The organism is Aequoribacter fuscus (genome assembly GCF_009910365.1).
GTDB classification, from domain to species: Bacteria; Pseudomonadota; Gammaproteobacteria; order Pseudomonadales; family Halieaceae; genus Aequoribacter; species Aequoribacter fuscus.
Window position 1 is genome coordinate 1,495,138 of record NZ_CP036423.1, and the last position, 230,686, is coordinate 1,725,823.

211 protein-coding genes and 4 tRNA genes (2 of these 215 running past the window's edge) are annotated in these 230,686 nt (G+C 52.5%); 83 read left to right on the forward strand and 132 right to left on the reverse strand.

Annotation, left to right across the window (positions count from 1 at the left end):
* The 10 genes from EYZ66_RS06730 to EYZ66_RS06775 form a co-directional block, all read left to right on the forward strand.
* Positions 1-668 carry the 3' portion of a beta-N-acetylglucosaminidase domain-containing protein gene (locus tag EYZ66_RS06730; protein WP_009575444.1) on the forward strand. Its footprint begins 391 nt before the window's first position, so the window shows 668 of its 1,059 coding nt (coding positions 392-1,059); its start codon lies off the left edge, out of view; its stop codon occupies positions 666-668.
* A 130-nt stretch (positions 669-798) separates the two neighbouring features.
* Positions 799-883, forward strand: a tRNA-Leu gene (locus tag EYZ66_RS06735).
* 58 nt (positions 884-941) lie between these two features.
* Positions 942-2,270, forward strand: a complete 1,329-nt coding sequence (tig, locus tag EYZ66_RS06740; RefSeq protein WP_009575442.1) for a trigger factor — start codon at positions 942-944, stop codon at positions 2,268-2,270.
* A 26-nt stretch (positions 2,271-2,296) separates the two neighbouring features.
* Positions 2,297-2,899: an ATP-dependent Clp endopeptidase proteolytic subunit ClpP gene (clpP, locus tag EYZ66_RS06745; RefSeq protein WP_009575440.1), complete on the forward strand. Its 603-nt coding sequence runs from the start codon at positions 2,297-2,299 to the stop codon at positions 2,897-2,899.
* Positions 2,900-2,997: 98 nt separating this feature from the next.
* A complete protein-coding gene (clpX, locus tag EYZ66_RS06750; protein WP_009575439.1) occupies positions 2,998-4,290 on the forward strand; it encodes an ATP-dependent Clp protease ATP-binding subunit ClpX in 1,293 nt (430 codons plus the stop codon).
* A 73-nt stretch (positions 4,291-4,363) separates the two neighbouring features.
* Positions 4,364-6,775: an endopeptidase La gene (gene lon, locus EYZ66_RS06755; RefSeq protein WP_009575438.1), complete on the forward strand. Its 2,412-nt coding sequence runs from the start codon at positions 4,364-4,366 to the stop codon at positions 6,773-6,775.
* Positions 6,776-6,972: 197 nt separating this feature from the next.
* Complete coding sequence (locus tag EYZ66_RS06760; RefSeq protein WP_158026999.1) at positions 6,973-7,266, forward strand: HU family DNA-binding protein; 294 nt, start codon at positions 6,973-6,975, stop codon at positions 7,264-7,266.
* 122 nt (positions 7,267-7,388) lie between these two features.
* The gene (locus EYZ66_RS06765) at positions 7,389-9,263 is read left to right on the forward strand and encodes a SurA N-terminal domain-containing protein (RefSeq protein WP_009575436.1); all 1,875 of its coding nucleotides are present in this window, start codon (positions 7,389-7,391) and stop codon (positions 9,261-9,263) included.
* A gap of 17 nt (positions 9,264-9,280) precedes the next feature.
* Positions 9,281-10,468 (forward strand): phosphoglycerate dehydrogenase, encoded by a 1,188-nt coding sequence (locus EYZ66_RS06770; RefSeq protein ID WP_009575435.1) that lies wholly within the window; start codon positions 9,281-9,283, stop codon positions 10,466-10,468.
* A gap of 2 nt (positions 10,469-10,470) precedes the next feature.
* Positions 10,471-10,992 carry a DUF1285 domain-containing protein gene (locus tag EYZ66_RS06775; protein WP_009575434.1) on the forward strand — a complete coding sequence of 174 codons (522 nt, stop codon included), beginning with the start codon at positions 10,471-10,473 and terminating at the stop codon, positions 10,990-10,992.
* 18 nt (positions 10,993-11,010) lie between these two features.
* Here EYZ66_RS06775 and EYZ66_RS06780 read toward each other — a convergent pair whose 3' ends face one another.
* Positions 11,011-12,660 (reverse strand): electron transfer flavoprotein-ubiquinone oxidoreductase, encoded by a 1,650-nt coding sequence (locus tag EYZ66_RS06780; RefSeq protein ID WP_009575433.1) that lies wholly within the window; start codon positions 12,658-12,660, stop codon positions 11,011-11,013.
* A gap of 240 nt (positions 12,661-12,900) precedes the next feature.
* Here EYZ66_RS06780 and EYZ66_RS06785 point away from each other — a divergent pair, with 240 nt between their 5' ends.
* Both EYZ66_RS06785 and EYZ66_RS06790 read left to right on the forward strand, forming a co-directional pair.
* A complete protein-coding gene (locus tag EYZ66_RS06785; RefSeq protein ID WP_009575432.1) occupies positions 12,901-13,653 on the forward strand; it encodes an electron transfer flavoprotein subunit beta/FixA family protein in 753 nt (250 codons plus the stop codon).
* Positions 13,650-14,579: an electron transfer flavoprotein subunit alpha/FixB family protein gene (locus EYZ66_RS06790; protein ID WP_009575431.1), complete on the forward strand. Its 930-nt coding sequence runs from the start codon at positions 13,650-13,652 to the stop codon at positions 14,577-14,579. The genes EYZ66_RS06785 and EYZ66_RS06790 overlap by 4 nt, the downstream gene beginning before the upstream one ends.
* A gap of 45 nt (positions 14,580-14,624) precedes the next feature.
* On the opposite strand, the gene EYZ66_RS06795 is transcribed toward EYZ66_RS06790, so the two are convergent.
* From EYZ66_RS06795 to EYZ66_RS06805, 3 genes are read right to left on the reverse strand one after another with little or no spacing between them, the layout of a single operon-like run.
* Positions 14,625-15,803: a cation:proton antiporter domain-containing protein gene (locus EYZ66_RS06795; protein WP_009575430.1), complete on the reverse strand. Its 1,179-nt coding sequence runs from the start codon at positions 15,801-15,803 to the stop codon at positions 14,625-14,627.
* Positions 15,804-15,862: 59 nt separating this feature from the next.
* Positions 15,863-16,330, reverse strand: coding sequence for a DUF934 domain-containing protein (locus tag EYZ66_RS06800; protein WP_009575429.1), 468 nt, complete (start codon positions 16,328-16,330; stop codon positions 15,863-15,865).
* Entirely contained in the window at positions 16,314-17,972 is a 1,659-nt protein-coding gene (locus EYZ66_RS06805) for a nitrite/sulfite reductase (RefSeq protein WP_009575428.1), read from the reverse strand. Before EYZ66_RS06805 ends, EYZ66_RS06800 begins: the two co-directional genes overlap by 17 nt.
* Positions 17,973-18,132: 160 nt before the next feature.
* Between EYZ66_RS06805 and EYZ66_RS14200 the strand changes: the two genes are divergently transcribed.
* Entirely contained in the window at positions 18,133-18,246 is a 114-nt protein-coding gene (locus EYZ66_RS14200; RefSeq protein ID WP_009575427.1) for a hypothetical protein, read from the forward strand.
* Between the two features lie 14 nt (positions 18,247-18,260).
* On the opposite strand, the gene EYZ66_RS06810 is transcribed toward EYZ66_RS14200, so the two are convergent.
* Both EYZ66_RS06810 and metH read right to left on the reverse strand, forming a co-directional pair.
* Entirely contained in the window at positions 18,261-18,491 is a 231-nt protein-coding gene (locus EYZ66_RS06810) for a DUF2970 domain-containing protein (protein WP_235714717.1), read from the reverse strand.
* A 9-nt stretch (positions 18,492-18,500) separates the two neighbouring features.
* Positions 18,501-22,184 (reverse strand): methionine synthase, encoded by a 3,684-nt coding sequence (gene metH / locus EYZ66_RS06815; protein ID WP_009575425.1) that lies wholly within the window; start codon positions 22,182-22,184, stop codon positions 18,501-18,503.
* Positions 22,185-22,342: 158 nt separating this feature from the next.
* On the opposite strand from metH, the gene nfuA reads away from it, so the two are divergent.
* Positions 22,343-22,918, forward strand: a complete 576-nt coding sequence (nfuA, locus tag EYZ66_RS06820) for a Fe-S biogenesis protein NfuA (RefSeq protein ID WP_009575424.1) — start codon at positions 22,343-22,345, stop codon at positions 22,916-22,918.
* A 50-nt stretch (positions 22,919-22,968) separates the two neighbouring features.
* Here nfuA and EYZ66_RS06825 read toward each other — a convergent pair whose 3' ends face one another.
* Positions 22,969-24,048, reverse strand: coding sequence for a 3-deoxy-7-phosphoheptulonate synthase (locus tag EYZ66_RS06825; protein WP_160195628.1), 1,080 nt, complete (start codon positions 24,046-24,048; stop codon positions 22,969-22,971).
* 109 nt (positions 24,049-24,157) lie between these two features.
* On the opposite strand from EYZ66_RS06825, the gene EYZ66_RS06830 reads away from it, so the two are divergent.
* Both EYZ66_RS06830 and EYZ66_RS06835 read left to right on the forward strand, forming a co-directional pair.
* On the forward strand, positions 24,158-26,749 hold the full coding sequence (locus EYZ66_RS06830; RefSeq protein WP_009575422.1) for a PD-(D/E)XK nuclease family protein: 2,592 nt from the start codon (positions 24,158-24,160) through the stop codon (positions 26,747-26,749).
* Positions 26,742-30,035: a UvrD-helicase domain-containing protein gene (locus EYZ66_RS06835; protein ID WP_160195629.1), complete on the forward strand. Its 3,294-nt coding sequence runs from the start codon at positions 26,742-26,744 to the stop codon at positions 30,033-30,035. The genes EYZ66_RS06830 and EYZ66_RS06835 overlap by 8 nt, the downstream gene beginning before the upstream one ends.
* Here EYZ66_RS06835 and EYZ66_RS06840 read toward each other — a convergent pair.
* Positions 30,010-31,335, reverse strand: a complete 1,326-nt coding sequence (locus EYZ66_RS06840; protein ID WP_139042556.1) for a LysM peptidoglycan-binding domain-containing protein — start codon at positions 31,333-31,335, stop codon at positions 30,010-30,012. The two genes, EYZ66_RS06835 and EYZ66_RS06840, sit on opposite strands and share 26 nt — an antisense overlap.
* On the reverse strand, positions 31,332-32,090 hold the full coding sequence (gene gloB / locus EYZ66_RS06845) for a hydroxyacylglutathione hydrolase (protein ID WP_009575418.1): 759 nt from the start codon (positions 32,088-32,090) through the stop codon (positions 31,332-31,334). Before gloB ends, EYZ66_RS06840 begins: the two co-directional genes overlap by 4 nt.
* Before the next feature lie 53 nt (positions 32,091-32,143).
* On the opposite strand from gloB, the gene EYZ66_RS06850 reads away from it, so the two are divergent.
* The 3 genes from EYZ66_RS06850 to dnaQ are packed head-to-tail and all read left to right on the forward strand — an operon-like array spanning position 32,144 to position 34,081.
* Entirely contained in the window at positions 32,144-32,902 is a 759-nt protein-coding gene (locus EYZ66_RS06850; protein ID WP_009575417.1) for a class I SAM-dependent methyltransferase, read from the forward strand.
* Positions 32,895-33,341 carry a ribonuclease HI gene (gene rnhA, locus EYZ66_RS06855; RefSeq protein ID WP_009575416.1) on the forward strand — a complete coding sequence of 149 codons (447 nt, stop codon included), beginning with the start codon at positions 32,895-32,897 and terminating at the stop codon, positions 33,339-33,341. Before EYZ66_RS06850 ends, rnhA begins: the two co-directional genes overlap by 8 nt.
* Complete coding sequence (gene dnaQ / locus EYZ66_RS06860) at positions 33,338-34,081, forward strand: DNA polymerase III subunit epsilon (protein WP_009575415.1); 744 nt, start codon at positions 33,338-33,340, stop codon at positions 34,079-34,081. Before rnhA ends, dnaQ begins: the two co-directional genes overlap by 4 nt.
* Positions 34,082-34,089: 8 nt before the next feature.
* On the opposite strand, the gene nhaB is transcribed toward dnaQ, so the two are convergent.
* On the reverse strand, positions 34,090-35,595 hold the full coding sequence (gene nhaB / locus EYZ66_RS06865; RefSeq protein WP_009575414.1) for a sodium/proton antiporter NhaB: 1,506 nt from the start codon (positions 35,593-35,595) through the stop codon (positions 34,090-34,092).
* 149 nt (positions 35,596-35,744) lie between these two features.
* Here nhaB and nudC point away from each other — a divergent pair, with 149 nt between their 5' ends.
* From nudC to EYZ66_RS06885, 4 genes are read left to right on the forward strand one after another with little or no spacing between them, the layout of a single operon-like run.
* Positions 35,745-36,551, forward strand: coding sequence for an NAD(+) diphosphatase (nudC, locus tag EYZ66_RS06870; RefSeq protein WP_050793395.1), 807 nt, complete (start codon positions 35,745-35,747; stop codon positions 36,549-36,551).
* 8 nt (positions 36,552-36,559) lie between these two features.
* Positions 36,560-37,615 carry a protease SohB gene (sohB, locus tag EYZ66_RS06875; RefSeq protein ID WP_009575410.1) on the forward strand — a complete coding sequence of 352 codons (1,056 nt, stop codon included), beginning with the start codon at positions 36,560-36,562 and terminating at the stop codon, positions 37,613-37,615.
* Positions 37,615-38,055, forward strand: coding sequence for an acyl-CoA thioesterase (locus EYZ66_RS06880; RefSeq protein ID WP_009575409.1), 441 nt, complete (start codon positions 37,615-37,617; stop codon positions 38,053-38,055). The genes sohB and EYZ66_RS06880 overlap by 1 nt, the downstream gene beginning before the upstream one ends.
* 60 nt (positions 38,056-38,115) lie before the next feature.
* Positions 38,116-38,739, forward strand: coding sequence for a tetratricopeptide repeat protein (locus tag EYZ66_RS06885; protein WP_009575408.1), 624 nt, complete (start codon positions 38,116-38,118; stop codon positions 38,737-38,739).
* Between the two features lie 12 nt (positions 38,740-38,751).
* On the opposite strand, the gene EYZ66_RS06890 is transcribed toward EYZ66_RS06885, so the two are convergent.
* The 4 genes from EYZ66_RS06890 to EYZ66_RS06905 all read right to left on the reverse strand — a co-directional run bounded on the left by EYZ66_RS06890 (position 38,752) and on the right by EYZ66_RS06905 (position 41,504).
* Complete coding sequence (locus EYZ66_RS06890; RefSeq protein WP_009575407.1) at positions 38,752-38,982, reverse strand: hypothetical protein; 231 nt, start codon at positions 38,980-38,982, stop codon at positions 38,752-38,754.
* A 237-nt stretch (positions 38,983-39,219) separates the two neighbouring features.
* Positions 39,220-39,984 (reverse strand): SDR family NAD(P)-dependent oxidoreductase, encoded by a 765-nt coding sequence (locus EYZ66_RS06895; protein WP_009575406.1) that lies wholly within the window; start codon positions 39,982-39,984, stop codon positions 39,220-39,222.
* Between the two features lie 146 nt (positions 39,985-40,130).
* Positions 40,131-40,874 carry an SDR family NAD(P)-dependent oxidoreductase gene (locus tag EYZ66_RS06900; RefSeq protein ID WP_009575405.1) on the reverse strand — a complete coding sequence of 248 codons (744 nt, stop codon included), beginning with the start codon at positions 40,872-40,874 and terminating at the stop codon, positions 40,131-40,133.
* A gap of 12 nt (positions 40,875-40,886) precedes the next feature.
* Positions 40,887-41,504, reverse strand: a complete 618-nt coding sequence (locus tag EYZ66_RS06905; RefSeq protein WP_009575404.1) for a nitroreductase family protein — start codon at positions 41,502-41,504, stop codon at positions 40,887-40,889.
* 138 nt (positions 41,505-41,642) lie between these two features.
* Here EYZ66_RS06905 and EYZ66_RS06910 point away from each other — a divergent pair, with 138 nt between their 5' ends.
* Complete coding sequence (locus tag EYZ66_RS06910) at positions 41,643-43,346, forward strand: SulP family inorganic anion transporter (RefSeq protein WP_009575403.1); 1,704 nt, start codon at positions 41,643-41,645, stop codon at positions 43,344-43,346.
* Between the two features lie 2 nt (positions 43,347-43,348).
* Here EYZ66_RS06910 and EYZ66_RS06915 read toward each other — a convergent pair whose 3' ends face one another.
* Complete coding sequence (locus tag EYZ66_RS06915) at positions 43,349-44,668, reverse strand: sigma-54 interaction domain-containing protein (RefSeq protein WP_040816400.1); 1,320 nt, start codon at positions 44,666-44,668, stop codon at positions 43,349-43,351.
* 195 nt (positions 44,669-44,863) lie between these two features.
* On the opposite strand from EYZ66_RS06915, the gene EYZ66_RS06920 reads away from it, so the two are divergent.
* The 4 genes from EYZ66_RS06920 to EYZ66_RS06935 all read left to right on the forward strand — a co-directional run bounded on the left by EYZ66_RS06920 (position 44,864) and on the right by EYZ66_RS06935 (position 51,354).
* Entirely contained in the window at positions 44,864-45,760 is an 897-nt protein-coding gene (locus tag EYZ66_RS06920; RefSeq protein ID WP_160195630.1) for an MBL fold metallo-hydrolase, read from the forward strand.
* Between the two features lie 23 nt (positions 45,761-45,783).
* A complete protein-coding gene (locus EYZ66_RS06925) occupies positions 45,784-47,460 on the forward strand; it encodes a bifunctional protein tyrosine phosphatase family protein/NAD(P)/FAD-dependent oxidoreductase (RefSeq protein WP_009575400.1) in 1,677 nt (558 codons plus the stop codon).
* A 4-nt stretch (positions 47,461-47,464) separates the two neighbouring features.
* Positions 47,465-49,189 (forward strand): SulP family inorganic anion transporter, encoded by a 1,725-nt coding sequence (locus EYZ66_RS06930; protein ID WP_009575399.1) that lies wholly within the window; start codon positions 47,465-47,467, stop codon positions 49,187-49,189.
* Between the two features lie 191 nt (positions 49,190-49,380).
* Complete coding sequence (locus EYZ66_RS06935; RefSeq protein WP_235714714.1) at positions 49,381-51,354, forward strand: carboxy terminal-processing peptidase; 1,974 nt, start codon at positions 49,381-49,383, stop codon at positions 51,352-51,354.
* On the opposite strand, the gene cysG is transcribed toward EYZ66_RS06935, so the two are convergent.
* The 5 genes from cysG to EYZ66_RS06960 form a co-directional block, all read right to left on the reverse strand.
* Positions 51,347-52,741, reverse strand: a complete 1,395-nt coding sequence (cysG, locus tag EYZ66_RS06940; protein WP_009575397.1) for a siroheme synthase CysG — start codon at positions 52,739-52,741, stop codon at positions 51,347-51,349. The two genes, EYZ66_RS06935 and cysG, sit on opposite strands and share 8 nt — an antisense overlap.
* Positions 52,742-52,745: 4 nt before the next feature.
* Complete coding sequence (gene serS / locus EYZ66_RS06945) at positions 52,746-54,041, reverse strand: serine--tRNA ligase (protein ID WP_009575396.1); 1,296 nt, start codon at positions 54,039-54,041, stop codon at positions 52,746-52,748.
* A 13-nt stretch (positions 54,042-54,054) separates the two neighbouring features.
* Positions 54,055-54,438 (reverse strand): fluoride efflux transporter CrcB, encoded by a 384-nt coding sequence (gene crcB, locus EYZ66_RS06950; protein ID WP_216088958.1) that lies wholly within the window; start codon positions 54,436-54,438, stop codon positions 54,055-54,057.
* Positions 54,439-54,512: 74 nt separating this feature from the next.
* Positions 54,513-55,106 carry an outer membrane lipoprotein periplasmic chaperone LolA gene (gene lolA, locus EYZ66_RS06955; RefSeq protein ID WP_009575394.1) on the reverse strand — a complete coding sequence of 198 codons (594 nt, stop codon included), beginning with the start codon at positions 55,104-55,106 and terminating at the stop codon, positions 54,513-54,515.
* On the reverse strand, positions 55,106-57,409 hold the full coding sequence (locus EYZ66_RS06960) for a DNA translocase FtsK (RefSeq protein WP_009575393.1): 2,304 nt from the start codon (positions 57,407-57,409) through the stop codon (positions 55,106-55,108). The genes lolA and EYZ66_RS06960 overlap by 1 nt, the downstream gene beginning before the upstream one ends.
* A gap of 123 nt (positions 57,410-57,532) precedes the next feature.
* Between EYZ66_RS06960 and trxB the strand changes: the two genes are divergently transcribed.
* The 4 genes from trxB to infA all read left to right on the forward strand — a co-directional run bounded on the left by trxB (position 57,533) and on the right by infA (position 60,170).
* On the forward strand, positions 57,533-58,474 hold the full coding sequence (trxB, locus tag EYZ66_RS06965; RefSeq protein WP_009575392.1) for a thioredoxin-disulfide reductase: 942 nt from the start codon (positions 57,533-57,535) through the stop codon (positions 58,472-58,474).
* A 3-nt stretch (positions 58,475-58,477) separates the two neighbouring features.
* Positions 58,478-59,164 (forward strand): leucyl/phenylalanyl-tRNA--protein transferase, encoded by a 687-nt coding sequence (gene aat, locus EYZ66_RS06970; RefSeq protein ID WP_009575391.1) that lies wholly within the window; start codon positions 58,478-58,480, stop codon positions 59,162-59,164.
* Positions 59,161-59,877 carry an arginyltransferase gene (locus EYZ66_RS06975; RefSeq protein ID WP_009575390.1) on the forward strand — a complete coding sequence of 239 codons (717 nt, stop codon included), beginning with the start codon at positions 59,161-59,163 and terminating at the stop codon, positions 59,875-59,877. The genes aat and EYZ66_RS06975 overlap by 4 nt, the downstream gene beginning before the upstream one ends.
* 74 nt (positions 59,878-59,951) lie before the next feature.
* Complete coding sequence (infA, locus tag EYZ66_RS06980; RefSeq protein WP_040816397.1) at positions 59,952-60,170, forward strand: translation initiation factor IF-1; 219 nt, start codon at positions 59,952-59,954, stop codon at positions 60,168-60,170.
* Between the two features lie 12 nt (positions 60,171-60,182).
* Here the strand turns inward: infA and clpA are convergent, their stop codons facing one another.
* The 3 genes from clpA to icd form a co-directional block, all read right to left on the reverse strand.
* Complete coding sequence (clpA, locus tag EYZ66_RS06985) at positions 60,183-62,477, reverse strand: ATP-dependent Clp protease ATP-binding subunit ClpA (RefSeq protein ID WP_009575388.1); 2,295 nt, start codon at positions 62,475-62,477, stop codon at positions 60,183-60,185.
* Between the two features lie 11 nt (positions 62,478-62,488).
* Positions 62,489-62,830, reverse strand: coding sequence for an ATP-dependent Clp protease adapter ClpS (gene clpS / locus EYZ66_RS06990; protein WP_009575387.1), 342 nt, complete (start codon positions 62,828-62,830; stop codon positions 62,489-62,491).
* A gap of 171 nt (positions 62,831-63,001) precedes the next feature.
* On the reverse strand, positions 63,002-64,255 hold the full coding sequence (gene icd / locus EYZ66_RS06995) for an NADP-dependent isocitrate dehydrogenase (RefSeq protein ID WP_009575386.1): 1,254 nt from the start codon (positions 64,253-64,255) through the stop codon (positions 63,002-63,004).
* A gap of 81 nt (positions 64,256-64,336) precedes the next feature.
* Here icd and EYZ66_RS07000 point away from each other — a divergent pair, with 81 nt between their 5' ends.
* From EYZ66_RS07000 to EYZ66_RS07025, 6 genes are all read left to right on the forward strand, one after another.
* The gene (locus EYZ66_RS07000) at positions 64,337-64,966 is read left to right on the forward strand and encodes a pseudouridine synthase (protein WP_009575385.1); all 630 of its coding nucleotides are present in this window, start codon (positions 64,337-64,339) and stop codon (positions 64,964-64,966) included.
* Positions 64,963-65,415: an NUDIX domain-containing protein gene (locus tag EYZ66_RS07005; protein ID WP_009575384.1), complete on the forward strand. Its 453-nt coding sequence runs from the start codon at positions 64,963-64,965 to the stop codon at positions 65,413-65,415. Before EYZ66_RS07000 ends, EYZ66_RS07005 begins: the two co-directional genes overlap by 4 nt.
* Complete coding sequence (gene mnmA / locus EYZ66_RS07010) at positions 65,405-66,490, forward strand: tRNA 2-thiouridine(34) synthase MnmA (protein WP_009575383.1); 1,086 nt, start codon at positions 65,405-65,407, stop codon at positions 66,488-66,490. The genes EYZ66_RS07005 and mnmA overlap by 11 nt, the downstream gene beginning before the upstream one ends.
* A complete protein-coding gene (hflD, locus tag EYZ66_RS07015) occupies positions 66,487-67,113 on the forward strand; it encodes a high frequency lysogenization protein HflD (protein ID WP_009575382.1) in 627 nt (208 codons plus the stop codon). The genes mnmA and hflD overlap by 4 nt, the downstream gene beginning before the upstream one ends.
* Before the next feature lie 14 nt (positions 67,114-67,127).
* Positions 67,128-68,498, forward strand: coding sequence for an adenylosuccinate lyase (purB, locus tag EYZ66_RS07020; RefSeq protein WP_009575381.1), 1,371 nt, complete (start codon positions 67,128-67,130; stop codon positions 68,496-68,498).
* A gap of 73 nt (positions 68,499-68,571) precedes the next feature.
* Entirely contained in the window at positions 68,572-69,507 is a 936-nt protein-coding gene (locus EYZ66_RS07025; RefSeq protein ID WP_009575380.1) for a GNAT family N-acetyltransferase, read from the forward strand.
* Here the strand turns inward: EYZ66_RS07025 and EYZ66_RS07030 are convergent.
* From EYZ66_RS07030 to EYZ66_RS07055, 6 genes are read right to left on the reverse strand one after another with little or no spacing between them, the layout of a single operon-like run.
* Positions 69,504-69,818 carry a Rieske (2Fe-2S) protein gene (locus EYZ66_RS07030; RefSeq protein WP_009575379.1) on the reverse strand — a complete coding sequence of 105 codons (315 nt, stop codon included), beginning with the start codon at positions 69,816-69,818 and terminating at the stop codon, positions 69,504-69,506. The genes EYZ66_RS07025 and EYZ66_RS07030 overlap by 4 nt on opposite strands.
* Positions 69,819-69,830: 12 nt before the next feature.
* Positions 69,831-70,742, reverse strand: coding sequence for a methylmalonyl Co-A mutase-associated GTPase MeaB (gene meaB / locus EYZ66_RS07035; protein ID WP_425321158.1), 912 nt, complete (start codon positions 70,740-70,742; stop codon positions 69,831-69,833).
* A gap of 44 nt (positions 70,743-70,786) precedes the next feature.
* Positions 70,787-72,946, reverse strand: coding sequence for a methylmalonyl-CoA mutase (gene scpA / locus EYZ66_RS07040; RefSeq protein WP_009575377.1), 2,160 nt, complete (start codon positions 72,944-72,946; stop codon positions 70,787-70,789).
* A gap of 16 nt (positions 72,947-72,962) precedes the next feature.
* Entirely contained in the window at positions 72,963-73,373 is a 411-nt protein-coding gene (gene mce, locus EYZ66_RS07045) for a methylmalonyl-CoA epimerase (protein WP_009575376.1), read from the reverse strand.
* 9 nt (positions 73,374-73,382) lie between these two features.
* Positions 73,383-76,241: an ATP-binding protein gene (locus tag EYZ66_RS07050; RefSeq protein WP_009575375.1), complete on the reverse strand. Its 2,859-nt coding sequence runs from the start codon at positions 76,239-76,241 to the stop codon at positions 73,383-73,385.
* Positions 76,242-76,271: 30 nt separating this feature from the next.
* Positions 76,272-78,005 carry an acyl-CoA carboxylase subunit beta gene (locus EYZ66_RS07055; RefSeq protein ID WP_009575374.1) on the reverse strand — a complete coding sequence of 578 codons (1,734 nt, stop codon included), beginning with the start codon at positions 78,003-78,005 and terminating at the stop codon, positions 76,272-76,274.
* A gap of 244 nt (positions 78,006-78,249) precedes the next feature.
* Here EYZ66_RS07055 and pabB point away from each other — a divergent pair, with 244 nt between their 5' ends.
* On the forward strand, positions 78,250-79,578 hold the full coding sequence (gene pabB / locus EYZ66_RS07060) for an aminodeoxychorismate synthase component I (protein ID WP_009575372.1): 1,329 nt from the start codon (positions 78,250-78,252) through the stop codon (positions 79,576-79,578).
* A gap of 51 nt (positions 79,579-79,629) precedes the next feature.
* On the opposite strand, the gene thrH is transcribed toward pabB, so the two are convergent.
* From thrH to yajC, 4 genes are all read right to left on the reverse strand, one after another.
* Positions 79,630-80,247, reverse strand: coding sequence for a bifunctional phosphoserine phosphatase/homoserine phosphotransferase ThrH (gene thrH, locus EYZ66_RS07065; protein ID WP_009575371.1), 618 nt, complete (start codon positions 80,245-80,247; stop codon positions 79,630-79,632).
* Positions 80,248-80,262: 15 nt separating this feature from the next.
* Positions 80,263-81,237: an HTH-type transcriptional regulator CysB gene (gene cysB, locus EYZ66_RS07070; protein WP_009575370.1), complete on the reverse strand. Its 975-nt coding sequence runs from the start codon at positions 81,235-81,237 to the stop codon at positions 80,263-80,265.
* 62 nt (positions 81,238-81,299) lie between these two features.
* Positions 81,300-82,193 carry a 5'-nucleotidase gene (locus EYZ66_RS07075; RefSeq protein ID WP_009575369.1) on the reverse strand — a complete coding sequence of 298 codons (894 nt, stop codon included), beginning with the start codon at positions 82,191-82,193 and terminating at the stop codon, positions 81,300-81,302.
* A gap of 2 nt (positions 82,194-82,195) precedes the next feature.
* Entirely contained in the window at positions 82,196-82,540 is a 345-nt protein-coding gene (yajC, locus tag EYZ66_RS07080) for a preprotein translocase subunit YajC (protein ID WP_009575368.1), read from the reverse strand.
* 245 nt (positions 82,541-82,785) lie between these two features.
* Between yajC and EYZ66_RS07085 the strand changes: the two genes are divergently transcribed.
* A complete protein-coding gene (locus tag EYZ66_RS07085) occupies positions 82,786-83,235 on the forward strand; it encodes a MarR family winged helix-turn-helix transcriptional regulator (RefSeq protein ID WP_009575366.1) in 450 nt (149 codons plus the stop codon).
* Here the strand turns inward: EYZ66_RS07085 and bcp are convergent, their stop codons facing one another.
* The 4 genes from bcp to EYZ66_RS07105 all read right to left on the reverse strand — a co-directional run bounded on the left by bcp (position 83,236) and on the right by EYZ66_RS07105 (position 86,141).
* Positions 83,236-83,697, reverse strand: coding sequence for a thioredoxin-dependent thiol peroxidase (gene bcp / locus EYZ66_RS07090; RefSeq protein ID WP_009575365.1), 462 nt, complete (start codon positions 83,695-83,697; stop codon positions 83,236-83,238).
* Positions 83,698-83,722: 25 nt separating this feature from the next.
* Positions 83,723-85,066, reverse strand: a complete 1,344-nt coding sequence (locus tag EYZ66_RS07095; protein ID WP_009575364.1) for a DNA recombination protein RmuC — start codon at positions 85,064-85,066, stop codon at positions 83,723-83,725.
* Positions 85,059-85,607, reverse strand: a complete 549-nt coding sequence (locus tag EYZ66_RS07100; protein WP_040816376.1) for an NUDIX hydrolase — start codon at positions 85,605-85,607, stop codon at positions 85,059-85,061. Before EYZ66_RS07100 ends, EYZ66_RS07095 begins: the two co-directional genes overlap by 8 nt.
* A 72-nt stretch (positions 85,608-85,679) precedes the next feature.
* Complete coding sequence (locus EYZ66_RS07105; protein ID WP_009575361.1) at positions 85,680-86,141, reverse strand: flavin reductase family protein; 462 nt, start codon at positions 86,139-86,141, stop codon at positions 85,680-85,682.
* A gap of 109 nt (positions 86,142-86,250) precedes the next feature.
* Between EYZ66_RS07105 and EYZ66_RS07110 the strand changes: the two genes are divergently transcribed.
* Entirely contained in the window at positions 86,251-87,549 is a 1,299-nt protein-coding gene (locus EYZ66_RS07110) for a spinster family MFS transporter (RefSeq protein ID WP_009575360.1), read from the forward strand.
* Here the strand turns inward: EYZ66_RS07110 and EYZ66_RS07115 are convergent.
* A complete protein-coding gene (locus EYZ66_RS07115; protein ID WP_009575359.1) occupies positions 87,546-88,370 on the reverse strand; it encodes an SDR family oxidoreductase in 825 nt (274 codons plus the stop codon). The genes EYZ66_RS07110 and EYZ66_RS07115 overlap by 4 nt on opposite strands.
* A 68-nt stretch (positions 88,371-88,438) precedes the next feature.
* Here EYZ66_RS07115 and EYZ66_RS07120 point away from each other — a divergent pair, with 68 nt between their 5' ends.
* Positions 88,439-89,344 carry a cation diffusion facilitator family transporter gene (locus EYZ66_RS07120; protein WP_009575358.1) on the forward strand — a complete coding sequence of 302 codons (906 nt, stop codon included), beginning with the start codon at positions 88,439-88,441 and terminating at the stop codon, positions 89,342-89,344.
* Positions 89,344-89,862 carry a gamma carbonic anhydrase family protein gene (locus tag EYZ66_RS07125; protein ID WP_009575357.1) on the forward strand — a complete coding sequence of 173 codons (519 nt, stop codon included), beginning with the start codon at positions 89,344-89,346 and terminating at the stop codon, positions 89,860-89,862. Before EYZ66_RS07120 ends, EYZ66_RS07125 begins: the two co-directional genes overlap by 1 nt.
* Before the next feature lie 19 nt (positions 89,863-89,881).
* On the opposite strand, the gene EYZ66_RS07130 is transcribed toward EYZ66_RS07125, so the two are convergent.
* Positions 89,882-90,586: a Coq4 family protein gene (locus EYZ66_RS07130; RefSeq protein WP_009575356.1), complete on the reverse strand. Its 705-nt coding sequence runs from the start codon at positions 90,584-90,586 to the stop codon at positions 89,882-89,884.
* A 536-nt stretch (positions 90,587-91,122) separates the two neighbouring features.
* On the opposite strand from EYZ66_RS07130, the gene EYZ66_RS07135 reads away from it, so the two are divergent.
* Both EYZ66_RS07135 and EYZ66_RS07140 read left to right on the forward strand, forming a co-directional pair.
* Positions 91,123-91,210, forward strand: a tRNA-Ser gene (locus EYZ66_RS07135).
* 33 nt (positions 91,211-91,243) lie between these two features.
* Positions 91,244-91,960 (forward strand): YebC/PmpR family DNA-binding transcriptional regulator, encoded by a 717-nt coding sequence (locus tag EYZ66_RS07140; RefSeq protein ID WP_009575819.1) that lies wholly within the window; start codon positions 91,244-91,246, stop codon positions 91,958-91,960.
* Positions 91,961-92,028: 68 nt separating this feature from the next.
* On the opposite strand, the gene EYZ66_RS07145 is transcribed toward EYZ66_RS07140, so the two are convergent.
* The gene (locus EYZ66_RS07145) at positions 92,029-93,429 is read right to left on the reverse strand and encodes an alkaline phosphatase (RefSeq protein ID WP_009575820.1); all 1,401 of its coding nucleotides are present in this window, start codon (positions 93,427-93,429) and stop codon (positions 92,029-92,031) included.
* Positions 93,430-93,641: 212 nt separating this feature from the next.
* Here EYZ66_RS07145 and EYZ66_RS07150 point away from each other — a divergent pair, with 212 nt between their 5' ends.
* Together EYZ66_RS07150 and EYZ66_RS07155 are read left to right on the forward strand one after the other, a co-directional pair.
* Positions 93,642-94,466 carry an SDR family NAD(P)-dependent oxidoreductase gene (locus tag EYZ66_RS07150; RefSeq protein WP_009575821.1) on the forward strand — a complete coding sequence of 275 codons (825 nt, stop codon included), beginning with the start codon at positions 93,642-93,644 and terminating at the stop codon, positions 94,464-94,466.
* A gap of 10 nt (positions 94,467-94,476) precedes the next feature.
* Positions 94,477-95,259, forward strand: a complete 783-nt coding sequence (locus EYZ66_RS07155; RefSeq protein WP_009575822.1) for an SDR family NAD(P)-dependent oxidoreductase — start codon at positions 94,477-94,479, stop codon at positions 95,257-95,259.
* Here the strand turns inward: EYZ66_RS07155 and EYZ66_RS07160 are convergent.
* Together EYZ66_RS07160 and EYZ66_RS07165 are read right to left on the reverse strand one after the other, a co-directional pair.
* The gene (locus EYZ66_RS07160; protein ID WP_009575823.1) at positions 95,256-96,146 is read right to left on the reverse strand and encodes a hydroxymethylglutaryl-CoA lyase; all 891 of its coding nucleotides are present in this window, start codon (positions 96,144-96,146) and stop codon (positions 95,256-95,258) included. The two genes, EYZ66_RS07155 and EYZ66_RS07160, sit on opposite strands and share 4 nt — an antisense overlap.
* Before the next feature lie 3 nt (positions 96,147-96,149).
* Positions 96,150-97,346, reverse strand: coding sequence for a CaiB/BaiF CoA transferase family protein (locus tag EYZ66_RS07165; protein WP_009575824.1), 1,197 nt, complete (start codon positions 97,344-97,346; stop codon positions 96,150-96,152).
* 173 nt (positions 97,347-97,519) lie between these two features.
* On the opposite strand from EYZ66_RS07165, the gene EYZ66_RS07170 reads away from it, so the two are divergent.
* Complete coding sequence (locus EYZ66_RS07170; RefSeq protein ID WP_160195631.1) at positions 97,520-99,130, forward strand: phosphoethanolamine transferase; 1,611 nt, start codon at positions 97,520-97,522, stop codon at positions 99,128-99,130.
* On the opposite strand, the gene EYZ66_RS07175 is transcribed toward EYZ66_RS07170, so the two are convergent.
* From EYZ66_RS07175 to EYZ66_RS07190, 4 genes are all read right to left on the reverse strand, one after another.
* Positions 99,131-99,475: a zinc ribbon domain-containing protein YjdM gene (locus EYZ66_RS07175; protein ID WP_009577381.1), complete on the reverse strand. Its 345-nt coding sequence runs from the start codon at positions 99,473-99,475 to the stop codon at positions 99,131-99,133.
* Between the two features lie 69 nt (positions 99,476-99,544).
* Positions 99,545-100,360, reverse strand: a complete 816-nt coding sequence (locus tag EYZ66_RS07180) for an NADPH dependent preQ0 reductase (RefSeq protein WP_009577382.1) — start codon at positions 100,358-100,360, stop codon at positions 99,545-99,547.
* A gap of 20 nt (positions 100,361-100,380) precedes the next feature.
* Entirely contained in the window at positions 100,381-101,154 is a 774-nt protein-coding gene (locus EYZ66_RS07185; RefSeq protein WP_009577383.1) for an ABC transporter permease, read from the reverse strand.
* Positions 101,151-102,071 carry an ABC transporter ATP-binding protein gene (locus tag EYZ66_RS07190; RefSeq protein WP_160195632.1) on the reverse strand — a complete coding sequence of 307 codons (921 nt, stop codon included), beginning with the start codon at positions 102,069-102,071 and terminating at the stop codon, positions 101,151-101,153. The genes EYZ66_RS07185 and EYZ66_RS07190 overlap by 4 nt, the downstream gene beginning before the upstream one ends.
* A gap of 71 nt (positions 102,072-102,142) precedes the next feature.
* Between EYZ66_RS07190 and EYZ66_RS07195 the strand changes: the two genes are divergently transcribed.
* The 3 genes from EYZ66_RS07195 (at position 102,143) to EYZ66_RS07205 (ending at position 102,768) form a co-directional block, all read left to right on the forward strand.
* On the forward strand, positions 102,143-102,520 hold the full coding sequence (locus EYZ66_RS07195) for a PA2817 family protein (protein ID WP_009577385.1): 378 nt from the start codon (positions 102,143-102,145) through the stop codon (positions 102,518-102,520).
* A gap of 71 nt (positions 102,521-102,591) precedes the next feature.
* A tRNA-Glu gene (locus EYZ66_RS07200) sits at positions 102,592-102,667 on the forward strand.
* Between the two features lie 25 nt (positions 102,668-102,692).
* A tRNA-Gly gene (locus EYZ66_RS07205) sits at positions 102,693-102,768 on the forward strand.
* Between the two features lie 15 nt (positions 102,769-102,783).
* On the opposite strand, the gene EYZ66_RS07210 is transcribed toward EYZ66_RS07205, so the two are convergent.
* The 8 genes from EYZ66_RS07210 to EYZ66_RS07245 all read right to left on the reverse strand — a co-directional run bounded on the left by EYZ66_RS07210 (position 102,784) and on the right by EYZ66_RS07245 (position 109,841).
* Complete coding sequence (locus tag EYZ66_RS07210) at positions 102,784-105,195, reverse strand: putative bifunctional diguanylate cyclase/phosphodiesterase (RefSeq protein ID WP_009577357.1); 2,412 nt, start codon at positions 105,193-105,195, stop codon at positions 102,784-102,786.
* Positions 105,195-105,587, reverse strand: coding sequence for a hypothetical protein (locus EYZ66_RS07215; RefSeq protein ID WP_158027028.1), 393 nt, complete (start codon positions 105,585-105,587; stop codon positions 105,195-105,197). Before EYZ66_RS07215 ends, EYZ66_RS07210 begins: the two co-directional genes overlap by 1 nt.
* 66 nt (positions 105,588-105,653) lie before the next feature.
* Positions 105,654-106,703 carry a hypothetical protein gene (locus EYZ66_RS07220; protein ID WP_009577359.1) on the reverse strand — a complete coding sequence of 350 codons (1,050 nt, stop codon included), beginning with the start codon at positions 106,701-106,703 and terminating at the stop codon, positions 105,654-105,656.
* A 58-nt stretch (positions 106,704-106,761) separates the two neighbouring features.
* A complete protein-coding gene (gene msrB / locus EYZ66_RS07225) occupies positions 106,762-107,142 on the reverse strand; it encodes a peptide-methionine (R)-S-oxide reductase MsrB (RefSeq protein WP_009577360.1) in 381 nt (126 codons plus the stop codon).
* On the reverse strand, positions 107,142-108,278 hold the full coding sequence (locus EYZ66_RS07230) for a 4-phosphoerythronate dehydrogenase (RefSeq protein ID WP_009577361.1): 1,137 nt from the start codon (positions 108,276-108,278) through the stop codon (positions 107,142-107,144). The genes msrB and EYZ66_RS07230 overlap by 1 nt, the downstream gene beginning before the upstream one ends.
* Positions 108,272-108,793, reverse strand: coding sequence for an elongation factor P hydroxylase (locus EYZ66_RS07235; RefSeq protein ID WP_009577362.1), 522 nt, complete (start codon positions 108,791-108,793; stop codon positions 108,272-108,274). Before EYZ66_RS07235 ends, EYZ66_RS07230 begins: the two co-directional genes overlap by 7 nt.
* On the reverse strand, positions 108,793-109,011 hold the full coding sequence (locus EYZ66_RS07240) for a sulfurtransferase TusA family protein (RefSeq protein WP_040818125.1): 219 nt from the start codon (positions 109,009-109,011) through the stop codon (positions 108,793-108,795). Before EYZ66_RS07240 ends, EYZ66_RS07235 begins: the two co-directional genes overlap by 1 nt.
* A gap of 5 nt (positions 109,012-109,016) precedes the next feature.
* Complete coding sequence (locus tag EYZ66_RS07245; RefSeq protein WP_235714755.1) at positions 109,017-109,841, reverse strand: class I SAM-dependent methyltransferase; 825 nt, start codon at positions 109,839-109,841, stop codon at positions 109,017-109,019.
* A 78-nt stretch (positions 109,842-109,919) separates the two neighbouring features.
* On the opposite strand from EYZ66_RS07245, the gene EYZ66_RS07250 reads away from it, so the two are divergent.
* On the forward strand, positions 109,920-110,441 hold the full coding sequence (locus EYZ66_RS07250; protein WP_009577365.1) for a glycine cleavage system transcriptional repressor: 522 nt from the start codon (positions 109,920-109,922) through the stop codon (positions 110,439-110,441).
* Between the two features lie 6 nt (positions 110,442-110,447).
* Here the strand turns inward: EYZ66_RS07250 and EYZ66_RS07255 are convergent, their stop codons facing one another.
* The 4 genes from EYZ66_RS07255 to prmB are packed head-to-tail and all read right to left on the reverse strand — an operon-like array spanning position 110,448 to position 113,846.
* Positions 110,448-110,669, reverse strand: a complete 222-nt coding sequence (locus EYZ66_RS07255) for a hypothetical protein (RefSeq protein WP_009577366.1) — start codon at positions 110,667-110,669, stop codon at positions 110,448-110,450.
* Positions 110,666-111,799 carry an MFS transporter gene (locus EYZ66_RS07260; RefSeq protein ID WP_158027029.1) on the reverse strand — a complete coding sequence of 378 codons (1,134 nt, stop codon included), beginning with the start codon at positions 111,797-111,799 and terminating at the stop codon, positions 110,666-110,668. Before EYZ66_RS07260 ends, EYZ66_RS07255 begins: the two co-directional genes overlap by 4 nt.
* A 13-nt stretch (positions 111,800-111,812) precedes the next feature.
* The gene (aroC, locus tag EYZ66_RS07265) at positions 111,813-112,904 is read right to left on the reverse strand and encodes a chorismate synthase (RefSeq protein ID WP_009577368.1); all 1,092 of its coding nucleotides are present in this window, start codon (positions 112,902-112,904) and stop codon (positions 111,813-111,815) included.
* A gap of 39 nt (positions 112,905-112,943) precedes the next feature.
* Positions 112,944-113,846, reverse strand: a complete 903-nt coding sequence (gene prmB, locus EYZ66_RS07270) for a 50S ribosomal protein L3 N(5)-glutamine methyltransferase (protein WP_009577369.1) — start codon at positions 113,844-113,846, stop codon at positions 112,944-112,946.
* Positions 113,847-113,922: 76 nt separating this feature from the next.
* Here prmB and folE point away from each other — a divergent pair, with 76 nt between their 5' ends.
* Complete coding sequence (gene folE, locus EYZ66_RS07275) at positions 113,923-114,471, forward strand: GTP cyclohydrolase I FolE (RefSeq protein WP_009577370.1); 549 nt, start codon at positions 113,923-113,925, stop codon at positions 114,469-114,471.
* A gap of 1 nt (position 114,472) precedes the next feature.
* Here folE and EYZ66_RS07280 read toward each other — a convergent pair whose 3' ends face one another.
* The 11 genes from EYZ66_RS07280 to sdhC form a co-directional block, all read right to left on the reverse strand.
* Positions 114,473-115,003 (reverse strand): DUF4892 domain-containing protein, encoded by a 531-nt coding sequence (locus EYZ66_RS07280; protein WP_083814435.1) that lies wholly within the window; start codon positions 115,001-115,003, stop codon positions 114,473-114,475.
* A 105-nt stretch (positions 115,004-115,108) separates the two neighbouring features.
* Positions 115,109-116,995, reverse strand: coding sequence for a molecular chaperone HtpG (htpG, locus tag EYZ66_RS07285; protein ID WP_009577372.1), 1,887 nt, complete (start codon positions 116,993-116,995; stop codon positions 115,109-115,111).
* Positions 116,996-117,107: 112 nt separating this feature from the next.
* Complete coding sequence (gene sucD / locus EYZ66_RS07290; protein WP_009577373.1) at positions 117,108-117,980, reverse strand: succinate--CoA ligase subunit alpha; 873 nt, start codon at positions 117,978-117,980, stop codon at positions 117,108-117,110.
* Complete coding sequence (gene sucC / locus EYZ66_RS07295; protein WP_160195633.1) at positions 117,980-119,149, reverse strand: ADP-forming succinate--CoA ligase subunit beta; 1,170 nt, start codon at positions 119,147-119,149, stop codon at positions 117,980-117,982. Before sucC ends, sucD begins: the two co-directional genes overlap by 1 nt.
* Before the next feature lie 96 nt (positions 119,150-119,245).
* Entirely contained in the window at positions 119,246-120,682 is a 1,437-nt protein-coding gene (gene lpdA, locus EYZ66_RS07300) for a dihydrolipoyl dehydrogenase (RefSeq protein WP_009576830.1), read from the reverse strand.
* Between the two features lie 37 nt (positions 120,683-120,719).
* Entirely contained in the window at positions 120,720-121,934 is a 1,215-nt protein-coding gene (odhB, locus tag EYZ66_RS07305; protein ID WP_160195634.1) for a 2-oxoglutarate dehydrogenase complex dihydrolipoyllysine-residue succinyltransferase, read from the reverse strand.
* A 29-nt stretch (positions 121,935-121,963) separates the two neighbouring features.
* Positions 121,964-124,810: a 2-oxoglutarate dehydrogenase E1 component gene (locus tag EYZ66_RS07310; protein ID WP_009576832.1), complete on the reverse strand. Its 2,847-nt coding sequence runs from the start codon at positions 124,808-124,810 to the stop codon at positions 121,964-121,966.
* A gap of 141 nt (positions 124,811-124,951) precedes the next feature.
* On the reverse strand, positions 124,952-125,659 hold the full coding sequence (locus EYZ66_RS07315) for a succinate dehydrogenase iron-sulfur subunit (protein ID WP_009576833.1): 708 nt from the start codon (positions 125,657-125,659) through the stop codon (positions 124,952-124,954).
* A gap of 12 nt (positions 125,660-125,671) precedes the next feature.
* The gene (sdhA, locus tag EYZ66_RS07320; RefSeq protein ID WP_009576834.1) at positions 125,672-127,441 is read right to left on the reverse strand and encodes a succinate dehydrogenase flavoprotein subunit; all 1,770 of its coding nucleotides are present in this window, start codon (positions 127,439-127,441) and stop codon (positions 125,672-125,674) included.
* A 6-nt stretch (positions 127,442-127,447) separates the two neighbouring features.
* A complete protein-coding gene (gene sdhD / locus EYZ66_RS07325) occupies positions 127,448-127,807 on the reverse strand; it encodes a succinate dehydrogenase, hydrophobic membrane anchor protein (RefSeq protein WP_009576835.1) in 360 nt (119 codons plus the stop codon).
* On the reverse strand, positions 127,801-128,175 hold the full coding sequence (sdhC, locus tag EYZ66_RS07330; protein ID WP_009576836.1) for a succinate dehydrogenase, cytochrome b556 subunit: 375 nt from the start codon (positions 128,173-128,175) through the stop codon (positions 127,801-127,803). The genes sdhD and sdhC overlap by 7 nt, the downstream gene beginning before the upstream one ends.
* Positions 128,176-128,438: 263 nt before the next feature.
* Here sdhC and gltA point away from each other — a divergent pair, with 263 nt between their 5' ends.
* Together gltA and EYZ66_RS07340 are read left to right on the forward strand one after the other, a co-directional pair.
* Positions 128,439-129,725, forward strand: a complete 1,287-nt coding sequence (gene gltA, locus EYZ66_RS07335) for a citrate synthase (protein WP_009576837.1) — start codon at positions 128,439-128,441, stop codon at positions 129,723-129,725.
* A 36-nt stretch (positions 129,726-129,761) separates the two neighbouring features.
* Complete coding sequence (locus EYZ66_RS07340; RefSeq protein ID WP_009576838.1) at positions 129,762-130,877, forward strand: beta-ketoacyl-ACP synthase III; 1,116 nt, start codon at positions 129,762-129,764, stop codon at positions 130,875-130,877.
* Here EYZ66_RS07340 and hisC read toward each other — a convergent pair.
* From hisC to ttcA, 22 genes are all read right to left on the reverse strand, one after another.
* Positions 130,863-131,915 carry a histidinol-phosphate transaminase gene (hisC, locus tag EYZ66_RS07345; RefSeq protein WP_009576839.1) on the reverse strand — a complete coding sequence of 351 codons (1,053 nt, stop codon included), beginning with the start codon at positions 131,913-131,915 and terminating at the stop codon, positions 130,863-130,865. The genes EYZ66_RS07340 and hisC overlap by 15 nt on opposite strands.
* A gap of 22 nt (positions 131,916-131,937) precedes the next feature.
* Positions 131,938-132,648, reverse strand: coding sequence for a phosphate signaling complex protein PhoU (phoU, locus tag EYZ66_RS07350; protein WP_009576840.1), 711 nt, complete (start codon positions 132,646-132,648; stop codon positions 131,938-131,940).
* 12 nt (positions 132,649-132,660) lie between these two features.
* Positions 132,661-133,422, reverse strand: a complete 762-nt coding sequence (gene pstB, locus EYZ66_RS07355) for a phosphate ABC transporter ATP-binding protein PstB (RefSeq protein WP_009576841.1) — start codon at positions 133,420-133,422, stop codon at positions 132,661-132,663.
* Between the two features lie 13 nt (positions 133,423-133,435).
* On the reverse strand, positions 133,436-134,758 hold the full coding sequence (gene pstA / locus EYZ66_RS07360; protein ID WP_009576842.1) for a phosphate ABC transporter permease PstA: 1,323 nt from the start codon (positions 134,756-134,758) through the stop codon (positions 133,436-133,438).
* Positions 134,755-136,932 (reverse strand): ABC transporter permease subunit, encoded by a 2,178-nt coding sequence (locus tag EYZ66_RS07365; RefSeq protein WP_009576844.1) that lies wholly within the window; start codon positions 136,930-136,932, stop codon positions 134,755-134,757. Before EYZ66_RS07365 ends, pstA begins: the two co-directional genes overlap by 4 nt.
* Positions 136,929-137,870, reverse strand: coding sequence for a PstS family phosphate ABC transporter substrate-binding protein (locus EYZ66_RS07370; protein WP_009576846.1), 942 nt, complete (start codon positions 137,868-137,870; stop codon positions 136,929-136,931). Before EYZ66_RS07370 ends, EYZ66_RS07365 begins: the two co-directional genes overlap by 4 nt.
* 16 nt (positions 137,871-137,886) lie before the next feature.
* A complete protein-coding gene (gene phoR, locus EYZ66_RS07375; protein ID WP_009576848.1) occupies positions 137,887-139,182 on the reverse strand; it encodes a phosphate regulon sensor histidine kinase PhoR in 1,296 nt (431 codons plus the stop codon).
* A gap of 5 nt (positions 139,183-139,187) precedes the next feature.
* Positions 139,188-139,889 carry a phosphate regulon transcriptional regulator PhoB gene (gene phoB, locus EYZ66_RS07380; protein ID WP_009576850.1) on the reverse strand — a complete coding sequence of 234 codons (702 nt, stop codon included), beginning with the start codon at positions 139,887-139,889 and terminating at the stop codon, positions 139,188-139,190.
* A 97-nt stretch (positions 139,890-139,986) separates the two neighbouring features.
* The gene (locus EYZ66_RS07385; RefSeq protein ID WP_009576851.1) at positions 139,987-140,610 is read right to left on the reverse strand and encodes a transglycosylase SLT domain-containing protein; all 624 of its coding nucleotides are present in this window, start codon (positions 140,608-140,610) and stop codon (positions 139,987-139,989) included.
* The gene (gene ligA, locus EYZ66_RS07390) at positions 140,576-142,600 is read right to left on the reverse strand and encodes an NAD-dependent DNA ligase LigA (RefSeq protein ID WP_009576853.1); all 2,025 of its coding nucleotides are present in this window, start codon (positions 142,598-142,600) and stop codon (positions 140,576-140,578) included. Before ligA ends, EYZ66_RS07385 begins: the two co-directional genes overlap by 35 nt.
* Before the next feature lie 5 nt (positions 142,601-142,605).
* Positions 142,606-143,595 carry a cell division protein ZipA gene (zipA, locus tag EYZ66_RS07395; RefSeq protein WP_009576855.1) on the reverse strand — a complete coding sequence of 330 codons (990 nt, stop codon included), beginning with the start codon at positions 143,593-143,595 and terminating at the stop codon, positions 142,606-142,608.
* A 24-nt stretch (positions 143,596-143,619) separates the two neighbouring features.
* Positions 143,620-147,114: a chromosome segregation protein SMC gene (gene smc / locus EYZ66_RS07400; RefSeq protein WP_160195635.1), complete on the reverse strand. Its 3,495-nt coding sequence runs from the start codon at positions 147,112-147,114 to the stop codon at positions 143,620-143,622.
* A gap of 107 nt (positions 147,115-147,221) precedes the next feature.
* The gene (locus EYZ66_RS07405) at positions 147,222-148,391 is read right to left on the reverse strand and encodes a tetratricopeptide repeat protein (RefSeq protein ID WP_009576461.1); all 1,170 of its coding nucleotides are present in this window, start codon (positions 148,389-148,391) and stop codon (positions 147,222-147,224) included.
* The gene (locus EYZ66_RS07410) at positions 148,388-148,837 is read right to left on the reverse strand and encodes a cytochrome c-type biogenesis protein (protein WP_009576462.1); all 450 of its coding nucleotides are present in this window, start codon (positions 148,835-148,837) and stop codon (positions 148,388-148,390) included. Before EYZ66_RS07410 ends, EYZ66_RS07405 begins: the two co-directional genes overlap by 4 nt.
* Entirely contained in the window at positions 148,834-149,358 is a 525-nt protein-coding gene (locus tag EYZ66_RS07415) for a DsbE family thiol:disulfide interchange protein (protein ID WP_009576463.1), read from the reverse strand. The genes EYZ66_RS07410 and EYZ66_RS07415 overlap by 4 nt, the downstream gene beginning before the upstream one ends.
* Positions 149,351-151,324: a heme lyase CcmF/NrfE family subunit gene (locus EYZ66_RS07420; protein ID WP_009576464.1), complete on the reverse strand. Its 1,974-nt coding sequence runs from the start codon at positions 151,322-151,324 to the stop codon at positions 149,351-149,353. The genes EYZ66_RS07415 and EYZ66_RS07420 overlap by 8 nt, the downstream gene beginning before the upstream one ends.
* Positions 151,314-151,754 carry a cytochrome c maturation protein CcmE gene (gene ccmE, locus EYZ66_RS07425; RefSeq protein WP_009576465.1) on the reverse strand — a complete coding sequence of 147 codons (441 nt, stop codon included), beginning with the start codon at positions 151,752-151,754 and terminating at the stop codon, positions 151,314-151,316. The genes EYZ66_RS07420 and ccmE overlap by 11 nt, the downstream gene beginning before the upstream one ends.
* 4 nt (positions 151,755-151,758) lie before the next feature.
* Entirely contained in the window at positions 151,759-151,950 is a 192-nt protein-coding gene (ccmD, locus tag EYZ66_RS07430; protein WP_009576466.1) for a heme exporter protein CcmD, read from the reverse strand.
* On the reverse strand, positions 151,950-152,693 hold the full coding sequence (ccmC, locus tag EYZ66_RS07435; protein ID WP_009576467.1) for a heme ABC transporter permease CcmC: 744 nt from the start codon (positions 152,691-152,693) through the stop codon (positions 151,950-151,952). The genes ccmD and ccmC overlap by 1 nt, the downstream gene beginning before the upstream one ends.
* A gap of 36 nt (positions 152,694-152,729) precedes the next feature.
* Positions 152,730-153,404, reverse strand: coding sequence for a heme exporter protein CcmB (ccmB, locus tag EYZ66_RS07440; RefSeq protein WP_009576468.1), 675 nt, complete (start codon positions 153,402-153,404; stop codon positions 152,730-152,732).
* The gene (gene ccmA / locus EYZ66_RS07445; RefSeq protein WP_009576469.1) at positions 153,394-154,011 is read right to left on the reverse strand and encodes a heme ABC exporter ATP-binding protein CcmA; all 618 of its coding nucleotides are present in this window, start codon (positions 154,009-154,011) and stop codon (positions 153,394-153,396) included. The genes ccmB and ccmA overlap by 11 nt, the downstream gene beginning before the upstream one ends.
* Positions 154,012-154,848 carry a tRNA 2-thiocytidine(32) synthetase TtcA gene (gene ttcA, locus EYZ66_RS07450; protein ID WP_009576470.1) on the reverse strand — a complete coding sequence of 279 codons (837 nt, stop codon included), beginning with the start codon at positions 154,846-154,848 and terminating at the stop codon, positions 154,012-154,014.
* A gap of 152 nt (positions 154,849-155,000) precedes the next feature.
* Between ttcA and EYZ66_RS07455 the strand changes: the two genes are divergently transcribed.
* Positions 155,001-155,981 (forward strand): malate dehydrogenase, encoded by a 981-nt coding sequence (locus tag EYZ66_RS07455; protein WP_009576471.1) that lies wholly within the window; start codon positions 155,001-155,003, stop codon positions 155,979-155,981.
* 5 nt (positions 155,982-155,986) lie between these two features.
* Entirely contained in the window at positions 155,987-156,613 is a 627-nt protein-coding gene (locus EYZ66_RS07460) for a TetR/AcrR family transcriptional regulator (protein WP_009576472.1), read from the forward strand.
* A 58-nt stretch (positions 156,614-156,671) separates the two neighbouring features.
* On the opposite strand, the gene EYZ66_RS07465 is transcribed toward EYZ66_RS07460, so the two are convergent.
* Positions 156,672-159,131, reverse strand: a complete 2,460-nt coding sequence (locus EYZ66_RS07465; RefSeq protein ID WP_009576473.1) for an ABC transporter permease — start codon at positions 159,129-159,131, stop codon at positions 156,672-156,674.
* Complete coding sequence (locus tag EYZ66_RS07470) at positions 159,131-159,802, reverse strand: ABC transporter ATP-binding protein (protein WP_009576474.1); 672 nt, start codon at positions 159,800-159,802, stop codon at positions 159,131-159,133. The genes EYZ66_RS07465 and EYZ66_RS07470 overlap by 1 nt, the downstream gene beginning before the upstream one ends.
* Positions 159,803-159,857: 55 nt before the next feature.
* Here EYZ66_RS07470 and EYZ66_RS07475 point away from each other — a divergent pair, with 55 nt between their 5' ends.
* The 5 genes from EYZ66_RS07475 to EYZ66_RS07495 all read left to right on the forward strand — a co-directional run bounded on the left by EYZ66_RS07475 (position 159,858) and on the right by EYZ66_RS07495 (position 167,735).
* Positions 159,858-160,445: an arylesterase gene (locus EYZ66_RS07475; RefSeq protein WP_235714740.1), complete on the forward strand. Its 588-nt coding sequence runs from the start codon at positions 159,858-159,860 to the stop codon at positions 160,443-160,445.
* Positions 160,442-161,260 (forward strand): ion transporter, encoded by an 819-nt coding sequence (locus EYZ66_RS07480; protein WP_009576476.1) that lies wholly within the window; start codon positions 160,442-160,444, stop codon positions 161,258-161,260. Before EYZ66_RS07475 ends, EYZ66_RS07480 begins: the two co-directional genes overlap by 4 nt.
* A gap of 70 nt (positions 161,261-161,330) precedes the next feature.
* Positions 161,331-163,442 (forward strand): YgiQ family radical SAM protein, encoded by a 2,112-nt coding sequence (locus EYZ66_RS07485; protein WP_050793439.1) that lies wholly within the window; start codon positions 161,331-161,333, stop codon positions 163,440-163,442.
* Between the two features lie 16 nt (positions 163,443-163,458).
* Positions 163,459-164,607 (forward strand): efflux RND transporter periplasmic adaptor subunit, encoded by a 1,149-nt coding sequence (locus tag EYZ66_RS07490; protein WP_009576478.1) that lies wholly within the window; start codon positions 163,459-163,461, stop codon positions 164,605-164,607.
* Entirely contained in the window at positions 164,604-167,735 is a 3,132-nt protein-coding gene (locus EYZ66_RS07495) for an efflux RND transporter permease subunit (protein WP_009576479.1), read from the forward strand. The genes EYZ66_RS07490 and EYZ66_RS07495 overlap by 4 nt, the downstream gene beginning before the upstream one ends.
* On the opposite strand, the gene EYZ66_RS07500 is transcribed toward EYZ66_RS07495, so the two are convergent.
* From EYZ66_RS07500 to EYZ66_RS07525, 6 genes are all read right to left on the reverse strand, one after another.
* Positions 167,732-169,471 (reverse strand): DUF885 domain-containing protein, encoded by a 1,740-nt coding sequence (locus tag EYZ66_RS07500; RefSeq protein ID WP_040816958.1) that lies wholly within the window; start codon positions 169,469-169,471, stop codon positions 167,732-167,734. The two genes, EYZ66_RS07495 and EYZ66_RS07500, sit on opposite strands and share 4 nt — an antisense overlap.
* A 2-nt stretch (positions 169,472-169,473) precedes the next feature.
* Complete coding sequence (locus EYZ66_RS07505) at positions 169,474-170,604, reverse strand: zinc-binding dehydrogenase (protein ID WP_009576481.1); 1,131 nt, start codon at positions 170,602-170,604, stop codon at positions 169,474-169,476.
* Positions 170,605-170,620: 16 nt separating this feature from the next.
* The gene (locus tag EYZ66_RS07510) at positions 170,621-171,997 is read right to left on the reverse strand and encodes an MATE family efflux transporter (RefSeq protein WP_009576482.1); all 1,377 of its coding nucleotides are present in this window, start codon (positions 171,995-171,997) and stop codon (positions 170,621-170,623) included.
* Between the two features lie 62 nt (positions 171,998-172,059).
* Positions 172,060-173,229, reverse strand: a complete 1,170-nt coding sequence (locus EYZ66_RS07515; RefSeq protein WP_009576489.1) for an ABC transporter permease — start codon at positions 173,227-173,229, stop codon at positions 172,060-172,062.
* Positions 173,226-173,972: an ABC transporter ATP-binding protein gene (locus EYZ66_RS07520; protein WP_009576491.1), complete on the reverse strand. Its 747-nt coding sequence runs from the start codon at positions 173,970-173,972 to the stop codon at positions 173,226-173,228. The genes EYZ66_RS07515 and EYZ66_RS07520 overlap by 4 nt, the downstream gene beginning before the upstream one ends.
* 1 nt (position 173,973) lies before the next feature.
* The gene (locus EYZ66_RS07525; protein ID WP_040816959.1) at positions 173,974-175,434 is read right to left on the reverse strand and encodes an alpha/beta fold hydrolase; all 1,461 of its coding nucleotides are present in this window, start codon (positions 175,432-175,434) and stop codon (positions 173,974-173,976) included.
* A 117-nt stretch (positions 175,435-175,551) separates the two neighbouring features.
* Here EYZ66_RS07525 and EYZ66_RS07530 point away from each other — a divergent pair, with 117 nt between their 5' ends.
* The gene (locus tag EYZ66_RS07530; protein ID WP_009576497.1) at positions 175,552-176,325 is read left to right on the forward strand and encodes a TSUP family transporter; all 774 of its coding nucleotides are present in this window, start codon (positions 175,552-175,554) and stop codon (positions 176,323-176,325) included.
* 35 nt (positions 176,326-176,360) lie between these two features.
* Here the strand turns inward: EYZ66_RS07530 and EYZ66_RS07535 are convergent, their stop codons facing one another.
* From EYZ66_RS07535 to EYZ66_RS07545, 3 genes are all read right to left on the reverse strand, one after another.
* Positions 176,361-177,170 (reverse strand): alpha/beta fold hydrolase, encoded by an 810-nt coding sequence (locus EYZ66_RS07535; RefSeq protein ID WP_009576498.1) that lies wholly within the window; start codon positions 177,168-177,170, stop codon positions 176,361-176,363.
* A gap of 98 nt (positions 177,171-177,268) precedes the next feature.
* Complete coding sequence (locus tag EYZ66_RS07540) at positions 177,269-180,547, reverse strand: amidohydrolase family protein (RefSeq protein WP_009576499.1); 3,279 nt, start codon at positions 180,545-180,547, stop codon at positions 177,269-177,271.
* 22 nt (positions 180,548-180,569) lie between these two features.
* Complete coding sequence (locus EYZ66_RS07545; RefSeq protein ID WP_009576500.1) at positions 180,570-182,000, reverse strand: aldehyde dehydrogenase family protein; 1,431 nt, start codon at positions 181,998-182,000, stop codon at positions 180,570-180,572.
* 155 nt (positions 182,001-182,155) lie between these two features.
* Between EYZ66_RS07545 and EYZ66_RS07550 the strand changes: the two genes are divergently transcribed.
* Both EYZ66_RS07550 and EYZ66_RS07555 read left to right on the forward strand, forming a co-directional pair.
* Complete coding sequence (locus EYZ66_RS07550; RefSeq protein ID WP_009576501.1) at positions 182,156-183,292, forward strand: acyl-CoA dehydrogenase family protein; 1,137 nt, start codon at positions 182,156-182,158, stop codon at positions 183,290-183,292.
* 60 nt (positions 183,293-183,352) lie between these two features.
* Positions 183,353-183,802, forward strand: a complete 450-nt coding sequence (locus tag EYZ66_RS07555; RefSeq protein ID WP_009576502.1) for a c-type cytochrome — start codon at positions 183,353-183,355, stop codon at positions 183,800-183,802.
* A 1-nt stretch (position 183,803) separates the two neighbouring features.
* Here EYZ66_RS07555 and EYZ66_RS07560 read toward each other — a convergent pair whose 3' ends face one another.
* The 4 genes from EYZ66_RS07560 to EYZ66_RS07575 are packed head-to-tail and all read right to left on the reverse strand — an operon-like array spanning position 183,804 to position 187,634.
* Entirely contained in the window at positions 183,804-184,454 is a 651-nt protein-coding gene (locus EYZ66_RS07560) for a cytochrome b/b6 domain-containing protein (RefSeq protein ID WP_009576503.1), read from the reverse strand.
* 18 nt (positions 184,455-184,472) lie between these two features.
* Positions 184,473-185,192 carry an NUDIX hydrolase gene (locus EYZ66_RS07565; protein ID WP_009576504.1) on the reverse strand — a complete coding sequence of 240 codons (720 nt, stop codon included), beginning with the start codon at positions 185,190-185,192 and terminating at the stop codon, positions 184,473-184,475.
* Positions 185,185-186,519: an amidohydrolase gene (locus EYZ66_RS07570; RefSeq protein ID WP_040816961.1), complete on the reverse strand. Its 1,335-nt coding sequence runs from the start codon at positions 186,517-186,519 to the stop codon at positions 185,185-185,187. The genes EYZ66_RS07565 and EYZ66_RS07570 overlap by 8 nt, the downstream gene beginning before the upstream one ends.
* Positions 186,520-186,527: 8 nt before the next feature.
* Positions 186,528-187,634: a phosphoribosylaminoimidazolesuccinocarboxamide synthase gene (locus tag EYZ66_RS07575; protein ID WP_009576506.1), complete on the reverse strand. Its 1,107-nt coding sequence runs from the start codon at positions 187,632-187,634 to the stop codon at positions 186,528-186,530.
* 137 nt (positions 187,635-187,771) lie between these two features.
* On the opposite strand from EYZ66_RS07575, the gene EYZ66_RS07580 reads away from it, so the two are divergent.
* Positions 187,772-189,817 carry a TonB-dependent receptor gene (locus EYZ66_RS07580; RefSeq protein WP_009576507.1) on the forward strand — a complete coding sequence of 682 codons (2,046 nt, stop codon included), beginning with the start codon at positions 187,772-187,774 and terminating at the stop codon, positions 189,815-189,817.
* Between the two features lie 42 nt (positions 189,818-189,859).
* Here EYZ66_RS07580 and trpS read toward each other — a convergent pair whose 3' ends face one another.
* Genes trpS through tsaB form a run of 5 tightly spaced genes read right to left on the reverse strand, consistent with a single transcriptional unit; the run spans position 189,860 to position 194,565 of the window.
* Positions 189,860-190,870: a tryptophan--tRNA ligase gene (gene trpS, locus EYZ66_RS07585; protein WP_040816962.1), complete on the reverse strand. Its 1,011-nt coding sequence runs from the start codon at positions 190,868-190,870 to the stop codon at positions 189,860-189,862.
* A gap of 4 nt (positions 190,871-190,874) precedes the next feature.
* Positions 190,875-192,167, reverse strand: a complete 1,293-nt coding sequence (locus EYZ66_RS07590; protein ID WP_160195636.1) for a M18 family aminopeptidase — start codon at positions 192,165-192,167, stop codon at positions 190,875-190,877.
* A 9-nt stretch (positions 192,168-192,176) separates the two neighbouring features.
* Positions 192,177-193,052, reverse strand: a complete 876-nt coding sequence (locus EYZ66_RS07595; RefSeq protein ID WP_040816048.1) for an NAD(P)-dependent oxidoreductase — start codon at positions 193,050-193,052, stop codon at positions 192,177-192,179.
* Entirely contained in the window at positions 193,049-193,861 is an 813-nt protein-coding gene (locus tag EYZ66_RS07600; RefSeq protein ID WP_009574829.1) for an undecaprenyl-diphosphate phosphatase, read from the reverse strand. Before EYZ66_RS07600 ends, EYZ66_RS07595 begins: the two co-directional genes overlap by 4 nt.
* On the reverse strand, positions 193,858-194,565 hold the full coding sequence (gene tsaB / locus EYZ66_RS07605) for a tRNA (adenosine(37)-N6)-threonylcarbamoyltransferase complex dimerization subunit type 1 TsaB (protein WP_040816050.1): 708 nt from the start codon (positions 194,563-194,565) through the stop codon (positions 193,858-193,860). Before tsaB ends, EYZ66_RS07600 begins: the two co-directional genes overlap by 4 nt.
* A gap of 21 nt (positions 194,566-194,586) precedes the next feature.
* Here tsaB and mobA point away from each other — a divergent pair, with 21 nt between their 5' ends.
* A complete protein-coding gene (gene mobA / locus EYZ66_RS07610; protein ID WP_050793364.1) occupies positions 194,587-195,222 on the forward strand; it encodes a molybdenum cofactor guanylyltransferase MobA in 636 nt (211 codons plus the stop codon).
* On the opposite strand, the gene EYZ66_RS07615 is transcribed toward mobA, so the two are convergent.
* The 19 genes from EYZ66_RS07615 to rpoE all read right to left on the reverse strand — a co-directional run bounded on the left by EYZ66_RS07615 (position 195,223) and on the right by rpoE (position 211,428).
* A complete protein-coding gene (locus EYZ66_RS07615) occupies positions 195,223-195,702 on the reverse strand; it encodes a molybdenum cofactor biosynthesis protein MoaE (protein WP_009574833.1) in 480 nt (159 codons plus the stop codon).
* Between the two features lie 2 nt (positions 195,703-195,704).
* Positions 195,705-195,962, reverse strand: coding sequence for a MoaD/ThiS family protein (locus tag EYZ66_RS07620; protein WP_009574834.1), 258 nt, complete (start codon positions 195,960-195,962; stop codon positions 195,705-195,707).
* The gene (moaC, locus tag EYZ66_RS07625) at positions 195,955-196,416 is read right to left on the reverse strand and encodes a cyclic pyranopterin monophosphate synthase MoaC (RefSeq protein WP_009574835.1); all 462 of its coding nucleotides are present in this window, start codon (positions 196,414-196,416) and stop codon (positions 195,955-195,957) included. The genes EYZ66_RS07620 and moaC overlap by 8 nt, the downstream gene beginning before the upstream one ends.
* Positions 196,417-196,429: 13 nt before the next feature.
* Positions 196,430-197,164 carry a HesA/MoeB/ThiF family protein gene (locus EYZ66_RS07630; RefSeq protein ID WP_009574836.1) on the reverse strand — a complete coding sequence of 245 codons (735 nt, stop codon included), beginning with the start codon at positions 197,162-197,164 and terminating at the stop codon, positions 196,430-196,432.
* Positions 197,165-197,178: 14 nt separating this feature from the next.
* Positions 197,179-197,826 carry an adenylate kinase gene (gene adk / locus EYZ66_RS07635; RefSeq protein WP_009574837.1) on the reverse strand — a complete coding sequence of 216 codons (648 nt, stop codon included), beginning with the start codon at positions 197,824-197,826 and terminating at the stop codon, positions 197,179-197,181.
* A 128-nt stretch (positions 197,827-197,954) separates the two neighbouring features.
* Positions 197,955-198,788, reverse strand: a complete 834-nt coding sequence (gene mazG / locus EYZ66_RS07640; RefSeq protein WP_009574838.1) for a nucleoside triphosphate pyrophosphohydrolase — start codon at positions 198,786-198,788, stop codon at positions 197,955-197,957.
* A 1-nt stretch (position 198,789) separates the two neighbouring features.
* Positions 198,790-201,009 (reverse strand): RelA/SpoT family protein, encoded by a 2,220-nt coding sequence (locus tag EYZ66_RS07645; RefSeq protein WP_009574839.1) that lies wholly within the window; start codon positions 201,007-201,009, stop codon positions 198,790-198,792.
* Between the two features lie 5 nt (positions 201,010-201,014).
* A complete protein-coding gene (gene cysM / locus EYZ66_RS07650; protein ID WP_009574840.1) occupies positions 201,015-201,908 on the reverse strand; it encodes a cysteine synthase CysM in 894 nt (297 codons plus the stop codon).
* 25 nt (positions 201,909-201,933) lie between these two features.
* Positions 201,934-202,317, reverse strand: a complete 384-nt coding sequence (acpS, locus tag EYZ66_RS07655; protein WP_009574841.1) for a holo-ACP synthase — start codon at positions 202,315-202,317, stop codon at positions 201,934-201,936.
* Between the two features lie 15 nt (positions 202,318-202,332).
* Positions 202,333-203,046, reverse strand: coding sequence for a DNA repair protein RecO (gene recO / locus EYZ66_RS07660; protein WP_009574842.1), 714 nt, complete (start codon positions 203,044-203,046; stop codon positions 202,333-202,335).
* A 2-nt stretch (positions 203,047-203,048) separates the two neighbouring features.
* Positions 203,049-203,951 carry a GTPase Era gene (gene era / locus EYZ66_RS07665; protein ID WP_009574843.1) on the reverse strand — a complete coding sequence of 301 codons (903 nt, stop codon included), beginning with the start codon at positions 203,949-203,951 and terminating at the stop codon, positions 203,049-203,051.
* A complete protein-coding gene (gene rnc, locus EYZ66_RS07670) occupies positions 203,948-204,613 on the reverse strand; it encodes a ribonuclease III (protein ID WP_009574844.1) in 666 nt (221 codons plus the stop codon). The genes era and rnc overlap by 4 nt, the downstream gene beginning before the upstream one ends.
* A gap of 11 nt (positions 204,614-204,624) precedes the next feature.
* Positions 204,625-205,422 (reverse strand): signal peptidase I, encoded by a 798-nt coding sequence (gene lepB, locus EYZ66_RS07675; RefSeq protein WP_009574845.1) that lies wholly within the window; start codon positions 205,420-205,422, stop codon positions 204,625-204,627.
* 9 nt (positions 205,423-205,431) lie between these two features.
* Positions 205,432-207,231, reverse strand: coding sequence for a translation elongation factor 4 (lepA, locus tag EYZ66_RS07680; RefSeq protein WP_009574846.1), 1,800 nt, complete (start codon positions 207,229-207,231; stop codon positions 205,432-205,434).
* A gap of 113 nt (positions 207,232-207,344) precedes the next feature.
* Positions 207,345-208,739 carry a Do family serine endopeptidase gene (locus EYZ66_RS07685; protein WP_040816056.1) on the reverse strand — a complete coding sequence of 465 codons (1,395 nt, stop codon included), beginning with the start codon at positions 208,737-208,739 and terminating at the stop codon, positions 207,345-207,347.
* Between the two features lie 83 nt (positions 208,740-208,822).
* The gene (locus EYZ66_RS07690) at positions 208,823-209,269 is read right to left on the reverse strand and encodes a SoxR reducing system RseC family protein (protein WP_040816058.1); all 447 of its coding nucleotides are present in this window, start codon (positions 209,267-209,269) and stop codon (positions 208,823-208,825) included.
* Positions 209,259-210,161: a MucB/RseB C-terminal domain-containing protein gene (locus tag EYZ66_RS07695; RefSeq protein ID WP_040816060.1), complete on the reverse strand. Its 903-nt coding sequence runs from the start codon at positions 210,159-210,161 to the stop codon at positions 209,259-209,261. The genes EYZ66_RS07690 and EYZ66_RS07695 overlap by 11 nt, the downstream gene beginning before the upstream one ends.
* A 3-nt stretch (positions 210,162-210,164) precedes the next feature.
* Positions 210,165-210,806, reverse strand: coding sequence for a sigma-E factor negative regulatory protein (locus EYZ66_RS07700; protein ID WP_158026994.1), 642 nt, complete (start codon positions 210,804-210,806; stop codon positions 210,165-210,167).
* Positions 210,807-210,816: 10 nt separating this feature from the next.
* Positions 210,817-211,428: an RNA polymerase sigma factor RpoE gene (rpoE, locus tag EYZ66_RS07705; protein ID WP_009574852.1), complete on the reverse strand. Its 612-nt coding sequence runs from the start codon at positions 211,426-211,428 to the stop codon at positions 210,817-210,819.
* A gap of 189 nt (positions 211,429-211,617) precedes the next feature.
* On the opposite strand from rpoE, the gene nadB reads away from it, so the two are divergent.
* The gene (gene nadB, locus EYZ66_RS07710) at positions 211,618-213,201 is read left to right on the forward strand and encodes an L-aspartate oxidase (protein WP_139042530.1); all 1,584 of its coding nucleotides are present in this window, start codon (positions 211,618-211,620) and stop codon (positions 213,199-213,201) included.
* 151 nt (positions 213,202-213,352) lie between these two features.
* Here nadB and EYZ66_RS07715 read toward each other — a convergent pair whose 3' ends face one another.
* On the reverse strand, positions 213,353-213,685 hold the full coding sequence (locus EYZ66_RS07715) for an FAD assembly factor SdhE (RefSeq protein WP_235714650.1): 333 nt from the start codon (positions 213,683-213,685) through the stop codon (positions 213,353-213,355).
* Between the two features lie 38 nt (positions 213,686-213,723).
* Between EYZ66_RS07715 and ygfZ the strand changes: the two genes are divergently transcribed.
* The 14 genes from ygfZ (at position 213,724) to EYZ66_RS07785 (ending at position 229,647) form a co-directional block, all read left to right on the forward strand.
* Positions 213,724-214,542, forward strand: a complete 819-nt coding sequence (ygfZ, locus tag EYZ66_RS07720) for a CAF17-like 4Fe-4S cluster assembly/insertion protein YgfZ (RefSeq protein ID WP_009574855.1) — start codon at positions 213,724-213,726, stop codon at positions 214,540-214,542.
* Positions 214,543-214,619: 77 nt separating this feature from the next.
* Positions 214,620-218,195: a DUF1631 family protein gene (locus EYZ66_RS07725; RefSeq protein ID WP_009574856.1), complete on the forward strand. Its 3,576-nt coding sequence runs from the start codon at positions 214,620-214,622 to the stop codon at positions 218,193-218,195.
* A gap of 83 nt (positions 218,196-218,278) precedes the next feature.
* Positions 218,279-219,676: an oxygen-independent coproporphyrinogen III oxidase gene (gene hemN, locus EYZ66_RS07730; protein ID WP_009574857.1), complete on the forward strand. Its 1,398-nt coding sequence runs from the start codon at positions 218,279-218,281 to the stop codon at positions 219,674-219,676.
* Positions 219,677-219,773: 97 nt separating this feature from the next.
* A complete protein-coding gene (fnr, locus tag EYZ66_RS07735) occupies positions 219,774-220,538 on the forward strand; it encodes a fumarate/nitrate reduction transcriptional regulator Fnr (protein ID WP_009574858.1) in 765 nt (254 codons plus the stop codon).
* Between the two features lie 106 nt (positions 220,539-220,644).
* Entirely contained in the window at positions 220,645-221,256 is a 612-nt protein-coding gene (locus tag EYZ66_RS07740; RefSeq protein ID WP_009574859.1) for a Yip1 family protein, read from the forward strand.
* 27 nt (positions 221,257-221,283) lie between these two features.
* Positions 221,284-222,720, forward strand: coding sequence for a cytochrome-c oxidase, cbb3-type subunit I (gene ccoN, locus EYZ66_RS07745; protein WP_009574860.1), 1,437 nt, complete (start codon positions 221,284-221,286; stop codon positions 222,718-222,720).
* Between the two features lie 10 nt (positions 222,721-222,730).
* Positions 222,731-223,339: a cytochrome-c oxidase, cbb3-type subunit II gene (ccoO, locus tag EYZ66_RS07750; RefSeq protein WP_009574861.1), complete on the forward strand. Its 609-nt coding sequence runs from the start codon at positions 222,731-222,733 to the stop codon at positions 223,337-223,339.
* The gene (locus EYZ66_RS07755; RefSeq protein WP_009574862.1) at positions 223,339-223,515 is read left to right on the forward strand and encodes a CcoQ/FixQ family Cbb3-type cytochrome c oxidase assembly chaperone; all 177 of its coding nucleotides are present in this window, start codon (positions 223,339-223,341) and stop codon (positions 223,513-223,515) included. The genes ccoO and EYZ66_RS07755 overlap by 1 nt, the downstream gene beginning before the upstream one ends.
* Positions 223,508-224,395, forward strand: coding sequence for a cytochrome-c oxidase, cbb3-type subunit III (gene ccoP / locus EYZ66_RS07760; protein ID WP_009574863.1), 888 nt, complete (start codon positions 223,508-223,510; stop codon positions 224,393-224,395). Before EYZ66_RS07755 ends, ccoP begins: the two co-directional genes overlap by 8 nt.
* A 54-nt stretch (positions 224,396-224,449) precedes the next feature.
* Entirely contained in the window at positions 224,450-225,859 is a 1,410-nt protein-coding gene (gene ccoG, locus EYZ66_RS07765) for a cytochrome c oxidase accessory protein CcoG (RefSeq protein ID WP_009574864.1), read from the forward strand.
* Positions 225,856-226,353: a FixH family protein gene (locus EYZ66_RS07770; RefSeq protein WP_009574865.1), complete on the forward strand. Its 498-nt coding sequence runs from the start codon at positions 225,856-225,858 to the stop codon at positions 226,351-226,353. The genes ccoG and EYZ66_RS07770 overlap by 4 nt, the downstream gene beginning before the upstream one ends.
* A complete protein-coding gene (locus EYZ66_RS07775; protein ID WP_009574866.1) occupies positions 226,322-228,820 on the forward strand; it encodes a heavy metal translocating P-type ATPase in 2,499 nt (832 codons plus the stop codon). Before EYZ66_RS07770 ends, EYZ66_RS07775 begins: the two co-directional genes overlap by 32 nt.
* Before the next feature lie 10 nt (positions 228,821-228,830).
* A complete protein-coding gene (gene ccoS, locus EYZ66_RS07780; RefSeq protein ID WP_009574867.1) occupies positions 228,831-228,998 on the forward strand; it encodes a cbb3-type cytochrome oxidase assembly protein CcoS in 168 nt (55 codons plus the stop codon).
* Positions 228,988-229,647, forward strand: a complete 660-nt coding sequence (locus EYZ66_RS07785; RefSeq protein ID WP_009574868.1) for a sulfite exporter TauE/SafE family protein — start codon at positions 228,988-228,990, stop codon at positions 229,645-229,647. Before ccoS ends, EYZ66_RS07785 begins: the two co-directional genes overlap by 11 nt.
* Positions 229,648-229,703: 56 nt before the next feature.
* On the opposite strand, the gene EYZ66_RS07790 is transcribed toward EYZ66_RS07785, so the two are convergent.
* Positions 229,704-230,396, reverse strand: coding sequence for an OmpW/AlkL family protein (locus tag EYZ66_RS07790; RefSeq protein WP_009574869.1), 693 nt, complete (start codon positions 230,394-230,396; stop codon positions 229,704-229,706).
* A gap of 248 nt (positions 230,397-230,644) precedes the next feature.
* On the opposite strand from EYZ66_RS07790, the gene sthA reads away from it, so the two are divergent.
* Positions 230,645-230,686 carry the start of a Si-specific NAD(P)(+) transhydrogenase gene (gene sthA / locus EYZ66_RS07795; protein WP_009574870.1) on the forward strand. The gene runs 1,353 nt beyond the window's last position, so the window shows 42 of its 1,395 coding nt (coding positions 1-42); its start codon is at positions 230,645-230,647; the stop codon falls past the right edge of the window.

Consider the following 230,686-nt stretch of genomic DNA (forward strand, 5'->3'; position numbering starts at 1 on the left):
CATCCCGTCAGCTCGATTGTTTGGCGGAAGTGGCGCAGGCGTTGCCCCAGACGCATCGTATGGTTTGTCCCACCTACTACTCCCCCGATCCTGTGTTGGAAAAAGTCTTCGGTCCCATGCCCCACGGCTATATCGAAGAATACCAAGCGGGTCTTAGCGATGATACAGGGGTGTTTTGGACAGGCCCGAGTGTTTGCTCTGAGAGGGTAAGCGAAGCGGATGTTCAGATCGCCAAACAGCTGTGGGGCGAGACTCTCGTACTGTGGGATAATTATCCAGTGAATGACGGGCGTCTTAGATCACAGCATTTGTACCTGAAACCATTGTCCGCTCGCTGCTCCAATTCGCGTCTGCAGGGTCATTTGTGTAATCCCATGAATCAGTTGCATTTGTCTTTGCTCGGCTTATCCGGTTTGTCAAAGTTGTACCGCCTAACGCCTGAGAGCTCGGTTGTTGAAGTTCTTCGGCAAGCGCTTGGTGCAGACTTTATCGGCTGGTTGTTGACTAAGGCGGATCAATTTGAGCATACTCGTTTAGATGACCTGTGCCCTAGCGAGGTTGACAGCCTGCGGCAGTCACTGCGGGAATTTGCTGGTCAGGGCGCCCGAGAGTGCTTGGATTGGCTCGCTGGTGGGTATCGCTTCGATCCCGCTTGCCTGACGGAATGAGCCCACGATCGAAAAAATAAAAATTTTCACCTCAACAGTGCGTTGGTGTGTTGAATGGACCCATTCACTGTGGCACAATCGCGGCCCTTGAGTGATTTGCTCGTTACAACACGAGCGTGTCAAACAGTATGCGGAAGTGGCGAAATTGGTAGACGCACTGGATTTAGGTTCCAGCGCCGCGAGGCGTGAGAGTTCGAGTCTCTCCTTCCGCACCATACAAAGTTCTAACATACGGCTATTGCTCTGACAGCCGCCGTTTCTAGAGGAAAAACAATGCAAGTATCACTCGAAACGACCTCAGGTCTTGAGCGTCGTTTGACTGTCGGTGTACCCGCGCAGCGTATCGAAGATGAAGTCAACAAGCGTTTGCAGCAAGCGTCAAAGAATGTCCGTCTCGATGGTTTTCGCCCAGGCAAAGTGCCTTTCAAGGTTATTCGTCAGCGCTTTGGTGAGGGTGTTCGTCGCGAAGTGATCGGCGAAGTGATGGGGCAGACGTATCAAGAGGCGATTATGCAAGAAAAGCTGCGCCCTGCGGGTCAGCCGTCGATTGAGCCAAAGCAGTTAGACGCTGGTAAAGACCTTGAATACGTTGCAACCTTCGAAGTGTTTCCCGAAGTCGAAGCTCGCGATCTGAAAGAAACCACGATTGAGCGACACGTTGCAGAAGTGACAGATGAAGATGTGGATAACATCATCGAAATTTTCCGCAAGCAGCAGGGTAGCATGCAAGAAGTTGAGCGTGCGGCCGCTGAGGGCGACACGGTTATCATCGATTATCTCGGTAAAAAAGATGGCGAGCCCTTCGACGGCGGTGCCGCGAACGACAGTTCTTTAGAGTTGGGCTCGGGTCGTATGATTCCGGGTTTTGAAGACGGTATCGTTGGGCTGAAAGCAGGCGACGAAAAAACGCTAGAGCTGAGTTTTCCTGAGGACTACCACAACGACGATTTGAAAGGTGCAGCGGTCACGTTTGATATCACCGTTAAAGCCGTCAAAGAGCAAGTCTTGGCGCCGATGGATGAATCGCTGTTCGAGCAGTACGGCGTAACGGAAGGTGGCGAAGAAAAATTCCGAGAGGAAATCGCGGGCAACATGAAGCGCGAGTTGAAAAACGCCGTTACAGCGTCTGTGAAGAAGCAGGTTATGGATGCGGTTCTCGCGACTTATGAAGACGTGGCTGTGCCCAAAGCATTGGTTGATCAAGAGATCAAAGCCATGCGTCAACAAATGTTTCAGCAATTCGGTGGCGCGCCAGCGCAAGGCTTGGATTTAGAATCTTTGCTACCCGCCGAGATGTTTGTCGAGCGCGCGGAGCCTCGCGTCAAGTTAGGTTTGGTTTTGGCAACCCTGGTGTCTGAATATAACATCAAGCCTGACGCGGATCGCGTGCGTGAAACGATTGAGGAAATTGCTTCAACCTATGAAGATCCTGAAGAAGTGGTAAATTACTACTATAGTAACCAGGAACAGCTTAACGCGATTGAAAACCGCGTCTTGGAAGACCAAGTGGTCGAGAAGCTTCAAGAACAGCTGAAGGTTGAAGACAAAGCGTGTAGTTACCAAGAGGCCATTAGCGCAGGTCAGGCAGCGAACGCAAACTAATCCTTGAACTAGACGGAGAGTAGTTTATGCAAACGGTAGAGAACCTGGGTTTAATTCCGATGGTAGTGGAGCAAACCTCTCGAGGTGAGCGCTCTTACGACATCTACTCGCGTCTATTGAAAGAACGCGTCATTTTTGTGGTGGGCCAGGTGGAAGATCATATGGCTAACCTGATCGTGGCGCAGCTTCTTTTTTTAGAATCAGAAAATCCCGATAAAGATATTCATCTGTACATCAATAGTCCCGGCGGCTCGGTGACTGCAGGCTTGGCGATATACGACACTATGAAGTTCATCAAACCCGATGTCACAACGACATGTATGGGTCAGGCGGCTTCTATGGGTGCGTTCTTGTTATCGGCCGGTGCGAAAGGTAAGCGTTATTGTTTGCCTAACGCGCGCACAATGATTCATCAGCCCAGCGGTGGCGCACAGGGTCAGGCCACAGACATCGATATTCAAGCCAAAGAGATATTGATTATTCGTGAGCGTCTCAATCGTTTGATGGCGGAACACACGGGTCAGCCTATCGACGTGATCGAGCGTGATACCGAGCGTGATCGCTTTATGAACGCCGAGCAGAGCAAAGAGTACGGCCTAGTTGACGAGGTCGTCAGCTCTCGCACTTGATCGCTATCTGACACCGAATACGTGTCAGATAGACTTGCAAAACCGACGAAAACCCATCATCGTACGTTGAACGACTTGTACTCACGCTAGGATAACGAATGGCGGACAATAAAATGCCCCCAAAAGACGATAACGCAAAGCTTCTGTATTGCTCCTTCTGCGGCAAGAGCCAGCACGAAGTGAGGAAACTCATCGCGGGGCCTTCGGTGTTCATTTGCGATGAATGCGTGGACTTGTGTAATGACATTATCCGCGAAGAGATTCAAGAAGCGGCCAGCGCAGAATCCAGCGATAAGCTGCCGGTGCCCAAAGAGATTAACGCCATCCTTGACGAATACGTGATTGGTCAGCAGCGCGCTAAAAAGGTGCTATCGGTAGCGGTCTATAATCACTACAAGCGGCTGCGCCACGGACAGTCAAGCTCCGATGCAGTGGAATTGGGCAAGAGCAACATCCTGTTGGTAGGGCCTACCGGTAGCGGTAAGACCTTGCTTGCCGAGACCTTAGCGCGACTGTTAGATGTACCCTTTACGATCGCAGACGCGACGACGTTGACTGAAGCGGGGTACGTGGGCGAAGACGTTGAGAATATTATTCAGAAGCTGCTTCAGAAATGTGACTACGACGTCGAAAAGGCGCAAGTCGGTATCGTCTATATTGATGAGATCGATAAAATTAGTCGAAAATCGGACAACCCGTCGATTACTCGGGATGTGTCTGGAGAGGGTGTGCAACAGGCCCTGTTAAAGCTTATCGAGGGTACCGTTGCGTCAGTACCTCCCCAGGGTGGACGCAAACACCCACAGCAGGAGTTCCTGCAGGTAGACACTTCTAACATTTTGTTCATATGTGGTGGCGCGTTTGCCGGTTTGGACAAAGTCATCACCAATCGTTCGGCGAAAGGTGGTATTGGGTTTAATGCCGAAGTGAAGGGTAAAGAACAAAAGAAAGAGTTTGGCGAGATCCTGTTCGACTTGGAGCCCGAAGATTTGGTGCATTACGGCTTAATTCCCGAGTTTGTGGGTCGTCTTCCTGTGATCGCCACCTTGGAAGAGCTGGATGTCGAGGCTTTAGTTCAGATCTTGACCGAACCGAAGAACGCCCTGACCAAACAATACAAACGTTTGTTCGAGATGGAAGGGGTAGAGGTCGACTTCCGTGAAGACGGCCTGCAGGCAATCGCGAAGAAGGCGATGGAGCGAAAAACTGGCGCCCGCGGGCTGCGGTCGATCTTAGAAGCCGTTTTGCTGGATTCGATGTACAGCATTCCCTCACGCGACGATGTCGTGAAGGTAGTGGTCGATGAGTCTGTGATCAACGGCGACTCTGAGCCTTTGCTGGTCTACCAAAACAATGAACCCGCGCCCAAGGTGAGCTCGGCCGAGGATTAATCGTACCTCGCTCTTGCATTTTGGCGTAAGGTCCCCATGAAATGGGGTATAACAACACCCTCGGAGCGATGCGATGTCTGTGTCTGACACTTTAACCCTGCCTTTGTTACCGCTGCGCGATGTCGTGGTTTATCCGCACATGGTGTTGCCATTGTTCGTAGGCCGTGAACGGTCTATTCAAGCGCTCGAGCATGCCATGAACAACGGCAAGCAAGTGCTGTTAGTCGCTCAGCGTGACTCGAACAAAGACGATCCCTCGCAGGAGGACCTATTTTCTGTCGGAACTGTCGCCACAATTCTGCAGTTGCTAAAGCTGCCTGACGGGACGATTAAAGTGCTGGTCGAGGGCGATTTTCGTGCCGCACTATCGGATGTGACTGACACTGAAGGTTACACCACAGCGACGTGTCGAGAGATCGCGAGCGAGGAGCCTGAAGATACAGAGGCGCAAGGATTAAATAAATCGACCTCGGAATTGTTCGAAAAATACGTGAACACCAGCAAAAAAGTGCCATCCGAAGTGTTGTCATCACTGGTCGGTATTGAGGAGCCTGGTCGTTTGATCGATACCATTGCGGCACATCTAGTCGTCCCTATCGAAGAAAAGCAGGCCTTGCTTGAATTGGCCTCTGTGACTCAGCGTGCCGCCCATTTGATGGGCCTTATGGACGCGGAACTCGATCTGTTTCAGGTGGAAAAACGCATTCGTGGTCGCGTAAAAAAGCAGATGGAAAAGTCTCAGCGCGAGTATTATTTGAACGAGCAGATGAAGGCTATTCAAAAAGAGTTGGGGGATTTAGATGATGCGCCCAACGAGATGGAAGAAATTCAGAAGAAAATCAAAGATGCTCGCATGCCGGAAGAGGCTCAAGCCAAGGTTGATGCCGAGCTTTCTAAGCTCAAAATGATGTCTCCCATGTCGGCCGAGGCTTCGGTTGTTCGAGGCTACATCGACTGGATGGTCAGTGTGCCGTGGTCCAAGCGCAGCAAAGTCAAGCACGATCTAAAGCGCGCTCAAGCCGTGCTTGACTCCGATCATTATGGACTCGAGGAAGTCAAAGACCGAATCTTGGAATATTTGGCAGTGCAAAAGCGAGTGCGCAAGGTCAAAGGCCCTGTGCTGTGTTTGGTTGGACCGCCAGGGGTAGGCAAGACTTCCTTGGGTGAATCGGTGGCGCGGGCCACAAATCGGAAGTTCGTGCGCATGGCGTTGGGCGGCGTTCGAGACGAGGCGGAAATTCGTGGACATCGCCGCACGTATATTGGTTCGATGCCCGGAAAGCTGCTGCAAAAAATGGCAAAGGCTGGGGTGAAAAACCCCCTGTTTCTGCTCGATGAAATCGATAAGATGGGAATGGATCATCGAGGCGATCCGGCCTCAGCGATGCTCGAGGTGTTGGACCCAGAGCAAAATCACGCCTTCAATGATCACTATCTGGAAGTCGACTACGATTTGTCAGACGTCATGTTTGTGTGCACTTCCAACAGCATGAACATTCCGGGGCCTTTGCTTGACCGCATGGAAGTCATTCGCATACCTGGATACACCGAGGATGAGAAGCTGAATATTGCACAGCGCTATTTGATTCCGAAACAGTTAAAGGTCAACGGTCTCAAAGACGGTGAAGTCGATATATCAGAGGGTGCCGTGCTGGGCATGATCCGGTACTACACCCGCGAAGCGGGCGTTCGAGCGCTTGAACGTGAAATTGCGAAACTAGCACGCAAGATTGTTAAGTCACATGCTCTAGGCCTCCACAAAGGCGCGCAGCACGTAACGGAGGAAGATCTCGAGACGTTACTAGGCGTTCGCAAGTACAACTACGGCGTGGCAGATGAAGAGAACAAAATTGGTCAGGTTACGGGGCTAGCTTGGACTTCGGTGGGAGGTGAACTACTCACAATTGAAGCAATGGCAGTGCCCGGTAAGGGCAGGCATGTGAAAACGGGGTCCCTGGGTGATGTGATGCAAGAGTCCATCGCCGCCGCCACAACGGTTGTGCGCAGCCGAGCACAAGGTTTAGGCATTCCCGCGACCTATTACGATAAACATGATCTGCATATCCATGTGCCCGAGGGTGCTACCCCGAAGGACGGGCCAAGTGCCGGTATAGCAATGTGCACGGCTTTAGTCTCTGTTGCGACGAGCATCCCTGTTCGCGCCGATGTAGCAATGACCGGCGAAATTACCCTGCGCGGAGAGGTTCTGCCCATCGGTGGCCTCAAAGAGAAGCTGTTAGCGGCTCGGCGGGGAGGTATCAAGACTGTGATCATTCCTGCGGAAAACGAGAGAAACCTGCAGGAAGTGCCTGATAATATTAAAGAAAGTTTGAATATCCACTGCGTGAAGTGGGTTGACGAGGTTCTTGATTTGGCGTTGGAGCGCCGTCCAGAACCTTTGACTGATGAGGCCTTCTTGGACTCGGTTGCGCAGCAGGTGCAAGATGAGAAAGTGTCAAATGGAGACAGAATTAAGCCTCATTAGCAGATCTTTGTTGACCCTGCTTAAGAAGCTGGTATAAAGTCGGGATGTGGTTGACACAAGCAGGAAAGCCGCGTCTTTCCTGAGTTTTAAGAATTTAGCAAGTGTTTTTTTGGCCTTGACATAGTGCCAATTGACTCGTCAAAAAGCACAAGCTAGCGTGATTACGGCGACCTGTTCGGGGCCGTTACTTTGAAGCAATCCATAAGGGGAACAGCGTGAATAAAAGTGAATTAATCGATGCCATCGCAGCATCAGCAGACATCTCTAAAGCATCAGCAGGTCGTGCGCTAGACGCGGTCGTTGAGTCTATTACGGGTGCCTTGCAAAAAGGTGACTCAGTCTCTTTGGTGGGTTTTGGCACCTTCCAAGTTAAGCCTCGTGCAGCTCGTACAGGTCGTAACCCGCAGACTGGTGCAGAAATTCAGATTGCGGCGGCCAACGTTCCAGGTTTTAAAGCAGGTAAAGCTTTAAAAGACGCTGTAAATAGCTAGTAACACCCCCTGCAAGCTTGGTATCCTACGCGCCTTCAGCGACGTGTGCGCCAAGCTTGTAAGTTTTTAGATGAAAGCGCACTTACAAGTGCGCTTTTTTTTGCTAATCGGATCAAAAAGTCATGCTTCAAGATATCAGAAATAGTACGCAAGGCCCTGTTTTTAAAGTAATTGTGGGGTTGATCGTCCTATCCTTTGCGCTGTTTGGCGTAGAGTCCATCCTGCTCGGTGGTAGTGATGACTCTGTTGCCCTTGTCAACGGCGATAAAATACGCGCGGTGGAAGTGCAACAGGCCGCAAACCGTCAGAAACAGCAAATTGCGGCCATGTTGGGAGAAAACTTCGATCCCAGTCTAATCGACGATGCGCAGCTGTCTGCTCGGGCATTGGAGGGGCTTGTCGGTAATAAACTTCAGCAGCAATGGGCTGAGTCTCTCGGTTTGACCGCATCTGATGTGCAACTAGGTGCTCAAGTTGCGGCAATCCCAGCCTTTCAGATAGACGGTAAATTTTCTGCTGAGCTCTACAAGCAATCGCTAGCAGCAGCGGGATTTACGCCGTTAACCTTCCGCGAGGCTCTGCGAGTTGACGAAATAGTCAAGCAGCTCAATGGTGGCTTGTTGGCCTCCGAGTTCGTGACTGGCGCCGAAGCCCGGGCGTTAGCGCGAGTCAATGGCGAGACACGGAGTGTGCGCTATGCCAAAGTTGCCGGGGATCGTTTTCAGAATACCGTCGAAATAACCCAAGATCAGATCCAAGCCTACTATGACTCGAATGCGGCTCAGTTCGTTTCGGAAGAGGCAGTGGTGCTTGATTACATCACATTGCGCGCCGATGATTTTGTAGAGCCAGTTGCTGAGGCAGATCTCAGGGCAGCCTATGAGCAAGAAATTTCGAGCTATGCCTACCAGGATGAAGCACGCGTATCACACATTCTGTTGATACAAGGGGATGACGAAGCCGATGAAGCGTACGCGCAGCGGATACAATCGGCACAAACAGCGCTAACCGACGGCGAAGCGTTTAGCGTCGTGGCAGAGCGTTTGTCCGATGATATTGGCTCAAGCAGTGACGGTGGTGATCTTGGATACACCGCCGGAGACGTATTTCCAGCCGAGATGGAGGAAGCCATCAAAGGGTTAGACATTAATGAAGTGTCGGGCCCTGTACTTACGGATGCGGGTACGCACTTGATTACAGTGACTGATCGCCGCTCCTCTGAACCTCCGAGTTTTATGGAAATGCGTTCGGAACTGGAGGCGAGTCTAAGCCAAGCAGATGCTCAGCGACGTTTGGTGTCACAAGTCGAAGCCTTGAAGGACTTAACTTACACTGCAACAGACTTACGAGAGCCCGCGCAAACTCTTGGTTTAGACGTTGTCCGATCGGGGCCCATAACGCGCCGTGGTGGGCAGGGTGTGCTGGGTGACGATCGCGTCATCGCGGCGGCCTTTTCCGATCTGGTGATCGAGGAGGGCTGGAGCGAAGTGATTGAAGTATCTGAGAATGCGTTTGTCGCTCTGAAGCTTGTCGAGCATCAGCCAGCTGCACCACAATCAATTGAGCAAGTGAGCGATCGAATTGTGAGTGTCCTTACTGCACAGGCAGAAGAGGAAGCATTGCGCGCATTTGGTAATGAGCTGCTGGATCAGTTGGCGGGCGGTCGTACCATCGAGGATATAGCGCAAGAGCACAACCTCGAGTGGCAGGTTGCGCTGCAGTCTCGACGCGGCAGTGCAGACATCCCACGGCAATGGCAAGCCAATATCTTTGCTGAGTCGTCCACTGGTTTGCCCAGACGAAACTTTGCGGTGGGCGACAACGGTGATGCTCTTTTATACGAAGTTTTCGCCGTGCAGGCCGGTGACGAAGAAGCTCTGCCTGAAACCCTGTTTGCGGCGATGAAGAGCCGCCAATTGCGCGGACTGCAAACCGCATTGCAGCGAGGTCTGTCAGAGACGCTTCGCGACAATGCCGATATCGAAATTTATCAGTAAAGTGAGGATCTGGCTTTATGCCTTTTAAATTGTTAACCCTAAACGCTATTTCCGTTAAGGGCTTAGACCGCCTACCGCGTGACAGTTACGAAATCGCTAGTGAATTTAGTGCACCAGACGCGATTTTGTTGCGCAGCCACAAATTGCAGCCGACTGAGATCGCACCATCTGTGCTGGCTATTGGCCGTGCAGGGGCGGGTACCAACAATATCCCCATCGACTACTGCTCGTCTAAAGGCATTCCGGTATTCAACTCTCCAGGCGCTAATGCCAATGCCGTTAAAGAGCTCGTTGCGGCAGGTTTGCTGTTGGGTTCAAGAGGCATTGTCGAGGGAGTTCAGTGGGTCAATACCCTAACGGACCACAATGACAAAGCCGCACTGAACACCTTGCTCGAAGCACAGAAAAAGCAGTTCAAAGGGTCAGAAATACAGGGCCGTACACTGGGTGTTGTTGGACTGGGCGCGATTGGGTCTTTGGTTGCCGATATGGCCTTGCAGCTAGGTATGAACGTTATTGGCTATGATCCAGCGCTGTCGGTTGAAGCTGCGTGGCGTTTGAGCAGTCAGGTGCAGCGGGCTGAGAATTTGTCGAGCTTATTCGCACGCAGCGACTTTATTACCTTGCATTTGCCTGTGTTGGATTCTACTCGAGATTTAGTGAATGCCGAGCTGCTTGGCGCAGTCAAACCGGGTACCAAATTGCTTAATTTTGCACGACAAGAGATTGTGCACGAAGAGTCTTTGATTGCGGCTTTAGAAAGTGGCAATCTAGCGGCGTATATTGCAGATTTCCCGACCCCTGCACTTATTGGTCGAACCGACGTTATTCTGATGCCACACATCGGCGCGTCTACCGATGAGGCTGAAGATAACTGTGCCATCATGGCCGCCGAGCAGCTTAAAGACTTCCTGGAAAACGGCAATATTAAAAACTCAGTCAACTTTCCATCGCTGAGCCTTGAACGTACTGCGGGTTGCCGTATTTCGGTAACCAATAACAATGTGCCTAAAATTCTGGGGAGTGTGCTATCGGTCTTGGCTGATGCTGATATTAATGTCGCCGACATGCTCAACAAAAGTCGCGGCGAGTTGGCATACAACTTGATTGACGTCGAAACCTGTCCTGATGAGTCGACGCTTGCTCGGATTCAGTCAATAGAAGGCGTAGTGAACGTCCGATTGATTGGGCCTCCACGCACTTAGCAATGAGCGACTTCTATCAACGCATTGAAGGGCAGCTGGGCAGCGAGACCCTGCCGCCCCTTGATCGTTGGTCTCCCGACCTGTCGGGTGACATCGATATTCGCATCGACTCTCAAGGCAGGTGGTTCCACGAGGGCAGGCCAATCGAGCGTGCCTCTTTGGTTGCACTGTTTGCGCGTATCCTGAGGCGTGAAGCAGATGGGCATTACTACTTACTCACACCTTACGAAAAGTGGCGCATTCTAGTCGAGGAGCATCCCCTTAGAATTATCGCGGTAGAGCAGGGTGCGGATGAGGGCTCACAGTGTATTGTCGTCGTTGCGAATAACGGTGTCCGCTATGCCGTATCGTCCAAGTACCCAATGTGCTTGTGCCCGAATGATGAAGGGGCTTTTGTGCAGCTAGATCACGGTATAACGGCCAAGCTGGAACGACCTGCATGGTATCAGTTGTGCGAATGGGTTCAGAGTGATGACCAGGGTTTGTATCTTGCCAGTGCGGGGGACGTGTTCCGCCTGAGTTGACAGGCGGAACTGACATGTCTACATGTTGGGGTAGTTCGGTCCGCCAAAGCCCTCAGGCGTTACCCAAGTGATGTTCTGCGCGGGATCCTTGATATCGCACGTTTTGCAATGAACACAGTTTTGAGCGTTGATCTGAAAGCGTTTGCCATCGGAGTCCTCGACAATTTCGTAAACGCCCGCGGGACAGTAGCGCTGCGCTGGCTCGTCGTACATCGGCAGATTTTGCGCGAGTGGAATAGTCGAGTCTTTGAGTCGCAAGTGGCAGGGTTGGTCTTCTTCATGATTCGTGTTCGACAAGAACACCGAACTCAAACGATCGAAGCTCAGGGTATTATCTGGCTTGGGATAGGTGATTTTCTTGCATTGGGCCGCCGGCTTGAGCGCTGCGTGATCAGGCGTCGTGTCGTGGACCGTAAACGGGAGTTTGCCGCCGAAGATGGATTGATCAATCCAAACGAACGCGGCTCCAATCAGACTGCCAAACTTGTGCATAAACCCGCTAAAGTTGCGCGTCGTATACAGCTCTTCATGTAGCCACGAGTTCTTCATGGCAGTCTCGAAATCGACCAAGTCGCTCGCTGGCGACTCGGTTTGTAGTGCTGCTACGATGGTTTCGGCAGCTATCATGCCACTCTTCATGGCGGTGTGGTTGCCTTTGATCTTGACCGAGTTCAAGGTGCCAGCATCGCAGCCAATAATCAGGCCGCCTGGGAAGTGCATTTTGGGTAGGCTATTCAAGCCGCCTTTGGCAATTGCGCGCGCGCCGTAAGCAATTCGGGTGCCGCCCTGCAGGTATTTGGCCGTCTCTGGATGGTGCTTCCAGCGCTGAAACTCTTCGTATGGACTTACGTGCGGGTTGCTATAGCTCAGGTCGGTGATCAAGCCGATGTACACTTGGTTGTTATCGGCATGATACAAAAATGCGCCGCCGCTTGAGCCGCTTTCCGATAAGGGCCAGCCGATACCGTGAATGACTTTACCTTCTTCGTGCTGGTCGGCTGGGATTTCCCAGATTTCTTTAATACCTATGCCGTAGTGTTGCGGATCTTTACCTTCACTGAGGTTAAATTGTTCGATCAGCTGTTTGCCTAAGTGTCCTCTGCAGCCTTCTGCGAACAAGGTATATTTGGCGTGAAGCTCCATACTGGGCACGAAACTGTCTTTTTGTTCTCCTTCGGCGGAAACTCCCATCTCACCAGTGGCGATACCCTTTACACTGCCGTCTTCGTGGTAAAGGATTTCTGCCGCGGTGAAGCCGGGGTAAATTTCGACCCCGAGTCCTTCGGCTTGTTCTGCTAGCCAGCGACAGACATTGCCCATAGAAACGATGTAGTTGCCATCGTTGTGAGTGGGTTTCGGAATCGCGAATCCTGGAAGTTTTATGGCAGACTGCTGGCTGGTGTAAAAGTAGAAGGTGTCTTCTGTTACCTTGCTGTTAACGGGTGCCCCCATAGATTGCCAATCTGGGAATAACTCATCGAGTGCGCGAGGTTCTAAGACGGCGCCCGATAAAATGTGGGCACCAACTTCCGACCCCTTTTCTACGACACACACAGTAATTTCTTGCTCAGACTCCTGGGCTAACTGCATAATGCGGCACGCTGCGCTCAGACCACTGGGGCCAGCACCAACGATGACGACATCAAATTCCATAGATTCGCGTTCCATATCCTGTCCTCTTACGCTTGGGTATCGGAAGTGTTTTTTTGTTGTAAATGCATTAACATACTCGAAGTTCGATTATATCGACTTAGAGGTTGATGTACATCGTCTATTTAGTTGCATTTTACGACACATAGGGTCCCAGGTGGTTGACCTTTGCGGCCCTTAGCGGCATTCTAGCCGCCCGATACGCCGCCATGGCCATGTGCTGTGGCATTTATTGAACGAGCAAATATTGGAGAATCCATGAAGGTTCTTGTCGCGGTTAAACGCGTTGTCGACTACAACGTTAAAGTGCGCGCCAAAGCAGACGGTTCAGATGTAGATTTGAACAATGTCAAGATGGCGATTAATCCATTCTGTGAAATTGCGGTAGAAGAAGCGGTTCGCCTGAAAGAAGCGGGCGTAGCCACCGAAGTCGTCGCAGTTTCTGTCGGTCCCAAAGCTTGCCAAGAGCAGTTGCGTACAGCACTGGCTTTAGGCGCAGACCGTGCTATTCAAGTTGAGGTGGATGGCGTTGTCGAGCCATTGGTCGTCGCTAAACTGTTGAAAGGCGTGGTCGAGAAAGAAGCGCCTCAGTTGGTTATTTTGGGCAAGCAGTCGATTGACGGTGACAATAACCAAACTGGCCAGATGTTGGGCGCTTTGACCAATATGGCACAAGGTACGTTTGCGTCTGAAGTGAAAGTTGATGGTGACAGCGTCACAGTGACTCGCGAGATCGATGGTGGTTTGCAAACCGTTAAGCTGGCTTTGCCTGCGATTGTCACTACCGATTTGCGCTTGAATGAGCCTCGCTACGCTTCTTTGCCTAACATTATGAAGGCGAAGAAAAAGCCACTAGACGTCCTGACTGCCGACGATTTAGGTGTTGCAGTGACGACGCATGTCACTCAGGTCAAGGTCGAGCCACCAGCCGAACGTCAGGCGGGCATTAAAGTAGAAGACGTCGCAACCCTTGTTGATAAGCTGAAAAATGAAGCGAAGGTGATAGCATGAGTACCTTAATTTTAGCAGAACACGATAACGATACTCTCAAGGCAGCGACCTTGTCTGCCGTCACTGCCGCGACCCAACTGGGTGGCGACGTTGCTGTTCTAATCGCAGGTGCAAACTGCGGTGCGGCAGCTGAGCAAGCCGCAGCGGTAGCGGGTGTCAATAAAGTATTGGTCGCGGATAATGCGGCTTACGCAAATCAGCTTGCGGAAAACGTCAGTTTGCTGGTTGCAGAGCTCGCGGCCGGTTATGACAACATCATTGCTGCGGCGACGACCTCGGCAAAGAACATTATGCCGCGAGTGGCCGCCCTGCTAGACGTTGCACAGATTTCTGAAATCATGTCGGTGGAATCGTCAGACACGTTCAAGCGTCCAATTTACGCAGGTAACGTGATTGCGACAGTGCAGTCGTCAGATGCGAAAAAAGTGATCACGGTACGTGGCACATCGTTCGACGCTGCGCCTGCAGAGGGTGGTAGCGCTTCCGTTGAAGCGGTAGCCAGCGTTCATGACGCCGGTATATCGAGCTTCGTGGGTGAAGAAGTCGCGGTGTCTGATCGTCCGGAACTCACTGCCGCATCGGTTGTTATCTCGGGTGGTCGTGGCATGCAGAATGGCGAAAACTTCCAGCTGTTAGATGGTATTGCCGATAAGCTGGGTGCCGCCATTGGTGCGTCTCGTGCAGCGGTTGACGCAGGCTTTGTACCGAACGACATGCAGGTCGGTCAAACGGGTAAAATCGTCGCGCCGGATCTTTACATTGCAGTGGGTATCTCTGGCGCGATTCAGCACCTAGCGGGTATGAAAGACTCGAAAGTCATCGTCGCTATTAACAAGGACGAAGATGCACCTATTTTCCAGGTTGCGGACTATGGTCTTGTGGCGGACTTGTTTACAGCCTTGCCTGAACTCGAAGCTGCCATTTAAGGTCTAGCAAGTTCACTAAAACCCAGCCAGAGGCTGGGTTTTTTTTTAGTCTCGTCGCAACTCGTCAGATATTGCAATCGGGGTAGGGAAGTTCAATATTACGATGTAGGATGACACCAGCAAGGTCAGGATACTGACCGCCTGAATGACAACGGCGCCCTCTACAGAGAGCAGGCCCTGCGCGAGTGCCACGTAGCCAATAAGCAAAGAAAACTCGCTGGCTTGTCCCAACCGAAAGCCCATGTTCCAGGCTAAGGATTTTTTCTCGCTCACGCTCCCTAGTAAAATACGGTAAACGAGAGGCTTAAACAGTAATACACCCGCACTCAATACCAGCACTGCGCCCATGACATCAGGAAGTGCTGCAATTTCTAAGCGGGCACCCACCGAGAAGAAAAACAGGACCAAAAAGAAATCGCGCAAGGGTTTTAAGCTAATGGCGATAAATTGTGAGATAGGACTCGTCGCCACAGTAACCCCCGCGACAAACGCCCCAATCTCAGCACTGAGGCCAATAGCGGACGATAGCTCGGCAACCCCGAGACACCAGCCAATCGCCATCAAAAACAAGTACTCTTGGAAGCGGTCGAAGCGAGCCAGGAGCGGCAATACCAGCCAACGGACACAGGCGTAACAGGCACCAATCAGTAGCGGTAAGCCTAGGGTTGGTCTGAGGATCGCGCTGGCTAGTTGGCCTTCCTCGGCGCTACCGCCTATCGCGTTCAGCGCGATGAGTACCATAATGGCGATGATATCTTGCAGTAGTAAAAGGCCAATCATCATTTCACCAATGTGCCGATGATGTAAAACCGTGGTGGGGAGCAATTTGATGCCGATGATGGTTGATGAAAACATCATGGCTGCGCCAATAACGGCGGCTTCTGTTAGTTCAAAGCCAAACAGACTTGCTAAGAAGGCTGAACTGGCGAAGAACGCGATGGAACTTGCTATGGCGACCGGCGTGCTTTTTTTCAACGTGGCGATTAGGGCCGAGGGTTGCATATCTAAACCCAGCAAAAAGAGCAGGAAAATAATGCCAATATGGGCAATATCTTCGAGTAAGCTTAAATCGTTCACCAGCTCAAAGCCGGAGGGCCCGAGAAGTCCGCCCAAGACGATGTAAGCGATGATGAGCGGTTGTCGTGTGTATAAGGCAATCGTTGCTAGGACCGCCGCCCCGCTAAAAATAAGAAAAAACGAAAACGTTAAGCTCTGGGCGTCCATAACTCGGATGTCAAAAGACTGAGCCGCCAGTTTAGACGGCTTTAAAAGGTTTCTCTAGTCTAGTTCGGTCGTCTTCGAAATAAAGGCAGTGGCTGGCGGGCGTCGCCCTGATAGACCTCTTGGCAGTGAGCCAGCCGAAGTTGCGCCACCTTTGCGTGGTGCTCGCTTTGAAATTCAAACGCATTGAAGCCACACCGCGAGAGGTACTCGATTTGATCGAGAATGAACGCGCCTGTGGCTTGAAGGGTGCCCGTATAGCCTCGTTCTCGTAACTCACGTGCGGTTGAAAATCCGCGCCCGTCTGTAAACACGGGGAATTGTATTTCGATGACCTGTAGTTTGTGGAGTTGAGTGAGTAGGGCGCTAAAGTCCTCGCCCGGAGCTACAGTCACACGAGTGGGCTTGATGTCTGCGGCAATCCAATCAGTCAAGTTGGGTGCTGCTGCATGAGGTTCTGTTGCAGAGGGGTCAAACACACTGAAGTGATACGGGTCAGCGTGGGTTGCGGTGTTAGTGAGATGTTGCATAGACAGCCTCTTTAAATGGATCAATTCCAATTCGGTCGTACGTTTGCAGGAAGGTCTCTTCGTCTAAACGCGCTTCGACATAAACATTCAAAATCTTTGCGATGACATCGGGCATATCCTCCGCGCCAAACGAGGGGCCGAGGATTCTGCCAATCGATGCGTCACGGCCTTGGCGGCCACCAAGGGCCACTTGGTAGAATTCGCGCCCTTTTTTATCAACACCTAAAATGCCGACATGGCCAATATGATGGTGGCCGCAGGCGTTCATACAGCCGCTAATATTCAGTTCAATCGGCCCTAAATCGTAGACGTAGTCGAGGTCATCGAACCGTGCTTGAATGGCTTGTGCAATGGGTATTGATTTGGCGTTTGCCAGAGAGCAAAAGTCACCTCCAGGGCAGCAGATCATATCGTGTAATGTACCGATCACGGGTGCGGCTAGCTCATGTACCTGCAGTGCTTGCCACAGTTCGTAGAGTTGTCTTTGTGGGACATCGGCAAGCACGATGTTTTGTTGGTGCGTTGTTCGCAATTCTCCAAAGCTGTAGCGATCGGCCAGATCGGCAAGTGCGTCTAGCTGCATGTGAGTAACGTCGCCTGGTGCTATACCCGCACTTTTCAGAGCGATGTTGACGATGCGATATCCTGGCTGGCGATGTGCGAGGGTGTTTTTCTCGAACCAACGCGCGAAAAGACGATTCTCGTTCAGTCGTGCCTCCAGCTCTGCTGGTAGCTGGGTGTCAAAGGATTGGTAGTCGGGTGCTGAGAAATACGAACTCACTCGCGCCAGCTCGGACTCAGTGATTTGTAACTCGGATTGCTTTTTTAACGCCCATTGCGCGTCAACCTTGGCGCCGAATGCTTCGACGCCCATCGCTTTAGCAAGGATCTTTATGCGCGCTTTGTATTTGTTGTCACGCCGCCCGAACTGGTTGTAGACGCGAACGACGGCCTCGAGATAGCTGATTAGGTCTTCAGATGGGAGATTGGCCTTTAGTAATGAGCCGATAATGGGGGTCCGACCCAAGCCACCACCGACGTAAATATCGGCGACCACGCCTTGATCACAGCGCTTTAGCTCGATGCCGACGTCATGCGCCAAAATGGCTGCGCGATCGGTGGCATTGGCGGAAATAGCGATCTTAAACTTACGCGGCAAAAAGGCGAACTCGGGATGCAATGTACTCCACTGGCGCAAGATTTCGCAGTAAGGGCGGGGGTCGAGCTGTTCGCCCTCTATCACACCGGCGAATTGATCGGTCGTAATATTTCGAATGCAGTTTCCACTGGTCTGAATGGCGTGCATTTGTACTTTTGCAAGGTCAGCCAATATGTCGGGGACTCGCTCTAACTCAGGCCAGTTAATTTGTATGTTCTGACGCGTACTGATGTGTGCGTAACCGCGATCGTACTTGCGGGTGATCTCTGCGACTGCCCGCAGCTGATCACTGCTGATCATCCCGTAAGGTACGGCAATACGCAGCATGGGGGCGTGCCGTTGAATGTACAGCCCATTTTGTAATCGCAAGGGTTGATATTCCTCAGCACTGAGTGCACCGCTCAAGAAACGCTGAGTTTGATCTCTAAATTGCGCCACCCGCTGGTCAACGATTGCTTGATCGTAGTGATCGTATTGATACATGCTCGATATCCACTTATAAGCTGAGGTGCGGACTCTAGCAAAGAATTGAGCGGGTGAATTAGTTTAGTTTTTTCTATGCTTAGAACCGTTTTGTAGCAGTAGTCAGTGATAGCTGAAAACCCTATAATGTCGCTTCTAATGGTTACTTATGGAGAAGACGATGTCTGATATGGAAAGAGAAGAGGACGGGCGCGCTGACGCAATAGCAGCGACTGCGATCATCGGTTTGGTGGTGTTTGCTTTGTTTATGTGGCTGTCAGGAATGCCTTCTTGATACCGCGCGTTTGGCTAGCGCCCAGCGCTAGCCAAAACCATCTGCACGACACCGTAAACACCGCCGATAAAAATAACCGTAAATATAAGCCCAGCGAAGAAAAAAACTTTAGCGCTTCCTTGGTTGAAATCACGCTCTCTATTTTTGCTACTCTGCACGCCTAAACCTGCCGCAAAAACGCTTCTTACGATGTCCCACAAGCCCATTTTATCCTTCTGTGCTGGTGTATTTTCCTGATCTGTCACGTGCATTCCTTATTTATAAGCCAGGTTGGGGCGTAACCATTGCTCAATTGTGGCGACACTTTCTTTTTTACGCAATGCCAAACTTTCGACTTGCTCTTGAGATATTTTGCCGACATTGAAATAGCGCGTTTCCGGGTTGGCAAAATAATAGCCGCTGACTGCCGCCGTTGGCGTCATCGCATAGCTGTCTGTTAACTCAACACCGCACAGTTCTGTTGCCTTAAGTAAACGAAATAGGGTGTCTTTCTCTGAGTGATCAGGGCAGGCTGGATAGCCAGGCGCTGGCCGGATACCTTGATACTGTTCTTTTATGAGCTGCGCATTGTCTAGGTCTTCATTCGGGGCATAGGCCCACAGTGTCGTGCGAACGTGTTGATGCATATACTCGGCGAGCGCCTCGGCCAATCGATCAGCTAGCGCCTTAACCATAATGCTGTTGTAATCATCGCCGTCGGCCTCGTATGCTTTAGCTCGCTCATCAATGCCGTGCCCGGTCGTCACACAAAACCCGCCCAGATAGTCGTGTAAATCATTGCCTTGAGGTGGGAGAAAATCTGCGAGCGAGTAGGTCGGCTTGCTATCGTCACCCGGGTTTGCCTGCTGCCGAACTTGATGCAATACCTCCTGTACTTGTGTCCGGGTGTCGTCGGTGTAGAGGACGATATCATCTCCCAGACTTGAGGCTGGCCAAAACCCCACGACGGCCTTGCCCGTACTCCATTCTTCTCGAACCATTTGCTCCAGCATGGCTCGCGCGTCTTGGTAAAGCAACGTTGCTTGTTCACCGACGATCTCATCGTCCAGTATGGCCGGGAATTTGCCGGCCAGCTCCCAAGTCAAAAAGAAGGGCGTCCAGTCGATATAGGGCACTAAATCTGCGAGTGGGACTTCTATGGCTTGTGTCCCAAGGTAGCTTGGCTTGGTCGGTGCGTACTCAGCCCAATTCGGTTGGAAACGACGTCTCAGTGCTTCCGAGTACGTCAACGCAGGTTTTAGCGGCTGGCGGTTAGCAACACGCTCTCGTACAGTTTCGTATTCCTGCGCGAGATTCCGCTGGAAAGAAGGCTTTTGTTCGCCGAGTAAGGCGGTTGCCACGGATACGCTACGTGAAGCATCGGGAACGTAGACCGCAACATCGTTTTGATACTGAGGTGCAATCTTAACAGCGGTGTGCGCTTTTGATGTCGTGGCGCCACCGATCATCAAAGGAATATTGAAGCCTTGCCTCTGCATTTCAGAGGCGACGTGAGCCATTTCATCTAAGGAGGGCGTGATGAGCCCACTCAAGCCGATAATGTCGACCTGGTGCTCTCTGGCGGCTTGAAGAATGGTTTCGCAATGCACCATGACACCTAAGTCAATGACTTCGAAGTTGTTGCACTGCAGAACCACACCCACAATATTTTTGCCAATATCGTGCACATCGCCTTTGACGGTAGCCATTAATATTTTGCCGTTGCTGCCGCTACCCTCGGTTTTTTCCGCTTCAATAAAAGGCTGCAAGTAAGCGACAGCTTGCTTCATGACTCGTGCGCTTTTCACGACTTGCGGCAAAAACATTTTGCCCTCGCCAAACAAATCGCCCACCACATTCATACCGTCCATTAAGGGTCCCTCGATCACCTCGATGGGGCGGCTGAAAGCTTGACGTGCCTCTTCGGCATCCTCAATAACGTAAGTATTAATACCTTTGACGAGTGCGTGTTCGATACGTTTGGCAACGGGCCATGTGCGCCATTCTAGATCTTCGACCTTTTTTGTCGCTGCACCATCACCACGATATTCTTCGGCGATATCCAGAAGTCGCTCAGTGGCATCGTCTCGTCGATTCAAGATAACGTCCTCGACGGCTTCTTTGAGGGCGGCCGGCAACTCGTCGTAGACGGCCAGTTGCCCAGCATTGACGATTCCCATATCGAGCCCAGCTTTGATCGCGTGGTACAAGAAGACTGAGTGGATAGCTTCACGAACAGGATTATTGCCCCGGAACGAGAACGAAACGTTACTCACGCCCCCAGACACCATGGCGCCCGGCAGGTTTTGTTTGATCCAGCGCGTTGCCTCGATAAAATCGACAGCGTAGTTGTTGTGCTCGTCGATACCCGTTGCAACTGCAAAGATATTGGGGTCAAAAATGATGTCGTTTGGATTGAAGCCCAGCTCCTCGGTCAAGAGGGTATAGGACCGCTGACAGATTTCCGTCTTGCGCTCAAACGTGTCTGCCTGCCCATCTTCGTCAAATGCCATTACCACAACAGCGGCACCAAAGCGCTGACACAAACGGGCTTTCTCTAGGAACTCAGCAACACCTTCTTTCAGACTGATTGAGTTGACGATGCATTTTCCCTGAACACATTTCAGGCCCGCTTCGATGGCGTCCCAGCGAGATGAGTCAAGCATGAAGGGGACTCGGCTGATTTCGGGCTCGGATGCGGCCAAATTCAAAAAGGTTACCATGGCTTTTTGAGCGTCGAGCATGCCCTCATCCATGTTGATGTCGATAATTTGGGCTCCGTCTTCGACTTGGGTTCGCGCTACAGCCAGAGCATCTTCATATTGCTCGTTGATAATAAGACGCTTAAACGCTGCCGAGCCGGTGACGTTACACCGCTCGCCAACGTTGACAAACAGAGACTCCGCCGTAATGTTGAACGGTTCAAGTCCACTTAAATAGCAACCGGGCTCGAGTTTTGGCAGCTCTCTAGGTTTGGCTGAGCCAACCGCCTCGGCGATTGCTTTGATGTGCTCGGGACGAGTACCACAGCACCCGCCAACCAGATTCAAAAACCCACGCTGAGCAAAATCTTGAAGGTCAGCAAACATGTCTTCGGGCGTTTCATCATATTCGCCGAACGCGTTGGGAAGACCGGCATTGAAATGACCGCTGAAATAGCAATCCGCGGCGTTGGCTAGGGCTTCGACATAAGGACGTACTTCTTTAAACCGTCGACCGCAATTCGTGCCGACAATTAAAGGTTTGGCATGTGCTATAGAATTCCAAAAGGCCTCGGCGGTTTGTCCCGATAAAATGCGTCCGCTCGTGTCGGGGAACGTGACCGAGAGCATGATAGGCCGTTTGATGCCGGTCACGCCAAAGGCGGCCTCTACCGCAAACAATGCGGCTTTGGCATTTAAGGTGTCAAAGATCGTCTCGATCATAATGATATCGACGCCTTCCTCGAGCAGTGCGACAGCAGCGACACGGTAATCTTGCACTAAACTGTCGTAATCGATATTTCGAGCACCGGGGTCGTTAACATCGGGCGAAATAGAAGCGGTGCGGGGTGTCGGCCCAAGAATTCCAGCGACATAGCGCGGCTTGTCGGGTGTGAGGGCGCTATAATGGTCCGCAGCTTCGCGAGCAAGTCGCGCCGCCGCACGATTGAGTTCGTCGGCCAAAGACTCTAGCCCGTAGTCGCTTTGGGCTACCGCGGTGGAATTGAAACTGTTGGTTTCGATGAGATCCGCGCCCGCTTCAAGAAACGCCTTGTGAATGTCGATAATAAGATCGGGACGCGTCAGGCAAAGTAGGTCGTTATTGCCTTTTAGGTCACCGTTGAAGTCAGCGAAGCGTGAGCCTCGATAGTCGGACTCTGCGAGCTTGTAACCTTGAATCATCGTACCCATAGCGCCATCGATGATCAGGATGCGTTCTTGTAAGGCTTGTTCTAGAGTAGGGCGTTGAATAGGCATGTCGAACTCGTCTAATGATACGGCGCGGAGTCTACCAGATTTGGCTGTATGATGGACGGTCGAATCGCAATATTTAGCCCGACGCAACAAGTTTTGTTCCAATTCTATCGGGCTTCTTGTTAAAATACCTGAGTAATTTGCTAAGGATAACCAGCTGTATGTTTACGATCACTGAATCGGCCCAGAATTACCTTGCCGAGTTGCTCTCTAAGCAAGACGGCGTATTAGGCGTTCGCGTTTTCATTAATCAACCCGGCACGCCTAAAGCCGAGACCTGCATTGCCTACTGCCGCGAAGACGACATCAAGGAGGGCGATGAAGAGCAGCGTTTTGGTCCGATTACCGCTTTCGTTGAAAGTCGTAGCGTGCCTTTTTTGGAAGACGCACTGGTCGATTACAACAAAGACCGTATGGGCGGCCAGCTCACCATCAAAGCTCCCAATGCCAAACTGCCCAGGGTAAGCGATGACAGCCCTATTGAGGACCGTATCAACTACATTTTGTACAACGAGGTGAATCCTGCGTTGGCCGCGCACGGCGGCGAGGTGTCGCTTGTCGAAATCACAGAGGACCAAATAGCGATTTTACAATTCGGTGGCGGTTGCCAAGGCTGTGGTATGGTCGACCAGACGTTAAAGGGCGGTGTTGAAAAAAGTCTTTTGGAGCAAGTGCCCGAACTCCGGGGCGTTCGCGACGTGACAGACCACTCGGATCGTTCTCAGGCTTACTATTGATTATTAAGCGAATACTCGAAGACGGGGCGACATGAGTCGCCCCGTTTTTTTTAGTTCGCTGATCGACGGCCAGGGAGGGTGCTTTTGATCATTTCGCGCAGATTGAGCAGAGCTGTCTCGGTCGTTTCCCAATCGATGCAGCCGTCGGTAATCGATACACCGTATTCCAGTTGACTTAAGTCTTCGGGCATACTCTGGTTGCCGGCTTTGATGTGACTCTCGATCATCAGTCCCGTGATCGATTGGTTGCCATCTGCAATCTGGTGGCCAATGTTTTCGAGTACTAAGGGTTGCAGTTCCGGTTTTTTGCTGGAATTCGCATGACTGCAGTCGATCATAATGTTGCGTGGCAATCCAGCCTTCTCTAGGGCTTGCTCTACCAAAGCAACATGCACCGAGTCGTAGTTTGGGCCGTCACTCCCGCCGCGCAGTACTACGTGGGCGTAGGGGTTGCCCGAGGTGGTAATGACAGACACGCGACCGTCGCCCGACAGACCGAGAAAACGGTGAGGTTTTGCGGCAGACTTGATGGCATTGGTGGCGACCTCGATACCGCCGTCGGTACCATTTTTGAAGCCTACAGGGCTGCTGAGACCACTGGCCATTTCTCGGTGGGTCTGGGATTCGGTTGTGCGAGCACCAATGGCCGACCAAGAAATTAAGTCCTGCAGATACTGCGGCGAGATTGGGTCGAGTGCCTCTGTTGCTGTGGGTAGACCAGACTCCAGTATATCTAACAACAACTTACGACCAATTTTTAATCCATCTTCTATAGCAAAAGAGTCGTCCAAATACGGGTCGTTGATTAAACCTTTCCAGCCCACTGTAGTGCGCGGCTTTTCGAAATACACACGCATAACAATGTAAAGTGTATCGGATACCTCATCCGATAGCGCCTTGAGGCGTGTTGCGTAGTCTAAAGCCGCTTTGGTGTCATGGATCGAGCAGGGCCCAACGACGACGAATAGGCGTTGGTCTTTGCCATCGAGTATATCTCTAATGACCTGGCGAGACTCGGCAACTTGTGCATAAGCCGCCTCTGACGCGGGCACGGATTTTTTAAGATCCTGTGGTGTAATCAGAAGACTTTGTGATTCGATATTGATATCTTGAATGGCAATTTTTTTCATGAAACAAACCCGGTGTACACAGAGGTGCACTCTTTGATGTATTAAGGGCGCGAATTCTACCGATTTACAGCACCAAAGGGTAGTCTGGCGTCCGTGTCGAGGCGAATAGATGTTAAAGCCACTGTATGACATTGATGTGTTACTGCCTTTCGTAAGTGCAAATTCCATTATTGTGACACCCAATGAGCGCTTGGCTCGCGCGATCAGCCACGCTTACGACACGTTTCAGGCTGATCAGGGCTTGGAAGCTTGGGCTAAGATTTCGGTCATGTCGCTCAATCGCGTATTTGAGCGCTGGCTCGATGAGGGTCGTCTCGCACCTTGCTTGAAGCCTCAGCAAGCTCAGTATTTGTGGGAGTCAATAATTCGCGGCCGCATGCCCGATGATCACGTGACGGGTTGGTTGAACCCCAAAGCTTTGGCGCTAGAGAGCTATAAGACCTACGAATTGATCTATCACTACCAGCTGCGAGCAGATCAGAGTTTTGCGAGCGCCATGGCTGCAGACCCTGACAGCGCGACCTTTTATGAATGGTTGCAGAGCTTTGAGCACGACATCATTAAGCACGGCTGGGTGACACAAGCCCAACAGTGGCAGGCACTTGCGTCGTGCCACTGTAAACTTGCCGCCGATGTGATCATGGTCGATTTTGATACGCTAACACCGCTGCAGCGGGCGGCTTGTGAGCGTGTTAGCGAACGGGTACGGTTTGTACGATCAGTCTTACCGCCGAGTATCGATGCTGCGAAGACGTCAGTTTGTGCGTTCCAAGATGCTGATGAACAGCTTCGGTGGGTCGCGGCTTGGGCGAAAGCGCATTATGAAAGCAAGCAGGGCGAGCGCTTGGGCATCGTGGTTCCAGATTTGAATACTCATCGCCAGAGACTGGAATATCATCTGCGCCAAGCATTTGGGCTAGAACACAGCGACTACACAAGCCTGCCCGTGAATTTCTCCGCCGGTATGGCTGCCTCCCAAGTTCCCCTTATCGATGCTGCTGCCAGTGTTTTGAAGCTTTCTCTGGGTCGACTGAGGCCTCCCGAACTGCTGGCTCTAGCGCGCTCGCCTTACCTCTCGTTGTGCGTTTCGCACCATGAATTTAGGGCGCTGCGCGAGGCGCTTTACGATCTCGCTCCTGCGAAGCTTGGACACTCTGAATTGCTGCTAATTTTGGAGCAACTGTCAAAAGAAGTCCCGGACTCGGCGCTTTCTAGGTGGTTGCTTACAAGCCGCGTAGATTCAAAAGACGCGACATGCTTGGAGCACGTCAGACACTGGGAGCAGTCTCTCCAGGCTGCGGGCTGGCCGGGCAAGCGGGGTCTCGATAGTGTTGAATACCAAGCGTTTAAGCTTTGGCAGCGCACGCTTCGAGATCTGGTCAGCTGGGATGGGTTGAGGCCAAAATGGGCCGCAAGCGATGCGCTGACGCTATTGGAATCAAGCCTGACAAACAGTGTGTTCCAACCTGAAACACCCGATCAAAATATTCAAGTGCTGGGGACCTTGGAGGCGGCTGGCTTGTGTTTCGACCGGCTTATCGTCACGGATGCTGTGGCTGGGCATTTTCCGGAACGAATCGCCTTGTCCCCGTTTTTACCTAAACACCTGCAGCGTCAATACAAGATGCCCCGCGCTGATGAGGATCAAGAATATCAGTTAGCGAAGAGCTTGCTTGAAGGCATGGCAGCGCGTAGCCAGTCTCTTTATTTTAGCTATGTAGCTCTCGCCGACGAGAGTAAAGTCGCGGTAACGCCACTATTAAGTCAGCTAGAGCAGAGCTTCCCTGTCGTCGCTGAGCTAGACCGCCCAGTCATACCGGGCGTTTGGTCGATGATGCTCGAGTCACGCGGCTTGACTCTGACCACGCCGCAGGGTGATTTGAAGGGCGGAGCCTATCGTTTGGGTATGCACGCGCTGTGCCCGATGCAGGCCTACAGTCGTTATCGTCTCGATATTCCCGAGGAGGCCAGTCTCGAGGACGGTTTGAGTGCAAAAGAGCAGGGGCTGGTATTACACAAGTCGATGGAACTGCTGTGGCGGGGTAAAAACCGTCTTGAGCAAGTGAATCCAGCAGACATCGCTCCCGCAGTGGCAGAGGCCTTAAAAAGTATCAGTAGGGCTCGTCAGGTGTTGCTGCCTGATCTCGCGCTTGAGGCGGAGCAGCTTCGATTGGAAACGGCGATTCGCCTCTGGTTGGAGTTGGAATCGCAAAGAGTACCCTTTAATGTGCTTGAGCATGAACGCAAAGCTGAGTTGAACTTGAAGGGATGGACGTTCTCGTTTCGACTGGATCGACTCGATGCGCTAGCGGATGACTATTCTGTGATCATAGACTACAAAAGCACCGCGCCGAGCACCAGCACCTGGTTCGGCGGTCGCTTAGAGCAAGCCCAATTGCCGCTGTATGCGTTGGCGCTGGGTGAGCACGTCAAAGGTATCGCTTACGGACAAATTTCCTCGACAAAACCAGCAAAGCTTGTGGGTGCAGGCCAACAGGGGTTCGGCAAAGGTGTCAAAGTGATCGAGAATTGGGGCGAGCAGAAAACGCTCTGGGAGCGAGCTTTACTCGATTTGATCGATGAATTAGAGGTGGGCGAGGCTTCTGTCCTTCCCTCGGCGAGAGCCTGTCGATACTGTGACTTCGCCGCAATATGCCGGGTCCAGCTGTCTGACGACGAAGAGGAAGGCACTGATGAGTGATCAGGTTCAACGCGATAGAGCGATAGACCCAACCGCCAGCTGTTGCGTGGTTGCACCGGCGGGTTCTGGTAAAACCAGTTTGTTGGTGCAGAGGATGCTGGCTTTGTTGGCGCGCGTCTCGCATCCTGAGCAGATCGTAGCGATTACCTTCACGCGCAAAGCGGCAGCTGAAATGCGAGCGCGCATGGCTGAGGTGTTTGAACTTGCGCAAGTAAAACAACTGTCGGAAGTCCCAGAATACGAACGTGTTTCCTTGGAGCTTGCCAAACATGCGTTAAGTAACGCGAGCGAGCGTGGCTGGTCATTGCCTGAGCAGCTCGAACGACTGCAGTTTATGACCATCGACTCCTTTTGTGCGTCGCTAGTACGCCAAATGCCGCTGGCGAGTCGGATGGGTGGGGTGATGACACCCGCCGAGCCGGTCGCGGACCTATACCGTGCCGCGGTACTCGATTTGTTGCAAAGTAGTGAGCCCCAGATACGTGAGCATCTGCCGCCTATTCTTGCGGCACTGGGCAATCGCTGGGACTCAGCGATCGATTGGCTGTCTGAGCTGCTAACGAAGCGCGATCAGTGGCAACTCGCGTTATTCCCGGGTCAACGCGAACAGGATGCACTGGACTATATGCGTGAGACATGGGAATTGGAGTGTCAGCGACGTGTTACTCAACTCAACGCCGACCTGGCGCCGTGGCGTGCGCAGCTGCAAGAAATCCTCAATCTGTTGGGTCTTGAAGAAACCTCTGATTTTTTGCCCTTGCACTCGCCAAGTGCTATCGGATCGTGGCGACGTGTTGCTGCGTTTTTGCTCACGCAAGGCGGGGAATGGCGTAAAAGTGTCACGGTGAAAGAGGGGTTCCCACCAAAATCAGAGCAAAAAGAATTGCATAGCGTGGTAAGTGCAGAAATTCGAGCTGCTCTTTCTCCGATCGTGTTTGAGGGCGTCGCGCTGATGCCCGAAGCGCTGGATGATGACCAGAATTGGCAGATCGTCACGAGCATTGTCGCGATACTTCCCCATCTGTTAGCGTCGTTTTGGTGGCAGTGCCAACAGCGGGGTGAGGTGGACTTCACGCAGATTGCAAGCGCAGCGCTGGAAGCCCTGGGCGATGACGAGAACCCGACTGATTTAGCCTTGAAACTTGATTACAGTATTCAGCACCTGTTAGTGGATGAGTTTCAAGATACGTCAACGCATCAGTTTGAACTGATTCGGAGGCTGACTCGGGGCTGGTTTGAACACAATCAGATAACACCTGAGTCGCCAAAAACCTTGTTTGTTGTCGGTGACGCCATGCAGTCGATTTATCGGTTTAGAGGGGCTCAAGTCGATTTATTCGTGCGTGCAATAGAAGAGGGCTTTAATGGCTTGCGTCTGGAGCGCTTGGATCTGTGTCGAAATTTCCGATCGACGGGGGGTATCGTCCAGTGGGTTAATCAGGTGTTTGCGGACCTACCATCGCACAGTTCTCCGATGATAAAGCGTTTGGCAGCGAACAGGGCCGAGCCCGTTCTGGGCGGCGAGACAGATATTCAGCTGCACGCCTTTGCTGCTGACCCTAACGCGGCTCGAGAAACGGAGTTTGTTGTTGAACGGGTTCGTTCTTGGCTTGAGGCTGATGCGTCCACTACGATCGCCGTACTGGGGCGAACCCGCTCACAGTTAGCCCCGATCATGAAATCACTGAAGGACGCAGGCATCGCGTATAACGCAGCGGACGTTGAGAGGATCGCTGATAATGTCGCCGTCGCGGATTTTGTGAATGTGCTGCGAGTCATCGTGGACCCGAGTGATACCTTGGCGAGCATGGCTTGTTTGCGTGCACCGTGGATAGGCGCATCGCTGGAAGTGTTACATCAGGCGCAAACGATACACGCGCGCTTGGACACGGGTGATTGGCATTCAAGTTTTCACGCTCTAGAGCAAGACTCTGAAGATCTTGAATTGCAGGGCTGTTTGGCACGTTTTAATGCTGTGATTCGCTGGGGTTTTGTGTTCCGAGGACGCAGAGCTGTCCGCTTGTGGCTTGAGACTTTGTGGGAGGGCTTAGCGGGTTTCTCCATATACAGCAGTGATCGCGATCATGTTGCGATAGACACCCTGTTCGAGGTGCTCGAACAAAACCCATGGACGATCGATTCCCCGTGGGAAATCACCGAACTTCTGGAATCAAAAACGATTACCAGCCAGCGCTCGTCACGAGTCTCGGTGATGACCATGCACAAATCGAAGGGCTTAGAATTTGATCATGTTGTGCTGCCCAGTATGGGACGCAGTAGCCGATCGTCTTCACGCCAGCTTTTTGAGTGGGCTGAGCTGCCAGTGCCGCAGTCCTACGGGTTTTTGCTGGGTTGCAGTAAGGGCGCCGAAACTGCGGGTTTGAGTGTCGGAAATTGGCTTCACGAGCGGGAAAAAATCGCGTTGAACGACGAACTCAAGCGTCTGTTTTACGTGGCGGCGACCCGCGCCAAACGGACGCTGTACATTACGACGAGCTACAAGCAGCAGGACCCGGAACGTTGCAGACCTGCCAAAGGTTCGCTGCTGGGGCAGGTTACGCAGTTGTCGTCTCACGAATGTAGTTGGCACGTGATACCAGAGGCATCCGAGGAAATCTCCGGCGCAGGGTCTAATCTTAGCCCAATGCGCATCGCTCGATTTGTTCCAGCGACAAACGACGCGTTGCCTGATAGTTGTTTGACTGGTGTTGAGCACGATCTTGTTGTTGCACAGGATTGGCTTGAATCGAGCGCGGTGCAAGGGTCTTTAGTGCATAAAGCATTCGAGTTGGCAATCAGAGCCGGGCAACTGCCCCGTTGCGATGCGTACCTGCGTGGTCGCTTGTTTCACGAGGCAGTGAGTTTGGGGTATCCAGCCGCAAAGGCAGACGAGTGTGTTGAGCAGGCGCTCAGCGTCATTCAGGTCACAGCGGGAAATCCCAGCGCCCATTGGCTATTCGTTGGAGATCAATGGCAGCGGTATCCAGAGTACAGTGTGTCGAGGCGGGCGGCGGATGGGTTCGAAAGCTACTACATCGACTTGCTGTTGCGCTCCACATCGGACGATAGGCTGCGCATTGTTGATTACAAAACCACTATGCCAGATCCGTCAGAGACGCCCCAGGACTTTGAGCGGCGAATGCTGGAAACGTATCAGGCGCAGATGAACATCTACGTTGCTATTATCTCTAAGATGGAGGGCAGAGCGCCCGAGGCATTTTTATTTTTGACCCACACGCAGCGTTTGGTGCAATTCGACGCTACGACTCTGAGGGAAACAACGTAAGGCTCTGACCCGGACGAAGATAGTCTTTTGGATCAATGGCGTTCCAGGCAACTAGGTCGGAGATGGAGATACGGAAGCGGTCCGCAATCTTATACAAAGAATCACCGCGTTTTACGGTGTAACGCATAGAGGCGCGGTAGACCCGCCGGCCGTCAGCGAGCAGGGTGCTCTCGCCTCCGGTGGGAATCATCAGGGTGTCACCAGCGCGGATGAAACTGCCCTTAATGTCGTTCGCGGCACGCAGTAGCGCAACCTCCAAATCAAACCGTTTTGCTATTCGAATCAGACTGTCGCCCGGCTGAATGGTGTAACGATGCCACTGTGTCCGAGGTGTGTCGGGTAGCGATTGTGCCAGCGCCAGCGCCTGATCTGCGATCTCCACTGGCACCAAAATTTCGGGCGAACCGTTGGGGTCGGTAGCCCACCGCAAGATGCCCGGATTAAATCGTCGGATAAGCGACTCATCTACATTGAGCTGCTTGGCAAAACTGCTCACTTCTATTTGGCCGTTGACCGCTATCGCCGTGAACGATTGTGTGTTTGGGACGGGCGGGAGGGTGACCTCGTGCGCCTGCGGGTTTTTGATAATCTGCGCTAACGCCAGCAAGCGAGGTAGATAATGTTTGGTTTCGGTGGGGAGTTTCAACGACCAGTAGTCGGTCGGTAGCCCTTTCTTGGCGTTGGCACGCTGCGCGCGTTTAACGCGAGTTTCCCCCGCGTTGTAGGCCGATAACGCCAGTAACCAATCGCCGTCAAAGCGGGCGTTGAGTGACTCGAGGTAATCTAGCGCCGCCTCGGTCGAGTCGCGGATGTCCAGACGTCCGTCATACCACCAGTTTTGCTGCAAACCTAGGTGTTTGCCTGTTCGCGGCATAATCTGCCAGAGACCCGCAGCGCTTCTATGCGACATGGACTGGGGCAGCAATGTACTTTCTACAATGGGGAGTAGGGCGAGCTCAATAGGAAGATCGCGTTCTTCAACTCGCTCAACGATGTAGTGTAAATACCAACTTGCACGTTCCGACAGGGCATCAAACAAGCCGGTCTGCTTGAGATAATGCGCTCGTTGCGCGATGACTGTTGGGTGGTCGGGGTAGGACCATACGAGGTCTCGCCGAATACGATCCCACAAGTCGACCGCCGGCATCGGTGTAACCTCAACATTGAGGGGTGCCGGTACGGCTCTCACTTCGGGCTGGGGTGGTGCGATGCTACTTGTTTGCTCTGGTGGCAATGTCGTGCAGGCGCACAGTACCCCCAACAGCACGATGGTGGTGAGAGGTCTCAGATTAACGCTCAAAATGCGTCCTTCCACTGGCGAATGACACGAAACACGTCATCGGCATTGTGCACTGGCTCTTTGTTCTGCGCGCTATGAATGATCGCTGGCGCGTCCCATCTCAGGAAAGGGTTGCTGCGACATTCCTCCTCAAGCGTCGTGGGCAGCGTGGGCTCGTTGAGTCCCCGCAGGCGAGAGACTTCGGCCACTCGCGCTTGCAGCGCGGGGTTAGCTGGATCGACCGCGAGCGCGAACCGTAAATTGGCCGCAGTGTACTCATGGGCACAGTAAACGCGTGTGCTCGCGGGCAGTTCTCGCAAGGACGCTAAGGAATTCCGCATTTGCTCGAATGTCCCCTCAAACACGCGTCCGCAGCCGCCGCTGAACAGGGTATCGCCGCAAAACAAAGCCTTGTGTTCAGGCAAATAATACGCGATGTGGTCTAAAGTGTGTCCGGGCACAGCGAGTACATGGATATCGAGCGATTCAAGTATCAATTGGCTGTGGTCACCCACCCGCTGAGTCAGCCCATCAAAGGGAGAGTTTTGGGGACCAATCACCGGTATACTTCTGGCGTTGGTCAGCGCCTCAATACCACCCGTGTGATCAAAGTGATGATGCGTCACTAGGATCCCAGCGAGCTCAAGGCCGTTGTCGCTGAGGTAGGTGTGGACTGCGTCAGCGTCGCCGGGATCGACTACAATAGCGCGACGGCTGTCTAAATGAAGACACCAAATGTAGTTGTCAGTAAAGGCTGGGATTGGGACAATGTTCACGTCGGGTCGCTTTTGAAAGTGGACTTCAATGTAAGCCCCAAGGGTAAACCACTATGAGTGTGTCAACAAGACAAAGCGAGATCATTCAGCAATGGTACCATCGGCCATCGCTGCAGGATGCGCTTGCCTGCGTTAAGCGCGAGTTGGACCAGGCGCTGCCAACCTGTTTTGGATATCATCTCGTTCAGTTGGCCGATATTCGCTTCGTTGCCTGCTATCAAAGTTCAAAAATTAATCACTGCGTTCGATGCCAGCCTGACGGTGAGGTTGTGTCTGAGTCCGAGCATCTGCCGTTCGATGCAGACAGTATTGACGTGCTGATCGCGATGCACAGTTTGGACACGTCCTCGAACCCGCACCAGGTGCTCCGAGAAATACAGCGTGTTTTGGCGCCGCAGGGCCAGTTGTTTTTGCTTGGCTTGAACCCCAGTAGCCTCAGCGCACTGAGTGGACTGCTTGCGAAGCTCACATTGCGGGAGCAAACAAGCCCGCGATCGGCATTGAGCGTGCATCGCTTAGATGATTGGTTCCGGTTGTTGGGAATGGAGCGAACTCGCCTGCGGTATTTCGCGCACTTGCCATACTCTGGCACTCACTCCAAACTGAGTCGAGCGCTCTCTAAGGTGACACGGTGGTTGGAGGCGCATCGAATGCCGGCGGGGCGCTTGTATTTTATTCGTGCGACCAAGCAGGTCTGTGCGATCAACAGACCCCATTTGGCTCGTTTTAGGCCGAGACTGAGGACCATCGGTATAGGTAAGTCCGTGGTAACCTCCAGACAAACTAAGGAAACGCTGCAAAATAATGACTAGAAATGTCGTGATTTACACTGATGGGGCATGCAAAGGCAACCCAGGTATCGGTGGGTGGGGTGCGTGGCTTCGTGCTGGCGAGCATGAAAAAGAAATGTGTGGAGGTGAGCATGACACCACAAACAATCGCATGGAGCTGACCGCCACCATAAAGGCTCTTGAAACCTTGAAAGTACCCTGTACCGTCGACATTTACACGGACTCTGTTTACGTGCGTGATGGTGTGACGAAGTGGATGTCGAACTGGAAGCGCAATAATTGGCGCACTGCGTCGAAACAACTGGTAAAGAACAAAGATCTTTGGCAAGCGCTCGATGCAGCCATTGGTCAGCACGAAATCAACTGGCATTGGGTGAAAGGTCACAGTGGTAATCAGGGCAACGAGCGTGCGGATCAACTCGCCAATCAGGGCATTGAACAGCTGAGGGCAGCGTCATGAGACAAATTGTGTTGGATACCGAAACAACGGGTTTAGAAACCTCGGACGGTCATCGGGTCATCGAAATCGGGTGTGTTGAGCTCATCAATAGGCGCTTATCCGGCCGTCACTTTCATCAATACATTAATCCTCAGCGCGAGGTGGATCCCGGCGCTATGGAAGTGCACGGTATCAGCAATGAATTTTTGCAGGATAAACCCCTGTTTTCTGCGATTGCAGATGAATTTCTGGAATTCATCAAAGGCGCGGAACTTATCATTCACAACGCGCCCTTCGATATTGGGTTTTTGGATTACGAGTTAAGCCTTGAGAGTGAGCGTCGCGCGGCACCGATGCCCACAGTAGAGTCCCTGTGTGGGGTCATTGACACGCTGGTCATGGCGCGCAGAAAACACCCCGGGCAGCGCAATACGCTGGACGCCTTGTGCACTCGCTATGATGTGGATAACTCCAGTCGTGATTTGCACGGCGCCTTATTGGACTCTGAGATTCTCGCCGACGTGTACTTGGCGATGACCGGCGGACAAACTGCCTTGACACTGCAGTCTGAAAATCGTGAGGGTGGTGAGCAGTCAAATTGGGTGACGGGCGAAATTGTGCGGGTTCAGCGAGCGGGTCTCTCTTTGCCTGTGGTGCCTGCGAACGCTGAGGAGTCACAAGCCCATGAGGCGTATCTAGATTTGTTGGATAATAAAAGTGACGGCGCCCTATGGCGCCGTCTCGATGAATCCCTGACTTGACTTGCATGTCATAGAAATTCCCAAACGCAAAACAAGCCAACGGAAGTAAGCACACAAGTATACGGAAATGCCATAATCACCATGCGACCGTAGGATAGGCGAATTAAGGGCGCGAGAGCAGAAGTCAGCAGGAATAAGAACGCGGCCTGACCATTGGGTGTGGCGACGCTGGGCAGGTTGGTGCCGGTGTTAATTGCAACAGCCATGTGGTCAAACTCCAACCGAGTAATTGTACCGGCATCTAGTGCTTGTTTTACCTCGCTGATGTATACCGTTGCAACAAACACGTTGTCACTAATCATTGATAACACGCCGTTAGCCAAAAAGAACATGGACGGCCGAATGTCTGAATTCATGTGCAATACGGCGTCGATAACCGGAGTAAATAGATGTTGCTCGTGAATGACCGCGACAATGGCAAAGAACACGACTAAAAGCGCGGTAAACGGTAAGGCCTCCTCAAACGCGTGGCCAATCTGATGCTCTTCGACGATGCCGTTGAAGGCCGTTAACAGCACAATCACCATAAGTCCAATAAGGCCTACAGCCGCCCAATGCATCGCTAAAGCTACCACAAGTATAACGGCCACCAAGCCTTGCACTGCGAGTTTGGCATTGCTGGTTGGATTGCGTTTGATTTCTTCCCCGCGCTGGAAGTCTTCTAATACCAATCGCACGTTGTGGGGCAGTTCGGCACCGTAACCAAATTTACCTGTCACCTCTAAGAAGTAACAGGTCAGCAAACCTGCGACGAGTACCGGCATGGTAATCGGTGCCATTTTGATGAAGAAGCCTACGAAGTCCCAGCCGGCTACGGTGGCGATAAGCAAGTTTTGTGGTTCGCCGACCAGTGTGCAAACACCACCAAGTGCGGTGCCTACGGCGCCATGCATCAACAGAGATCGAAGAAAAGCACGAAATTGCTCTAGATCTTCATGATGATGCTCGTGAATACTGACGTCGTCGGCGTGGTCGTGATCGATATGCTGCAAATTTTTCCCAGAAGCAAAACGGTGGTACACAGCATAAAAGCCGACGCCAACGCTGATCAGAACGGCGGTTACAGTAAGAGCATCTAAAAAAGCGGAAAGAACTGCGGCTACTAGAGAAAACATCAGGGCTAAAACCTTCTTGGACTTAACGTTCAAGAGAAGCTTAGTAAAAACAAATAACAACAAGTCCTTCATGAAGTAAATGCCCGCCACCATAAACATTAAGAGTAAGATGACCTCAAAGTTTGCCGCGGCCTCATGATAAACCGCTTCGGGCGAAGCCATGCCCATCAGCACAGCTTCGATGGCGAGCAAGCCACCCGGTTGCAGGGGGTAACAGCGTAAGGCCAGTGCTAATGTAAAAATGAACTCCGCTATCAAACACCAGCCCAAAAAAAACGGGCCTGCAATGGCTAAAATAATCGGGTTGATAATAAGAAAGCCAATAATCGTTTGTTTGTACCAGTTCGGCGAGTTGCCAAGGAAGTTGCCCCAAAGGGCGCTGGCTGTGCTGTCGCTCATTATTATTTCCCGTTTAGTCGTGAATAAAGTGCTCAAGTCTATGCCATGCGCAGTCCCCTGAAAAGTGGCCAGAGCAATTTAGCGTCGACTTGCTCTGACACACACAAGGGCATACCATGCCAAGCCTCAAGCGGTATGACGGAAATACTATGAATAATGACGATCAAATATTAATTTTTCATGAAGGGGAGCTGGTGTGTGATATGCACCTGCAACCGGGGTATCTTCATAAAGCTTTGCATGTTGAACCGGAATTGCTCGACCCAAACAGTCGCCAAGAAGTTGGCGAATACGATGGACAGCGCGTAAGTGCTTATCACACCGCCAAAGGTGTCGCACTTGACCCTATGCGGTTTATGCCGACGAATTTGTATAGGGTGTTACCTCAAGCGCCAATGCCAGACCGGGACATCATCTCAAGAGGTGCTCATTTGGCACATTGGCGTCATACCCATCGTTTTTGTGGCGTCTGTGGATCGCGAAACACGGTGCATCCCAGCGAGCCCGGTTTGCAGTGTGAAGGTTGCGGGTTTACATCGTATCCTCGCGTATCGCCCTGCGGGATTGCTCTTGTCGTTGATGGCGATCGACTGCTTTTAGCGCGCAATGCACGCTTCCCTCGGCCTATGTTCTCGACGCTCGCAGGTTTCGTGGAGGCGGGTGAAAGTGCCGAACAAACGATTGCTCGGGAGATTTTCGAGGAAGTCGGCTTGGTCAGCGGAAAGCTACAGTATTTCGACTCGCAGGCTTGGCCATTTCCAGATCAGCTGATGCTGGGCTACTTTGCCCAGTACGTGGGCGGTGAGATTCAGGTAGACGGGGTAGAAATCGCCGAGGCTCAGTGGTTCGATTATCGCGACCTACCCAGAAATATCCCGCCAACCATGAGCATTGCAGGGCGTTTGATTCAGCATTATTGCGAACTTCGGGATCAACAAATTAACTTATTTGAGTAGGTCTGACCATGGAATGGATCGCCGATTACGGTGTGTTTTTGCTGAAAAGTGTCACGGTTTTGGTGGCGCTCATTGTGTTTGTCGGATTTGTCGCGAGCCTCAGTCAGCGACAAAAAGGTGATCAGCGCGAGGGTCGAGTCAAAATTCAAAGCTTGAACGATGACCACGAAGATAATCTCGATGATTTTCTCGCCTCGGTGTTAGAGCCTGAGGACTACAAGCGCCACAAAAAGGACGAGAAAAAGACCAAAAAAGCTCAGGCCAAAGCCTCAAAAAAGGCGGATAAAAAGGCCGACGCGGAAGAAGCAGCCCGGCCTCGGGTATTTGTCATGGATTTTGATGGCGACATCAAGGCCTCGGCAGTAGAGGGGTTACGTAAAGAGATTAGCACGCTGGTGGCCAATAAGGCTGAGGGAGACACCGTCATCTTACGGTTGGAGAGTCCAGGAGGCATGGTTCATAGCTACGGCCTGGCAGCAAGCCAACTCGATCGAATTAAAAATGCGGGCATTAAGTTAATCGTCAGTGTCGATGCGGTTGCGGCCAGTGGTGGGTATATGATGGCCTGCGTTGCGGATGAGATTGCGGCTGCACCTTTCAGCGTCATTGGCTCGATTGGCGTGGTTGCTCAGGTGCCCAACGTGCACCGGTTGCTGAAAAAGAATGACGTAGATGTTGAGATCCTAACGGCGGGTAAATACAAGCGCACATTGACCGTGTTGGGTGAGAACACCGAAGAGGGGCGTCAAAAATTCATTGAGGATTTAGAGTCAACCCACGATCTTTTCAAAGCCTTTGTTCAAGAGCATCGGCCCAATCTCGACATCGAAGCTGTTGCTACCGGTGAGATTTGGTACGGTAAAGAGGCGGTCAATAAAGGGTTGGTCGATCGGATAGCGACAAGTGATGACCTCATTTTGGAGGCGCTGCAGACCAGCCAGGTTTTTCGGGTGAGTTACGAGCAAAAAAGAACCCTGGCTGAGCGCTTAGGGTTTGCGGCGGAGCAGGGTGTTGTCAAAGCCTTTGAGCAGCTCTGGGCACAGCAATCAAAGCGATGGTTTTGATGAATTGGCGCTATCCTAACCCCTATATCCATGCCATCTGTGTGAGCAGCGAACATATCGATGGATTAGGTCATAGTAACAACACCCAATACATCCAGTGGTGCGAAGAGGCGGCCTGGGCACATTCTGCGGCGTTGGGCATGAGCTTAGAAATGTATCAGACTCTGGGGCGTGCTATGGCGGTCGTGCGTAGCGAATTTGATTACCTTAAAGCGACGTATGAGGGAGACGAACTGCTTGTTGGTACATGGTTAACCGATATCTCCAAACGCTTGACTATGGAGCGTCGGTTCGAGGTCCGCAAGCAATTCGATGGCACGCTTGTGTGTCAGGGGGTATGGCAATTTGTGTGCATCCGCCTAGATACAGGTGCTCCGGCCAGAATGCCGCCCGAGTTTGAAGCAGTGTATGCTCCTGCTGTCGTCGGTGTCCCTTCTTAAGGGATTCTTAACATTGGGGCTTCACAATAGTCAATAATCATTGATCAGCGAGGTTGTCAGATGAACGGGCTAGTCAGAGTCATCGTAGTATTCGTATTCAGTTGCGCCAGTGTTTTGGCTTGGTCTGAGGACCTCAAGCAAGTCATTACAGACTGGGAGATCGCTAATTTCACGCTTGAGGGCGATGAACAAAAACGGGCCTTTGATACCTTGCTTGAACGCGCCGAGACCCTGCGGTCTGCACCTACAGCAACAGCAAAGAGCTTTTTGTGGGCTGGCATCATCGAGTCGTCGTATGCGGGGGAAATAGGGGGCTTGAATGCTTTGGGTCATGCCAAGCAGGCCAAACAAGACTTCGAGTCGGCCTTGAAAGCGGGCGATCCTGAAGTGACGCCGGCGGCCTTAGCGAGCTTAGGGACTCTGCATTCCAAAGTGCCTGGCTGGCCCATTGGCTTTGGCAATGACAAAAAGGCTCGCAAGTTCTTCGAAGAGGCCGAACAAGCAGGCGCTGATAACCTAGATTTTTACATGCTTTATGCTGAATACGCCTTAGGTAAAGGCGACAAGGAAAAAGCGTTGTCATTGCTGCAGGCGTCAGAACAGGTGGCGCCTAGATCTGATCGGCTAATTACTGACGCGGCGCGCATCGCTGAACGTGCGACTTACTACGAGCGGTTGAATTAAAATTTAGGATTCTTACTCGGGCTCAGGCGGCGTGTCTTTTTTGGGCTTTTTACACTGAGCTGCGGCGCCAAGTGCTCGAGTCTCCATTCCTTCCATCGATTCGTCATCACCGAGCAGAACACCGGCTACGTCATCATCGATCGATTCGCAGGGATCTTCTTGGCTGGGGTCAGTGAGCCATGCTAAAACTGTAATCGTCAGAATCAGCAGCGCGATACTCAAGTTCCTCAGTAAGGTTTTCATTTTGTGTTTGTAGCCTCAGGTGTCTGATATGTGTTGGATTATTGCATAGGTTACAACCTCGTGTGCGCTTATGCGTTCAAGTCTCAGGCATAAATGAAGTGTGAGGCGCTAGTGCCGCCAGTTGTTTATACGGCGACGCAATCAGGATGGCAGTCATAATAATGATTTTGTCTATATGTGCGTATAATATATATTATGTTAAATAAAGGATGTGCAAGTAGTGTTGCCTTGCAGCGGTCATACATACAGTACCGCCCCTCCGTCGATTCTGAGCGTTTGTCCCGTGATAGACGCAGCCAAGGGGCTGCTCACGAAAGCCACCAAATCGGCGACTTCTTGGCGCGTGACCATCCGTCGCGTTAAGTTTGGAAACAACTCTTCGCACACGCGCGATTCTATTGCGTCCCAGTCACCAACCCAGCCACGTTTACGGGCTATGTTGGCGAAGATGGTTTCGGTATCTTCGGTTCGAATTAACCCTGGCGCTATGGTGTTGACCGTAACCCCGGTACTTCTCAGTGCTTGCGCGTGACTCACGGTAGCGTTACTGAGCGCGCCTTTTGCCGCGTAATATGCAGGACGCTCAGCAGCCGGCTGATGAGAGCCTATCGTGCCCAAGTGCACGATGCGACCCCAGCCCCGAGCTTTCATCGTTGGTGCAAGCGCTTGAGCCAGTCGCAGTGCAGATAAGGTGTTCGTTTGAAACATCTCTAACCACTTAGCTTCGTCGCTGCTGTCCCAGGTGTGATTGTCGGTCGTTCCGTAGTTGTTAATCAGTATGTCCGGCAGCCAACGGTTGTCGTGTAGTTGCCGAATAACGTCCTGCCGCCCTGCTTCGGTCCGCACGTCGCCAACAACGGCGCGTTCGGTACTGGGTAAGGTATCTTGGCTGTGAACGACCGTAAGGCAGCCCTCGCGGGCAAGTGTTTCTGCGATTACCTTGCCGGTTCTGCGGTCAGCGCCGCTGATAAACGCAAGTTTTCCGTCAAGATTTAAATTCATGTGAAGTCTCTGATTGGTTTATAAGATAATGATTTTATTGGATTTATTGTGCCATTGAGAGGCGCATATTGTAGCGTTTCGCTCGACGTAGTTTGAATTTCGTAGCGTGGGCATTGCGCTACGAACTTTACGCTCCGCTTAGTTTGTCAGCTTACCAAAATATCTTTGACGCCACTAAAACCGCCGTCGACCGGAACGTTGGCGGCCGTCATGAACGACGCTGCATCGCTGAGCAAAAATGCGATGACGTTGGCGACTTCGTCGGGAGTGCCCGGCCGATTCAAAGGATGCATCTTGATAAAGGCCTGCTCACCGGGCGGATAGGTGCTGATGATATCTGTCATGGGTGTGCTAATGTAGCCGGGGCTAACCGAGTTCACACGGATGCCATGCGCTGCATAGTCTGCTGCGAGTGAGCGCGTGAGCTGCAGAACACCACCTTTGGTGACGTTGTATGGCATGTTGCCCGCACATCCGACCATGCCATATACGCTGGCTACGGTAACGATTGCGCCCTCGCCTTGCTCAATTAACGCAGGCAACAAAGCCTTGGCTGTTAACCAGGTGCCCGTCAAATTGACAGATAGAGCTCGCTCCCACGCTTCGGTATCTGTCGCTAGCGCGTCGCCTGGGACGGACAGGCCAGCGCAGGTGACTGCGCCATGTAAGGCGCCAAAGTGCGATTTGGCGGTCGCAACCGCTTGTTCTAGTTCGCTTGGCGAGGTCACATCGGCCGTGACGTTAAGCTGCCGGTCGTCTTGTTTGGGTTCGATGGTTCGATCGATCCCCACCACTTTGCCACCTAGCGCAATTATTCGAGCTGCCGTGGCCGCTCCGATACCCGACCCCGCTCCAGTGACTAAAAATGTTTTATCGTGCAGTGAAATCATAGTCGGCCTTATTTACAAGTAGGTAATGAGTTTGGCGAGATCCGGGCGTGCCCTCTCTTTCAGGGGTTCTTTATTGGTTCCAATGTAGATAAAGCCTGCAATCCGTTCATGGTCCAAAAGGCCTAGAGCGCTCGCAATCGTATTATCGTAGGTCAGCCATTCAGTGATCCATTGAGCACCAAATCCAGAGGCTTTGGCAGCCAACAGCAGGTTGTAGCAACACGCCCCGCAGGCCAGTGTTTGCTCCCATTCAGGTGTTTTTCCGTCGTGTTTGGGGCTGTAGGCGACAGCAATAATTGTGGGCGCGCGCAACAAGCGTGTCCGTTCAATATGCTGCAACGGCTCGGGCAATTCCGGGTTTGATTGCAGAGCGACTTGAAGGCAAAGATCGCCCAAGGTATTGCGTCTGTCACCTTCGATAACGATGAAGCGAAACGGGCTCAAGCGACGATGATCGGGTACTCGAGCGGCAATGGTGAGGATGCGGGCTAGCTCCTGCTGTGTCGGGCCGGGAGACTCAAGGTTTGTGGCAAGACTCGATCGTCGTATCGACAGAAATTCTAGTACGGGCTCAAGATTTTCGGGCGGTGGTATTTCATCACCCAAGTTGTATTGCGACCACGGTGTCATATCTCTCTCCTTTTTACGAGCATTCTCTATTACCTCGAGTGGATTACAAGCATTTGGGTGCGAAAGTTATTCAATTTTTCGGTCTGAGTGCCGATAATTAGATGACTCTACACGGTTTATTTTTAGGGGCGTAACTGCTTGAAGCTCGGACTGCCAGCACTTGCATGGATCAGTGGCTATAACGAACGCGTTTTGGCTCGGGACCTTGTTGCGTCCGGGGTATTGATTGCCACCATGGTACCCCAAGCATTAGGTTTTGCCCTAGTTGCAGGTGTCCCCGTTCAAGTTGGTTTGTATTCGGCCATTTTGCCGGCCGTGATTTATGCTCTGCTTGGTACTGGGCGAACACTTTCAGTCGGGCCGGTGGCTATCGTCTCGATTTTAACAGCCACGACGATTAATGAAGCGTCGTCGCTGTTAAAGTTGGATCCCTTACAGGTGATGGCTACTCTGACAGTCATTGTGGGAATTTCACTGACATTACTGGGTTTGTTTCGTTTTGGATTTATTGCCAACTTCCTGAGTCGCCCTGTGGTGTCCGGTTTTATATCGGCATCGGGTGTCGTCATAGCAGTCAGCCAACTGCCCGCCATATTAGGCATAAGCAACGGTGGTGAAACGGTGCCGGATGTACTGTACGCCTTGATTGTTAGTGACGAATTTGTCAGTCGTGAAAGTGTGTCGTTGGGGCTTTTGACGATCGCGTTTTTAGTGCTCGCCCGGCTGTTGATGATCGGCGTGATGGACGCGCTCAGCGTTGCCAAAGCCGTGACCTACTCCGCTGTCAAACTTTTGCCCTTGGTGGCTCTGGTTGGCGCGTCTTATCTTGGGTTTCTGCTGGGTGTCGAAGAGCAAGGGGTGGCCGTGTTGGGCGCCGTTCCTTCGGGAGCGCCGCCACTCTCGGCTCCGACATTAAACCCTAATCTGTGGTTGCACTTAGCCCCTCCCGCCTTCCTTATCGCTGTGATCGCTTACGTAGAGTCTATTTCCACAGCGAGGAAGCTCGCAGCGAATCGCCGTGAGCGCGTATCGCCCGACCAGGAGCTACTGGGTTTAGGCGCGGCCAATCTCGTCTCCGCGTTTTCATCCGGTCTGCCGGTTGCTGGCAGCTTGGCACGATCGCTCGCCAACTATGACGCCGGCGCTCGCACACCCCTGGCTCTCATCTTTGCAGCCTGGGGTGTCGGGTTATTTACCGTGTTATTCACTGGAATCTTGTCTCACGTGCCAGTTGCCGCTGTTGCCGGAATTGTTGTTGTCGCCGTGCTGGGCCCTGTGGATCTTGGTATGATTGCTCGGTCTTGGCAATCCTCGGCAGCGGACTTCGGATCGCTCCTGGGTACGATTATTGTGACTCTGACCTTTGGGGTTTCAAGTGGTCTGTTGGTGGGCGTTGCCTTATCGGTTTTGGTGCACAACTACCGCACATCGCACCCACACGTTGCGATCGTGGGCAAGCTCCCAGGTACGGATCGTTTTGGTGATGCCGACCGGCACGACGTGGTGACAGATCCATTGGTTTGCACCTTGCGAATTGACGAGAGCTTGTATTTTCCCAATGCGTCGTTTCTTGAAGATGTCGTTTATGCCGCCATATCGGCTCGGCCACGATTGCGTCATCTCGTACTGCTGTGCTCATCGGTCAACGCAATCGATATGAGCGCACTAGAGACCCTTGAGATGTTAAATTATCGCTTAGCTGAGCTGAATATCACCTTGAACTTGAGTGAAGTGAAGCCGCATGTAATGGATGAATTGCGCGACAGTACGTTTCGTGCGCGCATGACAGGTAAGATATTTCCGACTCAGCTAGAGGCTTTTGAAACACTGCGTCGAGCATGAGTTCAGCTCAAACTTTCAATTTTACGGTACAGGGTCCGAAGGCTGATGCCTGCGTGTTTCGCGGCAGCCTTCTTATCGCCCTGATGCGCTTCTAGTAGCTCTGCAAAATATCGACGCTCGAGTTCTGCCAGAGAGTAATGCGTTAACTTGCTGTTCGGATCGCTAAGCTTTTCGATCCCACCCATGGCGATGGCTCGCTCTTTGAGAAGACGGTTAATGAGATCCTGAGCCAGGACGTTGCCATCGTTAAGCACTGAGGCCCGCAACAAGAAATTTCTGAGTTCACGTATGTTGCCAGGCCAATCCGCCTCTTCTAAAAGGCTCTGCGCGGCTTGCGTTAGGTGGTATCGATTTCTTGGTCCAAGGCTTTCGAGTATCGAGTCGGCAATGACGGGGATATCCGAACGCCTGTCGGTAAGCCTCGGCATGTGAATCGGGAATACGTTGATTCGATAATATAAGTCTAAGCGAAAAGCCCCCTCTTGCACGCGCCGCCAAAGATCGTGATGAGTGGCGCAGATCAACCGAAAATCGGTGTGCTTTGATTCGCTTGATCCGATCGGGCGGTAGCTACCTGTTTCAATGAGTCGGAGTAACTTCACCTGCAAGTTGAGTGGAATATCCCCTACTTCATCTAAAAAGAGTGTTCCTCCGTCAGCTGCAGAAGCCAGACCTTGGCGTTCAAAATTGGCGCCGGTAAAGGCCCCCTTAGTGTGACCGAAGAGCTCGCTTTCAAAGAGTGTCTCAGTTAAGCCTGAGCATTCGAGCGTGACCATGGGGCGCTTACTGCGACCGCTTTGCTGATGAATGGCTTGAGCGATGACCTCCTTGCCCGTGCCTGACTCGCCGAGTAATACAACGGCGATATCGCTGTCTGCCACTCTGCTTACTTGGCTGAGTACCTGACGGAAAGCTGGGTGACTACCTGCGACTTTTACCGGCTCGTGCGTGGTCACTTTGTTCTCGACCGATCGTAGCACTTCGACGAAGTGAGTCACGTTCCCACTGTCATCACGAATCGGTGTCATTTCAACGTCGACGTACTCGCGTCCTCTGGGTGTGTGATGCACATGCAGCACGCGAGTTTTTTTACCTGATGCCCGAGCTTGACGCATGGGGCAATCCTCTCCTGACTGATCACAGGGTTTGTCATAGCCGTGCGATACCGCATAACACTTCGGGGAATTCGTCAGATCGAGCTGACCGAAGGCGGACTCGTAAGCCGCGTTAGTTGCTTCTATCTCGTAATCTTTGGAAACAACAATAGCCGGAAGCTCGATGACATCGAGTAGATCTTTTGGGTTGGTGAGAGTGGATTTCATGCCAATAGTGTCACTTATTTTGTCATTTTTGACAAGGCGCCCGAGTCGCTTTGCGTCATTTTTGACCCACTCGCGTAGCGCGCGTGTAAGGCACTGTTTTTTAACCAGTTTTAATATTGTGAATTGATCCCCAGAAGTGGCACGGTTTTCGCATTGATTGAACGGAAACTCCATTCATACTCATAGAGGTACGTTATGAACCCATTGCCATTTGAGCTTCAAACGACTCATTATCCTGAAGTCGTACCGTTTTATGACGACGACACGAATACGTTTTCATATGTTGTGTATCAGAGGGGCGATTCGCGATGCGCAGTGATTGATTCCGTGCTGGATCTGGATTATCCGTCGGGCACGGTAACCACGGTTGGCGTGCAGCGTATTATTGATTACATCGAGAAGCATCAGCTTGAGCTTGAATGGATTGTCGAGACCCATGTGCACGCGGATCACCTGTCAGCGGCGCCAGTATTGCAGGAGCGCTTGGGGGGCAAGCTGGTCATCGGTAAGAACATCCAAGTCGTGCAGGAGACGTTCGGAAAAGTGTTCAACGAGGGGACTGAATTTAAACGCGACGGTTCACAATTCGATGTATTGGTCGAAGACGGTGAGGAACTCACTATGGGGGACCTGCAGATTAAGGTATTGCACACGCCCGGACATACGCCTGCGTGCATGACCTACATCATTGGTGATGCCGTGTTTGTCGGCGACACATTATTCATGCCCGATGGCGGTACGGCTCGCGTTGATTTTCCCGGCGGCGACGCAAGAACTCTGTATCGGTCCATAAAGCGTGTGCTCTCGTTGCCAGAGAATTTCCGCTTGTTTATGTGCCACGATTACTGCCCAAATGGTCGGGCTCTTGAGTATCAAACCACGGTGGCGGCCGAGAAAAAAAGCAATATTCATGTGAACGACAAGATCAGTGAGGACGAATTTGTCGCCATGCGTGAGGCGCGCGATGCGACCTTAGGTATGCCGCGTTTGATTTTGCCCTCGCTTCAGGTGAACATGAGAGCGGGTCATATGCCGCCGGCCGATAGTGACGGTAGAGTCTTTTTGAAACTACCTGTTAACGCCTTTGTATAATCATAATTCTAAGGGGACGTACTATGAAAACTGCAACCATTAATGACAAGCTGTCTCTCTCTGACCAATTGCTCATCAGCGACATCGCTGATTTGGCGTCGAGTGGCGTGAAAACCATTATTTGTAACCGTCCAGATGGTGAGGACAGTGATCAGTTGACTTTCACCGAAATCCAAGCCGCTGCCGCTCAGTATGGGATTATCGCTATTCATCAAGCGATCACGCCCGGGCAGATCTCAGGCGAACAAGTCGACGCATTTAGGCAGGCGGTTGACGCAGCGGATGGTAAGGTGCATGCCTATTGCCGCACTGGCACGCGGTCGATCACATTGTGGTCCTTAAGTGAGGCGAGAACAGGCGTGCCAGCGGCGACTCTGATTGAGCGCGCAGAGAGCGTGGGCTATGACTTAAGTGGTATGGCTGAGAAATTTGCAGCGGCGAATCCGGATGCGCCTAGGGCCCCTACTCCTAAGGAGTATGACGTAGTCATTGTTGGTGGAGGTGCTGGCGGTATCTCGGTTGCGTCTTCCTTGCTCAAGCGCACACAGGATTTAAGTATTGCCATCGTGGATCCGGCGGAAGTGCACTACTATCAGCCTGGCTGGACCATGGTCGGTGGCGGTGTGTTTACGCAAGAGCAAACCGTTAAATCGATGAGCTCACTCATACCCTCAGGCGTGGTTTGGATTAAAGAGGCTGTGGCCACATTTGCGCCGGCCAGTAACCAAGTGACCTTGGAAGATGCCAGCGTGCTGCAGTACCGTCAGCTGGTTGTGGCGCCCGGGCTCAAGCTGAACTGGGGTGCCGTGGAGGGTCTGACCGAGACCCTTGGGCACAATGGAGTCACCTCAAATTATCGTTATGATTTAGCACCTTACACCTGGAAGTTAGTTCAGGGTCTTAAATCTGGAAAGGCGATCTTCACTCAACCCCCCATGCCTATTAAGTGCGCCGGTGCGCCTCAAAAGGCGATGTATCTATCGAGCGATCACTGGTTAAAAAGTCAGGTGCTTGGCAATATCGATGTCGAGTTCTGTAATGCCGGTGCGGTGCTCTTTGGCGTCCAAGAATACGTGCCTGCTTTGATGGAATACGTCAAAAAATACGATGCAACGCTGTCCTTTAACCACAACCTTGTCAAAATCGATGGCCCCAGTAAAACGGCTTGGTTTGAGGTGAAAGACGCCGAAGGGAATACTCAGGTGGTTGAAAAAACCTTCGATATGATTCACGTCTGCCCCCCGCAGTGCGCTCCCGACTTTGTGGCGCAATCGGAGCTTGCCGATGCCAACGGCTGGGTAGACGTTGATCAAACAACCCTACAACACAAACGTTTCAATAACGTCTGGTCTTTAGGCGATGTCCAGAATGCACCCAACGCGAAAACAGCTGCGGCAGCGCGTGTTCAAGCGCCGATTGTTGCGAACAACCTGCTGCACGAGCTGGGAAGAGAAAACTGGGTTGCTCATTACAACGGTTATGGTAGCTGCCCCCTTACCGTTGAGCGCGGAAAAATTGTGCTCGCCGAGTTCGGCTATGGCGGTAAGCTGTTGCCTAGTTTCCCCTCTTGGGTCTTGAACGGTCGCAAACCCACACGCCTTGCTTGGTGGTTGAAAGAAATTATCCTGCCGCCAATCTACTGGAAAGCCATGCTAAGGGGGCGTGAGTGGATGGTAACCCCCGTCCACGAAAAAGGCTGATTGCATGCAATGGTTCCCCGCGGCACAGTGGCTCAGAGGCTACAATCGCTCGTTGTTCACCGCTGATTTTATCGCGGCGATCATCGTCACGATTATGCTCATCCCGCAATCGCTGGCCTACGCGATGTTGGCCGGGGTGCCTCCAGAGGTTGGGCTGTATGCTTCAGTACTGCCTCTGGTCGCTTACGCCTTGTTTGGCACAAGTCGCACTTTATCGGTAGGGCCCGTTGCCGTCGTCAGTTTGATGACTGCTAGCGCGGTGAGTGACGCGGTTGCGGTAACCGGAGCCGATTATCATCAGGCGGCGATCTTACTGGCCTTGCTCTCCGCTGCGATGTTGATTGGCATGGGCTTGCTGCGATTTGGTTTTTTGGCCAACTTTTTATCGCATCCGGTCGTCTCGGGCTTCATATCTGCCTCTGGGATCATTATTGCGTTGAGCCAGTTGAAGCACGTATTAGGTATTTCGGCTCACGGTGAAACACTGATTGAGCTCGGTGAGTCCCTGTTGGCTCATGTTGCCCAGACGAATGGCTATACTTTGGGCGTTGGCGTGTTTGCCTTGCTCTTCCTGGCGTGGTGTCGAACTTATCTGGGCGTCTCGCTTGTTCGCATGGGATGTTCAAAAGATTTGGCCTCGACATTAACCAAAACCGCGCCTGTTATCTCGATTGCAGCGACCATTGCCCTAGCCTACGGTTTTGACTTAGCAGACCGAGGCGTGGCTATTGTCGGGGCCGTGCCCAGCGGTTTGCCCAGCCTCGGCTTGCCAGCATTCGATTGGCGTTTAATCGAGCAACTCTGGCCCTCCGCTTTGCTCATCTCTATCATCGGCTACGTGGAGTCGATCTCAGTTGGCCGCACTCTGGGAGCAAAACGTCGTCAACGGGTGCACTCTGATCAAGAGCTTATTGGCTTGGGCTCGGCTAATTTGGCCTCTGCTTTGTCCTCTGGCTTTCCGGTGACCGGGGGATTCTCGCGATCCGTTGTTAATTTTGACGCCGGCGCCCAAACTCCAGCAGCAAGTATTATGACGGCGCTCGGCATTGCGTTGGCGGCGATGTTTTTGACCCCCGTTCTTTTTTACCTGCCGAAAGCGACACTGGCCGCCACAATTATTGTCGCTGTGATGAGCCTGGTCGATCTGGGTTTGCTAAAGCGTGCTTGGAGTTATTCTAAGAGCGATGGGTTGGCCCTAGCGGGAACCATCGTCATTACCCTACTGGCGGGCGTTGAAGCAGGTGTTGTAACCGGCGTTGCGCTCTCCATTTTCCTGCACCTATACCACACGTCAAAGCCTCATGTTGCCATTGTCGGAGAAGTCCCAGGCACCCAGCATTTTCGGAATGTTAACCGCCACAAAGTCATCACCGCGCCAACGATTTGCTCGATCCGGATCGACGAAAGTTTGTATTTCCCCAACGCCGCGTACCTCGAAGATGTGGTCTACGCGCAAGTCGCCAAGAATCCAGAGTTAAAGCATGTCGTGTTGATGTGCTCGGCGGTCAACGTGATCGATCTGAGCGCTCTTGAAGCCCTGGAGATGATTAACGAGAGGCTGACAGAGCTTGGTATTGGTCTGCACTTGTCTGAGGTTAAAGGGCCCGTGATGGACGCTTTGGAGCGCTCCCACCTGCTACACGCCTTGAACGGTCACGTCTATTTGTCGCAACACGAGGCTTTCACTCAATTACAGTCTGGGGCTGGGGCTTCTCGACTGGGGGACTAACGCTGTTTAGGGCTGGCTAGCGCTGAAATAAGCCGCCATAATGGTGCTTCTTTCGTTTGTAGCTACTAACTATGTTTTTGCGCTTAATTTTAATCACCCTTTTACTGTCAACCACCGCACTCGGTCTTGCGCTTGAGTCTAGCGAGGGGCCTTTAAAGTTCACAGATGAGCAGACGAAAACTCTGCAGGAGATGATCAAAAATTTGGAGCGCAGGCATTACGCCGCAAAAGCCTACGACGATAATCTATCGATGATGCATCTCGAGCGCTATATCGATACCTTAGATCCTCGCAAGCTTTATTTTACGATTCAAGATGTTAAAGCATTCTCTCGCCACGGTCCCTTGCTTGATGATCAAGCCAAAGAGCGTACCCTGCAGGCGGCGATCGAGGTGTATTCGATCTACTACGAGCGTCGAGTCGCTCGTTTATCGGGGTTTCTGGATAACATGGCCGCTCAGATTGCCCAGCTCGATTTTAACGCAGATGATTATCTTGAGTTGGACGCTGAGAACCTCACCTGGGCAGATACCGAAGAAGCCTTGCAGGTGCGTTGGCGGCTACAGTTCAAAAATGATGTGCTGAATCTAAAACTTGCAAAAAAAAGCGACGAAGAGATCGTTAAGACGCTTAGTAAGCGTTATGGCTATCAGCTCAAAGAAGCGCAGCGCACGACCGAGCGCGATGTGTTTAGCGTCTATGCGAATGCTCTAGCGAGCCTGTACGGGCCGCATACGTCTTACTATTCGCCCAGACAATCAGAAAACTTTGATATCGAGATGTCCCTATCGCTAGAGGGTATCGGTGCCCTGCTTCAGCTTGACGAGGATTATGTCAAAGTCAGCCGGATTGTGCCTAAAGGTCCGGCAGATAAACACGGGCAGTTGAAGGCCGCGGATCGCATTATTGGCGTTGCCCAGGGCCCAGAGGGTGAAATGGTCGACGTGATCGGCTGGCGGCTTTCTGAGGTCGTTGATTTGATTCGAGGCCCAAAGGGCACAACGGTTCGACTGGAAATTATTCCCGCTAAGTCTTTTGGCTCCGGTGAAACTCAAGTCATCGAAATCGTCCGCAATGAGGTTAAGCTCGAGGAGCAAGCTGCGCAGGCAGATGTCATAGAAATTCAGCGAGATAGCAGAACGTATAGGATTGGAGTCATAGATATTCCAACCTTTTACATGGATTTTGAAGCCGCAAGTCGAGGCGACCCAAACTACCGGAGCACGTCACGTGATGTTCGGCGCCTGCTCGATGAACTCGAAGCCAAACACGTCGATGCCGTGCTGATCGACTTGCGCAATAACGGTGGCGGCTCACTGCGTGAGGCCAATGATCTCACGGGCCTATTTATTGATTATGGTCCGACGGTGCAGATCAAGCATTCGTCTGGCAATATTTGGCGTGATGGCAAACGTGAGCGCGGTAATTATTACTCGGGGCCTATGGGGGTCATTATTAACCGCCTGAGTGCCTCTGCATCAGAGATCTTTGCGGGTGCCATACAAGATTACGGACGCGGCTTGATCATCGGCAATGAATCATTTGGTAAAGGTACAGTGCAGACCTTTGCAGCACTGACCGAGGGACAACTTAAAGTCACCGAGTCTAAGTTCTACCGTATATCAGGTGACTCTACACAGCATCGCGGTGTAACCCCTGATGTTGTGCTCCCCTCGCTTTACGACCCTGAAGATATTGGTGAGAGCACCATGGACTTTCCCTTGCCTTGGGATCAAATTCGAGCGGTACCACGACAAACTTACGGAGACTATGAGGCACTGCTGCCGCGCTTGATTGCGTCGTCACAACAACGGCAATTAGCGGAGCCTCATCTGGTCTTGTTGCGCGAGCAAATTGAGCTTGCGAATCGAGACCGAGAGCAAACGCGGCTTTCTTTAAATTTCGAGGAACGGCAGAAAGCCCGTGAGGAGCGCAACGCGCGTTGGCTTGCGATCGAGAACAAGCGGCGTGCACTGGAGGGAGAAGAGCCACTTCTTACGCTCGAGCAGGATGACGACGAGAGTGCTGGTGAGACGGACGAACAAGAACAGCGTAACGCGATCGACACCGAGCACGATGCCCTGCTGCTGGAATCTGCGCAAGTGATCACTGACGCGCTGGCTTTTAGTCAAGAGCCCCTGCTGGCCCGACCAGCCGTTAAGTAATTACCTCTAGAGTCGGGCGATTATACCAGCTGAGTTTCTGGTGAAGCTTTATGACCTGCCCCACCAGTATCAATGTGGGGCCATCCCAGCTCTGTTGTTCGGCTTTAGCCACAATATCTTCAAGAGAGCCGATCAATATAAGCTGAGTCGGTAGGGTTGCATTTTGGATAAGAGCAATTGGCGTTGTCGGTGCTCTGCCCGCATCGAGCAAGCGCGTGACGACGCTATCGAGCGCCTTTAAGCCCATATAAACGACTAGAGTCTCATCAGCAGAGCCGCAATCCTCCAGAGTCAAAACCGGTGTGTCTTGCTTTAAATACCCCGGAACAAAACGCACTGATTGGGCGTAGTCCCGATGCGTTAAAGGAATACCCGCATAGCTGGCAGCGCCCGCCGCCGAGGTTATACCCGGAACGACCTGAAATGGCACGTCGTGCTCGGCGAGTAACTCGAGCTCTTCTCCACCTCTGCCAAAAATGAAAGGGTCACCACCCTTAAGTCTGACAACTTTGAGGCCTTGTTGGGCAAGCTCGAGCAGAGTGTGATTGATATCAGACTGAGCCACAGCGTGCTGATCTCTTTGCTTGCCGACGTAAATACGTTGTGCGTCTCGCCGCGCTAAATCCAACACTGCCTGCGATACTAGACGATCGTACAGGACCACGTCGGCGCGCTGCAGTAGCCGCAAGGCTTTGAAAGTCAATAGATCAGGATCGCCGGGACCTGCTCCAATTAAGGCCACATCGCCGCGCTGATAATTACTGCTTATTAGAAGATCGCTGGCGAATCGCTCGGCGGTCTCAGTATTGCCGTTAAGAACAGCTTCAGCGGCTTCGCTCTCCACTAGCGTTTCGTAGTAGAGACGTCGTTCGCTCTCGGTAGCTAGAGCGGCTTTAACACGGTCGCGCAGGGAGCCAACAAAGCGCGCGAGTAATCCGTAGTTGTTTGGCAACCAAGCTTCCAGCCGTTTACGTAACAAGCGCGCAAGTACAGGACTCTTGCCACTGCTCGAAATGCCAATAATGATGGGGTTGCGATCGACAATGGCGGGAAAGATAAATGAGCACAGGTCTGGCTCGTCGACCACATTGATGGGAATGTTGCGCTCGTTCGCTTCGGCGGCTAACCAAGTGTGTACGTCGTGATCTGAAGTGGCGGCAATGATGAGCCTCTTACCTTCGAGGTCGCTGGCTTTAACTTTGCGCTGAACATACCGATCGTCTGGTGTTAATAAAGTCTGCAATTCAGAACATATGTCGGGTGCCACAACGCACAGTGTCGCCGAGGCTCTCTTTAATAGGGTTGCCTTGCGGGCGGCGACAGGGCCCGCACCGACCAACAAAACCTCAGCGTCTCTGAGATTGAAGGCAAGAGGCAGATAATCCATTACTTTACCCTTGTATAACCTCGACGCCTCTCATATAGGGCACGAGCGCTCGCGGTATAACAATCGAACCATCTTCTTGCTGATAGTTCTCTAGCAAGGCTACCAAGGTTCTTCCAACGGCTAGCCCAGAGCCGTTCAAGGTGTGAACGAGTTCGGGCTTGCCCGTCTCTGGGTTGCGCCAACGAGCTTGAAGTCTACGCGCCTGATAGTCACCAAAGTTAGAGCACGATGAGATCTCGCGATATGCGCTTTGGCCAGGTAACCAAACCTCAAGATCGTAGGTTTTTTGCGCGGAAAACCCCAGATCACCGCCGCACAATACCACCTTGCGATACGGCAATTCTAAAGCTTGCAAGATCGCTTCAGCGTGCCCGGTCAGCGCTTCAAGCGCCGCTTCCGAGTCATTGGGGCGGACAATCTGGACGAGCTCCACCTTTTCAAACTGATGTTGTCGGATCATGCCTCGTGTGTCTCGGCCAGAGGCCCCGGCTTCACTGCGAAAACACGGCGTATGACAGGCGAATTTTAAGCCATACTCGAGTTGCTCGGCGCTGAGGATCTCGTCCCGAACCAGGTTGGTCACCGGAACCTCGGCCGTGGGCGTTAGATAAAATGCATGCTCTGTTTGGAGCTTGAACAAGTCTTCCTCAAACTTAGGTAGCTGCCCTGTGCCTTGCAATGAGGTCGCATTGACAATGTAAGGCACATAGACCTCTTGATAGCCATGTTGCTCGGTGTGAGTGTCGAGCATAAATTGCGTGAGAGCCCGGTGCAGTCGGGCGAGGCCTGATTGCAATACCGTGAAACGAGAGCCCGCTATCTTAGCCCCTTGCTCTTGACTGAGCTGACGCAAGGCCTCACCCAAATCAACGTGATCCTTGGGCTCGAAATCGAAGATTCTGGGTTCGCCCCAGCGATAGACCTCTTGGTTATCCTCTTCGCTACTGCCAGCAGGAACCTGCGTGCTCGGGATGTTCGGCGTTGCTAGAAGCATCGCTTCCAATTTTCCTTGGATTTCTTTCGCTTCCTGAGTGGCTGCGCCGAGCTGCTCGTCGATAAGCTCGAGGATGGCGGCGACTTCCGCTTTGGCCTCGTCAACGCTTTTGCCTGAAGCAACTAAGCTTCCAATTTTCTTAGAGGCTTGCTTCCGCTGTGCCTGTAAGTCCTGTGCGCTGATATCCGCTTGCTTGCGTGCAGCATCAAGTCGCTCGAAGGCTTCGCGATCGAAAGCAAATCCTTTGACCGCTAGTTTCGCAACCACTTCATCCAAATTGTTACGTATGTACTTCAGATCTAACATAATATTCCAGCAATTAACTAAGAGTTCTCGCCGCGTAAATGCCCGCCATTGCGCCGCCGACGCAGAGAATGACAGAGGCCGCGATATAGCTTGCAGCAAGAGCTGCTCGCCCGTTGTGTATTAACTGTACTGTCTCGAGTGAAAATGACGAGAACGTTGTGAAGCCGCCTAACAAACCGGTCATGAGGAATAGCCTTAGCCAATCCGCATGGACTACGCGGTCGGCGAATATAACGCTTATTAACCCAATAACAAACGAGCCGATGACATTCACCACGAAGGTCCCTGTGGGAAAGGCAGAGACAAAATGGCTGGCGATCCAATGACCCAGCGCGGCTCTGAAGCCCGCCCCTAAACCGCCGCCAGCCATGATCACACAAAGCATCCGCCAGTCCAAACCAACACCCTACGCCGTTAAAGGGGTTATTGTACCTTGTTTGCAGACAAGATCCGACTCGCCGCAATCACAAATTACTGAATTTCTGTGCCGGGTGGGGGGTTAAACGTAAAAACATCTTCGGGGAAGTGTCCCGGTTTAGTGTTGACTATCTCGATAAGGCTGCGATGCCCAAGACTTGTGTGTATTTCTATGCTTCGGGGATAGCCCTCTCGGGTTAAGGCTATGCGGATGGCTTGAATTTGGCTGTCGCTATCGCGCGGGGCAAGGGACAACTGATCGTCGGTTTCTGTCACCGCATAACGCTGTTCGAGAACGCTTTTATTGCCGCTAAATAAAGCAAGCGTTGCTTGATCGCCACTGCTCTCGTTTGAATGAAACGTCGCCACTTCTAACCAAGGATCGTAATGCCATACGCCGATTGCAGTAGCATAAAACGTCTGAGGATCCGGCGTTTGAACTTCCCACAGCGCATAATTGGGGCGTTGCAGGATCAAATCACCCTCGCTCGTTCTGATGAGGGTGCCGTTAACATCGTACTCAAATTGCGTGAACGAAGCACTTAAACCGTCCCAAGACAGCCAGCGGTCAAAGACCGATTCCGAAGCCGCGCTCGTCGACGTGATAAATAAGTACAGCATCGTGGCTGTAATGAGTCGTAAGTGCATCAGACATCTACCGGTGGAGGTGCCAACACATCGCGCTGTCCGTTATGTCCCATCGTTGAAACAACGCCCGCAGCCTCCATTGCTTCGATCAGTCGAGCGGCACGGTTGTAACCGATACGCAACTTGCGTTGTACCGAGGATATTGACGCTCTGCGCGATTCCAAAACGAAATGTACGGCTTCGTCATACAGAGGGTCCGCCTCGGGATCATCACCACCACTGCTTTGCAGCTCTTGAGCGGTCACGGGGGTATTGCCGCCCTCTTCCAGCAAACCTTCGATGTAGTCGGGCTTACCGCGTTTTTTCCAATCGGCAACAACGCGGTGTACTTCGTCATCCGAGCAAAAAGCGCCGTGGACACGGGTCGGAAGTCCCGATCCTGGCGGTAAATAAAGCATGTCGCCATGTCCTAGCAGCTGCTCGGCGCCACCCTGATCCAAAATGGTTCGGCTGTCTATCCGAGAGGACACTTGAAACGCAATACGGGTGGGTACGTTGGCTTTGATTAAGCCGGTAATCACATCGACCGAAGGTCTTTGTGTTGCCAGTATGAGATGAATGCCCGCGGCCCTCGCTTTTTGAGCAATACGAGCGATTAGCTCTTCGACTTTTTTGCCCACAATCATGATCATGTCGGCGAACTCGTCGATGACAACGACGATCGAGGGCAAGTGCTCTAGTGCTGGTGGCACTGGTTCTTGATCAGCAAACATGACGTCTTTGCTGGGTCGCCATGTTGGATCAGTAATAACCTCACCCGCCCGCTTTGCGTCCTCGATTTTGCGGTTATAACCGCTTAAGTTTCTAACCCCAAGCGAGGCCATGACTTTGTAGCGGCGCTCCATCTCAGCGACACACCAGCGCAAGCCATTGGCAGCATCTTTCATGTCGGTAATCACCGGCGTGAGCAAATGTGGGATGCCATCGTACACCGATAGCTCAAGCATTTTTGGGTCGACGAGTAACAAACGAACATCGTCTGGTGTGCATTTATACAGCAAGCTTAACAGCATTGCGTTGACGCCTACCGACTTGCCAGAGCCCGTTGTGCCCGCCACCAAGAGATGTGGCATTTTTGCAAGATCTGCGACGACGGGTAGACCCGAGATGTCGTGACCTAGTGCCAAGGTCAACGGCGATTTCGCTGTGTCAAAGGCTCGGGACGAGAGCACCTCGCGAAAATTCACGATTTCTCGATCTTCGTTGGGTATCTCGATGCCCACCACGGACTTGCCAGGAATGACCTCTACCACCCGAACACTAATAACGGCAAGACTGCGGGCCAAGTCCTTGGCAAGGTTGGAAATGCGCGAGACCTTGACACCCGCTGCCGGCTGGATTTCGAACCGTGTAATTACGGGGCCCGGGTACACTGCGACCACTTCGGCCGTAATACCAAAATCTTTGAGCTTGAGTTCGAGCAGGCGTGACATCCCCTCTAGAGCCTCTTTACTGAAGCCTTTATTGGGGTCATGGGATGCGGGATCTAGCAGTTCGAGTGCCGGCAATTCTCCTGCAGGAACCATGTCTTGAAATAGATTGACCTGCTTTTCTTTCTCGGCTCGCTCGCTTTTCTCGACGGGTTTACTGGGCGCCTTTATTTTGGGCGGAGTGCGCAATTTTTGCGTTTCGACGTGCTGCTGTATTTCGATCTTGCGAGACAGTTGCGCTCGTGCTTTTGCTCGTTTTTCCCGTATTTTTCCTACTTGGTAATAGCACCAATGCCAACTTGCGCTGCAGTAACGTATCGTCCGTTCGCCTAAGGCGTCCATCACTTTCAGCCAGCTGAGCCCGGTGAATATGCTGATCCCAAAGAGAAACAAGGCAACCAATAAAACGCGAGCGCCGAGGCCAGAAAACCAGTCGTTGAATACCTGCCCCACCATCAGGCCGACAATACCGCCCGCGCCCTGCGGTAGATTTGAGGCGCCTGCTTGATTCAAAGACGCCAAGGCACAGCCAGCGCCCACAATGAGAGCCAGGCCTAGGCTTCGCAGGGCCACCAGTTCGCGCCAGCGATCGGCGTCGCCCATGCGCTCAAGAACCATTTGAATCGCCTTGATAGCGAGTAGGATTGGCACGCCGAATGCCCAATAGCCAATGAGAGAAAAGCTAATATCGGCAAGGTAGGCCCCAAAAACACCCGCCGAATTGAGCGTTTGGTCGTTGAGCCCCGATGTGGACCATGCCGGATCGCTGGGGCTGTACGAAAATAAAGCAATTAACAAATAAATACAGCTCGCCGTGACGCCAATCAGTGCGCCTTCTGCAAGTCGATTTCGTACGGTGTTGTTGGATGTCATGGCGCTATAGTATCCCGATACTTCATTGGATTAAAAGGCCAACAACAAACGTGCCCCATGCTTTGCCCCGACGCGCCGTTTACTCTAGACTTACGCGCTTATTAAACACGCTTTGGAATCCCTATGTCAGAACATCGTAAAGTGATCATTCTTGGCTCTGGCCCCGCCGGTTACACGGCGGCCATCTACGCAGCTCGCGCCAATTTGTCTCCCTTGGTTATTACCGGGATGCAGCAAGGTGGACAGCTCACCACAACAACCGAGGTTGAAAACTGGCCAGCAGGTGCAGAGGGCTTGCAGGGCCCGCAACTCATGGCTGACATGCTAGAGCACGCCGAGCGCTTCGACACCGAAATTGTGTTTGATCACATCGAGAGAGTCGATCTGCAGCAGCGGCCTTTTCGACTTGAAGGTTCAAAGGTTTACACCTGTGACGCTCTGATTATTGCAACCGGCGCGAGTGCCCAATATTTGGGTTTACCCAGCGAGGCAGCCTTCATGGGTAAAGGTGTGTCGGCATGTGCCACCTGCGATGGTTTTTTCTACCGCAATCAAAAAGTAGCGGTCGTGGGCGGCGGTAATACTGCAGTCGAGGAGGCTCTTTATTTATCCAATATCGCCTCAGAGGTGACGCTCATACATCGACGCGACACTCTGCGCGCCGAGAAAATCATGCAAGACAAACTGTTCGCCCGCGAAGCTGAGGGTCGAATTAAGATCCTGTGGAACCACCAGCTCGAAGAAGTGTTGGGTGACGAGCAAGGTGTCACCGGTTTGAAGTTAAGGGCAATCGGGTCCGGTGCTGAACACGTGATCGATGTGGCCGGTGTATTCATCGCAATTGGGCACAAACCAAATACCGACATCTTTAAAGGCCAGCTCGACATGGAGGGCGGCTATTTAACCATCCACTCAGGTACCAACGGTAATGCGACGGCCACGAGCATTGAAGGCGTCTTCGCGGCTGGCGATGTCGCCGACCACATCTATCGACAAGCAATCACTTCGGCTGGCTTTGGTTGCATGGCGGCGCTAGACGCAGAACGTTATTTAGACGATCAATAATTGGTGGACGTTTTTGGGTTTCCCCCCACTCAGCAAGCCCTAAACGACCCACCAGGTTTGCTGGCCATGGGGGGCGATTTAAGCCCCGAACGCCTGCTTCACGCCTATTCTTTGGGTATCTTTCCGTGGTACTCGGATGGCGAGCCGATTCTGTGGTGGACGCCAGATCCTCGCTGCGTCTTGCTCCCGAACCAAATTCGGGTGTCTAAATCGTTAAAAAAACGACTACGCAAACCCTACACGGTAACGGTCAATCGGGCCTTTGCCCAAGTGATGTTGCACTGCGCCACCGTCGACGGGCGGATCGATAACACGTGGATTAGCCAAGAGATGCATCAAGCCTACAACGAACTTCATCGGCTTGGTTATGCTCATTCTATCGAGGTGTGGTTAGACGCTGAACTCATCGGAGGGCTGTATGGTTTGCGGCTTGGTCGCGTTTTTTTTGGTGAATCGATGTTCAGTCGCGCGACTGACGGCTCGAAAATTGCGCTCACAGCGCTCGCTGTCTTGTGCTCAAAGGCCGGCGTTAACCTCATAGACTGTCAGGTTGAGAACCCCCATTTGATGAGTATGGGCGCGAGTCTGTTGCCACGACTAGACTTCGAACGCATCCTCGGCGAGAATGTCCACGCAGACATAGATCATCGTTGTTGGCGCTTAGAAGAGCGGACCAAGGAACTCCTGTGAGCTCATCCTTACATCATCTAAAAGTATTCACAACCTATCCGCACGAGTGCAGCTATTTGTTGGGCAAAGAGGCAACGACTCTCTTTGTCGATCCAAAGCAAGAGGTCGATCAAAACCTATACACCTCGCTGTCACGTATGGGATTCCGTCGGTCCGGACAGCACATGTATAAGCCCAACTGTGCGAGCTGTCAGGCCTGTGTTCCGGCCCGCATACCGGTTGCTGACTTTATGCCGAGTCGAAATCAACGGCGGGTGCTTAAACGCAATGCTGATTTGCGAGTGCAAAGCCTGGCGACGCTTGAGGCCCGAGAAGTCTATCCTTTGTACGAAAAGTACATCAGCGCCCGACATCGCGACGGCGATATGTATCCCCCCAGCGTGGAGCAATTTAAGTCATTTTTAGGTCAGGCTTGGGATTTTACTCGTTACTATTGCTTCAGTGCTGGCGATGCGTTGAAAGCGGTGGCCGTCGTGGACCACTTGAATGACGGTTTTTCCGCGATTTACACTTTCTTCGATCCCGCCGATGACGCCCGGAGCTTAGGCAAGTTCGTCATTTTGTGGCAAATAGAACTCGCCAAGCAACTCAACCTTCCCTACGTTTACTTAGGCTACTGGGTACAGAATTGTCGTAAGATGGATTACAAAATCCAGTACAAACCCATCGAACTCCTCAATCAGGGCGAATGGGTGAGGACAGAACCTCGCTAAATTGCGTTTTTTGGTGGCGTTATGCGGCCAGTTAAGGCAAAATGCGCACCGATTTCAGCAAGAGCTTACGGTGCATGGCTAAAGAAGATCAGATTGAAATGGACGGCGAAGTCATTGACACGCTTCCCAATACTACTTTTCGCGTCAAGTTAGAGAATGGTCACGTTGTGACGGCGCACATTAGCGGCAAAATGCGCAAGCATTACATCCGCATTTTGACCGGAGACAAAGTGCGAGTTGAACTCACTCCCTACGACCTGACCAAAGGTCGCATCACCTATCGCGAGCGATAAAATGCCTTGAGCTTAGCTCAAGGCTTCCAATTCTTGCTCCTGCGGCTGCGAGCTCTCAACATCCAGAGTCAATGTGTCGCCAGTGTCGCTCACGCGCACATGGACGGTTCCGCCCGCAGCGGACAAGGAGCCAAAAAGCACGAGCTCGGCAAGCGGCTTCTTAATGTATTCCTGTATGACGCGCGCCATTGGTCTGGCACCCATGTGCATGTCGTAGCCCTTCTCTACCAGCCATAAGCGAGCATCTTCGTCGACCTGTAATTGCACCCGCTTGTCGTCTAGCTGACCCTGAAGCTCCGTCAGGAATTTATCGACAACCGTGAGTATCACGTCTTCACCGAGCGGTTCAAATTCTACAATACTGTCGAGGCGATTGCGGAACTCCGGAGTGAACAATCGATTGATCGCTTCCATACCGTCGGTGCGATGATCTTGCTGAGTAAAGCCAATTGATCGACGGCTGATTCGCTCGGCACCCGCGTTGGTTGTCATGACCAAGATCACGTTGCGGAAGTCCGCTTTTCGGCCGTTATTGTCAGTGAGCGACCCATGATCCATCACCTGTAGCAACAAATTGAATACTTCTGGGTGCGCCTTTTCGATCTCATCGAGCAATACGACCGCGTGCGGATGTTTGGTTACGGCGTCCGTTAGCAGTCCCCCTTGATCAAACCCAACATAGCCTGGAGGTGCGCCAATCAGCCTTGAAACCGTATGGCGCTCCATGTATTCGCTCATATCGAAGCGAATAAGTTCGAGTCCGAGCATTGTTGCGAGTTGGCGGGTGACTTCCGTCTTGCCAACACCGGTCGGCCCAGCTAACAGAAAGCTGCCGATGGGTTTGTGCTCCGACTTTAGCCCAGCTCGAGCAAGCTTGATCGCTGAGCTGAGCTCCGATACCGCTTTGTCTTGGCCAAAAACCACCATCTTCAGATTGCTCTCAAGCTTTTCAAGCGTTGATTTGTCGTCGCGACTGACTGATTTCGGCGGAATTCTCGCGATCTTAGCGACAATCGCTTCGATGTCGCTAACGCCAATTTGTTTTTTGCGCTTCGATTTTGGTAGTAGCTGCTGGTACGCCCCTGCCTCGTCGATGACGTCAATGGCTTTGTCTGGCAAGAAACGATCCGTAATATAACGAGCTGCCAGATCCGTGGCGACTCGCAGTGCTTTGTCGGTGTAGCGGACCTTGTGATGCTCTTCGAATCTGGACTTTAGGCCCTTCAAGATTTTGTACGCGTCGTCTGGTGAGGGCTCGGTCACATCGATCTTTTGAAACCGACGACTGAGGGCCTTATCTTTATCGAAGATACCGCGGTATTCAGCGTAGGTTGTCGATCCGACGCAGCGCAGTTTGCCCGATGTCAACAGCGGCTTCAGTAAGTTGCTTGCGTCCATCACACCACCGGATGCAGCACCGGCGCCAATGATGGTGTGAATTTCATCGATAAATAAAATGGCGCCTTCGTGCTTCGACAGTTCTTTCAGCAAACCCTTGAAGCGTTTTTCGAAGTCGCCGCGGTATTTCGTGCCTGCAAGCAGGGCCCCCATATCCAGGGAATACACGGTGCTTTGCGCCAACATTTCGGGCGCATCCCCATCGTGGATGAGTTTTGCAAGTCCCTCAACGATTGCGGTCTTACCCACGCCAGACTCGCCCACCAGTAGCGGGTTGTTCTTGCGACGTCGGGCGAGCACTTGCGCTAGTCGCTCTACTTCGTCGGCGCGCCCTATCAAAGGGTCTATGTCTCCCTCACCCGCTTTTACGTTGAGATTGGTCGCAAAATTTGTCAGCGGATTACCCTCGCCGCTTTCCTCGCTGGAGTCGCTCGTGTTTGTTTGATTAATTTCCGGCTCGGCGTTGTCCTCGATTTTTGATACGCCATGGGTAATATAATTCACCACATCTAAACGGGATATGTTCTGGGTTTTTAGGTAGTAAACCGCTTGGCTCTCCTGCTCGCTAAAGATAGCCACCAGTATGTTCGCACCGCTGACTTCGTCTTTGCCCGAGCTCTGTACGTGGAACACAGCTCGCTGAATAACGCGTTGAAAGCCCAAGGTTGGGTGTGTATCGAACTGATCGCTCGCGCTATCTTCCATCAGGGGAGTTGTGGAGTCGATAAACTCGACAAGATCAGCGCGTAACGCCTCGCTGTCTGCGCCGCAGTGTTTTAACACCAAGGCCGCATCGGGGTTATCTAACATGGCTAACAACAGGTGTTCTACCGTGAGATACTCGTGCTGTTTGGACTGTGCCGAGCGAAATGCCTCGTTCAAGCTTAGCTCTAATGCCTTATTTAACATCACGTCTTCCTCTAGGACTCATCGTCGCTCATTGGTTCAACTTCGCACAGGAGTGGGTGCTGGTTTTCCCGCGAAAACTCATTGACTTCGTAGGCTTTGGTTTCCGCAACATCACGAGGATAGATACCGCAGACGCCCTTACCCTGAGTGTGCACCGCCAGCATGATTTGAGTGGCTTTTTCTCGATTCATTCGAAAAAAACGCTCTAATACGAGTACGACAAATTCCATGGGCGTGTAGTCGTCATTCATTAATACCACTTTGTAAAGGGGTGGTTTCTTCAGCGCGGGTTTGGCCGGCGCTACTGCGAGTCCGGTTCCGTCGTCGTGTTGGTCTGGATGTTGCTCACTCATTGGAAATGTTACCGCCTAATTTGTCGTCATTATAGAGCATGTCACTTACGCTCGCAGAGATATACAGATTATCTGCGGCTGAATCCAAAAAATACAAGGGTAAAAGTGAGGCATAAAAAAACCCGCGACACGGCTGCTGGCCAATGCGCGGGTTCGTGTCGTCAAAAAATCTTACATTTTGGCAATGATCTGCTTTCCGAACTCTGAGCAGCTCAACAGCGTTGCGCCGTCCATCAGACGCTCGAAGTCGTAGGTTACCGTCTTGGCCTGGATTGCACCGTTCATGCCATCTATAATCAGGTCAGCAGCCTCGTTCCAGCCCATGTGACGCAGCATCATCTCAGCCGACAAGATCAGTGAGCCGGGGTTTACTTTGTCTTGGCCAGCGTACTTAGGCGCGGTGCCGTGCGTGGCTTCGAACAGAGCGACGGTGTCACTCAGGTTTGCACCCGGGGCGATACCGATACCACCCACCTGCGCTGCTAAAGCGTCTGATAAGTAATCGCCGTTCAAGTTTAGGGTCGCTACAACGCTATACTCGGCTGGACGGGTTAGAATCTGTTGCAACATAGCATCGGCAATGACGTCTTTGATCACGATTTCTTTACCGTTATTGGGGTTCTTAATCGAAACCCATGGGCCGCCATCAAGAAGCTCGCCGCCAAATTCATTTTGGGCCAGCGCATAACCCCAGTCACGGAAAGCCCCCTCGGTGAACTTCATGATGTTGCCTTTATGCACCAGCGTAACCGAAGGTAAGTCTTGGTCGATTGCATACTGGATGGCTTTGCGAACCAAACGCTCCGTACCCTCTTTGGATACTGGCTTGATTCCGATACCGACGTTTTGTGGGAAGCGAATCTTGGTCACGCCCATTTCGTTCAAAAGAAAATCGACCACTTTTTCCGCTTCTGGCGTGCCCGCTTGGTATTCCACCCCAGCGTAGATATCTTCTGAGTTCTCGCGGAAAATCACCATGTTGCAAGCACCTGGGTCTTTCACGGGCGAAGGCACACCTTCAAACCAACGGACAGGGCGCAAACAGGTGTATAGGTCCAACTCTTGGCGCAGTGCCACGTTCAATGAACGGAAGCCCCCACCTACGGGTGTTGTCAAAGGACCTTTGATGGCAACGGAGTAAGCTTTGATTGCGTCTAGTGTTTCTTCTGGGAACCAATCGCCGTCGTACAGTTCGGCTGCTTTTTCACCGGTATAAATTTCCATCCAAGAAATTTTCTTCTCGCCGCCATAGGCCTTTTCGACAGCCGCATCGACAACATCGATCATGACTGGGCTGATATCCACTCCAATACCATCGCCTTCGATGTAAGGAATGATTGGATTGTTGGGGACGTTCAGGCTGTGATCTTCATTGACAGTAATGGCTTGGCCCTCAGTAGGCACCTGAATGTGTTTGTATCCCATAGCTAACTCCGTAAAAAAATTTAAAACAATTGTTCGCGAACGCAAACCGCTTAGGCGCGGGAATGATATCATAGACCAACTATGGATGACCTCATTTTGCTTAACAAACCCATGAATATGCTCTCTCAATTTAGCTCAGAGGGAGAAAAACAGGGTATTTCCACACTGCTCAGTGCCCCTGGGTATCGCATAGCCGGTCGACTCGACTCCGATTCGGAAGGTCTGCTGGTGTTGACCTCTTATGGTCGGCTGCAAGCGTATCTGACTGCCCCGAAACACAACACCTGGAAATATTATTACGTCCAGGTGGAAGGCCAGATCGATGAGCAGGCAGTTTGTCGCTTGCAAGCCGGAGTGCAGCTCAAGGATGGTCCGACGTTGCCCGCCCGAGTGAAGGTCATTGAGCCGCCTTCGCTATGGCAGCGAACACCGCCAGTGCGATACAGAGCTCACATACCGACATCATGGCTGGAAATCGGGCTGCAGGAAGGTCGCAATCGTCAAATAAGACGCATGACCGCGCACGTGGGCTACCCTACCCTGCGTTTGGTCCGGTTCCGATCAGGACCGTTTAAATTGGCGGATTTGGGCCCCGGTGAATACGTCCGCATTCCCATCCCTGACGACATGACGTCTTTTGCTCAGTCGTCTCAAAGACCGCGTCCTCGGGCGCGCGATGCACGCAATCCCAATTCGAGGCAAAAAAAGTGAGCGATTTCCGAGTCACTGTTGCGACGGTGGTCGCTCACGAGGGCCGATTTTTAATGGTGGAAGAGCGCGACAAGCGGTCTTTGCAGATGGTCTTCAATCAGCCCGCAGGCCACCTCGAAGTAGGCGAGACGATCATTGAAGGTGCGATCAGAGAGACCCTCGAGGAAACTGGCTTCGTCGTCGCCCCCAATGGCGTGGTCAGTATAGGCCTGTATCGCCCTGAAAATCGGCCCGATACCTATTGCCGGATCACCCTGAGTGCAGTGCTCCGCACGCATGGTTCGAACCCCGAGTTAGACCCCGATATTCATCAGGTGTTGTGGATGAGTCGCGAGCAAATCGAGGCCAACTCTGCTAAACTCCGCAGCCCTATGGTACTCGACAGTATCGAACGTTATCAACGCGGGCAAATCTACCCGCTGACCATGTTGGCACATTATGAATCCTAAGCAGAAAGTCATTGTTGGATTGTCCGGAGGCGTGGATTCTTCGGTTGCTGCTTTGTGCTTAATTGAACAGGGCTTCGACGTTGAAGCCTTGTTTATGAAAAACTGGGACGAGGATGACGATACCGAATACTGCACAGCGATGCAGGATTTTGCCGATGCCTCTGCCGTTGCTGCGGCGCTTGGTATTGTGTTGCATGGCGCGAATTTTGCGCGCGAATACTGGGATCGGGTGTTCGAGTACTTTCTGGCGGAATACCGAGCCGGACGTACACCAAACCCAGACATACTGTGCAACAAAGAAATTAAATTCAAAGCGTTCTTGGACTACGCCCTAAACCTTGGCGCCGACTTCATAGCCACTGGCCACTACGCGAGGACGGGGTTAGACAATGCCGGCTTGACGACCCTTCAAAAAGGCGCCGATCCAAACAAAGACCAAAGTTATTTTCTGCATCAAGTGCCTCACCAAGCGCTTGCGAAAACACTCTTTCCCTTGGGGGATATGCATAAAACCGAGGTGCGGGAGCGCGCAAAAGCAGCCGGTTTGGCGACTTTTGATAAAAAAGACTCCACTGGGATTTGCTTTATTGGTGAACGACGATTTACGGATTTCTTATCAACCTATTTACCGGCGCAGCCTGGCAAAATTGTGGCAGTCTCGGGCGAAGAACTTGGAAGTCACCAGGGTTTGATGTATCACACGATTGGGCAGCGTCAGGGCTTGGGTATCGGCGGTACCAAGGACTTTGGCGACGCTCCCTGGTACGTGGTGGATAAAGACCTCGACAACAACAGACTTATCGTCGCGCAGGGTAATCAGCATCCGAGTTTATTTAAGCAACGTTTGACCGTAGTCGATCCGTTCTGGATTGGGACGCCTCCTCCGAGAGATTTTCGCTGCTCAGCGAAGATTCGCTATCGACAGCCCGACCAGCCATGTTCGGTCTCCTACCAGGGAGGAGATCTTCTTGTGGAATTTGATCAGGCCCAGCGCGCCATTACGCCGGGGCAGTCAGTCGTTTTTTACGATGGCGACCGCTGTCTCGGCGGTGGCGTTATAGCAGGTGCGTCATGAGTCGATTCGAAGATCAAGTCATTGCTTTGGCTGGGGTAGCGCAGAGTGCGCGCTTAGTGGATCGTATCGCCGTGAACGGGCAAAGCCCTGAGCTATTCATGAATGCCTCAATTAAGTCCTTGTTCGAGTTCGAGGCGAGCAACACGGCTGAAATTTTCCAAGGGCTCGGTGGGGTTAGGCTAGGCTTGCAAACTCTCGAGGCGGCCATGGGCAAATCCTCCGCGCCGGAGTTGAGTAACACGCTGCGTTACGTGTTCGGTATTCTTCATCTCGAGCGAAAATTCAATGCAGACGCAACAATGCAAGCAACTGTTCGCTCCAGGTTAGAGCACACTGCCTTCAAGGCTGAGCATTTTAGCGACAATCCAAAATCACTGGTTCATAACTTGGCGGGGATTTACCAAGATACCTTGAGTCAGCTTAGTTTTCGCATCAAGGTAACGGGCAACAGCGAATTCTTGGGTCAAGAACATTACGCCGATCAGATACGTGCCCTCCTGCTCGCGGGTATTCGTGCCGCTTTTCTGTGGCGGCAGTTAGGTGGCACAAGATGGCGTTTACTGTTGCAGCGCAGTAAAGTCGCCGAGACTGCAAAAACTCTCAGTCATTTACAAACTCATTAGGTTTAGGAATTTTTATGCTCAATCTTGACGCTTTAACTGCGGTCACCCCTATCGATGGACGCTATCGTTCAAAAGCAGCCGCTTATGGCGATGTGTTTAGTGAGTATGGTCTGATTAAACGACGTGTTTTGGTCGAAGTGCGCTGGCTCGAGTTTATGTCGAAGCATCCTGGCATACCCGAAGTGCCTGCGTTCTCAGACTCGGATTACCTCTATCTGAATGCCATCGCAGACAATTTCTCGATCACCGACGCCGAACAAATCAAACAGACCGAAGCGACGACGAATCACGATGTAAAAGCCGTTGAGTATTTCATCAAAGATAAGTTGGTTGAGCGCCCCGCTCTTCACGCTGCGACTGAGTTCGTTCATTTCGCGTGCACCAGCGAAGATATCAACAACCTGTCGCATGCTCTGATGTTAAAAGATGGTTTGTCCCAGGTGCTCCTGCCTCAGCAGCGCGCGGTTGTCCAAGCACTGAGAGCTTTATGTGCTGACAATGCCGACGTGCCGATGCTGTCACGAACTCATGGTCAGACGGCATCACCAACAACGCTCGGCAAGGAGTTTGCCAATGTTGTAGCGCGTCTCGAGCGACAGCTTATCCAGATTGAGTCGGTGCCTATGCTGGGCAAGTTTAACGGCGCCGTGGGTAACTACAACGCCCACATCAGTGCTTATCCTGAGCTTGACTGGGAGCAAATTTCGCAGCAGTTTGTCGAGAGCTTAGGGCTTGCGTGGAACCCCTACACGACACAAATAGAGCCCCACGACTACATGGCCGAGCTGTTCGATGCGCTCGCTCGCTACAACACCATCGTGCTGGATTTAGATCGTGATATCTGGGCTTACATATCCAATGGCTATTTTAAGCAAAAAACTATTGCGGGCGAAATAGGCTCTTCCACCATGCCGCACAAAGTCAATCCCATAGATTTTGAAAACTCTGAGGGCAATCTTGGTTTAGCCAATGCTGTATTTGCCCACATGGCTCAAAAGCTTCCTATCAGCCGATGGCAACGAGACCTTACGGATTCAACGGTGCTGCGGAATATGGGCGTGGGCTTTGCCTACACCTCGATTGCGCTGGCATCAACGCTTAAGGGGTTGGGCAAGCTTGAGGTCAATCACGCTGCAATTGCATCAGATTTAGGCCAAGCGTGGGAGGTATTAGCCGAACCCGTGCAGACCGTCATGCGCCGCTATGGTATTGAGAAGCCCTACGAAAAGTTAAAAGAGCTCACTCGGGGGAAAACGATTGACGCCGAGGCGATGGCGCAGTTCATTCAAACCCTGGAAATACCCGACGAGGCCAAAGCCGCCTTGCTAAGCTTGCGACCCGACACTTATATCGGTATCGCTGATCGGCTTGCTCGCAAGATTTAAGATTTGAAGGTCAAATGTGAAGTCTGTCACACTGAAACTTTGCGAAATCGAAGACTGGGTTTATTCTTAGCGAATGATTAAACACGAACGCAAAGAACTCGCCATAAGAATCGAGAAGCTCGATTGGAGCAAAGGCCAATCCGTGCTTGCGATGATTCGTAGGCGCGTATTTATTGACGAGCAAGGCATTCCTGAATCCGATGAAATGGATAGCTTGGACGCCAGCGCGCAGCACTACGTTGCCATCGTCGACAAAAAACCTGTTGGCACGGCGCGGCGACTTGGAGATGGACGCGTTGGCCGTATGGCCGTACTCAGTGCCTATCGTAACTCTGGGGTCGGATCAGCCCTGATGCGCTACATTATTGATGATGCAATGAAGTCAGGGTTGCCCCGTTTGTATTTGCACGCGCAAACAGCAGCCATTGAGTTCTATGCGCGTCACGGTTTTGCTGCCGTCGGGGAAATGTTCGAAGAAGCCGCAATGAGCCATCAGGCCATGGAAAGGCCCCTACATTATCAGGATTACAACGACCGTATCATTGCCGCGAGTTACCCATCACCGAGTGACCAGCTGGTTCTAAATCTTGCTCTACGAGCCAATCGTACGATTCGTATCTTTAGCGACACGCTGGATCACCTGTTGTTTGATAACAAGGAGCTTGCCGATAGGTTGTCTGATTTAGCACGTTCAACCCGCGATTCTCAAGTACAAATCTTGATTACTAACAGCCAGCTCATACAGCAAAAAGGCCACAGGTTGCTTGATCTTTCTCGACGTCTGCCCAGTTCTGTGCATTTTCACATAACTAAAGTGCCAGAGGCCTTGGCGGGTAAGATGTTGGTCCTGGCAGATCATGATGGCGTGTTGTACCTGCCAAACATTAATGATGGCCGAGTGCGATTTGAGCCCTCGGATAGGCCTTTGTGTATGAGGCTTATCGAAGCCTTTGATCGAGTGTGGCAGCGCAGCGAGGAGGACCCTAACCTGCGCGAGCTTGGCATCTAAAGCATCAGCCCGATACGATCAGCATCGTACACGAGATCGTAGGTCTTTAGCGCAGGGCACGGAAAACCCGCAGGCTTTACCAAGGCACCGGAGCGTTTTAGGTCAAACTCAAATCCGTGGGCTGAGCACAGAATAAGACCGTCACTTATCTTTGCGTAATCGAGCGCGTAGTTTTGGTGCGGGCAGGTACGTGAGAACGCATAAGTCTGCCCATCTTCATGAAGAAGAATGATATCCGCTCCGTCAATTTTAAACGCTTGACGATAACCCTCATGGAGGTTGATCAATCGCTCTAGTGGTATGAAGCGCATGCCGCCCCGCCTTTAAAGTAGATCAAGAATCCGCTTCGCCGCAGTGTAAGTGGTGACATCCTGCTCGGCAACCGCTTTCTCGAGCTCTGGCAGCAAAGCTTTGATTTGAGAGTTTGCGCGAAGCTTAGCCTCTAAACCCTCGCGGATCAGCTGATGCATCCACTGCAACCGTTGTGACTGCCGGTCGCGTGTGAGCGCGCCGTTGACTCGGGACTGGTCCCAGTAGTCATATATCATCTCCCAGACTTCACGAATGCGCTCATTGTGAAGCGCAGAGCATGTAAGCACTCTAGGCGTCCAAAATCCACTGTGCCTCAGCAAGTGCATAGCATTCTGGTAATGGCGTTTTGCCTGCTCCGCCAGACCTAAACTCTCGCCATCGGCCTTGTTGATCACCAGCGCATCCGCAAGCTCTAAAATCCCTTTTTTTATGCCTTGCAACTCATCGCCGCCGCCAGGAAGCATCAGCAACATGAAAAAATCGACCATGCCCGCCACTTGGTGCTCAGACTGCCCCACGCCGACAGTTTCGACCAATATCACGTCATAACCCGCTGCTTCGCACAGCAGCATAGTTTCTCGCGTTTTTTGAGCCACGCCACCTAAGGCGGTACCGGCTGGACTTGGGCGAATGAAGGCGTCGTTGCTGCGCGAAAGTAGTTCCATTCGCGTTTTATCGCCAAGGATTGAACCCCCTGCGATGGGTGAGCTTGGATCTACTGCCAATACGGCGACCTTCTTGCCCAACGACAACAGGTATAGACCAAAGGCCTCTATGAACGTGGACTTACCCACGCCTGGCACACCGCTGATCCCAATTCTCACGCTATTTCCAGTGTGTGGAAGTAAATCGGCGAGCAGCTCTTGAGCGTTCTCACGGTCTTGTTCGCGGGTGCTTTCGATCAGCGTAATGGCCTTGGCCAGCGCCCTGCGCTGGCCAGATCTGATCGCCTCAGGCGTTAACTTCATTACTCGGCCAATGATTCTCTTACTGCGTCGAGAACGGCGCGAGCGGAGACTGGAATGGGCGTGCCCGGGCCAAAGATGCATCGAACACCCGCATCGTAAAGGCCTTGATAGTCCTGTTTAGGGATAACGCCGCCAGCAATCACAACAATGTCATCAGCGCCTTGCTTTCTGAGCTCTTCAACTAGAGCGGGTATGAGCGTTTTGTGTCCAGCTGCCAGCGACGAAGCGCCAACGACATGAACATCGTTCTCGATGGCCTGCTTAGCGACTTCTTCTGGAGTAGAAAACATGGGGGACAAATCGACATCAAAACCGACGTCCGCAAAGGCCGTCGCTACGACTTTGGCTCCGCGATCGTGCCCATCTTGCCCCATCTTACACACCAACATGCGGGGTCGACGTCCAAAATCGTTAATGAACTGCTCGATGTCTTGACTGATCATTTTCCAATCATCGTCCTCATCAAAGGCCGCTCCGTACACACCTGAAACCGTCTGCGCGGTAGCATTAAAACGGCCGTATTCGTTCTCAAGAGCCTCGGAAATTTCTCCGACAGTAGCTCGCAGACGGGTGGCTTTTACCGCCAAATCTAGCAAATTACCCTCACCCTGTTGGGCACACGCAGTCAGTGCGGTCAGGGCTTCGTGCACGGCAGCTTCGTCACGACTTGCGCGAATTGCCTGTAGACGTTTGATTTGTGACTCGCGGACCGCTTGATCGTCGATTGACAGCACATCGACTTCTTCTTCGGACTCCGTTTTGTATTTATTTACGCCCACAATGACGTCTTCGCCACGGTCAATTCGCGCTTGTTTCTTTGCCGCTGCCTCTTCGATTTTTAGCTTAGGCATGCCGGTCTCGATGGCTTTAGCCATGCCACCTGCCGCTTCGACTTCTTCGATCAGCTCCCACGCTTTGTCGGCAATGGATTGGGTCAGGTTTTCCATAAAATAGGAGCCACCCCATGGGTCTACAACCTTGGTGATTCCCGTTTCCTCTTGAATGATAAGCTGGGTGTTGCGGGCAATACGCGCCGAAAACTCGGTGGGTAAGGCAATCGCCTCATCCAGCGCATTGGTGTGGAGTGACTGAGTGCCACCGAATACCGCGGCCATCGCTTCGATGGTAGTTCGCACCACGTTGTTGTAGGGATCTTGCTCCGTTAATGACCAGCCCGAGGTTTGGCTGTGCGTTCTTAACATCGAGCTTTTCGGATTCTTTGGGTTGAATTCCGATACGATTTTCGCCCAGAGCAAGCGCGCGGCGCGCAACTTGGCAATCTCCATGTAGAAATTCATGCCGATGCCCCAGAAGAAGGACAGCCTTGGCGCGAAGGCATCGATGTCTAATCCGGCCGCAATCGCGGTGCGAATGTATTCTTTGCCATCAGCGAGCGTATAGGCAAGTTCCAATGCCGCATTCGCTCCAGCTTCCTGAATATGGTAGCCCGAAATGCTGATGGTGTTGAACTTGGGCATGTTTTGTGAGCAGTAAGCAATAATGTCGCCGATGATGCGCATACTGGGCGCCGGCGGGTAAATATAGGTGTTGCGAACCATGAATTCTTTCAGAATATCATTTTGGATGGTGCCCGCGAGTTGCTCGGGGCCCACGCCTTGCTCTTCAGCCGCGACAATGTAGCCGGCGAGCACTGGAAGCACGGCGCCATTCATCGTCATTGACACTGACACTTTATCGAGGGGTATGCCATTGAACAGAATCTTCATGTCCTCTACTGAATCGATAGCGACGCCGGCTTTGCCCACATCTCCTGAGACGCGGGGATGGTCAGAGTCGTAACCGCGGTGCGTGGCCAAGTCAAAAGCAACCGAAACACCCTGCCCGCCCGCAGCCAGCGCCTTGCGGTAGAAAGCGTTTGATTCTTCCGCCGTTGAGAAGCCGGCATACTGGCGTATAGTCCAAGGGCGTCCGGCATACATGGTGGCTTGCGGCCCACGGATATAGGGCGACATACCCGGCATAGTATTGGTGTATTGCAGTCCGTCCAAGTCTTCCATCGTGTACAACGGCTTGACATCGATATCCTCAGGGGTGTGCCAAACCAAGTCATCGATCGATTTGCCGCGCATTTGTGATTCCGCAACCGCTTTCCAGTTGTCAGGCGTTGCGTCATTGGGATCGTAAATTGAATCGCTCATAAGGTGTCTCTGTTATTTAGTGGGCGTCGGCAGGTTGGCTCAGCTCGATCAAAACACCGCCACAGCTTTTCGGGTGAATAAAAATTACGGTCGAGCCATGCGCTCCCGGCGTCGGTTTGTCACCAATGAACTGATAACCTTTAGCACGCAAGCGCTCGACATCCTCTTCTATGTTGTCTGTGCGGAAACACAGGTGGTGGATCCCGCCACCCCGCTTCTCTAGGTACCCCGCGATTGGCCCCTCGCCGTTCAGTGGGTGAACGAGCTCGATGCTGGTGGGTGGCAAGGGGAAAAAAGCCGTGGTTGTTTTGGCCGCTTCGACAATTTCGGTACCTTCATACGTCAAACCAAAATCTTCCATAAAGCGCTTGATCGCAGCGTCCAGGTCTGGAACGGCGATTGCTATGTGGTCTAGCGCAGTAATCATGACAGCTCCTTAGAGTAACGATTGCATCAGCTCGGCGGTTTTGGCTCGCTGGCGTGCCTGCTTCTGCTCGGGCGTTTCTATCTCTATTTTTTCGTCGGGTGTGATTTTGAACAGAGGTTGCCCTTTGCGAATAATCACGCCGTCTTTGTCGACCAAAACCTCGTCAACAGTCCCTGCGAAAGGCGCATAGACCTTGTTGAACATCTTCATGACTTCCACGATGTATAAGGGGTCGCCTGCTTCAAAATGCGAGCCAGGCTCCACGTATAAGGCATGCTCCGGACTCTCTCGACCATAAAACATGCCGCCACTCGCCGCCAAAATTTCATCGGCTTTGGCAGCCGGCGGTGGCGCAAGTACCTTAGCCATTTTTGCCTGATGATCAGCATCGAGCAGGCGCTCTGGAATATGAATCGTCAAATCTTCATTAACAGCCAATGCGCAGAAGTCCGCGAGGAGCCCCAGCTTTGGAAGTATGAGCAATAAATCCATGCCGGCTTGATAGCCGTAGTGTGTCGATCTCACGGCGGCCCACAGTTCCTCACTTAAACCAGACGCCTCGGGCGCACAATCTTCATCCAGCACAGAGCACAGTTCAATCCAGTCCTCACAGGCAAGCCGATCGTCTAAATCTTCATAAAACTGCTTAGCTTCTTGCAGTAACTCATTGTCATGACTCCAAATCATGCTTGCCGCCGCTTGTCCCGGACGGTACCCCATATTCAAGAACTCATAAGTTTCGGCCAGCAGTTCAACCGGGTTTTCGTTCCAGACTAGGGTGTCTCCCACAGGGCCGACACAGTCGCTGTGGATACTCAACCAGCCACTCAAGGCGTGTGGATCGCTCAGTAAAGCGGCCAAAGGGCGTGTCAGCAAGGTTTGTTTGAGCGCTAAGCACTCGGAAAGCGCTGTTTTTGCCGCCCCTTCAGCCCCAGCCGTGACGTGGTCGGCCAGTAAATGCCAAGCCGCATCGAGGTCAATGTTGTCTGCCAACGCCTTTACTTCACCTACAAGGGTCAGATAGGGAACGATAAACCGAGTGGTGGGACGTGCATTGATGTTGTTGCCGATGAACCAATTCACCAAACCGTTGTGGAACGATAAGTTGGTTGCCAAGTCTTTGCCGCGAATGGTGGTGCGACGCAAGGTCTCTGCCATACGCTCGTATGTGTCCAAACGCGTCTCACCTACGGTTAAAAGTAAGGCAATATTTGAATCATAAGCCCCAGCCAGAGTGTATTTGATAAATACATCGGTATCGGGGTTGTGTAACGATATACCTTGGTCGTCGCGAATCTCTCCCTCAATTGCGTCGCTCCAGTATTCGATAACACCGCCAGCCGATGGCTGCAAGGCATTGTTCGTCGCGTTCAGGCGAGCCTCGACGCTGTCGTTATGCCGCAAAATACGTTCGGGCTTGGGGAGTTTTGAACCGTGTGCGGCCAGCAAGACCATCGCCTCGACGAGAGACTCCACGATAAAGTAATCATTGGGGTTTTCTGGATTCGCAAACTTGAGTGCGTAGCACAGCTCCGTCACGCGGTGCTCTACCTGAATTCGAGTATTCATTTCCATAAAGAAGTGTTTATCGCGATCGACGATGCACTCAAAGGTCGACACCGAATCCAGACCCACTGCTTCGCCAAATCGCGCCGCCTCATCTTCCATTGCGACCAGCGTTTTTAAATCTTGCTCTAGCACACGTTGCTCAGTCGCACGCCCCTGCTGTTTCGCTTCTTCAATAGCGGCCTGCAGGGATTCAACAGTGACCGACACTTCCAGTAACTTCTGCTCGTGCATCTGAAGCGAGCAATCGCGCCCGCCCAAAGTCATCGACCATTCACCGTTACCGATGACTTGGATTTCTTGGTGGCGCGTGGTTTCGATATTGAGCTCGACCAACACGTTTTTGTTGTCGCCAACGCCGGTCGCTTTAACTTCGTTCAAGATTTCACGGATTAACTCGGGCGTTTTTTTCGCCGCCTGCTCAATACGTGAGGCTTCGTCGCCTTCATAAGCCGATGGCGCAGCCAGGATGCGCTGCCCCTTTCCGCCACCGCCCGAGATCGCCTTTAATCGCACGCGATTGCTGGGGTACTCTGCATACATGCGCATCACGGCTTCGGTGAGCGTTTCTGATAACTCATCAACAGTGTATAGATCGATACCCTTATCGTAGGATGCTTGAAGCACTAAATCCGCTTTGTCTTCCAACGAGATATCCGTTTGGTCCAACAGTGATTCATCTAACGGTAATGCTTGCTTGGCAACGAGGTCCTTGAGGGCTTGAATGGTTGGATACTTCTTTAACAAGGTCAGCGCAGTGCCGTTGTCAATGCCGGGCGTAACACTCACACCCACACGGAGCGCCGTTCTCTTTGCCTCATCTTTGAGGCCAGCATCGTGGACGGTTTTGGAGCAGGGTCCAATAAAATTAAGCCCTGCCTTCTCCATTGCCGCGACCATGGCTTCGTCCTCTGCCATGAAGCCATAACCTGCAAAGATCGAATTGTAGCCATTGGTGTGAGCGATCGAAATAATTTGCGCTATGCGTTGCTCCCGCTCTTCTTTATTAGTACCGGTGTAGTCGGGTACTCGGTGGATGTGGTTTGGGTCTTTGATTGCCCGTAGCTCAGGTGCCAAGGCATCCTGATACACAATTGAATCTTTTTCGCTGAGCAAGATGCCAAAATCGTTGATGCCCATCTCGACAAACACATCCATCGCTTCTTTGCGAATGGGTCCCCGGCAAATAATCAGAGGCCGCAAATCGCGGCAGTCGAACTGACGAATCCACTCTGAAGTGTGCGCGTGCTGCTGACGATTTTTGTGAATCAACGGGTTATTTAAATAATGTTCGTTTGACACTGTTTGTTCCTCTTGAAATCGTCGACGTGCTTAGTGGAATTCGCGCTGAACGCCGCCCATGGGCTCTGGCGTGTAGTGTCGGAGGCAGAATGCCATTTGCTCACCCAGCACTTGACGCAGATCCGAGGGCATGACGATTTGCGAAATTGACCCAAGGCTCAACGCTTCGTTGGGGTTCATGAGCTCTCGCTCGTAGCGCTGTGCCAACAGCTGCTCTTCTGCCTTAACCCAGTCATTTACTAATCCCGTCGCCGTTTCTAGGGCTTCGTTTTCGCTCATGCCTGCTGCACGCTGGGCTTCGGCTTCCTGAACGACTTTGGTTTTGGCGGACTGGCGAATTTTACGGAGCTCATCTTTGTACACATACTCGACACCCGCAGGCCCCATAACGGCCACGCGTGTGGTAGGCAATGCAACGACGAAGTCTGCTCCCGTCGGGTAGTTGTTGTAAGACGCATAGGCGCCCCCGAAGGCGTTACGTACCAAAACAAGGAAACGAGGTGTTCTTAGGTCGACAATGGCGTCGAGCATCGCGCGACCTGCCTGAACAATCCCTCTGCTTTCTTGCTCTCGCCCCGGTAAAAACCCGGTGGTATCTTCCAAGAAAATAATGGGGATGTTGTACAAGTTGCAAAAGCGGATGAAACGCGCATTTTTGTAGGCCGCGTCAACATCGATCTGCCCCGAGGCTACCGCTGAATTGTTGGCCACAAAGCCCACAACGTTGCCCCCCATACGCCCTAGAGCTGTAATTGTGTTGCGCGCGCGCTCAGGCTGTATTTCTAAAAAGTCACCATGATCACACAGCTGCTGGATCAGGATGCTAATATCGATGGGCGTGTTGAAGCCTGTTGGCGAATTGAAGGCTTGCTTGAGTAATATGTCGATATCCCATGTTTTGCGACTCAGGGGGTCGCTGGAAGCTTGCACGGGCGCTAATTCGCCAGAATGGCTGGGCAAATAGTTGAGCAACTCGCGGACTTTTCTCAGCGCTGCGACCTCATCGGGCACGACGAAGTCGGTGACGCCACTCTGAGAATGCACTTTAGGTCCCCCTAACTCGTCTGGGGTCACGTCCTCGCCGAGTACAGATTTAACAACGCCGGGACCGGTTAATCCGAAGAAGGTCTCGTTCGGCTGTATTAAAAAGCTACCTTGTCGAGGCAGGTATGAACCACCACCTGCGTTAAAGCCAAACATACACATAATACTGGGTACGACGCCCGAGATTTTGCGCAAAGCAGTGAACGCGTCGGCATAACCATCGAGGCCACCAACACCAGCTGGGATATAGGCTCCCGCCGAATCATTTAAACCAACGACTGGAATTTTACGTTTTGCGGCGAGTTCGAACAGTCGCGCCAACTTCTTTCCGTTGGTGGCGTCCATAGACCCTGCACGCACGGTGAAATCGTGCCCATACACGGCAACGTCACGGCCATTGACCTGTATAAGCCCTGTGACCAACGAGGCGCCATCGAGGTTAGGGCCCCAGTTTTGATAGAAAACCGTAAATGGTCCGTCGGTCAGGCACTGGATGCGTTCCCAGATTGTCATGCGATTCTTTTGATGCTGACGCATTATCGCTTTCGTGCCAGCAGCCACATGAGGTCGCTGCTGCAAATTCCAACCGGCCTCCAACGACTTCTCGTAAAGTCCTGGTTCACCAACGATCGCCCCGGGCACAGTAAATTGCTTGTTCTGCTTCTTCTGAAACGGATTGGAAAGCGTGGGCTCGAGTTGTTCCGTGTTTTGTTTGGTCATAGAGTCGTGTCTCTTATTGTACTCAAGAGTGCGTTGTGGGTGTTCATTACTTGGCACGTCAAGTGCTTGAACCACCTTGCGTTTCGTTAAAAATTAAAGCTTGCCCACACTACCGCAACGGCCAAGAAAGTCAATTTGTGACCTGTATATGCGATTGAAATTAGGACCCTCATTTGGCTTAGATCGCATGATGCCGCAAGACCGATTAAACTAGAGCACCTGTTCATCATTGTGATCTTAGTTCATGACCCGAGCCCCAAGTTGCATTCCGCTTTCCCTGCCCTCAGACGCCGCAAGCGCCATAGCAACGCAGCTGCACGGTGAGCGCGGTTTCATCTGGTTGGACAGCGCTAACAGTGGCGGGCAAGCACAAGGTTTCAGTTTGGTATCGTGCACGCCATCCGAAACGATCGCCCATCGGCCCGGTAGTGCGAGCGCATCGGACTTCTTGGACAACTGGAATCAGGCCTATCTCAAGCGAGCAAATCAACACGGATCGTCAGTGCCGTTCACTGGCGGTTGGCTAGGCGCCTTGCACTACGATTTTGGTGAAGAGCTCATGGGTATTAACCGCAATTATTCTGAGAACGGCGCTACCGCTTATGTAGCTTACCACCCGTGGGCAATCGTTTTTGATCACCAGACCAAGTGTTCTTACTGGGTCGACGACGGCCGCCCTCTCGATGACTTCGCATACGCACTCAAAAGCGCCCTGCTCAATCGAATTGAGTCTTATCCCGTACCCGAAATTGGCGCGCTCGAGGCGCTGACATGGAGGGCCATCGAGCCTAAACATGACTATTTAGATAAGGTCGAAAAAATATTGCAGTACCTATTGGCGGGCGACAGCTACCAGGTGAACTATGCACAACCTTTCGAAACGCAACTGAAGGGCTCTGTCTGGTCGCGATATCTCGCTCTGCGTACGAAAAATGCAGCGCCATTCAGCGCCTGTCTGCTCCAGACCTCGCTAGACGATATATTGTGTTTTTCGCCCGAGCTTTTCATTAGGGGCAATGACTCTTTACTGGTCACGCAACCGATTAAAGGGACAACGCCAAGGCATGACGATCCGGATATCGATCGCAGGCTCGCCGAAGAGCTCAGTGACTCGCGCAAAAACCGCGCAGAAAACGTGATGATCGTGGATTTACTCCGTAACGACTTAGGCCGTGTATGTACTCCGGGTTCTATTCGTGTGAATTCGCTGTGCGAACTCCACTCTTACCCCAGCGTTCACCACCTGGTCAGCGAAGTTCAGGGCACTCTTGCTAAAGAGATGACACCGATTGATGCTCTAAAAGCCACATTTCCGGGCGGCTCTATCACGGGAGCGCCAAAAAAACGCTCTATGGAAATCATTCGGGAACTCGAAGGACTCCCCCGAGGTATTTACTGCGGTAGCATCTTGGCACTGTCGAATAACGGCAATTTTACGTCGAACATCGCCATTCGTACCATCAGCATCAAAGATGGCTGCGCACGAGTTTGGGGTGGTGGCGGGATTGTGGCCGACTCAAACGCCGACGATGAGTACCAAGAGACGTTTGATAAGCTATCGAAGATTTTGTAATAGCGCTCTGTAACCGATGGCGATCCAGAGCGCTGAGGCAAGCGTTTAGAACTACAGCTTGATGTCTCGACTGCTCGCATTGGCGATTAAACGCTTCAGATCGTCATATTCATCTACTGCTTGAAATTGCGGGAATTCAGCTTTGACGTTGGCTGGCGCGTGAAACAAGAAGCCTACATCAGCCTCGGACAGCATCGTGGTGTCGTTGTAGCTGTCACCTGCAGCAAAGATGGTGTAGTTGAGGCTGTGTAGGGCTTTGATCGACGCCCGCTTGGGGTCTTTTTGCCGCAAGTGGTAATTCACTACCATGCCGTCGGTATCGGTCTCGAGTCGGTGACAAAACAAGGTAGGCCACCCGAGTTGTTTCATGAGCGGCGCTGAGAACTCGTAAAAGGTGTCGCTCAAAATAATGACTTGGAAGTTCTCGTTCAACCAGTCGACGAAGGCCTTTGCTCCAGGCAGAGGCTCGAGTGTCGCGATCACGTCCTGGATATCGCTTAACTTCAAGTTATTGTCGCGTAGAATTTGCAGACGATATTGCATGAGCACATCGTAATCCGGTTCATCACGGGTCGTTTTCTTCAACGCCTCTATTCCAGTTTTCTCGGCAAATGCAATCCATATCTCGGGAATCAAAACGCCTTCGAGATCTAAACAAACTAGTTCCACTGTATATCCTTTTGACTATAGTTTTGGTAATTCGATGCCAGCAAACAGACGGTCGACCTGATCACTCTGTGTTAACTGCATTGCGGCTGCTACGCGCTCTTTGGTCAGGTGCGGCGCAAACAGCTCGATAAAATCGTACATGTAACCTCGCATAAACGTGCCGCGCCGGCACCCTATCCGAGTCACACTGCTATCAAATAAGTGTTCGGCGGGCAGAGCCACCAAATCCGAATCCGCTGATGGATTATACGCCATGTGCGCGACAATACCGATGCCTAAGCCAAGCCTTACGTAGGTTTTAATAACATCGGCATCTGCCGCGGTAAAGACCACCTGAGGGGTTAGGTTCTGACGCTTAAAAGCGGAATCTAACTTAGATCGGCCGGTAAACCCGAATACGTAAGTCACGATGGGATGCTGCGCGACCTCTTCAAGTGTGAGTCGCTTCACCTTGGTCAGTGGGTGCTCTTTTGGCACTAAAATACAACGGTTCCACCGATAACAGGGCATCATAATGAGGTTGTCGTAAAGCTCTAAGGCCTCGGTGGCGATCGCGAAATCCACTTCGCCGTCACTGGCCATCGCTGCGATTTGAGCAGGCGTTCCCTGTTGCATATTGAGCGTGACATTGGGGTAGCGCGCCATGAACTCTTTAATGACCATGGGCAATACATAACGCGCCTGAGTGTGAGTGGTCGCCACACTGAGTGTGCCACGCGTGTTGTCTGCAAAGTCTCGCGCGGCCTGCTTGATACCCTCTACGCGTTGCAGCACTTCCCCTGCCGCTTCGATGATAAGCTTACCTGCGGGGGTAATTTCGGTGAGATGTTTGCCGCTACGCGCGAAAATCTCGACCCCTAGCTCGTCTTCAAGCATTCGGATCTGCTTACTTATGCCGGGTTGCGAGGTAAATAAGCTCTGTGCGGTCGCGGAGACGTTTAGGTCGTGGTGCGCGACCTCCCAGATGTACTTTAGCTGCTGTAATTTCATGATTTAACGCCCACCGTCTTATAACGATAGGTTACAACTAAGCACGGTTACCCACAAGTTAGTTATAACTTGTCCGCCCCCTGATTTGCCACACCGTGGGGCACGTGTCCTGTGGCGACATGTGCGCTCGCCGACGCACAATGTGAGGCTTGATCATCGAAAAACACGTCGGCTTGATAGGCCTTTAGAAAAGCTGACTTGTCCATACCACCCAAAAAAATAGATTCGTCGATTCGAACATTCCAAGCTCTCAACGTGCGAATGACCCTCTCGTGCGCTGGCGCAGATCGGGCTGTGACAAGCGCTGTTCGAATGGGCGATTCGTGCTCCGGTGCTGACTGCTGCAAATCGTGAAGTGCCCCTAAAAAGCCTCTAAAAGGTCCCCCTGACAGCGGCTGTTTTGCCGACGCCCGCTCGGACGCTGTAAACGCCTCAAGTCCCTCTTGTTTATAAATGCGCTCAGCCTCGTCGGAAAACAGTACGGCATCACCATCGAACGCAACGCGGAGCTGCGCATTGCTTGATTTCGTTGTACCGTGGGACACTAGAGTTGCTGCCGCCACACCATTATCCAGCGCGTGTCGCACATCTTCGGCCTCGGTCGACAAAAACAAGTGACACCCAAAGGCAGTGATGTATCGCCACGGCGCATCCCCGCCGCAAAACGCGGCTCGCGTGATCGACAGTTGGTGATGTTCTATGGAGTTGAATACTCTAAGCCCCGTATCGGCGCTATTACGAGACAGCAGCACGACCTCAACGCCCGCATCAAAGCGAGCGTTAAGATCCAGCAACTTCCTTACGAAACCAAAAGCCTCTCCGGGCGCGAGAGGTTCATCCTCATGCGCAATCTGGTACGCGGCATAGGCATCGAGCCCCTGCTCCTCGTAGACGCGGTGACTCTCTCGCATGTCAAATAGCGCGCGCGAGGAAATCGCGATAACCAGATTGGGCATAATTAGGCGTCAGTACCGATATTCTTCAGCGTCCCTTTCGGCAACACTGCGTGCACGTGTAACCGCTGAAATTTCATGTCCACCTTATCGGCTACGGTGACCACCATATAGGTATCGTCGAGTTTAGCGACACGTCCCAGTATGCCAGAGGTGGTAATAATTTCGTCGCCCTTGGCCAAGTTGCTGACCAGCTCTTGATGCTCTTTTTGGCGTTTGCGTTGCGGGCGAATGGCAATGAAGTAAAACAGCACGAAGAGGCCGACCAAAAAGAAAATTTGGAACAGTTCGCCACCGGGTGGCGCCGCATTCGCTGCTTGAGCATGTGCTGCTGGGATAAAAAAACTCATAGAGGACTCCGGGTTATAATCGAAGCGACATGCTACGAAACTTCGTAAAAAACGTCCATTAATTACGCACAAAGATCACCCTTTTTCTTCGGTCGGGCTCGATGATTTGTCTGCGGCTGCCAGCATTAATACCGCAAAATTAAGCAGTAAAGCCCTTTACATTACAAAAAGTTTAGACAACAATGCGTCACAATTCTCGAAAGAGTTGGGTCTGGCCCACACTCTGCGTTATCAAGGAATGTAAAATGTTAGATCGCGTACTTCCCCGCACACTGCTCGCTTTAGGGCGCGCTTTTGAAAAACGTGCACTATCGGCTCTCTATGCCGATGGTCATTTAGGATTGCGGCCCTCTCACTTCGCCGTATTCTCTTACATCGGCCTCGGTACTGTGCGCGTGTCTGAACTTGCCGACAGAGCCCAACAAACGCAACAAGGCATGGGGAAAACCTTACGGGAGCTCGAGCAGATGGGTTATATCGAGCGCGCGATCGATTCGCAGGACCGCCGCGCGAAAGCGATCAAGCTCACAAAGAACGGCCGAAAGGTCGCCGAGCACATTGCCAAGACTTTCAGCGCGATACGAGCAGAGCAAGCGGAACAACTGGGTCAGAAGGATTATGAAACCTTTGTCGCCTTGCTCGATAAACTAGTAGGCGTCACTGGATTAGAGACTCCCGCACCTTTTTGGAAGTAATTAGCCGATTAGAGCGAGCACGTCGTCGTGATGAGTCTTGGTCTTCACTGTGGCCATCACATGGGAAATGACACCATTGCCGTCGATGACGAATGTGCTCCGCAATATCCCCATAAACTCTCGACCCATAAACTTCTTGAGGCCCCACGCGCCATAGGCTTCGGCGACACTGTGGTCTTCATCCGATAAAAGGGTGAAGTTTAGATCATACTTATCTTCGAACCGTTTCAGACGCTCATGCGTGTCTGGGCTTAGGCCGAGAACGACAATGTCTCGTGCTGCGTAGGCGTCATTGGCATCCCGTAGCCCACAAGCTTGCGTCGTGCAGCCCGGTGTCATTGCTTTTGGGTAGAAATACACGACCACCGTTTTGCCCTTGTAGTCACTTAAGCGCACAAGGTCACCATTTTGGTTCTGTAATGCGAAATCGGGGGCTTGATCACCAACGTTTAAAAAACTCACTTATGTACTCCTTAGGTAAGGTTAATTAATCGATATCGTCAGAATCGACTTCGTTCCTGTCAATACGACCCTGATCCTTAAAGTCGGATGGAATCTGCTTCTTGTGTCGAGCGCCAAGATCGCTGAGTGCGCCGATTCTCGATACCAGGTTCCCTTTATTCGTATTCAAACGTGCTTTGGTTTGCTGCAGCGACTCGCTTGCTCTATTAACGTATCGCTCGACCTCCTGAATCGACTCCAAGACCAAAACAGCCTGATCGAATAAACGACCCGCTTGCTCAGCTATTCGCTCTGCATTGCGATTTTGTTGCTCGTAGCGCCACACGGTCTGCACCGTTTTAAGCGTGGCCAATAAGGTGCTCGGGCTCACGACGATTACGCCTTTGTCGTAGGCTCTGCGAAACAGCTCTGGCTCACTCTCGAAGGCCGTGATGAACGCCGATTCAATCGGAATAAACAACAAAACGAAATCCAGCGTTTGTAGGCCCTCCAGCAACTCGTAATTCTTGCTGGCAAGCGTATCAATGTGAGTTGCCACATTTCTGGCATGAATTTTCAACGCCGCATCGCGCTCCACCTGATCTGTCGCACCCATCGCCTGTGAGTAGGCCACGAGCGAAACCTTGGAGTCGATGACGATGTCTCGTTTATCGGGTAAATGCACAATGACGTCGGGTAATCGCTTGCGACCCGAGTCATCGCGCATTGCAACCTGGGTATCGTATTCGTAGCCCTTGCGGAGGCCGCTGTGCTCGAGTATCTGCTCAAGCACCACTTCTCCCCAATTGCCCTGCAATTTTTTGTCGCCTTTTAGAGCTTTCGCTAGGTTTTCAGCGTCTTCTGACAACTGCCGGTTGAGCTGCTTAATTTGCTCAAGCTCCCCCTGCAAGGTGGCACGATCCTGTATTTGTTTCTCGTGAACATCCTCAATTTTTGCGCGAAAGTCTTTCAGTTGGGTCTGCAGGGGCGTCAGTGTTCGGCCCATTAACTCTGCACTGCCCTCCTGCAATTTCGCGCTTTTCTCTTCGAGCAAATGTTGCGCAAGGAGACGAAACTCCGACGACATTTCAGTGCGAATCCGCTCGGTTTCTGTTTGGATGCTCTTATGGGCCCGTTGCAAGGCCTCATATTCCGCCGTCCTAGCAGCGAGTGACTGCGACAATTCTTGTCGCAAAACCTCTGATTCGTGCGTCCTCGAGGACTCTTTTGATAGCTGTGATTCGAGCTCGGCCTGCTTTTCGAGCAGTAAACGCTGGTTGATACGGTAGGGTCCAAGCTTCGATAGAAATATCAACAACAGCAAGCTTGTCCAAAGCGCTGCGGCGAGGATAAGCGTTGAAAGCTCAATCGTTATGGTAGGGTCACTCACGCTTACTTCGTCTGATTACAGTATCTACACGCATGGGGAAGCCCTTGCCCTCTGCCGCATCAGAAAAGTACGTTTTGAGTGTTTCGATGACGACTGGAAACGCGAGCTCGTCCCACGGAATCTCAGACTCACTGAACAGGCCACACTCTATGCTTTCCGGCCCGACACCAAATTCACCTGTCTCAAGTTCGCACAGATAAAATAAGTAGACTTGATCGATGGCGGGGACATCGAAGAGGTAGTACAAAGATAGATCTTTGACTTTTGCTCGGGCCTCCTCCCAGGTTTCTCGAGCAGCGCCCTGCGCCGTTGTCTCTTGGTTCTCCATGAATCCCGCGGGCAGTGTCCATTTGCCGAACCGCGGTTCGATCGCCCGCTTGCAAAGAAGCACTTTACCTTCCCATACAGGCAGACAGCCCACAATAATTTTCGGGTTTGAATAATGAACGGTTTTGCAGCGGCCGCAGACGTGTCGCTCCCTGTCGTCATTGTCTGGGATTTCGAGTTGAACCTCGTGCCCGCACGCGCTACAAAACTTCATTACGATGTCAGCCTAGTTGAAAAGATCATTATAAAGTTTTGTGGCGCTGAATGCACCGCAGCATTTAGGACGCTAAAGAGTGTGATACTGCCCTTTGTGAAACACTAAGGGTGAGAGTGCATCGTTGACCTGATACTTATCGATGGTGCCCAATATCAAATGGTGGTCACCCGCTGGCACAACTTGCTCGAGCGTCATTTCAAACGACGCCAAGGCCCCTATGACGAGCGGAATACCATCTTCAGACATCGCTACCTGATCGCTTTGTAAGCCATGCTGGCCCGGCTTTGCGCACTGCCCGCTGATGGCTTGCTGGTCCGAGGCAAGAATGTTGATGGCGTATTTTTTTGTACCCGTCCAAAACTCGAACAAATCTGAGGAATTTTGAATACTCCAGAGAGCGAGAGCTGGATCGAGGGAAACGGATCCAAACGAGTTAATTGTGATGCCGATTGCACGCCCGTCAGTATTGACGGCGCTGACAACACAAACACCGGTAGCAAATTGGCCAAAGGCATTTCGCAACGCTTTCACAGCATATCCTTGTTCTAAAAAATTTCGCCAAGCTTAGTCGATTTTGCTTCAAAACACAGCCGGTTTTTTGTAACGTACCAGTGCTCAAATAATTATACTAGGAGTTCAAATGGCGCCGCCAACACCGTCTACGCAGGCCGACTTTAGCCCACGATATCGTAATTTCGCCTTGGTTTTACTGACTTTGGTCTATGCCTTTAATTTTATTGACCGTCAAATCTTGGTAATACTGCAAGAGCCGATAAAGCTCGACATGGGCCTTACAGATACTCAACTTGGACTATTGAGCGGCTTTAGTTTCGCGGTGGTTTATGTCACGGCTGGCATTCCCATCGCCTATTGGGCTGACCGCGTGAATCGCAGAAATATTGTAGCAACAGCCTTAGCGGTTTGGTCGGGCATGACCGCTCTTTCCGGATTGGCACAAAACTACTGGCATCTGCTGCTGGCCCGAATCGGTGTCGGTTTAGGCGAAGCCGGTGGTTCGCCTCCATCACATTCTATGATCTCGGATTACTTTCCGCCCGAGCACCGGGGAAAAGCCTTGTCTTTTTACTCTGCAGGTATCTACGTCGGGATCTTGTTCGGTTTCGCGTTTGGTGGTGTTCTCGCCGAGCAGTTTGGCTGGCGCATGGCGTTTATGGCCGTAGGTCTGCCTGGCGTCGCTCTTGCTGTTGTGCTGGTCATGGTCCTCAAAGAGCCCATCAGAGGACGCTGGGACGACGCCCCGTCAAATCAAGAGAAAGCCGAATTTCGCGAAACACTTGCGTTCCTCATGCGGCGCAAGTCTTTCTGGTTTGCCGCCCTGGGAACGGCTTTAATGGCGTACGCGAGCTACGGCAATGGCAATTTTTTTCCATCGTTTCTGTATCGAGTACACGGTATGGGGCTTGCAGAAATTGGTTACACACTGGCATTAGTTTCCGGAATTACCGGAGCCGTTGGCACGTTTTTAGGTGGGTTCTTCGCCGATAAATTTGGTCAGAAAGACAAACGCTGGTATCTGTGGGTACCGATGTGGGGTGCCCTTATCCACATCCCACTCGCAATATTCGTGCTGATTACACCGAATGTAAATGCACTCATCGGCGTGCTCATACTTTCAAATATCTCTGGAGCGATGTACCTCGGCCCGTGTATCGCAATCAGTCATTTTTTAGTGCCTGCTCACATGCGGGCCATGACTTCAGCCATACTGTTTTTTGTGCTCAACATGATCGGGCTGGGTCTCGGCCCATTGGCCACGGGCTTAATGAGCGACGCTTTCGGTGTACATTACGGTGTTGAGGGCTTGCGCTACGCGATGTTGGTATCCGCCTGCATCGGCGGAATCCCTGTCATTCTGTTCTATCTCGCCGCTAAGCACTTGCGCAAAGATTTGGCGATGTTGCACGAAGCTCGAGATTAATAAACGCCCTGAGCCCTTAGGTTGGCGGTCATACCTTCAAGCATATCGAACAAGGCTTCAGGGTTTGATCGCTTCATTTCCAAAAGGCCCATTTCCATCGCGCTTTCACCGACCGGGATCTCCCGCTGCTTCGCAAGCAATTTAGCGACCACTTCTTGGGCACAACGGTCCGCGTCCATCCCATTCTCGATTTGATCGTCCATGATCCCGAAAGCTTCACCGTCCGCGCGCATCGCGTTCACCGAGACTTGCGACTGGATGCTGCCCGGCGTGATCGTGGACACGGATATCCCTTCGTGCGCTATTTCACATCGCAATGCATCGAAAAACCCCATAACCGCGTGTTTGGCCATACTGTAACCTGTTCGCAGTGGCGCGCCCACCTTTCCCGCCACACTTGAGGTCACCACTAAGTGACCCGATTGACGCCCTCGCATGTGCGGCAACACGGCTTTGGTCAAGGATATTTGACCGTATACATCAATCTCAAAAATTCGACGGTAGACCTCTAGGTCCGTATCGACGCACCAAGACCGTTGCGACACCCCGGCATTGTTGATCAGCATATCCACCTGCCCCATGGTATCCAACACCGTTTTCACTTTATCGGTGTGGCTGTCGGTATCAGTGACATCCAAGGGCAGGACTAGCACATCGTCTGAGTCTAGCCCCTGGTTAAGACACTGCGCTTTAACTCGCTCGAGCTCGGGCTCACGTCGAGCGCTTAGGACCAAACGATACCCTCCCAAACGGGCAAACTCTTTTGCAAACGCCTCGCCAATGCCGCTTGACGCTCCTGTGATCCAAATGACCTCACTCACTCTCTTTGCTCCTATTGATTTGATGTTTCTATTGGCCCACCATAACGTCTTTTCCGCGCGGACTCCAGATGTCAGAACATCATCACGGCCACCATCATCACGACCACGGAGACGCCAGCGAGGGGCGTCTCTTGATGGTGTTTGCGCTCAATGCCTGCTTTACGGTAGTAGAGTTCGTGGGTGGTTATCTTACGCAAAGCACAGCCATCATGGCCGATGCGGTGCATGATCTTGGCGATACGCTGGCGATTGCGAGTGCCTTGATCCTAAACCGCTTAGGGCATAGGCAAAGTGATGCGAACTTCACTTACGGCTACCGGCGGTTGAGTTTGTTTGGCGCCTTGTTCAACGCGATCGTGTTGGTGGTGGGTTGCCTCTGGATTCTTAGCGAGGCTCTGCAACGATTTGATCAAGCCATACTGCCGAATGCGCAAGGCATGTTGTGGTTGGCCATGTTAGGCGTGGTCGTCAACGGAGCGGCCGCTCTTCGGCTGCGTTCTGGTAAGACCATGAATGAGCGCGTACTGAATTGGCACCTTTTGGAAGATATGTTGGGTTGGGTGGTGGTGCTCGTGGCGGCCATCGTCCTTCATTTTGTGCAGTGGACTTGGTTAGATCCCGCGCTTTCGGTTGCGTTCTCCTTATTTATATTGTTCAACGTATTGCGCTCGCTGAAAGAGACACTGCGTTTATTTGCGCAGGCGACCCCAGACAACGAATTGTCGCTGCAGGTTAAACAGGCCTTGAGCGGTATCGAGCAGGTGCAGAGCCTGCACCACTTTCACATGTGGTCGCTGGACGGCGACAAGCACGTTGTGTCCGCGCATATCAAGCTTAATAGCAGCGACACGGCGAGTCATATCCCTGTTAAGCGAGAGATAAGCGCGTTGCTGAAACCTTTCAATATTCACCACACGACATTTGAACTTGAACTGGCAGACGAACACTGCCGAATGCACTCTAAGGAAAGCTAATGATTATACCCTTCAACGGCAGCACCCCTCTTATCGCTGACAACGCATTTGTCGCCCCAAATGCAACCATTATAGGCAAAGTGTCCATAGCCGAAGACGCCAGCGTTTGGTTTCAATGTGTGCTCCGTGGAGATGTCGAGGATATTATCGTACGCAAAGGCGCCAATGTGCAGGATTTGGCTATGGTGCACGCCGATATGGGTTTTAAAGCTGATATTGGTGAGTATGTCACGGTGGGGCATCACGCCACGATTCACGGCTGCACAATTGGGTCTGGCTCACTTATCGGCATCAATGCGGTCGTGTTGAACGGTGCGAAAATTGGAAAAAACTGCATCATTGGTGCCAATGCCCTCGTCCCTGAAGGTATGGAGATACCAGACAACTCACTGGTTGTCGGTGCGCCAGCGAAGGTGAAACGCACTTTGAGTGATGAGCAAATTGCGATGGTACGCATGGGAACCGAACATTACATCAAAAACGGCGCCCGTTTCAAAGCGCTCTTCGAAGCCGATTAACGTAGCGTAGGCTTGCGCTTTACAGGGGTTGCAGGGAGGCGAATCGTTCGCCGCCTCGACATGCCCAATAGGTTGTGGGTTCGGGCAGTTCAAGTTTCTGCCTGACCTCTTCGACCGGCAGTGCCAACAACTCCTCCCAAACCGTTCCAGGCAACCACGCGCAACGCTTGCCATTTCGGTAGCCCTCTCTTATCGCCTGGAATACCTTGTTACCGATCATTTTGCGATATTTTAGAGCGCCGAAAAAAACGATGAGCCCTATGCCTCGGTTGCCCGTTTGCGCGTAGGTAAAGGCCAGCAGACACAACTCGCCCAGTTCATCTCTACCGTACTGGGTCACCGTGTGCCAAAGGTCGTGCTGATCGCGTTGCCGCCGACCGAACTTAGCGCGCATAGGTTCATCGAACACTTCTTGCGTGGGGTCGGATGCATCCACCAAACCATCTGCCGACAGGCCCTCAAGGCGCAGGAATCGCGAGTATGTGCCGCCAAGCGAATTGGCCGGGTACTGAGATAAGTCCGATTTTAGGACGTCCAGTAACTCTTGCTTGTTTGCTAGAATTTGCTGACCCGATTCAGACCGAACAAAGCGCTGAAACTCTTTTTCAAAGCTATTGCCGCTAAAACCACGAATGACAGTAAAGACTTCATCAGTGGCCTCTGGATCGCGCAGCAGTCGACGCAGCGCTTGCAACGCTTCTTTGATTGTTGTCTTCGCCGCCATGATTAGACCCGTGGTTGACCAAATTCAGCCAAAATCATACCGCGTTTCCGCCTAGAGCATAAGTAGTTTTGGCTGGTCTCGTTAAACACTCTACCAAGAACTTCGATTTAAAGATTCTCTGGTGAGGTGTCCGAGTGGCTGAAGCCAGACACTTGTGCGCTTGCCTACTAGCGAAACCACCTGCCCTAATCCCACGCCTTTTTACATTCCATAGGTGACCTAAACTGCGAAAGTCTGATAGACTTCGCGCCGCTGGTGAGGTGGCCGAGTGGTCGAAGGCGCACGCCTGGAAAGTGTGTGTACGGAAACGTATCGAGTTCGACAAAATGCGACCCAGGAGCATTTTGGGCGCGGGAGCGAAGCGACGGCGATCCGCAGGATTAAAAGCGCCGAAGGCATCGGCGCTTTTACCCATCCCGACCGAAGCCAGACACTTGTGCGCTTGCCTACTAGCGAAACCACCTGCCCTAATCCCACGCCTTTTTACATTCCATAGGTGACCTAAACTGCGAAAGTCTGATAGACTTCGCGCCGCTGGTGAGGTGGCCGAGTGGTCGAAGGCGCACGCCTGGAAAGTGTGTGTACGGAAACGTACCGAGGGTTCGAATCCCTCCCTCACCGCCATATTGCTCACGATCAATCAGCACGGATACCACTATGGGCAGAGCTTACCAGAACCGTAAAGAATCTATGGCGAAAACCTCGGACCAAAAGGCCAAGGTTTACAGCAAGTACGCCCGCGAGATTTATGTGTCAGCGAAATCGGGCGGCACCGATCCTCACGGTAACTTGGCACTGCGCAGCATTATTGATCGCGCTAAAAAAGACCAAGTTCCAGCGCACGTCATTGATAAGGCGATCGACAAAGCCAAAGGCGGCGCAGGAGAGAACTTCGAGGTGGCTCGCTACGAAGGCTACGGCCCGGGTAATTGTATGGTGATCATCGAGTGTCTCACCGATAACCCCAACCGAACCTTTGGCGATGTGCGGTTTTGTTTTACCAAAACCAAGTCGAAAATTGGGTCGCAAGGCGCGGTTAGCCACATGTTCGACCATCTGTGCATTCTAAAATTTGCGAGTGACGACGAAGAAAGTGTGCTCGAGGCCCTCCTAATGGCTGATGTGGATGTCTCTGACATCGAAAATGAAGACGGCATGTTGACCGTGTTCGCTCCGCATACCGATTCGTTCAAGGCAAAAAAAGCGCTCTCGGATGCCTTAGGCGATGTCGAGTACGAGGTTGACGAAATTCAGTTTATTGCGCAGAACACAACGACGCTTGACGGTGACGACATCGAGACCTTCGACCGCTTTATCGATATGCTTAATGATTTAGACGACGTGCAAAACGTGTATCACAACGTCGAGCTTTAGCATCGGTGGCGAATTGCTAGGGGGCAATAGCCCCCTTCTTTTTATCACTGAGTTCTGCAAAGCCTATCTTACTGAGACTCAGGTAACAGATAACGCTTAATCAAACCGTAGATATCAGATTGCATCATAAACGCGGGCACTAAATCCCGCCCCTGATCATTTGCGAATATCGGTATGTTCACACCGGTGTGTTCCTCGGCCTGAAAGTCATTCGTTGCATAATTCATTGCCATAATCGCGCCTTCTGGTGTGATCAACCGCTGCAAGCGCCCGGGGGTATAAACCGGAATACCGTAACCGTTGAATAAGCTGTTATTAGGAATGATTTGAGCCGCTTGACCGTGGTCGGCAGTCACAAGGATCAGGGTATCGGGTTGAGCGGCTGCGAAATCTAGGGCAACTTTCAACGTCTCATCGAGTTGCTGCAATTCGCCAATTTGTCCGCAGGGTCTGCGTGCATGACTCTGCTTGTCGATAGACGCAGACTCAATCATCAAAAAGAACCCTTTTCCTGAACGCTTCTGCAACTGTCTTATTGCCGACTCGGTCATGGCCGCTAGTGGGGGCGTATTGCCGTAGCTTGGGTTGGCCTCACACTGCACTGGAGCGGGCAAGGTCACGTCGCCTAAATACTCATGGACGTGATTTAATAGACTTGGCTCAGGCTCATCGGCTGCCACCCCGCCGGTTGCCTGCCAGCGTACTGGCATTGTGCTAGGCGAAAACAAGCCCAATAGTCGATTCTCGCTATTCTCTATCGCCTGCTCTAGGGCGCTCAAACTATCGACGAATAGGTAACCAGAGGCTTGTGCTTTCTGAAGAACGGTGATGTCACTACCTTCTGCATTTGGTAAAAAATGTTTAGACCCTCCTCCCAATACAAGGTCTATGGAAGAGTTCGCGATTTGCTCTGAAATAGAGCCTTTCCCACCGTTGGCAATGAGGTCTTGTTCACAGTCTGCATACCAATTACCCCCAATTTTGGCCTGCACCATCATGTCCGGATTTTCACAAAATCGTTGTGCCACGTTAGCCATGAAAACGGCGGGCGTCGCATCGGTCACACTCGCGGTGGTAACGATGCCAACTGCGTAACCCGCCCGCTTTAAATCGACTGTCACGGGTTGGAAATCTCTATCGGTGTCTGCCGAGGTCGAAATTCGTCCACGGCTGGTGACTTGTCCGGTAGCGATCGCGGTCGCACTGTTGGCGGAATCTGCTACGTAAATCACTTTTGTCGGATCCTCGTGATCTAGGGTCACGACCTGAACCGCGCCTCTAATGGGCAAGGTATCGAGCGCTAACTGCCCTTTTGCACCATGCACGTAATTCCTCGCCATCGTTATTTGGTGATCATCCATACCGTCACCAATAATCAAAATGACGTTTTGCGCCAGGACTGTCGGCGTTAAAAACGTCAACAACAAAAAAGACGTTAGGTTTGTTAGGCGCAGTAAGATCGGTCGCATGAGTATTTTTCCTAAGCTATTGCTATTGTCGGGTGTGGCGGTATTAAAAACGCGACAAACCAGAAAGGCGAACAGTTTTCAATAAACTGCGCGTAATGACAAGTGATCGTTCAAATGTTGGGAGCGTAACGCCCTCTCATCCAAATGAGGGTAGACCTCGACACCCACAATCCTGCACTCTGAATGACATCGAACAATGATAAGGGCACTACATGAGTCGACTCGAACGAAAAATCGCGATCGTGACGGGCGCAGGTCAAGGAATCGGCCGAGCTATCGCGACCACGTTGTCACAACACGGTGCAACGGTTGTTGCTGTGGATTTACATTTAGCGAGTGTTCAGGAGACCCTGAAGGGCTTTGTCACAGCAGGATTAGCGCTTACGTGTGACGTCGGCAACAGCACAGAGGTAGCGTCTATCGTAACCGAAGTCACTGAGCGCTACGGGCACATTGATATATTGGTGAATAATGCAGGCATCGGTATGGCGCCCAATGATGGATCCGATATTTTCCAGCAACGCATGGCCCAGCGTGCCGCGCAGTTTGCCGCAGGTGAAAGGCCTACGGTATACGCTGACCACACCATCGATATGCAGGATGATGGCTGGCTAGCTGTCATGAACGTCAATATCAACGGGACATTTTATTTTTGCCGAGAAGTTCTAAAGGTCATGAGCGCGCAGAATCGAACCGGTTCGATTGTCAATATTTCGTCGACCTCAGCTTTGAACGGCGAAGGTGGTGCCCATTATTGCGCAAGCAAAGCCGCTATCTTGGGTCTCACCAAGGCACTAGCGCAGGAACTAGGTGCCCGCGGTATTCGGGTGAATGCCGTTGCTCCCGGTCCAACCGACACACCCGCGATGGCGAGTATTTCTCAAGAGTGGCGGACGCAAATTGCACAAGCCGTTTTACTCAATCGCCTGGCGGAGCCCTCTGAAATAGCCAACGCGGTGCTTTACTTGGCATCCGACGAGAGCTCATACGTCACGGGACATACCTTGTGCGCTAACGGCGGCATGCATTTACTGTAAGGAATTTTAAATGGTCAATTATAAGAACAAAGTTGTGCTGGTCTCTGGGGGCGGTACGGGTATAGGAGAAGCCACCGCCCTGTTATTGGCGACAATGGGCGCCAAAGTCGCCGTTTGCGGCCGCAGGAAGGATCCCCTGTTGCAACTCGTTGAACAGATTAGCAATGCCGGCGGCATCGCTTTTGCGCACACCTGCGACATTGCCGACGAGAAGCAAGTTAAACGCTTAATCAGCGCCGTGATTCAGGAATATGGACAGCTAGATCTTTTGGTTAATAATGCGACTTTGTTGGAGGCGAGCCTAATCGACCAACACCCCACTGACGTGTGGCACAAGAACTTTACTGTGACTGTCGATGGCACCTTGTTTATGATGCGCGAAGCCTATCCTCATCTTGCCAAAAGCCAGGGCTCTGTGGTCAATGTTTCCTCGGTTGTCGCTCAGCTTGGAACGCCCTATATGACGGGTTACGCTGCTGCCAAGGGAGCGGTAAACTCCATGACCCGCAACGCCGCCATCGAATGGGCTCCCGCGGGCGTTCGAGTAAACGCCGTTGTTCCTGGCGCTATTCTTACCGAACCGACCAAAGCCGTTATTCCTGATGAAGGCAGCAAAAAATACCTGGAATCGCTGATTCCCATGAAACGCATTGGCGACCCCGAAGAAGTCGCTGAGGCGATCGCTTTTCTGGGGTCAAGCGCAGCGTCTTACATCACTGGCGTCTTATTGCCCGTCGACGGTGGTCGCCAGAATGAGCTCAGCATGGGCGCTGTAAGCATGGAGAGCGCCTAGCACTGACTGCGCAGCCACTGCATCGATTTACCGCCAAGTGAGCTGGCTGTGACCTTTTCTGCAAATGCCACAGCTGGCTCAAGGGCATTAAAATTGATATTAGTGTGAATACCGCTTTGGTTGAACATGTAGACCAAGTCTTCCGTCGCAACATTGCCGGTTGCACCGGGAGCGAACGGGCAACCCCCTAACCCACCGATGGACGCGTCAAACATTCGGACTCCCGCGAGATACGCTGACCATACCATGGCCAACGCCGCACCTCGCGTGTCATGAACATGCAAATTTACCGACCCGGCGCCATACTCTGCAATCAAAGGTTGGGTTAAATCGAAAATTTGATTTGGGGTGCCGGCGCCAATGGTGTCTGAAATAGAGATCTCGTGAGCGCCCTCGTCTAGTAATTGCCGTGCCAGATCCAGCACCAGCGACTCTTCAATGCGACCCTCGTAAGGGCAAGCGCAAGAGCAGGATAGATAGACTCTCGAACGATTTCCATCGCGCAGACAAGCTTTAATGACCTCTACGCACGCTTGGTAAGATTGCTCCAGCGTCATTTTCACGTTGCGCTCGCTAAAGGTACTGGATGCTGACATGATTAAGCCAAACTCGCTTAAACCTGCCGCGACACCGCGGTCATAGCCCCTCAAGTTAGGCACAAGACCGCTATAGACTTGGCTTGTCCCAAGATGTAAGCCCCCCACCACCGCCTCGGCATCTGCCATTTGTGGCACGGCTTTAGGGTGCACAAAACTGGCAACTTCGATGTGCTTGAGCCCTGCGGCTTCCAGTAAGGCTAACAAAACGAGCTTGTCTTCTGTAGACACAATTCTGGGTTGGTTTTGCAAACCGTCACGAAGTCCCACTTCGTTAATAATCACGTCCATCGTCTATATATCCCCAGCTGCGCGAAGCGCCTGTAGCTCCGCTTCAGAAAACCCTGCTGCTAAATACACCTCTTCGCTCGATCCTCCGACTTCTGCGGGGCCAGCCCAGTGTGTCTGCCCGGGTGTTGTTCCCAATTTAGGCATGATCGCTGGAATAGTGACTTCACCCTCTTGCCCTTGAACCGTCTCGAACATTCCGCGAGCTTGATACTGCGGATCAAGCAGCATGTCTTCTACCGAGTACATAGGGCCTGAGGGGACGTCTGCATCGGACAGAATACGCAGCACCTCGACCGAAGTAATAGACGCGGTCCAGTCGGCCAAGGCAGCGTCGATTGTAGCCTCATGTTCTACACGGCCGGCGTTATCTGCCATCCTGGGGTCTTCGGCTAGATCCGGATAGCCTGCGGCGTGCATTAAACGTTTATAGATTGAGTCACCGTTACCGCCAATGACAACATATTTGTTATCGGCACACAGATACGTATTCGTTGGCACAATCCCAGTTAAGGTCGAACCTGAGGGTTCGCGCACAGCCCCCGTAGCGACATACTCAGGAACCACTGACTCCATAAGGTTGTACATCGATTCATAGATCGCGATATCTACGACTTGCCCCGGAGCATTGTGTCGCTCCCGGTGAAGCAAGCTCAGCAAGGTTCCAAATGCGGCGTGTAAACCTGCTAACGAATCGCCCATGCTGAGATTAGGCCGAACGGGTGGGCGATCCGGAAACCCATTCAGATACCGAAAACCACTGAATGCCTCTGACACCGAAGCGTAGCCCGGACGCGTTGCCAAGGGTCCTGTTTGGCCATACCCTGAAATTCGCGTATACACCAAACCGGGATTCGATTCCTTAAAGTCATCAGGACCGAGCCCCCACTTTTCCATTGTACCTGGACGAAAGTTCTCGATAACCACATCGGCAGTTTCTATGAGTCGTTTGACTACCGCTCTACCTGCCTCAGTGCGCAGATTCGCGGTTACAGATTTTTTGTTGCGCGCAATGCTGTACCACCAATAAGAGGTACCGGATTCATCCAATGCGCGCCAACCGCGCAAGGCATCTCCCTTGCCAGGAGGCTCTACTTTAATCACCTCCGCGCCAAAATATCCTAGAAGCGTGCCGCAAAATGGACCTGCCACGAGCTGACCAATCTCTATCACTTTAATACCGTCTAGGGGCTTCGCTGGCATTCCATGAGTTCCTTAAATTCGCTGTCTACTCGATACCAAGTATACCCGCTTCAGACATTTGGTTTGACTTTTTTATCTCAAACGCCGCGCCTCTCTCAACCCGCACGCCTTAATTAACGCTTAAGAATTAGCCCGTAACATTTTGCGACTCAACAACACAACTTCACTGGGTCATGACAAAAAGATTTCAGCTGACAAGCAACCAGTTCACTTTTCTTACTGCTTTAGTGTTCTTAACCGTTTTCAATTTACCCTTCCTGCGCGCTGCCTACACCGCCGCTGCCAAGACAGAGAACACCTCTTTCTTGTTCCTAGCAGCATTACCATGCCTGCTTTTTGCTCTTCTTCATTTATTAGCAAGCTTATGGGTCTGGCCCCTGATAGCGAAACCGGTAACCGCTTTGCTTTTTATCGTCTCGTGCTTCGTTGTTTACGCTCAGGTAAGCTACGGTGTTGTCTTCGACTACGGTATGATCCAAAATATTTTCGAAACTGACACGTCCGAGGCAACGAGCTACCTATCACTGTCAGCGGTTTTAATGGTGACTGGCTTGGTTGCGCTCAGTAGCTTATGGTTGCTCAAAATTCAAATTTCTTACCGCCCGCTGCTGCGAGAGGTCTTGGCAAAGTGTATGACCAATGCCGTGGTACTGGGCATTGCTGGCGCGTTAACCTTAAGCTGCTACGCAGAATTTGCGGCGACAGCTCGAAATAACCCAGAACTCAAACGACAGCTGATCCCGTTTGAATGGGTCGATAACACCTACGATTACTGGCACGACCAACTCAGCTACAGTGCCGAGAATTTTGTTACCCTGGACGAGCAACCAGTGCTCGAACGCCACTCAGGTAATCTCGCAAGACTCACGATTGTTATTGTAGGCGAAACAGCCAGAGCGGATCACTTCGCATATAATGGCTACGAGCGCGATACCAACCGCTTCACACGATTTTTCGACCCTCTGTATTTTAGAGATATGATCAGCTGTGGCACAGCGACCGCCGTGTCAGTTCCCTGCATCTTTTCTGACCTGTCGCGCCGAACGTTTTCCGCCAACGAGGCGAGACAACGGCAGAACCTTTTAGATCTAGCGCAGGATGCTGGTGTGGACGTTACTTGGATCGACAACAATAGCAGCTGCAAAGGCATGTGTTTACGGCAAACCTACGAACGAATCCCGACCGATGCAGACCCCGAGCAGTGCGATGGTGACTATTGTTTTGACTCGATCCTCTTAGACCGATTGCAGACACACCTAAAGAAGTTGGACGAGCATGACAGCTTTATCGTTCTACACGAGATTGGCTCACATGGCCCGACTTATTTCCGTCGCTATCCCGATACGTACCGCGAATTCACACCAGATTGCCCCCGCAGTGACATTCAAAATTGCGACCAAGTAGCGCTCATTAATACGTACGACAACACGATTTTGTACAGTGATTTCATCAACTCAAAAATTATCGAGCAGGCGAGCCGTTTTACACAGCGCGCGGTATCGGTTCTCTATGTCTCAGACCATGGGGAGTCACTAGGCGATTCAGGCGTCTACCTCCACGGTCTGCCGTACAGCTTCGCGCCAGCCGAGCAGAAACACGTGCCCATGTGGCTCTGGACGAACCATCATCAAAACGAATTGCGAGGCTGCCTTGCTCAATATCAGGCTTCCGAGGCCAGTTCACACGACAATATATTTTACACGTTGATGCAATTGCTCGGCATTCATTCGGCTGTAACCTCGCCCGAACTGAATATGCTGGAACACTGTGATTCTGTAAGCTAGCTAGGCTTTTTTGACAAACTCCGACTTCAGCATCATGGGGCCAATGCCTTCGATTTTGCAGTCGATGTTGTGGTCACCCTCAACCAGGCGATTTATTTTGACTTTAGTGCCAATTTTAGCGGTAGAGGATGAGCCTTTGACTTTGAGGTCTTTAATGAGAGTTACGCTGTCGCCCGATTCCAAACGGTTACCATTCGCATCTTTTACGATAAGTTCGTCCGTCTCGGTGCTGACGGAATCGCTCTCACTCCACTCATTGGCACATTCAGGGCAGACGAACAAAGAACCATCAAAATAAACGTATTCAGATGAGCATTTTGGACAACTTGGTAACGTGGTAGACATGGTTCGCCTCAAAAGGGCGTATTAAACCATAAAAATAAACCGCAGAAGCGGTTGATGCTTGTTTTTAATTTACTGACGCATCAAGCGAACACGTGGTTTTGCGTCGGGGTGATTGCTTCGAAACGGCGTAATATCAATGCCGCCTCGGCGCGTATAGAAGGCCTGTACCGATAAGAATTCGGGATTAAAACGTCCAAGCAAGTCCAAATAAATACGTTCGACGCATTGTTCGTGATATTCCTGATGCTGATAATAACCCAGCAAGTATTGCATTAAAGACTCAGGACACAGATCTGGACCTTCCCAAACCACTTGCACGCTGGCCCAATCGGGCTGCGCAGTAATCGGGCACAAGCTTCGCAATCGATGCGTATGCCATGCCGCACTCACCAAGGAGTCTGTGGCGGTCTGAAGTGTCGCTGGGGTGGGTTGTTCAACAATGGGGAGCTGCTTATATTGATCAAGATTGGTGCCGTGTAAGACACCTCCGGCGAGATCGTTAGGTGCTACGTCAAATAATTCGAGATGTACAGGGGTACCTAAAATTCTAACCAGATCATCGCAAATGGTTTGCGTTGCGCTTTGGGTAGATTCAAATACCGTGAAGTTTAGCGAGTTCAGATACAGCTTTAGCGACTTAGACTCGACAATACACTCGGAATGAGCCGGCACCGTCAGTCTCCCCACGTACACCTCGGGGCTTCGCGCGGTGTTCAACCACGACAACTCATACAAATGCCACTGATCGACGCCAAACATTGGCGTCGTAGCGCTGTAGCCCAGAGTGTCTCGCGCGTGAGCTCGAGCAATGGGATACAAAACATCGGGCGTGTACGCAGTGGGCGCTGCGACCCTTTCACCCAGAACAAATTTCGGGTTAGCCATAGTGCTCAATGCCCTCGCACTTATTGTCGCAGCCTGGTGCCGCTATTGAGGAGATGCATACAGTACAAATACGCTACCACCGTAAATGAGGCGATCATGGCAAAAGCAAACTCAATGCTGACATCCGAGACCCCTAGAACGCCGTAGCGAAACGCATTGACAACATAAACCAATGGATTTAACTGCGAAACGCCGCGCCAAAACTCCGGCAATAGATCAAGACTGTAAAAGACGCCGCCCAAATAAATTAGGGGAGTTAAGACAAACGTCGGTACGATCGAGATATCGTCAAACGAATTGGCGAAGACGGCATTGATAAAGCCCGCTAGGGCAAATAGCACCGAGGTCAATGTCACGATGCCAATGACCACTGGGAAGCTATGAATTGAAAGTTGTGTAAAAAAAAGTGCTACGCCGGTCACAATAACGGCCACCGCTAAACCACGTGTCACGCCCCCAATGATGTAGCCCCACAGGATAATGTAATTAGGCGTGGGCGAGACCAAAAGCTCTTCGATGCTGTTATTGAACTTAGAGCCAAAGAACGAGGAAACCACATTACTGTACGAGTTGGTCACAATCGCCATCATGATGAGGCCCGGCACCACGAACTGCATGTAAGTGAAGCCACCCATCTCGCCAATTCTTGAACCCACTAACGAACCAAATATCACGAAGTAAAGCGACATGGTTATTGCAGAGGGCAGCAGTGTTTGCGTCCAAATGCGCGTATAGCGGCGCACTTCTTTCCGCAGGATCGTCATAAAGGCGATGAACTGTTCTCTGGCATTCATACTTTTGCGCTCTCTACTAAATTGACAAACATTTCTTCAAGACGATTGGCTCGGTTGCGCATACTTTGAACACAGACGCCCTGCTCGCTCAAGCTGCGGAACACCGCATTCAGGTCCTGGCCTTTTTCGACCTCAATTTCTAGTGTGTGTGTATCGAGCCTGTGCGTGACGAATCCCGTTACGCTGATCTCCTCGGGTAAATCATCACGACAATCTAAAATGAATACCTCTTTCTGCAAGCGACGTATTAGCGATTTCATTGAGGTGTTCTCGACGATCTGACCATGGTCAATGATTGCTATGTTGCGACACAAAGCCTCAGCTTCTTCTAGATAGTGAGTCGTTAGAATAATCGTCGTACCCGCTGCATTGATCTCCTGTAAGAATTCCCACATTGACCGACGCATCTCAATATCGACACCTGCCGTGGGCTCATCGAGAATCAAGAGTTTCGGCTCATGAATGAGTGCTCTGGCAATCATAAGGCGGCGTTTCATACCCCCCGATAGCATTCGGGACGCCGTATCACGCTTTTCCCAAAGCCCAAGCTTTTTGAGGAAGTGATCAGCACGCTCCTCAGCTACCCCGCGGGGAATGCCGTAATAGCCAGCCTGCGTTAACAGAATATCGCGGGTTTTTTCGAAGACATTAAAATTAAACTCTTGGGGAACAACACCTAAGAATTTTTTAGCGGCGGGGAAATCGATATCAATGTCTACACCGTGGACTTTGACTTGACCGCCTGTCTTGTCTACCAGCGAGCAAATTATGCCGATCGTTGTGGACTTGCCCGCACCATTGGGTCCGAGAAGCGCAAAAAAATCACCCTGCTCGACTCGCAGACTAATACCCTTAAGGGCCTGAAAATCATTGCCGTAGGTTTTACTAAGGTTTTCTATCGCTAGGGCTGGTACCATAACCGCGGGGGCCTCGTCTAAAAAAAGCGAGCGCGCATTGTAACGGTTTCAGCAACGATAAACGACCTCACATGAAGCAAACTGACAACGAAACTCGACTTTTTCAGCAACTCAATGGCTTTTTAGAAGAAGTGACTCGCAAGACTGAGAGCTTGCATCCCGACCACCCCTTCAAGACGTGGCTGGTATCAGCGTCGGCGGCGTGCGGGCTTAAGGACTCCGATGCAGTCTCACAACAAGTTGTTGCGCTCTTTACCCATTACGCCGATATGACACCCTTGTTTCCCAGAGACGTGCTTTACCTAGTAGGCGGTGATTGTTTGCACTTTATGCCCGACGAGGAAATCGCGGCCTATCAGGCCCTTGACGAAATGAGATTCGAAGCGCAAATGCAGCAAAAATTCTTTGATTGGGAGCAGGCAAAAGAATCTTTAAAAAAATTACAATAAGTCGACGACTTTCGCTTGACTCCAACCAGCTGGCTACCTACAATGCGCGCCACTTGGTTAAGTCCTACTGCGTCCCCTTCGTCTAGTGGCCTAGGACACCGCCCTTTCACGGCGGGAACAGGGGTTCGAACCCCCTAGGGGACGCCACTTAATCAAGCTCCAGTGATCTCTCGCGGGAATAGCTCAGTTGGTAGAGCGCAACCTTGCCAAGGTTGAGGTCGCCGGTTCGAACCCGGTTTCCCGCTCCAGAAAAAAGTCTTTAGCTACCCCTTGAGAAACGCCAATAGCTGCTGCTGATTCATAGGCCGAGCGTGGTAATAGCCCTGCATCATCCTAACACCCAGTGAGCGAAGCGTGGCATATTCTTGATCCGTCTCAACCCCTTCTGCTATCACTCTGATATCAAGCGCTTGCGCCATTCTCATCAAAGCATTAACAATTTGGTAGCTGTTTTGGTTGGTATCGATATCTTGAACGAAGCGACGGTCAATTTTTATCCAATCAATTTCAAGCTCATGCAGAGTGCTCAAGCTCGAGTAGCCTGTACCGAAATCATCCAGCGCCAAATCTAGCCCCATCTGTTTCAATGCGCTAAGCACCTTACCAGCCAGCTCCGCGTTCTCGATCGTCGTCCGCTCGGTAATTTCTATCATTAACCGCTTGGGGTCGAGTTTATAGCGCTCGCAAGAACTCTTGATTAGGTGTTCTAAATTTTGGTAGTGAAACTGCACCGGAGAAATATTGATCGATACCGATAAGTCTTCTTGATGAGACGGCACGCTTGCTAAGAAAGAGCAAACTTCATCCACCACGAATTCGCCGAGTCGCAGAATCAACTCACTTTCTTCTGCAGCATCAATCACCTCTTGAATCGAAATAGACTCGCCAGGCCAGCGCAACAGCGCCTCGCAGCGGCGAAAATACCCAGAATCGTCATTCCAAACCGGCTGATACCATATTTCCAGCTCGCGGTTGTTGAGTGCTTGATCAATGCGAGAGCGCAGAGCACTGCGAGTGAGGCGCTCGGCATCCATGCCTGCGTAAAATACAGAGCTAGCGCTACCGCCCAACTTATTCTGTTTCGCGTGATACATCGCCACATCGGCGCAGTGCATCACTGACTCCAGGTCTTGCCCATGGAGCGGAAAGTGTGCGGCTCCCAAGCTGATCGAGACCGGCACTTCCAAACCAAAGTCTGCTCGTCCGCCCAAATCGGCCTTAAGTCTTTGAAACAAAATTTCAAGGTCTGCCTTTGTAAGTTCAGGCACCGTTACCACCCCAAACTCATCGCCGCCTAAGCGAGCGACAGTTGCTTGCACCGGTAGGTGGCGCTTTAGAGTCTCTGCGAAAGCGATTAGAACTCGATCACCCACGAGATGCCCTTTGGTGTCGTTGATGAGCTTGAAATCATTGATGTCTGCTAGCATTAACGTACCAGACGAACCCGTTTGAATTGCTTCATCAAACGCCATTGTGAACCGCGTTCTGTTGCCCGTTCCGGTGAGCTCATCGGAATGAGCCATTTCCCAAATGCGCTGTTCTTGACGAATTCGGTCGTCCATGTCGATCATTGACCCGAGCGCAAGCTCTTCGCGTTTGGCGTCTTGCTGTATCGGCACGCCGGTCAAGTGGAACCAGCGATAGTGACCATGAGAAACCTCAAGCTGTACCTGTTCGTCGAGCTCGGCGCCCTCGAGCAAGTAGGACGAAAATTTGTCGACTAATCTTTCCCGCCCGCTAGGATGCACTTTGTCCAATATCTGCTCGACTGTGACATTGGAGTTGTCATCAAGCCCTATATTCGATAAGTCGTCAGTCGCACCGGTAAAATGAAACACATCGTTAATACGATCAAACGTCCACACTAGGGCGTTGGCCGCGCCCAAAACAACATTCAGCCGGTTGAAACTTTCGTTTAACTCACCCAAGGTTTGATTTAACTCGGAGGTTCGACTCGCCACCTGATTCTCGAGGTCTCGCAGAAGCGCGTCATGCGCCGAATTTGCCGCCACTAGATTGTCACGAAGCTCCACCAGCGCTGTCGTTAACGAGCTGACCTCGCGGTTGTCGCTATCAATCGGTATATCTACATCGAGATTACCGGCACCCAGTCGATTCGCAATAGTCGCCGAGCGGAGTAAGGGGCTAACAACGCCGCGATTTAGATTTATAAATATCCAGCCAAAAACGAGCGCCAGGCAGGCGAAGGCAATGTAAAGTGGGAGCTGGACGCGCCAGATATTCGTCTGTAATTTTTGGCGCTCCGACCCTACTAGGACGCGCCCTGACATGCCGCCGGCTTCAAATGGTAGGCGCACCAACAGATAGTCATCTGATCCCGAGCGCAAGTGCTGCTCTAAACCGACGTTCGCCGGAAACTCCGCGACCAACTGCTCGCCGTCTTCTTCCAGCAGGTAAATCCCCGCGACACTCACCTCGCGATTGTCCTGCATGAATCCGTTAACTTGACCCAGTAAACCTAGGTCTTCTTGCTCGATCGCGAACTGCACGCTGATAACCAACGCAGCCGCAATGCTCTCAAGCTCGGAGTTTAGATTTTGGGTCAGTATTCGCTGCTGCTGATTCGGGACAATGACCAACAGCAATGCGACCAAAAATAGCAGGCCCAGCAAAACAGGAACGCTGAGCTTGAGGGCAATAGAGCGTGGCTTCATCAATTAATTACGGACAGAACTTGGTATGTTTCAGGCGGTGCGTCCTTGACGACGCCTACAGCCCCCTCAGTTCGATCCAAAATGGCTAGCACCTCAGCATCGCTTTTCGCATAAATAGGGACGTTCGCGCGTCCGCTAAAAACCAGCCGGAGCCAGTGTCGTTGCATTGCAGAGCCCGACCCGTTAAACCAATGATCCCCGACAGCATTAAAATGTGGCGCCTCTTTACTCGGCAAGATCACGACGATTGGCGCCCCATCTGACCACTTACGCTGTTTGCCCGTAATGATTTCGCTCACATTAATGGACTTGCTGCCGCCATTGGCATTTTTTGCAGCCACCACGTATAAGTCTGCGGCAGCGACACTGTCGGGTACAAACAGCCACAGCAAACAAAGACCAACCAAGCATGCAAGATGCGAGGTCAGGCGTTTAGTCGTTCGCAAGCACAGCATACGTTAAAAGCCCACAGCCACTTGCATGCGAAGCTCAAGCCCGTCGTTCGAGTCAGGCAATATGTCGTTCTCGTGGTCTATCAACTCAAACTTCACGACACCAGCGGTTGCGAAAAAGTAGCTAAGGCCCACGCCTGCTCGAACCTCTTTACCGAGCGCGAAGTGCACGCCACCATCCTCAACCGAGGTGATATCGTAGTAGCCATAAAGCGATAAATCGGGCGTTACTTTGTAGGCACCGTACTGGAAGATAGAATAGTTCCAATCGGAATCGTCAGTGCGGTTGACAGAGACTTCCGTTAAAGCGCGATATTTGTCGTTCTCAAACTGCGAGGAAAAGGCAAACAATTCATAGTCTAGACCCTGACCGACATCGCCCGGCATTGGCATAGCGTGCATCTGATGACCGGGCAGCGTCTCATGATCAATCAGCGTGTCGCTGTAATAACCTACTTGAAGTGACCAGTCTTGCGTCGGATAAAACCCGACCGAGGCCGTCGCCGAATTAATGCCGTTGCCGAAGAACTCGTGCTCAGACTCGGCGGTTATACCGGAGCCAAGAACGAGGTCAAAGAAAAGATCTCTCTCACCAATTCCGCGACCACCCCAGCGCAGACCGATGTCGTGGATGGGAATGAAGCGCTCGAATGCTAGCGGCCGATAGATCGTCGGGAAAAATACACGTCCGTGGTGGTAGGTGTCGTTCCAATAATTCATTGGTGTATGGATTTTACCTAACACAAAGTACTGCTCGTCATTGAGCTCATAGCGCAGCTGCAGACGCTCGACTTTGACCGTATCATCGCGGTAAAGCTTGGGTTGGTAAGTGATCTCTGTCAGTGCCGACCAGCGATTACCCAAGTTAGTGGCAACGAACAAGGTGGATTCACCCAAGGTGAATTCCTCCCTTTTGGTCGTGCCTTCCTCGCGCTGAATGGAGTTCGCGTGAGTAAAGAAATTTACTTGCCAGCCACTCGCAGGCGCCATGCCATGCGCCTGAACTTGTGATGTCATCACAAGCCCCAAACAGGTGCTTAAGTAACGCAGTTTCATTGTGGATACATCCGACATTTTTCGATTAGCATACTTGTTTTAGCAAACTCTAACACGCTTAATTGTGAAATGTGAGCGAAACGCTATTAATGCAGTAGCGTAATCCTGTAGGCGGCGGACCATCTGGGAACACATGTCCCAAGTGAGCGCCGCAGCTGTCGCACATAACCTCGACACGGATCATTCCGTGAGAGGTGTCTCTGGTTTCGCGTATGACTTCACTGCGCAGAGGCTCGAAAAAGCTGGGCCAACCGCAGCCGGCATCGAATTTCGTGTCGCTACGAAATAACGGCGTATCGCAACAGACGCAGTGATAAGTGCCGACTTCTGAATGGTCCCAAAATGCGCCCGTAAAGGGGCGTTCTGTGCCCTTCTCGCAGCATACTTTGAACGCCTCAGGGGTCAGCTTAGTACGCCAATCAATCGTTTTGTCATCCATCATGAACTCCGGTCAATGAGCTGTAATTTAAAACACTGGGCCAACTGATTTAGACTGTCCGTGCGGGCGTCAGCAAAGAGCCTCGCTCCCAACAACTCTCGCCGAGTTGGATAGTTCCGTCGCAGGTCGTCAAACCAGCGCCCACCAGACTCGGAATCCGCGTCTGCCAGGGCACTGCGAAACCGAGCGTCGTCAGACTCGATACGGTAAATGTTAGTCACCAGATTGGAAACAGACATCGCTAATGACAGCCTACTGTCCAAATTTAGACATAAGTCATTAGCAAGCAAAACATCACTGGTTTGACACGCTAGATGCCTCGCCAAGGCATCGCGCAACATCACGGAACCTCTGACCTTACCATCATAGCTGTAACCTGCTATGTGCGGTGTTGCGATAGTGACCACCGGCACCAACTGTTGATGAATCGAGGGCTCATTCTCCCAGCAGTCCAAAACGACAACGGGGGCGTTTGGTTGCTGCAGTCGATCGAGCAGCGCCACATTATCGATGACGCCTCCTCGTGCTGCATTGATCAGTAGCTGATGATTCCCCAGAGTGTCTAACCGACTTTTACTCAGCAAATGCTTACTTGGGAAACGCCCGTGGTCCGTCAGCTCACAATGCAGGGAAATGACGTCGCTATTTAACACCTGCTGGAGATCATTGGTGTACGCGCCGCTGTCTACATAGGGGTCGTAGACGCCGACGTTCATGCCAAGGCACGTCGCCACCTCTACCAAGCGCCTACCGACATGACCGTAGCCAACAACACCTAACTTCCCTCCAGCAAACAGCTTCTCAAGAAAACTCGGCTGAGAACAAATAGCGGCAAGCACATACTCTACGACCGATTCAGCGTTGGCACCTGATGCAAGCGCGTAAAGGATTTTGGAGCCCTGCAGATAGGTCAGGTCAAGATGGTCGTAGCCGGCCGTCGCTGAGCCCACGAACTGCACTTTACTCCCCGATAATAGACACTCATCGACTCGGGTCACCGATCGAACCAATAACACATCAGCCCCTTGAACCTGCGCCGCACCTAGGCTTCGCCCATCCACCAAGGTGACGTTACCAAATGGTGTGAAGAGTTCGCTCGCCAGAGGAATATTCTGATCCGCTAGAATATTTAGCATGCGTTACAGACCGCGCGTGGGCCATAAATTCGCAGCGCCCGCAAGTCGTCGAGCAAGTTTTGAGCCCGAGAACTCAAGCCATGCTCCAACAGTTGTGCTGCCAATCGCTCAACCTCGGCATCAAAGGCTTTAATATCGCTGTCTGCACAGACTCCGTTGAGATTATCAACACTGACCTCGAAGGGAATCGCTAGAGCCTCGCAAAACAAACGCTCGATTGCTTGAGGGCGAGCTTCCACCTGAAAAAATGCTCGCTGTTGCTCGGGCGAACGGCCGTCTGGCGAATACCAATACCCATAGTCATCTTGTTGTCTTCGGGCTAATCCTGCCACACACCAATGCGCTAATTCGTGCAAGGCACTGCGGAGGTAGTCAGCTCGATACCAAATCGTGGCCAGACAGTCTTTTGCTTTGGGCGCTTGGTAAAAGGGTTCGCTGGCCCCGCCCCTAAGCACAGTGTCATGGCAATGCCCCACTCCCGTATTGAATACGTTCTCAATGTCTGCGGCTATCATCACGCATCGATCCGAATAACAAATTCCGTGTGGTCGCCTCGGTCCAGCTGAGACGCCAGAGTAAAACCTAAAAACCGACAAAACTTTGGCACGTCACGAAGGGCTGCCGGATCGGTGGTTAACAAGCTAATTTCTTTGCCTGCGTCCAAACCACCTACGGCTTTGTGAAGCAACATAATAGGCTCGGGGCACCACAGCCCCCTCGCGTCGATCTGCACCCGGACTAGTCTAAGGGTTTCACAAACTTTAAGGTCATGCGGTCGCTTTCACCTATTGCTTCGTATTTGGCTCGATCTTGATCGCCCAAACGATAGGAAGGTGGCAGAGTCCAAACACCGGTCTCGTAGTCTTTCGTATCTTTGGGGTTAGCGTTGATTTGTGACTCGGCTTCTAATTCAAAACCAATGAGTTCCGCCAGCCCGATCAAATATTCTGGATCGACATAACCCGAATCTTTCATCTCTTGCTCGCTCATCCCCGGCGTGCCTCGATGTTGCACTACGCCGAAAACGCCACCGGGTTTCAAAGCGTCATAAACAGCAGTCAAAGCGGTTTCCAAGGTCGCCAAACGCATCCACGAATGCACGTTGCGAATGGCTAAGGCCACATCCACGCTCTCTGGTGGGGCCACTAAAACGTCTCCAGGTGGATTAAAAGCAGTGACTGTCACCGCCCGATAAAGATCACCGTTTGCACCTAGCTTAGCTAAAAACCCACCCAAAGCTCGACGCGCATAATTGGATTCGTTAACACCCATGTGCGCGGCATACAGCGTACCGTTATCCGCAAGCAAGGGTGCGAGCACGTCTGTATACCAACCACCACCGGGGTACATCTCAAGCACAGTACTCGAGGGGGTCACGCCAAAAAATTCGAGGGTTTCACGCGGGTGGCGGTACACATCGCGCGCTTTGGCGGCTTCACTGCGATGCTCGCCCTGTAAGGCCGTGCGCCATGGATCTGAAGTCTCAGCAGAGACGCCGGTTGCCATAACGAACAGCGCCACAAACAAGGACATTGAGCACCTAACACGTTTAAACAGTTGCATTGACCGCTCCTTAGCTTTTGCACATTTTTCTCAATAGACCTACTATAACGGCTTTATCACAGCATGTGGATAAGTAGCATGACGAAACCTTTTATTCTTAGCATTATCGGCGACGATAAACCCGGCTTGGTGGATGCCATTGCGAGCAGCGTGGCGGCGAATGGCGGTAATTGGCAAACCAGTCAGTTGACACATCTCGCGGGAAAATTCGCAGGTATTGTTCTGATTAGTCTGCCAACTGAACAAGCCGACGCCCTTGCTGAACAGCTAAAAGCTTTGTCAAGCACGGGTCTCAGTGTCAGGGTAAGCCCTGCCGAAAGTTCAGGCGTGCCATCGACTAAAGCATCACTCTCGGTGATTGGACCTGATCGTCCAGGCATCGTGCGGGAGATCTCGCAGGCCTTCTCGCGTCGTGACATCAATGTGCTTAAACTCAACTCAGACATTGTTCCTGCACCAATGACCAACGAACCGCTTTTTCAGGCCAGTATCGCTATCAGCTTTTCGCCCGAGCAAGACCGCCTTGAGCTTGAAGCAGCACTGGATCTGATCGCCGAAGATATGACCGTCGATATCGATATCGACTATTGTGAAGACTGACGTGCATTAGCCACGACGCTTCAAAAACTTTTGATACGCTGCCACCGACACGCCAGCGGACAAAATGACCAAAGACAGCGCCAATACGCTGATACCCAACCAGCGGAACAATGCGCCCCATTCGACGCCAATTAGGTAATTGGCGCCCCACAGCAGAGCGACCGTTGCAAACAAGCCGAGGAAGAAGGTTTTAAACGCCCTTCGAGCGCGTTTTGATCTCTTGGTCATGATTTATTCATCGTCATATAAGCAACAAAAACCGCGAGCAAGCTTACCCCACTCGCCATCGCGAAGGCATACGTTGGACTCATCGGCCAAAGCCAGGCGCTTAACAAGCTGCCCAGCGCACCGCCAACACCGTAGCAAAACATGCTATACAGTGCCTGGCCCTGCCCAGAAAGGCCCTCGGGTACATAGCGGCGCAGAAAGTCGATACTGGCGGCGTGAAAGGCCCCAAAGGTTCCAGCGTGCATGATCTGAATAAAGAATAGAGCGGCAGCACTGCTTACCCAATAATCCAACAGTATCCAGCGAGCAACCGAGCACAGCAAGGCGAACTGAAACAAGCGGTAAGTCCCAGTTTTCGGCAGGATCTTATGCATCACAAGAAACAGCAGGGTTTCACTGATCGCGCCGAGAGCCCAGTAAAAACCGGTAGATTGCTTGCTGTAGCCCGCTTCTTCCACAAATAACGAAAAATAGGTGTAGTAAGGGCCATGAGCGAGCTGCATCAGTAAGCCCGCCGCGATAAAACCCATGACGTTTTTGTTCAACAAGAGCGATATTGGGGGGGCTGGATGTTTGTGTTGAACCGGTTTTTCAGCCCCGGGTATGCTCAGCGCTAACGCCCAGAGTGCCACAAAGCAAACGAGCAACATGATCGGGACATGACGTATTGACGCCATGTCAAAATACCAGCCCAAACCGATTGCTGCGCCGATAAAGCCAACCGAGCCCCATGCGCGAATTTGGCTGTATCGGTGATGTTGATCGCCCAAATACCGTAGGGTAACAACCTCAAATTGCGGTAAAACGGCATTCCAAAAGAAACTGTATCCGGCAACGATCCAGAGTAACCAATAGTAATCGGTCCTCAAAAATACGCCAGCAAAGCAGACAGCAGCGGCGAAGCTACCCCACTGCACGACGCGCATTCGACGTGATATACGGTCACCGATGTGCCCCCATAGCATTGGGGATACAACACGGGTCATCATAAGAACCGCCATCAAGGTGCCGATTTCAGCAATGTTCAGTCCAATACTGGACAGGTAGAGCGGCCAAAAAGGCAACAAAATACCCAAAATCGCGAAATAGAATAAGTAAAAACCCGATAAGCGCGCGTGTGGAAGAGTCACCGCACGCGTCATTTTAGCGAGTAATCACGGGGGTTGGGGAACTCACATCCGCATTCTGACCACGGTGACGAAGAGCATGATCCATCAGCACAATAGCCAACATAGCCTCGGCAATAGGTGTCGCGCGGATCCCCACGCAGGGATCATGTCGACCCGTAGTAATCAGTTCTGTCGGCTGGCCCTCGACATCGATGGACGCTCCTGGGATTCGGATACTCGAGGTCGGTTTCAGGGCCATGCTAACGACTAAATCTTGGCCAGATGATATCCCGCCAAGCACACCGCCCGCGTGATTCGATTTAAAGCCTATCGGCGTTAGCTCATCACGATGTTCGGTTCCTAGTTGCTCTACCACCGCAAAGCCATCGCCAATTTCAACACCTTTTACTGCATTGATACCCATCATTGCATGCGCGATATCCGCGTCCAGGCGGTCGAAGACGGGCTCCCCCCAACCCGGAGGGAGGCCACGAGCAACCACATTGATTCGAGCACCAATAGAATCGCCCTGCTTGTTCAGTCTTTGCATGTACTGCTCCAGCGCTTCAATTTTGCTCGGGTCTGGACAAAAAAACGGGTTGGTCTCGATGGTATCCCACTGAACCTGTTCCGCCTTAATGGGACCCAGTTGTGCGAGGTAACCCTGTATGCTCACACCAAACACCTCTTGAAGGTATTTTTTAGCAATGCCTCCCGCAGCGACCCGCATCGCCGTTTCTCGCGCTGATGAGCGGCCACCACCGCGATAATCGCGCATGCCGAACTTCTGCTGATAGGTGTAGTCTGCGTGTGCGGGTCTAAAGGTGTTCGCTATTTTAGAATAGTCTTTGGACTTCTGGTCTTTATTGCGTATCAATAATCCGATGGAAGTGCCCGTAGTTTTTCCCTCAAACACACCGGACAGTATTTCAACTTCGTCGTCTTCCTTACGTTGCGTGGTGTAGCGAGAAGTGCCGGGCTTACGTCGATCCAAGTCGCGCTGCAAGTCGGCTGACGTGATTGATAATCCAGGAGGGCAGCCATCAACCACGCACCCTATGGCGGGACCATGACTTTCGCCAAAGGTCGTGACGGTAAAGAGTTTTCCTATGGTATTTCCAGACATAAGCGGCTCAAATTAGGCGAAGGGGCGTATTATACCTAACTACGTCAGGGCGAGTGCAAGTTCTTCAACTTCTGACTTAGTCAGTACGCATACACCCCAGCCACCACGCTCGAACTCTAGCCAGGTGATTGCAATTTGCGGGAACAATTCCTCGAAATGCTCCCAGCTGTTTCCCAATTCCAAAAACACAACACTGTTCGAATGCAGAAACTTGGGCAGCTGAGCGAGCAGCTGACGCGTAAAGTCTAGGCCATCACGTCCAGAAGCCAGCGCAATGTGTGGTTCATGCAGGTATTCTGCCGGAAGATTAGACATGTCTTCACTATCCACGTAAGGCGGATTACATAGCACTATATCGAAGTATCGCGGCGGGACCGACGCCAACACATCCGACTGCACGCACTGCACATGCGACTCGAGTTGATGTTTGACAACATTGAGCTGCGCAAGCGCTAGGGCATCAGGATCGATGTCTGCCAGAACCACTTGGGTCTCAGCATGGTTCAAGGCCGCCAAAATACCCAAACTCCCTCCCCCACAACACAAATCGAGGACCTCTTTGCCTCGAACACCGTTGCACCATGGTTGAAAATCGTTGAGTATCACTTCAGCTAAGGGCGAGCGCGGTACAAGCGCACGCTTGTCACAAAAAAACTCTGCCCCGCCCAACCATGCTTTACCCGAGATATACGGCAGAGGCTTGCGCTCGATAACGCGCTGATTCACCCAATCATTGACTCGCTCTGCTTGCGCACGGGTCAAAGACACTGTCGCGACTTCATCGCCAGAATTAAGAGGCAAATCGCACGCGCCCAACACAAGAAACACCGCCTCATCCCAACTATTGTCCGAACCGTGGCCGTAAAATAGATCCGCGTGTTGAAACTTTTGATCCAACCTTTCTATGCAAGCCAACACAGTCTGCCCCGCCGAAATACCCATATAAACGTAACCCCGGTTTGGTTTTTGTACGATGCCCTGCTACGATTGCGCCTCCATATAAGGCTGGGGCGAAACCGTGCAGGACAAATTTGCGAGCATCATAAACGAGATTGGTGAGGATCTGGAGAGACCAGGCCTAAAAGATACGCCAAAACGTGCCGCAGAGGCTTTTAAGTTTTTGACGCGTGGCTACCAGCAATCCGTCGACACCGTTGTTAACGACGCCCTATTCCCTTCAGATTCCAATGAAATGGTGATCGTGCAGGATATCGAGTTGTACTCTCTGTGCGAGCACCATCTGCTGCCTTTCATTGGCAAATGTCACGTCGGGTATATTCCGCAGGGCCAAGTGATCGGCTTATCCAAGATTGCAAGAATCGTCGACATATTTGCGCGGCGCTTGCAGATCCAAGAGCAACTTACCACCCAAATCGCCAACACAATCGCGGACGTTACCGGTGCTGAGGGCGTTGGCGTCATTATTGAAGCACGGCACATGTGTATGATGATGCGAGGAGTTCAAAAGCAGAATAGCGCTATGAAGACCTCAGCTATGCTTGGGAGCTTTCAAACACAGCAGTCAACAAGAGAAGAATTTCTAGCGCTTTTGTCTACCCGACTTTGACCTACTCGGCGACAGGGCTGAGCCGGTACCGTTGCAACACTAAGTACTGTCGACCCTCAGTCCGATAGGCGCTGTACGCCACGTAGAGTGTCGGTGCGCCTGTGGTCGACTCGCCAACCCAATATCGCTGGTCGTTGTCCTGTCCATACAGTAGCCGCTGCTCAAAGACACGATTCGCCCACTGCACCGAACGTCCACAGTCACGTCCCTCGCACTGAAACAAGGTCGCCACACCTTGTGCATCCCTAAACGCTGTAGTGTGCTGCTTCAGCATTTCCGCAGCACTGTACCCATCGACGATCTGGTAGGTCGATTCCCGTAGGTTGCCGCTCACACGGGTGCTCTGTTCGAAGCCCCAATGTCCAAGGCGCTTTTGCAGCGCATCCAAGCCAATCTCTCGATCGTTAACGTCGCTGTCGACCTGCCGAATCAGTATGGCATGTGATGATGACGAAAGATCGGTGAAGTCGCTCTCGTTTGCGACGGTAAGTGACGCAAACATCATGACACAAACGCCTAGTAATTTATGCATACCCGCTCCAACGCACCCGTAGTCACAGTGTAATGAACTTACAACGAAATCACCAAAAGACCATCAAGATGAAGACGCACCTGATGGTCTTTGGACTGACTGCCGTTAGACACTGAGCTTCAATAGGAGAGCGTTAAGTCTTTGAACATAAGCCGCGGGGTCATCAAGCTGTCCGCCCTCTGCCAGTTGAGCCTGCTCAAACAAAATCATCGCGAGATCACTGAACTTATCTTCATCCGACTCAGCATCGAGCATTTTTAGCAGGGGATGCTCCGGATTAATCTCCAGCACGGGCTTCGTTTTTGGGACCGCTTGGCCAGCAGCCTCCATGATTCGTCGCATTTGAGCACCCATGTCAAAATCGCCTACAACCAAACAGGTCGGTGATTCGGTCAACCTTACCGATGGGCGGACCGATTCTACCTGCTCGGATAAGACCGCTTTCATACGCTCCACCAAACTCTCAGACGATTGTTCCAGAGCTTCCTGGGCCTGTTTCGCCTCCTCACTTTGCTGTGCTAAGTCACCTTTAGCCACGTCTTGGAGCTTCTTACCCTCGTATTCGCCTAACTGCATCATCGCCCAATCATCGATGCGGTCGCTCAAGATCAACACCTCTATACCCTCCTTGCGGAAATACTCGAGGTGGGGAGAGCGCCTCGCGGTATTGTGGTTTTCCGCAAAGACGTAATAAATTTTGTCTTGCTCGGGCTTCATGCGGCCAAGATAATCATCGAAGGATTGATCCTGCACCTCAGAATCACTGTGAGTCGTACTAAAGCGCAACAGTTTGGCAATTTTATCTTTGTTGGCAAAATCCTCACCGAGCCCTTCTTTTATGACCGGCCCAAATGTAGACCAAAACTGGTGGTAGTCATCGCCTTTTGCCAATTTCGACAGCATATCGAGCACTCGTTTCGTCAGTGCCGAACGCATGTTTTCGACGGCACCGTCCTTTTGCAAAATCTCGCGCGAGACATTCAAGGGCAAATCGTTAGAGTCCACCACACCCTTAATGAAACGCAAATACAAAGGCAAAAACTGCTCGGCCTCGTCCATGATAAACGTACGCTGCACATAGAGCTTCAACCCTTTCGCCATATCACGATTCCACAGATCGAAAGGCGCATTTTTAGGGACGTAGAGTAAGCTCGTGTATTCCAGTTTGCCCTCGACTTTGTTGTGACTCCACGTCAAAGCATCGTCAAAGTCATGAGAAATGTGTTTATAGAACGATTGATATTCATCATCCGTGATATCCGCCTTAGAACGAGTCCAAAGCGCTGTCGCTTCGTTAATGGCCTCCCAGGTAGGCGTCTCGGCATCACTCTCATCGTCAGCGCCTTGCGCCGCCGGCATCATCACGGGAACAGAGATGTGATCAGAGTACTTTTTGATAACGCTACGCACCCGCCAATCGTCAGCGAAGTCAGCGCAATCGTCTTTTAAATAAAGCGTGATCGAAGTACCACGTGTTTCTTTTTCTTTGCTTTCAATGGTGAAATCAGCTTCACCATGAGAGGTCCACAAGGCCCCCTCTGTCGCTGCGCTGCCCGCGCGCCGCGTATGGACCTCAACCTTGTCTGCCACGATAAATGCTGAGTAAAAGCCAACGCCGAACTGCCCAATCAGCTGGGCGTCCTTTTTCTGGTCGCCGGTCAGCGACGCCATGAAATTTGCAGTGCCCGATTTCGCAATGGTCCCAAGATGCTCGATCGCCTCGTCGCGAGACATTCCGATACCGTTGTCTGCAATCGTTAAGGTCTTGGCGTCTTTATTCACGCTGACGTGAATCGCATAATCGCCAAGCCCTTCCAGCAGGCTTTCCTGGTCGAGTGATTCAAAGCGCAACTTATCAATGGCGTCCGAGGCATTGGAAATCAGTTCGCGCAGAAAAATCTCTTTGTTCGAATACAAAGAGTGAATCATCAGCTGCAACAGTTGTTTGGCTTCGGTCTGAAAACCCAAGGTTTCTTTTGTGGTTTCGGACATTGTGTGACTCCCTTATTCAGCGTTTGTAGGTCCTGTAGATATGGGGTCAATCCCAGAAACTTCAAGCCAAAAAAAAAGCCGACACAAGGTCGGCTTCTGGATTAAGCGGGGCTTACCAACCGGTGCGCTCTTTCAGGGCGACGCCAATATCTGCAAGCGAGCGGACAGTCGTCACACCGGCGTCTTCGAGCGCGGCAAATTTTTCATCAGCAGTCCCTTTACCGCCACTGATGATTGCTCCAGCGTGACCCATACGCTTACCTTTCGGCGCGGTAACACCCGCGATATAAGACACGACGGGCTTGGTGACGTTGGCTTTAATGTAGGCAGCAGCTTCTTCTTCCGCGGTACCGCCAATCTCGCCGATCATGACGATCGCTTCCGTTGCTGGATCTTTTTCGAACATCTCGAGGATGTCGATAAAGTTAGACCCTGGGATAGGATCCCCTCCGATACCAACGCAAGTCGATTGGCCAAAACCGGCATCCGTGGTTTGCTTAACGGCCTCATAAGTTAAGGTGCCGGAACGGCTCACGATGCCCACTTTGCCGGGCAAATGAATGTGACCGGGCATGATACCGATTTTACACTCTCCGGGTGTGATCACACCGGGGCAGTTAGGTCCAATTAAACGAACGCCTAACTCGTCGCATTTGACCTTGGCATCCAGCATGTCTAGGGTCGGGATGCCCTCGGTGATGCACACGATGAGTTTGATTCCCGCGAAGGCCGCTTCAAGGATAGAGTCCTTGCAAAACGCCGCAGGCACGTAAATGACGGAGGCTTCAGCACCCGTCGCTTCGACAGCATCAGCTACCGTATTGAATACAGGTAGGCCAAGATGTTCTTGACCGCCTTTACCAGGCGTCACGCCACCGACCATTTTGGTGCCGTAAGCGATCGCTTGCTCTGAGTGGAACGTACCTTGCGAGCCCGTGAAGCCCTGACAAATCACTTTGGTTTCACTGTTAATTAAAATACTCATTAGGCAACCCCTTTCGCTGCAGCAACCACTTGTTCTGCGGCGTCAGTCAAGCTCGTAGCCGCAATAATATTCAGACCAGACTCCGCCAAAACCTGCTGTCCTAGTTCCGCATTGTTGCCCTCTAAGCGAACAACCACAGGGACTTTAACGCCGATTTCTTCGACAGCACCAATCACACCCTCAGCGATGAGGTCGCAACGCACAATGCCACCAAAGATATTAATCAGCACAGCCTTAACATTCTCGTCTGACAAAATAATTTTGAAGGCCTCGGATACGCGCTCTTTGGTCGCGCCGCCACCTACGTCAAGGAAATTAGCAGGCGCTCCACCGTGTAGCTTAACAATATCCATGGTACCCATGGCCAAACCTGCACCGTTGACCATGCAGCCGATATCGCCATCGAGAGCCACATAATTCAGCTCCCACTTTGCCGCATGGGCTTCGCGCTCGTCTTCCTGGCTGGGGTCGTGCATTTCCGCTAGTGCTTTCTGACGGTACATAGCATTACTGTCGACGCCTAGCTTCGCGTCCAAACAGTGAAGGTTACCTTGCTCGGTAATGACGAGTGGGTTAATTTCGATAAGCGCCAAATCTTTCTCTTGGAACATTGTCGCCAAGCCCATAAAGATTTTCACAAACTGCTTGATTTGGTCACCTTGCAAACCGAGCTTGAAGGCGAGCTCCCGCCCTTGAAATGGCTGCGGGCCGACCAGTGGATCGATAACCGCGCGCAGGATTTTCTCTGGCGTTTCCTCGGCGACCTTCTCAATCTCGACGCCACCTTCGGTTGAAGCCATGAAGACGATGCGGCGCGAACTACGATCTACCACAGCGCCCAAGTAAAGCTCCTCAGCGATGTCAGTGCATGATTCAACCAGGATTTTTGACACTGGCTGACCATTCTCATCCGTCTGGTAGGTGACCAAACGCTGCCCTAACCATTGCTTCGCGAACGCTGCGACTTCATCTGTCGTCTTGACCAATTTAACGCCACCGGCTTTACCGCGACCGCCAGCATGTACTTGCGCTTTGACCACCCACATGTCGCCACCAATTTTCTCAGCAGCGGCCACGGCCTCCTCAGGTGTGTCAACAGCATAACCCTTTGACACGGGCAAACCATACTGTGCAAACAGCTGTTTACCTTGGTATTCGTGAAGATTCATAGTTTCACTATCCTTACTCGTCTATAGTTTGGCGAAGCAGACTTCGCCTCGTTTCTGCGGTGTTATTATCCGTTATTCCGTGCCAAAAAAGACATGTTACCGTCTTTTGCGATTAGCGATGTGTATGGCGTGGCCATCGACAGCCAACGCCGCTTCGTGGACCGCCTCGGAGACCGTTGGATGCGCAAACACGGTAAGCGCTAAGTCTTCCGCGCTGGAACCAAATTCCATCGCAATGACGACTTGCTGCACAAGATCTGCCGCGCTTGGTCCCACAATGTGACAACCCAGCACGCGATCGGTGTCGGCACACGCAATCATCTTGACTAAGCCTTCGGAATCATTGGACGCCAGGGCTCTGCCACAGGCAGCAAACGGGAAAGTACCGACTTTGTAGTTGGCACCCTCGGCCTTGAGCTCTTGCTCCGTTTTGCCAACAGCTGCGATTTCGGGGTGCGTATAGATGACGCTTGGAATGCAATCGTAGTTCATTTGAACAGGCTTGCCAGCAATCCGTTCAACGACCATGACGCCCTCTTCGGAGCCTTTATGAGCCAGCATTGGGCCTCTGACAACGTCACCTACGGCGTACACGTTCGGCGCCTCAGTAGCGCAATGTTCGTCTACATAAATATAACCGCGTTCATCAAGCGTGACGCCACTGTCCGACGCGAGCAACTCGTCAGAGACCGGTCGCCGGCCGACAGCTACAATCAGCTTGTCGAATACTTCCGTATGCGTCTCGTCACCTGTTTGAAATGTGACTTCAACTTTGTTCTTTTTGACTTCCGTTCCTGTCACACGGGCGCCTAAACGAATGTCTAACCCTTGCTTCTTAAAAATTTTCGCCGATTCCTTGGCGATCGCCTGGTCCATCATCGGCAAAAAGGTGTCCATCGCTTCAAGTACAACCACCTCGGCGCCTAGACGACCCCAAACGCTTCCGAGTTCAAGACCAATAACGCCAGCACCAATAACGCCCAGACGTTTCGGCACTTGATCAAACTCCAGTGCGCCTGTCGAATCAACAATCAGCTTACCGTCGGTGGGTGCAGGCGGAATCTCAATCGGCTTCGACCCCGCCGCTATGATGACATGTTCGGCGTCAAGGACGGATACCTCACCATCGGGTGCAGTAACCTCAACTCGGTGCCCTGCCAGCACTTTACCACTACCCGCAATACTGGTAACGCCGTTGTGCTTAAACAGACCCGCAATGCCAGAAGTCAACTGATTTACGATGCCATCTTTTCTTGCCAACATGGCTGCAACGTCGACTTTAGGTTTCGAAACCTGAATTCCGTGTTGCGACAGCTCTGACTGTGCCATCGAGAACTTGTGAGAGCTGTCCAGTAGCGCTTTCGACGGGATGCAACCAACGTTTAAGCAGGTGCCCCCTAGCTTAACAGCCCCAGACTCGTCGACCCAGCGTTCTACACAAGCCGTAGAGAAGCCAAGCTGAGCGGCTTTAATCGCAGCAACGTAACCAGCGGGTCCACTTCCTATGACCACAACATCAAACTTTTTCGACATATCAACCCCTTTAAAATCGGTAAGTTACGCAAGCTTTCTAAAGTTGTAGGAGAATTCTTGCGGGATCCTCAATAAGATCTTTGACAGCAACCAAAAACTGTACCGCGGTCTTGCCGTCAATTAATCGATGGTCATACGACAACGCCAAGTACATCATGGGCAAAATAACGACCTGACCATTAACGGCCATTGGGCGCTCTTGTATTTTGTGCATGCCTAGGATGCCTGTCTGGGGTGGGTTTAAGATCGGCGTCGACATCAGCGAACCAAAGACCCCACCATTGGTTACCGTGAAAGTGCCACCGGTCATATCATCGATGGTGAGCTTGTTGCCGCGCGCTTTCAGACCTAATTCTTTAATTTTTGCCTCGACGTCAGCGATACTCATAAAGTCTGCATCGCGAAGTACCGGCACCACTAAACCGTTATCGGTTGATACCGCCACACCGATGTCTTGGTAGCCGTGGTACACAACGTCATTACCATCGATGGACGCATTGACTTCAGGGAATCTCTTCAGTGCCTCACATGCTGCCTTGACAAAAAAGCCCATGAAGCCGAGCCGAGTCCCGTTGTGTGTTTTCTCAAACTGGTCCTTATACTTGCGTCTCAGCTCCATCAGAGGCGCCATGTTCACCTCATTAAAGGTCGTGAGCATCGCGGTTTGCTGAGTCGCATCCAACAATCGCTCGGCAATTTTGGCTCGCATACGGGTCATCGGCACTCGTCGCTCTACCCGTTCGCCGCTTGGAGCTGCCGTCGCTTCGGTTGTCGCTGTTGCCACACTCGGCGCTACCACTTTCTCCACCTTGCTAGACGATGACTGCACGTGTGCAACCACATCTTCTTTGGTAATACGTCCGCCCTTACCACTGCCTTTAATATCAGAGGCTTTAAGACCGTGCTCTTCCATCAGGGTTCGGGCCGCTGGTCCGGCGCCAACTGCTGTAGCCGCGGCCTCAGCAGAGACCGCCTGGCTAACCGATTCCTCTGAAGAGCTCGACACCGCGACAGCACCCGCCTCGATTGTGGCCAACAGCTGTTCGCTCTCGATAATCGTTCCCTCGGCTGCATGAATTTTTGAAATCACCCCATCCGTTGGAGCGACAACTTCCATAACAACCTTGTCGGTTTCGATTTCTACAATTAACTCGTCGCGAGCAACAGCCTCACCTTCTTGCTTATGCCAAGTAGCTACTTCACCGTCAGCAACAGACTCGGGGAACGCGGGGGCTTTTATTTCGATAGTCATTAACAGTTCCTTTTAGGCTATCTTATCTTTCATTGAGTGGGTTCAAGCGCTTGATTGATCAGCGCCTCTTGTTGTTTAAGGTGCAGAGCCATGTAGCCTGCGGCGGGCGCCGCCGAAGCCTCACGTCCAACGTACCGAACGCCTAAACCGCTACCCAGCTGATCGAGCGCACGCCGCATATGATGTTGAGATGCATACCAACAGCCCTGGTTCATCGGTTCTTCCTGACACCAAACGACGTCGCTCAGATTCGGGTATTCCTTCAAGGCAGAGAGCAGCTCTCGCTCCGGGAAGGGGTACATCTGTTCGATACGGACCAAGGCAATGTCCTTGATTCCGCGCGCGCGTCGCTCTGCAAGCAGCTCGTAGTAGACCTTGCCGGCACACAGCACTACCCGTCTTACCGCTTTTGGACTTACGTTGTCGACTTCAGGAATAACGAGTTGGAACTGGCCATTTGCCAGTTCCTCTAGCGTTGAGACAGCCTCTTTGTGACGCAGCAAACTCTTCGGCGACATCACAATCAGTGGTTTACGTAAGGGTCTGATCGCTTGGCGTCGGATCATATGGAATACTTGCGCCGGTGTGGTCGGAATGCAGACTTGAATGTTCTTCTCTGCACACAACTGCATGAACCGCTCTAAGCGCGCAGAGCTGTGCTCTGGCCCCTGCCCTTCGTAGCCATGGGGCAATAGCATGGTCAATCCACACAGTCGCGACCATTTGTGCTCACCTGACGTGATAAACTGATCAATGACCACCTGCGCGCCATTCGCAAAGTCGCCGAATTGGGCTTCCCAGATAACCAAACCCGTTGGCGCGGTTGTGGCGTATCCGTATTCGAACGCCAGCACGGCTTCCTCTGACAGTAACGAATCGTGAATCGTAAAAGGTGCTTGATCTTGTCCAAGATGCTGCAAAGGTACGTACAAGGAGGCATCTTTCTGGTTGTGCAGAACCGCGTGGCGGTGCGAGAAGGTGCCTCGGCCAACGTCCTGGCCCGTTAACCGCACCGGGTAACCGGCTTTTAATAGGGTCGCGTAGGCAAGTGTTTCGGCCGCGCCCCAGTTAAGAGGTAAAGCGCCCGCCGCCATCTTGCGTCGATCCTCTAGAATCTTTCCAACCTGTCGTTGCAGCGGTAAACCCTCGGGGGTCTGGTTAATCTCGTGCGCTAAGCTCTGTAATGTCTGAAGATCGATGCGCGTATCGCTGGGTAAATCCCACGGATGATTCAGGTAGGGCGTCCAGTCCACAAATAAAGACGTATTAGGCTCCGAAACCAACGAGGACACCAAGGGCTCACCACGCTCAAGTGATTCGCGATAAGCCGAGACCAGGTCGCTATCTTGCTCTTGGGTCAACACACCCTCGGCTATCAGCTTCTTAGCGTAGAGATCTCGTGTCGTTTCTTGGTTCTTAATCTGTGCATACATCACGGGCTGAGTGACCGATGGTTCGTCCGCCTCGTTGTGCCCTCGACGACGGTAACAAACCAGGTCGATAACGACATCTTTGCCGAACTCATTGCGGTAATCTACCGCCATCTGGGTGACGAATAAGACCGCTTCAGGGTCGTCACCATTGACATGAAAAATGGGGGCTTGCACCATCTTTGCGATGTCGGTGCAGTACTCGGTGGAACGTGCGTCCTCGCGTAAACTGGTCGTAAAGCCGACTTGGTTGTTCAACACGATATGGATTGTGCCGCCGGTTTTGTACGCCCGCGTCTGCGACATCTGGAAGGTTTCCATAACAACACCTTGGCCAGCGAACGCCGCGTCACCATGTATCACAATGGGCACTACCATGCTTCCCGTTTTATCGTCACGGCGATCTTGCCGAGCCCTAACAGACCCCTCAACAACCGGCGAGACAATTTCTAGGTGGGAGGGGTTAAATGCCAAAGCCAGGTGTAGCTCGCCGCCTGGCGTCATGATGTTGGACGAAAAGCCCTGATGGTATTTGACGTCTCCAGAGCTTTGGTACGAGGCACGCCCCTCGAACTCAGCGAACAGTTCGGAAGGCTTTTTACCCAGAATGTTGATCAGCACATTAAGACGGCCACGGTGCGCCATACCAATGACGATCTCCTTGGCCCGATAAGCACCGCAACGTTGTATCATCTCAGTCAGAGCCGGAATCAAAGACTCGCCGCCCTCCAGGCCAAAGCGTTTGGTACCGGGGTATTTAGAGCCTAGCGATTTTTCCAACCCTTCCGCTTTAGTCAACTCACTGAGCAACTGGCGCCGAACCGCAGCGCTGTAGTCAGGACGCGAACGCACAGATTCCATGCGTTGCATGACCCAGTGACGCTCATCGGTATCGACAATGTGCATAAACTCCGCACCTATCGTACCGCAGTAGGTGCTCTCTAAGCTGTGCAAGATTTCACCGAGCGTCGCACTATCCGAACCAATATATAGACTGCCCGTTTGGAATACGGTGTCTAAGTCGGCCGTGGATAGCTGGTGAAACTGCAAAGCCAAATCAGGCACAATTTCGCGCTTGGCCAACCCGAGAGGGTCAAGCTTTGCATGCTGATGGCCCCGCTGCCGGTATGCCGAGATTAATTGAACGACTCTGACTTGCTTTCGTTCGAACTCAGTGGCTTGCGCGTCGTGTGCAACCGTTGCCTCCGTGCGCACGCGCATCTTAGAGATTTTAGCAAACTGGTCGCGAACGGCCGAGTGCGGGGTATCGAGTACGGAAATGTGCTTAGTTTGAACTTGGGGCAACTGCTCGAAGTATAAACGCCATTGCTCGGATACGTTTTCGGGATTAAGTAAAAAAGACTCGTATAAATCTTCAACATAGGCGGCATTACCGCCCGCTATGTGGGAGCTTAGCCAGAATTGCTCCATCGAGTGATCGCGCATTTTAACCCGCCAAAGGAGTGGTGGAATGAATAACTGAGAATGCGCGAGAGTTTAGCAGAAATACTGTAAATAAGGGAGGTATAAACCGAGAAAATATTGTGACAAAGCCGCATTGACGCGGCTTTGTCAGAGCCTCGAGAACTAGATTTCTCGGGACAGGAGCATATTGCGGATATGACCAATGGCACGCGTGGGGTTTAAGCCTTTAGGGCAAACATTAACGCAGTTCTGAATGCCGTGACAACGGAACACGCTGAAGGGGTCATCGAGATTTGCAAGACGTTCCTCGGTCGCCGTGTCACGCGAATCCGCCAAGAAACGATAAGACTGGAGCAAGCCCGCGGGGCCTATGAACTTATCAGGATTCCACCAAAACGATGGGCAGCTCGTAGAACAGCAGGCGCACAAAATACACTCGTACAGTCCGTCGAGCTTGGCACGATCTTCAGGTGACTGCAGGCGCTCAATGGCGGGGGCTGGCGTGTTGTTCATCAGATAAGGCTGCACCTTCTCGTACTGAGCATAAAACATGCTCATGTCGACGATCAGGTCTCGAATGACTGGCAGCCCCGGTAGAGGTCGCAACACAAGCTTGTTCTTCTTGACCGTCTCAGAGAGAGGCGTGATACACGCCAGACCATTTTTGCCATTAATATTTAGGCCGTCGGAGCCGCACACACCCTCGCGGCAAGACCGTCTGTACGTCACTGAGGTGTCATGTTGCGCTTTGATCAATTCCAAAACATCCAGGACCATCAAGTCTTTACCACCGGTATCCACTTGAAAATCTTGCATAAACGGCGCGCTGTCCGTCTCTGGATTGTAGCGATAGATACTAACTTCTAACATTGATGTGGCCCTCTAGTAAGTTCGGATCTTAGGTTCAAAGGTAGGCACCGTCTTGGGCTTGAAGTTCACGCCGCGTTTGCCAACAGATTTGGATTCTGGGAAGTACATCGAGTGGCACAACCAGTTCGCATCATCTCGATCTTGGAAATCTTCGCGAGCGTGAGCACCCCGGCTCTCCCTGCGCTCTTCCGCCGAAATAGCCGTCGCCTCGGCAACCTCGAATAGGTTCTGGAGCTCAAGGGCTTCAATACGAGCAGTGTTGAACGCATTTGACTTATCGTCGAGGCGCACGTTCTCAACACGAGGACGCAGCTCTTGAAGCTTTTTAACGCCCTCTTGCATGTAATCACCACGACGGAATACGCCGAAATAATTCTGCATGATACCCTGCATCTCTTTGCGCAGATCCGCGGTTTTTTCTCCGCCAGTTGACGCATTCAAGCGATTTAATCGCGACATCGCCTGCTCAAAATCTGACTCAGAGGCATCACGCATCTCGATACCATCGCGCAGCGCAGACTCAATGAAGAGACCAGAGGCCCGTCCAAAAACAACCAAATCGAGCAAGGAGTTACCACCCAAACGATTGGCTCCGTGCACCGACACACAAGCAACCTCACCGCAAGCGTACAAACCGGGAATGATTTGATCATTACCTTGTGCGTCCACGGTAATCGCTTGCCCGTGGACATTCGTTGGAATGCCACCCATCATGTAGTGACAAGTAGGCACCACTGGGATCGGGGCTTTCACCGGATCAACGTGGGCGAAAGTGCGAGACAATTCACAGATCCCGGGCAGGCGACTCTCAAGTACTTCTTCACCCAGGTGATCAAGCTTGAGGAATACATGATCGCCGTCTGGACCGCAGCCGCGACCTTCAAGAATCTCGAGCACCATCGAACGCGCCACCACGTCGCGCCCCGCCAAATCTTTGGCGTTGGGTGCGTAACGCTCCATGAAGCGCTCACCATCTTTATTGATTAAGTAACCACCCTCGCCACGGCAACCCTCGGTTACCAGCGTGCCAGCGCCGTAAATGCCCGTTGGGTGGAACTGCCACATCTCCATGTCTTGCACAGGCACATTTGCGCGCAGCGCCATGCCGACACCATCGCCGGTATTGATGTGCGCGTTCGTTGTAGACGCGTAAATACGCCCTGCTCCACCCGTGGCAAACACAGTCGCTTTTGATTTAACGAACACGGTCTCGCCTGTTTCCATGCAAATCGCAATTACACCGACTACCGCACCGTCTTGGTTTTTTACAAGATCTACCGCGAACCACTCATTAAAGAACACCGTGTTGTTCTTCATGTTGCCCTGGTAAAGCGTGTGTAAGAGCGCGTGACCAGTGCGGTCTGCTGCGGCACACGTACGTGCCGCTTGCCCACCTTCACCGAAATTCTTTGACTGCCCGCCGAAGGGGCGCTGATAAATGCGCCCTTCTTCCGTGCGCGAAAAAGGCAAACCCATGTGCTCTAACTCGAAGATGGCCTCTGGACCCACGCTACACATGTATTCAATGGCGTCTTGATCGCCGATGTAATCTGAGCCTTTGACCGTATCGTACATGTGCCAGCGCCAATCATCATTCGGGTCTGCGCTTGCAATTGCGCAGGTAATTCCACCCTGCGCTGATACAGTGTGTGACCGAGTTGGGAATACTTTGGAGATTACCGCGGTCTTGTACCCTGACTGAGCCAACTGCAAGGCCGCACGCATGCCCGCGCCGCCACCGCCTACAATCACACCATCAAAAGAAATCGTACGTAAAGCCATGTCTGTTTAACCCCACAAGATCTGGAAACCCCAGACCAAATAAATGAATAACGCAGCACCAATCGCCAACTGTAGTAGAAAACGCAGCACATTTCCCTTGGGACCCATCAGTCGCTCAGTGACGTAGTCTGAGAGAACACCCCACATACCAATCCAAGCGTGAAACACGAGCGACAGTAGCGCGGCAACGCTGAAGATACGCATCCACGTGGCTGCAAACAAGGCTTCCCACTGCGCGTAATCCGTACCGGCGACTAAGACGTAAGCCAGCCAGGCAAAATACGCAAGAAGAATTACCGAGGTAATGCGCTGAACCAAAAAATCCGACAGGCCGTTTCGGCCAAAATTTGTGACTGACTTTACCATACCCACAACCCCGCTAAAGCGATCATCACCGCTGATACTAAAAAGGTAATTCGCGAACCGAAAACACCGCCTTCATAGGTCTCGCCGTAACCCATATCCATGATCAAGTGCTTTACGCCAGCGACCGAGTGATAGATTAAGCCTGAGAGCACCGCCCAAACGACCAGCTTCGCGAAAAGTGAATCGAGCGCGGCACCAACCGACGCAAAACCCTCGGCCGAGCTCAGACTGAGATCGAGCGCGTAAATCATGACACCGATCGCGACAAACAAGAACACACCGGAGATTCGGTGCAGAATTGACGCGTATGCGGTGATCGGCAGTTTAATTGTGGCAATATCGAGATTGACCGGACGAGTATCTTTCACTAACGAATCCCCCTGGATGCCTTTGCAGGCACTGAGCTATGTCCGCGATTCGAGCAGGAAGTGACCGGCGTCACTGACTCGAAGGCGGACCCCAAAAAAAGCGGTCGAATTATAGGTATATACACAATCAATTACAAATCATACCGCCCCAGCGTGACGTGAAATGCGATTGAACTTTAGTCGATATTGCTGATCTCGAATTGACAAATCTGGGGCAGTCTCTATAGTTAGTCCTCCACAGTTTTGCACTTAGGACCTTCGCTATGAGTGAGAAGAAAGCCTCTTTATTTATTGATGGGGCCACAGACAGTATTGAACTCCCGATTTACACTGGCACGATAGGCCCCGATGTCATCGACGTGGGTCAGTTAACGGGCAAAGGCTATTTTACCTATGACCCCGGTTTTGTATCGACGGCGGCGTGCGAGTCGGCGATCACGTATATCGACGGCGGCAAAGGGGTGCTGTTGCACCGCGGCTACCCAATCGAGCAACTGGCAGAACAGTCAGATTACTTAGAAACGTGCTACCTGCTCCTCAACGGCGAGCTACCCACTCAACAAGAGCGCGAAGACTTCGTAAACACCGTCAAAAACCACACCATGGTTCACGATCAAGTCTCCACATTTTTCAAGGGCTTCCGACGCGACGCGCACCCTATGGCCATCATGTGTGGCGTCGTTGGCGCACTGTCGGCGTTCTACCACGATTCGCTCGAGATTAGTAACGAGCATCACCGCCGAATCGCTGCGTTCCGCCTGATAGCGAAAATGCCAACGCTTGCGGCAATGAGCTATAAATACTCAATCGGAATGCCCTTCATGTATCCAGACAACAGCATGAGCTACTCCGAAAACTTTTTGCACATGATGTTTGGCAACCCTTGCGAACCCAGCAACATAAGCCCAGTACTTGCAAAGGCCATGGATAAGATTTTCTTATTGCACGCGGATCACGAGCAAAATGCCTCTACCTCTACGGTAAGGCTAGCGGGCTCCTCGGGCGCAAACCCATTCGCGTGTATTGCCGCAGGCATTGCCGCGTTGTGGGGCCCAAGCCATGGCGGTGCAAATGAAGCGGTGCTGGACATGCTCAACGAGATTGGTGACGTGTCACGCATTGATGAGTTTGTGGCACGCGCCAAAGATAAAGATGACCCATTCCGGCTTATGGGCTTCGGCCATAGGGTGTACAAGAACTTCGATCCCCGTGCGAAGGTTATGAAGCAAACCGCTGACGAAGTTTTAAAAGAGCTGGGCGTCAATGACCCCTTGCTAGCGATCGCCAAACGCTTGGAGGAAATCGCCTTAGAAGACGAGTACTTCATCGAGAAAAAGCTGTACCCTAACGTCGATTTCTATTCGGGTATCATTCTCAAGGCTATGGGAATTCCGACGAGCATGTTCACCGTGATTTTTGCGGTAGGTCGCACCGTGGGATGGATCGCACACTGGAACGAGATGATCAGCGGTAGCTACCGCATCGGTCGCCCACGCCAGCTTTACACTGGCTACGCCCAACGCGATTATCCGGATATGGCAAGTCGCTAAGCAAGACACGATGTAAAACAACAATAAGGATCTTGTATGCAGCAGGTCGCAATCACTGGGACGGGGTTATACACCCCGTCCCAAGCTATTTCCAACGAAGAACTTGTCGCCGCATTCAACCAATACGTCGACCTGTACAACGCAGAAAATGCAAACGCGATCGCCGAGGGCAAGCTTGCCCCCCTCGCACACTCTTCCCCCGAATTCATTGCCAAAGCGTCAGGAATACGTTCGCGTTATGTCATTGATAAATCCGGAATCTTAGATCCGACGCGTCTCGTTCCGCACATACCGGAGCGGGCCAATGATGAACTTTCGTTGCAGTGCGAGATGGCGGTAAACGCCGCTATGCAGGCCATGTCGGCAGCCAACTGCGGACCACAAGACATCGACGCAGTCATTGTTGCCTGTTCTAATTTACAGCGCCCCTACCCAGCAATTGCCATAGAGGTCCAATCGGCACTGAGCATAGAAGGCTTCGCGTTTGACATGAACGTGGCGTGTTCGAGCGCGACCTTTGGCATCGCTCAAGCCAGCGGAGTGATTCGCGATGGTTTGGCAAAGCGTGTTTTGATGGTTAATCCAGAAATTTGCAGCGGCCATCTGAACTTCGCCGATCGAGATTCCCATTTTATCTTTGGCGATGTGTGTACGGCGGTTATTGTTGAGGACGCCTCGCTGAGCACCAGTGGATTTTTGGTGCGGGACATCAAACTGAAAACGATGTTCTCCAACAACATTCGCAACAATTTTGGTTTCTTGAATCGCGCCGACGAAAACGGCATCGGACAGCCCGACAAACTGTTTATTCAGGAAGGGCGAAAAGTCTTCAAAGAAGTGTGCCCAGCAGTAGCCGCTCTGATATCGGAGCAGCTCGATGCGCTCGGCACGCCCGCCAGCGAGCTAAAGCGTATGTGGCTCCACCAAGCCAACCTCAACATGAACGATCTGATTGCACGCAAAGTCTTGGGGCGCCAACCGACGGTTGACGAGGCTCCAGTCATACTTGATGAGTACGCAAACACGAGCTCCGCGGGGTCAGTGATCGCCTTCCACAAACATCAGTCCAATTTGCAGAGTGGCGATCTGGGGATATTGTGCTCCTTTGGCGCTGGCTACAGCATCGGCAGCGTCGTGCTACAGAAGCGCTAGCGCCTGCAGCAACTTGCGCACCTCTTCAGGGGTGCCCACCGTAATTCGCAGCCAATCGCTTAACCTCGGCTTGGCAAAGTGCCGAACCAAAATATTCTGTTCGCGTAACAATGCCTGCCACTCTTGGCCAGACTTTCGACTGTTTTTGGCGAATACAAAATTCGCGGACGAAGGCAGGATGTCAAAACCCAGATCTGTAAGCCCTTGCGTAAGTTGGTGTCGTGCATCGATGACGGCGCTGACCGTTTCTTGAAAATACACATCGTCTTGCACCGAAGCCAGAGCCCCTGCCTGCGCAATAGCATCCAGAGGATAGGAGTTGAAAGAATCTTTGATTCTGACCAAGCCCTCGATAAGTTCTGCGCTCCCCAACGCATAGCCAACGCGCAAACCTGCCAGCCCTCGAGACTTGGACATTGTTCGGACGATCAGTAGATTGTCAAAAGCGTGCAATAAGTCGATGGCTGTTTCTGTTCCGTAGTCTACATAGGCTTCGTCTACAACCACCACAGAATCAGGAAAACGACGCAATAATGCCTCAATTTGCGCGAGCGAAGTCGCGATACCGGTTGGCGCATTTGGGTTTGGAAAGATGATCCCTCCGAGCCCTGATGGCAAAGCGTCGAGGGGTATTTGGTAGGCGTCATCGACCGATAACACGTGGGTTTCAATCTCGAACAATTGCGCCCACACAGGGTAAAAGCTGTAAGAAATATCAGGGAAACATAACGCTCCCCTCCCGCAAAAAAACGCTTTAAACGCAAAACCAAGAACCTCGTCAGAACCATTTCCGACGAATACTTGATCTCGATTGACCCCGTGGTAGGCCGCAAGCGCTTGTCGAAGCGCATTTGACTCAGGATCGGGATAGCGCCGCAGCTGATCCCCGCTGACGTTTTTCATGGCTTGCAACGCCATGGGCGAGGGAGGATATGGGCTTTCGTTGGTATTGAGCTTTAACACGCCGTCACGGTTCGACTGTTCGCCCGGCACATAGGGGTGTAAAGCATCCACACCCTCACTCCAAAAACGACTCATTGTGTTCCCTATCTTTTAATCACTAAGACAATGCGGGCATTTCACCCGCGCCCAAATGGCGCACATCCTGGCCTTTTACCATGTAGATGACTTGCTCACCAACGTTACTCGCGTGGTCGCCGATGCGCTCAAGAGCCTTTAAGGCCCACAGCTCATTGACGATGGTGCTGATCGAGTGAGGCGCTTCCTGCATGTGCTTAATTAACGCCTGCATTGCCTCAGCATAGAGAGAGTCTAGAGAGGCATCTTCTCGCACAATTTGCACGGCAAGCGCCACATCAGATCTCGCGAGAGCATCTAAAGATTGCCGCAAGGTTTTGATGACCGGTCGTGCAAGCTGCCGCAACTGCACGAACTGACTCCCGGAATCACTACTCTCGACGATGACTTTGGCCTGGCGCGCTATTTTAGCAGCTTCATCGCCTACCCGCTCTAAATCAAGGTTGATTTTCAGTACCGCCAGTACCAAGCGCAGATCACTCGCGGCAGGCTGTCGTCGTGCCAAAATCCTGGCGCACTCTTGATCAATCTGGCGTTCAAGCTCGTTCACTAACTTATCGTTAGCAATGACTTCCAACGCTTTCGCACTGTTTTTTTCCAGCAATGCCGCCATCGCGAGCGTGAGTTGAGCTTCCACCAGCCCGCCCATGGCGAGTATATCACTTTTAAGCGTTTCTAACTCGCTGTTGAACTGCCCGGAAATATGTTGCTTCTGATGATCATACCCTAGCATAGAGTGCTCCAATTAACCGAATCGGCCGGTGATATAGTCTTCTGTACGAACCTCTCGGGGGTTCGTAAATAATGTCGTGGTATTGTCGTACTCGACAATTGTGCCGTCGTGCATGAATGCAGCCCAGTCCGACACTCTGGCCGCCTGCTGCATGTTGTGGGTCACAACGACAATAGTGAAATTTTGCTTCAGACGGTAAATCAACTCTTCGATACGCAGCGTTGAAATTGGATCGAGTGACGAAGCAGGCTCGTCAAGCAATAGTACTTCTGGCTCAACGGCGATAGCGCGAGCTATCACCAAACGTTGCTGTTGTCCGCCCGACAGCACCGCTGCCTGAACGTCCAACCTATCCCGCACTTCATCCCACAGGGCCGCGGCAATCAGCGCTTGCTCGACTTTCTCTTGCAGAACGCGCGGCGATTTCTCACCCAACAAGCGCAGGCCATAGGCCACGTTTTCGAAAATCGACATCGGGAAAGGATTCGGCTTTTGAAACACCATGCCGATGCGCTGACGCAGGACGGTGGGATCTATCCGAGCCCCAAAAATCGACTCACCCTCAAACAAAATATCCCCCGTAATTCGCACTTTAGGGGTCAATTCAACCAAACGATTTAGACAGCGTAGTAAGCTGGATTTGCCACTACCAGACGCCCCAATAATGGCCGTCACTGCGTTTCGTTCCAGAGAGAGCTGCACATTATTCAGAACGGCTCTCCCCGGTCCGTAACTTAGCGCTAAATCTTTGATCTCGATGATCGGTTGACTCATGACATTCCTTACATTAACGCAGTAAATTCTGATAACGACGGTTTAATCGATTTCTCAAAGCAACCGCTAGCGCATTGAGTGCAACCACTATCGCGAATAACACAACAGCCGTCGCATAGACTCTCGCCTGCACCAAGCTACTATCAAGACTTTGGAACCCTAGATCGTATATCTGGTGCCCCAAATGCATGAATTTTTGATCCAAAGCCAAGAATGGAAACTCGGACTTGAGCGGCAGCGTGGGCGCGTACTCGACAACACCGACCAGCATCAATGGCGCGACCTCGCCCGCGGCTCGGGCAATAGCGAGAATTAAGCCCGTCATCATTGCTGGTGCGGTCAGCGGCAGCACCAATCTAATCAGGGTTTCTGCACGTGTGGCACCCAAAGCATAGCTCGCTTCCACGATCGACCTCGGAATGCGCGACATCCCCTCCTCGGTCGCGACAATCACGACGGGCAAAGTCAGTAGAGCTAAGGTCAGTGAGGCCCACAGCAGTCCGGGCTCCCCAAAGGTTGGCGCCGGCAGAGAGTCGTTAAAAAAGAGACGATCTAACTCGCCGCCTACCCCGTAAACGAACAAACCCAGCCCGAACACGCCGTAGATGACACTGGGGATTGCCGCCAAGTTGTGAACCCCTGTGCGAATCAATCGGGTTAAATACCCGTCACCCGCGTATTCATGTAAATACACCGCAGCCAAGACCCCCAAAGGCATGACAAACACCGTCATCAGAAATACCATAACCACCGTGCCGACAACAGCGGGATAAACGCCGCCTGCCTCTGAGTTCGGCTCAAGTCCTTGTGTCAGGAACCGGAGTACATTTTTCGAAGCGATGGACCATTGCTCAAAACTAGAGAGCTGGTTAGGCAAGTACCAGTAGTCCACATCACTCAAAGCATAACGATAGGATTCGCCATGGCGAGTCGCAAGTTCCAGCGTATCAACATCGAGTGACTTATAATGTCCCAGAATCCTGCCTTCTATCTTGTGTTGCACTAGGATTGCTGATTCGGGCTTACTTCTGATGACATCTCGGCCCTGTCGCTCTAACCGTATCAGCCGGGTCTCTGCCGGCTCGAGCGCGCCTTGATCGACAAGTAGCGCGGAGTCGTCGCGGTAAATTGGGAGCCCCAGCACAGCCGTGTTGGTCGCCGCATGGGTCCATTCATAGATGGGCATCGGCCACCATTGGGGCTTGGCTTGCTGCAATAGCAAAGAGAGCATAACGCCCAAACCCGACAGTGCCAGTACCAAGGCTCCCGCGCAGAAAAACATCACGGCATCATCAAAACGCCATCGAGACCTCTGCTTGGCAAGTGGACTTGTCATAATTGCGCAACTCGCTCGCGCAGCCTGGTTCGAACCCACTCGGCAACAGAATTCAGCACGAAGGTGAACAGGAACAGCAACAAGGCGACAAACATAAGCACGTGAAAATGTACTGAGTCGGGCACAACCTCGGGCATTTCAAGGGCTAAGGTGGCCGACAAAGTCCGCAAGCCCGTGAAGAGACTGGGATCCATGGTGGCGGTGTTTCCCGTCGCCATCAGTACAATCATCGTTTCACCGACGGCCCTAGCGAAACCCATCATCACTGCTGACAGGATACCGGGCGCCGCTGTTGGTAATACAACGGATTTTGCCGCCTGCCACTCACTAGCACCCATCGCGAGGGCGCCCTCACGTAAGTGGGGTGGCACCGCCGCCAAGGCGTCTTCTGCTATGGAGTAGATCGTCGGAATGACGGCAAACCCCATGACTAAGCCGACGACAATGGCGTTACGTTGTTCGTATTCAATGTCCCACTCGTGGGCTAAATACGATACCAACGTATGCGACGTGCCGCTCGCTGCAAGTTCCGAAAGAGCACTGGCAATTAGGAGCGCAAAGGCAATAGCAGCCGCACTGAACAGTAATTCAAAACTCGACAAACGTGCCTCGGTCCGGTTGCCTGGCAGCAATCTCCAGATGATTGAGGCTAGATACAAGCAGAATGGAACGGCCATCACAAAAGAAACTATCAAGCCTAAATGTTGTTCCAGCCAAGGCGCAAGCCAAAGCCCTGCAACCAGACCCAGTATCACGGTTGGAATCGCCGCTAATAGCTCGACCAACGGTTTGATACGAGCACGCAGATCGGCTGTCAAAAAATAGGACGTAAAAATGGCCGCCGCTATCGCCAGAGGTGCTGCAAACAAGAGGCTGTAAAATGCGGCTTTTACAGTACCGAGTATGAGAGGTGTGATGGAAAACTTCGATTCCGCAGTAGGCGTCAAAGGCATGCTCTGCCAAATGTATTGGGGACCTTCATAACCCTCGTACATCCGACGTTCAAATAGACTTAAAATGCGTAGGCTCCGCTCGCGCGTGTCGACCTTCAAACTCATGAATTCGTCGCCCGTTGCGCGGACTATGACGCCGTCAGGGGTCATATACCAAGCAGGTTGAACCTCTTGTGACAGCGGTGGTTGCGGTAGCGAGAGATATTGCTGGCTCTGAAAGTCCGTATCAAGCCACTCAAGGTTTCCGCTACTGCTTGCGACCATTAATCCGCCAAAAGGTGGCGCGAACGCCTCAGTTAGTTCAGCATCTGTCAGCGGATATTGATCTAAGAGGCTCAGCACAGGGCCTTGGTCATCAAAAGAGAGTCCGTAGATATGGACTAATGTGTTGCTGTCGATTAGCGCAATTCCATAGGATGAGCGAAGCACCCTAACAAACGAGAGCTCAGTCACGTCCGAAAATCGTCCCGCACTCACGCCTGAGTCGCTCTGATAAATCCAATACCGCCCGTCTTTCGCGACCGATAACAGCATTTCACCCTGGCCAATAAAATGAACTCTGGAAGGCTCATGACCTGCGTCGAGACTTAATTGTTGCTGCAGGCTGACCTGGGTCGACTGTGATACCGGGCCACGTTCAGATCGGGCGACGAGCCACTCAACTCGATCCTCGTAGTACAGCAAAATATTGAACGCATCATTGTTCTGGGCTTGGACTTGTAGAGCCTCTGGCAACTCTGCCAGTTGTCGGGAGACCATGGGTTGCTGAACTTCTTGCGCTGAAGAATCACCTACAAACCAATCGTAGTCACTGTAAAGCCTGAGCACTCCATCAGTCGTTACCGTCACAAGCACAGAAGCGCTTTGCTCGTCGACGGCAAGCCTGACGACATTGCTAAGCGTGTCTTGATACTTCTGCTCGCCGGGGTTGCCGAGCGCGAAAACCTTGAAGTCGCCGGACGCAGTGTCTTGGACCAGATACTCGGTCTCGCTGAGCGCAACAACAACAGGGCTGTGCGTATCAAGGTTATACGTGTTTATCTCTGAGCGAGTATCGGCCCAAAATAGCGGCCAAGACGCCCAAATCAAAAATAGGAAAATAGACGCGATTGCCAGCAACACTAAGGTTGCTCCAGTGGTCACCGCCACCGTAACGACACGATCGGCCCATCGACGAGAGGGAGCCAGCGCAGATCTAGCGTCTGTATAGCGAGATTTCATAAGCCCAACTCTACTCGAATCTTCGCACGCACGTCCTCGGGGAGCGGAATAAACCCCGAGCGTTTGATAACCTCCTGTCCTTGATTTGACAGTACCAGGTCAACAAAATCTCGCTCAGCGCCTCTCAAGGGCAATGCTGCAGCCTGATTCACGTATAAATAGAGAGGTCTGGCCAAGGGGTAATCGCCCTGCGAAGTAGCCTCCGGCTCTGGCATATAGGCTCTCGAATTCTCATCTTTGCTGATTGCAAGGATTTTAACCAAGGGTGATTGATACCCAACGCCACTATATCCTATACCACCAATTGAGCTGCCGACGGATTGAACCACTGAACTTGATCCTGGCTGCTCACCAACGCTCGTGTCGAAATCGCCACCACACAGCGCGACTTGTCGGAAATAGCTGTAAGTCCCCGAAGCGGAATTGCGTCCAAAGGTCGTGATTTTTTGCTTATCGAATGACTCCGCATTGAGCTCCCACCAATCGTTGATCGGCTGGTCGGCGCCACACCGACGGGTCGCTGAGAAAATTGCGTCGACTTGCTTAAGACTGAGTTGCACCAGTGGGTTCTGCCAGTGGACGAAGACCGCCACAGCGTCGACGCCAATCACAACCTCGGTGACATCGTACCCGTATTCTTGCCGAAACCTCAGCTTTTCCGCAGGTGACATACGCCGACTCATGGGTCCGAGACTCGCAGTGCCTTCTTGCAACGCGGGTGGCGCCGTACTTGAACCATTAGCCTGCACCTGCATCACAACATCGGGGTACTTCTGGTTAAACACCCTCGCCAGGCGAGTCATAACACCACCCATGGTATCAGAGCCTACACTTGAAAGTTTGACCACTGGAGTAGCCGCATGAGCAACCTCGACGCTCAACGCAAAGATCAGTAGCGCAATGAACTTGCTAGCGAAAATATTACGATAAGCGAACATAGCACGTGTCATAAAATCAGACGTCGCGATTCATTCTATGGAAGCTCAAGCTAAAACAACTGCCCGCACCGAGTTCCGACTCGATTTTCAGTTGCGCCTCGTGGCTGGCTGCGACATGCTTAACGATCGCAAGGCCCAGGCCCGTGCCACCTCCAGCAAAGGAGCGCGATTCATCGACACGATAGAAACGCTCGGTGAGGCGCGGAATATGTTCTTCCGCAATCCCCAAACCTTGATCGCAGACCTCAATGCACAGTGCGTCCTCTGTTTCACGTAAGGTTAAGGATACCGGCTTTCCCTCTGGCGAATACTTGAGCGCATTCACTACCAAATTACTGAGCGCACTAAACAACTCCCGGTAGTCTCCCTCAATTTTCGCATTTCGAACGGCGCACTTATACTCGATGGTTCGAGATGGATACCCTCCCCTCAAATCTTCCACTACTTCGCCGCATAGGGCGACTACGTTCACCTGCTCGCGCACTCGTTTTTTTGTTGCCGTCGCCTCAATCTTTGACAGCCACAACAAATCCCGCACTAGATTTTCCATGCGCTGTGACTGCTGAGCCATCTGTTCAAGGGGTTTTATCAACGCAGCCGGCAGCATTTCCGATTGCGATAACAGGGTATCCAAATAACCCGATATCACCGTAAGTGGCGTTCGAAGCTCGTGTGATACATTGCCGACAAAGTCCTGACGCGTCTGTTCTATCTGCACCAGCTGTGTAACGTCCCGTACCAGTATGAGGCGATCCCCGATGCCAAAGGAGCTGACTTCCACTTGCAGATGTCGCGCAGGAAAATCGTTGGTGCTGAACGTCAGAGGTTCAGTATAGTCGCCCACGATCATGTAACTGGAAAACTCAGGATAACGCACTAAGCTTAACAAGTTTTGACCTTTATCTTGCGGATAGCGTAAACCCAATAGGTACTCCGCAGAGCTATTGCTCCACTCGATCAAACCTTTCTGGTCGATGAGTAGCGCACCATCGCGCAGAGAGCGAAAAGAATCACGAAGGTAATCAACCGTGTGCTGAAGGCGTGATCGCGCGTCTCGGTTGTGGCGTTGTATTGCATACATCTGGTCCAGCATCATTCCCCAGATACCCGAGCCCTCGGGAGGCTCTGATTCGGGGTGATCGATCCACTGCAATACCCTGCGAAGCTGCCATAAGTAACCGAACACAAAAAACAGCAAAACGACCGTTAACGCTTCGGCCGTCGCGCCAATCACCCAACCAATCGCAGCGGCGATCAGTAGCAGCAGAACAAGGGTTTGAAGCTCTTTGTACCACCGCCCTACTGCACGCATAAAGTCTAAATTCCAGGCGGAGAAAAGCGATAACCCGTACCGCGTACGGTCTGAATAAAGTGGCTGCAATCACCCATGTCGTTCTGCAACGCTTTACGTAAGCGACGAATGTGGACATCCACCGTACGTTCCTCGACATAGACATTACCGCCCCATACCTGATCGAGTAGCTGACTGCGTGTATAGGCGCGTTCTGGATGCGACATAAAAAAAGACAATAGTTTAAATTCAGTCGGTCCCATCGCGAGCGGTTCACCCGCGAGGAACACCCGGTGGCTACTCATGTCTAAGACTAACTCGCCCGCCTCAATCCTCTCGGACGAAGGCATGGCGCCACTGCGACGTAGCAACGCTCGGATTCTGGCAATCAGCTCACGTGGGGCAAAAGGCTTGGTGATGTAGTCATCCGCGCCGACGTCCAAACCCTGAATAACATTGTCCTCCGAGGTCTTTGCCGTCAGCATGATCACTGGAATTTCTTCAGTGAGCTTATCGCGTTTGAGTCGTCGAAGTAGTTCAATACCGCTGCCACCGGGTAGCATCCAATCCAGTAGGACAATGTCTGGGCGACGGTCAATGATAATTGCGTGTGCGTCCATGATGTTATCGGCTTCGATGCAGCGCAAATCGGCGATTTCCAGGGCCATACGCAACATATCCCGGATAGCGACCTCGTCTTCTACAACCAATACTGAACAATTCTTCACGGCAATAACTCCTTGCGCGGATACTGTAATATTGCAACATTATCGCGTGCAAGGCATGACAATTCTGTGACAAAGTGAAATAAAAATGACTGTTACGTTAAAACCAGTCGAACCAGCCTTTATTCGCAGCATCGAGACGACTCTTGCACCCCTGCAGTTGCGTCCTGTACCGCCCAGCGCGAGCGTGAACTTTATTGGCTACACCGACTAGCCACGCTTTAGATTTATACGTTCCTCTTGCGTAGCCACCCTGCCCCTCATGGTAATTAAGATACAGTGCTCTTGCATCGGTTGCTGAAACGCCGTTCTCTTTATACGAGAGCTTGTTGTACCATCCGATAAAATCAATGGCGTCATCAAACTCGTCGCGGTCGGCGCCGTAGGCACCCGCATCACGTTTATATCGCTCCCAAGTACCCGTCAGTGCCTGAGAATAACCGTAGGCGTTTGACGGCCGAAAACCGGGAATAAAACCAAGAATTTTTTTGCGGGGAGGCTTTGCTTTTGCCTCAAACTTTGACTCTTGGTGCACAATCGCCATCATGGTGGGAATATCAGCATCCCAACGTTTTGCTGATTTTTTTGCGCTTTTGTACCAGCCTTTTTTTTCGTCAAAAATAGCGCAAATATTGTCCAAATCGCTCGGAGGTGCGGTCGTACACCCCGCGATGACGATGAGTACTAAGCTAAATCCAAGCCGACTTACGCGCGAGAAATTCATCTTCGTTTATTACCTCCACACCCAAAGCTTGCGCTTTTGCGAGCTTACTCCCTGCCCCAGGTCCTGCAAGCAACACTGTGGTCTTGTTAGACACACTCCCTGCCACACTTGCACCCAAAGATTTCAACAACTCGGTCGCCTCTTCTCGAGAAAACGTCTCGAGTTTGCCTGTTACCACCCAAGTCTGTCCAACAAGCGGTGCATTGTCGACATCAATCGGCGCTACCTCAGGCCATGAAAGCCCCGCTTGCACTAGCGTGCTAATAACCTCTAAGTGAGTCGATGAGTTTAGGAATGATCGAATGTGATTTGCAACGATTGGGCCAACATCCGGTACAGCCAGCAAATCGTCAACAGACGCCGCGATTAGCGACTCAATATCGCCAAAATAGTCTGCCAGGCGCTCGGCCGTTGTTACGCCTACTTCACGGATACCCAAAGCATACAGAAAACGGGCAAACGTCGTCCGCTTGGATCGGTCTATCGCATCAATGAGATTTTGAGCCGACTTAGCGCCCATTCTTGGCAACGCGGCAAGCTCATTGAAAGTTAGGCCATAGATATCGCTGGGGTCCTTCAACCGCTCTATATCCACCAGCTGCTCCACTAATTTTTCACCAAAGCCCTCAATATCCATCGCTTTGCGCGACACAAAATGAATGATCGCGCCCTTACGCTGTGCAGAGCACGTCAGCGCCCCACTGCAGCGTTGTACCGCTTCACCCTCTTCGCGCACGATTGCGGATCCGCACACGGGACAGTGCGAGGGAAAAACAATTTTCCTCAGCTCGCCTCGCCGCTCTTCTGGTAGCGCCCTCGCCACCTGAGGGATAACATCGCCAGCGCGTCGAACGACCACTAAGTCACCAATCTTCACCTGCAGACGATCGATTTCGTCCGCATTATGCAGAGTTGCGTTACTGACGACGACGCCGCCCACCGATACCGGCTCGAGTCTTGCCACAGGTGTAATCGCACCCGTTCGACCCACCTGAAATTCAACATCCAGCAAATGCGTTAAAGCCTCTTCAGCGGGAAACTTCCTGGCGATTGCCCAACGGGGTGCCCGCGACACAAAGCCCAAATCGGCCTGCTCGGCCAATGAATTCACTTTGTATACAATACCATCGATGTCGTAATCCAAGCCGCTCCGACGCCGAGACAGTTGCTCGTAATAATCAATACAGGCCTGAATACCCGAGACGGCTTGCACTTCATCATTAACAGGTAGCCCGAGCGACTCGTACCACCGTAACAACCCATACTGGCTATCGGGAATGTCCACACCTTGGGTCACACCCACACCATAACAGTAAAACGCGAGCGGTCTTTTGGCTGTGATCGCGGGATCTAGCTGGCGCAAACTACCAGCAGCCGCGTTGCGCGGATTAGCAAACGTTTTTTCGCCCTGAGCTTCGGCGCGTTGATTGAGACGCGTGAAGCCCCGCTTTGGCATAAAAATTTCGCCTCGCACTTCGAGGGCGTCAATGGATTCAGCGCCATGCAACTGTAGGGGTATATTTTTAACGGTCTTAACATTGTGAGTGATATCCTCACCGGTTTGACCATCACCTCGGGTCGCTGCCTGAACGAGCATCCCTCGTTCGTAACGGATAGCAACTGCAATACCATCGAGTTTAGGCTCACAGACATAGTCGATAGTCGCCGTCTCAAGCAACCCGAGTCGTTCGCGCGCTCTGCGATCGAAATCGAGCAATTCGTCATTGGAAAACGCGTTGTCTAACGACAGCATTGGTATGACGTGCATCACTGGCGCAAAGCCTTCTACCGGTTTCCCGCCAACCCGTTGTGTCGGTGAATCTCTTCGTGCGTACTGAGGGTTTTGAACTTCTAATGTTTGCAATTCTCGGAACAGCTGATCGTACTCAGCGTCAGAAATACTGGGTGCGTCGTGCTCGTAATACTCTTGACTGTAACGCTCGATTAGCGCAATAAGTTCAGCAATACGCTTAGCTGGATCTGCAGGCATAAGACTTACGACCGCTTTTGTAGCAGCTGTTTTCTGGCATACTCGCGCAACAGCGTCTTATCGTGCTCGATCGCCTGCTTGGTTAAAACGCTGTGGGAATGATCGAGTAGAGTGCCGCCTAAATGCTGTACCACCGCGCGAGCAGTTTCCAGCATCGCTTCATAGGACGTCAGTAAATCTTTGGGGCCCGGGACTCGCATGAAAAATACGACCCCCGCCGTTTGAAGGGTGCTCATTGAATCGATATCAAATACACCCGGTTTCAAAAGATTCGCTACACTGAATTGAATCGGACCGCGCCCGCCACTCTGTTCGTGTCGATGAAAAAAACCCAAATCACCGAAACGCAAATCACAGGCTAATAGTAGCTGCAGTAAGGTGTCGCCCTGATAGGGCTTCTGCTCATCCGCCTTGAGGTGGATCAGCAGCACATGCTCTGGCGGTGTATCCTCAATCAGAGTTGGTGCCTCTTCTGCAGGCTCCTCCTCCGTGTCCAGGGTTTCTAGCCAGTCTACGGTCTGCCCAGCAGAGGTTGAAGTTGTGCGTGTTGCTGCGATGGTCGCTTCACTTGCTGTTGAGCTACTCTCGGCGGCGGCGTCCGTAACCGGATCCAATGCTCGTTCCGAACGGTCTTCAACAGCGGCACTGAGGGACTCTCGGTGCTCAACCGTTTGACTCGGATCTTCTTTCGCTTCAGCCAGCTCATTATGCGCTGCGTCTGGGACAAGCTCATCGCTGTCTAACGCTTTCCCTTGCGTCGTGCTGTCGTCTGTGTCGTCCGCACGATAGACGACCCGCGCACCGCCGTTGGGCAATTCTTTCAACCAGTCGAAGTCAGCATGAGGCTCTTGGCGATCGGTTTTTTTTGCCCGCATCAAACGCTCATTTTCAGCCCGCTGTTTGAGCGCTCGGCGTATCGCATCCAATAAAATCACCACGACCAGAGCGATACCCGCAAGCAACATCCACTCTCTCATGCCTAATTCCAAGCCCATAGGCCTCTGATCTCCCTTACTTCGCTAGTTGGCTGCAAGCTCTGCTGCTTCTTCAACGTCTACGGACACCAAGCGCGATACGCCGGGCTCGTGCATGGTTACACCGAGAAGTTGATCGGCGACTTCCATCGAAATCTTGTTGTGAGTAATGTAAATGAACTGCACCTTCTCGGACATCTCTTTTACCATACGCGCATATCGTCCAACGTTGGCGTCATCCAGTGGCGCGTCGACCTCATCCAACATACAGAAAGGCGCGGGGTTGAGCTGAAAGATCGAGAACACTAAAGCGATCGCAGTCAACGCTTTCTCACCACCCGATAATAGATGAATCGTACTATTTTTCTTGCCGGGAGGCCTCGCAATAATCGCAATGCCTGTGTCGAGCAAGTCCTCCCCAGTCATTTCTAAATGCGCAGAGCCCCCGCCAAAAACTCTCGGGAACAAAGCTTGCAAGCCAGCATTCACCTCTTCGAATGTATCGCGGAAGCGACTCCTCGTTTCCTTATCGATTTTGCGAATCGCGGATTCAAGCGTTTCCAGTGCAGAGGTCAAATCTTCATGCTGCGCATCGAGATAGGTCTTGCGCTCTGATTGAGAGGCAAACTCATCGATGGCCGCGAGGTTAATGGCACCTAAACGCCCAATCTTGCGACCTAATTCCTCCAGCAATAGCTGCACCTGCCCAATCGTATGCTCATCACGAATGAGTTCAAGCGCCGCATCAACCGTCCACTCGTCCTCTTTTAATCTGTCGACGAGCGCCTGCTGCTGCACCGTTAACGTTTGCCGCTGCAGTCGTTCACGTTCAAGCTTGGTCGAACATTCATCGCGGCGACGCTCAATACTTAAGCGCGTCTGCTCAGCCGCTCGCATGGCCTGCTCTAACGCGCCTAGAGCATCTCGGGCTTGACTGAGCTTTTCTTCCGTTTGCAAACGCAATTCGAGCTGCTCATCCAACTGTGCCTGTAAGGTTTGAATGGCACTGTCGTCGTTGGCGGCAAGCTCTTCCTTAAGTTGCTCGCGCTGCTCGGCCAATTCTTGCGTCTGTTGGCGCAATCGCTCTATGGCTTGTTCAGTCGAACTTACTTGCGCGAGCAATTGCTGTTCTTGCAGAGTCACACTGTACAGGGTGTCGCGCTGTTCTCGAGCTGACTGACGCAATTCATCGAGCCGCACGCGTATACTGTCTCGATCCGAAATTAAGGCCTCTCGCTGTATAGCGTCGGCCTCCATCGTCTCGATCGCCTCGGTCAATTCGCGACGAGCCTGAGCGATACTCTCTTGCTCTTGTTCGTACTCGGCCTTGACGTCCTCAAGCTCCGCTAAAATCTGTTCTTTGCGCTCGTGTTCTTTCGCAAATTTTGCTGTATTCGCCGATATTTGCGCATTGATACGACTCTCATCGGCGCTTAACGCTTGAATGGATACCCGAGCCTCTTCCGCTAACCGATCCTGCGCCTGAACATTGCCTTCCAACTCGTTCAGTGCGTTTGCGGCAGCGGCAACCGATTCATCGATTTCCGCAATTTCCGATTCTAATAGGTCTATCTCCTGCTGCCGGAACAGCACGCTGTCTTCACCACGTATCGATTGAGACAGGCGCACCCAATCCAGCCCCATCCAAACACCCTCGGGCGTGATAACCGACTCCCCAGGCTTAAGGCTAGACCGCAGATTCAAAGCTTCGTCCAACGTTTGCGCGACGCGTACTTTCGTTAACACACTGGGCACCCAAGATGTGTTCACGTGTTCCGCCAAACTGCCAGCAGGCTTATGACACTCATTACGCCCTTGGAGATAAAACTTAGCCGCCGGGAAGCTTTGCATCTGCTCGGGGGTTAAAGAGGCTGAATCTGTCACAAAACCGTGGATGTCTTCCGCCAAGACACGCTCTACTGCAACCTGCCATTGCTGTTCCACAGACAGCTCTTCAACGAGCGGGCGCAGTTCAATATTCTGCAGAGTGGCAACCCATTCATCGATTTGTACTTGCGACTGATTTTGGGCGGCTTCCTGCAGCGCGTTTAAGGATGAAGCTCGTCCCCGCTTTTCACGCGCGAGCGTCTGCATTTCACTGAGCCTTTGCCTCAGAGCCCCAACTTCAGCTCGCGCGTCATCGCGCTTCTGTAGCGCCTTTTGACGCGCGCCCTCAAGTCCTGCTTGGCGCTCGCGCAAAGCCTCCAACTGGGCCTGCATGGCCTGCTGATCGCCCAAGTCTGAGCTTGGCGCAAGCGCTGCGAGCTCCTCTTTCAGGGCCTCAGAGCGCCGAGCCAATCTCGAAAGGACCTGTTCTAAATGTTTGATGCGAGATTGCTGAACCTCACTTTGCTGTCGAGCTGAAGACGCCGATTGGTTAAAACCATCCCATGATTGTTGCCAAAGTTGCATGGCTTCCTCAGCCATCGCAAGTTCTTCGGCGGACTGCTCTACGCGAGCCTCCGCCTCGACGCGATTGGGCGAAACCGTCTCAAGTGTTTCTTTTGCCTCGGTAAGCGACTCTAAATCGCTCTGTAAAGATTCGTTAGCGAGCGCCATCGATGCATCAGTTTGCGCCAAGCGCTGGAGTAGTTGGCTATGGCGCTGGTTTTGAAAGTTGATCGCTTGTTCGAAACGCGTCACCTCTGCACCAATTGCGTAATAGTCCGCTTGCACGCGGTTACAATGCTCAGCTGCCTCAGTTTGAGCAACGCGTTTCTCTTCCAGATCGGCCTCTAGAGCTCTGTATTCTGCGATTATTCCTTCGCGTTGGACCTCGATATCATTAATAGAGAAGGCCAACGTCTCAACTTGCTGTGACAAATCCCGCCACTGCATTCCGGCGAGTAAGGCCTTGGTCTCGCGTTCTTGTTGCTTAAATTCGCGGTACTTCTCGGCGGCCTGAGCCTGGCGTTCTAAGTGATAGATCTGTCGCCCCAGCTCGTCGCGGATATCCTGCAAACGCTCAAGATTTTCCATCGTGCGCCGCATTCGACTCTCTGTCTCACGGCGCCGCTCCTTGTACTTCGATATCCCCGCGGCTTCTTCAATAAAGACCCGCAGTTCTTCGGGCTTCGATTCAATCAAACGAGAAATCATACCCTGTTCGATAATGGCGTAACTTCTCGGGCCGAGCCCGGTACCCAAGAAAATGTCGGTGATATCGCGGCGCCGACATCTCGCGCCATTCAAAAAATAGTCCGATTGACCCGCTCGAGTGACCAAGCGTTTGATGGCTATTTCAGAAAAACGGGCGTACTCGCCGCCGACCGTGCCGTCCTGATTGTCAAACACCAATTCAATAGACGCTTGGCCGACAGGCTGTCGCCCGCCAGAGCCGTTAAAAATGACGTCGGTCATTGACTCGCCGCGCAGGTTTTTGGCGGAACTCTCCCCCATGACCCAGCGCACAGCGTCGATGATGTTGGACTTACCGCACCCATTGGGGCCAACGACCGCACTCATATTATGTGGGAACTGCACGGTGGTGGGATCCACAAAAGACTTAAATCCCGCCAATTTTATAGACTTTAATCGCATGCTTCTCGCACTTATCGCTACCGGTTCGCCGGTACACCAAACTATTTATGAAGAGCGTTTAGTGTACCCGCTTTCTGGCAGTTCGCCTATGGCTTGAACCCCGCGATTTATTGGGTTGGTGCTAACCGCACAGCAATAGCCTCTAGTGCGCCAATTGGGACCGACAGCAAGCTTTGCGCTTTGTAGGGCGCATCCACACTTGAAGCGCTTCCGCTGAGCGACAAATGAGCTGATACTGATACCGCGGTTTGCGCCGACAGCTTTTGCCCAGCCATCGAATCCGAATCCGTTAGAGTGATTGTCGCGGGCAAATCTGACACCGCCATGCGTCTTACGGCAAGGGGCATACCTGTATCCATTCCTTCAGGTCTCACCACGACAAACACAGTTCCTGAGGTCTGTTGCGGCGCTTCGGTAAACTCCACTGTGAGCACCAACGAGCCCGCGTCGCTGGGTGCCGACGTGGCCGGGTCAATCCCCAGCGCTTGCTCAGCTTGCCTTAACAGGTCATCCAACACAGCAGCTTCCGAACTACCACTACCATTCATGGCACGCAGCACACGCCAGTGCTTAATGGCCTCTGCGTACGCGCCTTGCTCAAATGCGACCATTCCAAGTAAGCCAAGGGCAGTGGCCTGTCTTGGATTCAAGCTCACCGCCTGCTCTGCCCACAAACGACCACGCTCATCTAACTGACGGTTGGAACTTAAATATCGCGCTTGCGCCGCATAGGCTAATATTTGGGGTGCCTCGGGCATCAATTCAGCCATGTGGGCGTATATTTGAGCAGCTTTCGGGTAGGCAGCTTGCCCCATGTAATAACTGCCAATCAGTCCAAGATAGGTGGCATTGTCGGGACGCTGTTCTAGTCGCGCTTCGATTTGCGCAACCAACTCTTGCACGTCTGAATCAGAGCTATTCTCTGTAAGCGTCTGCAAACGTTCGGCAATGGTTAGGTCCTCGTACGCACCAACCTGCGTGTAGACAGCATAACCGATCGCGCAGGCGGATATGACACCCACAAGCACCATTTTTATCCCCGCCATTCCGGCCTTGGCGTCTTGTTCAGGCAGTTCTTTCAAGCCTTCCTCTAGCAATCTGAGGGCCGCTTCTTGGGAGAGTGTTGGATCGTCCGCCAAGAGCTCCTGCTTGCGCATTTCCAGCCATTCCAGGTTAGCCTGTTTCGTCCCCACCACGGGTCTGGGTCTGCGACCAAACAACAAAAATGACAGGAGCATGACGCACGCTGCCGCCAGTACGGCAATAATAAAATTCATTCGGATTTTTCCTGTAACAGCGCAGCAATGTCGTTGGCGTGTTCGCTCGAGGTGTCTTTAACTCGGCTGCGACCTGAGGTTACAGCCACCCACACCACACCTCCGATGGCGAGAAATATCCAAGGCGCTAACCAAAGCCAACGTGTCACACCATCAGAGGCCGGGTTGTAGCGGACAAACTCGCCGTATCGATCCACCATGCCGTCGATTATTTCGTCGTCAGTGAAACCAGCTTCTAGTTCCTCATACAGCCGACGTCGCAAGTCTTCCGAAATGGGCGCATTAGAATCCGCAATCGTTTGATTTTGACACTTAGGACAACGCAGCTCGTCGACTAAGCGATGATAGCGCGCCTCGAGCTCAGGCTGACTAAACTCATAGGTTTCGATAACAGCCGATGCCGGCAACGACAATAATAGGGTAACAATATAGATACTGATCCTCACTTGCTAACCTCTCTGTATGCCTGGCCTAAGGCCCCAGACCATGTTCGCTCGTTCACCTCTCCGACATGGCGATAGCGAATAACGCCCTGGGCATCAATCACATAGGTCTCTGGAGCACCGTAGACGCCTAAATCCAAGCCAAAATCTCCCTGAGGGTCGGTGATGTTCACGCTGTAAGGATCACCCAGACGGGCCAACCACGAGAGCGCTTTGCTGTCTTCATCTTTGTAGTTGAGCCCAATAATAGGCACGCCCTCTTCCGCCAGTTTCATCAGGTAGGGGTGCTCGGCTACACAAGTCGGACACCACGTGCCCCACACATTTAACAGGCTCGCGCGACCCACAATGTCGTCTCGCTCAACGTACTCTTCGCTCCCGAGTGCTCGCAAGCGAAATTCCGGCAAGCTTCGATCGATCAAAGCAGAGGGAAGATCGGTGGGATCCAACGACAACCCTCGGTACAGCAAAACAGCCAAACCTACGAAGACAGCCGCGGGGATAAACAGGAGGACTCTACGCATGCGTGAGCGCCTCGGAGCCTTGCATCGCATGCGCCTTGACGCGACGATAACGGCGATCAGCTAGGGTAATGAACGCCCCCAAGCCCATAAGCGTTGCTCCAATCCACATCCAACGGACCAGCGGTTTGTAGTGCAATCGCACTGACCAAGCACCCTCTTTGCCCAAAGCTTCGCCCATCGCAACGTAGAGATCCCGAGTAAAACCGGCGTCAATCGACGCTTCGGTCATGACCTGCCCAGACGCAAAATACTGTCGCTTCTGCGGACGCAACTCAGCCAGTCGGCGGCCCTCATAGTAAACGGTAAACACGCCCTCATCGCCGTTGTAGTTGGGGCCGGTTACCGCGCCACTGCCGTGAAATTCGAAGCGGTATCCGGCAAGCTCTGCGCTGTCGCCAGGCGCCATCCTGAGATCCTTCTCAACGCTCCATTGAGTGACGACGACAACGCTGATCACGCACATTGCAAACCCGAAGTGGGCCAGCACCATACCCCAATAGCTCGGCGTCTGTCGGCCCACGACCGGGGCCCACGATTGTGACCCACCCTTCTTCAAGCGCAAATCTATGACAAGGCCTCCTAAAATCCAAGCCGCCAGAAGAACCGACAAGGCCACCCAAAGATTGAAACCCTGCCCCAGAAAAGGCAGAGCAATGCCAGCGATAAGCGCACTGACAGCGCTGACTGACACATGCTTAGACCAGCGATCTGCACGATCTTGGCGCCAGCGCGTGAACGGCCCGACACCCATAACGGGAATAAGCAGGGCCATAAGAGGAACAAACACTGCATTAAAGTACGGAGGACCCACCGAGTATTTACCCTGCCCCAAGGCGTCCATTAACAAAGGGAAGAGCGTGCCGAACAACACTGTCAACGTCGCCACTAGAAACACCACGTTGTTAAACAAAAGTAGGGTCTCTCGCGAGAGCCAAGCATTGCGAATACCGCTGTTTACGGCAGGTGCCCTAAAGGCATAAAGCATCAGAGAACCGCCGACCACGATCAGCAAAAACACTAAAATAAACATACCGCGTTCGGGGTCTGCCGCAAATGCGTGAACTGACGTCAACACCCCTGAACGCACCAAAAACGTACCCAGCAAAGACAGCGAGAAACTGGCGATCGCAAGTAGTACCGTCCAGCTTTTAAACACACCCCGCTTCTCGGTAACTGCCAGCGAATGTACGAGCGCCGTACCTGCAAGCCAAGGCATAAACGAGGCATTCTCGACAGGGTCCCAGAACCACCATCCGCCCCATCCAAGCTCATAGTAGGCCCACCAGCTGCCTAGCATGATTCCCAGTGTCAAAAATGCCCAGGCGGCATTGGTCCAGGGTCTTGACCAGCGCGCCCACGCCGCATCTAATCGCCCACCCAACAAGGCGGCGATGGCAAATGCAAAGGCGACCGAAAACCCCACGTACCCCATGTATAAAATGGGCGGATGAATAATCAAACCCGGATCTTGTAGCAGCGGATTAAGATCTCGACCGTCGGCAGGACTATCGGGCAAATTCCGTGCGAATGGATTAGACGTAAAGAGCGAAAATGCAATGAAACCGACACTTATCATGCCCATCACAGACAGCACTCTGGCATAGAGAATCTGCGGTAGCTCGGAGCTAAACAAAGCGACCGCAAACGTCCACCCGCAGAGCACGAGGACCCACAGTAGCATCGATCCCTCGTGATTGCCCCACACAGCCGAAAACTTATAGAACATGGGTAGCAATGAGTTGCTGTTGTTGGCGACTACGACCAAAGAGAAGTCGTCTTGCAAGAACGCGGCGGTTAAAAACCCAAAACTGATCGCGCCGAACAGGAATAGTGCGGCGGCAAGTGGCTTGGCAGAATTCATGGCAGAGCCGTTGCCCGAAAAGCTTCCCCACATTGGCAGCACCGTCAGTCCACAGGCGCTAATCAGCGCCATAATGAGAGCGAAAACACCATACTCAGCGATCATATTTTTTACCTACGGCTTCTAATGCTTCGGCGACTTCTGGCGGCATGTAATTCTCATCGTGTTTGGCGAGCACTTCATGCGCGACGAAAACACCTCGCTCATCTAATTTACCAGCAGCGACGACGCCCTGCCCCTCGTCAAACAAGTCGGGTAAAATGCCAGAATACATAACCGGCACCGTGCCCGCATAATCAGTCACTTCGAAACGGACATCGAGAGAACTCTCCGAGCGCACGATACTGCCTTCCACCACCATTCCTCCCACGCGAATCGGTTGCCCCACCGGCGCCTTCCCCGCAATCACATCTGCAGGGGGGTAAAATAAATTGATATTGCCGCGCAAACCGTAAGTCACCAAACCAACGCCAAGACTGGATAAAACAACCACGGCTAAAACAACAATCAACCGTTTTTTTCGTTTTGGATGCATAACCCTACTCCCCTGCGGACTGCGTCTTTTCAAGTGCTAGATATCGCTGCCTCAATCGACGTTTCAGACTTGCTAAACGCCACAAAGGCATGATGATGAGCAGACTAATAACAACAAAAAATGCGGCATAGCTAAACCAGACAAAGGGTCCGTGGCCAGCCATTACCCAGAACTCAGACCATGAATCGAAATACATTACCGACCTCCCATGATTTCTTTTCGGGCCCACGCCGTTTTGGACTCGGTTTCTAACAGCGTGAGTCGCAAACCCATCAGTAACAGACAGGTATACAAAGAATACACAGCGACGATCATAAGAAATAATGGATAAAACATACTGGGGTCGATCGTCGAACCACCTGTGAACTTGATCGAGGCGGGTTGATGCAGGCTGTACCACCAATCGACGGATTTGTAGATAATGGGGATGTTGACCGTCCCGACCAGAGCCAAGATAGCGCAAGCTTTCGATGCTAAGGCTTTATTGTCATAAGCTTCATACAGGGCAAAAACACCCAAGTACAAAAACAACAAGACAACCATTGACGTAATACGAGCATCCCACACCCAATAGGTACCCCATGTCGGTTTACCCCACACGGCACCGGTGAGTAGCGCTAAAAATGTCATCGCTGCGCCGATGGGTGCAGCCACTCGCATGGCTATATCCGCCACCTTAAGGCGCCAAATCAGGCTGATCGCGCCAGCGATGGCCATCACATAATAACCCGCTAGGGAAACAACGCTCACTGGGACATGAATGTAAATGATTCGGTAACTGTTTCCTTGGCGAAAGTCTGGAGGCGCAAAAGCCAAACCCCAAACGGAGCCAGCGATGACTAAAAGGACGGCCAGAGGTAGCAGGTATCTTAACAGCTGACCCGAGAATCGATAAATCCACGGGGACGACCCCAAACGGTGAAACCATGTCCAAGCCATTAGGTAGTTCTCCTTCGGCGCACCACATACATCGGACTACACCTCCAAGCTAATTTTGATCGACGCCCCTATCGCGAGTGGTGTCAGTGCCAAAGCCAACAGAGCCAAGCCACTCAAAATACTGATCAAAGAATCAATCGGCATACCACTGACGGCTCGTTCCACCACGCCGGCACCTAGGATTAATACAGGCACCTCCAAGGGTAATAATAGAAGACTTAACAGCATCCCGCCACGCCGCAAGGCCATCGTTAAGGCCGCACCTATGCACCCAAATGCGCTGAGTATGAGCGTTCCCAGAGCCAAACTCAGGGCGAGCGTCCCCAAACCCTGCGCCGGCAAGGAAAGTAGTTGTCCAAACGCCGGTGAAAACAGCGCAAGCGGCAATCCGGTCAGGCACCAATGAGCAACAACATAACCCAATGAAGCTAGGTACAGCGAGTCGCCCGATACCACTAGCTGCTCTAAACCACCGTCATCGTAGTCGCCTCGGAACAAGGTCTCGGACGACAACAATGCCGCCAACAGGGCTGTAATCCACAACAAACCCGGTGCGAACTCACCCAAAACGCGCTGTTCTGGGCCCAACCCCAACGGCATCAGCAAAACAACAACGCCATAAAAAAACAGCGGATTCAATACCGCTGCCGGACGTCGATAGGCCAACAATAACTGCCGAGCCAAGACTTTGCCAAAAACACTACGATACATCGGGAACTTGTCCTCTACCGCGCAAGTGTAAAGTACGCGTGCTTAGCTCAAGCTTAAGAGATTGGTGCGAGGTGTATACCACGCTGCCCCCGCTTCGCACTTGTCTCTCGATACAGGCTTCGATGATGGCCACCCCATCGACATCAATCGCGGTAAGAGGTTCATCCAGAAACCACAGAGACGACTTCGCCAAGAACAATTGCGCCAGCGCGATACGTCTTTGCTGCCCCGCCGACAGTCTATAGGCGTACTCGTCATGGTAATCGCCCAAGCCCACCTCATCCAAAGCATCATGAAGACTTCGGTCATCGCAATTCTGCGTATGCCCGAGATGCAAACGGAGGTTCTCGAGTGCGGTAAAATCGCTTTTGACGCCTGTTTTGTGACCCAAGAATAAAAAATCGCTAGGCAAATCCAGAGAGCCCTCAAGACTCTGTGGCGCTAAACCGGCAATCGCTCGCATTAAACTCGTTTTACCCGCACCGTTATCGCCCTTTATTTGCCAGAGCTCCCCTGCTTTGACCTGCCAATTTAGCTGCGACAACAAGCAGCGCGTACCTCGAACGACGGCGAGATCCGCACACTGCAACAGGTACGCTTGGGACATTTAGAGATTCACCATACGGATATCACTCAGCGGCTTAATGGTGTTAGTGCCTTTGAGTGAGGCAAAATCAAATAAGTCACGGTCAGCTAACTGCGAGGGGCTGATGTTGCCCACCGCTTTAAAAATCGTTTCAACGCGGCCCGGATAGTCGCGCTCCCACTGAGCCAGCATTTCTTTCACTTGAACCCGCTGCAGATGATCTTGGGAACCGCACAAATTGCAAGGAATAATCGGAAAGGCTCGGGCTTGCGCAAAGCGCTCGATATCGGATTCTTTGCAGTACGCCAATGGCCGAATGATCACGTTTTTGCCGTCATCACTCAGAAGTTTCGGTGGCATTGCTTTTAAGCTACCTTGAAAAAACATATTCAAAAACAGGGTTTCAACGATGTCATCTCGATGGTGCCCAAGCGCAATCTTCTGCGCCCCGATCTCCTCGGCAAAGCCGTACAGGGTACCACGCCGCAACCGTGAGCACAGACCACAGGTTGTCTTACCCTCGGGAATCACCCGTTTTACGACACTGTAGGTGTCGCGCTCGAGGATGTAATATTCAATCCCTAAGGCATCGAGGTACTGCGGCAGGACATGTTCAGGAAAGCCCGGCTGTTTTTGGTCTAGGTTTACCGCCACTAACTCAAATGATATCGGTGCGCTTTTCTGCAAGCTCATCAATAACTCGAGCATGGTATAAGAGTCTTTGCCACCAGACAGACAGACCATAACTCGATCGCCCTCTTCAATCATGTTGTAATCGACGATGGCTTCTCCCGCTAGACGCCGCAAACGTTTTTGCAACTTATTAAAGTCATACTGAGTTTTTGGCTTGGCAGACATGGGCTGCACGACTCCTTATTCAGACGCGGGCGCTATTTTACGCATTTGGTCCATCTAAGGTCTAGCCAAAAGGATGTTGCGCCTTGTAATTTCGCCCTCAAAACAAGACAATAACGGCCGCAAACTTCATTCACCTTGCAAAGGAAATCAGCATGAAACAACCTGTACGCGTTACGGTAACGGGAGCCGCCGGTCAAATCGGTTACGCTCTGCTCTTTAGAATCGCTTCTGGCGCCATGTTGGGCGACGATCAGCCCGTGATTTTAAAGCTTCTCGACATCACTCCAGCACTTGAAGCGCTGGAAGGTGTGCGTATGGAATTAGAAGACTGTGCATTTCCTTTGCTGGCGGGCGTCGAGTGCACCGACGACCCGAACACCGGTTTCAAAGACACTGATTATGCCCTACTTGTCGGCGCCCGCCCTCGCGGCCCGGGCATGGAGCGCAAGGACCTTCTGGAAGCGAATGCCGCCATTTTTTCGGTTCAGGGTAAAGCCATTAATGATCATGCAAGCCGCAACATTAAAGTGTTGGTTGTGGGTAATCCTGCGAACACCAATGCGCTGATCACCCAGCGTAACGCGCCAGATATTGATCCTCGCAACTTTACCGCCATGACGCGCTTGGACCACAATCGGGCCATGACGCAGATTGCCATCAAGACGGGCACCACGGTGAACGACGTCACCAACATGACCATCTGGGGCAACCACTCAGCGACACAATATCCCGATTTATTCAACGCCAAAGTCAATGGGCAAGCAGCGATCGACTTGGTGGATCAAGCGTGGTTCGAGGAAGATTTTATTCCCACGGTACAGCAGCGTGGCGCGGCAATCATTAAAGCACGTGGCGCATCTTCAGCAGCCTCGGCAGCGAACGCGGCTATTGGCCACATGCGCTCGTGGGCATTGGGCACAGAAGGCGATGACTGGGTATCCATGGGCGTTTACTCTGACGGTTCCTACGGCATCGCTGAAGGCTTGATCTATTCTTTCCCATGCCGCTGCTGTAATGGCGATTGGGTCATCGTTCAGGACGCTGATATCAACGATTTCTCGCGCGCAAAAATGCAGGCGACTGAGCAAGAGTTGATTGAAGAACGCGACGCGGTCGCACATCTGCTAGGCTAGCGCCGATGCCCGCAAGCTCAACAGCCGCAAGCAGCTACCATCACGGCAACTTGCGCGAAGCTTTGATCGACTCGGCCGAGCAGGCCATTGTCCAACAAGCCGCTGAGGCAATGAGTTTGCGGGCCCTCGCCCGCAACGCAGGCGTTTCACAAACCGCGCCCTACCGACACTTCAGCGACCGCAATACACTGCTCGCAGCGGTGTCTGAACGTGGCTATGAGCGTCTGATCAAAGCCTTACACGGCGCCATTGACTCGATCGATGATAACGCCGAACAGCAGGTCCGAGAAGCAGCACGATGCTACGTACAGTTTGCTATCGACAATCCGCAACTGTTCAAACTCATGTTTGGGCCGTTGCTTCAACCGACACTAAACTACCCGGATCTACACGCTCGCATACGAGAGTGTAACCACCTAGTGCAAACCATGCTCGCAAATGGCATCCGATCCGGCTCTTTTCGCGAAGACGACATCCGCTATCTAACCAATACAGCCTGGGCTGGCATTCACGGACTCGCGACTCTGGTCATTGACATGCCAGACCTATTTGAACAGCATATCGAACTCGAACGTCAAATGGACATTAGCGTTCGCTCTTTGCTGAACTGCATGCAAGAGACTCGCTGTTAGCCAACGCGCGCAGAGTAGCGACGGGGGGCAGCGGCGAAATCAACGACACCGAGCCGGGTTACGTTAGCCTGAGGGCATGAATAGGTTCAACTCGAACGCTACGCCGGCAGCTCAACCATCCAACCCACGACATTATCGCCGCACTACTCAAGGGCACAGCAAGCCAAAGCCACCACAAACCGCTGTATGATCCCTCGAACATCGTGTGATAAATACCCCAGGTAGCAATCTCCGCAGCGGCAACACCGAGCAAACCGGCAATGTAACCAATAGCAGCAAACTCGAACCATACCGACGCCGCCAAACCCGAGGCTTTAGCGCCAAAAACCTTGAGTACGGCATTCTCGTGCGTCCGCTCTGACAGTGTGCCGGTTACCCCCATGATGAGCACCAAGAGTCCGGCCACGACAATCAGCACCAGCACCGCTTCTACCGCTTTGGAGACACTGGCTACGATATCCTGCACCTGCTTGATGATGACATCGATCTCCAACACCGTGAGCGTAGGGAACGCCTTTATCAAATCGTTCAACATCACCTTCTTAGAGGCGGGCAGATAAAAACTACTGAGGTACGTCGATGCGCCCGGAGGGACGGCACTGGGCTCCACCAGAACAAAAAAGTTTGGACGCATACTTTGCCAGTCGACCTCTCTAAAGCTGGTCACCACCAAATCAATTTCGTCGGAGCCAATGCGATAACGAAGGGTATCCCCAAGCTTGATACCGCTGCGCTGCGCATATTCTCCTTCGACCGAAACCTCGGCCAGCTCGTCGTCTCGAAACCACTCCCCAGCCAACAGGGTATTGGCCTCTGGTAATGCATCAGTCCAGGAAAAGTTGGTCTCTCGCTGCCGCTCAGGTCCCTCGCTACCGGTGAGAGCGCGCTCATTAACACCAATTAAACGCGCCCTTGACATTGGGTACGACGCCTGGGTTGCTACACCCCGGTCCTGTAAAAATTGCTCAAACGCCAGGACCTCGGCATCCTGCAAGTTAACCACAAAGTGATTTGGCGCGTCCTCGGGTAGTTGATTCTGCCACTGCTCTATCAGGCTTGTGCGCACGAGACCCAACAAGACCATCAGCATAATTGCCGAGCCAAACATGACCACGTTAAACCCATTAGCACGCGCGTGCCGCTGTATACTCGCGCTCGCGAGTCGCCATATTGCTGAGCCAGACGGTAAGGCACCCACCAAACGTTTGAACACCAAAGATGCGACCAATAGCCCGATGACAATAATCATCGATAAGGCTGCCAGCAAAGAGCCTGTTAAAATCCAATTGCCCGTATAAAACTGGGTGAGAAACAGCAACCCACCTACTGCCAAGCCAACGTCAGTTGGCGCCAAGCCTGCGAATAAAGTCAACTCTTGCCGCAAAACGCGCAACGGGCTTGCGCTCGCCAGTCGCAGGAAGCTCGGACCGATAAATGATGTGATACACACCACCAGAGTGATCAAACCCACGCCGAAAGGACGCAGCGGGTACGCCACGTCGGTCGAGGATGTAATCAAATCTTTGAGAATATAGCTCGCCGTGAGCTCGAGCCCTAGCGCCAAAGCGAATCCAATCGCTAGGGCGCACGCAGATACCACTGACAGCAAACCGATGTAAAGGCTGAGAATTTTAAGCCGAGTCGCACCAAGTGTTTTGAGAACGGCAACATAGGCAAAATGACGTTCACCAAACCGTCGAGCCGCCATCAACATTGCGACCCCAGACAGCAGAACACCGACACTACCTGCAAGCAGAAGGAATCGCTCCGCGCGATCCAAGGCCTGTGCAACACTGGGTTGCGATTCGTCGATACTCCGTACCCTGACGCGCTCCTGGTAATAGGTTTCTAGCCGTTCACGCGTATCTTTCAGTGCATCCTCGGGCCCAGCCAACAGCAGTCGATACGACACTCTGCTGGCGGCCTGCACGACGCCAGTCAACGCAATATCCTCAAAGCGCATTAAAACCCGCGGGGCACTATCAAACATCGAACCACCTGCGTCAGGTTCGGAGCGAATAATACCGCCGACTGTTAGCGACGCCTTACCCAAGGTAATGGAGTCTCCGAGCGCGACGCCCAACAGAGGGAAGAGCCTGGGCGCGAGCCACACCTCTCCTACCTCAGGAACGGTATCCGCGGCAATCAGATCACCAAAAGGCGTTTGACTGGTTTTAAGGCTACCGCGCAAAGGGTACTGTCTGCTCACCGCTTTCGCCGACACAAGGGCAAAACCATCTTCTCCCGCTTGTACCATAGTGGCAAAGGTCAATGTTTGAGCCGCCTCAAGGTCATCACTGAGCTTAGGTGACCACTCGTCTTGATCAAGCACTTCTCTGGCATCAAATACGGTGTCCGCCGCTAAGAATTGCGTACTCTCGCCAACGAGCCTCAAGGTTAGACGGTCGGTGAACAAACTAATACCGCTGACCATCGCAACAGCCAACGCGAGCGAAGCAATCAGTACATGCAGTTCACCGGCACGCCACTCACGCGCAAACCACCACAATGAAGACATTACTCAACGGCCTCTAATAGCCCATTCTGGATCCGAACCAAACGCTGGCACCGGCCCGCTAAGCCGGGGTCATGCGTCACAAGAACCAGTGTTTTACCCTGTGATTCAGTCATTGAAAAGAGCAAGTCCGCGACGTATGCGCCGGTGGACTCGTCTAAATTCCCTGTGGGCTCGTCGGCAAATAGTACGTTAGGGTGAGTCACAAAAGCGCGAGCAATAGCCACTCGCTGTTGCTCGCCGCCCGACAGCTGCTTGGGAAAATGCTTAACCCGCGCTTCTAAACCGACCTGTTGCAGTTGATGCATCGCCAACGCTTGCGCCTGCGCCGCGGTGCGTCCAGCAAGCTGTGCGGGCAGAGCGACGTTGTCCAGGGCGGTTAAGGATGGCAATAGCTGAAAACTCTGGAATACAAACCCAACTTCTTGCCCCCTCCATATCGCTCGAGCATCTTCATCGGCCTCACTTACCACGAAAGTTGAGTGGCTAACACGGCCGCTCGTTGGCGTATCTAAACCCGCCAGCAGTCCCAGCAAGGTCGACTTCCCGGAACCCGAGGCACCCAAAATCGCAATTGACTCGCCTGGCTTGATTTCTAAGTCAATCCCTTTCAAGATCGGGATTGTTTGATCGCCGAGAGCCACCGTTTTGAAAAGTTTATCTGCAACAAGCATAAAGAATTTCTCCGTAGTCCGTTACCTACGTGTTGGCATCCTGATCGGATTGTTGTTGCCGCTACTTGCTCAGGCGCGAGCGCCAGAAAAAGTCCTGATTTTAGGGGACAGCATTAGCGCCGCCTATGGCATGAACATAGAACAAGGTTGGGTGCACTTGTGGGCGCGAAGCCTACAAGACCGGGCGCAAATCATCAATGCCAGCATTAGCGGTGAAACCACGGCTGGAGGGCTGGCACGCCTACCCGCGCTACTGGCCCAGCATCAACCCGACGTTGTCGTGATTGAGTTGGGGGGCAACGATGGCCTTCGAGGATATCCACTGAGTCAGTTAAAACAGAATCTGACCCAGATCATCAGACTCAGTCAAGCGGCGGGTGCCAAGGTCGCGCTGGTCCCGATGCAAATTCCACCAAATTATGGCGAAGCCTACACGCGTCGCTTTTACGAGACGTTCGCGCACGTTGCGGCGGCGCAAGAAGCTACGTTAACGCCATTTATTCTTGAAGATGTCGCGTTGAGTCCGGACCTTATGCAAAACGACGGCATACACCCAACCGCGGCTGCACAATCTCTGTTGCTCGCCAAACTTGAAGCAACGTTGAATTCAATGTTGCAAGCAACATCAACGAGTACGCCATGACAATCTCCAGTTCCAGACGAAAGCAACAGGCCTTTGATATTATTTTCGGCACGGAGAGCACCGAGGGCAAAGCCTTTGACATTGTCCTTATCATCGCAATCTTGACCAGTGTCGGGGTCGTTATCGCCGATTCGATACCTCATTTGCACGCACAATACGGCTATCTTTTTTGGCAAATCGAGTGGGGATTCACCCTTTTTTTTAGCCTTGAATACTGCGTTAGGATTTGGTGCAGCCCGAATCCCAGGGCCTACGTCACCAGCGGCTTTGGTATCATTGACCTGCTGTCGGTGCTCCCCACCTACCTTGCGATCATCGTGCCTCAAGCAGCTCCGCTTCTCATTCTGAGGGTGCTGCGCATTCTCCGAATATTTAGGATCTTGCGATTGCTTCCCTACGTTCGTGAGTCCACCGTGTTACTTGAGGCGCTGCGCCGCTCGAGGCGTAAAATTCTTGTTTTCTTTTCAATGATGATGGTCATAACAACAGTCTACGGGTGCCTGCTTTACGTCGTAGAAGGCCCTGAGCATGGTTTCAACACGATTCCCGAGAGCATTTACTGGGCAATCGTAACAGTGACCACCGTGGGCTATGGCGATCTGGTACCTGTGACCGCAATCGGGCGAGCCATCGCCGCACTCGGAATGCTGACAGGCTACGCCATTATCGCCGTACCTACTGGCATCATCACAGCGGAGCTAACACACGAAATGCGTCGCCAGCGAGATTTTCGCTCGTGTGAGCACTGCAACCGAAGTGGGCATGAGAGCGACGCAGAATATTGTAAATATTGCGGTGCCTTATTGCCCCATTGAACCTCGCAACTCACTGTTTATTAATGCCATCTGGTTTATACTTGGCGTTAACCTATAGATCTGTAGAATTATGCCAACCGCTCTGTTTGACTATCCAAAATATTGGGCTGAATGCCTTGGACCTGCGCCTTTCCTACCCACAACTCGCGCCGAGATGGACCAACTGGGTTGGGACGCTTGCGATATTATTATCGTAACGGGTGACGCCTACGTCGATCATCCGAGCTTCGGCATGGCCGTAATTGGTCGAGTTTTGGAAGCCCAAGGCTTTCGCGTGGGGATCATCGCTCAACCTAACTGGCACAATTGCGAAGATTTCAAACGACTGGGGCAACCCACACTGTTCTTCGGCGTCGCTGCGGGCAACATGGATTCGATGATCAACCGCTACACCGCAGACCGAAAACGGCGTAACGACGATGCTTACACGCCAGATGGCAAGCCCGATCATCGTCCCGACAGAGCGGTTATTGTTTACAGCCAACGCGTGCGCGAAGCGTTTAAAGACTCACCCATTGTTATTGGTGGCATCGAGGCCAGTCTCCGCCGCATCGCTCATTATGATTACTGGAGTGAAAAAATACGTCGTTCGGTCCTCATGGACAGCCGCGCAGACCTTCTTTTGTTTGGCAATGCCGAACGCGCGATTTGCGAAGTGGCGCACAGATTAAGTCGTGGCGACGCGGTAGATTCCATTCGCGACATACGGGGCATCGCATTCAAGACCAAAAGCATTCCGTCAAATTATACCTTAGTGGATTCATCGACCATTGATGTTATCGGCCCGGTCGACGCCCAACCGAACCCCTATGAGATGGTCACCGAAGAAACCTGCGACAGTAAGGATACGCAAACCCAAGTGGTTCAGCTGCTCGATCCGAAACACCGTGATCTCCCTACCGTTATTCGTATTCCCAGTTACGACCAGGTCAGCAACGACCCCGCGCTGTACGCACACGCCTCACGGGTGCTTCACAAAGAGACTAACCCTCACAACGCCAGACCGCTGGTTCAGCGACATGGCGACACCGACGTCTGGATAACGCCTCCCCCCATACCGTTGACAACGGAAGAACTCGATTGGGTGTTCGAACTGCCGTATCAGCGCGCAACCCATCCAAGTTACGGTACAGCGAAGATTCCGGCGTTCGAAATGATCCAACATTCCGTGAACATCATGCGGGGCTGCTTCGGCGGATGTACCTTTTGCTCCATTACAGAGCATGAGGGCCGAATCATCCAGAATAGGTCAGAGGAATCAATACTGAAGGAAATCGAAAGAATTAGAGATACCAGCAAGACGTTTACGGGGGTCATTTCCGATTTAGGTGGCCCCACAGCTAACATGTGGCGTCTCGCCTGCAAGGACCCCAAAATTGAGGCGTCGTGTCGAAAGCTAAGCTGCGTATTCCCGGGTATTTGCAAAAACCTAAACACCGACCAAACACCTTTGATCCAGCTCTATCGAAAAGCGCGCAGCATCCCGGGAGTCAAGAAAGTGTTGATTGCCTCTGGGTTGCGTTACGACATTGCGGTTGAGACGCCAGAATACGTTGAAGAACTCGTGACACACCATGTTGGCGGATACTTAAAAATCGCTCCGGAGCATACCGAGCAAGGGCCGTTGTCCGCCATGATGAAACCCGGCATCGGCACCTACGATCGTTTCAAAAAGCTGTTTGACAAGTACAGTAAAAAAGCCGGAAAAGAGCAATATCTCATTCCTTACTTCATTGCAGCCCACCCGGGCACTGAGGACGAGGACATGCTCAACCTCGCGCTTTGGCTAAAACGCAACGGGTTTCGCGCCGATCAGGTGCAAACGTTTTATCCCTCGCCCATGGCCACGGCGACTGCGATGTACCACACAGGCTTCAACCCACTGAAACCCGTACGACGCTCGGGCCCTAAAATCGCGCGGGTACAAAAGCTCAGCCAACGTCGCTTACACAAAGCTTTTCTGCGGTATCATGACCCCGACAATTGGCCTGCTTTGCGGGATACACTGCGCGCCATGGGTCGAAAAGATTTAATTGGCTATGGCAAACAGCACTTAGTTCCGCCGCGACAGCCTCCACAACGGCACCGCTCGCTAGTGGATCATAAGCAGCGATTTGCGACCCAACACACTGGAATTGACCCCGTTAATCAACGTCGGCAGCCACCTAAAAAACGTCGCTAAGCTCAAGGAGACACTCTTGAACCGAAAGATTTTACTGCCAGTGATTATCGTGATTGGAGGCGTCGTAGCAGCGGCAGCGTTGGTGCTTAACCCCAATCAAGTGAGCGATAGTCCACCCGCTCGGGTGCCACCTAAGGTATCGGTTATTCACCCCACTCTGATCGATGAACCTTTAATCATCGATTCGCAGGGAACGGTTGAACCGGCGCACCGCATCACTCTCGCGGCTGAAGTCGCAGGGCGAGTTAGCGCTATTTCTGACCGATTCCAACGCGGAGGCGCATTCGAACAAGGCGACGTTTTGTTCAGTATCGACGATACTGATGCTCGTCTCGCGCTACAGCGAGCTCGAGCAAGCGAGCAACAGGCAGCGATCGACCTCAAAATTAGCCAAGGCGATTTCAAACGGGCAGAAGAGCTGAAAGAACAAAACCTCATTAGCACCCAAGCCTTTGAACAAGCGCAACTGCAGCTTGCCAGAGCCCAAGCGCAGCAGCAGGCAACCCTTGTGGCGCGGCAAGAGGCTGAATTAACGCTCGAACGTACCCAAGTCAAAGCGCCCTTTCGCGGCCGGATTGAAAACGAATCACTCGATGTCGGACAGTTCATCAATCGCGGCGAACGGGTAGCCGAGCTGATCGCGCTCGACGCCTATGAAGTGCGTTTACCTATCGCTCGAGATCAATTGGCCTATCTGGATTTACCTTTCTCAACGCGCGGGATAATTCCAAAAGAGCAACGTCCTATAGTGACGCTGAGTGGTGAATTTGCGGGGCAAGAATGGCTCCGCGAGGCTGAACTTATCCGAACAGAAGCTCAAATTGACTCCGCTACTCGACAAATATTTGCGGTAGCGAGTTTACCAATCGATAGCAACGATCCCACCCTGTTTCCGCTGGGGCTCTTTGTAAAAGCGGAAATAGAGGGTGTATTTCCGCAGCAAGCCTACCGCTTGCCCCGCAGCAGTCTCGCGCCTGGAAACAGAATTCTGACCGTCGATGAGAACAACCAACTGTGGCTGAAAAACGTCGATATTCTCCGGCTCGAGCACGATGACGTGGTCATTCAGGGGGGACTTACCCCAGAGAGTCTGGTTTGCGTCTCTGCGGGTCGGACGGTGGTCGACGGTATGCGTGTTGAGCCGGTCATGATGGACGCACAATGAACTCAATTATCACGTGGTTCATCCACAATCGGGTTGCCGCCAACCTACTGATGATGATTCTAATCGCCGCGGGTACGCTCGCGCTGCCACAGTTATACCTCGAAGAGTTTCCGGAGGTAGAGGTTGATGCTGTTTCGATTCGGATACCCTACTTGGGAGCCGCGCCGCAGGAGGTAGAGTCCGCCGTTTGCATTCGAGTCGAGGAAGCGCTCGAGGGTACTGAAGGTGTCGACACAGTTCGCTCCACAGCGGCCGAGGGAATGTGCTCGATTCTCGCAGAGCTGGTCGAGGGTGTGGATCGAACAAAAGTGGCGAATGATATTCGCAGTAAAGTGGATGCCATCGACTCTTTTCCCGCAGAGACCGAGCGTCCTATCACCTCAGAAATTACCGTCACCGCCAACGTGCTGCATTTAGTGGTCTATGGCGATACGACAGAGCAAGGCTTGCAGGCGCTCACCCAGACGATACGTGATGATATCGCTGCGCTTCCGGGTGTCTCTCAAGTTGATATGAACTTCAACCGGGATTTTGAAATTTCAATCGAAGTACCTGAGCAGAATCTCCGCCAGTTTGACCTGACCCTAGAGCAAATCGGCCAAACCGTTCGCGCCAACAGCTTAGACCTGCCGGGCGGCTCGTTGGATACGCCCAGCGGTGAAATCTTGGTGCGTACTCAAGGCCAAGCCTACAGAGGCCAGGAATTCGAAGACATTATCGTCAAAGCCGATCGCGACGGAAGACGTGTCAACATCGCCGAAATTGCCAAGGTCAGGGATGCCTTTGTCGACGCCGACATGAGTGCGCGATTCAATGGTGCGCAAACCATGTCAATCATGGTTTCACGCGTGGGCAAGGAAGATACGATTCAAATCGCGGAAGCGGTCAAAGCCTATTTGGCTGAGCTAGAACCCACCCTCCCAGAGGGCATGCATGTGCAAATATGGAAAGACGAATCGGCTGATTTGACGGATCGTTTAGAGGTCCTAGTCAAAAACGCGCGTAGCGGCCTTGTCTTGGTGCTCATCGTGCTCGCGTTATTCTTGCAGTTTCGACTGGCCTTATGGGTTGCCGCAGGTATTCCGATTGCTCTACTGGGCACTCTCGCGGTGTTTCCGGGTATCAATATCGCCATCAGCACCATGTCCATCATGGCCTTTATTTTGGTTATTGGGATTTTGGTGGATGATGCTATTGTGGTGGGTGAGCGCATTTTTGCACACGAAGAGATGGGAAAACCCCGCCTACAGGCGGCGGTCGATGGCACTACCGAAGTGTCGACGCCAGTGATTTTCGGCGTTTTAACCACTATGGCAACCTTTATTCCGATTATGAATATCCCCGGAGAATTGGGGGGCTTTTTCGTCGTTATTGGCGCCGTCGTTATCATCGCTCTATTTTTTAGCATTTTTGAGTCTCAACTCATCCTTCCACACCACCTAGCGCATCGCCGTATGGCCAAGCCGAGAGAAGAAAAAAACGCGTGGCAAAAATTTCAAACACGTCTTTCGGATACTCTTGATGATTTTGCCGTTAATACGTTTAAACCGGCAGTACGCCTGTCAGTCGACTATCGCTATTCCACACTCGCTGTGGGTATTGCGGTACTGACTGTTGCGCTTGGCGCACTGCTGTCTGGGCGCATTCTGTTTCAGTTTTTCCCCGCCGTTGAAAGCACTCGCATTTATGCCTCGGTGGTGATGCCGGAGGGAACGCCGATTGAAACAACCCAAGCGGTGATTCAGCGACTTGAGGATTCCGCCCAGCAACTCAAGGACGAATTAGACGCTATTCCTCTCGTCGAGGGCCAAGACTCATTCTCCAAGGTCTACACTGCCGTCGGAACAAAATTACCCAAGGGGTCGATTGAGATGGGCGTCCCGATACAGAGCAATATTGGCGAAGTAGGCATACATCTTAACCTTCCCTCGGACTACAAAGGTACACCTGTGAGCGTCTATGCGAATCGCTGGCGCGAACTCACGGGCACCATTCCTGATCTCGTCGAGATGAAAATATCAGCCAGCAGTTTTAGCATCGGTGCAGCGATCGATATCGAGCTGTTAGGACGCGACTTTATCGAACTGCAATCAGTCGCCGAAGAGCTCAAAGCGGTGTTAGCGTCATACCCAGGCGTTGTCGACATTTCCGATACGTTTCGCTCAGGGAAGCAAGAAATTAAACTCAATCTTAAACCCGAGGCGCGCCATTACGGGGTGACTTTACGTGATCTCGGAGCACAAGTCCGTCACGCATTCTATGGCTACGAAGCGCAACGTATTCAGCGTGGCAAAGACGATCTGCGCGTCATGGTCCGATACCCCAAAGAGGAGCGCGCCAATTTTGGCTCAATCGAACAAATGTTTATTCGCACACCCGATGGTGCAGAGGTTCCGTTCTCTGATGTCGCCACGATCGAGATCGGCCAAGGTTTCACGACTATTTCGCGCGTCGATGGGCAGCGAGTCATCAACGTCACGGCCGAGGTGCTGCGCGATAAAATCACGCCAGAACAGGTACTGTCCGAGGTCCTGGGCACCCGGCTTCCAACAATATTAGAGTCTCATCCCGGCGTCAGTTTCGGCCTGGCAGGGGAAGCGGCTGATCGCGCTGAATCGATCAGTTCTCTGGGCGCCTACGCCTTGCTGGCCTTACTGATCATTTATGCACTTTTAGCCATCCCGCTACAATCGTACTTGCAACCCTTTGTGATTATGAGCGTTATTCCTTTTGGGGCGATCGGCGCCATCTTTGGACACTTTGTCATGGGCGTTGATTTGACCTTTTTAAGCATCCTAGGCATTGTTGCACTTTCTGGCGTTGTGGTGAATTCGAGTTTGGTCTTGGTGGACTACGTGAACCGACAGCGCGCCTCTGGCGCACCTCTTGCTGAAGCATTGGTCAGTGCAGGCGTAGTGCGTTTCCGCCCTATTCTCCTGACCAGTATGACCACCTTCATTGGCCTATTGCCCATGGTTTTCGACACCAATGCCGCGACGCACATGTTCGTGCCGCTAGCGATCTCCCTGGCGTTCGGCGTGTTAGTGGGTACAGTGATCACGCTGTTTTTGGTGCCGAGCTTGTACCACATCACGGAAGATTTGTTTGGTGAGAAACAGGCCGATTAATCATCGGCCATCCATGCATTCATGCGTTGCTCAAGCAAATTAAGTGGTAGCGCGCCGGCGCCCAGCAGATGATCGTGGAACGCTCGAATATCAAAACGATCGCCCAACTCCCGCTCGGCCCTGGCGCGCAGTTCCAAAATCTTTAATTGACCGATTTTGTACGCTAGCGCCTGACCCGGCCAACCGATATAGCGGTCGATCTCGTTAATAATATCGGCCTCGGTCTTAGCAGCGTTCGCCATAAAGTAATCGATCGCCTCTTGCCGGCTCCAGCCCAGGTAATGCATCCCAGTATCCACCACCAAACGAACCGCCCGCCACATGTCATACACTAATTGTCCGTAGCGAGAGTAAGGGTCTTGATACAACCCCAGCTCGTATCCCAAACGCTCAGAATACAGACCCCAGCCTTCGACAAATGCGGTGGCGCCCCCTATCTTTCGAAACATAGGCAGCCCCTCAAGCTCTCGGGCCAGCGCAATCTGCAGATGATGCCCGGGCATTGCCTCGTGCACACTCAATACTTCCATTTCAAACTTTGGACGCACCTCGGGGCGGTATAAATTTACGTAGTAATAACCCGCTCGCGACCCATCCGCTGCCGGTGGCATGTAATACGCGGTGGTCGTATCCGGGGCAATTTGCTCGGGTATAGGCCGCACCCCGTAAGGAATGCGAGGCAAGCGCCCAAACAACTTTACTAATTCCGGATCGATGCGTTTCGAAATGACTCGGTACTGATCGTACAAGTCGTCGGCATTGTCATAGTAAAACTGAGGATCGGTCCTCAAAAACGCATTAAAGGCCTGCAAATCCCCATCAAAACCCACTTCCGTGATGACTTCCTCCATCGCCGCGCGAATACGTGCGACTTCGGCTAGGCCAATATCGTGAATTTGTTGCGGGGTGAGATTCGTTGTCGTGAAACGCTGCGCCGCGAACTCGTATAGGGCTTTGCCGTTGGCGAGACTACCCACACCCACATCAGCTCGAGCCGCCGGGAGGTAACGCTCGTTGAAAAATGCTTCGAACCTTTGATAAGCAGGCACCACGACATCCTTCACCACGCGTTCTGCCCGCTCCGTCAAGGCCTGAGCCTCGGCATGAGAAAGCGACCCGGCTAGGGCGACAAAAGGCTCGTAAAACGGATTGTCTTGCAATCGAACTTGGGTAATTTTCGCAAGCTGCGCGGGAATGCGCTCCATAATCACTTTGGCCTGTACTCGACCTTGGCGAATACCCTCTTCCAGTATTGCCTGCTCTTGTTGAAGCCTAGTGGGCAGGCTCTCCAAACGCTGCAGCCATAGCTCATAGTCGTCTCTCGTCTGAAACGGCAGCGTCTCCGCCGCAGTAAAGAGTGACTGAGGCCCACCACGCATGGTGATTCCCATCAAATGAAAACCCAATTCGTAGCCGCGTCGTTGATTCTGAATCTGGAGCAACAATAGCTCTTTATTCAATTTAGCCTCAGCAGACAGTGAGGCCCCATCGATAGCAACCAACCGTTGTTCGAAACCAGCGAGCGCTTGATCCTCGCGGGCTTGGGCCTCGAGACTCACATCATCCCACTCACCAGCACGCTGCGTGTCACCCATGAATACTGCGTATTCCGGGGAATTTTCTACCACCCACGCCCAGTGTTCATCGATTACGGCATTCAACGTATCATCACTCGCAAGTGACGACACCGCGAAGCAGCAATTCGCCAACAACAGGATCAAGCCACGCCGAATCATGATTATCCCTCGTGAGTAGGCTGTATCAGTGTTTTTACACCAGTCGCTTGGCTCGCGTATTCACGCACCAAGTCCAGAGACAGTGCCTCCGGCAATGACACGCGATGGGCATAGTGACTGGCAAAGCTGGTGGTTAGTTCGGCCGCGACGCGCGCTCGCATTCGCATCATGACCTCAATGCCAGCGCGTCCAAGGAACTGCGGTAGCAACCAGCCGTTAATCGACCATGCAAAACCAAAGCCGCGATGTAGGGTCGTTGGACTGACATCTAACCCGCCGTAAATATACAGTTGCTTGAATCGATCACTTCCGTAGCGATTGTATTCGGTCAAGTGCCTCGCGGCGGCGGCCTCCATTCCGTTGAGTAAGGTACTGCCAAGCGTGCCGCCGCCCGTTGCGTCGAATGCGAGCGTCGCATGGTAACGATCGCAAGCGTCCGTAAGATCCGCAAAGAAATTAGGATCTTGGCTGTTAAGCACGCACTGTGCGCCCTGACTTTCTAACAGTGTTTTCTGTGTTTCGGAACGGACCACACAGATCAGCGGGATACCATCGGCTAAGCACAAACGATTCAGCATTTGCCCTAAATTAGAAGCCGCGGCCGTATGAATAATGGCACTGTGCCCCTCCATTTTCATGGTCTCAATCATGCCCAGTGCAGTCATCGGATTAACAAAACTCGACGCACCTTGTTCAGCACTCGCACCCTCCGGTAAGGGCAAACATTCCATGACATTCGCGACGCGATACTGTGCGTACATACCGCCACCAAATGCGCCCACCTTTTTGCCCAGCAACGCCTGTGCAGCCTCTGAGTCACCCGCCGCGATCACGGTGCCCGCACCTTCGTTTCCGGTTGTCAGTGCCATACCCAATCGCGCAGCAAAAAACTGTACGGCGCCAGGCTTGGCTTTGGCACTAATCTTAGTCTCGTACCCAGAGCCCGACGAGGTCAGCGACTCTAAATCCATCGGCGCTGTCAATAATGCGAGATCCGACGGATTAATCGGTGCCGCCTCCACCTGAATCAGCACTTGGTCTGAAGCCAAGTCTGAAAAGTCTTTTGCCTCAAAATAGAGCGATGCTTCGCCCTCAGCGGTCAGTAACGATTTTAATTGATAGCCAGTAGTCATAAGTATCCTTATCGGTTTAATGATGTTCGCTCACCAGTTTAGCGAGTCGGTCGGGCGAGCGCCATGCCCCCCATCGTAATCGGCTCAAATAGAGCCCAGCTAGGCAGACCAACATCGCCACAAAGGTCCACCAAGAGACCATTGGACCCAGTTGCCAGATCTTAATAATAAAGACTTGCGCCACCAGCATAGCCCAATGGACGGAGACCGACGCAAACATGAGCCAACGCGTGTCGCCCGCCCCTCTGAGCACACCCGATGCTACCAAATTGATACCGTCAGCAATCACGTAGCACGCTAGGCCTAGCATCATTGCCTCCGCCAAGACGCTGATTTGCTCGAAATCCTCTGAACCTGTGTCAAAAACGCCGACCAACGACGCAGCCAAGGTGGCGAAGGTAATGGCGAAAATCGCTGCAACTGTGAGGGCGATGCTAAATCCTGCTGCGATCACTCTGTTCAGATTCTGTGACTCACCCGAGCCGATATAGCGCCCGGCTAAACTCATCACTGCAATATGCAAACCAATCATCGAAATAAATGACATCAGATCCCAGTTAAACACGATGGCCATTGCTGCACCCTCGCGCGTACCGTAGTTCTGAAACATCAGCATGAACAAGTTAAACGTCACAACGTTCATAAACGATTCAAGCCCGGACGGAAACCCATAGCGAACAAACTTTCTCAGAATCCCCATATCAATCATCCAGCTCTGAGCGACACCGTAGAGCTGGGCAATGGCTGGGCGAAAGTAAAAACCCAAAAAAAGAATCAACGTGATCGCTGTGGCGATGACGGTACCAAGCGCTGCACCGGTAATCCCCATAGCCGGCAATCCCCAATGCCCAAACACCAGAGCATAGCTGAGCGCAATATTGATCAGCACACCCGTCACATCGCACACCATGACCACCCAGGAGCGTCCAATGCCGCTGAAAAAAGACGACAAAGCGGCCTTCGCCAAGCTGAAAACCCCACCGTAAATCAGAACCTTATAATAAGCGCTCTCGAGCGCAACGAGCTCTTCAGCGTGGCCGACCCAGCGAAAGAGCTCGGTGACGGGAAAGGTTAACAGCAAGAGTATCGGAAACGCAGCAACCGACAAAACCAGACCTTGCGTAACCACTTTACTGCACTGACTGTATCGCCCAGCGCCAGAGAACTGCGCCACCATAGCGTTGGCGTAAGAAATGATGCCTAAAAACAAAGACAAAGTAACAAACGAGGTGACGCCACCTGACATCGATGCGGAAATATGCTGGGCGCTTATCTGTGCCATAAAATAACGATCGGTGAAAATCATAAAGGCATAAGCACCTTGCGAAATTACGATCGGTAAAGCTAATACAGAGAGCTCTTTAAAAATGGCCCGAAAGCCGCGTTCAGACATGCAGTTTGCTCAACAACAAAAACGACATGGCATCATACGCGACTTTGGGTGGAACAAAAGCGCTAACGTCCCAGTGCCATGCGCTCACTGGAGTAACGCCAAGCTGCAAGGCTCAGAATGATTGCTGCGATTGCCAGTTGCGAGACTGCGTATACCGCCAACTCCAATGCGCCCACCGCCTCGCCACGCAGAATAGCCATGATCAACTGATTTTGTGACACAAAAGGCACGGCATACATCCATAACTGCGTCTTAATGGGATTAATCATCAGGGCAAACGTAGGGATGATCGGCAGCAAGGTCAGCACACTCATGTAGCTTTGCGCTTCTTTCACGGTTTTCGCGTTCGCAGCGAGCAAGGTAAGCAATGAAACCCCTATCAAGGCAATTGGAATTAAGCTTAAAGCAATGGCCCCTGTTGCCAACCAACTGAGTTTCATTTCAACAATGAGATTCGGGGCGAAGCTGAAACTCAATTTGAAAGCCAACAACGCTACCGTGATCATCATCAGTCCAAACCCCAAGCAAGCACCGATCTTACCGACCATGATTTGCCACGCCGCCGCAGGCACCAAGAGTAAACTCTCCAGAGACTCGCGCTCGCGTTCACCGGCAGTCACATCAATCACAAAATAGGCGCCGCCTAGGAAGGCCGTCAGAATCAAAAAATACGGCAAAAACAACAAAGCTTGACCTGCCCGACTGGCCTCGGTTGCTAGATCGTTACGGACCACGAGCAGCGCCGAAGCGGACCCAGGATCAACCCCTCGGCTGAGCATTCTCATACGCCCCTTTTGGCTGCTGTACTGGCTCAACATTCCGTCTATCCGCGCTCTTGCAACTCTGGCAGATTCTCGAGAGCCGTCATAGTAAACATTTACCCGAGCGTTTTCCTGCGCGTACCATTGCGCGGGATAATTCTCGGTAATTTCAAGGATGACTTCGTGTTCTTGCGCCTCGATCGCCTCGGCAATATCTGCGGGAGGATCGACAACATCGACATTTCTCTGTTCTAGCCAAGTCACAAGATTTGGCGCGAACTCGGCACCGGCTACCGGCAACTTCAGCACCGATTCGAGTTGTTTGGTGCGTTTTTCAGCGGCATACGCGTTCATACCGATAATGAGGGCTGGTGCCAGCAACGCACCCATGGCCAACCCAATCAGTACTGTGCGCCGATCGCGCATCAAATCGCGCCACTCTTTGCGCATCACCGTCAGTATCAAGGTCATAACATGAGCCCCTCTTCCGAGCCAATCAAATGTACAAACGCGTCTTCGAGAGAGTCTCGTTGCGCTTGCTCTTTCAGGGACTCGGGTGAACCCTGAGCCATTACTTCGCCTTTCGCGATCACCACCACATGATCACACAGTGCCGCGACTTCTTGCATGATGTGCGTAGACAGCACAACGCAACGCCCCTCCGCTTTACAGTTGAGTAAGAAGCGACGCAGACCTCGTGTCGTCATAACGTCCAATCCATTCGTCGGTTCGTCCAACACAATATTCTGGGGGCGATGAATCACGGATCGCGCGATCGCCGTTTTGGTTCTCTGCCCTTGCGAAAAGCCCTCGCAGCGTCGATCGATGAAGTCCGCCATGTCTAGACTGTCGATCAGGCGTTCTAGCTCGGGTTCGTAATCACTCGGCCTCAAACCATTCAGTTCAGCGAAATAGGCCACGTTCTCCCGCGCTGTCAAGCGGGGATACAAACCACGCGTATCAGGCAATACCCCGAGCCGTCGGCGCACGCCTATCTTGTCTTCTTGAATATCAACACCGTCAACCCGTACCGAACCCCGGCTCGGCTTCAGTAACCCGTACAACAAGCGCATGGTCGTTGTTTTTCCCGCTCCATTAGGTCCGAGCAGGCCCGTAATTTGGCCGTCACGGGCCGTCAGTGACACAGATTTTACGGCCTCGATGGTTCCCTTTTTTGACGCAAATGACTTTGCCACTTTGTTAATCTCAATCATCTCATGGCTCCCAGCCGTAAACGCCTGTGAATACCGGCAGGCTCTGTCTGTTGTCGATGCACTCGGTTTCCTGAAATGCTAAGGTTTCGACGAAGTCAGCAACAAGTCTCGGCAAACATCCCACATTTAACACGCTATGCCCTTCGCCTTTAACACTGATGTGTTGGGCATTTTGCAACCCGGCGGCAATCACATCGCCATAACGCGGTGGCGTCACGGGATCGAGCTCGCCAGTGACGACCAAGGTAGGAATATCATGCGCTGCAAGAGAATGAAAATCGTCGGTTACCGGCTTTTGCGGCCAGACCTCACATTGAGAGCGCGAAAACTCGATTAGCTGCGCCCCGAGCAAAGTATCTGCTTCAGCGTCCCTGTCCTGCTCTGTAAGAAATGGAATAGACTCGCTGCAAATCACCGACAGCTGCAAGCCGTGGCTAATGGCCTCTTGCATTGACTCGACCACGATATGATTCAAGGCCAAAATATCGGCAAATCCATCTCGTTTGGCGTTGGCCACTAAAGTCGGCAACATCACCGCCGTTGAAGGCTGATAACTCAGCATCCTAAATACCGAGATCAAATGGTTCTGATCGACAGAGGTCGTTCGATATTCGCCTGTTCTTGGATGTCGGTAGCGGGTTTCTATCGGCGCTTGGCCGAGCTGGGTTAACAACTCATCGAGCACCAAACGCGTATCACCAAGCTTGGCGTAGCACTCAGGGTTTTCATTGCAGGCACTTAAGCGCGCAGAGATCGCAGCGTCTAAATTACGCCCGTGCTCACTCAGCAATACTAGATTTGACGGCACAGGGCTATCCAACACCAAACTGCGAGTTTGATCGGGATACAAAGCGGCGTAGCGTTGAGCCAAGCGAGTGCCGTAAGATACGCCCGCGACATTCAATGCACTCAAGCCTAAGACCTGCCGAACCAACTCGAGATCCGTGGCGGCGTCGTCCGTGGTGTAATGCGCCAGAGCCCGACCGGCGTGGCGTTCTATACAGTCCCTGGCTAATCGCTGCGCCAGCTCGCGATCATTGGCATCTAAAGCCCCAACATCCTCTTCACTGAAGGGACAATCAAGGGCTTGTGATTCGCCCGTCCCTCGCTGATCCATCAGTAAGATCGGTGCGAATTCTCCGACTCTAGACAGCCCAGACCGAATGGAAGGAAAAGAGGCGCGCGCGCCCTGCCCCGGCCCACCCGCAAGAAAAACCAAGGGCATACTATCCGCACTATCACCGCGAGGGGGTATCCAAGTTAAGGCCAAATCGACCGTTGAGCCCTCTGGCTTGTCGTGATTCTCGGGCACGGTTAAAGTGGCGCACCACGCGGGATAGACCGAGCGCTCACCTTCAGCCATGCACTTCTCGAACTCGAGCGACCCTATACGCTTCGTTTCAGCTGCAAAACCCTCGACGCTTGTGCTCAGTAACAGCGCCAGTGCCAATTTTCTCATCATCGCCAACATTCCACAGTAAAGCAGCCGCTAGGGTATGGTATGCTTGAACGCTTGTCACACTTTCACGATGAATACCTCATGCTACGCGATAAACCACTCGAGAACGGCGCTTAGGCGATGGAAGCTCTGGCACTCTGGCAAACTATTGCGATCTTTTTTGTCTTTATCTGGTCAGGCTTTGTGCGCTCCGGTTTGGGTTTTGGTGGGGCCGTTCTGTCTTTACCCTTTTTGCTCTTGATTCACGATAAACCCCTGGTCTTTTTACCCTTAGTGTCGGTGCATTTATTGGTGTTCTCGTCGTTAACTATTGCTCACCCTTGGATAAAAGATCTGGCGCGCGGGCAACAACCCGCGTTTGAGTCGAATATCAACTGGCTGTATCTCAGAAAAATCTTGGCCATCACCATCATCCCCAAACTCCTCGGCGTTTTTGGGGTGATAAGCCTTCCCAACGATGTCATTACTAACGTTATTTTCGCGATCGTTTTGATCTATGGATTGAGCTACGTTTTACAGAAGAGTTTCGTCTCAAATCACCCTCTCCTGGATTGGGTCTTTCTCATTTTGGGAGGGTATGTTTCGGGGACATCACTGATTGGGGCACCGCTGATTATCGCTGTAATGGCAAGAGAACTTCCACGGGAACAGCTTCGAGATACTTTATTTGCTTTGTGGTTTATCTTAGTGTCGATCAAGCTAGTCGCCTTCGCCGCAGCGGGTATCGATCTGCAGTGGCAAGCACATCTATGGTTACTTCCAGCCGCTGCGATCGGGCACGTATTGGGTCTTAAGTTCCATCAGTATTCACTGAAAGTCGAGCCAAAGCGCTTTATGCAATGGATTGGTATCGCACTCATCGCAGTGGCACTTGCCGGCTTACTGCAGTATTGAGCGAGTTTCAGGGCCAAAATCGCGGACCCAGCACATTAACTTAAGCTAAACTCTTGCACTAAGGGTACAACAGCGTCCGGCGACTCGAGCGGAAACAGGTGTCCACCTTGCATCGGCACAATCGTGACGCCCTTCTGAGTCTTCTTCCAACGCTGAATCACGGGCTCGTAAACCACGTCACTTTGCTCGCCCACCAGCCCTAACGTAGGGATACTAAGACGCTTGAGTTTTGACCAAACCCAGGGCGCTGACATGTAAATCTCGGCTTCCCATTCGCGCGAAAATCTGAGGGCGACACCGTCCTCGCGCTCGCCAAAGCCCGCGCGAATATAACCCCACAACGCGTCATCGCTAAAATTGGTAAAGGCTCTGGCCTTGCGGTGAAACTGAAAAGCCTCGGTGTAATCACTAAAAAAATTAGGGCGTCGTAAAGCCTTGCGTACCATCGGCATCTGCTGGCGTTTGGACCGTGGTAATAAGCGCATGGCGAGCTGCAACTTAGGGGGGATGAACACTGGGTCGAGCAATATCAGGCGTGAGCAGAGGTGACTTTGCTGTGCCGCGGTTAACATTGAAACGGTTCCACCTAGGCTGTGACCCAACAACACCACGGGCTCATCAAAAGCGCGCTGCAATTGTGCGATGTAATCGTCGGCAAAATGCCCCCACTTCACCCCTTTGTAAGGACCTTCCGGCATTCTTAGAGGTAGGTGATCGTAAGTGTACACAGATGCAAAATCGGCCAAGGCTTCAAGCAGGGGCCGATAACTCCCCGGTGGATAACCGTTTGCATGAGCAAAACAAATTTTCGTTGAAGCAGACCCTGCAAAATGTTGTATTGCCATGTTAAACCTCAAAAAAATTTTGCCTTAGTTCTATTACAGGCGTGCGGGCCCGATAGCTTGGATAAAAGAGGCTCTGAATCAACAGAGCCTTGTGAGCTCTACCAATGCGTCGGCACGTGCGCCGGGCAGATCGGGAAGTCTTCTTCTGGGCGCGTCATGCCCCAGTTCTCAGCATTCCATAGCGCATTGGCTCCCTCGCGTTCAAACCACAGTGCGCCTCGTTCTTTTGCTTGGGGTGCGACTTGATTCATACTCGAACTGTCGTATAAGCGTCCATCGATACTGACCATAGCAACACTGTCCGTGTTGCGTATATCGTCCAAGGGGTTTTTGTTTAAAACAACAAAATCCGCGAGTTTACCCACTTCCAAACTGCCGATTTCTCGGTCCATGTTCAAATAGCGTGCGCCATCAATGGTAGCGGCTTGCAGCACTTTTTCCGGCGTCATTCCCCCTTCAGCTAACGACCACATTTCCCAGTGATAGCCAAGACCTTGTAACTGACCGTGTGCTCCAACCGTTACGAGCACGCCGCGATCTTGCAGGGCTTTACCGCTCGCTGCTACTGTTTTAAAAAAGTAATCGTCCTCGGCTGCCTGTGCCACCCGCCGAGAACGCGCGGTCAACTCGGCCAGCGGTGTATAGCGCCCGAGCAGTTCATGCTCCCAAACATTGGAATCTTGATACCAATAGTATTCGCTGTTGAGCCCTGCGTAATTGACTACCAAGGTCTGCGTATAGCCAACGTGCGGAGCACCCTGCCACAATCGCAAGACATCCTCATACAAGGGCGCCACGGGCAAGTTGTGCTCCAGCCCCGTCGAACCATCAAGGATGTGGGTCAGCTGATTGTAGAACGTCGCCCCACCCTCGGGATAGACGGACATCCCAAGCTCTGCCGCAGCCTGCATAATCCATTGCCTCTGTTCGCGCCGCGGTTGATTGTAGCTTTTCACTGAGAACGCACCCTGGGCCTGCAAACGTTTGAGATGCATGCGAGCGTCGTCCAGCGATTGTATGTCGACATACGAGTTAGATTTAGCGCCGTAGAGCACCGAGCCAGTAGAAAAAATTCTTGGACCTATGAGCGTGCCAGCGCGCTGTAATTCAGCCAAGGAAAACACCGTCTCAGTGTTGCTCGATGGGTCGTGTGTCGTGGTAACGCCGAATGCCAAGTTCGCGAGGTAACTCGCGTTGGTCTCGGGCAAAGGGGACGAGTAAAAGTGCCCACTGTGATGAGCATGGGTGTCGATAAAACCCGGCACAATGGTTTTGCCGGAGACATCAATGACCATCGCATCCACGGGAACTTCAACCGCATCAGAATCGCCAATCGCAACAATTTTGTTGCCTTGCACCAGCAAAGTCCCGAGCTCGATGGGCGCTCCGACGACGGGGATTATCCTGGCATTCTGGTAGGCGATAAGCTCATCTGAACGCGATACAGGGAAGGTAAGTTCTAGCGTCTGCTCGGTTGGCTTCGCTTCAGAAGAGGTCATGGACAAGCTGCTGTAGGTTGACCCCAAGCTCCAATGCAAGGCCTGAGACGACCAATGCAGATAGCGTCCGGCGCCACTCGAGGCTTGGATCGAAGACAGCTCGGAACCACCTAGAGGCTGTTCTTTAGCCGATAACACAATGGGCGCAACATAGACTTTAAAATCTTTTCGATAGGCTATGTGCTCGCCAGCAGGGTCGATCGCCCACTCGCTAATTGAACCTAAGCTATAGCGCGTGCGCTGCTGTGTACCATCTCGTTTCACTGTACTGATAAACCGCTTGTCGCCGCCACCATGCTCATAGGCAATCAAGTCGTCATTCAGGAAAATCGGTTTTCGGCCCTCACGTAATACTCTTCGAGCCTCACCCTTGTTGTCGCTGACGTAAATGCCAGGCTCCAGCCCGTAGAGTAAACCTCTGAACGAATTGCCCGTCTGCTTTTGATAGACAACCGCGCCCTGATTGTTGACGTCGGGATGTTGGTAATGACCCGGCTCGCTCGTAATTTTTGCAAGCCCCGACACACCTTTTGCCCCACGCCAGCTGCCGCGATAAATCGAGCCATAGGCGCCGTCTTGCCAATGTGCGAATACTAAGTACTTGCCGTCTGCACTAAACTGAGGTGCGTACTCAAACCCATCGAGTTTTGTCAGCCGTTTTGGTTTCGGGTTCTGTACGTCGGCGTAATAGAGATGCCCCAACGAATGAAATACGACGTAGCGGCCATCCGGTGATGTTGCAAAATCGCGCAGCATCATCGATGTTACCTCGTCGACACCTACCTTAGGGGTTGCTTTCGTGGTCTTCGCCAACACTTGAGAAACTGACGCAGTAAAGGGAATTCCCACGACCGCCTTCGATTCGACGTTTATGCGGTGCAACTTACCCCCCGCCCAAAACACGATCGAGTCATTGTCTGGTGTCCAAGCAAAATTGGGGTATAGGCCAAACAGTGCCCACACCTCCTGTTGGTCATGATCTAGCTTTCGATAAAGTGCTTTACTCTGCCCCGTGCGACGATCGTAAAGCATCAGCACAGAGTCTGTTTGGATGCGCTTCACATAAGCAATGTAACGCCCATCCGGCGATGGCTCTGGACGAACGGCACCACCTGGGCCGCCCAACAAAGCGATATTCTCACCTGTATCCAGATCCAAACGTCGAGTGACATAAATACCCTCATGAGGATTTTTGTTGTACTGGAAATAGGGGCCCGGAGTCGCATCTTGTGTGTAAAACAGATAACGACCGTCGGGTGAATACACAGGGTCGTTTTCGTCCTGCTGTTCATTACGTTTCGTGGTGAGCTGTACCCCGCTTCCTCCATCAAGATGATAAAACCACATCTCTCCCGAGCCCAAGGAGCGCGACCCAGTGAAATGCTTGCGCGCGACAATGCCAGAGCCATTGGGATGCCAGCGAGGGTTTGTGAGCGAGCGGAATTTCTCGGTTGTGATGGGTCGCTCCTCTTTGGAGGCCAAATCCATAACAAAGATATTGTTTCCGCCATTGGCGTCGCTAATGTAGGTCAGTGAAGTTCCGTCGGGGCTAAACCGCGGCTGAACTTCTTGCGCTAGAGTCGTCGTGAGACGCTGTGCCTCACCACCTTCGATTGGCACCAAGTAGAGGTCCCCAAGCATATCAAAGACGATTCGGGTGCCGTCGGGACTGACATCCACATTCAGCCATGTTCCCTCATCAGTGGTGAATTCCACTGTCTCGGTGGGACCTTGCCAGATCATCTGATGCAATGGGCTGTCGGCTTCTTCCGCATCGGAATCAGTTGCCACCCCAGGCGCTGCAAAAATATAGGGTGGCGTCATCAGAGCGGCCAGTATCGCCGCCCACCTAACATCGAAGGTCCTTCTGAATTTCATGCTCGTCGTATCCTCTAATTTTTCAAGTCGTCGCGAAACCTTCAATGGCTTTGATTTCAAGATAATCTGTAAAGCCATGAGCGCCCCATTCGCGTCCATTTCCCGACTGTTTATAGCCGCCAAATGGGATATTGGGTCCACCGGATGCGCCGTTGATCTTCACGTTGCCAGCCCGTATTTTACGCGCCACACGCCGCGCCCGATCAAGGTCACCGCTCTGTACATAACCTGCCAAACCGTAATTCGTGTCGTTCGCAATGCGAATCGCCTCGTCTTCGGTATCGTAGGGAATGATCACCAATACAGGACCAAAAATTTCCTCGCGGGCAACGGTCATGTCGTTAGACACATCCGAAAATACGGTTGGCTTGACAAAATAACCCGACGCTAAACCTTCAGGTCGACCCAAACCACCGCAGACCAGCTTAGCGCCCTCTTCAATCCCTTTAGCGATCAAGCTCTGTACACGGTCGAACTGCACCTGACTGACGAGCGGTCCCATGCTGGTAGCTTCGTCAGCAGGGTCACCCACCACCACCATTCCTGCAGCCATTGCCGCAGCGGCCTCGGCCTCGGCCACTTGATCACGGTGAACTAACATGCGAGACGGCGCATTACAGCTTTGCCCCGTGTTGTGGAACATGTGCATGGCGCCGCGGATGACCGCTTCCTCAACGTTGGCGTCCGGCAGGATAATATTAGGGGATTTTCCGCCCAACTCTTGCGTGACACGTTTTACCGTCGGTGCCGCATTCTGAGCGATTAAGGTCCCAGCACGCGTCGACCCAGTAAACGAGACCAAATCAACGTCAGGGTGCTTCGATAAGGCGGTGCCGACACCAGCCCCATCGCCATTGACTAAGTTAAATACTCCGGCGGGGACACCCGCTTCGTGCAAAATTTCCGCAAAAACGACAGCGGACAAGGGCGCGACTTCGCTGGGCTTCAGAACCATCGTGCAGCCAGTCGCCAGCGCGGGCGCCACTTTACAGGCAATTTGGTTGACCGGCCAATTCCATGGCGTGATCAGCGCGCAGACCCCGATGGGCTCTTTTACCACCTTGTGCTCTCCGTGGTCCTCTTCGAATGCATATGTTTGCAAGACATTCAGAGCCTCCGCGATGTGCGCGAGCCCTGCACCAGCCTGGGCCTCGACGGCAAGGGTCGCTGGCGCCCCCATTTCGAGGCGAATTGCCTCTGCCACGTCCGCATAGCGGGCTTGATACACTTCCACAATACGACCTAGCAAAGCCATTCGCTGCTCGACAGACCACTCAGAGTAAGACTCGAAGGCGCGCTCGGCGGCGGCAACAGCTCGATCGACATCGGCGTCACTGCCCAAGCTTATGCGACCGACCACCTGCTCATTCGCCGGGTTTATCACATCACAGACATGCGCCTCACATGGATCTACCCACGCACCATTGATATAAAATTGTGTGTACTCGCGCATTCGACTTCTCCGTATTATTGTTGACGCTCTAGAGTGTATCAATACTCGGGCATTTGCCTAGGCCTTTTTGGGACAAAACCGCATCATTCGTCACAGACATTGCCAAGGCCGACTTGCTCCCGCTACCATGCGGGATCAATAACAGGAGATTCAGCATGCAATCGGAAGAACTCACCCTATTTAAGGACATGGCGCGCCGCGCCTTTGAAGCAGAGATACAGCCCTACTACACTCAATGGGAAGAGGACAAGTGGGTCCCTAGGTCACTGTGGAACACCTTAGGTGAAGCGGGCTTATTGTGCCCTGACGTCAGCGAGGAATACGGCGGCGCTGGCACGGGACCAGAAGTGACTTTAGCGATGATTGAGGAAATGTCTTATATGGGCTTCGGCGGCTTAGCCTCAGGCTACGGCATTCACTCAAATATTGTTGCTCCGTACCTTATTCACCATGGCACCGATGCCCAAAAAGAACGATGGCTTCCCAAGATGGTCACCGGCGAAGTGGTTGGCGCCTTGGGCATGAGCGAACCCGGCGCAGGCAGCGACGTGCAAGGCATCAAAACCAATGCGGTCCGCGATGGGGACGAATGGATTTTAAACGGTTCTAAAATTTTCATTACCAACGGCATGCACGCCGATCTAGTGATCGTGGCGGCCATTACCGACCCCGGCAAAGGGGCAAAGGGCACCTCACTATTCTTGGTGGACACGTCTTTGCCAGGGTTCGAACGCGGTAAAAAACTCGACAAAATCGGTCAACATGCCTCGGATACGGCACTGCTGTTTTTCCAAGATATGCGCCTACCAGCGGACGCACTATTGGGTGAGGAAAACAAGGGTTTCGTCATCATGATGCAAGAACTTCCTCGCGAGCGCCTAGGCATCGCTGCTCAGGCCGTATATCAAGCGCAAGGGGCACTGGACCTGACAGTTCAATACGTGCAAGAGCGGCAAGCGTTTGGGCAACCCATCGCGAAATTTCAGAATACCCGCTTTAAGCTGGCGGACGTCAAAACTGAGATTGCCCTGAACAAAGCACTCTATGAAAGCTGTGCCGCACAGTACGCGCGAGGCGAACTCACTACTGACGACGCCGCGATGTTGAAACTGGCATCGTGCGACATGCAGTGTCGCGTAGTGGACGATTGCTTACAGCTCTTTGGTGGTTATGGCTACACGACCGAGTATCCCATTTCACGGTTTTACGTGGACGCCCGCATACAACGTATTTACGGTGGTTCGGCCGAGATTATGCGCGAGCTGGTAGCGCGCAGTATTCTTGGACGATAGGTAAAGTTTCTTGCTATTGTGGGCGTAAACTAGGTACGCCCGTTCACTTAAGGAGTCATTATGCGTTTTCTACGAACTGCAACAATCACTGCATTAGCAGCAACTCTGAGTGCTACCACTCTCGCGCACCAAGTCAAAGAAGAGCCCAATCAAAGTTATCGTCAATCTTACTTTGCGCTTATCGGGGCTAACGCCGGACCGCTCTTTGGCATGGCGCAAGGCAAGATCGACTACGACGCCGCTCAAGCGTCGACCCACGTCAACAATTTGAAAGCGCTCTCAAACATCGATGTCACCACCGCCTTCCCCGCCGGCAGTGACAAAGGCACAACGCGTGCCAAGCCTGAGATCTGGTCGAACAAAGACGACTTCAAGAATAAGTTCGCGGCAATGAAAGACGCTGTTAACGCGTTGTCTGCCGGCGACAAAAGCATCCAGAACCTTGGCGGTCTGGGCCAATCCTGCAAGGCCTGCCACGACGACTATAAAGCGAAGGATTATCTGTACTGAGCTAAAAACTCCACAGCGGTTCGGGCTCTGGCAACACGAGCCCGATCGCTACCACGGACGCAGCGACAAACACTAAGGCCAGTAGACCTAACCCAAGCCTTGGGCGCCGGGAGGGTACACGAGTGAGCCGAGACCCAAACCCCATCTGAGTGATCAACCCGTCTTTCTTGACCCATTGGTGATAGCACACCACCACGATGTGCAGCGCCACCAAGGCCTGTATTGCAAGCCATGATGTCTCATGCACTTCACTGGCAATCTCAATCAGTCCGTCACTCGCAAACACGGTCAGAGGGCCTTGTAACAGAAGCTCATCGGTATTGAACAGACCCGACACTGTTTGCACTAACAGCAAACCCAGCATCGTCATGACCGACCAGCCACCCAACGGGTTGTGGCCGAGGCGATCAGTACGAGCACCCTTCAAATACGAAATTACTGACGGTATGCCAACAACAAACTGCTTAAACTTAGCGTGATCAGAGCCTACGAAACCCCACACAATGCGCCAGAGAACGAGTACTAACAATGCATAGCCGCTGTAGGCATGCCACTGCATCTGGCCGTTTTCGGCACTCCACCAGGCAAACCCGATCAAAACAGGAAAGCACCAATGGACCAGACGTTGCAGTAAATCCCAGGTCGGATACATCGTTTTTCTGGTCTCCACTTACCTAATTTTATCGAGACGCGGCTCACTGTCAGACAACCCGTCGACCACCGTATTGATAATCCCACCCACAATCTCGGTACGATGCCGCGCACCAACGGCGTCTGGATTCAAAGAATCGTAACCCGCATCACCCGGGTACATAGCAGCAAAGCCGCCTTCAATTGGAACACCGTGAGGCTCAACAACAACGGGCGTACTCGCTTTGAGTGCGGCGACAACGCCGTCAACAGAGTCGAACTCGCTGATCGCTTTCAGAGTCATATAGGTTGGAGGCAACATCGGCAATTCACCCGCCTGATGACGCAAAAAGGCGTCGGAGATCGACAACCAACAAGCATCGTGGATTTCTCCATGATCGATCTGGACCTCTGAATGATCGCGCAGAGCCGCAACGAAAAGCCACGTCGAAAATCGGCGCGACTCGCCTTTTGGCGTTGTCCAGTGGCTAATTTGATACAGATGACTTGGGTCGACAGCTAAACCACACTCCTCCATAGCCTCCCGACAGGCTGCGACTTTCGCCGCCTCAGTAAGATCATTCTGACAACCCGCAATATCCTCAGCATCGACCGAGCCTCCCGGAAACACCCAAGCGCCGGCGGCGAAAGCAAGAGCCCTATTCCGCCGCAACATCAACGCCTCTATTCCCGAGTCACCCTGACGGATCAGGGCAACGGTACCCGCTGGCTTAATTGCTAGGTTTTTTGCGTCACTCATCGAATAGCTCCAGCAGAGCGATTACCATCGCCTCTACGCCCAGAGTTACGGAGGCCTCGGGTTCAATTTTAAACAGTCCCGAGTGGTGAGACGGCACCGCCGCGCCGCCATTCTTCGCTTCTTCGATAACCCTCGCTGGCGTGCCACCCACCGCAAAGTACGTGCTCGGGATATAAGGATCAACGGTAAAGAACCCAAAATCCTCGGCCCCCATACCCAAACGCTTGCCCTCTTCTAGAATATCGTCACCCAGCGTGGCTTGCCACACAGAGCGCAGCCGCTCGGTAAGCGCTTTGTCATTGACCGTCGGTGGGACGCTTTCATCGCTAATGGTCACTTTTGGCAGCTTATCCTCGGGCAGACCCGCTACGCGCCCCATATTCTCGGCAATTCGGACAATACCATCGAGCAAAAGTTGGCGACTTTTCGGATCCTCGCTGCGGACTGTCAGCTCTAAATGTGCGGAATCAGAAATGATATTGTGCTTAGTGCCCGCGTGAAACGACCCCACCGTCACCACACCCGGCTCACGGGGTGGCAATTCTCGACTCACCAGTGTCTGAAGTGCCAGCACAATTTGCGAGCCAAGTACCACAGGATCAATACCTGAATGCGGGCTCGCACCATGCGCCGCGACACCCGTGATAGCGATGTCGACTGTGTCAGCGCCGGAATACATGGCATCAGTGGCTGCGACGAGTTTACCGACCGGGATTTCCGCGGAAACGTGCAAGGCCAAGGCATAATCTGGTTTAGGATAAGGCCCCCATAACCCATCTTCCATCATCATTTTGGCGCCACCAATACGCTCTTCTGCGGGCTGACCAATCAGCATTAGGGTACCGCTCCAAGCGTCTTTGTTAGCGGCCATGTAACGCGCCGTACCCACCAAGCTCGTCATGTGCATATCGTGACCACAGGCGTGCATAACCGGCACTTCGCGGCCCGCCCAATCGATTTGGGTTGCTGTCGAGGCATAGGAGAGTCCGCTTTTCTCGAGTACGGGTAGTCCATCCATGTCAGCCCGCACCATAATCGTAGGCCCTGCCCCATTCTCCATCAAAGCGATAACCCCAGTGCCGCCAATGCCAGTCGCGACGTCAAAACCCGCCGATCTCAACTCTTGGGCCAAACGCTCGGCCGTTTTGAACTCCATCATGGAAAGCTCTGGATTTCGGTGAAAATGCGCGAACAACTCACCTAAATGACGGTCGTAATCGGCCTGCACCGCGGTATTTATAGACTCAGAGCCAAGTGCCAAGCTACTGGTACAGCTCGCACCGAGCGCCACGACCAAACTACATGCTGAAAAAAAAGATGGTTTCATAGTTATCCTTATGATTTTATGAGATCGTATCGCGAGGCGAGAATTTCAATAATTTCAGATCGCGGATCGTCAGACATTTGAATTTCCCTGCCCGTAATTCGCTCTGCCACACCGGTGTAGGTCGCACTCACCTGCAACAGAACCTCAGTCGGCAACTCGAGCTCGGCCGCTAAAGCGAATCGCTCGTCCATGCGTGATTTATCGAGGAGCACATCGGGATCGGGAACCGTATTCAGAAGCAGCTGCCGAAACTCTTCCTTCGAACGTTCCACGACCTGCCCCTGTCGATAGGCATCACCCTCCCAAATTCGAGAGGAATCGGGCGTTCCCACCTCATCCATATAGATCAGGCGTTGATTGCCGTCAGCACCCTTCACGTAACCGAACTCAAATTTCGTATCCACAAAAATTTGATCAAGCGCCTGCAATCTCTGGTCGATAAGTGCGAAACCCTCTCTCAACAGCGTTTCGTAGCGATCCACGTCTGCAACGGATTGAAACCTAAAAGCCTGCCAATTATCGATAAGCTGCTGTCGCGTCACGTTGACATCGTCAGCCTCTGGCACACCGGGAATACCGCGCATGATTCCCTTGGTGGACGGTGTGATCAGCAACTCTGGCAGACGCTGATCACGCTGTAGCCCCTCGGGTAGCTCGATACCACAAAACACGCGCTCGCCTTTGCTGTAAGCGCGCCACATGGAGCCTGTAATGTACTGACGGGCGATCGCCTCAACCATCACCGGCTGGGCCTTTTGAACGATCCAAACCAAAGGGTGCGGCACATCGACGATGTGACTATCGGCAAGCCCTGCCTGTTTAAATTGCTCGAACCAATGCTGCGATATCGCATTCAAAGCTGCGCCTTTGCCCGGCACGCCGGCCATTCCACCCTGGCCCTTCCACAAACATTCAAAGGCTGAGATCCGGTCGCTGATCACCATAATTGCCAGCGGCGCATCGGGGGCCACATCGTAGCCGTGAGTTTTAATCAAGCGTTCGCTGTCTGCCTGAGTTAACCAGTAAACCGAACGCACTTTGCCACTGTGAACTGCTTGCTCGGTTTTAATCGGCAGCGTATCCGCCACCGCCAACACCTGTGGTGTAGACGCCATAACAACTCCTTTTCGTGAATGAAACCGAAACTATAACCACACTTACCCTCGGCCGCTAGTCTCATTAGTCCTCTTAATCGTAACCTAACATCTCGCCTGCTATAATCACGGTTCACTAATTTGTTGCTAGAGATCCTATGTCAAAACCATCACACCGATTGCGCCTGCTCCCCTATATCGTCTCGCTTGCGATTGCGTTGCCACAACTGACCTACGGCACGCAATTAGAGGAAGTGTTTGTCAGCGCAACGCGAACCGCAACACCTATGCAAACACTCAACATGAGCGCGTATCGACTTGACGCAGATCAACTGACTCTCGCAGCGGCCACCCACTTGAACGAGGTCGCGACGCGCCTGCCGGCTGTGTGGGTGAGTCGGGGCAACGGCCAAGAGAGCTTGGTCAGTGTCCGTTCCCCAGTGTTAACGGGCAGCGGTGGGTGTGGCTCTATTCTCATGGCACAAAATAACGTTCCTTTGCGCGCGCCCGGTTTTTGTAACGTGAATCAACTGTTCGATGCGCACCTAGAGTTCGCCGGCGCTATCGAGACCATCAATGGTCCTACCCCCGCAACCTATGGCGCCAATGGGCTGCACGGCATGATCAATGTATTGGCCCCCGTCGACCCCAGGGCGGCTTCTGAATTGATCGCGCTGGAGCTTGGCGGCTACAACTACCACCGCATTAACATCAGGCAGCAGCTGGGCGCTACCACCACGCCATGGCTGGTTGGATTTACCGGTATCTCTGACGGCGGCTATAAGAGAGATGCGGGCTACGATCAACAAAAGTTGAGCGTTTTGCATACTCGCCACAACGACACCGTGAAGCACACCTCTCTGCTATCGGTCACCAACCTTAACCAAGAGACGGCGGGCTACATCCAGGGCGATGATGCGTACAAAGATTCCGGCGCGAAGCGCGACAACCCCAACCCCGAAGCGTTCCGCGACGCCTACGCCGTAAATGCAATGCACCGCATCGATGGTGACGCTGAATCGATTAACCCATGGTCAGTGACTATTTTTGCCCGCCACAACGATATGCGCTTTTTACAGCACTACCTCCCCTGGCAGGCCGTCGAGGAAACAGGCCACACAAGCGTCGGCCTTCAAAGTTCATGGCAGACAGCATGGCTGGGCGGAAAATTACAGTTGGGTTTGGATTCGCAACTGACTCAAGGCTACCTGAAAGAAATTCAACCCGAGCCCTTCAGCCCAAATCAACCACAAGGGGCGCATTACGACTACGAAATCGATGCGAATACGTTTGCGCTTTACGGACTATACACCAGAGACTTGAACGCCGCACTGAGTTGGAGCAGCGGCATCCGCTTCGAGTCTACTACGTATGACTACAACAACCGCTTAAGTGACGGCAGCGTCTGTGCTCCCACTGCCAGCGCCTGTCGGTTTTACCGCACCAAGGACAGTAACGATGGCTTTAGCGATTGGAGCGGCCATAGCGGTTTGTTGTGGCAAGTCAATGATGATCATGCCATCAGAGTGCGCCTAGCCAGTGGCTACCGACCGCCAGAAACGAGCGAGCTGTATCGCCTGCAAAACGGTCAGACCGCGGCACAACTTGATTCGGAAAGTGCTCACAGTATCGAACTCGGCTGGCGCGCAAGTTTTGAGCATTTTGACCTCGACACCAGCATTTACCGTATGAACAAGAGCGATGTGATTTTTCAAGACGCCAACCGCTACTACGTCACAGGGGCGAAAACACGCCATCAAGGGTTCGAGCTCAAGCTACGCTCAACGTTAACAGGCCCTTGGAATGCCGATTTAGCCGCCAGCTTCGGGTCACATGAATACAGCAACGATCCGGGCTATTTAGGTGTCAACCAGTCGATCGTTGGTAATGCAATAGACACGGCTCCAGAATGGATGGCCAGCGCGAGAATTCGCTACACCCAAGAAGCGTGGCAGGCGGAGCTCGAAGCGATCTACCTCGACCGCTACGCTACCGAACCGACCAACAGCAATTGGTATGAAGGTCATACGCTCCTGAACCTGAGGGCTAACCGTCAATGGAGTTCGAGTTGGAGCACTAGCCTAAGAGTCATGAACATGGCTAACATCGACTATGCTGAGCGGGCCGACTTCGGTTTTGGTAACGAGCGCTTCTTTGTGGGTGAGCCTCGCAGCCTATTCGTCACTTTGACGTACCAGCCATAGAGTCAGTGGAGCGCCCGCGAAGTTGCGGGCACAACGCAACGTTTACGCCATCGAGGCGATACCGACGGCCTCACGAATTTGCTTCATGAGCGGCGCCGAGTGCTCACGCGCTTTTATCGCACCCTTTTGCAGCACCCGCTCAATTTCATCGGGATTGTTCATTAGCACGTCGTAGCGACCGCGCGCCTCGCTTAAGTGATCATTGATAAGCTCGTAAAGGCGCTTTTTCGCTTCACCCCAAGCGATACCCTGTTCAAATTCTCGACGCATAGAGTCTCGTTCTGACGGGGTTGCGAAGGCGCTCCAGATCTGAAAAACCGTTGATGTGTCCGGATCTTTAGCTTCTCCGGGCTCGAGCAAATTCGTCTTGATCTTATTGATCGACTTTTTCAGCTTTTTCTCGGTATCAAACAAAGGGATCGTATTGCCGTAACTCTTGCTCATTTTGCGGCCGTCCAACCCAAGTAAAACATCGGTTTCTTGATCGACCACCGCCTCGGGAAGCACCAACAGCTCGCCGTAATGGTGATTGAAACGACTGGCAATATCACGGGCCATTTCAATGTGCTGAATCTGGTCTTTGCCCACAGGCACATGAGTAGCTTTGAACATCAATATATCAGCAGCCATTAACACCGGGTAATTAAACAGACCCATTGTGACGCCGAAATCAGGGTCTGCCTCGCGCGCCTCGTTGTCGGCAACCGCAGCTTTGTAGGCGTGCGCCCGATTCATTAACCCCTTCGCCGCAGAGCACGACAATATCCAACAAAGCTCTGGAATTTCGGGCACGTCGGACTGACGATAAAACACTGAGGTATCGGTATCTAGCCCCAAGGCGAGCCAGGTCGCAGCGATCTCTCGGGAAGACTGCTTAACCATAGCGGGCTCTTGGCATTTAATCAGGGCGTGGTAATCCGCTAAAAATAGGAACGATTCCGTATCCGCTTGGGTTGAAGCCTCTATACACGGGGCGATGGCACCGACGTAATTGCCGAGGTGAGGCGTGCCGGTCGTAGTAATACCGGTCAGCACACGCTTAACAGAAGTCATAATGTTATCCTTGTACATCGCTCGCCTGATAGCGGCTAAAATAATGCGTTAGTACGGTCTGCAGATAGTCAATGTCAGCGCAACCCGCTAGCTCCCGAATAGAGTGCATTGCAAACGTTGGAACGCCAACATCGAGCGTCTTGATGCCTGTCTCTCCCGCCGTGATGGGACCAATGGTTGAGCCACATCCCATATCAGTACGGACCACGAACGATTGCACGGGCACACCACAACGCTGCGCCAGCGTCCTGAAGTAGCCCGCGGTCAGACTGTTCGTCGCATAGCGTTGATTCGAATTAATCTTGATCACAGGACCCGCGTTTAGAAGAGGTCCATGATTGTCGTCGTGGCGGTCCGAAAAATTCGGATGAATACCGTGGGCGTTGTCGCATGAGATCATGAAAGAAGCCTCAATCATGGCCCGGTAACGAGCGGGATCAGGCTCAAGCTGCTCCAACACTCGCGTCAAGAGCGGGCCATTGGCGCCGACGGCCGAAAGGCTGCCAACCTCTTCGTGATCGTTGCACACCATAAGCGCCGTAGTCTCGCCATCCGCCGCCAGTAAGGCCTCGATACCCACATAACAACTCAACAGATTATCGAGGCGTGCCGCGGCAAACAAAGACCGATCCAGCCCGATAACCGAGGCGTGCTGAACATCGTAAAAGCATAATTCGTAATCCAGCACCTCATCCACTGCCCCACACTCGGCTTCGATACGTGTCTTGAGCTGCGCTCTAATCGACCAGTCGTCGATATTCTGCCCAAGGATCGGCAATATGTCGGTTTGTGGATTAATGCTACGTTTCTGATTCACTTCACGATCCAAATGGATCGCCAAGCTCGGAATAATCGCTACGGGCTGCTCGAAATTCACTAGCGTCGACTTGACCACACCGTCCGCTCGGTAGCTGACCCGCCCCGCAAGCGACAAGTCTCGATCAAACCACGGATTGAGTAGCACGCCGCCGTACACCTCAACACCGAGTTGAGCGTAACCCTGACGTGTTTTTTCGGGCTTAGGCTTCACCATCAGCGTTGGGCTGTCCGTGTGTGCGCCAGCCAGAGCGATTCCTGCACTCGCCACATCGTTAGGCCCGACGCGCAACGCGACAATCGAACTGCCATTGGCGATTCGGTAGTATCGACCGCCCACCTCAGGCACCGTGTCTGTGTCGAGCACCGTAAATCCAGCCGCGTCTAGACGATGTTGTATCGCTTTTACGGCGTGAAATGGCGTGACGGCCTCGGCTAAGAACGCTTTAAGTCCTGTGACTGAATTCTGTGTGTTACTCATACTCACCACTTACTCGCCAATGTTTGTTTGCATGCGTTTGAACAAGCTCGACGTGTCCCAGCGACCGCCACCCATCGCTTGTACGTCTGCATAATAGCGATCGACAAGCTCAGTCACCGGCAGGCTCAGCCCCAAACGCTGAGCTCGATCCTGCACCAAACCCAAATCTTTTCTCATCCAGTCAACCGCAAACCCATGATTGTATTGGTCTTCCAGCATCGTTTGATAGCGGTTTTCCATCTGCCATGACTGAGCGGCACCCTGACGAATAACCTCGATCACAGCAGCGGTATCAAGCCCGGCTCGTTCAGAGAATGTCATCGCTTCTGCGAGACCTTGGACAATGCCAGCGATACAAATCTGATTCACCATCTTAGCCAACTGCCCGCTGCCGGCAGCGCCGAGCAAGCGCACACAGCGCGCGTAGCATGCCATCACACCCTCGACTTTGACAAAGTCGTCGTGAGTGCCACCGCACATCACGGTAAGCACACCCTTTTCCGCTCCAGCTTGGCCGCCCGATACAGGCGCATCAATAAAACCCACTCCGACGCTTTGACAAAGCGCATGAAGTTCCAGAGCCAAATCAGCGCTTGCGGTCGTGTGGTCCACCAGCGTGCTCCCGCGCGACATCCCGGCAAGCGCCCCGTCCTCACCTAACACAACGGACCGCACGTCGTCGTCGTTACCAACGCAGACAAAAACAATGTCAGCATCGCGTGCTGCGAGGGCCGGCGTAGACGCATTGCGGCCATTGTACTGCTGAACCCACTGCGCGGCACGCTCCGGCGTGCGGTTGAATACGGTGACTTGATGCCCACTTTGCTGTAAGTGGGCCGCCATGGGGTACCCCATCACACCCAAGCCTATAAAACTGACCTTCAACTGACACCTCCCTCCAAGACAAGCCACAGTAAAATGGCACCCAAACCTAGGCGGTACCAAACAAACGGCATCAAACCAATTTTGCCGAGCAACTGCAAAAACAGAGCAATACAGCTGTAAGCGGCCACTGCAGCGACGCCTGCGGCTGCACCTAGGATGAACCAATCGACAGGGGCACTTTGACCGGCAAGCTCCAGAGTCTTTAATAACCCTGCGCCAGCGATCACGGGTATCGACATCAAGAACGACGTATCAGCCGCCCGCTGATAGCTCATGCCCAAGAAAATTCCCGCGGTAATCGTGACTCCCGAGCGAGAAACACCAGGCACCAAGGCCATGGCTTGTGCGATACCGATAAGCCAAGCCATGGTCCAGAAAGAGACTCGCCACTCTTCGGTCGCAGACACTCGTTTATCGGCAAGACCCAGCAAAATTCCAAACACAATCGTGGTGGCGGCAATAACGAGAACTGAGCGAAGGTGCGCCTCAATCCAGTGATCAGCGAACACTCCGACAAGTATGGCAGGCAGAGTCGCAAGCGCTAGAAAGACAACATCGCGTAGGGCTGAGGTATCCCCTCCTTTTGCCAGCCCCTGCCACGCGCCCTCGGCCAGCTGTTGCAAACGAAGTCGGTAGTACAGCACTACTGCTGCAAGAGTGCCCACATGAACCGCAACATCAAAGGCAAGCCCCTGATCAGACCAGCCCAATACCTGAGACGGCAGCACGAGGTGCGCCGATGATGAAATCGGTAGAAATTCGGTTAGGCCCTGCACCAAGGCCAAAATTAACCACTGCCATTCGCTCATCGCTGTGCCCGCTGTTGTGCCAAAGTTCGCCAACCAATATTGTCCTGCCCGTACAGTGGCTCGACGCTTAGCGCATCGACCACAGCCCCCTGATTCAAACGTTGCGCCGCGACGTCAAAGGCTAACTCTACTCTCGGTTCGGCCCAAATTACGTCAGCGATACCCGTCAGGTTCGGATGGCTTTGCATACTTGCATTCATAATCACGACCGAATTAGCACCCTGAATTGAGCGTAACAGCGCATCGGCATCACCGACGGTAATCTGCGGCGCATGTGTGCTCTGCCCGACGATAAAGCCTGTCCAAAAATACTCACCCACTTTAGACTCTACCGCGACCAGGACCTCGGCACCCGATATCGGCGATTGCCCTGACTGGACCAGCGACTGTAAGCCACTGAAATAGAGAAGCTCCAAGGTGTTGAACTCAATGACCGGGCACTGTTTTACATAAGCAATACCCTGGACAACGCTTGCCGCCAGGCGCGACCCTGTGTACGAACCAGGTCCCCGATTAAAACCCACTGCGTCTAGGCTCGTACTCGCTAATCCGCCTGAATTCTCAAACAACGTCCGAATCAAGGCCATCATGTCACGACTGTTGCGCTCGCTCGGGTCACTGCGCACGGCACGGTACCCGCCCGAGTTTCCTAAGGCGAGTGTTGCGCTCCGCGTCGCGGTGTCTAACAGTAGTATCTGCGTCATGCTAGAATTATCGCATACTCATTGCGTGTAAACGACGATTTGAACACGATTCCCAGTAAAAATACGATCCAAGGCCTTATCCTCGCAGGAGGGCAAAGCCGCCGCTTGGACGGGGTCGACAAAGGCTTGCTTGAACTCAACGGACACCCGCTTGTGCAACATGTCGCTCGAGTACTTGGGCCGCAAACCGTCAGACTCAGCGTTGCGGCCAATCGCTCTCGGAGCGCTTATCAAAAATACGCCACCGAGGTGTTACCCGACGCAATCGGCGGATTTGCCGGACCGCTCGCAGGTTTGGCAACATTCGCGAGCGCTGCTCAGTCAAGCTGGGTGGCGATCGTGGCGTGCGACTTAATTTTTTTACCTGACGACTGGGTGGAACGACTTTTGAGTAGCGCACATACATACAACCAAAACGTCGTTTGTGCCACCGATAAAACATCGGGCAAGCACGCTGTGTGTGCGGTCGCGCGACGAGAATGCTTGGCAACTGCAGCCACCTTACTAAAGACGGGCCGACATCGCTGGGCCGACTGGCTCGCCAGCAATCAGGCGGGTAGCGAGCTATTCGCGAGTAAAGAATTATTCAATATCAACTCACACGACGACGCCAAAAAAGCTGAGGCCCTGCTTTTCAATAAGACTGTAACTTATTGATTACCAAGAACTTGAAGCCTTGGCGTCGCTATCCTTGAAAGCCACCCACTGTGCTTCATCGGCGTTAAGCACTCGCTTCCATAGCATCACTTCGGTCTTTAATTTGTCCATCAAAAACCGGGCTGCCTCGAAGGCTTGTGCACGGTGCTTCGATGTAACCGCGACCACCACGATCTCATCGGCAGGCCGCAAATCGCCGACTCTGTGCTGTACCAGAACGGTCCCCAACCCCCATCGCTCTCGAGCCTGACCAATTACCTCGGCAATCGATGCCTCGGTCAGCTCAGGGTAGTGCTGCAAGCGCAAGATCTGCAAGCGCCCCGAGCTCAAGTGGTTATCAAACTCACGGACCAACCCCACAAAAACAACGACCGCTCCGGGGTCCTCGGCATTGATGGCAGAATTTTTTACCACGCTGTAAGCCAAGCCAACATCAAGCACCTGATCGGTCACGAGGACGTGGTCGTTTGGTTCAATCACGTCTAGCCACCCGTCACGGGAGGCAGTAAAGCGACAATATCGCCGTGTTGAAGCGTGAACGTTTTTGGCTGCACTTTGTTGTTTATCGCCACCTTAAAATAGGGCGAAGCCACAATGTCAGACATTTCGGGTACCCGTGCCACAAACTCAGCCAGAAGCGTCTCGATCGTCGTTTCGGGTACTCTCGAAGACCAGCGGCCACCAAGCTGTACTTCAAAATCGCTTAAGCAGCCAAACAGCACTAAATCGCCCTCAAGCATGCCAATCTCCTGATTTTCCGCCGGATTTAGAGACTAAGCTTACGTCAAACGTAATCCCTTTATCGATTGCCTTACACATATCGTAGACCGTTAAAGCGGCGACAGAGGCGCCGGTCAGGGCCTCCATTTCCACACCCGTTACACCCCGGGTTTTGACCGAGCAAACAATTACGAGCTCGTCACGATCCCAGTCAAAGGTCACGGCGGCCTTCGTCACGGGCAAGGGGTGACATAGCGGAATGAGCTCACTGCATTTTTTTACTGCCTGAATACCCGCGATTCGAGCCGTGCCCAACACATCACCTTTTGGTATGGTTTCGTCACGCAGGGCACTCACCACGGCGTCGGGCAGCTGCAGTCTCGCTCGCGCTTGCGCCTCTCGACTTGTTTCGGGCTTGCCCGAAACATCGACCATGATGGCTTGGCCTTGCTCATCGATGTGAGTAAAACTCATGACTTATCCCAATTTAAATGCCGCATGCGGTGCATCCCTCGCTCTTAGCCACGTACAACTGTAGAGCATTTAAACGCCACGCATCAAGGCACAGCAGCGTTTCTGGCATCTCACCCAACAGTGATCTGAGCGCTTGTGTCGCGCCCAGCAAGGCAAGAGCTCCAACAGCTGGCGCCAATACGCCCAAGGTATGACAGCCGCCAGCAGGATCCGCCGTACTACCGAAATAACACTGCAAGCAAGGCTTGTCGATCTCGTATCCCCTAGCGAAAAATAAGCGCCCTTCCATCGCAACGGCCGCCAAATACAATAATGGGACGCGATGGACAATCGAATACGCATTCAGCACCAAGCCAACACTGGGGGTATCGGTGGCATCAATCATTAAATCAAATGTGCCTTCAGGTAACTCACTGACCTCAGTGAGTCTTAAACATACTGCATCAACAGCGGTATCAGGGTATTGCTGGTTCAATTTGTCGGCGGCAACCAAAGCCTTTTTTTTACCGACATCTCGCTCATCAAATAAAATTTGGCGTGGCAAGTTGTGAAGTTCCACCACATCATGATCGACGATCGTGATGTGACCCACGCCCGAGCTTGCGAGGTACAAAACAAGTGGGCAACCCAACCCACCGGCGCCCACAACCAGCACCCTTGAGTCGAGTAATTTTCGCTGTCCGATGAAATCGAGCTCGGATAGGACCAGTTGTCGACTGTAGCGCAACAACTGGTCGTCTGAGAGCATAGAAGTGTGGCGCCTTAGTTACCTAAAGCCGCGGTAATACGGGCCTTGATGTCTTCCAAAGAGCCTACGCCCTCGACGCGATGATACTTCGGTGCGGCATCACCCGACATCTCCTGATAAAAGCCAACCAAGGGTGCGGTTTGGTCGTGATACACACCCAAGCGGCGTCGAACGGTATCTTCTCGATCATCGTCCCGCTGTACCAAATCATCGCCGGTAACATCATCTTTACCCGCCACCTTTGGTGGATTGTGCTCAACGTGATAGACCCGACCGGAGGCTTCGTGAACGCGGCGTCCGCCTAAGCGCGCAACGATCTCGTCATCTGGCACCGCAATTTCAAGCACGTGATCAATAGTAACACCTGCGCTGACCAGCGCTTCGGCTTGCGGAATGGTTCTTGGGAAACCGTCAAACAAGAAGCCATTCGCACAATCCTCTTGCTGAATGCGCTCTTTCACTAAGCCGATAATAATATCGTCTGAGACCAAAGCCCCGGAATCCATCACCGCCTTTGCCTTCAAACCGAGTTCAGTGCCCGCTTTAACCGCAGCGCGCAGCATATCTCCGGTGGAGATCTGCACAATTCCAAACTGTTCTGTAATGAACTGAGCCTGCGTACCTTTTCCTGCGCCCGGCGCACCCAATAAGATGATTCTCATATCTTTCCTTGTTGTAACTAGCCAAACACCGCTGCTTGACAGCATCCCCCCAAAACGAACGAGCTAAGATACACAGGGCTTTATCCAAGCACAACCCTACTAAAGACTAATATCAAAGCAAAAAGACTTCATGACTTAGATTGCGATCCAAGCTGCCGCTTAGCCTCGCGCCAGATCGCATCGCGCTCTTGCTCTGACATCGCCTCAAGCGCTGTACCCTGCTCACTCGCCAAATCGGTACAAAGCCTCACTCGGGTCTCAAACTTCTGGTTGCTTTGGCGCAATAGTTGCTCGGCATCAAGATCAAGCTTTCTCGCCAAGTTGACGCAGGTAAACAAAAGATCACCAAGCTCGTCCACGACCGCCTCGACCGCAGCGGTACTCAAGGCATCCTCAAACTCGAGGGTTTCATTCTTCAAGGCGACTACGACATCCGTAACACTCGTCCAGTCCAAGCCCAATCGCGTGGCGCGCTTTTGCAATTTTTGAGCGCGACTGAGCGCCGGCAGGCTCAAGGGGACATCGTCCAGCGCGTGTGTTTGCCGACGCGCATTTCGCTCTTGCTGCTTGATGTCTTCCCAGCGCTCTTTGATATCTCGCTCTTGAGCGTGTTCTGCACCTGCCCGTCGCGATGACAGTGTCCCGTCGGGAAAGACGTGAGGATGACGACGAAGTAATTTTGCAACAATACCGTGAATCACATCGTCAAAATCATACAGTTCGCGCTCCTCGGCGAGCTGTGCGTAGAATACCACCTGAAAGAGGACATCACCGAGCTCATCTCGTGCACCAAGATCATCACCGCGCTCTAATGCGTCGACAAGCTCGAAAACCTCTTCGAGGGTGTAAGGGACTATTGTCTGAGCCGTCTGCTTTAGATCCCATGGACAACCGTCATGAGGATCGCGCAAACGTTTCATCAAATAGCGTAAATCCCTCAGGTCATAGCGATCATCAGCCACGTCAGGAGACCTCGTTGACCCGCTCTGCGGAAATGACGTTGGGCAACTGATTCAATTGAACTAGCGTTGAATCAAGCACAGCCAACCCACTGACTTCTAACTCAATGCGCAAATAGGCTAATTGCGTTCGCCGATCGGTCTGGGTATTGACCGAGATCATATTCGCGCCTGCTTGCGACAGCGTCTCTGTCACATCCCGCAAGAGCCCTTTGCGATCATAGGCTCGGATTTCAATAACCACCTCCAGCGCTGTGATCTGCCCCTGCTCCCAGCGCACCTCAACAACCCGATCGGGCGCGATGTCGACGAGCTTGAGCCAGCGACTACAATCCAGACGGTGAACCGAGACACCTCGCGCCCGCGTCACAAAGCCCGCAACTCGATCTCCCTCTTCCGGCTGGCAACAGCCCGCTCGATGAATACGACCTCGAGTGCCGGCCCAACTTTGTAGTTGACCCATACTGGCTACGGTAGGATCTTTTCTCGACTGAGTGTCTGGCATCATCAAACTCTCAGCGACCGCAACGACACCCTGCGCCGCCAGCTCACCCGAACCCACAGCAACGTACATGTCGTCAACAGTGGAGCACTGAACTTTGCGAGCAATCCGTTTATAGTCGAGCGCATTCATGGCTAAGCGTCGAAAGGCTTTTTCCAGCAACGCCCGGCCCGCAGCCAGATTGTCCTCTCGTTTTTGGGCTTTAAACCACTGGATAATCTGTGCCTTTGCACGCGATGTGATTACCCATTTCGCTTCAGGGTTTAGCCACTCGCGCTTCGGTGATGGCTCATCTGCCGTGATGATGTGCACGCGGTCACCGGTATTTAAGGCCTGATTGAGCGGCACTAAACTGCCATTAACGCGGGCGCCTTTGCAGCGATGGCCTATTTGAGTGTGCACGTGATAGGCAAAATCCAACGGCGTAGCGCCTTGCATCAAATTTACAATATCGCCTTTTGGGGTAAACACGAAGACTCGGTCATAGTCGGCGTCAAACTGCAAAGATTCGGCAATACTGCCAGAGGCACCCGCCTCGTCGTGCCAGCGCAAAGCTTGGCGCAGCCACTCGATTTTTTCTTCGTAAACCGAACCGCTGCTGGCTCGATCGCTTTGTTTGTAACGCCAGTGCGCACAGACGCCAAGTTCGGCTTCGTCATGCATCTCGTTGGTACGGACTTGCACCTCTAACACCTTGCCCTCGGGTCCGATTACCGCCGTGTGAAGTGACCGATAACCATTGGGTTTAGGGTTGGCGATGTAGTCGTCAAATTCATTTGGAATCGTGCGCCACAGGCCATGAATCACGCCCAAAGTCGTGTAACAGTCTTTTACGGAGGGGACCAAAATACGTATAGCCCGGACATCGTGCACTTGAGAAAAACCGATACCTTTCCGCTGCATCTTTTTCCAGATGCTAAAAATATGTTTGGCGCGGCCATTGATCTCGCTGTATACGTATGCCTCTTTCAGCGCAGCGTCTACTGTCTGCGACACCCTCCGAATGTAGCGATCTCGTTCAACGCGCTTACCGTCAAGTAACTTAGCGATGCGTTTGTACACCGAAGGCTGCGTGTACCTAAACGCCAGATCCTCAAGCTCCCATTTCAGCTGCCCTATACCTAAGCGATGAGCGAGTGGGACATACAGTCCACTAACCTCGGCAGCTAAACGCTCGCGCCGCTGTTCATCGTTCTTCACCACTCGGATCGCACACGTACGCTCTGCAAGTTTGATTAAGGCGACGCGCACGTCATCGACCATCGCCACGAGCATTTGTCGGAGATTATCGTTTGCAGACTGCGGCTGTCCAAGCACCGAGGCCGCAGTGAAACTCTGTACATCCGCCACATCGGCCATTTTTAACACACCGACCACCAAGGCCTCAACAGATTGCCCAAATTCCCGCCGCACAGACTCAACGCTCAGGCGCTGCTCGCGCACGGCTCGATACAACAAACCTGCACACAGTGCCTGAACATCAACCTTGAGCTCAATAAGAATTAACGCAATATCCAAACTCTCGACGACTAAGTTGGAGGTTTGCGCCCAGTCGTTACAATCTACGCCGACCCGGTGTGAGGCGCTCTGTAAACAGCTTAAAGCCTCTGACACTCTTTCAGCATCAGAAGCTGAATAAAAGTCCGTTAAACGCAACTGCCACGCCGCCAGGTCATAACCCTCGGCTGAATCCATCTGTGGCGATTCGCGTACCCACACCATAAGGCTTAACCTGCAAACACCCCGGTCGACAAGTAACGGTCACCGCGGTCACAAACAATGGCCACGATGACGGCGTTCTCTACTTCACGACTCAAACGCAACGCACCGGCCATCACCCCACCCGAGCTCACACCACAGAAAATACCTTCTTCCTTCGCCATTCTGCGCATCGTTACTTCGGCTTCGTTTTGGTCTATATCGTATATGTGATCAACCGTATCGGGTTTGTAAATGCTGGGTAAATACGCTTCGGGCCACCGACGAATGCCGGGGATGCTCGCCCCATCCGCGGGCTGCAAGCCAATGATCTGGATTTTCGGGTTCACTGATTTAAAAAATCGCGAACATCCCATGATGGTGCCCGTGGTACCCATAGACGCAACAAAATGTGTTATCGTACCTGCCGTCTGATCCCAAATCTCAGGGCCTGTGCCCTGAAAGTGCGCCGCGGGATTATCTGGATTACCAAATTGGTCCAAAACGCGTCCAAGACCCTGAGCCTGCATCGACAGAGCAAGATCTCTGGCTCCCTCCATACCCTCTTCCTGGCTCACTTCAATTAACTCGGCACCATAAGCCGCCATCGCCAACTTGCGTTCTTCACTCATGTGCGACGGCATAATGAGTTTAAGTTTATAGCCCTTAATCGCTGCCGCCATCGCGAGCGCGATACCCGTGTTGCCCGAGGTTGCTTCTATCAAAGTATCACCCGGTTGTATTTCGCCACGAGACTCAGCCGCCTGGATCATGTTAAGTGCCGGCCGATCCTTGACGGAGCCCGCTGGATTATTACCCTCGAGCTTCGCAAGTACCGTATTGCTCGTATTGCCGGGCATGCGCTGCAAGCGCACTAATGGGGTACCACCTATGCAGGACTCTATCGTGGGGTAATTCACCATTTGGGGCTATCTCCTCTCGTCAGTTTTAACATGGCGCACTCAGATGATACACAGCAAACGCAATTGCATACCGCCGTTCGTCACTCAGGGTTATCGAAATCATCGCGTTGGGGGCAAGCAGAGCATGCGCGTCGTCCAACAGCTCGACAGTCGGCTGACCTAAGTCGCTGTTGAGTACCTGTATCGTTTGCCACTGAAGCGCTCCCCGCAACCCCGTCCCAAAACACTTAGACACTGCCTCTTTAGCGGCGAAGCGCTTGGCTAAAAAATTTACGCAATAATCGCGCTCTTGATACGCGTGCCATTCGTGCTCGGTCAAAATGCGCCGCGCGAAACGTTCGGGATGACGCGTTACCGCGGCTGCGATGCGCTCAATATCTACGATGTCAGAGCCTAAACCCAATATCATCACGCTCCACTCCCGCTACTGCTGCTGGGCCTGTTGCTGCCAAAGGAGACGCGATTTAAACGGCGCTTCACCAATGTAAGGCAATAACAATGTTCGACAGAGTTCACGCGCGAACTTGCTCGCCCATGCCTCTGGCTCGTTAATCGCTAAGGCCAACAGCCAACGCCCTGGCGCCGGTTTGCTTGCCGTGTGCTCGAGCGCATCCAACCACCCGGTGTTGTCGACAAAATGATACCACTTATCTGGATCGATAGGCTCGCCATTTGCATCAGTGCTAAGATCCGGCTCCGCACCTAAGGTCTGTAAAATACTCCACTCGAAACGTCTTATTGGCGCCCTTGGCGAGGAGTCTGCCTCTAAGACTTCAAGCAGGCTGGCGTAATCTGCGAACAGCTCGGCGTAAGACTCCTCTTGCTGCAGCACACGCAGCAACAATTCATTGGCGTAGTGGGCCGCATAAAAGCCCTCGCCGAATAGAGTATAAGGCTCGTGCAGTTCCTCCGCGTCTAACAAGGTTTTAAGATCGCCGCGGCCCTGAAATCGCACGACTAGCGGGCGAAACAGCTGAAGACGTTGTGACAGAGAGCCACCGAGGCGCTTGCGTTTGGCTCCCTTAACGACACATGACACCCTTCCGCGCTCCGGTGTGAATAAATCGACTATCTCACTGCTTTCTTGAAAAGGACGTTTACGCAACAAAAACGCTGGCTGCTGTATGCCCATGGCCATAACTAGTCAGCGTCACCAAAGCCTAGGCTTTTCATGGCGCGGGCGTCATCAGACCAGTTTGCTTTGACCTTGACCCAAAGCTTTAATACGACTTTGTGATCAAACAGGCGCTCCATATCCAATCGAGCCTCGGTCCCGATTGACTTCAAGCGACTGCCACCGTCTCCGATCAAGATTTTCTTCTGTCCTTGCCGCTCAACGTAAATCGTAGCGTGAATCTCGGTAAAACGCTCACCCACGTCAAAGCTTTCAATGGCGACCGTCGCAGAATACGGCAGCTCGTCACCCAATTGTCGTGTGATTTTCTCGCGCACGATCTCAGACGCTAAAAATCGAGAGCTTCGAGTCGTGACTTGATCCTCCGGGAATATCGCCTCGCCTACTGGAGATAGCTTGACCAGCGCCTGGACTAAGCGCTGCACATCACTGGGCGTAAACGCCGATACCGGCACAATTTCGTCTGCCCCCGATTTTTGATAAAGCTCCTCTAAATAAGGCAGCAAACGACCTTTGTCGTTAAGCAAATCGACTTTATTGACCACGAGTACTAATTTGGCCGAGTGCCGTTTTACGTGTTTAAAGACTCGCTCGTCATCGGCATTCCAGTGGGTGCGGTCGACGATCATGCAGATAATGTCAGTATCAGCCATCGCCTGAGTTGCCGCATGGTTCATGTACTCATTCAAAGCCTTTTTGTGCTCCGAGTGAATTCCAGGCGTATCGACAAACACCAGTTGAAAGTCTCCCTCGGTGTGGATGCCGAGCAGAGTATGTCGCGTCGTTTGGGGCTTGCGGGAGGTGATACTGATTTTCTGACCCAGTATGTGATTCAGCAGGGTCGATTTACCGACGTTAGGGCGCCCAACTATGGCAACAATCGCCGATTTTTTTATCGATTCCGTCATTGTAGTCTATCCAATATTTGCTGCGCGGAGGTCTGCTCAGCGCGACGCCGACTGCTGGCGCTCGCCGTTTCTTTTAAGCCCTTGCTCGGCACCCGACATTCGACAACGAAGACTTTCTGATGATCTTCGCCACGCGTCGCTACCAAGTGGTATTCAGGCAGCGCTAAACCCCTGCCTTGCAGCCACTCTTGCAAGCTTGTTTTCGCATCTTTACTCGCCGCAAACGAGGTCTCGTCATTTAAGCGATCGCGAAACCAGGCAAACACCACCTGCTTTGCCGTTTCAAAATCGGAGTCCAGCAGTATGGCGGCGGCAACGGCCTCTAAGGCATCAGCCAATATCGACTTGCGCCGATGACCGCCACTTTTGCGCTCGCCCTGTCCAAGCTCTACGAAATCGCCCAGATTTTTTTCTCGAGCGATAGCCGCGAGCGTCTCGCCCTTTACAAGGTAAGCACGCCGCCGGCTCATTTCACCTTCGGGGGCCTTGGGGTAACGTTTAAACAGCGCTTCGGCAACGACATGATTGACCAGAGAATCCCCTAAAAACTCCAATCGCTCGTTATTTTTTGCGCCGACACTGCGATGCGCCAAAGCCAACTCTATGAGACTGAGATCTTTGAACTGATAGCCGATCGCCTGTTGCAAAGCACTCAGCTGCAAAGCTGTGAGCCTCAACGGATGCCACCGACTCGATCAAAGCTCGGCGTACTGAGGACCGACTCCCAATGCATCCAAATTGCAAAGGCTTTACCCACAATGTCTTCCTCGGGGACTTGCCCCCACACGCGACTGTCGCTTGAATTGTCACGATTGTCGCCCATCATGAAATAATGTCCGGGCTTAACCACTTCTTTGAAGTCTCGCACTGGCCGCAAGGGGTCAAATTGCACGTCTCGTGTTTCGCCATTTGGCAAGGTTTCAGACAGTAAGTGATAAGGCCGACCGCGTTCGATCACCACGTCCACGAAATCTAGCGCAAGCGTTTCACCATTGACCGATAGCTGCTTATTTTTATACTCGATCACGTCACCGGGGATACCGATCACCCGTTTTATGAAGTAGGTTTTGTTTTGGTGCGGCGGAAAAAACACCATGACGTCACCACGCTGCGGCTCGCCAATATCAAGTACTTTCGTTCGCGCCACCGGCAACCGCAAACCATAAGTGAACTTATTGACCAGGATGTAATCCCCGACTTGTAAGGTGGGCACCATCGAAGATGACGGGATTTGAAACGGCTCGACGATAAAAGAGCGCAAGATAAATATGACGAACAAAACGGGGAAAAACGACCGTGCGTACTCAACCAAAACAGGCTCTTCTAAAGGCGGAACGTCCAGCGCCGCTCCACTAGAGAACGCTTCATGCCGCTGTCGGCGCCGCGGCGCAAACACCAAGGCATCGGCTAACCAAACGAGCCCACTGACCGAGACCAACACCAACAAAATTAACGGAAAATCGAATGACATGGGGGCCCCTTAATTGTCTACCTGCAATACGGCCAAAAACGCGGCTTGAGGCACCTCGACGCGACCGACTTGTTTCATGCGCTTTTTACCCGCCTTTTGCTTCTCAAGCAGCTTGCGCTTGCGGGTCGCATCGCCACCGTAACACTTTGCTGTGACGTTTTTGCGCAAAGCTTTGACTGTTTGCCGCGCTACGACTTTACCACCCACCGCCGCCTGAATCGCGACATCGAACATCTGCCGAGGAATCAGATCTTTCATTTTCTCGGTTAGGGCTCTGCCGCGTGACATCACGTGATCTCGATGCACGATGACAGCGAGAGCATCGACCCGTTCGCCGTTGATCAGCACGTCCAAACGTTGCAGATTTGCCGGCTCAAACCGTTCAAAACTGTAATCTAACGAGGCGTAACCTCGAGAGACTGACTTCAAACGATCAAAGAAATCTAAGACCACCTCTGACATCGGCAAGTCAAACGTGAGCGACACTTGGGAACCCAAGAACTGCATGTCTTTCTGTACACCTCGTTTGTCTATGCAAAGGGTAATGACATTGCCTAAATAGTCTTGAGGCACCAAAATATGCGCCCGAGCAATAGGCTCGCGAATCTCCTGAATCAACCCAGGATCTGGCAGGGCACTCGGGTTATCGACATTAATGATTTCACCGTCTTTCTTCTCAACTTCATAAACGACCGTTGGCGCAGTGGTGATGAGATCTAAATCGTATTCACGCTCAAGCCGCTCTTGGATAATTTCCATGTGCAGCATGCCCAGAAAACCGCAACGGAAGCCAAAGCCAAGCGCATCAGACGTTTCAGGCTCATAAAACAACGACGCGTCGTTTAAGGTGAGCTTGCCGAGCGCGTCACGGAAATCCTCGTAGTCATCGGTAGAGACTGTAAAGATACCCGCATACACTTGCGGTTTGATACGCTGAAACCCTGGCAAAGGTGGCGTCTCTGGGTACTGAGAACTGATCAAGGTGTCCCCCACCGGGGCCCCCAGAATGTCTTTAATGCCAGCGATCATGAACCCCACTTCGCCGGCTCGCAAAGACGCCGTCTCTGTGCGCTTTGGTGTAAAAATACCCACGCTGTCGACTTGGTGCGTTTTGCCATTCGAGCGAGTAACCACCCTGTCTCGTTTCTTTAAGGTGCCCTGCACGACGCGCACGAGCGATACGACCCCCAGATAGTTGTCGAACCAAGAGTCGATGATCAGCGCCTGCAACGGTGCGTCGTAATCGCCTTGAGGAGGCGGAATCATGTGCACAATTTCTTCCAGCACCTGATCCATGCCAAAGCCAGTCTTCGCGCTGCAGGGCACCGCGTTGGTTGCGTCGATACCAATAATCTCCTCAATCTCGACCTTTACTTTTTCAGGCTCTGCTTGTGGCAGGTCCATTTTATTGAGGATCGGAACGACTTCTAGACCCTGCTCGATGGCTTTGTAACAGTTGGCCACCGACTGGGCTTCTACACCTTGCCCGGCATCGACCACGAGTAAAGCACCTTCGCATGCCGATAGCGAGCGCGACACCTCGTAACTGAAGTCAACGTGGCCGGGGGTATCGATAAAATTAAGCTGATACGTCCTGCCATCTTGCGCCTGGTAATTCAGGGTGACACTTTGCGATTTGATCGTGATACCACGCTCTCGCTCGATGTCCATCGAATCAAGAACCTGCTCGGCCATTTCACGCTCGCTCAAGCCTCCGCAAATCTGAATCAAACGATCAGCAAGCGTTGATTTACCATGGTCAATGTGGGCAATAATCGAAAAATTGCGGATATGTGTTAGATCGCTCAAGCAGTGTTCTCGCTGGTGAATTAAAGGCAGTGGACGCGCGGGGGCAATTGTAGCCTAAGCACGCCCCCCTCGCCATCCTCACCCACTACCTGTCGTGGCAAAACCCCAACGAACTATGGACTGGGCACCCGCAGGCCACGAAACATGGGCGAACCCCTTCGATTTAGACGCAAGGGTATGGACTGTCCTGGGTCAAGCTGTGCGACGGCATTGTCGAAGTCAGCAACGCTGCGAATTGGACTCGAACCCACCATCGTGATAGCGTCTCCAGGCAAGATACCTTGGGCTGCCGCGGGCGATTCGGGCACGACTTTCTCCACCACCACGGCCGCACTAAGACCCAGCGCTTCTAGGGTCTGCTGGTCCGCATTTTTAACCACCAAGCCCAATAGATTCTCTGCACTCGACTGAGCGCTTGCGAGTACCGGCTTACTCCGCTCGGGTAAAGCACCTACTTCGACGCTCAAAGTCCGTAGGGTACCGTCACGCATGACACTCACTTCGACCTGACTACCGGGCTTAACCAGACCGACAACGTGCGGCAACTGGGAAGACGTTTCGATCGATTCACCGTCAAAAGTCATAATCACATCACCCGACTGCAAACCGGCCTCAGCAGCGGGACTTTCGTCTACCACATCTACGACGAGAGCGCCTCTTGGACGATCCAAACCAAAGCCCTCAGCGAGATTCTTGTCTACGTTTTGGATACTCACACCCAACCACCCGCGCTTGACTTGACCACCGTCGCGGAGCTGATCGACCACATCGCGCACAACACTGACAGGAATAGCAAACGAAAGCCCGATCGACCCGCCCGAGCGGGTGTAGATTTGCGAGTTCACGCCGACCACCTCTCCAGCCAGGTTGAACAAGGGCCCGCCGCTGTTGCCAGGGTTGATCGCCACATCCGTTTGGATAAACGGCACATAGTTGTCGTTCGTCTCTGTGGGCAACGATCGCCCCATGGCACTGACGATGCCAGCGGTGACAGAAAAGTCCAGACCAAACGGAGATCCGATGGCTAACACCCACTCCCCGACTTTTAGCTCGTCTGGCTGAGCTAAAGGCAGCGTGGGTAGATCCTCAGCCTCGATTTTCAGCAGTGCCAAATCGGACAATTCGTCAAGCCCTACAATAACAGCATCGTATTCTTGGCGATCCGAAAAGCGCACCACCACCGCATCTGCACCGTCGACCACATGGTTGTTGGTCACAATGTAGCCATCTTTGGTTAATACGAAGCCGGAACCCATCGAGCTGCGAGGGCGAGGCGAATTAGGCATTCCACGAGGATCAAAAAATCGCTTTAAGTAATCCGGCAAGGCATCGTGATCAAACGATTCCGACTCAGCGCGATTTTGGCCCGCCTTATACTCTACAAGAATCTTCACCACGGCCGGGGCGCTGTCTTCAACTATCTCCGTAAAGTCGGGCAAACTTGATGCAGCACTGAGAGCGCTCCACACAACCAATATTAACGCGGTAAGCCACCGTTGTGGTGCCATACTTTTCCTCCTTTAACGACTAACGACAGCCGCTCAATTTGAACGACTCATTGAAAAACCCTCGAGCGGCAGGCGCTCGATCACTACTTTCTATGGGAGCTTTCGGAGATTTCAAGCATACCCGCTATTACTTGCCGCACCGACGTCCGTGTCAGCGACCACACTGCGCCACAGCCTAAACCGACCAGCAAGGCCACGACTTGGGCCCCGACCTGCGCGGGCGCCACCTGAGCGACCAAAGTGGCCAATGCCATCGCCAACAACAGCGGTTGCACGTAGGCGAGATACGCTAACTTCAAGAGGCCGTTGGCTGGGAGCACCAAACGAATGGGCTCTCCGACCACAACGCCTTTCATTGCATCGCCCAGAGGCAGAGTGAACGTTTGCGCAGACCGTTGATTGTTGAACACTCCGTGCCCACATCCGATTTTCGCCGAGCAACTGCCACAGGTTGTCTGCCGCGACCCCAAAACATCGACACTCCGCCCATCTTCTGAAACACCAACAACGACTAAGGGTTCACTCAGCACGACCGGACCACTCTAGACCTTCGACCAACATCCTGGCGGTATTGATCGGAATTTCACCGATCACAGAGACCAAAGCCGCGCCCTGTGAGGTTTGCAAACCGCGGGTATAGGCCAAGGTCGCGCCTCGATTCACCATCCCTTCACCCAAGCGAATCTCGCCTTTGGGCTGTTCAACAAAAATGCTAAATGTTGACAAACCATCCGTGTAAGTTCGCGCCTGCACGACGGCGGCATGACTCATCGATACCTCCTCAAAGCCTGCAGGCAACCACCCCAGTGACCAAGAGGAGCCGCCCTCATTCGACTGGGGTTGCGCGGTATCCGGTAATGCTGCCACGCCTTGAACCTCGGCGCTTTCCGCCTCTGGTTTGCTCGCCAACGACAAGGCTCTCAACTCGACATTCTCTAACGCATTAGAGCCGCTGAAGGTGGTAGAGCGAAGCACTATGTCGTTTTTTTCATCGACGACCAACTGAAAACCGTGCCGATACACGTCTTTCGGTAAGGCGGTAATGATCGTGGCCGTATCATCGCCTAACATTTGTCGCTCGACTCGAAACTTGTACCACTGCGCGACACCGCAGCTGTGTTCGCGCTCGAGCAGCAACCGATGACTCAGGTTGTCGCAGTCGCTGCTGTGATCGGGAATTTGTACCGAATAAGCGCCATCGGGATCTGGCATTCCACGAGTAATCACAATCTGCTGCGACCCGACGGCAGTTTGTACAACCGCTCGTGCAGCAAAGCTCGGGCCATGTCCTGATTGCATGGTTTTACCCAAAACTCGCAGCGCTTCCTCATCTTCGGCGTTGCAACTTGTCTCTGCCCATCCAAGGCTTGGACACGCTGCAATGACGAGAACCGCAAGAGCGCGGACAGTTTCTATCCGCATAGCTTAGCGCTTACCCGCCTGCGCTTCCGCTCGGGCCAGCGTTCCTGTCATGACCGTGACCGGCGTATGCAAGGCACCCGCTGTTGCGTGTTGACTCGAGTACAGCTCTAGCCGCTGTCGGGCCAACTCTTGATACAAACCCTCAATCGGGATGGGCGCTGGCGAACGCATTACCTGCGTTTGTCCATAGCTCGCTGGAATCGCCTGTAAGCCTGCCGAGTCGAGCGGCATTACGGGCATTGATCGCACAGTAGGCACCGCAGACGCCGCAATCGTCGTCGCTTGAGGCTTGGTATCTTGCTGCACCTGCAAACCGACCAGAACACCCAAACAGGCGACTGAAGCTGCTACCGCAAAAGGTCGTAGTATCTTGAACCAGTGCTGGCGACGTTTGGGCCGCACGCCCGACTGTATCAATTCGTCTCGAACGCGATCAGCGACGCTGAGACTCAAGACGGTAGCCGACGTACCCAGCAAAACTTCGCGGTTGACATGATAACGCCCCCAAGTCTCGCGCAAGCTGGGCTGCTCATCGATGCGCTTTAGCAAGCGATTGACGGAAAACTCATCGAGGTCTCCATCCATGAGCCGTGACAGCAGCTCGTCGTAGTCTTCACCAGTTCTCATATCCTGCTTAATACTCACTGACACCTCTCTATTGGGCATAATGTGGTTCGCCATTCATCACCGCAGCCACTTGCCTATCCACGGTCTCTCTGCCACGAAAAATTCGCGACCTCACCGTTCCTATAGGGCACTCCATAATCGCGGCTATGTCCTCGTAACTTAGGCCATCAAACTCACGCAGGCACAGCGCAGTTCTCAGCTCATCTGGCAAGTCAGCCACCGCTTGGGTGATCACCTGCTCCAATTCTTGCGATGCAATTGCCGCCTCGGGGCTCTCATGGTCTCGCAGTTGCTCTCCGTCATCCTGCAAGACCGCATCGTCAATATCGATATCGACTAGGGGCGTGCGTCGCGCTCGAGCCACCAGATAATTCTTGGCAGTGTTCGTCGCTATTCGAAACAACCAGGTGTAAAACGCGCTGTCGCCGCGAAACTGCTCGAGCGCCTTATACGCCTTGATAAAGCTTTCTTGCGCCACATCTTGTGCCTCGTCGCTATCCTTTACGAACCGCCTGATCACGCTCAGCACTCGGTGCTGATATTTGATGACCAGTAGGTCGAAGGCACGCAAATCGCCCTTCTGCGCCCGTTCAACAAGCAATCGATCTGATTCCTCGTCTGTTACTGAGCCACCGCTCACGCAATCTCCTCAATTCGTTTCGCTCTTATTGGACTGAATTGCGTGCCAATCGCTTTTTCCGTCTCACTGCTTCTAAGAGCACTAATTTCTGCTAAAGTTCCGCGTATTGTGCCACGGAGTTAATTTTTCTCATAAACCTGCTTCTGGCCCGTCATATTAACTGACTTTATGCGAGATGTTATTAACGAGATGGCTACAACACACTCTGAGTACGACGTTGTTATTGTGGGCACAGGTGCCGCTGGTATGGCGCTCGCGCTGCATTTGCCGACCCACCTTCGCATCGCTTTGCTGACAAAATCCACCCTCAATCAGGGGAGCACGTATTGGGCGCAGGGTGGTATGGCGGCTGTTGTTGACGCTAATGACACTGTGGAGTCGCACGTACAAGATACGTTAATCGCCGGCGCCGGACTTTGCAATCGCGATGCCGTCGAGTTTACCGTGTCGCGTAGCAGTCGTGTGGTCGATTGGCTCGTCGAGCTGGGCGTAACCTTTGATCGCCTAGAAGAACACGAGCAACAAGGCACGGGCTTTCATTTGACGCGCGAAGGTGGGCACAGTCACCGTCGGATCCTGCATGCCGCCGATGCCACAGGCAAAGCGATATCGAAGACGCTAAGCAAACACGTTGTGGCAGCGAGCCATATCGATGTACTCACCGAACGTGTTGCGGTAGATGTAATCGTACACGATGGCCGCTGTCGGGGCCTGTATGCTTTGAATACGCGAACCGGCTCGGTGGACACATTCCAAACCAACGTGGTGGCACTCGCTACGGGCGGCGCGAGTAAAGCCTACCTGTACACCAGCAACCCCGATGGCAACAGTGGCGATGGCATCGCCATTGCTTGGCGTGCGGGTTGCCGAGTTGCCAATATGGAGTTCAATCAGTTCCACCCAACCTGCCTGTATCACCCCAAAGCCAAATCATATCTCATCACCGAAGCCATCCGAGGCGAAGGGGGGCATTTGTTACTGCCAGACCGGCAGCGATTCATGCATAAATTCGACGAGCGCGAAGAGCTGGCCCCCAGAGACATCGTGGCACGCGCGATCGATCATGAGATGAAGCGATTAGGGGCGGACCACCTACTGCTCGATATCTCGCACAAGCCGGCAGCCGAAGTCTTGACACATTTCCCCAATACCGCGAAGAAGTGCTTAGAGTACGGCATCGATATCACCAAAGAACCCATACCTATCGTACCAGCAGCCCACTACACCTGTGGCGGTGTGGTTGTCGACCAACACGGCTGTACCGATATCGTTGGCCTGTACGCCATTGGCGAAACGTCGCACACCGGTCTTCACGGCGCTAACCGAATGGCCAGTAATTCGTTGCTCGAGTGTCTGGTCTATGGAGAATCTGCCGCGAACCACATCAAAGACACTGCCCTGACCTCCGGCGCGAAAGTCTCAGTTGCGGACTGGGATGAAAGCCAAGTTACCGATTCCGATGAAGACGTCGTGATATCACACAACTGGGATGAACTCAGGCGCTTTATGTGGGACTACGTGGGCATTGTGCGCACCGACAAACGACTGGAACGCGCTCAGCACCGCTGCGACTTGCTCCGCTCCGAAATCAACGAGTATTACGCCAACTACCGAGTGAGTAACGACCTGCTCGAATTGCGGAATCTCAGCGTTGTCGCGGATTTAATGATCCGCTGTGCGCGGCAACGCAAAGAGAGCCGCGGGTTGCACTTTACCCTGGACTACCCTGACCCTGAGGATCAGGCAACAGACACTGTACTCGTGCCCAGCTAGCGCTCGCTTTTTGCCTGTCGAGCAAGAGACCGGAACTCTGCATCCGACAGCTGCCAAGCGCATATCCAGGCGCTGCGCCCCGCTCGGTCAAAACACCAGAGCAAACCGGGTAGGACTGCGTAGACCCTCGCTGGACGAATCGGCATAAAAGCTAGGCTTGCGGTGCGCCAGTGAGTTTTCGAATCGTCACGACCAAAGCGGCAAACTTAGGGTCCTCCGGCTGAACGCGCTGCATGAGATAGGCATACAGATCTTGATCCTGGCACGTCATAAACTGCTCGAAGGTCTCTCGGTCCTCAGCGCTCAAATTCGCGTAATGTTGATCGACAAAAGGCTCCAACAACAAGTCAAGTTCTAACATGCCGCGCCGTGCCGCCCAGCGCATTCGGTTAACTTCACCGGCTTCAACCATGATCTCATCCAAACAGTCGTAAAAAAACGTAGTATACTGCATCGCGTCTTTGAATGCTTTCGGGACGCTCACCTATACTTGTTTTTGACGCGCTGTGACGAAATCTGCTTATGTTTAAGGTAACCCCCAATACCTATTTCTCGGCTCTCGAACTTATTGGCCCAGACGCTGCCAAAACCCTTCAAGGCCAGCTGACCAACGATGTGGAAAGCCTTCGCAACCGCAAGGGCCTTGACGGGCTGCTGTGCAATTTAAAGGGGCGTGTCGAGTTGGTTGTTAAGGTCTACAAGCATTCACCAGAACAGTTAACGCTGGTTGTGCCCACAGCGAACATTGACGCATTGAAACGTCGGCTCGCGCCATACGTGGCGTTCTCTAAAAGCCGATTAAACGAGCTTAACCTAGAAACGTACAGCCTTGTCATTGCGCCACCCGATAGCGACCCGATAGAGGTGCCAGCAGGTCTTTGGTTTGGCGACCTCGGGCTGATCAGCCCACAAGCAATCAATCAGCTAACGCGCCCATACACCGCAAGCTCAATCGATGAATTTCATCATTGGCGAATCCACTCTGGCATGATTCAACTAACCCCTGAGCAGAGCGGCCTTTACACCCCACAAGCACTGAGTTTGGACCGTTTAGGGTATGTGAGCTTCAAAAAAGGCTGTTACATGGGACAGGAAATCATCGCGCGCTTACACTATAAGGGGCAATCCAAGCATCAACTCGCCCTCTTGCAGTGCTCACCCGGTCTTACAACCGAGTCTAAAATAACAAGCCAAACAGGCGACTTAGTGGGTACTGTTGTCGATGCCGGTGCAAATAGATCGGGTTATTACCTTGCCAGTGTTCGGCCACCCACAGACAGCACAGCCGAATACTTCGTCAGCGACCACGCAGCTGATTTACTCAAACTATTTAGTCCGTAGGCACTGTGGGGCACTGGCTTTGCCCGTGTGCTTTGCGGTACTCTGCTTGGTTAACTGCCAACGGTTTTGATTAACACATGAGCAACACCGCGCCCGACAATCTCGAAATCCCCTGCTTGATTCTGTCCGACCACAGGCAACAGCGCGGCGCACTCAAATTTGGTAAAAACATCAATGAGTTACTGTTGGCTGTTCCGGCGCTGCCTGAACCCGGAGACATACCAACTCCCCCAGCCCAAGTAGGCGAGACGGGGCAATTATTTATCCCTAGCGCTGCAGACACGCTTTGCCTTAACGTTGAAATCCTGGCCACTGCGATAGACCACGTGAGTCTGGTTGTGCTCGAGTTAAATACGACGGACGAGCTCAAGTTACGCGAACGTGTGCGCGGCGCGCCGGACAGTCATTCGGACACTAGCCGCGCTCGCGTGCTCACACCTGAAGAAAAACGAGCGTTACTTGAGAAGACCAATCACTACGTTCTGGCTCAGCTCCAAGAATTGTTCGACAACCTATTTACGGCGTTGGTTGCCGATCTTCAAACCGCCTCATTAAACCCAAAGCTGCTGCAGGCTCAGCAAGAGATAATGTTCGAGGGAATGCGGCAGGTAGAAATCGTTAAGCCCAGAATGCTCGAGATCCTAATGCGCGATCTACAGCGGCGACTTCAGGGCAACCCAGACCTCAAAGCGAACACACACAAAAAACGCATAGATCAGATTACTCAGGAAGAGCTCGATCTGGTGGATCTGAAAGAATTCGAGGAAAGCCTCGCTGTCAAACGTTTATTACGTCTGGGTGAAGATCACCACCGCGGTGTATTCGAACTCATGATGATTCGTTACGCGTCGCTAAAAGGGGTTAAGCCCAAGCCCAATCTGCTACCGCTATCGCTTAACTTACTAATACCGAGCTTGAAACGCGCTCTCAATCAGCGAGAAATCCCGAACGAACTTAGCCATCGCATCTTTGACTTCTGCGGTCATTTGCTGCTGCGCAAGGCAAAAACCGTGTACGCGAACATCAACCTTGTTCTCAAACAAGCAGGGCTTGAACCAGACGTCGAAAGGCGGCTTGAAGCGGGGGCACCGCTGTTACCGTCGCAACCCAACCCATCGAGGCCGCGGCCGGTTAAACCGAAAATAGAAAGACAGCCGAGTGGCGCTCAAGAGCACGATTTAGAGTTAAGCGCGGTCGCAGCAACTCTGCCTGACAACAATTTGGTGACGCTGCAGGTCGACAAAGATAAAGCCGCTTTTATCGAACGTTTAATGGCATCCATGGGGGATACCGAAGACCCTAATGAATTCTCAGACAACTTAGTCGCCGACATGTTCGCTCAAGTCAGGAGCGACGCAAACCTCAACCCCACTCTGGGGGCGGCTATTGAGTCCTTGCAAACACCGATGCAGCAAATTGCGCGCGAGGACCCCAACTTCTTAATCAATAATCAGCACCCAATGCGCTTGGCGTTTGATCAATTAACGCAGCTCGCTCGTGCGGATTTATACCCCAACCCTAAACTGCAAACGCGGGTTGTCGATTTGATTGCGCAAGTTGGACAAAATCAGGCTCTAGACTCCGAATCGGCGGCTGAACTCGCTGAGCAAACCGCGGCCATTCGGCAGCAACAAGAGCGGCAATTCCATCGCAACATCGAGCGTCTGAGGCAAGTTGAGCAGGGGCAAGTGCGCTACCGAGACGCTCGCTTGGCCACCTTACGTGAACTGCAAGATGCTTTACCAAGCACCCAAACATCCGCGAGCTTGTGCGCTTTAGTTACCAAGGGCTGGCTGGAGCTATTGACCCTTAATCGACTGCGCAGCAAAGATCCTGCGTCAGAGGCCTCGCGACTCAGGGCAAACATTGGTCTTTTCGTCACGGTGTTACAGGCTCGCGTTACCAACGCGAACATCGAAGCGAGCCAGGTGACGGCGGCAACCAAATTGCTAGGCAGCATCGAAAGCGAGATTTCAGAGACTTTACCGACCCGAGTCAGTCACGTGACACACTGTGCCGCGTTGCGCAGCGAAGTGTGCGGGCAGCGTGAGATCGACATGGTGAATATCTTTGATACAGGACTGTTTAAAGAGCTTAGCGCGAGTAATCTGCGTGAAAGACTTCAGTCCCTTCCTCGCTTGAATCGCCTCGTCAGGAGGGCACTTGCGATACCCGTGGACACTTGGTTAAGCGATGCTGCGCAAGAACGTCGCGTCTATTTGGCGTGGCACAATCCAGACCAAGACCAATTTGTATTTGCCAACGAACGAGGCCAAAAGACTCTAGACACCAATTTGCTGGGGTTTGCGCGTTTGCTTCACCGTGGCCAACATCCTATTCGTAGCATTGAAGAACTACCGATACTCGACCGGCAACTCCTGCAACGACTCCACGAATTCACGCCACGGAGACTCGAATCCACGAAGTATTTCGGTGCCACCAACGCACTATCGAGTGATTCGTTCGCCAAGCAAGTTGTGGTGTCGAGCCAGCAAGCAATGGAACAGCGTCAATCGATGCACTTAGCTTTGTTCGCAGCGAATAACATTGATCTCGTCGCGGCCCTCTATGACAAGGTGATCGTAGAAGCCTACGACAACACACTGATCGATGCACTGACCAGCCACCTAGCGGATGAACAAATATTAGGCCACTTTGCTACCGCCAAGATTGCTGTGATTTTCTTCGGAGAGTCGGACGTCAGTCTGCGTAAGCGGCTGAAAGCCCTAACTCGCAGCCTGAATCAACTCACCGTCGCCACCGGCGACGAAATGCTGCCATTGGAAGTGCAGTGGAAAACGCTCCAAATCGATACCGCTCTGACCGGGGGCGATGAAGCAACCAGCACTCTGAACACACTTGCCGCGGCCTCCGCGGAGTCGGCGCTCGCGCTCTCGAATCTGGGACGTGACGGTCTGACCGACAATGAACACCTCAGGGCCAATTTCGACCATACTGCCATCGCATTATTTGCGTTCCACTTGCACTGGACCCATTACCACAGTGAAGTCGTCGAGAGGCGCATTGAGTTCCGGCTGCAAGACCTTGAAACCGGCGAAGAAATTCAATCGCCCTACACCACTTACCGCAACGAACTCCATCCTGCGATAGACCGTTGGCGCATACAGGCAGTATTTGCTTGGTTGCAGTCCCTAGCTGAGCAGGAGCGAGAAATACCAAACTGCGTTATCGATATCGCCAGTACTAGCCTCAATGAGCTTGCCTTTTGCGATGCTTTACTCGACGACATATCGGAGTATGGTGTTGGCACCAATAAACTGTACTTTCGCGTAGACTTGAACAACTCCCTAGCCTCGGTCGAATCACTGCAAGAATTCACTCAAATACTCTCAGATATCGGTTGCCGAATTATCGGCAGCAACGTAATGAATGCAGACCCCAGATGTCTAACCTCAGCGACCTGTGATCTTCTGGAGGTTACCGTCGACGACGCCGGCGACACGAATGAACAGCAGCTACGGCAGCTCGATAGCGCGCGCTTGTTGGGTTGCCCAGTGGTATTTTTAAGTCCACAAGGCGCAAGCTCAGTGCCCGAGTTCTTGCGCTCAAGCCTGAGCGGAGAAGAGACCTTGCGGTCCGCCGTCAAACCCCTAAGTCAGATCACTCGCGAGCTTGACACACTGAAGCATTGAGCGCGATTTGACCCAAATCAAGCGACCGAAGACGACACTGCGATAAGCTACTCGCTTCTTTGTGCAACAGAAGCGGGCCTCACATGTCCCAGAATGCCTCCCATCTTCAGGCTGACATCGAGCGTCTGGCACCGAAATACCAGAGGCCGGGGCCGCGCTACACATCTTACCCCACCGCTCCCCACCTGAGTGAGGCCTTCGCGACCAATCAATTTGAGGCACGCTGCGCGCAAGCCGATCAGCGCGATCTGCCCTTATCGCTGTACGTTCATGTCCCATTTTGTCGCTCTATTTGCTACTACTGCGCCTGCAATAAGGTGGTCACACGAACACCCGGCGCTGGACAAGAGTATTTGAACGCCCTCGACAAAGAACTTGCTCGCTATCGAGATTGGGGCTTAAACCAGCGTCTCGTGACTCAGCTACACTGGGGTGGTGGCACCCCAACCTATTTAAGCGATGCCGAGCTGACCCAATTGATGCACCTCATCGCTCGAAACTACCAATTAACCGACGCACCGGATCGGGAATATTCCATCGAAATTGATCCAAGGACCGTGAGCAAACAAACAATAGCCCTGCTGCGAGGACTCGGATTCAATCGCTTGAGCTTGGGGATTCAAGATTTCGACCCCCTCGTCCAGAAAGCCATTAACCGTGTGCAGCCTTACGAAATGGTCGCCGATCTGACCCACAGTATTCGCGAGCACGGATTCAAGTCATTGTCTTTTGACCTCATCTATGGGCTACCTCATCAAAGCGAACAGAGCTTCAGCAAAACGCTTGCTAAGGTCATTCGACTCGGACCCGACCGGATTGCTTGCTATAACTATGCTCATCTACCCAATCGATTCACCTCCCAACGTGCTATCGACCGGCTAACACTACCCTCCGCCACTCAGCGACTGCGACTACAGCGACTGATCGATACAACGCTCGCGGATTCAGGGTATGTCCTAATAGGTCTAGATCATTACGTCAAGACGACAGATGAGTTGTCGGTGGCGCAACGCGAGGGCCGTCTGCTGCGTAACTTTCAGGGTTATTCGCTCAAAAGTGCCGAAGATATGATGGGCATCGGGCACTCTGCCATTTCACAGATCGGCGACATGATCGTGCAGAACGCTCGTAACCTCGATGACTATTTAGCGAAGACTGAAGCTAACGAGTCGCCCATCAGCCGCGGGCTGACACTTACTCAAGATGACCTCTTGCGCCGAGACATCATCATGGATATCTGCTGTAAACTTGAGTTTTCGCTCTCGGAAACCTGTCAACGGTACGGTTATCAAGCCCAACGCTATCTAAAAAAAGAAATTGAAGACTTGCAAGAGTTCATCGCGGATGGGTTAATAAACGAAACGGACTCTGGCTACCGTTTGACAACCCTTGGCCGACATTTTTTACGCAATTTGTGTATGGTATTCGACGCTTGGCTCGAGCGAACGCCTGTTGACATAAAATATTCGAAGACGGTATGACAAATTGTCACAGGGGCAGACCAGAGAATCAATATTAGATTAAACTAATACACTATTGTAGGGACAATGAACGACACCATTGGGGGGTGCGGTTCTTATGGATACAAAAATACACTTGGCGAGTGACGCACCTTGCCACCACGACTTCAAGACCAATTGCAGCAATTGCAGACTCAATACACTTTGTCTGCCACTGTCTTTAGAAAGCAAAGATATTGATGCCCTAGATGCCATCGTCCAGCGCAGTAAGCCTATCCATAAAAACGAGTACTTATTCCACGAGGGCGACGTCTTCAATTCCATCTACGCGGTCCGCTCGGGCAGTATCAAAGCCTTTGCGACGACCGATGATGGCCGCGAGCAGGTTACCGGATTCTACTTTCCGGGCGAGCTCTTGGGCATGGATGGTATTAGTCGCAATATCCACGCCTCTACCGCGAAAGCCTTGGAAACCTCCGCCGTCTGTGAAATCCCCTTTGATTCGCTTGGCGAATTGAGCGCTAAAATTCCCAATCTTCAACGCCACTTTTTCCAGTTGATGAGCCGTGAAATTACCGAGGACCAGCAGCTCATCACCCTTCTCAGCAAAAATTCAGCAGACGAGCGTATTGCCGCACTGCTGCTGAGCATCTCGTCACGCAACGCCCGTCGACAACTCAGCGCAAATCGATTTCGCCTGCCCATGTCCCGGGTCGACATCGGAAATTATCTAGGGCTCACCATTGAAACCGTGAGCCGAGTCATCGGTCGGTTGCAAAAAAAGTCGATACTCCAGGTCGATAATAAAGAAGTCGCCATTCTAGATTTCGATGCATTAACCGAAATCGCCCACACAAAAGTTAGCCACCAAGAAGCGTCCTAATCGCGGCACTGCTAAGCGCAACTTGACTCAAGTCAAAGTAATGATTTGGGGACGCGATAAAATATCCAATGCGTGTTGGGGCGCAAACTCATAAAGGAGAACACACATGATTCAACATGGCTTAGCCCTGCTGGTACAACCGCACACGGCCTGGCGCCGCGTCGCCCAGCTTCAGGGATCAAGTTTTAATTCCCTGGCTCTTTTCCCTGTTGTTATGGCGATATTGCCCGCTGTTGCGTGGTATTACGGTACTAGCCGCGTGGGCTGGACAGTGGGATCATCTGGCGACGCCATTCGACTGACCGAGGGCAGTGCCACCGAGATTGCGTTCCTGTTCTACCTCGTAATGATTGGCTCAGTTGCCATCATCGGCTACTTCATTCACTGGATGTCCTCGACGTATGGCGCAAATTCCACCCTCACACGTGGCATTGTGATTGCAGGACTTACCTGCTCACCGCTCTTCGTTGCCGGGTTAGTCGGCTTCCATCCTCTGTTGTGGTTAGACCTGCTCATCGGCGTTGTCGCACTCTCGTGGTCAACGTATTTACTGTATCTCGGTATTCCCATCGTCATGAATATTCCAGAGGAGCGTGGCTTTTTGTTCTCTAGTGCCATCATCGCCATTGCACTGGTTATTTTTGTTGGCATTTTAGTGGTCACCATCCTCGCGTGGGAGTACGGCTTTGCTCCAGAATTTACCGATCATTCCGCTTAACAGTGCCCAAGACTACGGAAGAAAATCATGAATGAATTAAACGAACAACTTGAGCACCCCGTCTACAACTATAAAGTTGTGCGGCAGTTTGCCGTAATGACAATTGTGTGGGGTATTGTCGGCATGCTCGTCGGCGTGATTATCGCAGCGCAGCTCGTCTGGCCAGACCTTAGCTTCGAACAGCCGTGGTTTAGTTTTGGACGCCTGCGTCCCTTACACACCAACGCTGTGATCTTTGCGTTTGGCGGTTGCGCACTCTTCGCCACGTCGTATTACGTGGTACAACGGACAACACAAGCACGCTTAATCTCCGATGGGCTGGCCGCATTTACCTTTTGGGGTTGGCAGCTCGTTATTTTGCTCGCGGCAATCAGCTTGCCTTTAGGCTACACCTCTTCGAAAGAATATGCCGAGCTCATCTGGCCGATTGATGTGCTGATCACCATTGTTTGGGTGGCTTATGCGGTCGTATTTTTTGGAACCATTGCCAAGCGCAAAGTCAGCCATATTTACGTAGCCAACTGGTTCTTCGGCGCCTTTATCATTACCGTCGCCGTGCTTCATGTGGTCAACAGTGCGGCTCTACCGGTGAATTTTTTCACGGCTTACAGTCTGTACGCGGGCACCGCTGATGCGATGGTGCAGTGGTGGTACGGTCACAACGCCGTGGGTTTCTTCTTGACCGCCGGATTTTTGGGCATGATGTACTACTTCGTGCCCAAACAAGCGGAACGCCCTGTTTACTCGTATCGCTTGAGCATTGTGCATTTTTGGGCTTTGGTTGCGGTGTACATTTGGGCCGGCCCTCACCACCTGCATTACACAGCCCTGCCCGATTGGGCCCAAAGCTTGGGAATGGTCATGTCGCTTATTCTTCTGGCACCGAGCTGGGGCGGAATGATTAATGGCATCATGACCTTATCGGGTGCCTGGCATAAATTGCGTTCGGATCCTATCTTGCGTTTTTTAGTGGTCAGTCTTTCGTTTTACGGCATGTCGACCTTCGAGGGTCCGATGATGTCGATCAAAACGGTGAATTCACTGAGCCACTATACCGACTGGACGATTGGACATGTGCACTCTGGCGCACTGGGTTGGGTAGCGATGATCTCCATCGGCTCGATGTATCACCTGATCCCCGTGCTCTTTGGCAAAAGCAAAATGTACAGCATCGACCTGATCAACACGCATTTCTGGATGTCGACGATTGGCACCGTGCTCTACATCGCATCCATGTGGGTCAACGGTATATTGCAGGGCTTGATGTGGCGCGCTTACAACCAAGACGGCACGCTAACCTACACCTTCGTTGAATCGCTTGTCGCAAGCTACCCCGGCTATATGGTTCGACTTGCCGGCGGATTTATCTTTTTCGCAGGCATGGTACTCATGGCCTACAACGTCTACATGACCATTCGCAATGACGAGGTTACGGTAGCTGACACACAAGCAGCGACGGCTTAAGGAGATCATCATGAAGCATGAAGTCATTGAAAAAAATGTGAGCCTGATGATCATCTTGACCATCGTGGCGATCAGTTTTGGCACGCTAGTTGAACTAGTGCCTCTGATTTTCTCGAAGCAAGTCTCTGAACCCGTTGACGGTCTGAAGCCCTTAACCGCCCTGCAGCTCGAGGGACGCGACATCTATATCCGTGAGGGCTGCAATACCTGCCACTCTCAGATGATTCGCGCTCTACGCGCAGAAAGTGAGCGCTATGGGCACTACTCAGTAGCCGGTGAATTTGTGTACGACCGCCCATTCTTGTGGGGCTCCAAAAGAACGGGGCCCGACCTGGCTCGCGTTGGCGGACGTTACAGTGACGATTGGCACAGAGCCCACTTGATGAACCCGCGTGACGTCGTGCCTGAAAGCAACATGCCGGCCTTCCCATGGCTGTTTGAGAACACGATCGATAGCAGCGTAACACCGAAGAAGCTGGCGACATTACAAGCACTTGGCGTGCCGTATACACAAGCGGATATCGATGGCGCTGCAGCCTCAGTTGAGGGCAAGAAAGAAATCGATGCGGTCGTTGCCTACCTACAAAACTTAGGCACTGTGCTCTCGGAGAAACGCTGATGGACATTAATGATCTGCGCGGTCTTAGCACGGTGTTGATGCTGTGCTCGTTCCTAGGGTTATGTGTCTGGGCTTACAGTAGCGCCCGGAAAAAAGAATTTGAAGAGGCGGCCTCGTTACCGTTCGCAGACGAACACACCGCCACGACTAAGTCACAGGAGACCCACAATGACTAGTTTTTGGAGCAACTGGATCATCATTCTGACGACCATCACAATCGTCGGTATCACTTGGCTACTGTTCGGAAACCGCAAGAAGGACAACGCCGAAAATCAGACGACGGGTCACGTGTATGATGGCATCGAAGAATATGACAATCCACTTCCTGCGTGGTGGTTCTTTATGTTCACTGTGACCATTATTTGGGGCCTAGGCTACTTGGTCGCCTACCCAGGCATGGGCAAATGGGAAGGCTTACTCGGCTGGACGCAGCAAGGCCAGCACGACGCTGAAGTCGCTAAAGCCGAGGAAAGATATCGAGCTATGCGCGACCGTTACCTCGCCTTACCTATCGAAGAAATTGCGTTTGATCCCGCCGTCAAAAAAATGGGACAACGTCTGTTTGGTAACCATTGCGCCCAATGCCACGGAGCAGATGCGCGCGGAGCCTATGGCTTTCCCAATTTGACCGATAATGATTGGCTGTGGGGCGGTTCACCTGAGGCCATTAAGCATACCCTCAATTATGGGCGACAGGCGGCCATGCCTGCTTGGGGGCCTGTGCTTGGTGACCAGGGAATCAAAGAAATGACAGCCTATTTGTTGAGGCTGAATAATCGCTCCGCAGACCCCGCGCTCGCTGAAGCGGGTAAACAGAAATTCGGCATGTTGTGTGCGGCCTGCCACCAAGCCGACGGCACGGGCAATCAGCTTGTCGGAGCACCTAACCTGACCAACGGCATTTGGCTCTATGGCGGCAGCGAAGCTGACATCGCGCACACTCTGCGCGTCGGCCGCAATGGCATGATGCCCCTCCAAAGTAGCCTACTGTCAGAGGATAAAATCCATATTCTTACCGCCTATGTGTACGGGTTGTCTAACACTCAGGGGAACTAAGTTCCCCTGAGGTCACGGGAGCCTTCACATCTAACATGAGGTAGCTGTTAGACAATGAATGATGATCAACGTATTGATTTAACCGAAGCCATTCCTGCCGAGGTCGCTGAAGTCGACCTTTACCAAAAACGCGAAAAAATTTACACACGAAAAATTGAAGGTTTCTTTCAACGCTTACGTCTCTACACAGGCTGGCCCCTGTTGATCGGTTATTTTGGGCTACCCTGGCTTGAATGGGGCGGACGCCAAGCGATATTGTTCGACTTACCGGCCCGCAAGTTCCATATCTTAGGCATGACTTTTTGGCCGCAGGACTTTTCCTTGCTTGCATTTTTGCTCATTATCGCCGCCTACGCTCTGTTCGCTGTGACGGTGGTCGCCGGTCGGGTTTGGTGCGGCTACACCTGCCCGCAAACCGTTTGGACTGCCATTTTCATGTATCTAGAGCAGCGTTTTGAAGGTAGCCGGAACCAACGCATCAAACTTGATAAAGCGCCGTGGAGTATCGAGAAAGTCTGGCGCAAAGGCATGAAGCATAGCTCGTGGATGGTCGTCGCTTTCATGACGGGTATGACCTTCGTAGGCTACTTCTATCCCATAAAACAACTGGTACCCGAGCTGGCAACCTTCAGCACCGGTTTCTGGCAAGCCGCCTGGACTGTGTTTTTTACGCTGGCGACCTATATCAATGCGGGCTGGATGCGAGAACAAGTCTGCAAATACATGTGCCCCTACGCACGTTTCCAATCCGTCATGTTCGACAAAGATACTCTCATCGTCTCTTACAATCACGCGCGAGGGGAACCGAGAGGCTCTCGTAAACACGACGCCGACCCTAAAGAGCTGGGCTTAGGAGAATGCATCGATTGCCAACTTTGTGTGCAGGTCTGCCCCACTGGGATTGATATTCGCGAGGGTCTGCAATACGAATGCATTGGTTGCGCCCTATGTATTGATGCCTGCAATTCGATAATGGATAAAATGCAATATCCACGCGACCTGATCTCCTACACCAGCGAGCACGAATTGGCGGGTGGCAAAATGCACTGGTTCCGCCCTCGTATCCTCGGCTATGCGGCGATGCTCTGCATCATGATGAGTGTGTTTGCCTACAATCTCATCAACCGTGTACCGCTGGAACTCACGGTTATGCGTGATCGCGGCGACTTGTACGTACAGACCAATGACGGTCGCATCGAGAACATCTACACCCTACACATTGTCAATATGACCGATCAACAGCACCGCTACTTGCTGTCGGTGGAGGGTCTTGACGACGTTCTCATTATGGGTAATCGTGAGCCTTTGGTGCCAGCCGGTGAAGACCTGACCGTATCGCTCCGTTTAAATGCGCCGTCTGGCGCTAGTGCTACAGCATCGAGCCCTATTCACTTTAACTTAACAGCAGAGGATAATCCCCAGCTGTCGGTTCGAATAGAGTCGCGATTTATGAGACCCCTATGAGTAAACCCATATCCTCAGCACTAAGCAGCCAGCCTTGGTATAAAGAGTTCTGGCCCTGGTTTATCATCGCCCTTCTGGGCACCGTGGTCACCGCGAGCTTGATCACAGTATCGATCGCCTTTCGTCATGCCGATGATTTGGTCGTAGATGACTACTACAAAGTTGGTCTGGCCATCAATCAACGTTTGGAGCATCGCGAGGCAGCTCAACGACTAGGGATCCATATCACTCTTAGCTTGGCGGATGAACACGTTGTTCTCAGGACCCGGAATGTCGCACCAAGTTCCGAACTGACGCTTTTGCTGGCGCATCCCATGGAAGCCGACAAGGACTTTTCCTTGGCCTTGTTGCCCGGACCCGATGGCGTTTTCTTCGCCACTCTACCAACACAGATCTCACGCACTTGGCATTGGAGTGTTTCTGGCGCCGAGCCCGAGGTCTGGCTGGTGTCTGGAGTGATCGATGAGAAAGCTTTCAGTAATGGCGCCCCCTGAAATCATCTTGCCAAATGTAAAGGCAGGTACCCCCGGTTGCTTTCACTGTGGCGAGCCGATAGATGGACCCTCGACCTTTAGCAGTGTTATCGAGGGACGAGAGCGGCCGATGTGTTGCGCTGGTTGCAAGGCGGTCGCTGACCTGATCGTCGAATCAGGCATGGCGCACTTCTACTCACAGCGAACACACTACGCAGAAACACCGCCTGAACAATTGCTGAACCTGAGCTACGACTCGTACGACTTTAGCGAACTTGGCACATCAACGGGTGATCCGAGCACAACAGATACTCACACGGTTCAGCTGTTAATCCAAGGAATGACCTGCGCAGCGTGTTCTTGGCTGGTTGAACGCCAAGCACTCAGAACCGTCGGTGTAAAAGCGGCGCGAGTAAGCTTGAGCGAATCAACACTTAACGCAGAGGTCGATTCGAGTACCCCCCTAACCGAACTCATGCAGAGTATTGGCAAACTGGGGTATCGTGTTCAACCCTTCCAAAGCTCAGAAAGAACCAAGCTCCTGGGACTCGAAAACAAGCTCATGCTAAAACGTCTCGCCGTGGCCGGTCTTGGCATGATGCAGGTCGGCATGTTCGCTATCGCCCTCCACGCCGGCGCAATACAAGGCATGGAAATCGAATATCAACAACTGATGCGCTGGGTCAGTTTACCTATCGCCCTGTTTGTTACGCTGTACAGTGGCGGGGCGTTTTTCCGATCTGCATGGTCTCATCTGAGACATGGCGCCGTGGTCATGGACCTACCCATCTCAATCGCGCTAGGCCTTGCCATAGCGGCGTCCATTTACGCCACTGTGACAGCAAGTGGCGAGGTGTATTTTGACTCTGTCGTTATGTTTGTTTTTTTTCTGCTGGTTGCACGCTATTTCGAGCACCGGAGCCGATTCGCGAGCAGCCTTAGCCTACAGAAAATACAGGACACCCTACCCCGCGTTGCCAATCGCTTATTTGAAAATACCCTTGAATACTGTTCGATCAGAGATCTTAAATACGGTGATCGAATACGGGTGTTTGCCGGAGATACCATACCCCTCGACGGAATTGTCGTAAGCGGTGACAGCGACATCGACGAAAGTACGTTCACGGGTGAGTCAGTGCCAAGGGCGGTTACAGCAAGCGATCACGTTTTCGCGGGAACGCTCAATCTCAAACAATCGATTGACCTAGAGGTCACCTCAGATCCCGACTCAACCAAACTCAAAGCCCTCGAGAACGCGATAAGCTTCGCCGAGACCCAAAAGCCAAAAATCGCCCAACTAGCCGATCGTATTGCTGGCGTGTTTATCCTTGGGGTTCTTACTATTGCTAGCGCAACCGCCTATTACTGGTGGCAACATGAACCCGACAACGCCTTTTGGATTGCATTGTCGGTATTGGTCGTCAGTTGCCCCTGTGCCCTTGGTCTAGCGACACCGGCAGCACTAACTACCGCGGCGCAAAGTTTGCGTCAAGTGGGCGCCATCATCCGCGGTGACAATGCAATTGAGCAACTCAGCCACATCGACACCGTGATCTTCGACAAAACAGGAACACTGACCGACGGTCAATTTGAGTGCGTCAAGACGCTCACTTTTGGCAAGCTCAAGGCGAGTGATTACTTCATTTTAGCGCAAGCTTTACAATCCCACAGTGCCCACCCCATTGCGAGCGCTTTTGCCGGCACAGTCAACTATGAACACGTCGATGAGAGCCTCAAAAGTGCTGTCAGCGCGCTGTTAGAATCCGACTCCGAGTGTAGACCACGACGTGAGGCGCAAGGGCTTAGTTTCATGCATAAAGGCCTGCGCTTAGAGATAGGTAACGCGGCATTTTTGACCCAAGCTAAACTCCCCTCGCCCTGGCCAACCGAACCTCTGCACTGGATCGGTCTCAGCATTGACAGCAATATTGTGGCTCTGTTCGGCTTACAGGACAAACTTCGATCTAATGCTAAAGCCCTGGTAGAGTATTACCGAGACGCAGGCATTCGCACACTACTGTTGACCGGTGACGCCAGTGCCCATGCCCACAGCTTGGCAACAGCGTTACCCTTCGACGCCTGCGCCTTTGGATTAAGTCCGGAGCAAAAATTAGCGTACCTGAGTGATTTGCAGCACCAGGGCCGAAAGGTTTTGATGGTAGGAGACGGTATCAACGACGCAGCTGTGCTAGCGCAAGCGAATACTGGAATCGCAGTATCTCAAGCCACCGACTTGGCCCGCGCAAAGGCCGATATTGTGGTGACCGACTCTGATTTAACACCGATCAAACTGGCTCATCGTCTCGCCTTACGAACACGAAAAATTATCCAACAGAATCTGATTTGGGCCCTGGGCTACAACATTGTTGCCATCCCTCTCGCTTGCCTGGGACATATCCCACCGTGGCTAGCTGCGCTGGGCATGTCGCTCAGTTCGCTCATTGTTGTCTTCAATTCGCTGCGCCTAAAAAATCACCCTATGGCTTAGGTATGATCTTATGTCGACTCTGTACTTTCTCATTCCAATCGCACTAATCTTCTGCGTGGTGACGCTCAAACTCGTGCTGTGGGCCATTCAGTCCGGGCAATATAGCGACCTAGACCGCCATGCCAACATCATTTTTGAAGACGACCATACGGATAACAAGGACACCAATGATCACTGAAGCCAACCTAGTAGCTGCGAGCCTGTTGGGGCTAGCCGGCGCCGGTCATTGTGTTGGTATGTGTGGGGGCATTGCCAGCGCTATCGGCATTGGATCTCGCAATCGTCGCAGTTTGATCCTAGCCTACCAAGCTGGTCGAGTTACCAGTTATGCAGCGCTAGGGTTCTTCTTAGGCGCAGCCGCTAGCATGCTCGATCTACCCGCTTGGCGCATGGGACTGCGTGTAATAGCGGCACTTATGTTGATCGCAATGGGGCTGTATACGGCGAATTGGTGGTTCGGACTGAAACATTTGGAGCGCCTTGGCGCGGTCGTCTGGAGGCCGATACAAAACGTAAGTCGTCCACTCCTACCCGCCAGACGAATACCACAGGCGCTAGCACTTGGAGCCGCATGGGGATTTCTACCCTGTGGACTCATATACAGCGCTTTAGCCTGGGCATCTGCGCACGCAAATGCCAGAGATTCTGCCGTGTTAATGCTATTTTTTGGTCTTGGGACCCTACCCGCCATGCTCACGGCTAGCCTTGGGGCCAACTGGGTTTCTCAATTCTTCAAGAAGCTTTGGGTAAGACAAGTTATTGGCGCGACCCTGTGCGCTTGGGGCATGCTAAATCTGGTCATGCTGCTGCGTCACAGCATGCATTAAAAAAAGCCCCGCTAGTGCGGGGCGAAGCAGTGGTGTTGGGGACACCACGTAGCGACTTAAAACCGGTAAGCAATACCGATGTTGTAGACCATGGGGTCTAATTCGACGTCAAATTTTACCGTACCCACATCCGTCTTAACCTTGGCCGTTGTATCGATATCTACCCACCAAACGCCAAAATTTACGGACCACTGATCATTCAAGGGAATATCAACACCTGCTTGAGCTGCCAACCCAAAAGAATCTTCGAGCTGCAAACCGACTCGGTTGGCACCCAGCAACGCACCTAGGGTATCGGCTAATTCTTGTGAGGGGTCCTCACTAAAGAACGCGGTATAATTAAGACCCAAGCCCAGGTAAGGCTGCCAACCTTGACTACCACCGCGCGGATACCACTGCAAACTGACTGTTGGTGGCAAGTGCTTCGTGTCGCCAGCGGGTATATTTGCACCGTTAAGCTGAATATTATGGCTAAAAGGCGTGGCCGCCAGCACCTCAAGACCTAAACTGTCGCTCACCATGTAAATACCCATAAGCGACAGCTGGGTGTCGTTATCGACCGAGACACCCGGCAACACGGTAGCCGGGGCAGTGGGAAGAACCACGGAGTCACTTTTCTCATCAGGGGCAACGGTTGCGGCACCTGCACGGACTATCCAGTCACCCGCTTCATAGGCATTGACATTGCCCGTCGCCATTGCCAGACCAGCTGCTGCCAACAGAGGTGAGATCCAAGCTCGCTTCTTCATAACCACTCCTTCTCTAAGTCTTCGGATATTGGACGATTTAATCATCCATGGGATCATCTTAATGCGTTGAAGAATTCGGATATTGATCAGGGTCAAACTCTTAAAGATGCGCAAGACTCTGGGGTTTCGATTATTGACGCACATCAAGATCAGGTAGAGCGCAGATAACGACGACTCGACTTTTGGCGCATTGTTCGCGACTGAAAGAGTGTTTAAACTTACGCTTTCACTACAAAGTTGTATAAGTCATGCCAAAAACAGGGTTTGATCTGGTTGTGATCGGCAGCGGG

What these genes read in the sequence shown, in the direction of transcription:
- EYZ66_RS07515 (WP_009576489.1), bottom strand. Translation starts at nt 173,229, where the DNA reads ATGACCTTGATACTGACGGTGATGCGCAAAGAGTGGCGCGATTTGATG.
- EYZ66_RS06795 (WP_009575430.1), bottom strand. Translation starts at nt 15,803, where the DNA reads ATGGACGCCCAGAGCTTAACGTTTTCGTTTTTTCTTATTTTTAGCGGG.
- EYZ66_RS07685 (WP_040816056.1), bottom strand. Translation starts at nt 208,739, where the DNA reads ATGGCACCACAACGGTGGCTTACCGCGTTAATATTGGTTGTGTGGAGC.
- EYZ66_RS07150 (WP_009575821.1), top strand. Translation starts at nt 93,642, where the DNA reads ATGAGTCGACTCGAACGAAAAATCGCGATCGTGACGGGCGCAGGTCAA.
- sucC (WP_160195633.1), bottom strand. Translation starts at nt 119,149, where the DNA reads ATGAATCTTCACGAATACCAAGGTAAACAGCTGTTTGCACAGTATGGT.
- EYZ66_RS07470 (WP_009576474.1), bottom strand. Translation starts at nt 159,802, where the DNA reads ATGCTTGTTGCAGATAAACTTTTCAAAACGGTGGCTCTCGGCGATCAA.
- EYZ66_RS07250 (WP_009577365.1), top strand. Translation starts at nt 109,920, where the DNA reads ATGACGAAACCTTTTATTCTTAGCATTATCGGCGACGATAAACCCGGC.
- EYZ66_RS07535 (WP_009576498.1), bottom strand. Translation starts at nt 177,170, where the DNA reads ATGGCAATACAACATTTTGCAGGGTCTGCTTCAACGAAAATTTGTTTT.
- zipA (WP_009576855.1), bottom strand. Translation starts at nt 143,595, where the DNA reads ATGGGCTTGGAATTAGGCATGAGAGAGTGGATGTTGCTTGCGGGTATC.
- scpA (WP_009575377.1), bottom strand. Translation starts at nt 72,946, where the DNA reads ATGAGCGATTCAATTTACGATCCCAATGACGCAACGCCTGACAACTGG.
- mce (WP_009575376.1), bottom strand. Translation starts at nt 73,373, where the DNA reads ATGATTACTGCGCTAGACCACATAGCAATCGCCGTTCCAGACCTGGAC.
- EYZ66_RS06895 (WP_009575406.1), bottom strand. Translation starts at nt 39,984, where the DNA reads ATGAATTTAAATCTTGACGGAAAACTTGCGTTTATCAGCGGCGCTGAC.
- lpdA (WP_009576830.1), bottom strand. Translation starts at nt 120,682, where the DNA reads ATGTCGAAAAAGTTTGATGTTGTGGTCATAGGAAGTGGACCCGCTGGT.
- fnr (WP_009574858.1), top strand. Translation starts at nt 219,774, where the DNA reads ATGGATACAAAAATACACTTGGCGAGTGACGCACCTTGCCACCACGAC.
- EYZ66_RS07210 (WP_009577357.1), bottom strand. Translation starts at nt 105,195, where the DNA reads ATGAAGCCACGCTCTATTGCCCTCAAGCTCAGCGTTCCTGTTTTGCTG.
- EYZ66_RS06915 (WP_040816400.1), bottom strand. Translation starts at nt 44,668, where the DNA reads ATGAAATCCACTCTCACCAACCCAAAAGATCTACTCGATGTCATCGAG.
- EYZ66_RS07545 (WP_009576500.1), bottom strand. Translation starts at nt 182,000, where the DNA reads ATGCGCGAGTACACACAATTTTATATCAATGGTGCGTGGGTAGATCCA.
- EYZ66_RS07500 (WP_040816958.1), bottom strand. Translation starts at nt 169,471, where the DNA reads ATGATTCGGCGTGGCTTGATCCTGTTGTTGGCGAATTGCTGCTTCGCG.
- phoU (WP_009576840.1), bottom strand. Translation starts at nt 132,648, where the DNA reads ATGCTAGGGTATGATCATCAGAAGCAACATATTTCCGGGCAGTTCAAC.
- nadB (WP_139042530.1), top strand. Translation starts at nt 211,618, where the DNA reads ATGGCTACAACACACTCTGAGTACGACGTTGTTATTGTGGGCACAGGT.
- EYZ66_RS07600 (WP_009574829.1), bottom strand. Translation starts at nt 193,861, where the DNA reads ATGAGCGAATGGCAGTGGTTAATTTTGGCCTTGGTGCAGGGCCTAACC.
- EYZ66_RS07280 (WP_083814435.1), bottom strand. Translation starts at nt 115,003, where the DNA reads ATGCATAAATTACTAGGCGTTTGTGTCATGATGTTTGCGTCACTTACC.
- ccoO (WP_009574861.1), top strand. Translation starts at nt 222,731, where the DNA reads ATGAAGCATGAAGTCATTGAAAAAAATGTGAGCCTGATGATCATCTTG.
- serS (WP_009575396.1), bottom strand. Translation starts at nt 54,041, where the DNA reads ATGTTAGATCTGAAGTACATACGTAACAATTTGGATGAAGTGGTTGCG.
- EYZ66_RS06785 (WP_009575432.1), top strand. Translation starts at nt 12,901, where the DNA reads ATGAAGGTTCTTGTCGCGGTTAAACGCGTTGTCGACTACAACGTTAAA.
- cysM (WP_009574840.1), bottom strand. Translation starts at nt 201,908, where the DNA reads ATGGTGAATTACCCCACGATAGAGTCCTGCATAGGTGGTACCCCATTA.
- EYZ66_RS07555 (WP_009576502.1), top strand. Translation starts at nt 183,353, where the DNA reads ATGCGTTTTCTACGAACTGCAACAATCACTGCATTAGCAGCAACTCTG.
- EYZ66_RS07185 (WP_009577383.1), bottom strand. Translation starts at nt 101,154, where the DNA reads ATGAATGCCAGAGAACAGTTCATCGCCTTTATGACGATCCTGCGGAAA.
- EYZ66_RS06850 (WP_009575417.1), top strand. Translation starts at nt 32,144, where the DNA reads ATGAGTGTGTCAACAAGACAAAGCGAGATCATTCAGCAATGGTACCAT.
- EYZ66_RS07365 (WP_009576844.1), bottom strand. Translation starts at nt 136,932, where the DNA reads ATGAAATCTCGCTATACAGACGCTAGATCTGCGCTGGCTCCCTCTCGT.
- EYZ66_RS07030 (WP_009575379.1), bottom strand. Translation starts at nt 69,818, where the DNA reads ATGCGCTTCATACCACTAGAGCGATTGATCAACCTCCATGAGGGTTAT.
- EYZ66_RS06925 (WP_009575400.1), top strand. Translation starts at nt 45,784, where the DNA reads ATGAAAACTGCAACCATTAATGACAAGCTGTCTCTCTCTGACCAATTG.
- ccmB (WP_009576468.1), bottom strand. Translation starts at nt 153,404, where the DNA reads ATGTATCGTAGTGTTTTTGGCAAAGTCTTGGCTCGGCAGTTATTGTTG.
- rnhA (WP_009575416.1), top strand. Translation starts at nt 32,895, where the DNA reads ATGACTAGAAATGTCGTGATTTACACTGATGGGGCATGCAAAGGCAAC.
- nudC (WP_050793395.1), top strand. Translation starts at nt 35,745, where the DNA reads ATGAATAATGACGATCAAATATTAATTTTTCATGAAGGGGAGCTGGTG.
- EYZ66_RS07465 (WP_009576473.1), bottom strand. Translation starts at nt 159,131, where the DNA reads ATGTCTTCATTGTGGTGGTTTGCGCGTGAGTGGCGTGCCGGTGAACTG.
- cysG (WP_009575397.1), bottom strand. Translation starts at nt 52,741, where the DNA reads ATGGATTATCTGCCTCTTGCCTTCAATCTCAGAGACGCTGAGGTTTTG.
- EYZ66_RS07245 (WP_235714755.1), bottom strand. Translation starts at nt 109,841, where the DNA reads ATGCAACTGTTTAAACGTGTTAGGTGCTCAATGTCCTTGTTTGTGGCG.
- EYZ66_RS07180 (WP_009577382.1), bottom strand. Translation starts at nt 100,360, where the DNA reads ATGGCTAACCCGAAATTTGTTCTGGGTGAAAGGGTCGCAGCGCCCACT.
- EYZ66_RS07590 (WP_160195636.1), bottom strand. Translation starts at nt 192,167, where the DNA reads ATGAGTAACACACAGAATTCAGTCACAGGACTTAAAGCGTTCTTAGCC.
- gltA (WP_009576837.1), top strand. Translation starts at nt 128,439, where the DNA reads ATGAGTGAGAAGAAAGCCTCTTTATTTATTGATGGGGCCACAGACAGT.
- clpX (WP_009575439.1), top strand. Translation starts at nt 2,998, where the DNA reads ATGGCGGACAATAAAATGCCCCCAAAAGACGATAACGCAAAGCTTCTG.
- EYZ66_RS06835 (WP_160195629.1), top strand. Translation starts at nt 26,742, where the DNA reads ATGAGTGATCAGGTTCAACGCGATAGAGCGATAGACCCAACCGCCAGC.
- clpS (WP_009575387.1), bottom strand. Translation starts at nt 62,830, where the DNA reads ATGAGTGAGCAACATCCAGACCAACACGACGACGGAACCGGACTCGCA.
- ccmA (WP_009576469.1), bottom strand. Translation starts at nt 154,011, where the DNA reads ATGTCCCAAGCGTACCTGTTGCAGTGTGCGGATCTCGCCGTCGTTCGA.
- EYZ66_RS06770 (WP_009575435.1), top strand. Translation starts at nt 9,281, where the DNA reads ATGCCTTTTAAATTGTTAACCCTAAACGCTATTTCCGTTAAGGGCTTA.
- prmB (WP_009577369.1), bottom strand. Translation starts at nt 113,846, where the DNA reads ATGGGTATTTCGGCGGGGCAGACTGTGTTGGCTTGCATAGAAAGGTTG.
- ygfZ (WP_009574855.1), top strand. Translation starts at nt 213,724, where the DNA reads ATGTTTAAGGTAACCCCCAATACCTATTTCTCGGCTCTCGAACTTATT.
- EYZ66_RS07770 (WP_009574865.1), top strand. Translation starts at nt 225,856, where the DNA reads ATGAGTAAACCCATATCCTCAGCACTAAGCAGCCAGCCTTGGTATAAA.
- EYZ66_RS07155 (WP_009575822.1), top strand. Translation starts at nt 94,477, where the DNA reads ATGGTCAATTATAAGAACAAAGTTGTGCTGGTCTCTGGGGGCGGTACG.
- EYZ66_RS07570 (WP_040816961.1), bottom strand. Translation starts at nt 186,519, where the DNA reads ATGAAACCATCTTTTTTTTCAGCATGTAGTTTGGTCGTGGCGCTCGGT.
- adk (WP_009574837.1), bottom strand. Translation starts at nt 197,826, where the DNA reads ATGAGAATCATCTTATTGGGTGCGCCGGGCGCAGGAAAAGGTACGCAG.
- EYZ66_RS06780 (WP_009575433.1), bottom strand. Translation starts at nt 12,660, where the DNA reads ATGGAACGCGAATCTATGGAATTTGATGTCGTCATCGTTGGTGCTGGC.
- pstA (WP_009576842.1), bottom strand. Translation starts at nt 134,758, where the DNA reads ATGACAAGTCCACTTGCCAAGCAGAGGTCTCGATGGCGTTTTGATGAT.
- EYZ66_RS07195 (WP_009577385.1), top strand. Translation starts at nt 102,143, where the DNA reads ATGAAGCAAACTGACAACGAAACTCGACTTTTTCAGCAACTCAATGGC.
- EYZ66_RS06825 (WP_160195628.1), bottom strand. Translation starts at nt 24,048, where the DNA reads ATGAAAAAAATTGCCATTCAAGATATCAATATCGAATCACAAAGTCTT.
- EYZ66_RS07130 (WP_009575356.1), bottom strand. Translation starts at nt 90,586, where the DNA reads ATGGCGGCGAAGACAACAATCAAAGAAGCGTTGCAAGCGCTGCGTCGA.
- EYZ66_RS07525 (WP_040816959.1), bottom strand. Translation starts at nt 175,434, where the DNA reads ATGATGAGAAAATTGGCACTGGCGCTGTTACTGAGCACAAGCGTCGAG.
- icd (WP_009575386.1), bottom strand. Translation starts at nt 64,255, where the DNA reads ATGGGATACAAACACATTCAGGTGCCTACTGAGGGCCAAGCCATTACT.
- EYZ66_RS06775 (WP_009575434.1), top strand. Translation starts at nt 10,471, where the DNA reads ATGAGCGACTTCTATCAACGCATTGAAGGGCAGCTGGGCAGCGAGACC.
- EYZ66_RS07175 (WP_009577381.1), bottom strand. Translation starts at nt 99,475, where the DNA reads ATGTCTACCACGTTACCAAGTTGTCCAAAATGCTCATCTGAATACGTT.
- aroC (WP_009577368.1), bottom strand. Translation starts at nt 112,904, where the DNA reads ATGTCTGGAAATACCATAGGAAAACTCTTTACCGTCACGACCTTTGGC.
- cysB (WP_009575370.1), bottom strand. Translation starts at nt 81,237, where the DNA reads ATGAAATTACAGCAGCTAAAGTACATCTGGGAGGTCGCGCACCACGAC.
- EYZ66_RS07560 (WP_009576503.1), bottom strand. Translation starts at nt 184,454, where the DNA reads ATGTATCCGACCTGGGATTTACTGCAACGTCTGGTCCATTGGTGCTTT.
- EYZ66_RS07075 (WP_009575369.1), bottom strand. Translation starts at nt 82,193, where the DNA reads ATGCCCAATCTGGTTATCGCGATTTCCTCGCGCGCGCTATTTGACATG.
- ccmE (WP_009576465.1), bottom strand. Translation starts at nt 151,754, where the DNA reads ATGCATCCAAAACGAAAAAAACGGTTGATTGTTGTTTTAGCCGTGGTT.
- EYZ66_RS07775 (WP_009574866.1), top strand. Translation starts at nt 226,322, where the DNA reads ATGAGAAAGCTTTCAGTAATGGCGCCCCCTGAAATCATCTTGCCAAAT.
- EYZ66_RS07120 (WP_009575358.1), top strand. Translation starts at nt 88,439, where the DNA reads ATGTCAGAACATCATCACGGCCACCATCATCACGACCACGGAGACGCC.
- lepB (WP_009574845.1), bottom strand. Translation starts at nt 205,422, where the DNA reads ATGTCATTCGATTTTCCGTTAATTTTGTTGGTGTTGGTCTCGGTCAGT.
- odhB (WP_160195634.1), bottom strand. Translation starts at nt 121,934, where the DNA reads ATGACTATCGAAATAAAAGCCCCCGCGTTCCCCGAGTCTGTTGCTGAC.
- EYZ66_RS07460 (WP_009576472.1), top strand. Translation starts at nt 155,987, where the DNA reads ATGCCCGCAAGCTCAACAGCCGCAAGCAGCTACCATCACGGCAACTTG.
- EYZ66_RS07495 (WP_009576479.1), top strand. Translation starts at nt 164,604, where the DNA reads ATGAACTCAATTATCACGTGGTTCATCCACAATCGGGTTGCCGCCAAC.
- EYZ66_RS06885 (WP_009575408.1), top strand. Translation starts at nt 38,116, where the DNA reads ATGAACGGGCTAGTCAGAGTCATCGTAGTATTCGTATTCAGTTGCGCC.
- EYZ66_RS07255 (WP_009577366.1), bottom strand. Translation starts at nt 110,669, where the DNA reads ATGACCAAGAGATCAAAACGCGCTCGAAGGGCGTTTAAAACCTTCTTC.
- EYZ66_RS07220 (WP_009577359.1), bottom strand. Translation starts at nt 106,703, where the DNA reads ATGAAACTGCGTTACTTAAGCACCTGTTTGGGGCTTGTGATGACATCA.
- EYZ66_RS07510 (WP_009576482.1), bottom strand. Translation starts at nt 171,997, where the DNA reads ATGTCTGAACGCGGCTTTCGGGCCATTTTTAAAGAGCTCTCTGTATTA.
- infA (WP_040816397.1), top strand. Translation starts at nt 59,952, where the DNA reads ATGGCTAAAGAAGATCAGATTGAAATGGACGGCGAAGTCATTGACACG.
- sohB (WP_009575410.1), top strand. Translation starts at nt 36,560, where the DNA reads ATGGAATGGATCGCCGATTACGGTGTGTTTTTGCTGAAAAGTGTCACG.
- EYZ66_RS07455 (WP_009576471.1), top strand. Translation starts at nt 155,001, where the DNA reads ATGAAACAACCTGTACGCGTTACGGTAACGGGAGCCGCCGGTCAAATC.
- tsaB (WP_040816050.1), bottom strand. Translation starts at nt 194,565, where the DNA reads ATGACGCAGATACTACTGTTAGACACCGCGACGCGGAGCGCAACACTC.
- era (WP_009574843.1), bottom strand. Translation starts at nt 203,951, where the DNA reads ATGACGGAATCGATAAAAAAATCGGCGATTGTTGCCATAGTTGGGCGC.
- EYZ66_RS07160 (WP_009575823.1), bottom strand. Translation starts at nt 96,146, where the DNA reads ATGGACGTGATTATTAACGAAGTGGGACTTCGTGACGGTTTGCAAAAC.
- EYZ66_RS06890 (WP_009575407.1), bottom strand. Translation starts at nt 38,982, where the DNA reads ATGAAAACCTTACTGAGGAACTTGAGTATCGCGCTGCTGATTCTGACG.
- EYZ66_RS06920 (WP_160195630.1), top strand. Translation starts at nt 44,864, where the DNA reads ATGAACCCATTGCCATTTGAGCTTCAAACGACTCATTATCCTGAAGTC.
- ccmD (WP_009576466.1), bottom strand. Translation starts at nt 151,950, where the DNA reads ATGTATTTCGATTCATGGTCTGAGTTCTGGGTAATGGCTGGCCACGGA.
- EYZ66_RS07110 (WP_009575360.1), top strand. Translation starts at nt 86,251, where the DNA reads ATGGCGCCGCCAACACCGTCTACGCAGGCCGACTTTAGCCCACGATAT.
- EYZ66_RS07505 (WP_009576481.1), bottom strand. Translation starts at nt 170,604, where the DNA reads ATGACTACTGGCTATCAATTAAAATCGTTACTGACCGCTGAGGGCGAA.
- moaC (WP_009574835.1), bottom strand. Translation starts at nt 196,416, where the DNA reads ATGAGTTTTACTCACATCGATGAGCAAGGCCAAGCCATCATGGTCGAT.
- EYZ66_RS06790 (WP_009575431.1), top strand. Translation starts at nt 13,650, where the DNA reads ATGAGTACCTTAATTTTAGCAGAACACGATAACGATACTCTCAAGGCA.
- EYZ66_RS07485 (WP_050793439.1), top strand. Translation starts at nt 161,331, where the DNA reads ATGCCAACCGCTCTGTTTGACTATCCAAAATATTGGGCTGAATGCCTT.
- htpG (WP_009577372.1), bottom strand. Translation starts at nt 116,995, where the DNA reads ATGTCCGAAACCACAAAAGAAACCTTGGGTTTTCAGACCGAAGCCAAA.
- EYZ66_RS06880 (WP_009575409.1), top strand. Translation starts at nt 37,615, where the DNA reads ATGAATTGGCGCTATCCTAACCCCTATATCCATGCCATCTGTGTGAGC.
- acpS (WP_009574841.1), bottom strand. Translation starts at nt 202,317, where the DNA reads ATGATATTGGGTTTAGGCTCTGACATCGTAGATATTGAGCGCATCGCA.
- EYZ66_RS07785 (WP_009574868.1), top strand. Translation starts at nt 228,988, where the DNA reads ATGATCACTGAAGCCAACCTAGTAGCTGCGAGCCTGTTGGGGCTAGCC.
- EYZ66_RS07575 (WP_009576506.1), bottom strand. Translation starts at nt 187,634, where the DNA reads ATGGCGTCTACACCACAGGTGTTGGCGGTGGCGGATACGCTGCCGATT.
- nhaB (WP_009575414.1), bottom strand. Translation starts at nt 35,595, where the DNA reads ATGAGCGACAGCACAGCCAGCGCCCTTTGGGGCAACTTCCTTGGCAAC.
- yajC (WP_009575368.1), bottom strand. Translation starts at nt 82,540, where the DNA reads ATGAGTTTTTTTATCCCAGCAGCACATGCTCAAGCAGCGAATGCGGCG.
- pstB (WP_009576841.1), bottom strand. Translation starts at nt 133,422, where the DNA reads ATGAGTCAACCGATCATCGAGATCAAAGATTTAGCGCTAAGTTACGGA.
- EYZ66_RS07190 (WP_160195632.1), bottom strand. Translation starts at nt 102,071, where the DNA reads ATGGTACCAGCCCTAGCGATAGAAAACCTTAGTAAAACCTACGGCAAT.
- trpS (WP_040816962.1), bottom strand. Translation starts at nt 190,870, where the DNA reads ATGACTTCTGTTAAGCGTGTGCTGACCGGTATTACTACGACCGGCACG.
- EYZ66_RS07740 (WP_009574859.1), top strand. Translation starts at nt 220,645, where the DNA reads ATGATTCAACATGGCTTAGCCCTGCTGGTACAACCGCACACGGCCTGG.
- sdhA (WP_009576834.1), bottom strand. Translation starts at nt 127,441, where the DNA reads ATGGCTTTACGTACGATTTCTTTTGATGGTGTGATTGTAGGCGGTGGC.
- metH (WP_009575425.1), bottom strand. Translation starts at nt 22,184, where the DNA reads ATGCCTATTCAACGCCCTACTCTAGAACAAGCCTTACAAGAACGCATC.
- EYZ66_RS07695 (WP_040816060.1), bottom strand. Translation starts at nt 210,161, where the DNA reads ATGCGGATAGAAACTGTCCGCGCTCTTGCGGTTCTCGTCATTGCAGCG.
- hemN (WP_009574857.1), top strand. Translation starts at nt 218,279, where the DNA reads ATGTCCCAGAATGCCTCCCATCTTCAGGCTGACATCGAGCGTCTGGCA.
- EYZ66_RS07630 (WP_009574836.1), bottom strand. Translation starts at nt 197,164, where the DNA reads ATGCTCTCAGACGACCAGTTGTTGCGCTACAGTCGACAACTGGTCCTA.
- EYZ66_RS07145 (WP_009575820.1), bottom strand. Translation starts at nt 93,429, where the DNA reads ATGCGACCGATCTTACTGCGCCTAACAAACCTAACGTCTTTTTTGTTG.
- EYZ66_RS07315 (WP_009576833.1), bottom strand. Translation starts at nt 125,659, where the DNA reads ATGTTAGAAGTTAGTATCTATCGCTACAATCCAGAGACGGACAGCGCG.
- EYZ66_RS07170 (WP_160195631.1), top strand. Translation starts at nt 97,520, where the DNA reads ATGACAAAAAGATTTCAGCTGACAAGCAACCAGTTCACTTTTCTTACT.
- EYZ66_RS06900 (WP_009575405.1), bottom strand. Translation starts at nt 40,874, where the DNA reads ATGATTTCACTGCACGATAAAACATTTTTAGTCACTGGAGCGGGGTCG.
- sucD (WP_009577373.1), bottom strand. Translation starts at nt 117,980, where the DNA reads ATGAGTATTTTAATTAACAGTGAAACCAAAGTGATTTGTCAGGGCTTC.
- hflD (WP_009575382.1), top strand. Translation starts at nt 66,487, where the DNA reads ATGAGTCGATTCGAAGATCAAGTCATTGCTTTGGCTGGGGTAGCGCAG.
- EYZ66_RS06800 (WP_009575429.1), bottom strand. Translation starts at nt 16,330, where the DNA reads ATGCAACATCTCACTAACACCGCAACCCACGCTGACCCGTATCACTTC.
- EYZ66_RS07645 (WP_009574839.1), bottom strand. Translation starts at nt 201,009, where the DNA reads ATGGTGTGGGTACGCGAATCGCCACAGATGGATTCAGCCGAGGGTTAT.
- nfuA (WP_009575424.1), top strand. Translation starts at nt 22,343, where the DNA reads ATGTTTACGATCACTGAATCGGCCCAGAATTACCTTGCCGAGTTGCTC.
- EYZ66_RS06935 (WP_235714714.1), top strand. Translation starts at nt 49,381, where the DNA reads ATGATCAAAAATTTGGAGCGCAGGCATTACGCCGCAAAAGCCTACGAC.
- EYZ66_RS07125 (WP_009575357.1), top strand. Translation starts at nt 89,344, where the DNA reads ATGATTATACCCTTCAACGGCAGCACCCCTCTTATCGCTGACAACGCA.
- EYZ66_RS06805 (WP_009575428.1), bottom strand. Translation starts at nt 17,972, where the DNA reads ATGTATCAATACGATCACTACGATCAAGCAATCGTTGACCAGCGGGTG.
- purB (WP_009575381.1), top strand. Translation starts at nt 67,128, where the DNA reads ATGCTCAATCTTGACGCTTTAACTGCGGTCACCCCTATCGATGGACGC.
- EYZ66_RS06830 (WP_009575422.1), top strand. Translation starts at nt 24,158, where the DNA reads ATGTTAAAGCCACTGTATGACATTGATGTGTTACTGCCTTTCGTAAGT.
- EYZ66_RS07100 (WP_040816376.1), bottom strand. Translation starts at nt 85,607, where the DNA reads ATGAAGTTTTGTAGCGCGTGCGGGCACGAGGTTCAACTCGAAATCCCA.
- EYZ66_RS07140 (WP_009575819.1), top strand. Translation starts at nt 91,244, where the DNA reads ATGGGCAGAGCTTACCAGAACCGTAAAGAATCTATGGCGAAAACCTCG.
- hisC (WP_009576839.1), bottom strand. Translation starts at nt 131,915, where the DNA reads ATGAGTCGTTTTTGGAGTGAGGGTGTGGATGCTTTACACCCCTATGTG.
- EYZ66_RS06960 (WP_009575393.1), bottom strand. Translation starts at nt 57,409, where the DNA reads ATGACATCCAACAACACCGTACGAAATCGACTTGCAGAAGGCGCACTG.
- ttcA (WP_009576470.1), bottom strand. Translation starts at nt 154,848, where the DNA reads ATGTCTGCCAAGCCAAAAACTCAGTATGACTTTAATAAGTTGCAAAAA.
- EYZ66_RS07405 (WP_009576461.1), bottom strand. Translation starts at nt 148,391, where the DNA reads ATGAATTTTATTATTGCCGTACTGGCGGCAGCGTGCGTCATGCTCCTG.
- sdhD (WP_009576835.1), bottom strand. Translation starts at nt 127,807, where the DNA reads ATGGTAAAGTCAGTCACAAATTTTGGCCGAAACGGCCTGTCGGATTTT.
- EYZ66_RS07530 (WP_009576497.1), top strand. Translation starts at nt 175,552, where the DNA reads ATGGAAGCTCTGGCACTCTGGCAAACTATTGCGATCTTTTTTGTCTTT.
- ccoP (WP_009574863.1), top strand. Translation starts at nt 223,508, where the DNA reads ATGACTAGTTTTTGGAGCAACTGGATCATCATTCTGACGACCATCACA.
- msrB (WP_009577360.1), bottom strand. Translation starts at nt 107,142, where the DNA reads ATGGATGACAAAACGATTGATTGGCGTACTAAGCTGACCCCTGAGGCG.
- EYZ66_RS07790 (WP_009574869.1), bottom strand. Translation starts at nt 230,396, where the DNA reads ATGAAGAAGCGAGCTTGGATCTCACCTCTGTTGGCAGCAGCTGGTCTG.
- EYZ66_RS07025 (WP_009575380.1), top strand. Translation starts at nt 68,572, where the DNA reads ATGATTAAACACGAACGCAAAGAACTCGCCATAAGAATCGAGAAGCTC.
- ccmC (WP_009576467.1), bottom strand. Translation starts at nt 152,693, where the DNA reads ATGGCTTGGACATGGTTTCACCGTTTGGGGTCGTCCCCGTGGATTTAT.
- EYZ66_RS06930 (WP_009575399.1), top strand. Translation starts at nt 47,465, where the DNA reads ATGCAATGGTTCCCCGCGGCACAGTGGCTCAGAGGCTACAATCGCTCG.
- EYZ66_RS07000 (WP_009575385.1), top strand. Translation starts at nt 64,337, where the DNA reads ATGGATGACCTCATTTTGCTTAACAAACCCATGAATATGCTCTCTCAA.
- trxB (WP_009575392.1), top strand. Translation starts at nt 57,533, where the DNA reads ATGTCAGAACATCGTAAAGTGATCATTCTTGGCTCTGGCCCCGCCGGT.
- EYZ66_RS14200 (WP_009575427.1), top strand. Translation starts at nt 18,133, where the DNA reads ATGTCTGATATGGAAAGAGAAGAGGACGGGCGCGCTGACGCAATAGCA.
- phoR (WP_009576848.1), bottom strand. Translation starts at nt 139,182, where the DNA reads ATGCGTGCAGTAGGGCGGTGGTACAAAGAGCTTCAAACCCTTGTTCTG.
- EYZ66_RS07420 (WP_009576464.1), bottom strand. Translation starts at nt 151,324, where the DNA reads ATGATCGCTGAGTATGGTGTTTTCGCTCTCATTATGGCGCTGATTAGC.
- clpA (WP_009575388.1), bottom strand. Translation starts at nt 62,477, where the DNA reads ATGTTAAATAAGGCATTAGAGCTAAGCTTGAACGAGGCATTTCGCTCG.
- EYZ66_RS07580 (WP_009576507.1), top strand. Translation starts at nt 187,772, where the DNA reads ATGTCAAAACCATCACACCGATTGCGCCTGCTCCCCTATATCGTCTCG.
- EYZ66_RS07480 (WP_009576476.1), top strand. Translation starts at nt 160,442, where the DNA reads ATGACAATCTCCAGTTCCAGACGAAAGCAACAGGCCTTTGATATTATT.
- EYZ66_RS07085 (WP_009575366.1), top strand. Translation starts at nt 82,786, where the DNA reads ATGTTAGATCGCGTACTTCCCCGCACACTGCTCGCTTTAGGGCGCGCT.
- EYZ66_RS07310 (WP_009576832.1), bottom strand. Translation starts at nt 124,810, where the DNA reads ATGCGCGATCACTCGATGGAGCAATTCTGGCTAAGCTCCCACATAGCG.
- smc (WP_160195635.1), bottom strand. Translation starts at nt 147,114, where the DNA reads ATGCGATTAAAGTCTATAAAATTGGCGGGATTTAAGTCTTTTGTGGAT.
- EYZ66_RS07340 (WP_009576838.1), top strand. Translation starts at nt 129,762, where the DNA reads ATGCAGCAGGTCGCAATCACTGGGACGGGGTTATACACCCCGTCCCAA.
- EYZ66_RS07725 (WP_009574856.1), top strand. Translation starts at nt 214,620, where the DNA reads ATGAGCAACACCGCGCCCGACAATCTCGAAATCCCCTGCTTGATTCTG.
- EYZ66_RS07385 (WP_009576851.1), bottom strand. Translation starts at nt 140,610, where the DNA reads ATGAATTTCTCGCGCGTAAGTCGGCTTGGATTTAGCTTAGTACTCATC.
- EYZ66_RS07230 (WP_009577361.1), bottom strand. Translation starts at nt 108,278, where the DNA reads ATGCTAAATATTCTAGCGGATCAGAATATTCCTCTGGCGAGCGAACTC.
- EYZ66_RS07415 (WP_009576463.1), bottom strand. Translation starts at nt 149,358, where the DNA reads ATGCGTAGAGTCCTCCTGTTTATCCCCGCGGCTGTCTTCGTAGGTTTG.
- EYZ66_RS07565 (WP_009576504.1), bottom strand. Translation starts at nt 185,192, where the DNA reads ATGAGTGACGCAAAAAACCTAGCAATTAAGCCAGCGGGTACCGTTGCC.
- EYZ66_RS06905 (WP_009575404.1), bottom strand. Translation starts at nt 41,504, where the DNA reads ATGACACCGTGGTCGCAATACAACTTGGGTGATGAAATACCACCGCCC.
- EYZ66_RS07235 (WP_009577362.1), bottom strand. Translation starts at nt 108,793, where the DNA reads ATGATAGCCGCAGACATTGAGAACGTATTCAATACGGGAGTGGGGCAT.
- lon (WP_009575438.1), top strand. Translation starts at nt 4,364, where the DNA reads ATGTCTGTGTCTGACACTTTAACCCTGCCTTTGTTACCGCTGCGCGAT.
- EYZ66_RS07165 (WP_009575824.1), bottom strand. Translation starts at nt 97,346, where the DNA reads ATGCCAGCGAAGCCCCTAGACGGTATTAAAGTGATAGAGATTGGTCAG.
- EYZ66_RS07620 (WP_009574834.1), bottom strand. Translation starts at nt 195,962, where the DNA reads ATGCTTGAGGGCGATTTAGTGCTGTTTGGCTGCTTAAGCGATTTTGAA.
- recO (WP_009574842.1), bottom strand. Translation starts at nt 203,046, where the DNA reads ATGGCCATGGGCATACAGCAGCCAGCGTTTTTGTTGCGTAAACGTCCT.
- tig (WP_009575442.1), top strand. Translation starts at nt 942, where the DNA reads ATGCAAGTATCACTCGAAACGACCTCAGGTCTTGAGCGTCGTTTGACT.
- mnmA (WP_009575383.1), top strand. Translation starts at nt 65,405, where the DNA reads ATGAATCCTAAGCAGAAAGTCATTGTTGGATTGTCCGGAGGCGTGGAT.
- EYZ66_RS07550 (WP_009576501.1), top strand. Translation starts at nt 182,156, where the DNA reads ATGCAATCGGAAGAACTCACCCTATTTAAGGACATGGCGCGCCGCGCC.
- clpP (WP_009575440.1), top strand. Translation starts at nt 2,297, where the DNA reads ATGCAAACGGTAGAGAACCTGGGTTTAATTCCGATGGTAGTGGAGCAA.
- EYZ66_RS07370 (WP_009576846.1), bottom strand. Translation starts at nt 137,870, where the DNA reads ATGTTCGCTTATCGTAATATTTTCGCTAGCAAGTTCATTGCGCTACTG.
- ccoS (WP_009574867.1), top strand. Translation starts at nt 228,831, where the DNA reads ATGTCGACTCTGTACTTTCTCATTCCAATCGCACTAATCTTCTGCGTG.
- ccoN (WP_009574860.1), top strand. Translation starts at nt 221,284, where the DNA reads ATGAATGAATTAAACGAACAACTTGAGCACCCCGTCTACAACTATAAA.
- EYZ66_RS06765 (WP_009575436.1), top strand. Translation starts at nt 7,389, where the DNA reads ATGCTTCAAGATATCAGAAATAGTACGCAAGGCCCTGTTTTTAAAGTA.
- dnaQ (WP_009575415.1), top strand. Translation starts at nt 33,338, where the DNA reads ATGAGACAAATTGTGTTGGATACCGAAACAACGGGTTTAGAAACCTCG.
- EYZ66_RS07520 (WP_009576491.1), bottom strand. Translation starts at nt 173,972, where the DNA reads ATGATTGAGATTAACAAAGTGGCAAAGTCATTTGCGTCAAAAAAGGGA.
- ccoG (WP_009574864.1), top strand. Translation starts at nt 224,450, where the DNA reads ATGAATGATGATCAACGTATTGATTTAACCGAAGCCATTCCTGCCGAG.
- EYZ66_RS07755 (WP_009574862.1), top strand. Translation starts at nt 223,339, where the DNA reads ATGGACATTAATGATCTGCGCGGTCTTAGCACGGTGTTGATGCTGTGC.
- lolA (WP_009575394.1), bottom strand. Translation starts at nt 55,106, where the DNA reads ATGCACTTACGACTCATTACAGCCACGATGCTGTACTTATTTATCACG.
- EYZ66_RS07540 (WP_009576499.1), bottom strand. Translation starts at nt 180,547, where the DNA reads ATGAAATTCAGAAGGACCTTCGATGTTAGGTGGGCGGCGATACTGGCC.
- ligA (WP_009576853.1), bottom strand. Translation starts at nt 142,600, where the DNA reads ATGCCTGCAGATCCAGCTAAGCGTATTGCTGAACTTATTGCGCTAATC.
- pabB (WP_009575372.1), top strand. Translation starts at nt 78,250, where the DNA reads ATGACCCGAGCCCCAAGTTGCATTCCGCTTTCCCTGCCCTCAGACGCC.
- EYZ66_RS07055 (WP_009575374.1), bottom strand. Translation starts at nt 78,005, where the DNA reads ATGACCAAACAAAACACGGAACAACTCGAGCCCACGCTTTCCAATCCG.